Below are 221,777 nucleotides of genomic sequence, written 5' to 3'. Positions count from 1 at the left end.
AGGATTGCGCTTTCGCCTACCGCGAAAGCCGGTTCAAGCGTGAGCCGGGTCGTTGGCTGATCCTGCGGGTTCGCTTTGCGTTGAACCGCGCGGCGAAACTGCATCTCGACTATGGTCCGGTGCGCCAGCGCCTGGTGGAGGAGGGCGTGACCGCGCCGACGCCGGCTGACGTGTCACGGGTAATCTGTGCGATTCGCCGCGAAAAACTGCCTGATCCCGCAGTCCTGGGCAATGCGGGCAGTTTCTTCAAGAACCCCGTGGTCTCGGCTGATCAAGCGGACGAATTGCATCAGCGCTACAGCGACCTGGTGGCTTATCCGCAGGGCGACGGACAGATGAAGCTCGCGGCCGGCTGGTTGATCGACAAGGCTGGCTGGAAGGGTTTCCGTGATGGCGCTGCCGGCGTGCACGCCCAGCAGGCGCTGGTCCTGGTCAACTATGGCGGCGCTACCGGTTCACAGTTGCATGACCTGGCTCGGCGTATTCAGGGCGATATCCAGCAGCGCTTCGGCGTGGCGCTGGAGATGGAGCCGAATCTCTACTGAGCTTGCTCGGGGTGCGAAAAGGGATGCAGCTGCATCCCTTTTTTGTGCCTGTTGTCTGGGTGAGTGGGGCAGCTCACCTGTAGGGGCGAGCTTGCTCGCGAAGTGTCTCGCGCTGCGATGCCGCGCTGATCGTAGGAGCGGACCCTATCCGCGATTGGCTTCGCATCGCGCCGGATGCCATCGCGGACAGGGTCCGCTCCTACGAGGTGCCTCCGTGCTTGGGGCGGCGCTCATCCCAGCCCTCTCCCTCCGGGGATGGCTGGGTGAGGGGGTGCATCGGCACTGGCTTCCCGAGAAAGACAGTTGCTCCTACGCCGTCTGCAAGCTCGACTCGTCGGCAATAAAAAAGGGGATGCCACTGGCATCCCCTTTTTCAGATCAGAAAGCTATCAGCTGTGGTGTTTTTCCACCACGGTGCCTTCTTCTTCCTCGGTCTTCTCGGCCTTGTCGCCTTCAACCTGCTCGGCAGCCGGTTCGGCTTGCTCGATGGATTGGGCTTCGGCTTCATTCACCACGTCGGCCACAACGGCCTCGGCGGTGACGTCAGCGGCCGGCTCGACCACGACTTCGGCTTCGACGACAGCGGCGGTCTCCTCGACCACGGCTTCCACAACCGGAGCCTGCTCGGCCGAGGCGGCGGCGGCTTCGCGAGCCAGGCGCTCCTGACGACGACGCTCACGCGGGTCGTTGGAGGCGCGCCCGGTGGCGTTGGCCGGTACGACCGGGGCAGCTTCTTCGGCAGGAGCCGGAGCAGCGGCCGGAGCTTCGGCAACAACCGGGGCTTCTACCTTGGGCTCTTCGACCAGCTGGGCGACAGCTTCGATGACGGTTTCGGCGGCGGGGCTCGTCGCTTCTTCGGCAAAGGTCGGCTCGGTGGCGGCTGCTTCAACAGTTTCGTTGGCAGTCTCTACCGACTCGACAGCGTGCTCGCTGGGCTTGGCCAGGAACTCGATGGTCTGTTCCAGGGCGCTTTCGGTGCGTACAGCTTCGACGACGCCGGACTCGACCACGACGGCTTCAGCCTGGGCCTCGGCAGCGGGCTGAGCTTGCTCGGCGGCTTCGGCAACGGCTGCAGCGGTAGCGGCGGCAGCGACCATGGCGGCGGGCGAGGGAGTGTCGGAAGCCGGCTGCTCGCCAGCGTTTTCGCCAGCTACTTCGCCTTCGGCGCCATCGACACCAGCTTCACGCTGACGCTCACGGCGGTTGCTGCGGCGACGCTGACCACGGGAGCGACGACGCGGACGCTCGTCATCCGAGCCTTCGTCGTCCTGCTGGTCCAGCAGTTCCTCGTTCGGCAGCTCTTCGGCTTCCAGGGCCGCGGCGTCGCGGGCCTGACGGTCCTCGCGCGGCTGGCGCTCTTCGCGGGGCTGACGCTCGGCACGTTCGCCACGCGGTTGACGCTCCTCGCGGGGCTGGCGCTCTTCACGCGGCTGACGCTCGGCACGTTCCTCGCGCGGTTGACGCTCTTCACGCGGCTGGCGTTCGGCACGCTCTTCACGCGGTTGACGTTCTTCACGCGGCTGGCGTTCGGCGCGCTCTTCGCGCGGTTGGCGTTCCTCGCGGGGCTGACGCTCTTCACGCGGCTGGCGTTCGGCACGCTCTTCGCGCGGCTGACGCTCCTCGCGAGGTTGGCGTTCGGCGCGATCTTCACGCGGTTGACGCTCTTCGCGGGCCGGGCGCTCGGCACGTTCACCGCGTTCGCCACGCTCATCGCGACGACCACGTTCTTTGCGCTCGTCATCACGACGGCCACCATCGCGGCCATCGCGGCGACGGTTCTGCTGACGGCCATTGCGGCGCTCGCCCTGGCTTTCGCTGCGCTCGGTGGCCGGCTTGGCAGTGGCGGTGGCGGCAGGAGTCTGCTCCGGCTTGCTGCCGGCGAACAGGCTGACCAGGGACTTCACCAGACCCTGGAACAGGCTCGGCTCGGGCATCGGCTTGATGGCTTCGGCGGCCGGTGCTTCAGCGGCGGTCTGCTGCGGGGCGGGGGTCTGCGGGGAAACGGTCTTCACCGCGGCTTCCTGGCGAACCAGGGTGCGAGTGGCGCTGACCGGCTGGATTTCCTCGTGCTCTTCCGGGGCCATCTCGTAGCTGGCGTGGCCGGCGAGCAGCTCAGGGTTGTCGTCACGCAGGCGCTGAACTTCGAAGTGCGGAGTTTCCAGGTGGTCGTCCGGCAGAATGAAGATGCGCGCGCGGGTGCGCAGTTCGATCTTGGTGATGGCGTTGCGCTTTTCGTTGAGCAGGAAGGCGGCAACCTGGAACGGCACGCGTGCACGAACTTCGGCGGTGCGGTCCTTCAGGGCTTCTTCTTCGATCAGGCGCAGGATGGCCAGCGACAGGGACTCGACGTCACGGATGATGCCTTGGCCGTTGCAGCGCGGGCAAACGATGCCGCTGGTCTCGCCCAGGGACGGACGCAGGCGCTGACGGGACATTTCCAGCAGGCCGAAGCGCGAGATGCGACCGACCTGGACGCGGGCGCGGTCGGCTTCCAGGGCTTCGCGGACGCGTTCTTCCACGGCGCGCTGGTTCTTCGCCGGGGTCATGTCGATGAAGTCGATGACGATCAGGCCGCCGATGTCACGCAGACGCAGTTGGCGGGCGATTTCCTCGGCCGCTTCCAGGTTGGTCTGCAGGGCCGTTTCCTCGATGTCGCCGCCTTTGGTGGCGCGCGCCGAGTTGATGTCGATGGACACCAGGGCCTCGGTCGGGTCGATCACGATGGAACCGCCGGACGGCAGTTTCACTTCGCGCTGGAAGGCGGTTTCGATCTGGCTCTCGATCTGGAAGCGGTTGAACAGCGGAACGCTGTCCTGGTACAGCTTCACCTTGCTCGCGTACTGCGGCATGACCTGGCGGATGAAGTTCAGGGCTTCTTCCTGGGCGTCGAGGCTGTCGATCAGCACTTCGCCGATGTCCTGGCGCAGGTAGTCGCGGATGGCGCGGATGATGACGTTGCTTTCCTGGTAGATCAGGAACGGACCGCTGCGCTCGCCCGAGGCTTCCTTGATGGCGCCCCACAGTTGCAGCAGGTAGTCCAGGTCCCATTGCAGCTCTTCGGAGCTGCGGCCCAGGCCGGCGGTGCGAACGATCAGGCCCATGTCGCCGGGAACGGTCAGGCCGTTCAGGGCTTCACGCAGTTCGTTGCGTTCTTCACCCTCGATGCGGCGGGAGATGCCACCGGCGCGGGGGTTGTTCGGCATGAGTACGAGGTAGCGGCCGGCGAGGCTGATGAAGGTGGTCAGGGCGGCGCCCTTGTTGCCACGTTCTTCTTTCTCGACCTGGACGATGACTTCCTGGCCTTCGCTCAGGACGTCCTTGATGTTGATGCGACCTTCAGGATTCTTCTTGAAGTATTCGCGGGAGATTTCTTTGAGGGGGAGGAAGCCGTGGCGTTCGGCGCCGAAGTCGACGAATGCGGCCTCGAGGCTCGGCTCGATGCGGGTAATGCGGCCTTTGTAGATGTTGGCCTTCTTCTGTTCACGCGCGCCGGACTCGATGTCCAGGTCGAACAGGCGTTGGCCGTCTACCAGCGCTACACGCAACTCTTCGGGTTGAGTTGCGTTGATCAGCATTCTTTTCATGTAGTACCAATGGTTTCCGGGGCCACCGGAAACGGCGATCGGCACACACGACTCTCATGGTCGGTGCTAAGGCACGTACTCAGGAATGGCGGACCATTCCAGTGTCCAGCGGCAGCAAGAAAAATCTGCTGTGCCGCGACTACGTTTCCTGCTTGTTGAGTAAGAACAAGCACTCATCAGGAGGAGGAATCGACTGTCAGATGCGGACGATATAGTGCGTCTACGTTCAAGGCATGAAAGCAACGCAATCCGACAGTTGTGCATCTCCGCCCTGCACATTTCCTTAAGAGCCGGGTGCCACTCGCTGAATCCGGGAGCGGGGTTGGCTTTTATCACGGCGACCTTGGCTGCCGTGGTCATGTCTCAAGGCCTGGGTTTCGAGGCGCTGTCGGCGCGAGAATCGCTCGGGCCGTTGCAACGCTTCCGGGGACTGCCTGGTGTCCTTTCAATGTGTTTGCAGGCGGTTGGGGATGGCGATTACGCGATCATCCGCAGGCCTGGCCACTTTTGGCGGCCTCCCGAATATAGCAGCAATGATTAAGTGCTTCAATTGAATGAAAAATTGTTATTATGTCCGGATGACGAATCCCGCCCCTCCGACTTCCGGCGTCCAGCTGCTTGAAGTCGCGCCGGAGTATGCCGGCCAACGAATCGACAATTTCCTCCGCACCCAGCTCAAGGGCGTGCCCAAGACCTTGATCTACCGCATCCTTCGCAAGGGTGAGGTACGGGTCAACAAAGGTCGCATCAAGCCCGAGTACAAGCTGCAGGCCGGCGACGTGGTGCGTGTGCCGCCGCTGCGCCTGGCTGAGCGCGACGAGCCGGCGCCGCTGGCACAGGGACTGCTGGAGCGCCTGGAGGCCTCCATCGTCTTCGAAGACAAGGCGCTGATCGTGGTGAACAAGCCCACCGGCATCGCTGTCCACGGCGGCAGTGGCTTGAATTACGGGGTTATCGAGGCCTTCCGCCAACTGCGTCCGGAGTGCAAGGACCTGGAGCTGGTGCATCGCCTGGACCGTGATACGTCAGGCCTGCTGATGATCGCCAAGAAGCGCAGCATGCTGCGCCACCTGCACGATGCGCTGCGCGGCGAGCGAATTGTGGACAAGCGTTACCACGCCCTGGTGCGTGGCAACTGGCCGGCGGCGAAGAAGCAGATCGCCGTGCCACTGCTCAAGAACAACCTGCGCTCCGGCGAGCGTGTGGTGGAAGTGAATCCCGAGGGCAAGGAAGCGCTGACCGAATTCAAGGTGCTGCGCCGTTTCGGTGATTTCGCCACGCTGGTTGAGGCGCGCCCGATTACCGGTCGTACCCATCAAATTCGCGTGCATGCCAAGCATGCCGGTCACTCCATTGCGGGTGATCCCAAGTACGGCGATGAGGATTTCTCCCGCGAGATTCGCGAGCTGGGCGGCAAGCGCTTGTTCCTGCACTCCGCCTACCTGCGTGTGCCATTGCCTGACGGTGCGGTGCTGGAGCTGGAAGCGCCAGTGGACGAGGTCTGGCAGCGTACGGTGGAGCGTCTGAATGCGTGAGTATTCCCTGCTGATCTTCGATTGGGATGGCACGCTGGTGGACTCCGTGGGGCGTATCGTCGAGGCGATGCGCGTGGCGGCTATCAATTCCGGTCTTCCCGAGCGAAGTGATGCAGCGATCAAGGGCATTATCGGCCTCGGTCTGCCTGAGGCCATTCAGACTCTCTACCCCGAGGTTGAGGATGGCGAGCCGTTGGATCGCTTTCGTCGTGACTACGGCGAGCATTACCTGAGTCTGGAGGTGCAGCCGTCGCCGTTGTTCCCCGGTGTCGCTGAGGCAATGGCCGAGTTCCGCGATGCGGGTTATCAATTGGCTGTTGCTACCGGCAAGAACCGCCGCGGCCTGGACCGCGTGCTGGCGGGGCAGGGCTGGACCGATTTCTTCGATATCACCCGCGCTGCTGACGAGTCGGCAAGCAAGCCGGATCCGCGCATGCTGCACGAGATTCTCGCGCATTGCCGGGTCGGCGCCCGTGATGCGTTGATGGTGGGCGATTCGCCCTTCGACCTGGAAATGGCGCGCCGCGCCGGGATGGATTCGGTGGCGGTGAGTTATGGCGCGCAGTCGCTGGAGATCCTTCGGGAGTATGCTCCGGCGCTGGAAGTGGATCATTTCAACGAGCTGAGCGCCTGGCTGGCCGGGCGTTCGGTAAAACCGGTGCGTAAGGTGGGCAACTGATGTCGGATGAATGGAAGGCGGACGATAGCAAGGCTGCGCAAGCTGTGGCAGGTGATGACAAGAGCTGGAAGCTGCTCGAAAAGGCGGTCCTGGCTGGTGTGCAGGAGCAGCGCCGTTCGCGTCGCTGGGGCATTTTCTTCAAGTTGCTGACCTTCCTTTATCTGTTCGTTGCCCTTGCGCTGTTCAGTCCGTTCAGTGGCTTGTCCAAGTCTGCTTCTCGCGGCGCCAGCCATACGGCACTGATCGAAGTGAAAGGCATGATCGCCGACAGCGAAGCGGCCAGTGCCGACAATATCGTCGGTGCGCTGCGTTCGGCATTCGAGGATGCCGGCACCAAGGGGATCGTCCTGCGCATCAATAGTCCGGGCGGCAGTCCGGTGCAGTCTGGTTATATCTACGATGAAATCAAGCGCCTGCGCGGCGAGCATCCGGATATCAAGGTCTACGCGGTCATCAGTGACCTGGGGGCTTCTGGCGCCTATTACATCGCCAGCGCCGCCGATGAGATCTATGCGGACAAGGCAAGCCTGGTCGGCTCAATCGGTGTGACGGCGGCTACTTTCGGCTTTGTCGGTACCATGGAGAAGTTGGGTGTGGATCGCCGCATCTATACCTCGGGCGAGCACAAGGCATTCCTCGATCCGTTCCAGCCGCCGAAGGCTGACGAGACGGCCTTCTGGCAGCAGGTGCTGGATACCACTCACAAGCAATTCATCGATGTGGTGAAGAAAGGTCGTGGCGATCGTCTGAAAGACAAGGAACATCCGGAGCTGTTCTCCGGCCTGATCTGGTCCGGCGAGCAGGCGCTGCAGTTGGGCTTGATCGACGGTCTGGGTAGCACCAGCTACGTGGCGCGCGAGATCATCAAGGAGAAGGAGGTGGTGGACTACACCGTCCAGGAAACCGCCTTCGATCGCTTCACCAAAAAGTTGGGCGCCAGTGTCGCCGAGCACATGGCGATGTGGATGGGTTTCCAGGGGCCGGCTCTGCGCTGAATGCTCTTCCTTATATAAGGAAAGAAAAGGCCTGGCAGTAGCCAGGCCTTTTTGTTTCAGGTTTTCGAGTCAGGCTTTCTTTTTTAGGGGACGGGCACCTGCTCGGCGAGCAGCATGTCCACCAGGCGGATCAACGGCAGGCCGACCAGGCTGGTGGCATCTTCACCTTCGGTCGCGCGGAACAGGCTGACGCCCAGGCCCTCGGCCTTGAAGCTGCCGGCGCAGTCGAAGGGTTGTTCGGCCTCCAGGTAGCGGCGAATGCGTGCTTCGTCGAGTTCGCGGAAGTGCACGGTGAAGGGGACGCAATCGACCCGGGCTTCACCGCTCTGGCTGTTCAGCAGGCAAAGTCCGGTCAGGAAGCTGACGCTCTTGCCGCTGGCGGCTTTCAATTGCTCCGTGGCGCGTTCGATGTTGTGCGGCTTGCCGAGGATTTGATCGCCATTCACCGCAGCCTGGTCCGAGCCGATAATCAGATGGTCGGGGTAGCGTTCGCTCAGGGCGCGCGCTTTGCTCTCGGCCAGTCGGCGTACCAAGTGAGCGGCGCTTTCGTCGGGGTGCGGAGTTTCATCAATGTCGGGGCTGGCGCATTCGAAGGGCAGGCGCAGGCGCTGCAGCAGTTCGCGACGGTAGGGTGAGCTGGAAGCGAGGATCAGGGGTAGCATGGAATATTCCTGTGGAGCGTCATGGCGATTCTAGCGAAAAGGGCTGTCCATACAGCGGTTTATGGCTAATTTCCTTTGACAGCTTCAGGTGCATCCCTATAATGGCGCGCTTATGTTGAATGGACCGATACCACCTCACGTTGATCCGCGCAAACTGGTAGAGCGCGCCGCCACCCTCGAGGGTGTGCTGCCGATCGCCAAGATGGCACGTCTCAGCGAGCAACTGACCAGCAGTGACGGCGATGTCCACGCGAAGTTTTCTTTCTTCCGTGACGAGCAGAAACTGGCGGTCATGCACGTCGAACTCGACGCCGAGGTGAGCATGGTATGCCAGCGCTGTCTCGAGCCGGCTAACTTCCATGTGGGTGGTGCGTACGATTACGTCATCATTCCGGAAGGCAAGTCGATCGATGATCTGCCCAATGGCTACGATGCGCTGGAAGTGGGGGATGACCCCATCGACCTGACCTCGCTGGCCGAGGACGAGTTGCTGCTCGCCTTGCCCATCGTGCCGGTCCATGACCCTGAGGATTGCCAGCAGCCGGTGGGATACGCTACAGCGCCCGAGCCGAGCGAGAACGTCGAAGAGCGGCCAAACCCGTTCAGCGTACTGGCGCAGTTGAAGCGTGACCCAAACGTTTAGGAGTTAATCAATCATGGCTGTTCAGCAGAACAAAAAATCCCGTTCCGCTCGTGACATGCGTCGTTCGCACGATGCCCTGGACGCGAGCGCTCTGTCCGTGGAAAAGAGCACCGGTGAAGTTCACCTGCGCCACCACGTCTCCCCGGACGGTTTCTATCGCGGCCGCAAGGTCGTAGACAAAGGCTCTGACGAGTAATCTTTGTCCGCACCAATCATCGCGATTGATGCAATGGGTGGGGACTACGGTCCCCACTGCATTGTTCCGGCCTGCATTTCCTTTCTGGCCGAGTATTCCTCCCTCCAGCTGGTCCTTGTCGGCCAAGCTCATCTGATCGAAGAACACCTGCGCGGACTGTCCCCGGTCGAGCGTCAGCGTCTTCATGTCCACCCTGCCAGTGAAGTCATCACGATGGACGAGCGTCCGTCCCAGGCGTTGCGTGGCAAGCCCGATTCTTCCATGCGTGTTGCCCTCGAGCTGGTTCGTGATGGCAAGGCCCATGCCTGCGTCAGTGCCGGCAATACCGGTGCCCTGATGGCGCTGTCCCGTTATCTGCTCAAGACGTTGCCCGGCATCGATCGCCCTGCGATGGTCACTGCCGTTCCGACGCAGACCGGCCATTGCCATCTGCTGGACCTGGGCGCCAACGTCGACTGCAGTGCCGAGCACCTCTACCAGTTCGCCGTGATGGGCGCCGTGGCGGCCGAAGCGTTGGGCAAGAGCAATCCCAGGGTCGCGCTGCTGAACGTCGGTACCGAAGACATCAAGGGCAACCAGCAGGTGAAGCTGGCGGCCAGTCTCCTGCAGCAGGCGCGCGGCGTGAACTACATCGGCTACATAGAAGGCGATGGTCTTTATCGTGGTCTGGCCGATGTGGTGGTCTGCGACGGATTCGTCGGCAACATCCTGCTCAAGTCCAGTGAGGGATTGGCGGCGATGGTCGCGGCGCGTCTGGAAGAGTTGTTCAATTCCAGCCTGCCGGCCAGGGCGGTTGGCCTGATGGCGATGCCGTTCCTCCGGCGCCTGCGCGGCGACCTCACGCCATCCCAGCACAATGGCGCGAGTTTCCTGGGTTTGCAGGGCATCGTGGTGAAGAGTCACGGCAGTGCGAAAGAGGAGGGCATCCAGAGCGCCTTGCGCCGCGCGCTGCTGGAAGTTCGCGAGAATCTGCCCCAGCGACTGCATGGTCGCCTGGAACATCTGCTCTAATGTGTGACCGCGGTCGTCAGACCGTCATCCAACTGTCAGTTCAATGCGCCAGGCTCTCGCCGGCGTTATCCATTTGACGACACAGACAAAAGGGACCTGTTGCAATGTCCGCATCCCTCGCCTTCGTATTCCCCGGTCAAGGTTCGCAGTCGCTCGGCATGCTCGCCGAGCTGGGTGCTCAACACGCCATCGTGCGCGATACCTTCGCCGAAGCTTCCGCCGCCCTGGGTTATGACCTTTGGGCCCTGGTACAGGAAGGCCCGGAAGAGCGCCTGAACCAGACCGACAAGACCCAGCCCGCCATCCTCACTGCCTCCATCGCTCTGTGGCGCCTGTGGCAGGCCGAAGGTGGTGTGCAGCCGGCCTACGTCGCCGGCCACAGCCTGGGCGAGTATTCCGCGCTGGTCGCCGCCGGCAGCCTGGCATTCGCTGATGCAGTGAAGCTGGTAGAGCGCCGCGGTCAACTGATGCAGGAAGCCGTCCCGGCTGGTACCGGTGGCATGGCCGCCATCCTCGGCCTGGAAGACGCCGACGTGCTGGCAGCCTGCGCCGAAGCGGCCCAGGGTGAAGTGGTCAGCGCCGTGAACTTCAACGCGCCGGGCCAGGTGGTGATCGCCGGCGCGGCCAAGGCTGTCGAGCGTGCCATCGAGGGCTGCAAGGCTCGTGGCGCCAAACGCGCCGTAGCGCTGCCGGTCAGTGTGCCGTCGCACTGCGAGCTGATGCGCCCGGCTGCTGAGCGTTTCGCCGAGGCTGTCGAGGCTGTTCAGTGGCAGATGCCGCAGATCGCCCTGGTGCAGAACGTCACCGCCCAGGTTCCGGCTGACCTGGCCGCGCTCAAGCGCGACCTGTTGGCGCAGCTGTACAGCCCGGTCCGTTGGGTCGAGAGCGTCCAGCTGCTGGCCGAGAAGGGCATCACCGATCTGGTCGAGTGCGGTCCGGGCAAGGTGCTGGCAGGTTTGAACAAGCGTTGCGCCAAGGGCGTGACCACCCACAATCTGGACTCCGCGGACGCCTTCGGTGCGGCCCGCGCGGCTCTGGCTTGAACAGGAGATAAGGCATGAGTCTGCAAGGTAAGGTTGCCCTGGTTACCGGCGCGAGCCGTGGTATTGGCCAGGCCATCGCACTGGAACTGGGTCGCATGGGTGCCACCGTGGTTGGCACCGCCACCAGCGAGTCCGGCGCACAGAAGATTTCCGAGTACCTGAAGGAAAATGGCATCCAGGGTTCGGGCATGGTGCTGGACGTCTCCAACGACGAGTCGGTGACCGCCGTCGTCGAAGCGATTCAGAAAGAGTCCGGTGCCCCGGCCATCGTCGTCAATAACGCCGGCATCACGCGCGATAACCTGCTGATGCGCATGAAAGACGACGAGTGGTTCGACGTGGTCAATACCAACCTCAACAGCCTCTACCGTCTGTCGAAAGCCGTGCTGCGCGGCATGACCAAGGCGCGCTGGGGTCGCATCATCAATATCGGCTCCGTGGTCGGTGCCATGGGCAATGCCGGGCAGACCAACTACGCTGCCGCGAAGGCCGGTCTGGAAGGCTTTACCCGCGCGCTGGCGCGCGAAGTCGGTTCCCGTGCTATCACTGTCAACGCGGTCGCTCCGGGCTTCATCGATACCGACATGACCCGTGAACTGCCGGAAGCCCAGCGTGAAGCGCTGCTCGGCCAGATTCCGCTGGGTCGACTGGGACAAGCCGAAGAGATCGCCAAAGTGGTAGCATTCCTCGCTTCCGAGGGCGCAGCTTATGTAACGGGTGCCACGGTACCGGTGAATGGCGGAATGTACATGAGTTGATGTGACGTGTTCCTTCGTGGCGATGTCCTATGCGCTGTCTAAATTCTCCAAGCGTTGTGACGCTGGAATAGACAAAGCATCTGGATTGCCGGGAAGGGGCGTCAGCGTTCAGCTTGAAATGCAGAAAACCCTTTCTATACACTTACCCGCAGCCCAGCTGTACGGATTGTCCATAGGAGTGAAAACAAGGTATGAGCACCATCGAAGAACGCGTTAAGAAGATCGTTGCTGAGCAACTCGGCGTTAAGGAAGAAGAGGTTACCAACAGCGCTTCCTTCGTCGAAGACCTGGGCGCCGACTCCCTTGACACCGTTGAGCTGGTGATGGCTCTGGAAGAGGAATTCGAGACCGAAATCCCCGACGAGCAAGCCGAAAAGATCACCACCGTTCAGGAAGCCATCGACTACATCGTTGCCCACCAGGCATAAGACGTAGTCGTCGGTTCCCCGACGAAAGAAGCCGCACGGCCTGCAAAGGCGTGCGGCTTTTCTTTAACGCCGGCATCAGCCGGCGTTATTGCCGTGAAACGTATGAGAGGAAGTCACAGTGTCGCGTAGACGCGTCGTCATCACCGGCATGGGTATGTTGTCGCCCCTGGGTGTGGATGTGCCGAGCAGTTGGGAAGGCATTCTCGCCGGGCGCAGCGGTATCGCCCCGATCGAACACATGGACCTGTCCGCCTTTTCCACCCGCTTCGGCGGCTCGGTGAAGGGGTTCGATGTCGAGCAATACATGTCCGCCAAGGAAGCTCGCAAACTCGACCTGTTCATCCAGTACGGCCTTGCCGCCAGCTATCAGGCGGTGCGCGACTCCGGTCTGGAAGTCACCGACGCCAACCGTGAACGCATCGGCGTTGCCATCGGTTCGGGCATCGGCGGTCTGACCAACATCGAAAACACCTGTCGCTCGCTGTTCGAGCAGGGCCCGCGGCGCATCTCGCCGTTCTTCGTGCCCGGTTCGGTCATCAACATGGTTTCCGGATTCCTGTCGATCAACCTTGGTCTGCAGGGGCCCAACTACGCAATCACCACGGCTTGCACCACCGGTACCCACAACATCGGCATGGCCGCACGCAACATCGCTTATGGCGACGCTGACGTAATGGTCGCCGGCGGCGCCGAGATGGCGGCCTGCGGTCTTGGTCTGGGCGGTTTTGGCGCAGCCCGCGCGCTGTCCACCCGCAACGACGAGCCGACCAAGGCCAGCCGTCCGTGGGACAAGGATCGTGACGGCTTCGTGCTGTCCGATGGTGCCGGTTCCCTGGTCCTGGAAGAACTCGAGCACGCCAAGGCTCGTGGCGCGCGCATCTACGCTGAAGTCGTCGGCTTCGGCATGAGCGGCGATGCCTTCCACATGACCGCTCCGCCGGAAGACGGTGCCGGTGCCGCGCGCTGCATGAAGGCCGCGCTACGTGACGCCGGGCTGAACGCCGAGCAGGTCGACTACATCAACGCTCACGGCACCTCCACGCCGGCTGGCGACGTGGCGGAAATCGCCGCGGTGAAGTCGATCTTCGGCGACCACGCCCACAAGCTGTCGATGAGCTCCACCAAGTCCATGACCGGCCACCTGCTGGGCGCTGCCGGTGCGGTCGAGGCGATCTTCTGCGTCCTCGCGCTGCGTGATCAGGTCGCTCCGCCGACCATCAACCTGGACAACCCCGACGAAGGTTGCGACCTCGACCTGGTCGCCCATCAGGCCAAGGAACGTCCGATCGACGTCGCCCTGTCCAACTCCTTCGGCTTCGGTGGCACCAACGGTTCCCTGGTGTTCCGCCGGTTCCACGGCTGATGTTGAGCTGGATCGACGGCCAGAACGCCGAGGCCCTGTCCGCGCGTGATCGCGGGCTGGCTTACGGCGACGGGCTGTTCGAGACCATCCGCGTGTCCGCAGGCCGTCCGCGCCTGCTGGCACGCCATCAGGCGAGGCTGGAGGAGGGCGTTCGCCGCCTGTCCCTGCCGGTCTCCCTCGATCTCTTCGAAGATGAACTCCTGCGTTTTTCCGCCTTGCTCGGCGATGGCGTCGCCAAGCTGATCCTGACCCGTGGCGATGGCGCGCGTGGCTATGCGCCACAGGCCGATGCCCAGGTGCGGCGTCTGCTGCTGGCCTCGGCTGCGCCGGCCTACCCGGCGAAGAACCGGGAAGAGGGTGTGACGCTTTTCCCTTGCGCGACCCGCCTGGCCGAGCAACCGCTGCTGGCCGGTCTCAAGCACCTCAATCGCCTGGAGCAGGTCCTGGCTCGCGCCGAATGGAGCGACCCGGCCTTCGCCGAAGGATTGATGCGCGATGTTTCCGGGCGGATCGTCGAGGGAGTGTTCAGCAACCTGTTCCTGGTGAGGCGTGGTGAGCTGATCACCGCCGAGCTCAGTCGCTGCGGCGTCGCTGGCGTGATGCGCGCGGAAATCATCGAGCGCGCGCGCGACCTGGGTTTGCCGGTCATCGTCCGTGATATCGAGCACAGCGAACTGGCGCAGGCCGACGAGGTCTTTCTCTGCAACAGTCTCTACGGTATCTGGCCGGTGCGCGGCGTTGCCGAGTGTGCTTGGCCGGTCGGGCCACTGACCCGTAAACTGCAGGGCCAACTCCGCGAACTTCTGGATTTCTGATACGTGATGCGCAAATTGCTGGTGCTGCTGGAAGGCGGCCTGCTACTGGCCGGGCTCCTGCTCGGTCTGGCGGCCTGGGAGCAGCACCGTGCGCTGCAGCAGCCGCTCCAGCTGACCGAAGAGCGCCTGCTGGACGCTCCCAGCGGTGCCACCCCCGGCCGCCTGCTGACCCGCCTGGAGGACGAAGACGTCCTGCACGGCGGCTTCTGGCTGCGCCTGTACTGGCGCTTCAACCTGGCTGGCGAAGCGCTGCACAGCGGCGAGTACCGCCTGACGCCCGGCATGACGGCTGCCCAGTTGCTCGACCTGTGGCGCGAGGGCGATGTCGTGCAGTACGGCTTGACCCTGGTCGAAGGTTGGAATTTCCACCAGGTGCGTGAGCTGCTCGCCCGCCAGCCCAAGCTGGACCAGACCCTCAATGGCGTGAGTGATGCCGAGGTCATGGCGAAGCTCGGTAAGCCCGGCGTGTTCCCGGAAGGCCGCTTCTTCCCCGACACCTACCGCTTCGTCCGTGGCACCAAGGACATCGATATCCTCAAGCACGCCTATCAGCGCATGGACAGCATCCTTGCCGAAGAGTGGGACAAGCGCAGCGACGACCTGCCCTACAAGGATTCCTACCAGGCGTTGATCATGGCTTCGCTGGTGGAGAAGGAAACCGGCGTGCCGCAGGAACGCGGCCAGATCGCGGGTGTCTTCGTGCGCCGCCTGCAGAAGAACATGCTGCTGCAGACCGATCCGACCGTCATCTACGGCATGGGCGAGCGCTACGCGGGCAAGATCACCCGTGCCGACCTGCGCACGCCCACTCCCTACAACACCTATGTGGTCGCCGGCCTGCCGCCGACGCCCATTGCGCTGCCTGGTCGCGAAGCGATCCACGCGGCGCTCAATCCCGCGCCGGGGCAAAGCCTGTACTTCGTCGCCCGCGGCGATGGTAGCCACACTTTCTCCGACAACCTCGACGACCACAACAAGGCCGTCCAGGAGTTCCAGATCAAGCGCCGCGCCGACTACCGCTCCAGTCCGACGCCCATCCCGTCGCCGGCGTCGACGCCCGCACCGGACGCGCCTGCCGATACGCCGGCAGCGCAGTAGCCCGACAATACAAGGAGAGAGCCGAGTGACCGGCCTGTTCATCACCCTGGAAGGCCCCGAAGGCGCGGGCAAGAGCACCAATCGCGAGTACCTGGCCGAGCGCCTGCGCGAGCGCGGCATCGAAGTCCAGTTGACCCGTGAGCCCGGTGGTACGCCGCTGGCCGAGCGCATCCGTGAACTGCTCCTGGCTCCCAGCGATGAGAAAATGGCGGCGGATACCGAGCTGTTGCTGGTCTTCGCTGCCCGTGCCCAACACATCGCCCAGGTGATTCGTCCTGCCCTTGAGCGTGGCGCCGTGGTCCTCTGTGATCGCTTCACCGATGCGACCTACGCCTACCAGGGCGGTGGCCGTGGCTTGCCGGTAGAGCGCATTGCTCAGCTGGAAAGCTTCGTCCAGGGCGGTCTGCGCCCGAACCTGACCCTGGTGTTCGACCTGCCGGTGGAAATTGGCCTGTCCCGCGCGGCCGCCCGTGGCCGGCTGGATCGCTTCGAGCAGGAAGGCCGTGCCTTCTTCGAGGCGGTGCGTAATACCTATCTCGACCGCGCCCGCGCCGAGCCTGCGCGGTATCACATCCTCGATGCCGCGCAGTCGCTGGCCGAGGTGCAGGGTGATCTGGACCGACTATTGCCGACCCTGCTGGAGCGCCTGAATGGCTGATATCTATCCCTGGCAGCAGGGCCTCTGGCGACAACTCAGTAGTCGTCCGCGGCACGCTCATGCCTATCTGCTGCACGGTCCGGCCGGTATCGGCAAGCGCGTCCTGGCGGACAACCTGGTGCACTTCCTGCTGTGCCAGCGGCCCGAGGGCGGCAAGGCGTGCGGACAGTGCAAGGCGTGCATGCTGCTGGCCGCCGGCACGCATCCGGACTACTTCCTGCTGGAGCCTGAAGAGCCGGAGAAGCCGATCCGTGTCGACCAGGTGCGCGAGCTGGTGGGCTTCGTGGTGCAGACCGCTCAGTTGGGCGGACGCAAGGTGGTGCTGCTGGAGCCCGCCGAGGCGATGAACCTCAATGCCGCCAACGCATTGCTCAAGAGCCTGGAGGAGCCCTCCGGCGATACCGTGCTGTTGCTGATCAGTCATCAACCCAGCCGCCTGTTGCCGACCATCAAGAGTCGCTGCGTGCAGCAGGCCTGCCCGCAACCGACTGCGCAGGAAAGTCGCGCGTGGCTGGCCGGTGCGCTGCCGGATCAATCGGCGGAAGCGCTGGACGAACTGCTGGTTCTGGCTGGCGGCTCGCCGCTCACCGCGCTGCGCCTGCAGGGGCAGGGCGTGCGCGAACAGCGAGCGCTGGTGGTGGACGGGGTGAAGAAGCTGCTCAAGCAGCAGGTTGCCCCAAGTCAGCTGGCGGAAGGTTGGAACGCGATACCCTTGCCGATACTGTTCGACTGGTTCTGCGATTGGGCGTTACTGACCCTGCGCTACCAGTTGGCACGCGACGAGGAGGGGCTTGGCCTCACCGATATGCGCAAGGTGGTGCAGTACCTTGCGGAGAAATCGTCGCAGCCCAAGGTGCTGGCGTTTCAGGACTGGTTGCTCGCGCAGCGGCAGAAAGTCCTCAACAAAGCCAACCTCAACCGTGCCTTGCTTCTCGAAGCCTTGCTCGTACAGTGGGCAAGTCTCCCCGGGCCGGGCTAGAATCCGCGCATTGGAAGAATCTGCCAGGACAGCTGAATGAGCTTGCCACCAAATCTGGGTCCGCGTAACGGAATCCTGTCCCTGACCATCAAGGACAAATCCGTGCTGTATGCCGCCTACATGCCGTTCATCCGCAACGGTGGGCTGTTCATTCCGACCAACAAGACCTACAAGCTGGGCGACGAGGTCTTCATGCTGCTCAACCTGATGGACGAGCCGGAGAAGATCCCGGTCGCCGGCAAGGTGGTCTGGATCACCCCGAAGGGCGCCCAGGGCAACCGCGCCGCTGGTATCGGCGTGCAGTTCAACGATGGCGACAACACCGCGCGCAACAAGATCGAGACCTACCTTGCCGGCGCGCTGAAGTCGGACCGCCCGACCCATACCATGTAGCTCACACCATGTAAGATTGGCAGCCTGTACAGGCTGCAAACACGAAGCGCCCTGAGGGGCGCTTCGTCATTTTCCGGAGAAAGTTTTCATGCTGGTCGATTCCCACTGCCACCTCGATCGTCTCGATCTCGCTGCCCACGACGGGTCGCTGGATGCTGCGCTGGACGCTGCCCGCGCGCGCGGCGTCAGCCAGTTCCTGTGCATCGGCGTCAGCGCGGACAACGCCAAGGCGGTGAAGGACCTGGCCGACCGCTACGCCGACGTGCACTGCTCGGTCGGCGTTCACCCGCTGGACCTGGAACCGGGCGCCGCACCGGCGCTGGACTGGCTGCTGGGCGAACTGAATCATCCGCGCGTGGTGGCCATCGGCGAGACCGGCCTGGACTATCACTACGAGCCCGAAGCCGCCGAACTGCAGCAGGACGCCTTCCGCCTGCACCTGGAGGCCGCCAAGGTCACCGGCAAGCCGGTCATCGTGCATACCCGCGAGGCGCGCGCCGATACCCTGGCGCTGCTGCGCGAGGCGGCGCTGCCGCAAGCCGGCGTGCTGCACTGCTTCACCGAGGACTGGGAGATGGCCAAGGCGGCGCTGGATATCGGCTTCTACATCTCGCTGTCGGGCATCGTCACCTTCCGCAATGCCGAGCAACTGCGCGACGTGGCGCGCCAGGTGCCGGCGGACCGCCTGCTGGTGGAGACCGATTCGCCCTATCTCGCCCCTGTTCCCTATCGCGGCAAGCCAAACCTGCCCGAATACGTGCGTGAAGTGGCCGAGTACCTGGCCGTGCTGCGTGGTGTGAGTTTCGAGACTCTGGCGGAGCAGACCACCGCCAACTTCCGCCGGCTGTTCCCGCTAGCGAGCTGATTGCGTCGGCGCTGATACTTTTATTACGCGCAAAAAAAACCCGGGTTCTGGGGGATGAATCCGGGTCAAGACCATTAGGAGTGTAACAATAAGGTACGCGATCCTCGGTACCTTCACCGGCGGGGCACTTGGGGGGAGATGCCGCGCACCGGTATCTTCAAGTATTGGTCAAGATGCCGCGCTTGCCACAGGGTGACGTCGGTTTTTTAAACGGATTTGGAATACATCACACCGGGCTGAGCAGCTTTCTCGGCCCGGCCTGCTTCATTCCCGTGCCAGACCGGCAATCAGCCTCAGCGTTTCCTCGATCACCGCCTCGCTGGTGTAGAAGTGCGGCGAGAGGCGGATGCCGGCGCCACGCTGGATGCACACCACCTGCTCGGCGCGCAGGCGCTCCAGCAGACGGGCATTGTCCCAGCCGGCCAGGCAGAACGTCAGGATGCCGGCGCGGCGCGCTGGGTCCAGCGGGCTGTGCAATGAGGCTCCACTGATGCGGCCAAGTCCGTCATGCAGTTGCTGGATGCGCGCCTGGACCAGTTCGCCCACCGTTGCCATGCCGACATCTTCCAGCAGGCTCAAACTGGCTTCCAGTGCCACGGCTCCAAGCATGTTCGGGCTGCCGCACTCGAATCGCCGCGCGCTGCGCGCCGGTTGCCAGTCGGCCAGGTCGTAGTTGCCGGCGTTTTCCAGCATGTGCCAGCCGTACTCCTGCAGGGCCAGTTGCTCGCGCTCGGCGGCGCGGCAATAGAACATGCCCAGGCCTTCCGGGCCGAGCATCCACTTGTGGCCGTCGGCCATGGCGAAGGCGCTGTCGTAGGCCTGGACGTCGAAGGGCAGGGCGCCCAATTGCTGGATGGCATCGATGCAGTACAGCACGCCGCGCTGGCGGCAGCCTGCGCCGAGGCGCTCCAGATCCATGCGCAGGCCGCTGGCGTACTGCACGGCGCTGATCGACAGCAGGCGCGTGCGGGGTGTGCAGGCAGCCAGCAGGTCGCCTTCCGGGTCATCGCCGTCCAGGCTCACCCGGACGACTTCCACGCCGCGTGGTTTCAGCGCTTCCCAAACGATTCGGTTGGAAGGGAACTCCTGGTCGCTGATTACCACCTGGTCGCCGGCGCGCCAGTCCAGGCCGAAGGCGACGAAGGACAGCGCCTCGGACGTGTTCTTCACCAGGGCGATGTCTCCGGTGGTCTGGGCATTCACCAGGCGCATCAGGCGCTCGCGCAGGCGCTTCTCGATCGTCAGCCACTGCGGGTAGTCACGGGCACCCTGCAGGATGTTCTCCCGGGCGAAGGCCGCCACGGCATCCGCGGCGCGTTTGGGCCAGGGCGCCACGGCCGCGTGGTTGAGGTAGCGCAGGCCGGGATGGTGGGGAAACTCGGAAGAAAAGCTAATCATGTCGGATGATCCGTGCAATTTGGCGCTGAATAGGCATAATACGCGGCTTCGAATTTTGACTATTTTTGACCGAACAGTCTTTTTATGCAGAAAGAGCCGCGCAAGGTTCGCGAATTCCGTCGTCGCGAACAGGAAATCCTCGACACCGCCCTCAAGCTGTTCCTTGAACAGGGCGAAGACAGCGTCACGGTCGAAATGATCGCCGATGCCGTGGGTATCGGCAAAGGCACCATCTACAAGCACTTCAAGTCCAAGGCGGAGATCTACCTGCGCCTGATGCTGGACTACGAGCGCGATCTGGCCGACCTGTTCCACTCCGAAGACGTCGCCCGCGACAAGGAGCGCCTGTCGCGCGCCTACTTCGAGTTCCGCATGCGCGACCCGCAGCGCTACCGCCTGTTCGACCGCCTGGAAGAGAAGGTGGTGAAGACCAGCCAGGTCCCGGAGATGGTCGAGGAGCTGCACAAGATCCGCGAGTCCAACTTCGAGCGCCTGAGCCAGCTGATCAAGGAACGCATCGCGGCGGGCAAGCTGGAAGACGTGCCAGCCTACTTCCACTACTGCGCGGCCTGGGCGCTGGTGCATGGCGCAGTGGCGCTGTACCACTCGCCGTTCTGGCGCGAAGTGCTGGAGGATCAGGAAGGCTTCTTCCAGTTCCTGATGGACATCGGCGTGCGCATGGGCAACAAGCGCAAGCGCGACGGCGATACGCCTGCCGCCTGAGTCGATATTCGCGCAGTCCATCGTCGCTCGCGCGACAGGGCTTGTGGTGCCGGTGGGGATATACTTGTGTGAGTGATCTCCATCGGAGCCGAGCATGATCGTCGACCGCCAGGGCAGGCGCTTCCGCAATCTTCGCGTCAGCCTGACCGCCGCCTGCAACTACGCCTGCACCTACTGCGTGCCGGACGGCAAGCGTCTGGTCGCGGCGCAGGACGAACTCTCCGCCGAGTCGTTGGTGCGTGGGGTCGCCTACCTGATCGAGGCCGCCGGCATCGAACGCCTGCGCGTCACTGGCGGCGAGCCGCTGGTCAGTCCCAAGCTCGATGCCTTCCTGCATGGCGTCAGTCGTCTCGGGCTGCAGGACATCGCCATCACCACCAACGGCCAGTTGCTGTCGAAGAAGCTGCCGCTGCTGCTGGACTGCGGCATCCGCCGTCTCAATGTTTCCCTCGACACCCTGGATGCCGACGCCTTCCGGCGCATTGCCCGTGGCGGCGATTTGGCTACGGTGCTCAAGGGGCTCGACGAGGCCCGTGCGGCGGGCCTGAAGATCAAGCTCAACATGGTCCCGCTGCGTGGGCAGAACCTCGACCAGGTAGTGCCGCTGCTGGACTACTGCCTGGAGCACGGCTTCGAGCTGCGTTTCATCGAGCTGATGCGCATGGGCCACCTGGCCCACGACCCGAACGGCTTCCACCAGCAGTTCGTCAGCTTGCAGGAGCTGCTGGAGCTGATCGGCGAACGCCATCCCTATATCCAGGCCGATGCGCCGGTGGATGCCACGGCCATTCGCTATGAAGTGCCGGGGCAGGGTTTCTTTGGCGTGATCGCCAACGAGAGCGTGCCGTTCTGCCGGACCTGCTCGCGCCTGCGCCTGTCCTCCACCGGCTGGCTGCACGGTTGCCTGTCGTCGAGCAATCGCCATTATGTCGGCGATCTGCTGGACAAGCCGCGCCATCAGGCGCTCCCGGCCCTGCAGCGGCTGCTGGTGCGTGCCCTGGCGGACAAGCAGGAAGTCGCGTTCTCCGGCGGCGTCACCATCATGAAGATCATCGGCGGCTGAGACCGCCCCCCAGACCTGATTAGCCCATGCCCAACGAATTCCCCATTTCCTATATCGAGCCGGTGTTCCGGCCGCCGAGCGAAGCACACTCGCTCATTCTTCCCGTCACCAACGGCTGTTCCTGGAACCAGTGCGGCTTCTGTGAGATGTACACGCAGCCGCAGAAGAAATTCCGCGCCCGCGACGAGGCGGAGGTGCTAGAGGAGATTCGCCGCTGTGGCGAGCGCCTGATCGTTCAGCGGGTGTTCCTCGCCGACGGCGATGCGCTGGTGTTGCCGACGCGACGCCTGCTCAACATTCTGCGTGCAATCCGCGAGCACATGCCCGAGGTGGACCGCGTCTCCAGCTACTGCCTGCCGCGTAACCTGCGCAAGAAGTCGGTGGATGAACTGAAGGAACTGGCCGATGCCGGCCTGCGCATGGCCTATGTGGGCGCCGAGTCCGGCGACGACGAAGTGCTCGCACGGGTGAATTAGGGCGAGACCTATGCCTCGACGCTGGATGCCCTGAACAAGCTTGGCGAGGCGGGGATCAAGCGCTCGGTGATGGTTCTCAACGGCCTGGGCGGCAGCACCCTGAGCGCCCAGCACGCCGACAACTCGGCGCGCCTGATGAACGAGGCGCAGCCGGAATTCCTTTCCACCCTGGTGGTGAGCTTCCCGACCGGCGAGGAGCGCTACCGCGCAGGCTTCCCGGACTTCGAGCCGCTGTCCCAGGCTGAACTGTTCGTTGAGGTCGAGCGCCTGCTGAGCGGCCTGGAGCTCCGCGATACGGTGTTCCGCAGCGATCATGCGTCCAATTACCTCGTCCTCAAGGGCACATTGGGCGCGGACAAGGCGAAATTGCTGGCTCAGGTTCGCCAGGCCATCGAGCAGCCGCAGCGCGCGCACCTGCGCCAGGAATGGCAGCGCGGCCTGTGATGGCGCGGAAGCTGCATTGCCTGCCGGAATGCCGGTTTTTCGTCGCCGGCTACGGAGACTTTGCATGCGCTACCTGATGTTGATCCTTGCCTTCGCTGCCCTGGGCGGCTGCATGAAGCCCAGCGATATGGCCGATGGCGCCGACTACTACCTGCGCGATTCGGGCTTCCTCGACCACAGCCAGACCCGCCGGACGACCAACTGGCGCCTGCAGCAGGATTCCTTCATCTATATCGCCCAGGGGCCATTCGTGCCGCCGGGCCATCCGTATGCGCGCCCCAACGTGGTGGCCGAGGAGACCTTCAAGGGTTTTGTCGAATACTTCCCGCTGGTGCGCCGTGCCAAGAGTCCGCTCGGCCTGGAAGGCGCGATGCAGGAAGCGCGCGCGGCGGGCGCCAATTATCTGCTGTATACGCGCTTCGCCCGTGGAGAGGACAATGTCGGCACCTACGAAGAGTACGAAGATACGGATAACGCCGTGGGCCGAGACCGCAGCGTGATCCAGGTGATGCTGATCGAGACGGACAACCGTTATCTGGTGGACAGTGCCACCATCCGTAGTCGCGGCGGTTTTCTGACATTCTATGATGCCAAGCCCGACGACCTGCTCGGGCCACCGCTGGAAGACTACGCCCGCAGCTTGCTGGGGGTGAAGACACGAGAGGAGTTCCAATGACCGATCCCGCAAAGGCCGGCGACCTGCTGGCGCAGATTCCCGCCAGCAAGGGGCTGCCGCCGGTGCACCTGTGGAATCCGGATTGCTGCGGCGACATCGACATGCGCATCGCGCGCGACGGTACCTGGTACTACCTGGGTACGCCGATCGGGCGCAAGCCGATGGTGCGGCTGTTTTCCACCATCATCCGCCGCGATGGCGATGACTATTTCCTGGTCACGCCGGTGGAGAAATGCGGTATCACCGTGGATGACGCGCCGTTCGTGGCGGTGACGCTGGCGGTGGAAGGCGAGGGGGAGCAGCAGGTGCTGCGCTTCACCACCAATGTCGACGACGAGGTGGTGGCCGATGCCGAGCATCCCATCCGCGTCGAGCTGGACCCGCAGACCCAGGAGCCGTCGCCCTATGTGCTGGTGCGGGTGAACCTGGAGGCGCTGATTCACCGCAATGTGTTCTACCAACTGGTAGAGCTGGCGGTTTCGCGGGAGATCGACGGGGTAGAGTGGCTGGGTGTCTGGAGTTCGGGGGAGTTCTTCCCTATCGCTCCGCAGCCGTGACCTGATGGTCAGGACGCGTCCGGTAGTTCGGATCGATCTTCGCTACACGCGCGTCGCACAAAAGAAAAAGGCTCCCGAGGGAGCCTTTTTCATTACCGCCAACGCAGTTACATGTTGGGGTAGTTCGGACCGCCGGTACCTTCCGGGGCTACCCAGGTGATGTTCTGGGCCGGGTCCTTGATGTCGCAGGTCTTGCAGTGTACGCAGTTCTGGGCGTTGATCTGGAAGCGCTTGCTGCCGTCGTCGTTGCTCACCACTTCGTACACGCCGGCCGGGCAGTAACGCTGCGCAGGCTCGTCGTAGAGCGGCAGGTTCTTGCCAACCGGGATGCTCGGGTCGGCCAGCTTCAGGTGGATCGGCTGGTCTTCCTCGTGGTTGGTGTTGGACAGGAACACCGAGGACAGCTTGTCGAAGCTGAGTTTGCCGTCCGGCTTCGGATAATCGATCTTCGGCGCTTCGCTGGCCTTCTTCAGGGTCGCGTAGTCCGGGGTCGTATCGTGAAGGGTGAACGGAATCTTGCCGCCGAAGATGTTCTGGTCGATGAAGTTGAACGCACCGCCACCGATGGCGCCGAACTTGTGCATCGCCGGCCCGAAGTTACGGCTGCGGAACAGCTCGTCGTACAGCCAACTGCCCTTGAAGGCATCGACGTAGTTGTTCAGCAGGTCGCCGCCTTCGCGGCCGGCGAACAGGGCTTCGGCCACGGAGTCTGCGGCGAGCATGCCGGACTTCATGGCGGTGTGGCTGCCCTTGATCTTGGCGAAGTTCAGGGTGCCCAGGTCGCAACCGATCAGCGCGCCGCCCGGGAAGACCATCTTCGGCAGCGAGTTCAGGCCGCCCTTGCAGATGGCGCGAGCGCCATAAGCCACGCGCTTGCCGCCTTCCAGGTACTGCTTGACCACCGGGTGGTGCTTGTAGCGCTGGAACTCGTCGAACGGCGACAGGTGCGGGTTGGTGTAGGACAGGTCGATGATCAGGCCCACTACTACCTGGTTGTTCTCCAGGTGGTAGAGGAAGGAACCGCCCGGGTTGTCATCGTTCAGCGGCCAGCCGGCGGTGTGTACCACCAGGCCTTGCTCGTGCTTGGCCGGGTCGATGTCCCAGATTTCCTTGATGCCGATGCCGTAGTGCTGGGCGTCGGCTTCGCTGTCGAGCTTGTACTTCTTGATCAGTTGTTTGCCGATGTGGCCACGGCAGCCTTCGGCGAACAGGGTGTACTTGGCGCGCAGTTCCATGCCCGGGGTGTAGTAACCCTCTTTCGGATTGCCTTCGCGGTCGACGCCCAGGTCACCGGTGACAATGCCGCGCACCACGCCATTCTCGTCGATCAGCGCTTCCTGGGCGGCGAAGCCCGGGTAGATCTCGACGCCCAGGCCTTCGGCCTGCTGGGCCAGCCAGCGGCACAGGTTGCCCAGGGAGATGATGTAGTTGCCTTCGTTGTGCATGGTCTTGGGAACGAAGAAGTTCGGCACCTTGGCCGCACTTTCCGCGTTCTTCAGTACATAGATGTCGTCGCGCTTGACCGGGGTGTTCAGCGGCGCCTCGAGCTCCTTCCAGTTGGGGAACAGCTCGTTCAGTGCGCGGGGCTCGAACACGGCGCCGGAGAGAATGTGGGCGCCCACTTCGGAACCCTTCTCGACCACACAGACGCTGATTTCCTGACCGGCGTCGGCGGCCTTCTGTTTCAGTCGGCATGCGGCGGACAGACCGGCAGGGCCGGCGCCGACGATGACGACGTCGAATTCCATAAATTCGCGTTCCACTATCGATCTCTCCTGAATCAAGGCTCTGGGCATTTTGTAGGTATTGGGTTGGGCGTGCCCCCACCCAGTAAGAGCGGGGCGCATTATAGCTAGACCTGTTGCTATATCTAAACCCTTTATCTACCACAATACAAACGTTTGTTTGAATCGCGCGTAACCCTGATAGAATCGGGGTCCGCGGCTTATAAAGGGGTATTTTCGTGTATTGACCCGCCCGGTCGATGCGGTCAAGATACCTGCGGTTTTGCGGTCGCGTTGCGCTGGATGTAGTCGCAGATGGCGTGCACTACCGGCCAGGCCTGTCTGGCGACATTCCTATTCACCGGAGAAAAACGAGGAATCCATGAAGGTTCTTGTAGCTGTCAAACGAGTGGTTGACTATAACGTCAAGGTCCGCGTCAAGGCGGACAACTCCGGCGTCGATCTCGCCAACGTCAAAATGTCCATGAACCCCTTCTGCGAAATCGCCGTGGAAGAGGCCGTCCGCCTGAAAGAGAAAGGCGTCGTCACCGAGATCGTTGCGGTCTCCGTCGGCCCGACCGCTGCCCAGGAGCAACTGCGTACCGCACTGGCTCTGGGTGCTGATCGCGCCATCCTCGTTGAAACCAACGAAGAGCTGAGCTCCCTGGCCATCGCCAAGTCGCTGAAAGCCCTGGTCGACAAAGAGCAGCCGCAGCTGGTCATCCTCGGCAAGCAGGCCATCGACAGCGACAACAACCAGACCGGCCAGATGCTGGCCGCGCTGACTGGCTACGCCCAAGGCACCTTCGCCTCCAAGGTCGAAGTCGCTGGCGACAAGGTCAACGTCACCCGTGAAATCGACGGCGGCCTGCAGACCGTTGCCCTGAACCTGCCGGCGATCGTCACCACCGACCTGCGCCTGAACGAGCCGCGCTACGCGTCGCTGCCGAACATCATGAAAGCGAAGAAAAAGCCGCTGGACGTGGTGACCCCGGACGCCCTGGGCGTTTCCACCGCTTCCACCGTGAAGACCGTGAAAGTCGAAGCTCCGGCTGCCCGTAGCGCTGGCATCAAGGTCAAGTCCGTTGCCGAACTGGTCGAGAAACTGAAGAACGAGGCGAAAGTAATCTGATGGCTATCCTGGTAATCGCTGAGCACAACAACGGCGCACTGGGCGCTGCCACTCTGAACACTGTCGCTGCGGCGCAGAAGATTGGTGGCGACATCGCCGTGCTGGTCGCTGGCCAGAACGTCGGTGGCGTGGCTGAAGCCGCTGCCAAGATCGCTGGTGTTGCCAAGGTGCTGGTCGCCGACAACGCCGCCTACGCTCACCAGCTGCCGGAGAACGTTGCTCCGCTGATCGCTGAGCTGGGCAAGGGTTATAGCCACGTGCTGGCTCCGGCCACCACCAACGGCAAGAACTTCCTGCCGCGCGTTGCCGCCCTGCTGGACGTCGACCAGATCTCCGAGATCATCGAAGTCGTCAGCGCCGACACCTTCAAGCGCCCGATCTACGCCGGTAACGCCATCGCTACCGTGCAGTCCTCGGCTGCCGTGAAAGTGATCACCGTTCGTGGCACCGGTTTCGACGCCGTTGCTGCCGAAGGTGGCTCCGCCGCTGTTGAAGCCGTTTCCGGCCCGGCCGATGCCGGCAAGTCCGCCTTCGTTGGCGAAGAACTGGCCAAGTCCGACCGTCCGGAACTGACCGCTGCCAAGATCGTCGTATCCGGCGGCCGCGGCATGGGCAATGGCGACAACTTCAAGATCCTCTACTCCCTGGCTGACAAGCTGGGCGCTGCCGTCGGTGCTTCCCGCGCCGCCGTTGACGCCGGCTTCGTGCCGAACGACATGCAGGTCGGCCAGACCGGCAAGATCGTTGCTCCGCAGCTGTACGTGGCCGTCGGCATCTCCGGCGCCATCCAGCACCTGGCGGGCATGAAGGACTCGAAAGTGATCGTCGCGATCAACAAGGACGAAGAGGCACCGATCTTCCAGGTCGCCGACTACGGCCTGGTCGCCGATCTGTTCGAAGCCGTACCGGAGCTGGAAAAGGCCGTCTAAGCCCGATCCTCTCGTTGAAGGAACCCGCTCTCGTAGCGGGTTCTTTCATTTCAGGCCCTTGATTTTCCTCCGGAAAGAACTGTTACGCCGCGCCGATGACCCATTGGTCACGAAACTTTGCCGATTCGTCCCCGGACGAAGGTGTCTCATCTACAATGCGCGACGTCTCCTGTTCCTGAACGTGTTTCAACGACACCTGCTACCGAGGTTTTCATGATCATCAAACCGCGCGTGCGTGGCTTCATCTGCGTCACTACCCACCCGACCGGCTGCGAAGCCAACGTCAAGGAACAGATCGAGTACGTCGAGGCGCATGGCCCCATCGCCAACGGTCCGAAGAAGGTCCTGGTAATCGGTTCGTCCACCGGCTACGGCCTGGCCGCGCGCATCAGCGCCGCCTTTGGCGCTGGCGCCGACACCCTGGGCGTGTTCTTCGAGCGCCCGGGCAGCGAGACCAAGGCGGGCACTGCCGGCTGGTACAACTCCGCTGCCTTCGAGAAGTTCGCCAAGGCCAAAGGGCTGTATGCGCGCAGCATCAACGGCGACGCCTTCTCCGATGAAGTGAAGAACGTCACCATCGAGACCATCAAGCAGGACCTGGGCAAGGTCGACCTGGTCGTCTACAGCCTGGCCGCGCCGCGCCGTACCCATCCGAAGACCGGCGAGGTCTTCAACTCCGTGCTCAAGCCGGTCGGCAAGACCGTCAACTTCCGTGGTCTGGACACCGACAAGGAAGTGATCAAGGAAAGCGTGATGGAGCCGGCCACCGACGCCGAAATCGCCAATACCGTGGCGGTGATGGGCGGCGAAGACTGGCAGATGTGGATCGATGCCCTGCAGGAAGCCGGCGTACTGGCCGACGGCGCCAAGACCACCGCCTTCACCTACCTGGGCGAAGAGATCACCCACGACCTGTACTGGAACGGCTCTATCGGCGCCGCCAAGAAGGACCTGGACCAGAAGGTCCTGGGCATTCGCGAGAAACTGGCGGTCACCGGTGGCGACGCCCGTGTTTCCGTACTGAAAGCCGTGGTTACCCAGGCCAGTTCGGCTATCCCGATGATGCCGCTGTACCTGTCGCTGCTGTTCAAGGTGATGAAGGAGAAGGGCACCCACGAAGGCTGCATCGAGCAGGTCGACGGCCTGTTCCGCGAAAGCCTGTACGGCTCCGAGCCGCACCTGGACGCCGATGGCCGCCTGCGTGCCGACTACAAGGAACTGCAGCCGGACGTGCAGGACACCGTGAAGGACCTGTGGGACAAGGTGACCAACGAGAACCTGTACCAGCTGACCGACTTCACCGGCTACAAGACCGAGTTCCTGCGTCTGTTCGGCTTCGAGATCGCCGGCGTCGACTACGAGCAGGACGTCAATCCGGACGTGCAGATTCCCAATCTGATCCAGCTCTGAGTCCTGGCTCTTTGCACCAACAGAAACGGCGCCCCAAGGCGCCGTTTCTGCATCCGCGATACCGACTCAGTTGGCCGCGGCAACCGGCGCGTGATTCTGCTGGAGGAAGTCCAGGTAGAGGCGCGCGGTTTCCTCTGGGCGCTCGATCATCGGCACATGGCCGCAATCGCGCAGGATGGCCACGCTGGGCTTCTTCAGCAGCGGTTTCATCACCTCGATGCTGGAGACATCCAGTACGCGATCACGGTCGCCCCAGAGCAGCAGGGTAGGCGCGGTGATCTTCGGCAACTCCGGCTCCAGCGGGATGTAGCGCTCGCGCAATTGCTGGAAGACCATGCCGTTGAAGGCACTGCGCTCCAGGGAGCGTTCGGCCAGGTAAACGCGCAGTCGCGAAGGTAGCGGCGGTTGCTGAACGAAGACGAAATCGAGCAGGGCGGGGAAGTCTTCCACCTTGCGCAGCACCAGTGGGTTGTCCTCGCCCTTGGTCAGGCGCTCGAACAGTTCGCTCTGGTGCGGGGCGGTGACCCCGGCATTGTCGAACAGGCCGACCGACAGCACTTCCTGCGGATGACGTGCGGCGAGCAATGCCGCGATATGTCCACCCATGGAATTGCCGACGACATGGAAGCGTCCAATACCCAGTTCGCGCATGAAGTTGGCCAGGCGCTCGGCCTGGGTGCCGACGTCGTAGCTGATGTTCGCGGGTTTGCTGCTGTCGCCGAAGCCGGGCAGGTCGACGGCGATGACGTGGTAATCCTTGGTGAGGAAGCGGGCGAAGCGCGGCCAGTTGCTCTTGTCGGCGCCGAAGCCGTGGATCAGCAGGATGGTCTGCGCCTTGTCGGGGCCGCCCTCGTAATAGGTGATATCCAGGTCGTCCACCTGGAGGCTGTGGGTCGAAAGCCTGGCGCGTGCGCTTTCGACGTACTGCGCGGTGGCCAGCAGCGTGGACGGGAAGGCGTACAGGATGCCAGCGGCGACGGCTATCAGCAGGAGAAGGGCCAGAAGGGCTTTCTTCATGAGAAGTCCTTATTACAAAATCAGGGCGGGGTGCTTTACGCTAGCATTTTGCGGCTCTAAGCATGGCCGTTCTTTCTTCTGGCAAGCGAGACTACCGATGCGTGAATGTTCTAGGATGCTGCGTGCGGCTCTTCTGCTGGTGACTTTCTCGATTCCCCTGGCCGGCATCGCGGCTGGCAAGTGCGAACGACTGGTGGCGACCGGCAATCCGGAGTATCCCCCCTACCTGTGGCGCGACCCGGCGCAACCGGAGCGGCTGATCGGCGCCAACGCCGACCTGCTGGAGCAGATCGGCAAGGCGATCGGCGTGAACATCCGGGTCATCTACACCGGCTCCTGGGCGCGTGCGCAGGAAGAAGCGCGTCTGGGGCGCATCGATCTCATCGCCGGCGCTTTCCTCACGCCGCCGCGCCTGGAAACCATGGACTACATCCATCCCGCCTTCCTGATCACCGACAACGTGATCTGGATGCGCAAGGACGCGACCGTGGCCTATGCCGGGCGGGACGACCTGAAAGGTCTGAAAGGCGGAACCCTGGTGAACAACAGCTTCGGCCCGGACTTCGACACCTTCGCCAAGGAGCAGTTGACGCTGGAAGAGGTGCCCAGCCTGACCCAGGCCTTTCAGAAACTGCTGCTCAAGCGCTCGGATTATGTGATCTACGAGCACTATCCCGGCCTGGCCGTCGCCGATACCCTCGGCATGGCCGACGATCTCCAGCCCCTGGAACCGCCGGTCTCCAGTGAAGGTCTGTACCTGACCGTCGCGCACAACTCGGTCTGCAACGACCCGTGGCTGCGCGGACAACTGGCGAAAAAGATGACAGAATTGACCGCCGCCGGGGTCCCTCAGCGTCTGCTGCAGGACAACCTGGCCCGCTGGAAGGCGCAGCAACTGCGGCCCGCCGGCACTCCCACCCAGTAGGACAACAGATTTCGTGATCAAGCGACGGATGATGGTCGCCGGCCTGGCTTTGTTTGCATTGGCCGGCTGTGCGACGAACGACCCGGCACCCAATGAGCAGATGCGCCTCACCGAACAGGCGCTGGAACAGGCCAAGGCCGTGGGTGCGACCGATGACGTGGCCGAGCTTAAGCTCGCCGACGACAAGTACCAGGCGGCCAAGGGCGCCCTGGCGGTCGGCTCGAACAAGAAGGCCCGGCAACTGGCCGAACAGGCCGAGCTCGATGCGCGCCTGGCCGAGGCCAAGGTTCTGACGCGCAAGAGCGCGGAGCAACTGGCAGAGCAGGGCAAAAGCATCAACCGTCTGCGTAAACAGTTGGGAGAAGTGCAATGACTCCCGTGCAACTGTTGCGCCTGACTGCCCTGGCGAGTGCGGTCCTGCTCGCTGGTTGCGCCAATAGCCAGCTCAGTGAAAAGTCCCTGGAGCAGGCGCGCACCCAGTTCCAGGCGGTGAGGGAAGACTCCTCCGTGCTGCGCAGCGCGCCCAAGGATGTGATTCGCGCCGGCGAGTCCCTGGCCCGCGCCGAGCGCTTGTCCAACTACTGGGGCAGCAGCGACGACGTGCTGCAGTATTCCTACCTCAGCCAGCGCTACAGCGAGATCGCCCGCGAGCACAGCAACCTGGCGCTGAACCAGGAGCGCCTGGCCAAGCAGCAGCTGGAGCGTGAGCGTCTGCAATTGGCGATGCGCGAGGCGCGCCTGCTCAACGTGCAGGAGCAGAGCAAGTGGCTGGAGCAGCAGATGGTCAGCCTGGCCACCAACGAAACTGAGCGCGGCCTGGTGCTGACCCTCGGCGACGTGCTGTTCGACAGCGGCGAGGCCGACCTCAAGCCGGCCGCCAACCGCACCGTGCTCAAGGTGGTTCAGTTCCTCCAGCTCAACCCGCGCCGGGTGATCCGCATCGAGGGTTACACCGACGCCGAGGGTGATCGCGAGCAGAACCTGCAGTTGTCCAAGGACCGCGCGCAGGCGGTGGCCGATGCGCTGAGCGACCTGGGCGTGGACGACAAGCGCATCCAGGTGCAGGGCTACGGCGAGGCTTATCCGATCTCGGACAACGCTTCGTCGCTGGGGCGTGCGCAGAATCGTCGAGTGGAAATCGTGTTCTCCGACGAGAAGGGCCAACTCGGCGCCGCACGCTGATCCCGCGAAACATTCCGACAAATGAAAAGCCCCTGAACCGACCGTTCCGGGGCTTTTCTTTATGGCATCTCGAAATCCTTCGAGTGGCACCTTGGCGAAAATGGCGAGGTGCGACTAATCCCCATTAGGGGCGCAGTAAACGAGAGAAATCGATGCCTTCTGAAAAGAAACTTCCGAATGTGATAGTGGCTGACCCGCAACCGATGATCGGCTGGGGTCTACAGCATTACCTACCTGAGCACCGACTGGCGCAGGTCAAGGCCTTCGTCAGCGATACGGACAGCTTGCTGGAGGCGCTCAACGCCAATCCGGACGTCGACCTGGCCATTATCGAGCTGGCGCTGCCCGGTTCCCGCGGGCGCGATGGCGTGCACCTGATCGAGTGGGTGCGCCGGCATCATCCCGATGTGCGCATCCTGGTCTATTCGATCATGGGGGCGCCGTTGCTGGCAGCGGCGGCGGTGAAGTGCGGTGCAGTGGGGTATATCTGCAAGCGTCACTCGCTGAATCTGCTGGACGAGGCGTTCGCGCGGCTGGCCAAGGGGGAGACCTACATCGACCCCATGCTCCGTCAGCCGCGACATACCGGCCGCCCGTTGAGCCCGACGGAAATCGACATCATCCGTCGGCTGGCCCACGGTGCCACGGTGGGCGAGATCGCCGAGCGAACCAATCGCAGCGTCTCCACCATCAGCACCCACAAGCGCAATGCCATGCTCAAGCTCGGCCTCAACACCGATGCGCAATTGGTGGCTGTAGGTCTGCTGGATTGGCTGGGGGAGATCTGAATGGGCGCTCCCGGCGAACTGTATTGGGGAGAATACTGACGACTGTTCTGGAACAGTTTGTACTTTTTGGCTACTGTTTCGGTTCAATGACCGAGGGATGGCCGTCATGTCCAATCTGCTTCTGTACCAGCGCATCGCCCAGCAACTGGCGGAGGACATCCGTCGTGGTGTCTACCAGCCAGGTGAGCGCGTACCGTCCGTGCGCAAGTTGAGCACCCAGCTCAACGTCAGCCACGCCACGGTGCTGCAGGCCTACGCCACCCTCGAAGATCAGGGCCTGATCCGCGCCCGCCCGCAGTCCGGCTTCTATGTGCATCGGACGCCGGCGCTGACGGCGTCGACGCCGGATATCGCCCGTGTCGAGCGCCCCGGTCTGGTCACCCGCAGCAGCATCATCAACCAGGTACTCGCCGAGGCGCGCCGCGAGGGCGTGTTCCCGCTGGGCGCCGCCGTGCCGCACGTGGATTACCTCCCGGTCCGCGCATTGCACCAGCAGTTGGCCAAGGTCACGCGCTTCTCCAGCCCGCGCGCCTTCAGCTATATGTTCAGCCCCGGCTACGAGCCGTTGCGTCGCCAGGTGGCGATCCGCATGCGCGATGCCGGTGTGGTGGTCGATCCGACCCAGGTGACCATCACCCACGGCTGTGTGGACGCCATCCACATGGCGCTGAGGGTGATGACCCGTCCGGGCGACCTGATCGCCACCGAGTCGCCGAGCTACTACGGCCTGCTGCAATTGGCCGACATCCTCGGCCTGAAGGTCATCGAAATCCCCAGCGACCCGCTCACCGGCATCAGCCTGGAAGCCTTGCAGCTTGCCGCCAACCAGTGGCCGATCAAGGCGCTGGTGCTGACCGCGCGCTTGAGCAACCCGCTGGGCGGCACCATCCCGGAGGACCGCCAGAAGGCACTGCTCAAGCTCACCGCCGAGCACAATATCGGGGTGATCGAAGACGACATCTACGGCGAGCTGATGTTCGACCAGGGACAGACCAAGGCGCTCAAGGCGCACGACCGTGATGGCCGCGTGGTGTACTGCTCGAGCTTCTCCAAGACCATTTCGCCCGGCGTGCGCATCGGCTGGATCATCACCGAGCGCTACCAAGAGGAAATCCGCCGCCTGCAGACCTTCACCACGCATTCGGCGTGCACCGTCACCCAGATGGGCGTGGCGGCGTACCTGGAGAACGGCGGCTACGACCGGCACCTGCGCTACATCCGCCAGGAGTACCGCAAGAACATGACGGCCTACCAGCTGGCGGTGCAGCAGTACTTCCCGGAAGGCACGCAGATGACCCGGCCCAAGGGCGGCTTCATCCTCTGGGTCAGCCTGCCGGCCAAGGTGAATACCAAGGAGCTGCACGTGCGCGCGCTGGAGCAGGGCATCAGCATCGCGCCGGGGCTGATCTTCAGTAACACCGAGCAGTTCAACAACTGCCTGCGCCTGACCTGCGGCATACCGTGGGACCGTGAGGCGGAGCGGGCGATCATGACCCTCGGCATGCTGGCTTGCCAGCTGTGCCAGGAAGAGCTGATCGCAGCGTGATTGTGCTGCCTTCGTAGGAGCGGACCTTGTCCGCGATGGCCGGATTGTCCGGCGCCATTCGCGGATAAGATCCGCTCCTACAACATTTGTCCTCCGTTCTTTGCGTCTGTTCTAACCCGTTTCCCCGTGCCGCCTCGTCTGAGGAGTTGAATCCCTCCGCGAGGCCGCCGCCATGTCGCTCCCTGTTCATTTCCTTCGCCCTGCCGCCCAGGGTTTTGCTATCGGATTGCTGATCGCCGTCGCCGGCTGCGGAATTTCCCCCGAGGGCGAGCCAAAGCAGAAGGCGGCCGCCCAGGACGCATCCGCCCAGCTCGAGCCGTTGACCAAGCCCGCCAGCCCAGCGCCGGCGCAGCTGCACGAAGAAAGCGCCAAGCTGCAGCGCTCCGCCGGCTACCTCGCCCAGGCTCCCATCGCCAGCATCGCACCCGCGCCTATGGCCGACATGCAGCAGCCCGGCTATGTGGACGTGCCCCGCGAGCAGTACCAGAACCTGCCGGACAACCCGGTCCACGCCGTCGCCCAGGAGCCGGTTTCCACCTTCAGCATCGACGTCGACACCGGCAGCTACGCCAACGTCCGGCGCATCCTCAACGAAGGCCGCTTGCCGCCCAAGGGCGCGGTACGGCTGGAGGAGATGGTCAACTACTTCCCCTACGACTATGCACTGCCCAACAGCGAAGGCGCCTCGCCCTTCGGCATCACCACTGAGCTGGCGCCTACGCCGTGGAATCCGAATACCCGCCTGCTGCGGGTCGGCATCAAGGCCTCGGATCGCAGCGTTGCGGAGCTGCCGCCGGCCAACCTGGTGTTCCTGGTGGACGTCTCCGGCTCCATGGATCGCCGCGAGGGCCTACCACTGGTGAAAAGCACCCTCAAGCTCCTGGTGGACCAGTTGCGTGAGCAGGACAAGGTGTCCCTGGTGGTCTATGCCGGCGAGTCCCGCGTGGTGCTGGAGCCGACATCCGGACGCGACAAGGCGACCATCCGCAGCGCCATCGAGCAGCTTCAGGCCGGCGGTTCCACGGCTGGCGCCTCGGGCATCGAACTGGCTTACCGGATGGCGCAGAAGGGCTATCTGCCCAAGGGCATCAACCGCATCCTGCTGGCCACCGATGGCGATTTCAATGTCGGCATCAGCGACTTCGAGACGCTCAAGCAGATGGCCGCCGAGAAGCGCCGCAGCGGTGTTTCGCTGACCACCCTGGGCTACGGCGTGGACAACTACAACGAGCAGCTCATGGAACAGCTGGCCGACGCGGGCGACGGCAGCTATGCCTACATCGACAACCTGCGCGAGGCGCGCAAGGTACTGGTGGACCAGCTCAGCTCGACCCTCGCGGTGGTCGCCAAGGACGTGAAGATCCAGCTGGAATTCAACCCGGCGCAGGTCAGCGAGTACCGCCTGCTGGGTTACGAGAACCGTGCGCTCAAGCGCGAGGACTTCAGCAACGACAAGGTGGATGCCGGCGAGATCGGCGCCGGGCATACCGTCACCGCGCTCTACGAGATTGTCCCGGCCGGCGGCAAGGGCTGGCTGGAGCCGCTGCGCTACCAGGGCGACGCGGTGAAGTCCGACGCCAAGGGGGACGAACTGGCCCTGCTGCGTGTGCGCTACAAAGGCGCCGAAGGTGGCACCAGCCAGTTGATCGAGCGGCCCATTCGCGTTGCCGAGCAGCGTGCGAGCATCGCCCAGGCCAGTGACGACCTGCGCTTCGCCGCCGCTGTGGCTGCCTTCGCCCAGCAACTGGAAGGCGGGCGCTACACGGGGGCCTTCGACATCGGCGATACTGTAAATCTGGCTCGCGCCGCGCGGGGCGAGGATCGCTTCGGCCTGCGCGCAGAGTTCGTCCAGCTCGCCGAGCTGGCGCAGAGCCTGCAGACCCCGGTACCCGAACAGGCACGGATAGAGTGATTTGAACAAACCCCTCACGGACGATAGTGACGTCGCGCTCCTGCGACGTTACCGACAAGGTGACGCCGAGGCCTTCGCCGAGCTTTACGCTCGCCATCGCCTCGGCCTGTTCCGCTTCCTCTGCGGCCTGTGCGGCGACAACGCCCAGGCCGAAGAGGTGTTCCAGGAAACCTGGCTGAGCCTGATCCGCAGCGACAGCCAACCGCTGGGCGCCGCCAGCTTCAAGACCTGGCTGTACCAGATCGGTCGCAATCGGCTGATCGACCACTGGCGCAAGCTGGGTCGGCACCAGGGGCGCCAGGAGAGCTTCGACGAGCAGCTGCACGGTGAGGCGCTGGCGGGCGAGAGCGTCGATCCGGCGCACGAGCTGGCCCTGAGTCGCGACCGGCAGCGCCTGCAAGGTGCGCTGGAGTCGCTGCCGGAGGAGCAGCGAGAGGTGTTCCTGCTGCGCGCCCATGGTGACCTGGAGCTGAACGAAATTGCCGAGCTGACGCGAACCCCGGCCGAAACGGTGAAGAGCCGGCTGCGCTACGCAATGCAGAAACTGCGCCGGTTGCTGTCGGACCCGGCGGCGACCGAGGAGGTAAGCCCATGAACCGCGATCCGCACGAGCAGGAACTGCTCGAGCACTTCCGCCGGCACAGCGACGAGCAGCCGTCGGCGCAGCTGGACGCGCGCATTCTGGCCGCCGCTCGCGCCGCCGTGCAGCCGAAGAAGCCCAGCCTGGGCGAACGCCTGCATCACTGGCTGCTGGGTGCTGGCAGCCGCCAGCGCTGGGGCGTTGCCGTGGCGGGCCTTGCGACCCTGGGCGTGGGGCTCAGCTTGACCTTGCGGACCTTTGACGAGGCGCCTCGGCAGTTCGATGCCCCGGTAGCCCCGGCCATGATGCGTGCGCCGGCGCCCGCGCCGGCCATGGCGCCGCCTGCAGCACCGGCTGCTGCGCCCTATGCGGCGGAGCCGAGCATGGCCGCGCCGCAGATGGACAGTATTGCCGCCACGGCTTCGAAGGAAGAACTGGCCAAGCCGGCGCCGATGAGCAAGAAAGTCACGGCGGAAGAGGCGAAGGCCAAGACCCGCGAGTTGGCTGACGCCCAGGCGCAGCCTGGCGTGCGAGCCCAGGGGAAGCTGCAAGCGTTCGCGGATGAGATCGACGAGCCGCGTACCAGCCTGCTGCACCTGCGTGACCTGCAAGGCAAGGGGCAGAGCGAGGAGGCTGGACGTGTGCGCGAGAGCCTCCGCCAGCGCTTCCCGGAGCTGGATATCGACAAGGCGCTGAAGGAATTGCCTGGCAATCCTTGATCAATGACAGGCCGGGTTCAGCCCGCGTCTGTCAGACTGATTGCAGTAACGGTTTGTCATGGCAAGACGCTTGCTCTGCAACGCAACTCGCGCCAGCATTGCGCGGTTTTTCTGACGGTCCGCTCCATGAAGAAGTCCCGAATCCTCGTTGTCGCCAGTCTGTCCCTGCTGCTCGCTGCCTGTGGCGACGAGCACAAGGACAAGGCTGTGGCTCCGGCCCCGGCTGTTGCCCCGGCCGTGACCGCGCCTGCCAGCTCGCCTGCGCCGGAACCGGCCGCCGAGCAGCCGCGCGAGGAAGAGGCCAAGCCTGCCGCCGCCAAGGCCGTGGCGGCGCCCAAGTCCGCCGCGGTGGAGGCCGCCATCAAGCCTGAGGCCAAGGCGCCCTCGAAGACGCCGGCGCAGGTGAAGAAGCCGATTGATCCGGTGGTCAAGCAGCCGCTGCCGACGGTGAAGCTGGACCTTCGTCTGCCCAGGGACCTGGTCGATCAGTTGGAGCCGGACGATCCGATCACCGTCATCGAGGAGAAGCCGATCCTGCCGCCGATGTTCGGCGAAAAAGCCGGACAGAGCCCCTTCGAGGTCGGTGGCCGGCTGATCCAGCGCGAGCCCAACGAGCGCGAGCCCAACGACGACAGTTGGCACTCGGACATCCGTGGAGCCGAGTTGCAGTTCAAGTTCCGCAACTGATCGCTCGATTTCCCTCCAGGAACGACTGTTTTCTTGTGCGATGCCGTGCCTGCGTTTTCCCCTCTCCCTCAAGCAAGAGGGGACCATCCGGGGCTTCAGCCGGCACGGCTATCTCTCCCCCTTCGGGCGCGCAGCCAGGACGGGGGAGCGGGGACGACTTCGCGAAGAAGTTCGTTATGGCAGCCTTCAGAAACGATGCACGCCGCCGCGAATCGCCTCGAACATCGCTGCGTCCAGCGTCCGATAATCCGCCTCTCCAGGCAGTCGCACGAACAGTGCTTCGGTGACGGCTGAGGGGTCGTAGGCGTTGCGCTTGAGGTCGGTCTTCTTGTACTTGAAGGTCCCGGTGGTCTCCACCTGGGCCAGCAGGCGCAGGAACAGCGGCACCGCGTAGGCCGGCAGTTCGCGGTCCAGGTGGGCCGCCAGTTCCGTGGCATCCAGGCTGGCGCCATCGGCCAGGCGCAGCGCGGCCATGCCGCAGCGGCCATTGGTGCCGGGAATCTCCACGCCATAGACCACCGCGTCCTCCACGCCGGGGAAGGCACCCAAGGCGTTTTCCACCTCGGTGGTGGAAACGTTCTCACCCTTCCAGCGGAAGGTGTCGCCCAGACGGTCGACAAACTGGGTGTGCTTGAAGCCGATGTCGCGCATCAGGTCGCCGGTGTTGAACCAGGCGTCGCCTTCCTTGAAGACGTTGCGATAGGTCACCGCCTCGCTCTTGGCCGGATCGGTGTAGCCATCGAACGGCCACTTGTCGCTGATCTCGCTGATCAGCAGGCCCGCTTCGCCCTTGTCGACTTTTTCCATGAAGCCCCTGGCATCGCGCACCGGCTGGTCGTTCTCCAGGTCATAACGGACGATTGCGTAGGTTGCCGGCGAGAAGCCCACCGTATTGTCGAAGTTGAATACGTTGGTGAAACCGATATTGCCTTCGCTGGAGGCATAGAACTCGGTGATCCGTTCGATGCCGAAGCGTTCCTTGAACTCGTTCCAGATCGAGGGGCGCAGGCCGTTGCCGATCATGCAGGTCAGGCTGTTGCCGCGTTCCTCGGCGCATTCGGGCTGGTTGAGCAGGTAGCGGCAGAGCTCGCCGATGTAGCCGAAGCAGGTGGCCTGGTACGCCTGCACGTCCTTCCAGAAGGAGCTGGCGGAGAACTTGCGGCGCAAGGCGATGGCCGCGCCGCCGGCCAGTACGGCGCTCCAGCACACGGTCACGGCGTTGTTGTGGTAGCAGGGCAGCGTCAGGTAGAGCACATCGCTGTTGGTCAGGCCCAGGCCGGAGTGGCCGAAACCGCCGTAGGCCTTGATCCACTTGCCATGGCTCATGATCGAGGCCTTCGGCAGCCCGGTGGTGCCGGAGGTGTAGATGTAGAAGCAGGCGTCCTTCAGGCGCACCTGGGCGGTTTCCGGCAGGTTCGTGGAGTCCTGCTCCTGGGCCATGCGCATCAGGTTCTGCCAGCCGGCGGGCGGTTGCGCCGGTTCGTCGCCGTCGGCGATCCAGTAGCAGCGTCCACCGCTGTTCTCCAGTGCCGGGCGCACATCCTCGAAGGCGTCGCGCAGCTCTTCACCGACCACGAAGTGGCTGGGCTTGACCAGGTTGAGGCTATGGCTGAGGACCTGCCCGCGCTGGGTGGTGTTGACCAGCGCGCCGATGGCGCCGAGCTTGGCCAGGGCGGCGAGCACCACGAGCATTTCGGCGCGATTCTCCAGCATCACCGCCACCACGCTGGCGTGATGCACGCCTTCTGCCTGGAGGGCGCGCGCGAGGCGATTGGCCCAGCCGTTGAAGAGGGCGTAGGACAGACGCCGGCGCTCGTCGATCAGTGCCGGGCTGTCCGGGTAGAGGCGCGCGGCGCGCTCCAGGGCCCAGCCCAGGGAAAGGTTCTTCTCGCGGTTGCGGATGCCCGTGTAGTACAGCCCGCGCAGCATGCGCGGCACGCGACCGAGGGTGGCAGGCAGGTGGGCGAGGAATCGGGTCGGGGTGATGATGTCGGCGTGGGTCATTGAAGCGTGCCCTTGTTGTCATTGTTGTCTGTGGCGTGCAGACGCTTCCGAGCGACTCTAGGCCGCTCCCCGGCGCGCGACTATGGCCCATGCGCGTCAGGCGCAGGGCAGATCGGCAAACGTGCCGGCGAGGCGTTCATCGCAGTCTAGGAGGGGATGGCGAATGGGCGAGGGCGGGATTGTGTCGATTGGTAAACGCCGCGAACGATGCCAGCAGAGAGCGCCGTAGGGCGAATAACCGCTTGCGGTTATCCGCCGTCAGTCCGTGGGGAGTGAACTGCGGATAACGCGTTCCGCGCTATGCGCCCTACGAAGAGGCCCGCGAGTAGGCTCAGTCGAGGAACAGGTCGGGCACCAGGCTCCCGCCGTTCGGGTCGAAGCGGTACTGCTCGAAGTCGGCCTCACCTTGTTCGCGCAGGATGTCCTCGTCGATCAGCAGGCGCCCGCTGATGCTGCGCTCGCTGCTGGAGAGGATGGCGTAGGCGGCATCGGCCATGATCGCCGGGGTACGTGCGCGCTTGAAGGCGTCACGGCTGCCCAGTTCGAACTCGATGGCGGCGGTGGCGATCATGGTTTTCGGCCACAGCGCGTTGACGCTGATGCCGTACTTTTTGAACTCCTCGTGCATGCCGAGGGTAAGCATGCTCATGCCGTACTTGGTCACGGTGTAGGGGCCGTGCTGGGCGAACCACTTGCCAGCCAGGTTGATCGGTGGCGACAGGCTGAGGATGTGGCCCTTGCTTTCCTTCAGATAGGGCAGCGCGGCCTGGCTGCAAACCATCACCGCGCGGGTGTTGATCTGGTACATCAGGTCGAAGCGCTTGGGCTCCAGGCGCTCGACACCCACCAGCTTGATGGCGCCGGCGTTGTTCACCACGGCGTCGATGCCGCCGAAGTGCTCGGCGGCGCGGGCCATGGCTTCGCGCACGGCGTTCTCGTCGCGCACGTCCAGTTGCAGGGCCAGCGCCTTGCCGCCAGCGGCTTCGACTTCCTCGGCGACACTGAAGATGGTGCCTTCGAGTTTCGGATGGGGCTCGGCGCTCTTGGCGGCGATGACGATGTTGGCACCATCACGGGCGGCGCGCAGGGCGATTTCGCGGCCGATGCCGCGGCTGGCGCCGGTGATGAAGAGGGTTTTGCCTTTCAGGGACATGGGGTGCTCCGTGTTCTTGTTGTCTTTGTCGGACGGCATCGCGGATGAATCCGCTCCTACGAAAAGTGCTTTCTGATGATGGGTGCGCTGGGCCCTCCCTCACCCCAGCCCTCTCCCAAGGGGAGAGGGAGCCGATTGTGCCGACTGAATCCATGGTTTCAGCCTGCGCCGAACAGTCCCCTCTCCCTCCGGGAGAGGGTTAGGGTGAGGGGAAAGAATCCGTCAGACTGACTCCAGCGCCTCCACCTCCACCAACAACTGCCGCGATTTCACCTGCTCACCCTTGCTCACCTGCACGCGGCGGATCACGCCGTCGACGCCGGCCTTGAGCGGGTGCTCCATCTTCATTGCTTCCAGTACCAGCAGCAGTTGCCCCTTGCTGACCCGCGTCCCTTCGCTCACCAGTACGTCGACGATGGCGCCATCCATCGGCGCCTTCACCGTGCCGGAGCCTGCGCCGCCAGCCGCGCTGACGGGCTCGTGGGTGATGTCGAGCAATTCCAGGTTGCCGTCCGCGCCATACAGCCAGAGGCGCGCCCCGTCGCGGTGGAAGGGCAGGCGGCGACGAACGCCGTCGGCCTCCAGGATCGCGTCGCCGTTCTCCTCGCCGAGCAGGCGCAGATTGATTTCGGATTCACCGATGCGGGCCAGCAGCGCCGGCTGGGTGCCGTGTTCGCGGACTTCCAGCTCGACGACGAATTTCTCCTCGCCATGCTTGAGCGCAAAACGCCACGGCGCGCTACCTGCGCTGCGCCAGCCGGAGAGGCCGGGCTGGTGCGCGCGATCGCTGGCCGAGGCCTGGTAAAGCAGGGCGGCGGCGCAGGCCAGTTCCAGCGGCTGCGGCTGGCGCGGGGCCAGGCTCGGGTCGTCGGCGAACTGTTCGCCGATGAACGCCGTGGTGGCGTTGCCGGCGGCGAATTCCGGGTGCTTGAGCAGGTTGGCGAGGAAGCGCTGGTTGCCGGTCACGCCCAGCAGCACGCAGTCCTCCACGGCGCGCACCAGCTTGCGCCGGGCTTCGTCACGGGTAGCGCCGTAGGCAATGACCTTGGCCAGCATCGGGTCGTAGAAGGGCGTCACCGGCTGGCCTTCGCGCAGGCCGTGGTCGATGCGGATGCCGTCCAGCTGCGGCGGCGTCCAGCGCAGCACCTGGCCGGTCTGCGGGAGGAAACCGTTGCCGGCGTCCTCGGCGTACAGGCGTACCTCGATGGCATGGCCCTTGAGCTGGATCTGCTCCTGGGTGAGCGGCAGCGGATGGCCTTCGGCGACGCGAATCTGCCAGGCCACCAGGTCCTGGCCGGTGACCAGTTCGGTGACCGGGTGCTCCACCTGCAGGCGGGTGTTCATTTCCAGGAAGTAGAAGGCGCCGCTGGCATCCAGCAGGAACTCCACGGTGCCGGCGCCCAGGTAGTTCACCGACGCGGCGGCCTTCACCGCGGCGCTGCCCATGGCGGCGCGCAGTTCCTCGGTCAGCACCGGGCAGGGTGCTTCCTCGATGACTTTCTGGTGGCGGCGCTGCACCGAGCAGTCGCGCTCACCGAGATAGACGATGTGGCCGTGGCTGTCGCCGAACACCTGGATTTCCACGTGGCGCGGCTGCACCACGGCTTTCTCCAGGATCAGCTCGCCGCTGCCGAAGGCGTTCTGCGCTTCCGAACGCGCCGTGCGCAGTTGCTCGGCGAGGTCTTCGCTGCGTGTCACCAGGCGCATGCCGCGCCCGCCGCCGCCGGCGCTGGCCTTGATCATCAGCGGGTAGCCGATGCGCTCGGCCTCGCGGCGGAGCGTGGCGTCGTCCTGATCGGCGCCTTCGTAGCCGGGGATGCAGGGCACGCCGGCTTCGAGCATGGCGATCTTCGACAGGCGCTTGCTGCCCATCAGGTGGATAGCTTCCACGCCCGGACCGATGAAGACGATGCCGGCTGCCTCGCAGGCGCGGGCGAAGTCGGCATTCTCCGAGAGGAAGCCGTAGCCGGGGTGGACCGCGCCGGCGCCGGTGCGTTTCGCGGCGTCGAGGATCGCCTCGGGTTTCAGGTAGGACTGGCCGACCGGCGCCGGGCCGATGCACACGGCCTCGTCGGCCAGCTGTACGTGGCGGGCGTTGGCGTCGGCCTCGCTGTACACGGCCACGGTGCGGTAGCCCAGGTCGTGGGCGGTGCGGATCACCCGGCAGGCGATCTCGCCGCGGTTGGCAATCAGGATCTTGTCGAAGCTGGGCATGCTGGCTGTTTCCCTCTCCCCAGCCCTCTCCCTGAAGGGAGAGGGGGTTGTTCGGTGCGCGCGTTGGGTCACTGCGCCCAGTTCGGTTTGCGTTTCTGTACGAAGGCCATGGTGCCTTCGGCGCCTTCCGCGCCGGTCACCGCCTCGGCAAACTGGCGGGCGGCGCTGTCCAGCAGCGGGCCGAGGGCTTCGGTCTCGGTGGCCAGCAGCAGAGCCTTGGTGGCGGCATTGGCGCCCGGAGCGCAGCGACGGACCTGGTCGAGGGTTTCCGTCAGTTGCACGCCGAGGTTTTCGGCGTTGTCGGCGCAGAGATGCACGAGCCCGAGGCGCAGCGCCTCACGGCCATCGAAGCGCGCGGCAGTCAGGGCGAGGCGGCGGGCCTGGGTCAGGCCGATGCGTTTCACCACGAAGGGCGCGATCTGCGCCGGCAGGATGCCGAGGCTGGTTTCCGGCAGGCCGAATTGCGCGTCGGCCGCCGCGATGGCGATGTCCGAGACGCAGGCCAGGCCGAAGCCACCGCCGAGCACCGCACCTTCCAGCGCAGCGACCAGCACCTGCGGCTGTGCCTGGGTTTCTTCCAGCAGGCCGCCGAAGGCGCGGTTCAGCGCGGCATAGGCATCGGGACCGGCGGCGCGGGCACCGGCCATGTCCTTGATGTCGCCGCCAGCGCAGAAGTGCCCGCCGGCGCCGCGCAGGACGATGGCGCGCACGGCGCGGTCGTCACGCACGGCCGCGAGCACCGCGCGCAGTTCGCTGACCATCGCCAGGCTCATGGCGTTGCGGCTGTCCGGGCGGTTCAGGGTGACGTGCAGTACGCCGCCGTCACGCTCCAGCAGCAGGGTTTCGCAGTTCGGCAATTGGCTCATGCCGCAAGTCCTCGTCGAATCGGTGTCGGTTGACTTTGTGTAGGAGCGAGCTTGCTCGCGAACCAACCCCGGCAGCGGAGCTGTTCGCGAGCAAGGACTAGGCGTCCCGCTCGGTCCTGCAAAAGCGGAGTCAGCCCTTCTTCTTGCCCGGCAGGGTGCCCATCAGCTTGCAGATGATGCCCAGCATGATTTCGTCCGCGCCGCCGCCGATGGAGACCAGGCGGGTGTCACGGTAAGCGCGGGCGATTGGGTTTTCCCACATGAAGCCCTGGCCGCCCCAGTACTGCAGGCAGGCGTCGGTGACCTCGCGGGACAGCCGGCCGACCTTGAGCTTGGCCATGGAGGCCAGGCGGGTGACGTCCTTGCCGCGGATGTACTGTTCGGTGGCCTGGTAGGTGAGGGCGCGCAGGCACTCGATCTCGGTCATCAGTTCGGCCATGCGGAAGTGGATGACCTGGTTGTCAATCAGCGCCTGGCCGAAGGTCTTGCGCTCCTTGCAGTAGTCGATGGTGGCGTTGACGCAGTACTCCATGCCCTTGATTCCGCTGGCGGCGCCGAACAGGCGCTCTTCCTGGAATTGCAGCATCTGCATCATGAAGCCCGAACCCTCGGCGCCGATGCGGTAGCGCTGCGGGACGCGCACGTCGTCGAAGAACACCTGGGCGGTCTCCGAGCTGCGCATGCCGAGCTTGTCCAGGTGCGGGCTGATGCTGATGCCCTTGGACTTCATCGGCACCATGATCAGCGACTTGTTGACGTGGGGCTTGTCGTCGGAGGTGTTGGCCAGCAGGCAGATGAAGTCGGCGGACGGCGAGTTGGTGATCCACATCTTGCTGCCGTTGATGACGTAGTCGTCGCCATCCTTGCGCGCAGTGGTCTTCAGTCCGGCGACGTCGGAGCCGGCGCCCACTTCCGAGACGCCGATGCAGCCGACCATCTCGCCGGCGATGGCCGGGCGGAGGAATTCCTCGCGCAGCTCATCGGAGCCGAAGCGCGCCAGGGCCGGTGTGCACATGTCGGTCTGCACGCCCAGGGCCATCGGCACGCCGCCGCAATGGATGGTGCCGAACTCCTCGGCGGCGACCACCGAGTAGCTGTAGTCCAGGCCCATGCCGCCGAATTTCTCCGGCTTGGAGATGCCCAGCAGGCCCAGGTCGCCGGCCTTCTTGAAGACCTCGTGGATCGGGAAGCGACCGGCCTTTTCCCACTCGTCGACGTAGGGGTTGATCTCGCGCTCGACGAAGTTGCGGACGGTGCGGCGGAGTTCTTCGTGTTCCTGGGTGAAGATCATTGTTGTTGTTCTCCGTAAGCCTGAGTTGTTTAGCCTATCGCCCTCTCCCCAGCCCTCTCCCTGAAGGGAGAGGGAGCTGCTCGGAGCGAGCTGGAAGTTCGCTTTACGCCGGGTCGCTTTGGCCCCCTCTCCCGCTTGCGGGAGAGGGCGGGGGAGAGGGGCTTTTGCCCGCCCCCATCAGAACCTTGCTACCCCAAAACTATTACCCTTCAGCGGCCGCACGGCCGCCTCCGCACAGATATCCAGCAGATAACCCAGCAACGCGCGGGTGTCGCGCGGGTCGATCAGCCCGTCGTCCCACAGGCTCGCCGTGCCGTAGAGCGCGGTGGACTGGGCGTCGAGTTTCTGCGCGGTCATCTGTTCGAGCATGTCGAGCATCTTCGGGTCGGCTTCCTTGCCCTCCTTGGCGTGCTTTTCCTCGGTGACGATGCGTAGCACCTTGCCGGCCTGGGCACCGCCCATCACGGCGGTGCGGCTGTTGGGCCAGGCGAAGATGAAGCGCGGGTCCAGCCCGCGGCCGCACATGGCGTAGTTGCCGGCGCCGTAGGAGCCGCCGACGACCAGGGTGAGCTTGGGCACCGTGGCGTTGGCCACCGCCTGGATCATCTTCGAGCCGTGCTTGATCACGCCCAGGCGCTCGGACTCGGTGCCGACCATGAAGCCGGTGGTGTTGTGCAGGAACAGGATCGGCGTGTTGCTCTGTTCGCACAGCTGGATGAACTGCGCCGCCTTGGCCGCGCCCTGCGGGGTGATCGGGCCGTTGTTGCCGATCAGGCCGCAGGCGTGGCCTTCGATGTGCAGGTGGCCGCAGACGGTCTGGCTGTCGAATTCATTCTTGAAGTCGAGGAAGCGCGAGCCGTCGGCGATGCGCGCAATGATCTCGCGCACGTCGTAGGGCTTCTTCGCGTCCGCCGGAACCACGCCGAGCAGTTCCTGCGCCGGGTAGAGCGGCTCGTCCCACTCCAGCTTGCGGCGTGCGGGCAGCTGCGCATTCCACGGCAGTGCGGCAAGGATTTCCCGTGCCAGGCGCACGCCGTCGGCGTCGTTCTCCGCCAGGTACTCGGCGGTGCCGGCGACCTGGGCGTGCAGTTCGGCGCCACCCAATTCTTCATCAGTGGCGACCTCGCCGGTGGCGGCTTTCAGCAGCGGCGGGCCGGCGAGGAACATTTTGGCCTTGCCGCGCACCACCACCACATAATCCGACAGCCCCGGCTGGTAGGCGCCGCCAGCGGTGGACGAGCCGTGCACCACGGTGACCTGGGGAATGCCCGCCGCCGACATGCGTGCCTGATTGGCGAAGCCGCGCGCGCCCTCGACGAAGATGTCCGCCGCGTAGTTCAGGTTGGCGCCGCCGCTCTCGGTCAGCGCCACCACCGGCAGCTTGTTCTCGAAGGCGATCTGCTGCAGGCGCAGGGTCTTCTTCAGGCCGGTGGGGGAGATGGTGCCGCCCTTGATCGCGCTGTTGCTGGCGGTCACCAGGCAGCGCACCCCGGCGATATAGCCGATGCCGGAGATGATGCCGCCGCCGGCCTGGGTGCCGTCCTTGTCGTCATGCAGCTTGTAGCCGGCCAGCGAGGAGATCTCGAGGAACGGCGCACCGGCGTCCAGCAGCAGGTTCAGGCGCTCGCGGGGCAGCAACTGGCCGCGCTTGTCGAACTTGGGTTTGGCCTCGGCGGCCTTGTCGAGCACCTTCTGCTCGACCTCGCGGAAGCTCGCCACGGCGGCCAGCATGGCCTCGCGGTTGCGGGCGAAGTCTTCACCCTGGGCGTCGATTTCCGACTGGATCACCGGCATGGCTTACTCCTGATCCTTCAGCACATCGGGAAGATAGGCGCGGTGGAAACCGTTGTAGGAACGGCTTTGCCCCGGCTTCGCCTTGGATAGCGGGAAGGCGCGGCTGCCCTGGCTGGCGGCGCCATCGATGCGGATGGTGTTGCCGCTGATGAAGGCCGCTCCGGGGGAGAGCAGGAAGACGATGGCCGAGGCCACTTCCGATTCGGTGCCGATGCGCTTGAGCGGCACGTGCTCGCGCAGGGTCGGGATCACCGCCTTGAACGCGCCTTCGTAGGTGTCCATGCCGCTGGAGGCGACCCAGCCCGGCGCCACGGCGTTGACCCGCACGCCGGCGTGGCCCCACTCGATGGCGGCGGTCTTGGTGAAGTTCTCCATGCCGGCGCGGGCAGCGCCGGAGTGGCCCATGCCGGGCATGCCGCCCCACATGTCGGCGAGCATGTTGACGATGCTGCCGCCGGTCTTGCTCAGGCTCTGGTTGAACACTTCGCGGGCCATCAGGAAGCCGCCGACGAGGTTGGTGCGCACCACGGCCTCGAAGCCCTTCAGGTTGATCGAGGCCAGCGGCGCGGGGTACTGGCCGCCAGCGTTGTTGACCAGGTGATGGATCGGCCCGCGCTCGGCGATGACCTGGGCGACCAGCGCCTTGACCGCTTCCTCGTCGCGGATGTCGCAGCTGTGCCAGCTGGCGCTGCCGCCGTCCTCGATGATTTCGCCGGCGGTCTTCTCCAGCTTCTCGGCCTTGCGCCCGACCAGCACTACGTGGGCGCCGAGGGCTGCCAGCTCGTGGGCGGTGCAGCGACCGATACCGCTGCCGCCGCCGGTGACGATGATGGTCTGGCCGGTGAACAGGCCGGGTTTGAAGATCGAGTCGTAGCTCATTGTTGTTTTCGTCCTGCTCAATCGTTCTTTGTGCGTTTTGAGGAAATTCCTGTGCCAGCGATTTCCCCTCACCCCAGCCCTCTCCCCTAGGAGAGGGGGCCGTCCGTGCCGGCTAACGCCACGGATTCATCCTGCACCAGACAGTCCCCTCTCCCTCTGGGAGAGGGTTAGGGTGAGGGGCTCATTGTTGGGGCGCTTAGTTCATCAGCGATGTGCTGCGGCACCGCCACCGGGAATTCCAGTAACTGCTGAGCAAAGGCCTTGCCCTGCGGGTCGATGCGCAGGCTCGCCACACCGCCGCCGCCCAGGGCGTTCTCCAGCAGGAAGTTCAGGCTGTGGCTGCCCGGCAGGTGCCAGCGGCTGACGCGGCCGACCTGCGGGTCGAGTACGTGCTGCATCCATTCGGCCACCGCGCCTTCGCTCAGTGCCTCGGCGATCCACGGCAGGTACTCCGGCTTGCGTGCCATGACGCCGATATTGCTGTGGTTGCCCTTGTCGCCGGAGCGCGCCACGGCCAGCTTCACCAGCGGCACGCTGGCCTGTGCCGGGCCGATGGCGGCCGGTACGGGAATGTCATCGGCGAGCGCGGCCGGATCGAAGGTGTCGAGTGCGGGCAGGGCAGCGTGCTGGCGCTGGCCATCGATCTCCACGGCCAGCTCGCAGCTGTCCTTGTCGATCAGGAAGGAGAACAGGCGAATCACCGGGTACACGGTTGGGCGGCCGCCGACGATGCCGGTCAGGCCCGGCGCCATGCCGGTGGCGGCCTGGGCGATCTCGCGGGAGAACAGCACCAGGGCTTCCTTGCGGCTATGGCGCACGGCGAGCTTCACCACGATTTCGCGGCTGTCCTCGCGGCGGCCGTGCGGACCGTAGGTGGCCTCGCTGCCGAGCAGTTCGACGCTGACCTCGCGGTACGGCCCCCAGCCGCGTTCCATGAGGATTTCCTCGGTCTTGGCGATGATGGCCTGGCTGACCCGCTCGGCCTTCTTCACCGCGTCGATGCCGGCGATCAGGCAGCTGGCGGTGCAGCGGAAGCCGTCCGGGTAAGTGGCGCTGACCTTGTACTGCCCGGTCGGCGGCAGGCCGCGCGCACCGCTGACGGACACGCGGTTGTCGCCAACCTGCGCCAGCTGGACCTGGGTGAAATCGCAGATGACGTCGGGCAGCAGGTAGGCGCGCGGGTCGCCGATCTCGTAGAGCATCTGCTCGCCCACCGACAGCGGGGTGACCAGCCCGCCGGTGCCCTGCGGCTTGGTCACCACGAAGTCGCCGCTGGCCTCTACTTCGACGAGGGGGAAACCGATGTGCTCGTAGTCCGGCACGCTTTCCCAGTCGGTGAAGTTGCCGCCGGTGCACTGCGCGCCGCATTCGATGATGTGCCCGGCCAGCGCGGCCTGGGCCAGCTTGTCGTAGTCGTTCCAGGCCCAGCCGAACTCGTGGACCAGCGCGGCGCTGACCACCGCGCTGTCCACCACGCGACCGGTGATGACGATATCGGCACCGGCCGCCAGCGCCTGGACGATCCCGGGGGCGCCGAGGTAGGCGTTGACCGATACGCACATCGGCGGCATCGGCGCCTCGCTGAACATCTCGCGGATGCCGGACTTGGCCAGTTCGCCCAGGCGCGGTTGCAGGTTGTCGCCGTGCACCACGGCGATCTTCAGCGCCACACCGGCCTTCTCGCAGGCGGCGGCCAGGGCGCTGGCGCAGGCGGTGGGATTCACCCCGCCGGCGTTGCTGATCACGCGGACCTTTTTCGTGGCGATATCGCCCAGCAGGGGTGTCATCACTTCGATGAAATCGGTGGCGTAGCCTGCCTCGGGGTTCTTCAGGCGCGCGCCGGCCATGATCGACATGGTGATTTCGGCCAGGTAGTCGAATACCAGGTAATCCATTTCCGCGCCGCGCACCAGCTGGGCGGCGGCGGTGGAAGTGTCGCCCCAGAAGGCGGAGGCGCAGCCGATACGTACGGTTCTGGTCATTGTTATGCCCGTTACGTGGGTGATGGGCTGACATTACCAAGCAAGCGCTTGGTTGAAAAGAGTCGTTTTAACGACAACCCCAACCATTGGATGGCCAAGCGCTTGCTTGGTAGGTCTTCGCGGGCTTACATTTCGTCAGACAACACAAGCACTTGCGGGGCGTTTCGATGAATCGCCCTGAACAGAGTGGCCAGATGGGATCAATGGGGAGAGAAAGCGTGGATGACCGCAAAGCCCGCGAAGTCATGCTGGAGCTGGTCGGGACCGGGCAGATCACCGACCCGGAGAGCGCCCGCGGCAAGCTGCTGCATACCGCCGCGCACCTGTTCCGCAGCAAGGGCTACGAACGCACCACGGTGCGCGACCTGGCCGGCGCGGTGGGCATCCAGTCCGGCAGCATCTTCCATCACTTCAAGAGCAAGGATGAGATCCTCCGCTCGGTGATGGAGGAAACCATCCTCTACAACACCGCCCTGATGCGCGCCGCGCTAGCCGATGCAACGACCCTGCGCGAACGGCTGCTGGCGCTGATCCGCTGCGAGCTGCAGTCGATCACTGGCGGTACCGGCGAGGCGATGGCGGTGCTGGTCTATGAATGGCGCTCGCTGTCGGAAGAGGGCCAGGCCTACATCCTCAGCCTGCGCGACATCTACGAGCAGATGTGGCTGGAAGTGCTGGAAGAGGCCCGTGTGGCCGGTTTCAGCCAGGGCGATCCGTTCATTCTGCGGCGATTCCTCACCGGGGCGTTGTCCTGGTCCATCACCTGGTTCCGTCCCGAGGGCAGCCTGACGCTGGACGAACTCGCCGAGCAGGCGTTGCTGCTGGTGATGCGCGAGTAAGTTTGCAGCGGGCGTGATGCCGATCGCGGACGGAGTCCGCTCCTACGCGCGCCGGAGGTATCTGCGTTGCGGCGCCGTGTCGAGCTTTGGGCAGGAGCGGACCCCGTCCGCGATCGCACACCGGCGGTGCGAGCCGATCAGATGATCCGCAACGGATAACTGAACAGCAGCAGGTGCAGGCAATTCACCGCCGCATGCAGCAGCACCGCGACGGACAACCGGCCGCTGAAGTGGAATGCCAGGCCGTACCCCAGGCCTGCAATGCCCGCTACCACCGCGAACAGCGGATTGATCGGCCAATGCACCAGGCCGAACAGCAGGCTCGCGACCGCGACGCCGAAGAATGCGCCCAGGCGTCGCACCAGCTCGCTTTGCAGCAGCCCACGGAAGAAGGCTTCCTCGGTGAGCGAGATCACGCAGATATTCACCGCCATCCACAGCCAGAAGCCTGGCGGCCACTTGGGATTCCACACCACCAGACCTCCCGCGACTGCCACCAGCGGCACGGCGAACAGCGTGGTGACGATCACGATGGCGGCGAAGTCCGGCGAGCGCTTCTCCATTGGCACCGGCTCGCTGCGCAGCCACCAGGCGAGCAGCGTCGCGCCGACCAGGGCTTTGTCCCAGGACAGGTGCAGGGCATAGACGGGAGCGTCGGGGCTGAGCTGGCGCACCGGCCAGAGCGTCCACGAACTGGTGCCCGGCAACAGATGCGCGGCCAGGGCGATGCTGAGCACGAGGCACACCAGCCACCACAGCAGGCGAGGCATGCGGGTCTCGCCGTAAAGGGTCCAGGCGACGTAAGCGGCGCCGATCAGCAACCCCACTGGCTGGACGAATCCGAGCGCAAAACCGCAGAGCAACAACACGACTGGCAGCAGCGGCAGGAGTTTCCTGAGCATTCATTCCTCCATCGAAGGAGGCGAGTCTAGGCAATTTCGACTGCTGCTGACCATCACTGACGCCTTTTTTTGGCTGGGGCGTCAGCCAGTTAGAAATGCTTCAACGCTTTTCTTCAGATTCCTTCGCGTCCATTTCGGCATTGCGCTCGTGGATGCGCTTGAGCTGCTCTTCGGTGAGCGGAAGTTTTTTCGCCGTATCGCGCAGCATCATCAGCGCGCCGACGATGGAGCCCATGGCTAGGGCGATGATCAACCAGGCATACCAGGGCATGGCGCCGTCTCCGACAGTGGCAGTGGAATATCACGATACGCTGTGATTCAGACCTTGTCAGGCGCGCGCCGGTTCAGACTGATCGCTTCAGCCAGGTCGCTATCGTCCTTGAGCTTGACGCCGCTGACCCGCAGGCGCAGCGACTGTTGCAAGAGGTGGGCGAGCTTGTGCGCCGCCAGTGCGTAGGGCAGGCCCTGCGGGCGGACGTTGGAGATGCAGTTGCGCTCGCTGTCCATCCGGCCCACGCGCGGCTGCCAGGTGAGGTAGAGGCCCAGGCTGTCCGGCGAACTGAGGCCGGGGCGTTCGCCGATCAGCACCAGCGCGAGCTTCGCCCCCAGCGTCTCGCCGATGCCGTCGCCGATGGCCACGCGGCCCTGCTCGGCGAGCACCACGGGCGTGTTCTGCCAGTCGGTGGCGAAGCGCTCGCGCAGAGCCATCAGCAGCGGCAGTGCGTGCTGCTGGACGGCGAACGAGGAGAGGCCGTCGGCGATCACGATCACCAGTTCGGCCGCGGCACTCTTGCCCTTGAGCTGCCAAAGGCTGTCCGGGTGCAGCGCGCGGCCAAGGTCCGGACGTAGCAGGTAGGTTTGGCGATCCGCTGCCTCGCTGCGGGCGCGCAGGACGTGGAAACCCTCTTGGGCCAGCGACTGCTGCAGTGTCTCGAAGTCCAGCGGATGGTGCACCGCATCGCGGGCTTGGGCGTGGGCCAGGCCGAACTTCAGCACCTCGCGGGTCGGCAGGCTGGAGCCGACGCGGCCCAGTGCGATGCGCGCGCACGTGTGGGCGCGCAATTCTTCCCAGGGGTCGTTCTGGATCAGGTCCATGCTTGCAGTTCCTCAGAAGGCCCGTAGCAGATCGTGGCCACGGCTGATCTGGCGCAACTGGCCCGAGGCTTCCGTGATCGCCATCTTCGTCAGCCACGCGTCGAATTCCGGGGCACGCTTCAGGCCCAGGGTGCTGCGCAGGTAGAGGGCGTTGTGGAAGGACGTGCTCTGGTAGTTGAGCATGATGTCGTCGGCGCCTGGGATGCCCATGATGAAGGTGATGCCCGCCGCGCCCAGCAGGGTCAGCAGGTTGTCCATGTCGTCCTGGTCGGCCTCGGCGTGGTTGGTGTAGCAGACGTCGCAGCCCATCGGTACGCCCAGCAGCTTGGCGCAGAAGTGATCCTCGAGGCCCGCGCGGATGATCTGCTTGCCGTCGAACAGGTACTCCGGGCCGATGAAGCCGACCACGGTGTTGGTCAGCAGCGGGCGGAATTCGCGGGCCACGGCATAGGCGCGGGCCTCGCAGGTCTGCTGGTCGACGCCGTGGTGGCCGCCGGCGGACAGCGCGCTGCCCTGGCCAGTCTCGAAGTACATGACGTTGTCGCCCAGCGTGCCGCGCTTGAGCGACAGCGCCGCCTCGTGGGCCTCGCGCAGCAGGGCGAGGTCGATGCCGAAGCTCTCGTTGGTTTTCTGTGTGCCGGCGATGGACTGGAATACCAGGTCGATCGGCGCACCGGCCTCGATGGCCTGGATCTGCGAGGTGACGTGGGTGAGCACGCAGCTCTGCATGGGAATCTCGAAGCGCTGGCGCAGCTCGTCCATCATCCGCCACAGCTGCATCAGGGTGGCTTGCGAATCGCTCGCCGGATTGATGCCTACCACGGCATCGCCGGCGCCGTAGAGCAGGCCGTCGAGCATGCTGGCGGCGATGCCGCGCACGTCGTCCGTGGGATGGTTGGGTTGCAGGCGCACCGAGAGGTGGCCGGGCAGGCCGATGGTGTTGCGGAAGCGGGTGACCACGCGGCACTTCTTCGCCGCCAGGATCAGGTCCTGGTTGCGCATCAGCTTGCTCACCGCGGCGGCCATCTCTGGCGTAATGCCGCGGGCCGTGGCAGTCAGCGTGGCGCTGTCGGTGCTGTCCAGCAGCAACCAGTCACGGAAGTCGCCGACCGTGAGGTGGCTGATCGGCGCGAAGGCGGCGGCATCGTGGCTGTCGATGATCAGCCGGGTGACTTCGTCCGCTTCGTAGGGAATCAACGCCTCGTCGAGGAAGCGCTTGAGTGGCACGTCGGCCAGGGCGATCTTCGCCGCCATGCGTTCTTCGTAGCTGTCCGCGGCGAGGCCCGCCAGCGAGTCGCCGGAGCGCGCCGGGCTGGCCTTGGCGAGCAGCGTCTTCAGGTCGGGAAAGCGGTAGGTCAGGTTGCCGACGGTGGTCTGGTAGATCATGCGAGCGTCCCGGTTATCCCGCGCCCCGCCGCGAAGGCAGGGCGCGGATGGCGATCAGGCTCCCGTCAGCATAGCGTCCGCCGGGGCGCTGGCGCGATGGGCGGCGGTGAGTTGGAAGTAGATGAAACCCGCTGCCATGAAGCCGAGGAAGATGCCGGCAATCTGCAGGTTGAACCAGACCATCGCCGCCAGGCACAGCACGGCCAGCGCCAGGGCGATACCCGGCACCACGGGGAAGCCCGGTGCGCGGAAGCTGCGTTCCAGATCGGGCTCGCTGCGCCGCAGCTTGAACAGGCTGAGCATGCTCATGATGTACATGACGATGGCGCCGAACACGCTCATGGTGATCATCGCGGCGGTCAGGCTCATGCCCTGGAGCGCGATCAGACCGTCGCTGTAGATTGCCGCGATGCCGATCAGGCCGCCGGCGATGATCGCCCGGTGCGGAGTCTGGAAGCGCGACAGCCTGGCCAGCCCGCGCGGCAGGTAGCCGGCGCGTGCCAGCGCGAAGAACTGCCGCGAGTAACCGAGGATGATGCCGTGGAAGCTGGCGACCAGGCCGAACAGGCCGATCCACACCAGCATGTGCAGCCAGCCGGAGTTCTCGCCGACCACCATCTTCATCGCCTGCGGCAGCGGATCGTTGATGCCTGACAGGGCCTTCCAGTCGCCCGCGCCACCGGCGAACAGCATTACGCCGAGGGCCAGCACCACCAGGGTCAGGATGCCGCTGACGTAGGCCTTGGGAATGGTGCGTTTCGGGTCCTTGGCTTCCTCGGCGGCCATGGCCGCGCCCTCGATGGCGAGGAAGAACCAGATGGCAAAGGGAATCGCTGCGAAGATGCCACTGATCGCCGCACCGCCGAAGCTGTCGGAGCCGGCCCAGCCGTTGAGCACGAAGTTGCTGAAGCTGAAGCCCGGCGCCACCACGCCCATGAACACCAGCAGCTCGCCCACTGCGAGGATGGTGACGATCAGCTCGAAGGTCGCGGCGATGCTGACGCCGAGGATGTTCAGGGTCATGAAGATCAGGTACGCGCCGACGGCTGCGTGCTTGGGATCGAGCGAGGGGAACTGCACGTTGAGGTACGCGCCGATGGCCATGGCGATGGCTGGCGGGGCGAAGACGAACTCGATCAGCGTGGCGAGGCCCGCCACCAGCCCGCCTTTTTCGCCAAAGGCGCGGCGGCTGTAGGCGAATGGGCCGCCGGCGTGGGGAATCGCCGTGGTCAGCTCAGTGAAGCTGAAGATGAAGCAGGTGTACATGGTTGCCACCAGCAGGGTGGTGACGAGGAAGCCGAGGGTGCCGGCCACGCCCCAGCCATAGCTCCAGCCGAAATACTCACCGGAAATCACCAGGCCCACGGCGATGCCCCACAGGTGCAGGGTGCCGAGGGTGGGTTTGAGTTGCGTGCTCATGCGACGTCTCCTGAAGAGAAAGTCAGAAAGAGAGAATCCGAATGGGATGAACGACACGACCTGCTGCGTCGTGCAGTGGCCGTGCCATGCCCGGAGATCAGGTCGCAAAGCGCGGTTCCGCGTCGTTTCGTGAACATTCGCGGCATGTTGCGTGCATCGATTGGGTGCGTGGCGATTCGTTCGGGTGCGTGGGGCTGCGCTTGTTGCATGGCGATGACCGTGGCGTGACGCTTCGCGGAGCCGCGACGGCTGTCACAGGATGGCAATCTGCCGCTGGTCTACTGGCGCCCATTCCAGCGACCGGAGATTCGCCGATGACCACCCGCGCCCTGCACGAGCTGTTGCGCCAGGTAGCGCCCTTGGCCCCGGAGTTGAGCATCAGCGATGTCGCCGATCGCTTCCTCGATGCCGAACACCGCGCCTTCCTCTCGCTGCCGGTGGTGGATGTCGACGGGATGCCCATGGGGCTGGTCAGCCGCAACGGTCTTCAGGACATCTTCATGCAGCGCTTCGGCCGTGACCTCTGGGGCCGCCGCCCGGCCAGCGATGTGATGAATGCGCAGCCACTGAAGGTGCGCGCCGACCTGAGCCTCGAAGAAGCTTCGCAACAGGTTACCGCCCAGCTGAGTTACCCGATCACCGAGGATTTCGTCCTGGTGGACGAGCAGGGGCGCTACCTCGGCCTGGGCACGGTGCTCGATCTGCTCAAAGCCATGGAACAGCGCGTCGCCCAGCGCAACCGCGTGCTCAACAAGACGCTGCAGGACCTGCGCGAATCCCAGGCGCAACTGGTGCAGTCGGAGAAGATGGCCTCCCTCGGGCAGATGGTCGCCGGCGTCGCCCACGAGCTGAACACCCCGCTGGGCTATGTGAAGAACAACGTCGCGCTGCTGCGCGAGCTGCTGGTTCCACTGCTCGGCCTCACCGAGGCGCAGACGCTGTTCAACGAGTGCCTGGACGACCCGGCCTGCGCTCCCGAGCAACTGGCCCGCGCCCGCGCCGCCTTCGAACAGGCTCGCGATGACGCGGCGCTGGAGCAATTGGTGGGCGATCTCGACCAGTTGTTCGGCGACACCGATTTCGGCCTGGCGCAGATCGGCGAACTGGTCGGTGGCCTGAAGGACTTCGCCCGCCTGGACCGCGCCCGCAGCGAGGAGGTCGATCTCAACGACTGCGTACGCAGCGCGCTGCTGATCGCCCGCAACAGCATCAAGGAAAAAGCCGAGGTCGCCACCCAACTGGGCGCGCTGCCCAAGGTCGCCTGCGCCGCCAGCCAGATCAACCAGGTGCTGCTCAACCTGCTGACCAACGCCGCCCAGGCCATGGAAAAGTTCGGCCTGATCCAGGTGAAGTCCTGGGCGGACGAATCCCACGTGCACCTCTCGGTGCAGGACAACGGCAAGGGCATGAACGAGGAGGTGCGCGCGCGCATCTTCGACCCCTTCTTCACCACCAAGCCGGTGGGGCAGGGCACGGGCCTGGGCCTGTCGATCAGCTACAAGATCGTCCAGGACCACGGCGGCCGCATCCGCGTGGCGTCCGAACCCGGGCGTGGCACGCGATTCCTCATCAGCCTGCCGCTTGCGCAGGCCAGCGAACTGAAACGGAGCGCCTGAACATGAGCCAGCAGCCTGTCCGCATCCTCTTCGTCGACGACGAGGAACGCATCCTGCGCAGCCTCGCGATGCAGTTCCGCCGTCACTACGACGTGCTGGTGGAAACCGACCCGCACAAGGCCCTGCAGCGCCTGCGCGAGGAGCGCATCGATATCCTCGTCAGCGACCAGCGCATGCCGCAGATGACCGGTGCCGAGTTGCTTGCCCAGGCGCAGGAAATCGCCCCGGACACCCTGCGCATCCTGCTCACCGGTTACTCGGACCTCGACGCCGCGGTGGACGCGCTCAATAGCGGCGGCATCTTCCGCTACCTCACCAAGCCCTGGGACCCGCAGGAAATGGCCTTCACCCTGCGCCAGGCGGCCGAGATCGCCCAGCGCCAGGCTCCGGCCGAGCCCATCGATACCAAGGCCATCAGCCGCGTCGTCGCGCCGCTCAACGTCCTGCTGCTGGACGAGGATGCCGAGACCCTGGCCTGCGTCGGCGAGTTCTGCAGCGCCGGTACCCACCAATTGCATCGCGCGCGTAACCTCGCCGAGGCCATCGTGCGGCTGAACAGCGAACCCATCGATATCCTGGTCAGTGACCTGAAGCTCGCCGGCGAAGACACCGCGCCGCTACTCAAGTCCCTGGCCCAGGCTCATCCACGCCTACTCAGCATCGTCGTCACGCCGTTCCGCGACACCCAGGACTTGCTGGCGCTGATCAACCAGGCGCAGATCTTCCGCTACCTGCCCAAGCCGATCCGCCGCGGCCTGTTCGAGAAGGGCCTGAAGGCCGCCGCCGAGCAGGCGCTGCTCTGGCGCGCCCAGCCGGAGCAGAAAGTCGCGCGCATCGCCGAGGTGCCGCGCGAGGAGCGCGAACGGGAAAAAGTGGGCAGCCTGCTGGGCATGCTCGGCCGCCTGCGCGAGCGGCTGAGTGCCTGATCGCCGTCGGCGACGGAGCATTCCTGCCGGGCGGGCTACGGAAGTCGGCGCGTTTCTGCGACAATGCGCGCCGATTTTTTCGATACCCGCGAGAGAGCCCATGTCCGCCTGCCAGACCCCGATCATCGTCGCCCTGGATTTCCCCACCCGCGAAGCCGCGCTGGCGCTGGCTGACCAGCTCGATCCGAAGCTGTGCCGGGTGAAGGTGGGCAAGGAACTGTTCACCAGTTGCGCCGCCGGTATCGTCGAGACCCTGAACAGCCGCGGCTTCGAAGTCTTCCTCGACCTGAAGTTCCACGACATCCCCAACACCACCGCGATGGCCGTGCGCGCCGCCGCCGAGATGGGCGTGTGGATGGTCAACGTGCACTGCTCCGGCGGCCTGCGCATGATGAGTGCCTGCCGCGAGACCCTGGACGCCTTCAATGGTCCGTCGCCGCTGCTGATCGGCGTGACCGTGCTGACCAGCATGGAGCGCGAGGACCTGGCTGGCATCGGCCTGGACGTCGAGCCGCAGGAGCAGGTGCTGCGCCTGGCGGCCTTGGCACAGAAGGCCGGCATGGACGGCCTGGTGTGCTCCGCCCAGGAAGCGCCGGCACTGAAAGCCGCGCACCCGGCACTGCAACTGGTCACCCCCGGCATCCGCCCGGCCGGCAGCGCCCAGGACGACCAGCGCCGCATCCTCACCCCGCGCCAGGCGCTGGACAACGGCTCCGACTACCTGGTGATCGGTCGCCCGATCAGCCAGGCCGCTGACCCGGCCAAGGCCCTGGCCGAGATCGCTGCCAGCCTGGCCTGAGTGCTTTCCCTGCACTGATAAGCCGCCGGAAACGATAAAGCCCGCATCGCTGCGGGCTTTTTTGTGTCGAATGACGTGGGCGATTTCTGCTGGTTCGTGCCTCGGGTGTTTCCCTCTCCCTAGTCCTGGCTACGCGCCCTGCTCCAAAGGGAGAGGAGACCGTGCGGTCGCTGTGTCAGCCGGCACGGATAGCTCCCTCTCCCTTCAGGGAGAGGGCGGGGGAGAGGGGGAGCGACCGCGGAGATGTCCATAGGGGAAATCAGCCGTTCGCCTGGGCCATCGCCGTCCGGCCAACCCAGCGCTCGCGCAGCACGTCGTACGCCCAGTTGAACACCAGCGCGTAGGGCAGGAAGAACAGCACCAGGCCGATGTCGAGGATGAAGGCTTCCAGCAGGCTCACCGACAGCCACCAGGCGGCCAGCGGCACCAGCAGGACGATCAGGCCCAGTTCGAACAGCGAGGCGTGCAGCACGCGCACCGACAGGGTGCGGCTGAAGCCCATGCGGTTCTGGGCGCGGTCGAAGGCGGCGTTGAACAGCATGTTCCACACGGTGGCGATGGCCGAGAACATCAGGGTCATGGCGCCCATGTGGCCCAGGGGTTTGTCCATCAGCCAGGCCAGGGTCGGCGCACAAATGGCGACCGCCAGCAGTTCGAAAAGTCCGGCGTGGAACATCCGTTCTTTCAGGGTTTTGTTCGGGCTCATGGGGTTTCTCCAGATAGTACGGTGGTAGGCCGACTCCGTCGGTCCGGCGCCATTATCATCGGTCGACCGGCTGGATATAAGTTGGATACCATCGGGATAACCGATGGAAGAGGCGCCGCTCCATGCAATATTCCCCCGAATCCCTGCAGGCCTTCGCCGAGGCGGCCTGCCTGGGCTCGTTCAGCGCCGCTGCGCGCAAGCTGGGCAAGAGCCAGTCCACCGTCAGCGAGGCCATCGCGCGCCTGGAGATCGATCTCGGCCTGATCCTGTTCGATCGCAGTGCCCGCCAGCCGCAGCTCACCGAAGCTGGCCACGCGCTGCTCGGACGGGTGGAAGAGGTGCTGATGGCCAACGACCGTCTCGGCCAACTCGCGCATCAGTTGGTTGGCGGGCTGGAGTCGCGGGTGACGCTGGCGATGTCCGACACCTACCAGTCCGCCGAATTCGAAGCGCGCCTGGCCGAGATCGACCAGCGCTACCCGGACCTGGAATTCGAGTGGCTGATCGCCGAAGACAGCGATGTGCTCGACCTGGTCATCCAGGGGCGCGCCAGCCTGGGACTGTTGGCGGCGCAGAAGGACTATCCGCCGGACATCGGCTCGGCCACCTTGAGCGAACAGGCCGAGTTCGGCCTGTTCGTCAGCCGCGATCATCCGCTGGCCGCGCGCGAGCGGGTGGAGCGCGAGGACCTGCTGGCCTACCGCGCGCTGCGCCTCAACACCTATCTGGACGACGCCGCACCGATGCTGGGCGGGCGCTGCTGGAGCGCACCGAACTACCTGTTGTTGCTGGACATGGCGGTCCTGGGTTTCGGTTGGATCGAATTGCCCAGCTGGATGGTGGGCCGCTTCGCCGCGGGGCGCATGCACGAGCTGAACGTCGCCGGCTGGCCGAGGCGGGTGGCGGTAGACGTGATCTGGTCGCGGCAACGCACTTTGGGGCCGGCGTCGAGCTGGTTGATGGAGCGCTTGCTGGGGCGTTGAGGCGCTCTGGGTCACAGATTCCGGACTAAATGTGTCGAAGCCTTTGATGCGTGGCGCGAGACCAGTAGGATCGGAGTTTTCCTAGTTTGAGAGGTCAGGATGCGAGCCAAGCTGGAGAATTGTCTGAAAGCGGTCGACGAGATCCTGCTCGGCAAGGAGGTCCAGGTGAAGCTCGCGCTGACCTGCCTGCTGGCGCGCGGTCACCTGCTCATCGAGGATCTGCCCGGCATGGGCAAGACGACCCTGAGCCACGCCCTGGCCCGCGTGCTTGGCCTGGGCTTCCAGCGCATCCAGTTCACCTCCGACCTGCTGCCCGGCGACGTGCTGGGCACCTCGGTGTTCGACAAGGACACCGGGCAATTCGTCTTCCATGCCGGGCCGATCTTTTCCGAGCTGGTGCTGGCCGACGAGATCAATCGCGCCACGCCCAAGAGCCAGAGCGCGCTGCTCGAAGCGATGGAGGAAGGCCAGGTGACTATCGAGGGCGCGACCCGGCCGCTGCCCGAACCCTTCTTCGTCATCGCCACGCAGAACCCGGTGACCCAGGGCGGCACCTTCGCCTTGCCCGAATCGCAACTCGACCGCTTCCTCATGCGCCTGTCCCTGGGCTATCCGGGGCGCGCGGCGGAGAAGGCCCTGCTGCTGGGCGAAGCGCGCCGCGACCTGCTGCCGCGCCTGGAGCCGATGCTCGATCCGGACGAATTGTTGGCGCTGCAAGGCGAGGTGCTGGAGATTCGCGCCAGCGACGCCCTGGTGGACTACGTCCTGCGCCTGGTGGAAGCCACCCGCACCCAACCGGCGTTCGCCCTCGGCCTGTCTCCGCGCGGCAGCCTGGCGCTCCTGGCGGCGGCGCGGGCCTGGGCCTTGCTGGCGGGACGCGACTATGTGATCCCCGAGGATGTGCAGGCCGTGCTGCCCTCGGTGGCTGGCCACCGCCTGCGCGACCAGGCTGATCCCGCCGGCCACGGTGGCGGCGCGCTGGTGCAGTGGTTGTTGCGCGAAGTCCCGGCTCTCTGAGGGCGCGCCATGCTGGTCAAGGTCAAGCCGTTGTGGCAGAGCTGGATAGCCCGACGCATTCCGGCGGCGGCGTCGATGCAGCTCAACCAGCGACGCATCTTCATCATTCCGACCCGCCAGGGGGTGGCGTTCGGCGCCGCGCTGCTGCTGATGCTGCTGACGGCCATCAATTACCAGAACAGTCTTGCCTACGGCCTGACCTTCACCCTGTTATCGCTGTTCATCGTCGCCATCCTGCACACCTATCGCAACCTGGGTGGATTGCGGCTTACCGCCCTGGGCGCGGCGCCGGTGTTCGTCGGTGAACAGGTCGCGTTCCGTGTGCGCCTGGAGGGCGAGGGGCGCGCCCGGCAGGCAATCGGGATCGGCTGGACCGCCGAGCAACTGAGCTTCGCCGATGTGCGTGCCGACGGTGCCGAAGAATTGCTCCTCAGCCTGCCCGCCGAGCAGCGCGGCTGGTTGCGCCCCGGACGCCTGCGGGTGGAGAGCCGCTTTCCGCTGGGATTGCTGGTGGCCTGGAGCTGGCTCGACCTGGCGCAGTCGGCGCTGGTCTATCCCCATCCGCTGCCGGGCGACCTGCCGCTGGAAAGCGGAGTGTCCGACCCCGAGGAAGAGGGCATACGCCCCAGCGGCCGGGGCGTGGACGACTTCCAGGGACTTCGCCCCTATCAGCCGGGTGACTCGCGCCGGCGCCTGCACTGGAAGGCGTACTCCCGTGGCCAGGGTCTGCTGGTGAAGGATTTTGCCGCGTTGGCCGGGCGTAATGTCTGGCTCGAATTCAACAGCCTCGGCGGCGACACCGAGGGGCGCCTGTCGCGCCTGTGCTTCTGGGTGCTGCAGTTGTCGCTGCGACAGCAACCCTTCGGCCTGCGTCTGCCCGGTGCGCAATTGCCGGTGGCGGTTGGCGATGCCCATCGCGATGCCTGCCTGCGCGCGCTGGCGCTGCACGGGACGCGCCAGTGAGCCGCGCGGTAGCCATCGCCGCCCAGCCGATCCCGCGGGTCGCGCTGACCTGGCTGCTGGTCGCCCAGGCGGTGGTGATCCTGCCGCACCTGGATCATCTGCCAATCTGGATCGTCGCCCTCTGGCTCGGTTGCGCGCTGTGGCGCATCCAGGTGTTCCGCATGCGCGCGAACTTCCCCAGCGGCGTCGCCAAGCTGGGCCTGGTGGCGCTGGCCGGCCTGGGCGTGTGGCTGTCGCGCGGTTCGGTGATCGGCCTGGACGCCGGCGTGGTGCTGCTGATCGCCGCCTTCGTCATCAAGCTGGTGGAGCTGCGCACGCGGCGGGATGCCTGGGTGCTGATCCTGCTCGGTTTCTTCGCGGTCACCACCAGCTACCTGTTCCAGGATGACATCCTCGCCGCCGCCTTCAGCCTGCTGCCGGTCCTGGCGCTGCTGGCCTCCGCGATCGGCTTGCAGCAAAGCGGCTTCGCCACGCGGCCGGTGGCGACCTTGCGCCTGGCCGGCAGCCTGCTGTTGCAGGCGTTGCCGCTGATGCTGCTGCTGTTCATGCTGTTCCCGCGCATCGGCCCGTTGTGGTCGTTGCCGTTGCCGGGCGACCAGGCCATCACGGGCCTGAGCGACTCCATGGCGCCGGGCGACATGGTCTCGCTCAGCCAGTCGCCGGCCCTGGCGTTCCGTGTGCGTTTCGATGGCGTCGCGCCGGCACATGCACAGCTTTATTGGCGGGCGATGACCCTCGAGCGCTTCAACGGCATGCGCTGGACCGCCGCGTTCCAGCGCGGCGACACGCCGCCGCAATGGCGGCAGCAGGGCGAGCCGCTGAACTATCAGGTGGTAATGGAGCCCAGCGGGCGGCCCTGGCTGTTCGCGCTCGACGTGGCGCAGAGCGACGCTGGCGGCGCGCGATTGATGAGCGACTTCCATCTGGAACGCCGGATACCGGTGCGGCAAGCGCTCATGTACCGCGCCACGTCCTGGCCGGGAGCATTGCTGGAGCCCACCGATGGCACGCGCGCCCAGCGGCTCAACCTCGGCCTGCCCGCGAAGGGCAATCCCCAGGCACGCGCCTGGGCGCAGGAGCTGCGCGAGCGCTACCCGCAGCCGCGCGAACTGGTGCAGGCGATGCTCCGGCATTTCCGCGAGCAGCCCTTCACCTACACACTCCGGCCGCCGGATACCGGGGCGGAGCGCATCGATGGCTTCCTGTTCAATACCCGCTCGGGCTTCTGCGAGCACTACGCTGGCGCCATGACCTTCGTCCTGCGCGCGGCCGGTATTCCGGCGCGCGTGGTGACCGGCTACCAGGGCGGCGAGAACAGCGCGTCCGGCAACTACCTGACAGTCCGCCAGTTCGATGCCCACGCCTGGGTCGAATACTGGCAGCCGGACCTGGGCTGGACGCGGGTCGACCCCACTGGCGCGGTGTCTCCGGAGCGCATCGAGCAGGGCCTGGAAGCGGCCATGAGCAGCGAGGGCAGTTTCCTCGAACAAGATCCGTTCTCGCCGCTGCGTTACCGCAACATCTCCCTGATCAACGAGTTGCGCGTGGCCTGGGACAACCTCAACTACAACTGGCAGACCTGGGTGCTGGGGTACCAGGCCGAACAGCAGGGCGACATGCTCAAGAGCTGGTTCGGCGGACTCGGCCGGCAATGGATCGGCGTCATCCTGGTCGGCGGGGGCGCGCTGTTCCTGGGCGTGCTGGCGCTGCTGCTGTTCAAGCCGTGGCAGCGCGTCCGCGATGCGCAGCTCCGCAGCTTCCAGCGCTTCGAGAATCTACTGGCGCCGCTGGGTGTGCGGCGCGAGGCTGGAGAGGGGCCACGGGCGTTCGCCCGCCGCGCCAGCACGCTGCTGCCGGCCCATGCGCAGGCCATCCGTGCCTACAGTGCCGCCTTCGAGGCCCAGCGCTTCGGCGGCGCGCCCCCCGATCCGTCGGCATTGCGCGCGCACCTTGCGAAGCTGCGCCGGGAACTGCCCTGGCGCTTGACCTGGCGCAACGGAACTCCACCGTGACGCCATCGCCCTTGTCGACGCGATGGCGAGGGCTAACCTGAAAGCTCAACTACCTTGTGGAGCCTGCCGTGACCTCCTTCTGCGACTACCTGGTAAGCCATCTCATCGAGCAGGAGGTCGCGCTGTTCTCCGCGTCCTCCCGTCTGAAGGCCGAGTCCGATCCAGAGGCGCTGCATGACCTGCGCATTGCCGTGCGCCGTCTGCGCAGCCTGCTGCACCCGGTGCGTGGCATGCCTGGCATCGACGAACTGGAGCAGGCGCTGGGTGACATGGGGCGGCTCAGTGGCCCGCTGCGGGACCTGGAGGTATTGCTGCCCGTGCTGGAGGCCGAAGGCTACGAGCGCGCGGCCGCGTTGCGCCGTCCGGCCCTGGTGTCGGGCTACGCCACGCTGCTGGCCAGCCCGCAGTGGGAGCGCCTGATGATGCGCCTGGATGGCTGGCCGCAGCTGTGGCGCACCTCCGAGCGTCACGGTGTGCTCAAAGGTTTGCACCGCAAGGTGGAGAAACGCCTGGCGAAGGAATGGCAGAAGTTGCGCGAGGCCTTGAAAGACCCGGAGCACGACCGCCATCGCCTGCGCCTGCTGATCAAGCGGGTGCGCTACTCGCTGGAAGCCTATCCGGAAGAATCCGCCGTTCCCCAGCGCCTGTTGGCGCCCCTGAAGGACGCGCAATCGGCCCTCGGCGACTGGCATGATTACGAGCAGTGGCTGATCCGCAGTGAGCGCGAACTGGACCTGATGCCCCTGCAGCCTCACTGGAACGCCCTCCACGACCTTGCCGAGCGCCTCGCTGACGAGAGCCTCGACGCCCTGCAGAAGGCGTTGCATAGAGCGCATTGATGGCGCGGCATTTCCTGGCGGGGACAAGGCTTTGGATGGTTTGCCGGCCTGGCCTGGCAGCCTAAGATCGCAGCCAGTCCACCAAGGAAGTCCGAAATGACCTTCAGCGAAATGCTCCTGGCGGCGCGCGCCGCGCCGCGCTCCATCGTGATCCCGCAGACCTGGGCCCAGGGCCGTGCCAGCTTCGGTGGCCTGGTGGCGGCATTGGCCTACGAGGCCATGGCGGCGGTGGCCGAGGCTGGGCGTCCGGTGCGTTCCCTGGCGATCACCTTTGTCGGTCCCATCGAAGTGGAAGTGCCGGTGAGCTTCGAGGCCGAAGTCCTGCGTGAGGGCAAATCGGTCAGCCAGGGGTTCTGTCGAGCCGTGCAGAACGGGCAGGTGGTGCTTCTGGCGCAAGGCAGCTTTGGTGTTGCGCGCGAGTCCACCGTGCAGATGGACGGCCTGCCGCCGCCGGCCTTCAAGGCCGTCGAGGACTGCCAGGAGCTGCCTTACATCCGCAAGCTGATGCCGGCCTTTACCCAGAATATCGCCATGCGCTGGGCGGTCGGGCATATGCCGTTCTCGGCCAGCCGCGAGCGCGAGATGGGCGGCTGGATGCGCTTCCGCGGCGATGATGTGGGCGACGAACCGATGGAAATCAGCCACCTGCTGGCGCTGATCGATGCCTGGCCGCCGGCCAACCTGCCGCACCTGAAGTCGCCGGCGCCGTCCAGTTCGCTGACCTGGACCGTGGAGTTCGTCCAGCCGTTGCCGACGATCCCGGCCAATGGCTGGTGTCAGTACCTGGCCACCATCGAGCATGCCCGCGACGGCTACGGCCACATCGCCGCGCAGACCTGGAGCGCCGACGGCGAGCTGCTGGCGATCGGCCGGCAGACGGTAACCATCTTCGGCTAGAACCGCGCGCTAGAGACCGGGAGCGGTCTCCGTGCGGTTGCGGCCGCCGGCCTTGGCGCGGTAGAGGGCGCGGTCGGCGCGGGCCAGCAGGTCCTCCAGGCGGATTTCGCTGGCGTGCCGTTCGGCCACGCCGATGCTCAGGGTCAGGCCCACGCGGCTGCCATCGTCACAGGTGAACGACAGCGCCTGCACGCTATTGCGCACCCGCTCGGCCACTTGTAGCGCCTGCTGCAGGTCGGTTTCCGGAAGGATCGCGGCGAACTCCTCGCCGCCCAGGCGGCCGAGCAGGTCGATCTCGCGCAATCCGTGCGTCAGCTCCCGGGCCACCGCCTGCAGCACGGCATCGCCGAAGGCGTGGCCGTGGGTATCGTTGATCGGCTTGAAGAAGTCGATGTCCAGCATCAACGCCGCGCACTGGCGGTTATAGCGCTCGGCGCTCTTGAGCAGGGCGACGCCGCGTTTGACGAAGGCGTGGCGGTTCTGCAGGCCGGTCAGCGGATCGGTGGTGGCCAGCAGGCGCAGCTCCTGCTCCATGGCCTTGCGCTGGTTGATGTCGAAACTCCACACCAGCGAGGCGGGCCGGCCATCGATTTCCAGGCGCCGCGCCCAGACGATCGCCCAGTACGGCGGATCGCCGGCCAGGCGGGTTTCCCAGCTGTCCAGGTGACCGTCGTCGGCCAGCGCCTGGTGGAAGCGCGCTTCCTCGTCCGGGTCGGCGAACAGGCGGTGGAGGGTGAAGGGCTCGTGCGGGCGGATACCCGTGCGCTGCAGGAGACGCGGGCTGACGTAGTGGGCGCGGGAGTCCGCGTCGCCAAGCAGCGCCACGTCGCTGGGGCTGGTGTCGAGGATGTAGCGCAGCAGCGCCTTGCGTTCGCTCAGCTCGAACGTGCGCTGCTCGACGCGCTGCTCCAGGGACTGGTTGAGATCGTTCAGGCGCTGGGTCAGCAGCAGCTTGCGCCGCGAGTTGGCGATCACCCGCAGGGTCAGCAGTACGCTGCATAGCCCCAGCCCGCCGAGTACCCAGGCGAGCAGGCCGAAGGCGCGTTGCAGGTCCTGGCGTTCGGTGTCCAGGTAGTTGGTCAGGGCGATGTTGGTGCCAACGATCAGGTCGTGGCTCGGCTTGAGCAACGGTGGCAGCTCGCGCAGCATTTCCGCCGCGATGCGCTTGGCTTCCGGCGGATTTCCCCAGGGCGCGCGGGCCAGCCAGTCATCACTCAGGCGCTGGATGCGCTCCAGGGTGGCCTGGATTTCCGGGCGCGGTTCGGCCAGGTTGGCGTAGATCGGCGTGGTGCGCAGCGGTGGCAGCAGGCTGGCGAGCACCTCCACGCGGGTGGCCAGCGCATCACTGTCCTCGGGGTTGGCGACGATATCGCGGGCGGTGTCCAGCGAGCGTTCGAGTTCGGCGCGCAACTGGTAGGCCTGCCATAGCTCGCTGTGGGCATCGGGATGGGCCAGTTGGCGGACGTGCTGGTGGACCATCAGCAGCGCCGCCCCGGCACCCACGGTCAGGGCGACGATCAGGCCGCAGAGCACGAAGAAGGTCAGGCGGTGGCGCCGCCGCGAGCGAGGAGGTGGCATGGCGATCATTCCAGGGTGATACGACTCACCTGCCAGACGGTGCGATTGAAGTAGAGCTGCGTGCGCAACTCCGGGTAGTCGACCATGGGGTAGATGACGAACAACGGGCCGCGCTCGGCGATGCCAAGGGACTGCCCGTCGCGGCGATAGGCGAGGATTGGTTCGTAGGCGTCGAGATCGCTCAGGGGAATCAGCGCCGAGTAGTCGTTCAGCGCCTCGATGCGCAGGCGCTTGGCGCCGTCGCGGTCGATGCCTTCGAGCAGCGTGCTCAGGCGTACGCCCAGCCACTCGTGGATGTGGCGCTCGTCCGGCATGGGCGAGCGCAGGGTGCTGTGTGGCAGCGCCGCCAGTTCGTCGAGGGTGTAGCGCCGTTCCAGCGCGGCATCGCCGGGCAGCGTGATGGTCAGCACGGTGCGTCCGGCATCAGGGGCCTGCGAAGACATGGCATTCGTGCCAATAAAAAGGCAGGCCGAAATGCCAATAAAATGACGAAAAGCCGACATCTCTACAGCTCGCGACGAAATCTCGACGATTATATCGGCGAACCCCTCCCGGACTTGAATGGCCGAAATGCCGCGCCGGGTCTTATTGCCCGCGATTACGCCAGGCGCGCCACCAGGCACCGCTTAAAACGAAGCGCGGGAAGGTGACGAACTGCTCGGCCAGCAGCCGGCCAATGGCGTCCTGGCGGTCGGTGAAGGGTTCGGGAGCCTGCTCTTCGAGCTTGTGGCCGCGTCCCTGGATGGCCAGCGACGCGACCATGCCGATGACGCCCAGCAGGATCGCCGCGAGGCTCACGCTGAACAGGCCACTGAGCAGCGTCAGTGCGCCGAGGATGAACAGCGGCACGGCGATGATGTGCAGTGCCAGGTTCGTGGGATTGCGGTGGTTGGCGGCGTAGCCATGCCACTGCCAGGTGAAGAGGTTGGGGTGGCGTTTGCCCATGGGGAAGCTCCCGAAGCTGAAGCCCACCAACGGCAGTGGGCATGATATCAGCAGTCTAGGCACCCCGGACGAGGCTGCGCCAATGGGCGCAGGCTATGCCCTCGATAGAGCTTACAGACGCAGTTGGCGAATGGCGCGGCTGAGCTCGCCGGCCAGATCGGCGAGCTGGTGGCTGGTGCCGGCCGAGTCGACGGTCTGTTGCACGGTGTGCTCGGTGACGTCGCGGATGCCCACCACCGAGCGGGTCATTTCCTCGGCCACCTGGCTCTGCTGCTCGGCGGCCACGGCGATCTGCGTGTTGCTCTCGCGCATCAGCGCCACCGCCGAGGCGATGGCGGCCAGCGCTTCACCGGCCTCGCGGGCTTCCTCGACACAGCCGTCGGCCTTGATCGAACTCTCCTGCATGAATTCCACGGCGTCGCGGGTGCCGGACTGCAGCGCGTTGATCATCTGGGTGATCTCGTCGGTGGAGTCCTGTACGCGTTTGGCGAGGTTACGCACTTCGTCGGCGACCACGGCGAAGCCGCGGCCCATCTCGCCAGCGCGGGCGGCCTCGATGGCGGCGTTGAGGGCGAGCAGGTTGGTCTGTTCGGCGATGCCGTGGATGACGCTGACCACGCTGCTGATCTTCTGGCTGTCCTGGGCCAGCTGCTGAATCATCTCGGCGGTCTGCTGCACGCCCTGCGACAACCCGGCGATGGACTGGCCGACGCGACCGACGACCTGCTGGCCGTTGCCCGCCAGGCGATCGGCTTCCTGCGACTGGTCGCGGGTGTCCGCGGCATGCTGGGCGATGTGGTGGACAGTGGTGGACATCTCGTTGATGGCGGTGGCGGCCTGGTCCGTCTCGCTCTGCTGGCCGAGCATGCCCTGGCGCACCTGGCCCATGCTGCTGGCAAGGGTGCGTGCGCCTTCGTCGAGGCGTCCGGCGGCCTGGGCGACAGTACCGACCACGCGCTGGTAGCCGGCCTGCATGGCATTGAAGGCGGTGGCCATCTGGCCGACTTCGTCACGGCTGTCCAGCGGCACGCGGGCGGACAGGTCGCCGCTCTTCTCGACGTGCAGCATCACGTCGCGCAGGGTCAGCAGGTGGGTGAGGATGAAGCGGATCAGCAATTGCGACGCGCCCAGCAGGACCAGCATCAGCACCAGTACGGCGCCGGCATAGGGCACGGCGCGGTCCTCGAAGACGTTCCAGAAGTCGGCGCCGGGGGCGAGCACGGCGACGCGCTGGCCATTGCCGATGTCCTGGACGTACGCGCCCGCCAGGGAGCCGGCACGGGTCTGCGCACCTTCCAGGTCGACCCAGCCATTGGCGCGGGACAGGACAGAGCCGTCGATCCCGACGATCTGCGGTGAGCTGCCGGCGGTAAAACTGACGAGGCTGGAGCTGGACGGCAATGGCGTGCCCGCAGGCCAGCTCTTGAGCAACTGCGCCTGGGCCTCGGCACCCTGGCGTGCCTGCAGATTGCGTGCACCAAGCTCCTGGTGCATGGCGAACAGCACCAGCAGCAGGGTCGTCACGAAGGCGACCGCGTTAACGGCCCAGAATTTGTACTTGAGGGAGATATCGCGGATCCAGGCGGCCATATGAGTCTTCTTGTCGGTCGAATAGTGTCAAGGCGCCACTATTGTCGTGAAAAGGATGAAGGCTGGCCATTGATGCCGATCAAGCCACCTTCTGCCCCCGACTTATCGGCTGCCGGGCCGCGATCTTGAGAGCTGCTTCAAATTTCCGGAAGGGCGAAGAACTGGCGGGCGCACCGGGTGGTGTGGGCGGCGACTGCCTCGGCGCTCTCGCCACGGTGCAGGGCGACGCAGCTCAGTACCTCGGGCAGGTAGGCCGGCTCGTTGCGGCCACTTTTCGGCTTGGGCCGCAGGCTGCGGGGGAGCAGGTACGGTGCGTCGCTTTCCAGCATCAGTCGGCCTGCGGGAATCTCCCGGACCAGTTCCTGCAGGTGAGTGCCACGGCGTTCATCGCAGATCCAGCCGGTGATGCCGATATGCAGGTCGAGGTCCAGGTAGGAATAAAGGGTGCGGCGCTCGCCGGTAAAACAGTGCACGACGGCGGCGGGCAACTGGTCGCGGAAGTCCTTGAGAATGGCCAGCAGGCGCTCGGCTGCGTCGCGTTCGTGAATGAATACCGGACGCTGCAGTTCGACCGCCAGTGCCAGTTGTTCCTCGAAGGCCTTTTCCTGCAGCGGACGCGGCGAAAAGTCGCGGTTGAAGTCGAGTCCACATTCGCCCACCGCGCGTACCCGGTCCTCCGCGAGCAGGCCGCGCAGCACCTTCGCGCTGCCGCTGTCCCAGTGACTGGCCTCGTGCGGATGGACGCCGGCAGTGCAGTAGAGGCGCTGTTCTTCGTCCAGTTGCCGGCATAGTTCGAGGGCCTGTTCGCTGTCGTCCAGGCTGGTGCCGGTCAGCACCATCTGCGCGACGCCGGCTTCGATAGCGCGGGCGAGTAGGGCTTCACGTTCCGGAGCAAAGCTCGGGTGGGTGAGGTTGACGCCGATGTCGATCAGTTGCATGGTGCTTCCCTTGGTTCGGGCGAGCAGCATAGCAGAACCCTGTTTTTCCAAGAAAATCCTTCTAAAACAGATAGTTGAAGCCACTTCTGAAAGTGCTACCGGAATTTCGGGTTGGCATCAGGCCCTGGCTGTGAGACCCTCGCGCGCCCTCGGCGGCCGGGAACTTGCGGTCAACGCCGCGCTCTGAACGGGCCGGTGCCGTGTGCGAACCCCTGGAGAGCTGGATGACGCGACTGTTGCTGCTACTGCTGTGCCTCGTGGCCTTGACGCCACTGCCGGCGGCCGCGCGCCTGACAGCCCAGCCGGAAAACTGGGAGCAGGAAAGCAGCGACGCACGCGACCTTGCGTCCATCCGCTCCGGCGGTACCCTCCGGGTCCTGGTCAACCAGAGCCGCAACAGCTCCGGCGAGATCAAGGGCGAACCCATCGGAGTCGAATATCGCCGTCTCCGCGCCTTCGAGCAGTTCCTCAACGACACCGCGCCGGGGCGCAAGCCGCTCACCGTCAAATTCATTCCCAAGGCCAAGGATCAATTGCTCGGCGCGCTGCAGCGTGGCGAGGGCGATCTGGTCGCGCCGGGGGAAGTCCTGCTGGCCCGCGATGGGCAGAACGTCAGCGCCAGCCTGCCGTGGAAGGCCGACGTGCCGTTGGTGCTGGTGACCAAGCAGGGCAACCGCAAGTTCGTACGCCTCGAACAACTCGCCGGCCGCACCATCACGCTGCCGGCCGGCAGCGCCGCGGGCGAGGCAGTGCGCAAGGTCAACGAACGCCTGGCGCAGAAACGCCTCGCGCCGCTGGTGCTGGAGTGGACCGATTCCTCCCTGGCCGTGGAAGACGTGCTGGAGATGGTCCAGGCCGGCATCTTCAATTACACGGTGGTCGAGCAGCCCATCGCCGAACGCTGGGGCAAGGTGTTCCCCAAGCTGCGCATCGACCGTCACCTCGTGCTCGACAACAGCGAGCCGATGGCCTGGTATGTGCGCCGCGACGCGCCAATGCTGCGTGCCAGCGTCAACCGCTTCCTCAAGGATTACCGCGCCCCCGCGGACCAGGATGCCGCGTTCCAGCGCCTGTATCGGCGCGCCTATCAGGTGCGCAACCCGTTGCTGGTTCCCGACCGCAAACGCCTGGAAGCCGTGCGCCCGACCCTGCAGCGCTACGGCGAGCAGAGCAAGGTCGATTGGTTGGCCCTGGCCGCGGTGGGCTTCAAGGAATCCAATCTCAATGCCAGCGCGCGCGGCGCTGGCGGCGCTACTGGGCTAATGCAGATCACCCCGGCGGCGGCCCGCGCCGTCGGCGTGGATACCGTGCACCAGAAGGACAGCAATGTGCAGGCAGCCAGCCGCTACATGGCCATGTTGCGCAAGCGCTTCTTCTCCAGTCCGCGCATCAACGAACGGGACCGCATGGCCTTCGTTCTTGCTGCCTACAATGCCGGTCCCGAGCGGGTGCAAAGCCTGCGCGCGGAGGCCAAGCGCCAGGGTCTGAACCCCAACCAGTGGTTCTTCCAGGTCGAGCGCGTGGCGGCCGAGCAACTGGGCATGGGCGTGGTGAACTACGTCAGCAGCGTCAACAAGTACTATCTTGCATATCAGCGGGAACGTGATGGCCTCGAGCCACGGGAGAGCGTGGCGGCGATCAAGAAGTGATTGGTTTATTCGATAGTAATTAGCGCTATTTTGCGCTTTTGATATCGGAAAAACTGTCTATATTGGTCGTCAAGCAACCGCGGTTGCCACCCACTTCCTACGCAACCCCCACTCTCTTGTATGAGCATCAAACAAGGACGCACCATGAACTCGCTGATCAAATCCATCCTGTCCACCAACGCTGGCGCCGGCATCGCAATCCTGCGTATCACCACTGGCCTGACCTTCATGGCTCACGGCTCGCAGAAACTCTTCGGCGCCTTCGGTGGCCCGGGTCTGCAAGGCATGGCGGGCTGGCTGGAATCCCTCGGCGTGACTCCGGGCTACCTGATGGCCGCCCTGGCCGGCAGCGCGGAATTCTTCGGCGGCCTGGCTCTGGTGCTCGGCCTGCTGGTGCGCCTGGCGAGCATCCCGCTGATCATCGCCATGCTGGTCGCGGTGTTCAGCGTGCACCTGGCCAACGGCTTCTTCATCACGGCCAACGGTTTCGAATACGCCTTCACCCTGATCATGATCAGCGTTGCGCTGCTGATCAGTGGCGCCGGCCCGTTCTCCCTGGATCGCAAGCTGTCCAGCTGATCTGACCGAAACAAAAAAGGGCGGACACCGAAAGTGTCCGCCCTTTTTCTTTGCCCCTTCGATTCAGTGGAACAGGTACTGCACGCCACCGTTGATCAGGCCGCCACCCACCAGCAGGAAGACGAACAGCCCGGCGCCCAGCAGCAGCGGCTTCGGCCCTTCCTTGCGCAGGTCACCCAGGCGGGTGGCCAGGCCCAGTGCGGCCATGGCCATGCCGAGCATCACGTCGTCCAGTTGCTGCAGCGGCGCCAGCCAGCTTTCCGGTACCCAGCCCAGCGAGCGCAGGCCGGTCACCAACAGGAAGAACACGGCGAAGCCGGGAATGTGCAGTTTGCGGCGCTGGCCAGGTTCGGCGGCTTCGGCGCAGCCGACGCGGCCGAGGATCAGCAGGGCCGGAGCCAGCAGCAGGACGCGCAGCATCTTGCTGATCAGTGCGGCGTCGGCGGCAGCCGGGTCCATGGCGCGGCCGGCGGCGACCACCTGGGCCACTTCATGGATGGTCGAACCGGTGAACACGCCGAAGGCCTGTTCACTGCCGAACAGATTGGGCAGCGCTGCGTAGATCAACGGGTGCAGCAGCATCGCCAGGGTGCCGAACAGCACGACGGTGGCTACGGCGACGGCGGTGTGTTCGGCCCGCGCCTTGAGTACCGGGCTGCTTGCCATCACCGCCGCAGCGCCGCAGATGGCGCTGCCGGCGCCGATCAGCAAGGCACTTTCGCGCGGCAGTTTGAGCCAGCGCTCGCCGATCCACCAGGCGACGGTCAGGGTGCTGGCGACCATCAGCACATCGATGATCAGGGCAGCCGGGCCGAGGGCGGCGATGTCCTGGAAGGTCAGGCGCAGGCCGTAGAGCACCACGCCCAGGCGCAGCAGTTGCTGGCGAGAGAGGTCGACGCCGGGGCGGATACTGCCGAAGCGTGCCATGCCCAGGTTGCCTGCCAGCAGGCCGATGAGGATGGCCAGGGTCAGGCTGCCCAGCCCGAGATGCTGCAGCGCGGGAATCTCCATCAGCTGGCGGGAGCCGAAGGCGATGGCCAGGCAGAGCAGGGCGCCAGGGAGGAGGTAAGGCGTGCGGCGAAGGGCGTTCATGGGGGACTCCTTGTGTAAGGTGAAGCCATGGTGCCGCCGCGCCGCTTAGTGTAAAAACGGATTGTTCTTATTGGGATGACCGGTTTTATCGATATGGGCCCGCGTATCACCCTTCGCCAGTTGGCGACCTTCACCGCGATTGCCGAGCTGGGCAACGTCACCCAGGCCGCGGCACGCATCGCGCTGTCGCAGTCCGCCGCCAGCCAGGCGTTGCAGGAGCTGGAGCGTACCCTCGGCACGCGCCTGTTCGACCGCAGCGGCAAACGGCTGGCGCTGAACGACAACGGCCGCGCCTTCTATCCCAAGGCGAGCGCATTGCTGGCGCAGAGCGCCGAGCTGGAGAGTCTGTTCGAGGCGGCGCCGGTGCAACTGAGCCTGGGGGCCAGCCGCAGCATCGGCGGCTATCTGCTGCCGCAGGTGATGTCCGGTTTTCTGGGCGAACTTCCCGAGAGCCGCCTGGAGCTGCAGGTCGCCAACAGCGGCGGGGTGATCGAGGCGCTGGCCGAGTTCCGCCTGGACGTGGCGTTCATCGAGGCGCCGATCCAGCATCCGCAGATCCAGCTCACGCCCTGGATGGCTGACGAGCTGCTGCTGGTGGTGGCGCCGGATCATCCCCTGGCGCGGGCTGAGCGGATCACGCTGAAGGACCTTGCGGCGGCGCGCTGGGTGCTGCGGGAAGCCGGTTCAGGCACGCGAGTGACTTTCGAGCAGCAGGTGCTGCAGCGCCTGGGCAGCGTCAATGCGCCGCTGGAAGTGAGCAACGCGGAAGCGATCAAGCAGTTGGTTGGCAATGGTTTCGGGATCGGCTGCCTGTCGCAGCGGGTGGTCCAGGCGGAGCTGGGGCGCGGCGAGCTGGTGCGCCTGGATAATCCCCTGGGGCCGCTGCGGCGCACCTTCTTCCAGGCGCTGCATATCGACAAGTACCCCACCGCGGGTCTGCGCCGTTTTCTCGATTACGCCCAGGCCTGGGCGGTGCGCTCAGAGGCTCTCTAGCGGCCACTCGCCGATGGCGCGGTAGCGCACGCCGGTGGGGCTGTTCTCCGAGCTGTACAGCGTCACCGCCTGGGCCGGCAGCTGGAACGATGTCGTCGCCGGCGGCGCATGCCGGGCGTGGCGCGCGAGGGTGATGTGCGGATGAAACGGGCGATGCTCGACCTCGAAGCCGCCCGCTTTCAGTTCCTCGCGCAGAGCCTGTACCAGCTCGTGCAGGGTCGCCGGTACTTCGCTCGGGGCCAGGTGCAGGATGCCGTTGCTCCAGCGTGCGAGATGATCCAGCGTCAACTGGAAACCCTGGCGCGGCAGACGCTCGCCGATGGCGCGCAACTCCGCCTTGCGCCCGCGCGGCACCGAGCCGAGGAAAGCCAGCGTCATGTGCAGGTTGGCCTGGGCGACGGGCTGGCCGTCGAGGTCCAGGCTATCGCGCCAGGCACAGATCCGGGCCGCCAGTTCCGCCGGGCAGGGTAGGGCGAAGAATAGCCGCAGGGGGGGTGTGGTCATCGACTGACGTCTCCTTGACAGCTTTGCCGGGGCTTCTCTAGGATGCCGCACAGCGCCGATTTAAGTAGCAACTTGCGGGGCGCGGATGCAGCGATGGCTGACATCGAAATACCGCTAAAGCGCTGGTTCGGTGTGCCTCTCGCCGCGTCCAGCAGGACCCCTGAGGCGGAGACGTGACACCATGACCTGTCCCAACCCGCATGTACGCCTGGCCCCGATCACCACGGGCCTGGTACGCCGCAATCCGAAAATTCTCCTGGGCGGCAATCACCAGCCCACCCTCGTCCGTTACCTCGATGGCTGGCCCAAGCGCTGGAACGGTTCGCGCACCTTCCTGATCCAGTTTGCGGAAACCTTCGCCGACCTCTCGCGTTTTCCGTCCGACAGCTTCGACTTCGCGGTGGTCCAGGCGCCGGTGGCGGAGCAGCTGGAATCGGCTGTTCACGAACTCATCCGCGTGGCCCGGCAGGGGCTGATCACCCGCCGTCCGCAACCGCTCTGACTGTCCGTTTCCCTGTGATGGCGCCCTGTGGGCGCCCTTCGCGGACAAGGTCCGCTCCTACGAAAAGCGCGCCTGCCGTAATGAACCTTGTAGGAGCGGATCTTATCCGCGACCGAGGTTGAGCCCGCGCGATTCAGCGCGTGCACTGCGGTTGCTCAGGGATACTCGATTTCCACCACGAACCACAATTTCTCGCCGGACGGGCTGCGCACCATGACCTCGGCGTCCAGTTCCTTGCCCACCAGGGCGCGGGCCAGCGGCGAGTCGATGCTGATGTGGTTGTTGCGCAGGTCCAGTTCGTCCGGGCCGACGATGCGGTAGCGGGCCTGCTCACCGTCCTCGTCTTCCAGGGTGACCCAGGCGCCGAAGTAGACCTTGTTCGGATTGGCCGGGCGCTCGCTGACCACCTTGCAGTTCTCCAGGCGCTTGCGCAGGAAGCGCACGCGGCTGTCGATTTCCCGCAGCATCTTCTTGCCGTAGGTGTATTCGGCATTCTCGGATCGATCACCCTGCGCGGCAGCCTCGCTGACCGACTGGGTCACCTGCGGGCGGCGCACGTTCCACAGCTCGTGTAGTTCGGCGCGCAGGCGGGCTTCGCCTTCGGGGGTGATCAGGGGCGTTCCGGCGGGGCGGGGCGGGCGATAGCGGCTCATGGCGTCCAGTGCAACGAGAGTGATCGGCGCAGTCTACCCGATCAGCCCTCGCGCAGCAGGCGCAGCGGGCTGACGTTCAGCGCGCGCCGCGTTCCCAGTAGTCCCGCGCCACCGACCAGGATTGCGCCGAGCGCCGGCAGTACCAGCAACCAGGGGTGCGGGCTCCACGGCAGGTCGAAGACCAGCCGATAGAGCAGGTAGCTGATCAGCTCGCAGCCCAGCGCCGCCAGCAGGCCGCTGACGGCGCCAAGCAAAGCGAACTCGCTACGCCGCGTACGCATCAGCAACCGACGTTCTGCGCCGAGTGCGCGCAGCAGGGCTCCCTGGCGCAGGCGTTCGTCGAGGGTCGCCTGGAGGCCGGCGAACAGCACCACGAAGCCCGCGGCGAGGACAAATACCAGCACGTATTCCACGGCCAGTGTCACCTGGTCGAGGATGCTGCGCAGCTGTGCGAGCAATGCGTCTACGGGGAGCAGGGTGACGGTGGGGTAGGCGCGGGCCAGTTCGATCAGTTGGCGCTCCTGGCTGGCGGGCAGGTAGAAGCTGGTCAGGTAGGTCACCGGCAGGTCGGTGAGGGTGCCGGGCTCGAAGACCATGAAGAAGTTGGGCTGGAAGTTGTCCCACTTCACCGAGCGCAGGCTGCGGATCTGCGCTTCGCGGGTCTGGCCGGCGACGGTGAAACTCAGGTGGTCGCCGACTTTCAGGCCGAGGTTGCCGGCGAGCTTTTCCTCCACCGAGACGCCCGGCAGCTCGCTCTTTTCGCCAGCGGTCCACCAGTCGCCGGCGACGATCTGGTTACCCGAGGGCAGGCGCGCGGACCAGGTCAGGCCTAGGTCGCGCTGCAGGGCGCGCTCGCTGCGGATGTCCTCGTTCATCGCATGGACCGGCTTGCCGTTCACCGCCACCAGACGGCCGGGCACCATCGGGTAGAGGTCTTCGGCGTTGGGCGAGATCGCTTTGATCCGTTGCTCGAAGCCTTCTTTTTCAGCAGGCAGGATATTCAGCGCGAAATGGTTCGGCGCATTGGGCGGAAGCTGCGAATGCCAGGTGTCCAGCAGCTCGCCGCGCAGCAGGGCGATCAGCGCCATGGCCAGCAGGATGAGGCCGAAGGCAAGGCTCTGTCCGGCCGCAGCCAGGGGATAGCGCAGCAATTGGCCGAGGCCGAGTCGCCAGGGCAGGCTGGCCCCTTGCAGGGCGCGACGCAGTCCGCGCAACGCGAGCAGCAGGATAAAGCCGAGGATCACCGCGGCGATGGCACCGCCACCGAGCAGGGCGAGGGTGAGTTTCAGGTCGAGGCTCAGCCGCCACATGATCAGGCCCAGGGCAAGCAGCGCACAGCCGTAGGCGGCCCAGGTACGCATCGGCACCGGCAGCAGGTCGCTGCGCAGCACGCGCAACGGCGGCACGCGGCCAAGCGCTGCGAGCGGCGGCAGGGCGAAGCCGGCAAGGGCGACCAGCCCGGTAGCCATGCCGGCGAGTGCCGGAACGACACCGGCGTCGGGGATTTCCGGCGGTAGCAGGTTGCCAAGCAGATGCATCAACCCGAGCTGCGCCAGCCAGCCGAGAATTGCGCCACAGACACTGGCGACCACGCCCAGCACGAACAGCTGGCTGCCATACAGCAGCAAGGCTTCGCGGCGCGACAGGCCGAGGCAGCGCAGCAGGGCGCTGGCGTCGAAGCGGCGGGTGGCGAAGCGGTTGGCCGATAGCGCCACGGCCACGCCGGCGAGCAGCACGGCAGCCAGGCTGGCGAGGTTCAGGTAACGCTCGGCGCGGCCCAGGGCGTCGCCGATCTGCCGGTTGCCGTGGCGCGCATCCTGCAATTCCTGGTTGGCGGCGAGGGTGCCCTGGGTAGTCTGGCGATAGGTTTGCAGCGCTTCGTGCGGGCCGCCCCAAAGATCGCGGTAGCGAACCCGGCTGCCGGGCTGCACCACACCGGTGGCGTCCAGGTCCTGCAGGCTCATCATCACGCGCGGGGTAAGGCTGTAGAAGTCTCCGGCACGGTCCGGTTCGTAGGTCAGCACGCGGGCGATGCGCAGGGGCTTGCGGCCGATGTCGACGCTGTCGCCGATCTTCAGATCGAGACTCGCCAGCAGGCGTGATTCGACCCAGATTTCTCCGGGCGCGGGACGGCCGCCTTCGACTTCCGGTTGCAGGGGCGCGGGGGCGCTTTTCAGTTCGCCGCGCAAGGGATAGCTGTCGCCGACGGCCTTCACGCTGCTCAGCTGGATGCCGTTGTCGGTCGCCACCACGCTGGAGAACTCGACGCTCTGCGCGTGCTGAAGGCCGAGCTTGAGGCCGCTGTCGATCTGTTCCTGGCGCGCTGGCTGGGTGCCGGTGAGCACCAGATCGGCCCCGAGGAATTCCGATGCACGCACCAGCATCGCGCCGTTTAGGCGCGCGCTGAAATAGCCGATGGCGGAGCTGGCCGCCACTGCCACCAGCAGGGCGAAGAACAGCACGCGCAGTTCGCCGCTGCGCCCTTCGCGCCACAGCTGGCGCAGGGACAGGCGAAACAGGTTGGGCAGCGACAGTGGCTTCATCGGCTCTCGTCCGTCAGGGTTCGACGTGGTCGATCAGGTGGCCGCTTTCCAGCCGGATATGGCGTTGGCAGCGGTGCGCGAGGCGTTCGTCGTGGGTCACCAGGACGAGGGTGGTGCCGCGCTCGCGGTTCAGCTCGAAGAGCAGGTCGCTGATGCGCTCGCCGGTATGGGTATCGAGGTTGCCGGTGGGCTCGTCGGCGAACAGCACATCGGGCTCGGCGGCAAAGGCGCGGGCTATGGCGACGCGCTGCTGTTCGCCACCGGAGAGCTGGCGGGGGTAGTGGGTCAGGCGCTGGCCGAGGCCGACCCGTTCGAGCAGCTCGCGGGCGCGCTGCTCGGCGTCCTTCCGGCCATCGAGCTCCAGCGGCAGCATGACGTTCTCCAGCGCATTGAGGCTGTCGAGCAACTGGAAGGACTGGAAGACGAAGCCGACGTGGGCGGCTCGTACCCGCGCGCGCTGGTCTTCATCGAGGCTGCCCAGGGTGTGGCCGAGCAGGACGATCTCGCCGCCGCTGGGCAGGTCCAGCCCCGCGAGCAGGCCGAGGAGGGTGGACTTGCCCGAGCCGGAGCTGCCAACGATGGCGAGGCTGTCGCCGCGGGCGAGGTCGAGGGAGAGGTCGTGGAGGATGGTCAGCTTGCCTTCCGCGCTGGAGACAACCTTGCTAAGGTTCCGCGCGGTAAGAATGCGTTCGCTCATGGAGATTCCGATGCGTGCATGGCTAATGGGCGGCTGCCTGGCGTTGCTTCTGATCACGCAGCAGGCCGCGGCGCAGACGCTGTTGGTCGTCGGCGATAGTATCAGCGCCGGTTTGGGGCTGGATACCAGCCTGGGCTGGGTCAGCCTGCTGGACAAGCGCCTCAAGGAGCAGGGTTTCGACTACAACGTGGTCAATGCGTCGATCTCCGGCGACACCACGGCGGGTGGCCTCGCGCGCCTGCCGGCGCTGCTTTCGGAGCAGAAGCCGAAGTTGGTGGTGATCGAGCTGGGCGGTAACGACGGCTTGCGCGGAATGGCACCGGCGCAATTGCAACAGAATCTTGCCTCCATGGTGGATCAGTCGCGCCAGGCGGGCGCCAAGGTCATCCTGCTGGGCATGCGCCTGCCGCCCAACTACGGGCAGCGTTATACCGATGCCTTCGCGAAGGTTTTCGACAGCGTGGCGAGCGAACAGAAGATTCCCCTGGTACCGTTTTTCCTGGAAGGAGTAGGGGGCGTGCAGGACATGATGCAGGCCGACGGCATCCATCCGGCGGTGGCGGCGCAGCCTAAACTGCTCGACAACGTGTGGCCGACGCTCAAGCCGCTGCTTTGATAAACCACGGAATCGAGGCTTCCCCGCGACCGGCCTTTCGGCTATGTTTGCGCACCCTTCTGGAACCCCCTATGCCGCGCCCCGCCTGGACTCTCTTCGCCTATCAGTTGATCGAACCCGATGAGCAACTGGATCTGTTCGCCTGCCGCGAGGTCCGCGTGCATCTCGTTGCGCGCCAATTGGAGCTGGGTACCCCGGCCGATCGCACGCTGTGCGGTAGCCTTCTGCCGGCGCAGCCGCTCTGGCGCGGGGCTGAGCGGCCGCTGTTGCGCGATCGGCGTATCTGCAGTGCCTGCTTGAAACAACTGGAAGAGGAAAAGCACGGCGCGCGGGGCTCCTGGCTCGTCTGATATCTCCCAGTGACGCGGTCGGCAATGTTAAACTGTTCGCCCTTTGCCCATTGCCCTCGTCAAGGATCCTCGGATGTTGTCGCGCGTCATTGCCGCCTGCTCGCTGTCCCTCGCCGCGCTGCTCTCGGCCGGCCCCGTCTCCGCCATTGAATTGCCGCTGCCGCCGCCGGGTGACGATATCGTCGGCCAGGTACAGGTGATCAAGGCCAAGTACGAAGACACCTTCGCCGACCTCGGCGAGAAATACGGCCTCGGCTACTCCGAGATGATCGCCGCCAACCCGGGTGTCGACGCCTGGTTGCCGGGCGTGGGTACCGAGATCATCATTCCGACCCGCTTCGTGCTGCCGGCAGGCCCGCGCGATGGCGTGGTGATCAACCTCGCCGAATACCGCCTCTACTACTTCCCCAAGGGCAAGAACGTGGTCTACACGTACGCTCTGGGCATCGGCCGTGAAGGCTGGGGCTCGCCGGTCGGCAGCACCAGCGTGATCGCCAAGACCAAGGACCCGGCCTGGTATCCGCCAGCGTCGATCCGCGCCGAGCACGCCGCCGATGGCGACCCGCTCCCGTCCGTGGTGCCGCCGGGTCCGGATAACCCGCTGGGTCCGTACAAGATGAGCCTGGGCTTCCATGGCTACCTGATCCATGGTTCGAACAAGAAGTTCGGCATCGGCACCCGTACCAGCCATGGTTGCTTCCGCATGTACAACTGGGACGTCACCCAGCTGTTCTCGATGATTCCAGTGGGCACTCCGGTGCGCATCATCAACGAGCCGTACAAGTTCGGTCGCAGCGAGGGCAAGATCTACCTGGAAGCCCATGCGCCGATCGACGACAACGGTGATCCGTCGGTAGTCGACAAGCACACCGCGGTGATCAACGCGCTGCTCAAGCGTGAAGATATCGCCAGCCAGATGCAGATGGACTGGAACGTGGTGCGTGAAGTGGTCGCCGCCGAAGATGGCCTGCCGGTTGCCATCGCACAGCCGCAGCAAGTTCAGGGCGCGCCGGTTGCCGCTACTGTCGACCAGGACGCCATGCCGCTGCAGTAACTCGCGGCGCGCTGCCAAAGAGCCCGCCGACCTTCAGGGTCGAGCGGGCTTTTTGTTGCCCGCGACTTTCTTGCGGGCATAAAAAAACCGACCCCTAAGGGTCGGTTTTTCGAACAGATCCGAAGATCTATTACTTGCGGCTGGCTTTGTCCAGCATACGCAGGGCGCGCTCGTTAGCCTCGTCAGCGGTCTGCTGGGCTTTCTGAGCGGCGGCCAGAGCTTCGTCAGCCTTGCGATAAGCTTCATCGGCACGGGCTTGAGCGCGAGCAGCGGCGTCTTCAGTAGCGGTCAGACGTGCTTCGGTTTCTTTCGAGTGGCTGCTGCAACCGGTGGCCAGAACAGCAGCCAGAGCCAGAGCAGAGAATTTCAGAACGTTGTTCATCGTGTTCCCCTTAAGGTGGACATTTCCATTAAAAGCAATCTCCCATGACTGGGAAATTAGCCGGACTACATAGTACCCATTACTTGTAGTAAGTAAACTGACCAAGCGCAAGTACGGCACTTTTTTTTCATGTTAGGGGGACTCTTCGCAGTTGTCCGAGGCCGATTTGGGCAAAAACTGTCCAATCTGGCAAAGGCGTGTTTCCAACGGGTGTCAGGCCGGCCTGTGGCTGCTTTCCGATCTTCGGAACCAAGCTGTCAGATGACTGTCGACAATGGTCGAACAACTGTTTAATCGCCGTTGTGCATTTGTCCAACTGACAACTTGCAAGTAGGCGCTAACAGGTGAAGAAAGTGTGAAGGACGAAAACGAAAAAGCCCGGCTAATTGCTTAGCCGGGCTTTTTCATGATCTGGCGGTGAGGGAGGGATTCGAACCCTCGATACGATTTCTCGTATACACACTTTCCAGGCGTGCTCCTTCAACCGCTCGGACACCTCACCAGATTTCTCGACAGCGCTGTGTCTGTCGAGGCGCGCACTTTACTCAAAGGTTTCCTGGTTGGCAAATGTTTTTTGAAAGTTTTTCCCAACGGATTCATCGGCTTAAGGAGCAAAGGCGGATCGCGGGTACACTGGCGCCCTCTGATACGTGGGAAAGCGCATGGCGAGCTGGGACATCTTCTGCAGCGTGGTCGACAATTATGGCGATATCGGCGTCACTTGGCGCCTGGCGCGCCAACTGGCGGCCGAGCATCGGCAGGAAGTGCGACTCTGGGTGGATGATCTGGCCGCGTTCGTTCGCCTCTGCCCGTCGGCGGACCCGCACGCCCAGTTGCAGCGGTGGGCTGGAGTGGAGGTTCGACTCTGGACCGCGGATTGGTCCGGGCCCGCGGAAGCCGACATCGTGATCGAAGCCTTCGCCTGCACATTGCCGGCCGCCTATATAGAGGCAATGGCCCGGCGCGAAAGCGCGCCGCTTTGGCTCAATCTGGAATACCTCAGCGCCGAGCCATGGGTCGAGTCCTGTCACGGCCTGCCCTCGATGCAGGCTGGCGGATTGCAGAAATACTTCTACTTTCCTGGCTTCACGCCAGCGACCGGTGGGCTGTTGTGCGAAGCCGAGCTGATCCGCCAGCGCGACGCGTTCCAGGGCGATCCCGCGGCGAGTGCGCGGTTCCTGGAAGGCCTCGGTGTACGCCTGCTGGGCAACGAGCGGCGAATTTCCCTGTTCGCCTACGAGAATGCCGCGCTTTCCGGCTGGCTGGATGCGCTGGCGGCCGGTGCAACGCCAACGCTGCTGCTGGTTCCAGAGGGGCGGGTGCTGGCGGATGTCGAGGCCTGGGCCGGGAGGAAGCTGGAGACGGGGGATGAATACCGGCGAGAGGCGCTGCGCATCCAGGTATTGCCGTTCGTGCGCCAGGAAGACTATGACCTGTTGCTGTGGAGCTGCGATCTCAATGCGATACGCGGCGAAGACTCCTTCGTTCGCGCCCAGTGGGCAGGACGGCCCTTCGTTTGGCATATCTACCAGCAGGAAGCGGATGCGCACCTGGAGAAGCTGGAAGCGTTCCTGGCACTGTTCGGTGAGGGTATGGACGATGCACTGCGTGTACCGCTACGCGACTTCTGGCTGGCCTGGAATGGCAGCGGGGATGCAGGGGAAGGGTGGCGCAGGCTGGAAGGACAACTGCCGCAGTGGTCGCAGTGGATTGGCAATTGGCAGCGGCGTTTGACCGAACAAACCGATCTTGCTTCGGGGCTGGTGCGTTTTTATACAAATTGGCTATGATATGGCCCCTGTTTTTTGTCTCCAATCCAATCGGATAATCGTATGAAAACCGCACAAGAGTTCCGCGCCGGTCAGGTTGCCAACATCAACGGCGCCCCCTGGGTGATCCAGAAGGCCGAGTTCAACAAATCCGGCCGTAACTCCGCGGTCGTCAAAATGAAGCTGAAGAACCTGCTGACCGGTGCTGGCACCGAGACCGTGTTCAAGGCCGACGACAAGCTGGAACCGATCATCCTCGATCGCAAGGAAGTGACCTACTCCTACTTCGCGGACCCGCTGTATGTCTTCATGGACACCGAGTTCAACCAGTACGAGATCGAGAAAGGCGACCTGGAAGGCGTGCTGACCTTCATCGAAGACGGCATGACCGACGTCTGCGAAGCGGTCTTCTACAACGAGAAAGTGATCTCCGTCGAACTGCCGACCACCATCGTTCGCGAAATCGTCTACACCGAGCCGGCTGTCCGTGGTGACACCTCCGGTAAAGTGATGAAGACCGCTCGCCTGAAGAACGGTGCTGAAGTCCAGGTTTCCGCCTTCTGCGAAATCGGCGACTCGATCGAAATCGATACCCGCACTGGCGAGTACAAGTCCCGCGTCAAGGCCTGAGCCTGATTCGCGACACAGAAAAAGCCCGGCATTCGCCGGGCTTTTTCGTTTCTGCCGTTTAACCGTTTCAGACGCTGACGTTCAGGCGCACGTCGATGTTGCCGCGGGTGGCGTTGGAGTACGGGCAGACCTGGTGGGCCTTGGCGACCAGCTCTTCGGCCTCGGCCTGGTCCAGGCCCGGCAGGTTGATGTTCAGTTCCACTTCCAGGCCGAAGCCGCCGGGGATCTGGCCGATGCCGACCTTGCCGGTGATCGAGGCGTCCGCGGGGATCTGCTTCTTGCTCTGGCTGGCGACGAACTTGATGGCGCCGATGAAACAGGCCGAATAGCCGGCAGCGAACAGTTGCTCCGGGTTGGTGGCTTCGCCGCCCTGGCCGCCCAGTTCACGCGGGGTAGTCAGTTTCACGTCGAGGATGCCGTCCGAGGAAACGGCACGGCCGTCACGGCCTCCAGTGGCGGTAGCGGTGGCGGTGTAGAGGGCTTTGATGGCTTGCATGGCGGTGTCTCCGATTGTCTGGGTGGTTAATATCTTGTGCACTAAGCAGTGCGTGAGGTGAAAGTTAGTTCTATTTAATTTAGTGCGCAAGATAATTATTGGAAGATTTCTGACTAAACGCGCTGCCAAATCGGCATAAGCCCCGGATTATGGGGCTTGCAGGTGTTTACGCAGCTCCACGAGCTCCTGCTGGAGTGCCAGGAGGCCTTCCAACGTTAGACCGCTGGTGGCGAGGATGCAGGCTGGAATGCGCTCCGCTTGTCGGCGCAGCTCGCGGCCCTTGTCCGTCAGGCGCAATTGCACGACACGCTCGTCCGCCTGGCTGCGGGTGCGGGTGATCAGGCCTTCGGCTTCCAGGCGCTTGAGCAGGGGAGTGAGAGAGCCCGGATCGGTCAGCATGCGCGAGCTGATCTCGCCCACGGTGATGCCGTCTTCCTCCCAGAGCACCATCATGGCGATGTACTGGGGGTAGGTGAGGCCCAGTTCCTGCAGTAGCGGCTTGTAGACCTTGGTCATCTGCAGGGAGGTGGAGTAGAGGGCGAAGCACAGCTGGTTGTCGAGCTTGAGCGCTTCGCAGGTCAGATCTGGCTGGTTCATCGCGTCCTCCAGAGAGTAGAGCCCAGAAATCAGGGGCCAGGATGAGCGCCTGGGTAAATAGATGATCGCACAGTAATTTAGCGCGATGGTTAATTCTTGAACAGTTGTTCCGCCAGCGCGGCATCCCACGGTGGTGGAAAACCGAAGCGCTCCAGCAGAAAGGCCAGCAGACGTTCGCTGCGGGGATGGGTGCCACGCTCCAGGCGCAAGGCGTGAATGGTGCCTGGTTCCGGCTCCGGTAAGCCGCCTTCGCAGAACAACGGCAGCAGTTGCCCGGCCAGCAGATACTCGCTGCACAGCCAGGTCGGCAGGTGCGCCAGGCCCAGCCCCTGCAATGCGCCTTCGACGAGGGTTTCCGCATTGTTGGCAGTCATGCGCAACCGCCGTGGGCGAAGGTGCTGAAGTTTCCCGTCGATGAGGAAGCGCCACGCCAGCGGCGGCGCCAGACCTTCCCAGTCGAGGCCGATGTGGTCGGGCAATTCCAGCGGCGTGGACGGTACGCCGTGGCTGCTCAGGTAGGCGGGGCTGGCGCAGACGATCCGCCGCATGGGGGCCAGGCGTGTCGCCACCAGCCGGCTGTCGGGCAACGTGCCGATGCGCAGGACCAGATCTACCTGCCCGAGGTTTTCCCCACGCGTGTCGGTGAAGCTGTCGATCAAGCGCAACTGAACGTCCAGGCCGGGATTGTCGGTGAGGAAATCGGACAGCGCCGGGGCGAGGTGGCGGCGACCGAAGGGAACTGGTGCATCGATGCGGATCAACCCTTCCGGCGCGGTACTCAGGGAGACCGCTTCGGCGCGGGCCTGGCGCAACTCGCTGACGATGCGCCGGGCGCGTTCGGCGAAGGCCAGTCCGGCTGGGGTGGCGCGCACGATATGGGTACTGCGCACCAGCAGCGTCGATGCAAGTCCCTGTTCCAGCGCATCCATGCGCCGGGCCACGGCGGAGGGCGTGAGCTGGCGCAGCCGCGCGGCTGCCGAGAAGCTGCCGTTGTCGAGCACGTCCAGGTAAAGATCCAGTTGATCTTCAAGGGTTGAGGGATTCACGTTGGGACTTGCCTGCGTCTTTGCGAAAGTGGCAAAGCCATTGTGCTGTGCTTTGCGTTTCCCATCCAGCCGGGGTTTTCTAGGATGGCCCTCTGTGTGGGGAGGCGTGCATGTGGGATCTGGTTGTGGATTTTCTTCTGGGTATCGCGCTCGGCAGTCTTGGCGGACTCTTCGGTATCGGCGGTGGCCTGCTGGCGATTCCGGCGCTGGGTGTGCTGTTCGGGCTCGACCAGCAGTTGGCGCAGGGCACCGCGCTGGTGATGGTCGTGCCGAACGTGTTGCTGGCGCTATGGCGCTATCACCAGCGCAACCGAATCGATGCCGCCCAGGCCGCGGTACTGGCGGTAACCGGCCTGGTATGCGCCTTCTTCGCTTCCAGCCTTGCGGTCAACCTCGATGCCGAGCGTATGCGCACGGCGTTCGTCATCTTCCTCGTGGTACTGGCGCTGTATCTCTTGGCGCGCCTTTTCCAGCGTGCGCCACACGGCGGGAGTACCCCGCGCTTCGGCTTGCCCTGGATGGGCGTGCTGGGCCTTGGCGCCGGCTCGCTGGGCGGGCTGTTTGGCGTGGGTGGCGGGGTGCTGGCGACGCCGGTACTGACCTCTGTTTTCGGCCTTACCCAGGTGATCGCGCAGGGTTTGGCGCTGGCCCTGGCGGCGCCAAGCACGGGTGTGGCGTTGGCGACCTACGCCGTGCATGGACATGTGGACTGGCGCATGGGCGCCGCGCTGGCCGTGGGCGGCCTGGTGAGCATTTCCTGGGGCGTGCGTCTGGCCCATGCGCTACCCGAGCGACAGCTGCGCATGGCGTTCAGTGGCTTCCTGGTGCTCTGCGCGGTGCTGCTGGCGGTGCGTTGAGTCGCCTCAGGTTTTGAAGCCTTCGACGATGTACTCCGCCAGCTTGTCGGTCACCGGCGTGATCTTCTGGCCGCGTAACAGCACGATGCTCGCATTGGGCAGGACCGGCAGGCCTTCATCCTCGCCGATGATGCGCAGGTTGCCGGTGAGCAGGCTGCGCAGTTGGGCGGTTACCGCCAGCCCAGCGCTGGCCACCGCGAAGAGTGCCGACAGGCTCGGGCTGCTATAGGCGATGCGGTAGTCGACATTCATCGCTTCGAGCGCATTGCAGGCCCAGGCACGACAGAAGCACGAGGTGTTGAACATCGCCAGCGGCAGCGGGCGCTGGTCTTGCGGGCAGAAGCTTTCGGCGGCCATCCAGACGAAGGATTCCTGGCGAAGCAACTGACCGATCTCGGTACCCGGCTCGCGGGTGACGATGGACAGGTCCAGGTCGTTGCGCATCAGCAGTTGCGCGGACGAATCGCAGTGCACTTCCACTTGCACCAGTGGGTAGGCCTCGGCGAAGCGCGACAGGATGCTGGGCAGAAATCGCATCACGTAGTCGTCCGGCGTGCCGATCTTCACCGAGCCGACCATGTGCGGCTGGCGGAAGGTGTTGAACACTTCGCCTTGCAAACGCAGGATGCGCCGCGCGTAGCCGAGCAGGATCTGTCCTTCCGGCGTCAGGCGTACCTGGCGGCCGTCGCGCTCGAACAGGCTGCGCTCCAGCACATCCTCTTCCAGGCGTTTCATCTGCATGCTCACCGCCGACTGGGTGCGGTTGACCATCTCGGCGGCGCGGGTGAAGCCGCCATGGTCGGCGATGGCGACGAAGGTGCGCAGCAGTTCGCTGTCGATGCTGGGGAAGCTGCTCATTCATCAATCTCCGAGATGGGTCGCATAAGAATGATTCGTTGGATTGATCTTAGCGCGAGCGAGAAACTGCATCCAACCCCACTGGGAGGGAAGCAAGATGAAAGGTCAAATCGGTTTCGTCGCAACGTCCTACCGTTTCCACAAAGCCCCGGTCGCGCCGCTGTGGAAACGCATCCTGAAACGTGCCCTGCGTTGGCACGAACTGGCCCGCCAGCGCCGTGAACTGGCGTCCATGAGCGATGAGGCGCTCAAGGACATCGGCTTGAGTCGCGCCGATATCCAGCAGGAAGTCGAGCGCCCGTTCTGGATGGACTATATCCGCCGTTGAGCCCGCCGGGCGGCACGCCCCTCGCCGTGCCGCCCGTGCTTCCACCGTTCACTCACCGAACCACAAGCCATGACAAGGATGCCCGTGCCCCATCGTTATCACCTCGCTCAGGTCAACATCGCCAGGGCCCGCGCCCCGCTGGATCATCCCCTGATGAAGGGCTTCGTCGACCAGCTCGATCACATCAATGCCCTTGCCGAGCGCAGCCCCGGATTCGTCTGGCGCCTGCAGACGGAGGAGGGCGATGCCACGTCTATTCGCGTCTTCGACGATCCGCTGATCATCGTCAACCTGTCCGTCTGGGAATCGGTGGAAGCGCTCAAGGACTACGTCTATGGCGGCGAGCACTTGCAGGTGCTGCGCAGCAAGCGCGACTGGATGGAGCGCCTGCCCGCACCCAGCCTGGCGCTCTGGTGGCTGCCCGAGGGCGAGCTGCCCGATGTGCAGATGGCCCGCGAGCGTCTGGATTGTCTGCGGCAAGAAGGCCCCTCGCCGAAGGTCTTCACCTTCGCCCGGCCATTCCCGGTGCCCGGATCGGTCGCCGAGCCGGCCTGATGCAGCCAGCCACGGCAATAGGCGTTAGGCTCTAGGGCTTGCCCAGTCCTGGAGTCCACGATGCCGACTGTCGAATCCTTGTCCCTCAAGCAAGCCCGCCGCCTCGCCCTGGCCGCCCAGGGCTTCACCCTGCGCCGCCCGAACGGCGACGTGCAACGCCGCCATGTACGCGGGTTGCTGGAGCGACTGGGGGTGCTGCAGATCGACTCGGTGAATGCGCTGGTCCGCTCGCACTACCTGCCGCTGTTCTCGCGCCTGGGCAACTATTCGCCGACCTTGCTGGAGGAGGCCGCCTGGAGCGCCGGGCGGCATCGCCGTCTGTTCGAATACTGGGGGCATGAAGCATCGCTATTGCCGTTGGAGTTGTACCCGCTGATGCGTTGGCGCATGCGCCGGGCTGCCGAGGGGCGTGGCATCTACCAGCAGCTCGCGCGTTTCGGCCGCGAGCGACAGGATGTGATCCAGCGCGTGCTGGGCGCCGTGCGTGAACAGGGTGCCCTGGGGGCCGGCAGCCTGAATACGTGCGAAGAACGGGCCGGTCCCTGGTGGGATTGGAGCGACGAGAAGCATGCGCTGGAGTGGTTGTTCGCTGCTGGCGAGGTAACGGTTGCGGGCCGGCGTGGTTTCGAGCGCCTGTACGACCTGCCGGAGCGCGTGCTGCCTTCGGCCGTGATCGATCAGTCGGAGCTGGATGAGGCTGAGGCGCAGCGTCGATTGATCCTGCATTCCGCGCAGGCCCTGGGTGTGGCCACCGAGAAGGACCTGCGTGACTACTTCCGCCTGGACCCGGCCGACAGCAAGGTCCGGCTGGCGGAGCTGGTCGAGGAGGGCGCGTTATTGAGCGTGCAGGTGCAGGGCTGGCAGGCGCCGGCCTACTGCCTGGGTGACTCGGTCATTCCGCGAAAGGTGCGCGCCAGTGCCTTGCTGTCGCCCTTCGATTCGCTGGTGTGGGAGCGCGCGCGAACCGAGCGACTTTTCGATTTCCGCTATCGGCTAGAGATCTATACGCCGCAACACAAGCGCATCTATGGCTACTACGTGCTGCCATTCCTGTTCGATGAGCGTCTGGCGGCGCGAGTCGATCTGCGTGCCGAGCGCGCGGCCGGGCAATTGGTCGTGCACGCGGTCCACGAAGAGGCGAAGGGCCCTGGCGAGGAGGGCTGGGTGGCGCTCGCACAGCAGTTGCGCGAGATGGCGGGCTGGCTCGGCTTGGAGCGGGTGGCGGTGAATTGCCGGCGACCGTCCGGCGTGCGTCTGCAGGTGTTGCTGGCCGGGGGCTGAAACAAAGCGAGCCTCGCAAGGAGGCTCGCTTGCTGTCTCACTGGTTGCTGGCGATGCGCTGGCGGATGTGGTCCGCACGGTCTTTCGAGCCCGGGTGATCGCTGAACATGCTGCTTTTTCCGCCATCCAGCTTGGTCAGCTTGTCGAAAGCACTGGCCAGGCCATCCAGCTTGATCCCGCGTTGCTTGAGCAGGTCGAACGAGAAGTCGTCGGCTTGGGATTCCTGCGACTGGGAGAACTGGGCGTTGACCAGCGCCTCACCGATTTCGCCCAGTTGGGATTGCGACAGGGCGGCGACGGCGCCGTTGGATGCAGCGGACGCGGCAGTGTGGGCGGCAGCCGTGGCGTAGGCGATCTGGGTGGCCTTCTTGATATGGCCGAGGGCGACGTGGCCCATCTCGTGGCCCAGCACGCCTTCCACCTCGTTGTCGGTCATCATGTCCATCAGCCCGCTGTAGACGCGTACGCAACCATTGGCCATGGCGAAGGCGTTGATGTCCGAGGTGATGTACACCTTGTAGTTCAGCGGCGTGCCATCGACCTGGCTGCCAAGGGCGCGGGCGATGTTGTTCAGGCGCTTGGTGTAGGCGCTGGATGCCGGCGCGATCTTCGACTCCGAGTCGACCTTGGCGCAGGCTTCATCCGCTACCTGCTTGACCTCGGCATCGCTGAGCGTCGCGGCTTTCACGGCCATCATGCCGGACTGGACGAGGCCGTCGGTGGACATGTTCTGGCAGCCGGCGAGGAGAAGGGTTGCGCTGGCCAGCGCGGTGAGAATGGAGAACTGGGCCTTCATGGGGAACTTCCTTGATGAGATTGACCATTGCCTGTGCGCCATGGCACGGGAGACGCCCACTGTCGGTGGGTGGGCGCGAGAGGGTCAATGCAAGGAAGGTGGTTGCGGAAAGGTCCTGGCGTATTTGCTGAATTTCCCGCGCAGTACGCGGGAAGTATCTCAGCGACGTACCTGTTTCAGCGTTTCCGCGATCAGGAAAGCCAGCTCCAGCGACTGGTCTGCGTTCAGGCGCGGGTCGCAATGGGTGTGGTAGCGGTCGCTCAGGCCCGCCTCGGTGATCGGCCGCGCACCGCCGATGCACTCGGTGACGTTCTGCCCGGTCATCTCGATGTGGATGCCGCCGGCGTAGCTGCCCTCCGCCTGGTGCACCTCGAAGAACTGCCGGACCTCGGCGAGGATGCGTGCGAAGTCGCGGGTCTTGTAGCCGCTGGAAGCCTTGATGGTGTTGCCGTGCATGGGGTCGGAGCTCCACAGCACCTGCTTGCCTTCGCGCTGCACGGTCTGGATCAGTCGCGGCAGACCGTCACCGACCTTGTCGGCGCCCATGCGCACGATGAGGTTGAGGCGGCCGGGATCGTTGTCCGGGTTGAGGATGTCGATCAGGCGGATCAGCTCCTCGCTGTCCATGCTCGGGCCGACCTTCACGCCGATGGGGTTGCCGACGCCGCGGAGCATTTCCACATGCGCGCCATCGAGTTGGCGGGTGCGGTCGCCGATCCACAGCATGTGCGCGGAGCAGTCGTACCAGCCGCCGGTGAGGCTGTCGCGGCGGATGAAGGCTTCCTCGTAGTTCAGCAGCAGTGCTTCGTGGGCCGTGAAGAAGCTGGTTTCGCGCAATTGCGGGGCGGTATCCAGGCCGCAGGCGCGCATGAAGGCGAGGGTTTCGTCGATGCGGTCGGCGAGCTGCTGGTAGCGTTCGGACAGCGCCGAGTTGGCGATGAAGTCCAGGTTCCACTGGTGCACCTGGTGCAGGTCGGCGAAGCCACCGTTGGCGAAGGCGCGCAGCAGGTTCAGTGAGGCGGTGGACTGGTGGTAGGCCTGCAGCAGGCGCTCCGGGTCCGGCACGCGGCTCTTTTCGTCGAAGCCGATGCCGTTGACGATGTCGCCGCGGTAGGCGGGGAGGGTCACACCGTCGATGGTCTCATCGCCGGAAGAGCGCGGCTTGGCGAATTGTCCGGCCATGCGCCCGACTTTTACCACCGGGCAGCCGGCGGCGAAGGTCATCACCACGGCCATCTGCAGCAGCACCTTGAAGGTGTCGCGGATCTTCGCCGCGGAGAACTCGGCGAAGCTCTCGGCGCAGTCGCCGCCCTGCAGCAGGAAGGCGCGGCCAGAGGTGACCTCGGCGAACTGCCGGCGCAGTTCGCGGGCCTCGCCAGCGAACACCAGTGGCGGGAAGCTGGCGAGTGTGCGCTCGACTTCGCTCACGCGGTTGGCGTCGGGGTAGGCGGGCTGTTGCTGGATCGGCTTGCTTCTCCAGCTATCGGGACTCCAGGGCAGGCTCATCGTGGGCTCTTCGCGGCGGTGGCGGTAATCGGCCCATGGTATCAGCTCGGCATTTGGCCCGCGCGAGGTCGCCGCGTCGGTTCGAACTGGAAAGAAGGGACATCCTTGTCCTGGGGAACACTGGTGGGCGATCAGCCGCCCGCGCAGCGCGCGGATGCGCACTGATGCAGGGATACCGACGAAAGATAGTGACGGTTGGCGGACTCGCTAAGGGCGCTACGCTGGCGCATGCTCGACTGTGCCTCTTGGGCTGTTATTCTTGCGGCTTTGCCGACCGGGCGGTCGTGGTTGGCCGTCTTGATTCAAAGGATTATTGCGTGTGCCAGCCCCTGTATTTCAATGGCAATCCGTGCCGTTCGCCACGCCTGGCGGAGCGCTTTGTCATGCTTGCCCTTCACCGGAGTGAGCCATGAACGAGGAGTTGCTCAGCGAGGAACTGCTGATCGTCGAAGAGCGCGATGATTTCGGGGTGATCCGCGTTGTCGAAAGCGGCGCCTTCCGTTATCTGGAATTCGGCGACGAAGTGGAGCAGAGCTGCGTGTTGATGGAGGACCCGAGCTGGCTGGAGTACGACTACTCGCGCGCCATGCTGCTGGGCGCGCTGTGCCATCCGCGCCCGCGCCGTGCGCTGTTCCTCGGCTTCGGCGCCGGCAGCCTGACCCAGGCCTGCCTGAAGTACCTGCCGCTGGACGAAGTGGAAGCCATCGAGCTGCGCCCATCCATTCCGCGCCTGGCCCGCGAGCATCTTGGCCTGGTGGAGGACGAGCGGCTGAATCTGCGCATCGGCGATGCCGTGCGAGAACTGGCGGATTGCGAGCCGGCGGACCTGATCTTCCTCGATCTCTATACCGATACCGGGCCTGCGCCGGCGCACATCGGCTGGGATTTTCTCGGTGCCTGCCGCGAGCGGCTGCGACCGGGCGGCTGGCTGGTGATCAACCAGTGGAGTACCGACGATGGCCGGCCGCTGGGCGCCGCGCTGCTACGCGGACGCTTCAACCGCCACTACTGGGAATGCCCGGTGCCCGAAGGCAACGTGATCGTCTTCGTGCCGGCCGAGCTGGACCAGGAGCTGAACCTGCGTGGCCTGAAGAAGCGCGTCGGCAATATCGAGCCACAGCTCGGCTATTCGCTGCGCACCTACATCGAATCGCTGCGCCCGGCGCAGTGAGTCGCCGTCAGGGAATCTGGTAGCTGAAGGCGAAGTTCAGGCGCGGGCTGCGCTCGTTGTTGTCCAGGGCGCGATCGCCGAAGGGCTTGGCCACCTCCATCGACACCAGGTAGTGCTTGCGGTTGGAGAGGCGCACGCCCAGCGCCGCCGAGCCGAGCTTTCCTTCGCTCAGGCCGTTCTGGTTGTAGCGGGTGCGCGCGGTGTCGACGACGAAGTAGGGCTGGATCTGGTTGAGCACCACGCTTTGCCGCAGGAATGAATAGTTCACCTCGTAGGAAGCGCCCCAGCCCTTGTCGCCGGTGGCCTGGTCGTCCGGGTAACCACGGCCGAAGTTGCCGCCGCCGTAGGTGACCTGCTCGGAGTCGGGCAGCACGTCGTCGGTCCACTGGAAGGCGGCGGAGACGACGCCCTGCCAGTTCGAACCGAACTGGTCCTGCTGCGCGCCGTAGCCGAGCAGGCGGGTGAAGTTCTTCTTGATCGGTTCCGGCGCTTCCGCGCCCATGCCATTCAACCCCTGGTACACCGCTACGCTACCGGCGCGCACGCGTTTCTCGGCGAACTGCTGGACGATGGTTTCCACCCCGACGACCCGCAACTTGCTGGTCTGCTCGATGCGGTAGGGGATGTTCGGATAGACCAGGTCGTAGCGGCTGGTGTCGTTCACCGTGTAGCCGCGCAGGTTGAGATCCCAGGTCAGGTCGCGGCGCAGCACCAGCGGAATCCCCAGGCCAGCGCTGACCCGTTCGTTCTGCCGTTTGCGCTCGAACTCCAGGCCGTTGGCCAGGCGCAGGTTTTCGCCGGGGCGCGAGTTGTACTTGCTGTAGCCGGCCAGCAGTTGCAGGCCGTTGTCGCCCAGCAGTTGGCTGTAGTTCCAGGCGCGGTAGTACTCGTGATCGTCACCCGGCGGGTAGAGGTAGCTGAACTGGAGTTGCTCGCCCCAGCCGAGCATCGACGTCACCTCGGCGTTGAACAGCCCGCGTTGCTCGCCGCGCCGGGAGTCGAGGTTCATGCCGGTGTCGAAACGCTTCTGCTTGCCGGCCAGTTCCAGAAGGGCGCCGCCATCGCTGGTGGTTGGCGGGTTGAGTGCCATGGCCATCTGCATGCCGGGCACGCGGCTCATCAGCACGCTGAAGCGCTCGAAGCTCTCGCGGGTCAGAGGCTTTTCTGCTTTGAGCTTCTCGATCCAGCGGTCCACCCGTGCCTGATGCACTCCCAGGTCGCCGGCGGCGCGGACCTGGCTGATGTGGCCTTCCACCAGCACGATGCGCGCGACGCCGCTGCGAAAGTCCTGGTTGGGTACGTAGGCGAAGGAGATGAAGTAGCCGTCATCCTGGTAGCGCTGGGTGATGGCCTTGGCCGCGGCCACCAGCTCGCTGACCTGGATGGTGCGTTGGGTCAGCGGCTGCAGCAGCGGTTTCCAGGTCTCGACGGGGTAGTGCTTGCCGCCGGCCAGCTCGATGCGCTTGATGCGGATGCGTTGCTGGAGGACCTGTCCGGGCTGGGCCGCGGAAGGTTCCGGGGTGGTGACCTTGGGAGCGGTGGGGCGAATGTCGCCGCCGGGAAGGTTGGGGCGGGGGAGGGTCTGTTCGATATCGGAGCCGGGTAGCTGGATCGGGCGCTCGGCCCAGGCGAAAGGTGCAGCCAACAACAGGGGAAGGACAGCGAGTTTGCGCATCTGGCTCCTCCATGAGACCGATCTTCTTATTAAAAAGACCAGGAGCCGTGGGCGGCTCCTGGCTACTACAGTATGGGCGTAATTCGGATTATTGCTTGGGCGTACCGATCGCCAATCCACCGCCCAGTCCACCGGTCAGACCACCCAGCGCGCCACCCACGGCGCCCAGCGTATTGCCCAGCAGGCCTCCCTGGCCGCCACTTCCGCCGGTAGTGCCGGCACCGGCTCCGACTGCCACACCCGAACCCTGGCTGTTGCTGCCCACCCCGATACCAGCGCCGGCCACCAGGCCGCCGCCACCGGTGAGACTGCTGGTCACGCCGCCCAGGGTTCCGGCCACTCCGTTGACCAGGCCGCCAACCGGATTGCTTCCGCCGGTTGCGCCGCCCAGAGATCCGGTGATGCCGCCGACTGCGCCGGTCACACCGCTGACCAGTCCGCCGACCGGATTACTGCCCCCGGCTGCGCCGCCCAGGGACCCGGTGATGCCGCCGACCGCGCCGGTCAAACCGCCGACCAGTCCGCCCACCGGATTGCTGCCGCCAGCCGCGCCACCCAGCGAGCCGGTGACACCGCCGAGCAGACCGCCGCCCGGATTGCTGCCATTGACCAGGCCGCCGGCCGCGCTGACCGCTTGACCCGCATTGCTGACGATTCCGCCGACCGGGGCCAGCGCCGGATTCTGGCTGGCTACCTGGTTGCCTGTCTGGGTCACAACGCCGCCGACGGTGGTCAACAGGTTGTTCACCGGCGTTCCCAGTCCGGTGGCGGCGCCGAGGCCGCGGGTAGTTCCTTCGACTTTGCCGACCAGCCCGGCGCTGGCGCCACTGAGCTGGGTGGTCAGCTGGCTCAGCGGGCCGCTGGTGACTGCGCCGCTGAGGGAGTCGCCGAGCATGGTGATCTTGCCGCCGACACCGTCCACCAGGCCGCCGACCTGACCGGTCAGGCCGTTGAGCGGGGTGTTGGCCAGCACCGGGGCATCGCCGATGGCGGCCACGGTGTCGCCCAGGCTGCTGACTGCGCCGCCGGTGTGGCTGACCAGGCCGGTGACGCCGGCGACAGTGGTGCCTACCGCGTTGGGATTGTTGCCCAACTGGCCGAGGCCGTTGGTGACGCCTTTGCCGACGCTGTCGACGCCAGCGCCGACTTCCTGGATGAGATTGCCGGCATTGTCCGTTACGCCGCCGCCAAGTACCGGCAGATCGACCGTTTTCACCACGGCACCGACGGTGTTGACCGTGCTGCCGACGCTGGAGACGGTCTGGCCGGTCTCGGTGAGGATGTTGCCGGTGGTGCTTGCCGGCGGAGTGGTGGTGCCGCCGCCGTTATTGCCACCGCCGGTGCCATCGCCGCCGCCGGTACCCCCGGTGCCGCCTGTACCATCGGTACCGCCAGTGCCACCGGTACCGCCAGTTCCGCCGGAGCCGGAGCCATCGCCGCCGGTACCGCCGCTGCCACCGCTACCGGCGCCGCCATCGGCGGGTTGCTCGGAGCTGCTGCCGGAAGAGTGGTGACTGCTACCGCCTTTGCTGCTGCAACCTTGCAGTGACAGTGCAACGACGAGAAGGGAAAGTGCGAAAACACGAATCGGGCCTGACATACGAATTCCTCCATGACGAACGTCAACCAGCTGGCTGCCCGGTCGGTATCCCGGCGAGTCGCTGCGTTGCTCTGGTGTCAGTTCTAGAGGTTTGTTTTCAGACGCGAAATTGGAACTTGTATATAGTCGTTTTGTGCTTTTCAAGCACATGATTTGAAAGGAAAAACTAAAGGATTATGGCGATTCGCCAGGCGTTTTTAATACCTAGGATATAGCGCTTTTCGCACGATGGTTCCGATTTGCCGTTGCAGGTGCTGTTCATCGGCCCTGGAATCGACCTTCGCGGCGCTCCAGCATGGCGTCCAAACCTTCCTTCGCGTCCTCGGTGGAAAGCAGTTCGCTGGCCATCGCCGGGAGCAACCGCGCGGCGGCTTCTTCGCCTTCGTCGAGGCTGCGGCGCGCCGAAGCGAGCGTGGCACGAATGCCCAGCGGCGCCTGGGCGGCCACCCGCTGCGCGAGCCACAGTGCGCGTGGCATCAGCTCCTCCGGCGCGGTGACTTCCTGCACCAGGCCGATGCGATAGGCCTCGTGGGCATCGAAAGGATCACCGGTGAGCAGCCAGCGCATGGCGTTGCCCCAGCCGGCGACCTGGTGCATGCGCAGTGTCGCGCCGCCGAAGGGGAAGATGCCGCGCTGCACCTCGAGCTGGGCGAAGCGCGCGTTGCTGGCGCAGAGGTTGATGTCGGCGGCCAGCATCAGCTCGATGCCGAGTGTGAAGCAGTAGCCCTGGGCGGCCACCAGCAGTGGCTTGGTCAGGCGCCGTCCGCCGAAGGTGCCCCAGGGATCGGCGGAGCCTTCGGGCATGGTCCAGCCGGTGCGGAAGGTTTCGCCGATGTTGGCCAGATCCAGCCCCGCCGTGAAGTGGTCGCCATGGGCGAACACCAGGGCGCAACGCAGATCGTCGTCGCGCTCGTATTCGCCGAAGGCCAGGACCAGCTGGGTGAGCATTTCCAGGTCGAAGGCGTTGCGCTTGGCGACCCGGTTAAGGCCCAGCAGCAGGACGTGGTCATGGCGTTCGAGGGTGATGCGCGGTTCGCTGCTGGCGGTCATCGGCGGGCTCCGGTGAGTGGGCTTGCTCGGTATAGCCGGCGTCACCGGGCTTGTCCATCGGGGACCGTTCGCCGGTCATGTTCCGAAAAGAAACACATCGGTCAGGATTTTCCGGTATGATACGCGCCGGCCAAACGATGGCCTCGTTTTGGATCCCGCATTTTTCGGAGCTTCCACGCTCAGCATGTGCGTCCGCTGTGCGGACTTCCTTGACGTATTCTTCCAATCTTCATTTCGCAAATCCCCGCTTCCAGCTGCCTGGGTGACTTTATCGTCGTACAGGGCATGCGCAGCTCGGCTATTGGGTCTTTGCGGATGTACTTAGAGGCAAAACCCATGACCCAGGAAACCGCCGGCTTCGCCGCGCTCGGTCTTCACCCCAATGTTCTCGCTGCCATTGCCGCTGTCGGCTATGAAGAGCCGTCGCCGATCCAGGCCCAGTCGATCCCGGTGATCCTCGAAGGCCACGACATGATCGGCCAGGCCCAGACTGGTACCGGCAAGACCGCCGCGTTCGCGCTGCCGTTGCTTTCGCAGATCGAACCAAGCCGCCGCGTACCGCAGGTGCTGGTGCTGGTTCCGACCCGCGAGCTGGCCCTGCAGGTCGCCACCGCTTTCGAAACCTACTCCAAGCAGATGCCGGGCGTCGGCGTCATCGCCGTCTACGGCGGCGCGCCCATGGGCCCGCAGCTCAAAGCACTGCGTCAGGGCGCTCAGGTCGTGGTCGCCACGCCGGGCCGCCTGTGCGACCACCTGCGTCGCGACGAGAATCTGCTGTCCACCGTCAAGAGCCTGGTGCTCGACGAAGCGGACGAAATGCTCAAGCTCGGCTTCATGGATGACCTCGAAGTGATCTTCGAAGCCATGCCGTCCAGCCGCCAGAGCGTGCTGTTCTCCGCGACCCTGCCGGCCTCGATCCGCAGCATCGCCGAACGCCACCTGAAAGAACCCAAGCACGTCCGCATCGCCGCCAAGACCCAGACCGTCGCCCGCATCGAGCAGGTGCACCTGATGGTCCACGCCGACCAGAAGTCGGCCTCGATCCTGCGTCTGCTGGAAGTCGAGCAATTCGACGCGCTGATCGGCTTCGTCCGCACCAAGCAGGCCACCCTGGACATCGCCGAGTTGCTCGAGCGCCAGGGCTACCGTGCTGCCGCGCTGAACGGCGACATGCCGCAGGCCCAGCGTGAGCGCGTGATCGAATCGCTCAAGGACGGCTCGCTGGACATCGTCATCGCCACCGACGTTGCCGCCCGCGGCCTCGACGTGGCGCGCATCACCCACGTATTGAACGTGGACATGCCCTACGATCCGGAATCCTACGTGCACCGTATCGGCCGTACCGGTCGTGCCGGCCGCGAAGGCCGTGCCCTGCTGCTGGTGACTCCGCGTGAGCGCCGCATGCTGCAGGTGATCGAGCGTGTGACCGGGCAGAAAGTCGGCGAAGTTCGCCTGCCGGACGCCGAGACCGTTCTCGAAGCACGCCTGAACCGCCTGGCTACCGGCCTGCAACCGCTGCTGGCCAACGCCGTAGCCAGCCGTGGCGCGGTGCGTGACGAGCTGTGCCGCCGCCTGGGTACCGACATGGAGACCCTGGCCGCCGTGCTGCTGGCCAAGCTCACCGAAGGCAAGGCGCTGGACCTGGAATCGGTTCGTCGCGAACAGCCTCTGACTCCGGCTGCTCCGCGCGAGCGCAGTGGTGACCGTTACGAGCGCAGCGAACGTGGCGACCGCCCCGAGCGCGGTGATCGTCCGGAGCGTACTGGCGAGCGTCGTCCGATGGCGCCGCCGTCGGAAGGCAAGGCCCGTTGCCGTACCGCCCTGGGCGCCCGCGATGGCGTACAGGCGAAGAACCTGCTGGGCGCCATCCTCAACGAGGGTGGCCTGTCCCGCGAGGCCATCGGCCGCATCCAGATCCGTGAGACCTTCAGCCTGATCGAGCTGCCGGAAGAGAACCTCGAGCGTCTGCTGACCAAGCTCAAGGACACTCGTGTAGCCGGTAAGGCCCTGCGTCTGCGCCGCTACCGCGAAGACTGATCGCGCGGTTTGCGAACGTGAAAAAGCCCCGCCTTGGCGGGGCTTTTTCGTTTCCGGTATTTGTCCGGTTCAGATCTGTAGGAGCAGTCAGCCGAAGCGATAGATATCCATTCCCAGCGCGCCCAGGGTGAAGCCGGCGTGCTCCACCGTCATCGGCGCACCACCGGCACCGCGGGCGAAGTACAGCGGCAACAGGTGCTCGTCGCGCGGGTGGTTGCGCACCGCCCAGGGGGCCTGCTGGCGGTAGTCCAGCAGTGCGGCCTCGTCGTCTTCGTGCAGGCGTTCGACTATCCAGTCGCGGAAGGCCTTGGCCCAGGGCTCGATGACTTCAGGTCCCGCGCGCCAGTTCAGCTCGCCCAGGTTGTGGGTAATGCTGCCTGAGCCGATCAGCAGGACACCTTCTTCGCGCAGGGCGCTCAGCGCGCGGCCAATGCGGTCCTGCATGGGGGCGCCGAGGCGGCTGGGGAGGGACAGTTGAACGACCGGAATATCGGCGGCCGGGTACATCAGGCTGAGCGGTACCCAGGTGCCGTGGTCGAGCGGGCGGTCGGCGTCCAGCGCGGCGGGGAGACCGTCCTCGGCCAGCAGGTCGCGCACACGCCGGGCCAGCTCGGGCGAGCCGGGAGCGGGGTATCGCACCGCGTACAGCTCGGGCGGGAAGCCATGGAAGTCATGCCAGGTGTCGGGTTGGGTCGCGGCGCTGACGCGCAGGTCAGGGGTTTCCCAATGGGCGGAGACGACCAGGATGGCCTTGGGTCGCGGGAGTTCGCGGGCCAGACGTTCCAGTGGGGCTGCGCTGGCGCCGGGCTCCAGGGCCAGCATGGGGGAGCCGTGGGAAATGAAGAGGGCAGGAAGCATGGTGAACCTCGCTACGTGATGGCTCCATGTTCCCGCGCAAACAGATCGAAAACCAGTATAGGTTTTTGAAGTTAATGATCGAAAAAGAGGGCTATTAGCTGCGGATGTCGTTGGGTGTCCGCCCAGCCCCGGATTTGCGAACTCAGTTGCAGACTCATGCAGCGATTCGTCCTGAAGGGCTTTGGCCGGCTGGCGAACCATTGATGCGTTAGAGTTTGAGGAAATTTCCCATGTAAGACGGTGAATTTGCTTACAGGAGAATTCCATTGCGCGCTGATTCTCGCGATCGGCGAACGTCTCGTTCCAGACAGCGGCAGTGCCGGCTGTGCAGCGAATTCGAGGTGGGCGGCTGCCGCTGAGGCTCCTCAAGGCACGAGAAAGAAGCCCGTGAAAGACAAGGCAATGGGTGATGCTGGAAACTTCCCCGCGCATGGCGCAGCGTTTGAAAGGGTGATGCATGCAACATGATTTCTGGCATGCGCGCTGGGCGCGCAACGAAATTGGCTTCCATCAACAATCGGTGAATCCCGGCCTGATCCGGCATTGGCCGACGCTCGGATTGCCCGAGGATTCCCAGGTGCTGGTGCCGCTCTGTGGCAAGAGTCTGGACATGCTATGGCTGGCGCAGTGGGGATACCGCGTGCTGGGCGTCGAGCTTGCGGAGCGGGCGGCCCAGGACTTCTTCGCCGAGTTGGAGGTGGAGCCGGAGGTGACGCAGGAGGGGGCGCTGCGCCGTTTCCGCTTTGATCGGCTGGAGATTCTCCAGGGCGATATCTTCGATGTCACGGAGGAGCAGCTGGCGGACTGCAGCGGGCTCTACGATCGCGCCGCGTTGATCGCCTTGCCGGAAACGATGCGTGCCGACTACGTGGCCCATTTGCAGCGCAGCCTGCCGGCGCAAGTGCGCGGGCTTCTGGTGACGCTGGAGTATCCGCAGGCGGAGATGGACGGCCCGCCCTTTGCGGTGCTTGCCGATGAGGTGCACCGGCACTTCGGCGCTGACTGGCAGGTGGTCGAAGCCGAGCGCCTCGACGTGCTGGCGGAGAACCCCAAGTTCCTCAAGCGCGGCGTCAGCCACCTGGATGAGGTCGTGTTCACGTTGAGTCGCGGCTGAGTCGCGGGCATGAAAAAGGGCGACCCTGGGGTCGCCCTTTTTCGTTGCGTCGTCGTCTCAGCGGGCAGCGGCGCGCAGGGCTTCGATGCGGTCTTCCAGCGGCGGGTGGCTCATGAACAGGCCGGCGAGGCCATGCTTGAGGTTGCCGTTGATGCCGAAGGCCTGCAGCGAGTCGGGCATCTGCACCGGCACGCCCTGTTCGGCGCGCAGACGTTGCAGGGCGGCGATCATCGCGCCGCTGCCGGCCAGGTGGGCGCCGGCCTCGTCGGCGCGGTATTCGCGTTTGCGCGAGAACCACATGACGATGATGCTGGCGAGCACGCCCAATACCAGCTCGGCGAAGATGGTCGCGACGAAGTAACCAATGCCCGGGCCGTCTTCGTTCTTCAGGATCGCCTTGTCGACGAAGTTGCCGAAGATGCGCGCGAAGAACATCACGAAGGTGTTCACCACGCCCTGGATCAGCGCCAGGGTGACCATGTCGCCATTGGCCACGTGGCCGATCTCGTGGGCCAGCACGGCTTTCACTTCTTCGGGGGAGAAGCGCTCCAGCAGGCCCTGGCTGACCGCGACCAGCGCGTCGTTCTTGTTCCAACCCGTGGCGAAGGCGTTGGCCTCGTAGGCGGGGAAGATACCCACTTCCGGCATCTTGATGCCGGCCTCGCGGGACAGCTCTTCCACGGTCTGCAGCAGCCACTGTTCGTGGCGGGTGCGCGGCTGGCTGATGATCTCGGTGCCGGTGCTCATCTTCGCCATCCACTTGGAGATGAACAGCGAAACCAGGGAGCCGGCGAAGCCGAAGACGGCGCAGAAAATCAGAAGGCTACCGTAATTCTGGCCGGTGAATCGGTCCACGCCGAGCAGTTTCAGGGTGATGCTGGCGATCACCAGAACTGCCAGGTTGGTGGCCAGGAACAACAGGATGCGCATCATGGCGTAAAGCTTCTCCTCACGGTGACAGGGCGAAAACCGCCTGAAAATGCGGCTTTCCGGATCGCCGAACGCAACGCGCTCGGGATCGCTGAATAGTATGCGGGGTATATACGGATGGCCCCCAGGCGATTCAACTCGGGGACTATTTCAAACTGTGTCGCCTGCCTTGCCGCCTAGCGCCCGAGATCGCTCTCGAAGAGTAGACGCGTCAGACGGGCGATGCGTTCACCGTGGCGGCTCGCCAGCGCCTCGCGCAGTTGGTTGGCCAGCGTGGCCTGCTCGCGGCGCACGCTGGGGGGCAGTTCGTCGCCGTCGCGCACCGCGTGGGGGACGATTCGGGTCATGCGCAGGAAGGCCTTTTCGCTGAGCACCGCCTGGTCCAATGCTTCGTAACGAATGGTTGCTTCGAAGCGCAGGTAGCCTTCGTCGGCCAACCACAGCAGTGCGCCCAGGCAACTCTGGTGGCGTTGGCTGGGAAGGCCGAACTCGTCGGGCTCTTCCCGGCCGATCAGGTCCTCGACGTAGAGGGCGATCTTGCGCGGGAAGGCCTGGTACAGCGTCAGCAGCCCGGAGGCTGCGTCCTTGTAGAAGTCGTCGATCTGCAGGTCCATTTATACGCTGGGATTCACTGGCGATGATTTATTGGCGATAGGTTTTCAGGAAGTTGCCGATGCGCCCGATGGCCTGCTCCAGGTCATCGAGACGGGGCAGGGTAACCACCCGGAAGTGATCCGGCCAGGGCCAGTTGAAGGCAGTGCCCTGAACGATGAGCAACTTCTCGGAAAGCAGCAGATCGAGGACGAATTTCTCGTCGTTGTGGATCGGGCAGACCTTCGGGTCGATGCGTGGGAAGGCGTAGAGCGCGCCCATGGGCTTCACGCAGCTGACGCCGGGAATGTCGTTGAGCAGTTCCCAGGCGCGGTTGCGCTGCTCCAGCAGTCGGCCGCCCGGCAGCACCAGGTCGTTGATGCTCTGGTAGCCGCCCAGCGCGGTCTGGATCGCATGCTGGCTGGGCACGTTGGCGCACAGGCGCATGTTGGCCAGGATATCCAGGCCCTCGATGTAGCTCTGTGCCTTGTGCTTGGGCCCGGAGATGGCGATCCAGCCGGAGCGGAAGCCGGCCACGCGGTAGGACTTGGACAGGCCGTTGAAGGTCAGGCAGAGCACGTCCGGCGCCAGGGAGGCGGTGGAGATATGCTGGGCCTCGTCGTAGAGGATCTTGTCGTAGATCTCGTCGGAGAAGATCACCAGGTTGTGCTGGCGCGCCAGTTCGACGATGTCCAGCAGCACTTCCTTCGAGTAGACCGCGCCGGTGGGGTTGTTCGGGTTGATCAGCACCAGGGCCTTGGTATTGCTGGTGATTTTCGCCTTCATGTCGGCGACGTCGGGGAACCAGCCGGCCTGCTCGTCGCACAGGTAGTGCACCGGCTTGCCGCCGGAGAGGGCGACCGAGGCGGTCCACAGCGGATAGTCCGGCGCCGGAATCAGTACCTCGTCACCGTTGTTGAGCAGCGCCTGCAGGGCCATCACGATCAGCTCGGACACGCCGTTGCCCAGGTAGATGTCCTCGATGCCGACGCCTTCCACCTGCTTCTGCTGGTAGTACTGCATCACCGCCTTGCGCGCGCTGAACAGGCCCTTGGAGTCGCTGTAGCCCTGGGCAGTGGGCAGGTTGCGGATGACGTCCTGGAGGATTTCATCCGGCGCCTCGAAACCGAACGGCGCCGGGTTGCCGATGTTCAGCTTGAGGATGCGGTGGCCTTCCTCTTCCAGGCGCTTGGCGTGCTTGAGCACGGGCCCGCGGATGTCGTAGCAGACGTTGGCGAGCTTGTTCGATTTGGTGACCTGCATGATCTGGGATTCCGAAATAGTCCGCGGCCGGCGACTTGGCAGGCTGTAACGCGGGTGACAGACTGGCGTCAAATGATGGGTTCGGAAGTGCTTTTCCCTGGCATCGACCCTAAAAATCGACAGGAAAACAGTGGATTTCTCGAAAAAGTAGAGTTTTTAAGGCTTTTCTATCGCGAGAATGTCTCTGTGCGGCAGATTCTGAACCTGACGTTAACCACGCGCATCATACGTGCGGCCCGATTCCCGGAAAAGGAGGCATCGGGCATTTTTTCCATTAATGGAGGCAGATCGATGGAAAAGCTGGAAAAGCCCCTGGACTCCTGGCGTGACGAACTCACCGACGAGCAGTTCCATGTTTGCCGGCTGGGCGGCACCGAGCGTGCCTTCACCGGCGAGTACCACGACACCAAGACACCCGGCATCTACCACTGCGTGTGCTGTGGCACCGCGCTGTTCGACTCCGACGCCAAGTACGACTCCGGCAGTGGCTGGCCGAGCTATTTCCAGCCGGTCAACGGCGAGGTGGTCAAGGAACTGGAAGACTTCAGCCACGGCATGCATCGCATCGAAGTGCGCTGCGGCAAGTGCGATGCGCACCTGGGCCATGTCTTCCCCGACGGCCCGCGCCCGACCGGGCTGCGTTACTGCATCAATTCGGCGTCGTTGAAGCTGGTGCCGAAAGCGTGACTTCAAGGCCCGCCACCGAGCGGGCCTTTTCTTTCGCGGCTTTACCTGTAGGAGCGGACCTTGTCCGCGATACGCCCACACGGCTGGGGCCCGATGAGGCGCGCTCGGTATTGGCGCTCACCTGCTGCACGGGATTTCTGCGCTGAGGATTTCGCGGACAAGGTCCGCTCCTACGCAAACCATGATGCCTCGCCATTTCGCTGAGTGATTCGTGAGCAATTGAATTGCACACAATTAAATAGGTCACTATTCTTCAGATTCCCACTTTCCCCCGGAGCCATGTCCCATGAGCGATGCACTGCTGAACATTCCCGTGACCACCATCAAGGGCGAACAGAAAACCCTCGCCGATTTCGGCGGCAAGGCGTTGCTGGTGGTGAACACCGCCAGCCAGTGCGGCTTCACTCCGCAGTACAAGGGGCTGGAGGCGCTGTGGCGGCAGTACAAGGACAAGGGCCTGGTGGTGCTCGGCTTCCCCTGCAACCAGTTCGGCAAGCAGGAGCCGGGCAACGAAGGGGAGATCACCCAGTTCTGTGAGCTGAACTTCGGCGTGAGCTTCCCGCTGTTCAAGAAGATCGATGTCAACGGCGCCGAGGCCCACCCGCTCTATGTGCAGTTGAAGAAGCGTGCGCCGGGCCTGCTGGGCAGCCAGGGCATCAAGTGGAACTTCACCAAGTTCCTGATCGGCCAGGACGGCAAGCTGGTCAAGCGGTTCGCCCCGACCACCAAGCCCGAGCAACTGTCCGCCGAGATCGAAGCGCTGCTGTGATGAAGGATGTGCTCTCGCTGCCGGCGGAGCTGCAGCTGGACAACCAGCTGTGCTTCCGCTTGTACGCCGTCTCCCGTGCGGTGATCCGCGGCTACCGGCCGATGCTCGACGCCCTCGGCCTGACCTACCCGCAGTACCTGGCCATGCTGGTGCTCTGGGAGTGGCACGCCGAACCGCCGGAACAGCCCTCGGTGAAGGCCCTGGGCGAGCGGCTGATGCTCGATTCCGGCACCCTCACGCCGCTGCTCAAGCGCTTGGAGCAACTGGGTCTGGTGGTACGTCGGCGGGCTCGTCACGACGAGCGCGAAGTGCACCTGGGTCTGACGGTGGAGGGTGCGGCATTGCGCGAGAAGGTCCTGCCGCTGCGCGAGGAATTGCTCTGCCGCAGTGGCATTGACCTGAGCGTCACCGAGGGTATGCGCGAACAGCTCGACAGCCTGCTGCTGCAACTGACGAAACTGGACGCCTGACTCAGCTGCGCTGCCGAGGGCCGGCCCAGCGTTCGAGGATGGCCGCCAGCTCATCGCGGTGGAAGGGTTTGGCCAGGTAGTCGTCCATGCCGGCGGCGCGGCAGCGCTCGCGTTCCTCCGGCAGGGCATTCGCGGTCAGGGCGACTACAGGCAGGCCCGGCCAGCGGCCGCTTTCGCGGATTTCCCGGGTAGCCTGGTATCCGTCCATCACCGGCATGTTGCAGTCCATCAGCACCAGATCGAACTTGGCGCCATCGAGCAGTTTCAGTGCTTCCTCGCCGTTGGTGGCGATGCTCACGTGGCAGCCCAGTTTCTGCAGCAGGCCCCGTGCGACCAGTTGATTGACCGGATTGTCCTCCACCAGCAGCACGCGGGCGGAGAACTGCTCCGGCGCGCTGCCGGGCGCCTTGGCGGTTGGCGTTGGCTGGTGCTCGAAGGCCTGCTTCAGCGCCTGGTACAACACCGTGCGGGACAGCGGGCGCGCCAGTTGGCGCAGCGGCGCGAGGCGCTGCGCCAGGTCGGGCTCGAGGAAGTTGCCATAGGCCGTCACCAGCAGGACCGGCTTGGTGACGTTCTGCCGCAGGCCGACCAAACAATCCGGACAATCCGAGAGCAACGCGTCCAGCTCCATGCCGGCGAGGCTGGCGTCGATGTCCAGGCGTTGATGCTCCACGCCCCATTCCGGCAGCCAGTTCTGCAACAGTGCAGCGAGCCCGCTGCTGGCCGCGCACTGCACGATCAGCCGGCCAGTGAGCGTTGCCAGCGGCTGCGCCGGCTCCAGCGCCGCCAGCGGCAGGGTGACGGTGAACTCGCTGCCCAGGCCCGGTTCGGAGGTGACGCTCAGTTCGCCGCGCATGGCCTCGCACAGCTTGCGCGTCAGTGCCAGGCCCAGCCCGGTGCCGCCGTACTGGCGGGCGATGCCGGCGTCGGCCTGGGTAAAGGGCTGGAAGATCTTCTGCAGCGCGTCGGGCGCCACGCCGATGCCGGTGTCGCGCACGCTGATGCGCACGCCATGGTCCAGCGGGTCGACGCGCACGTCCACGCGTCCCAGGCGGGTGAACTTGAGGGCGTTGGACAGCAGATTGCTGACCACCTGGCGCACCCGTGTCGGGTCACCGGAAAACTGCGCCGGCAGCTGCGGGCTGATCAGGCAGGTCAGTTCCACCGCGGGGCCGGCGTTCTGCGACAGCAGGCTGGCGGTATCTTCCACCAGGATGCCGAGGTCGAAGGGAATCTGCTCCAGTTCCAGTTGGCCGGCTTCGAACTTGGACAGGTCGAGCACGTCGTTGAGCAGGTCCACCAGCACCTTGCCCGAATCGTGGGCGATGGACAGCTGCTGGCGCTGCTCGGCGGTGAGCGGGCCGTCCAGCGCCAGGCCGAGCATGCCCAGCAGGCCGTTGAGCGGGGTGCGGATCTCGTGGCTCATGTTGGCCAGGAAGCTGCCGCGCGCCTGCGCCATGGCCAGGGCGTTCTGCCGCGCGTGCTCGAGTTCCTGGTTGGACAGGGTCAGGCGCGCGTTGGCCGCCTTGAGCTCGGCGGTGCGGGCGGCGACGATGCTTTCCAGTTCTTCCAGGTACTGGGTGAGGCGATCCTCGGCTTCGCGGCGCTGTTCCATTTCCACCGAAATGCGGTTGAGCTGACGGTTGGTCACCTCCACCAGCACGCCGATCTCGTCGCGCTCATGGCCGCGCGGGCAGGGCAGGCGCAGGCGCGAGGGCGAGCGTGGGTCGTGGCGAGAGAGGGCGTCGATCAGGCTCACCAGCGGCTTGGTCAGTAGCGCATAGAAGAGCACCAGCAGGATCAGCGACAGCATAAGGCTGCGCACGAACCCTGAAATGAAGGTCATCCCGGCACGGCGCAGGAAGTCGTTGCCGAAGACGAAGGTGTCGATCTCCAGGCGCAGCACGCCGAGCGACTCGGCCGGCGCGTGCTCGACGAACAGGGGCTCCTCGTAGGTGCGCTGCTGACCGAAGAGGAAGTCGCTGAGGCCGCGCAGGTGGCTTTCCGCTGGCGGCCGGTCGGCGGTGGCCAGTGGCACGTTGGCGTTGTCGATGATCTCGGCGCGGATGACGGCGGGCGAGCGCAGTAGTCCTACGACCAGTTCCTGGGCCAGTTCGGCGTCGATGTTGTAGGCGATGCGCGCGGCGGGGTTGTGGCTGACGTCCAGCAGGGCGCGCACTTCGCGGTTGATGGAGGCGTCCTGGCTGGCATAATCGACGCCTACCTGGATGAGGCTCAGCAAGGTGCCCAGGATAAACGCCACCAGCACCGTCAGGCTGGCCTGCTTGAACGAGAGGCGATGTGTGAGCGCAATATCCATAGTTGCGGAGCGTCGCCTCGCAGAAGCTTTCCTGCGGCGTAGCATAGCCCATCAGAACCGTCTGTCGGCAGAGTCAGCTGCCGAGATATTCCAGGCGCTTTCCCTTTGAGAGCAAGGAGACTTGCGTGGATTCCCGTCTGAACGATTTTCTTGCCCGTGCCGAAGCCATGATGACGCGTCTCGAGCCTTTGCTGCCTGTCGTGCGAGAGTCCATCGACTGGCAGCGCAGCCTGGCCGCACGCTGGCACCGCGAGGGGCGCAGCGGTTATCTGCAACCGCTGCAAGTGAGCCTCGATCTGCGCCTGGATGACCTGCTCGGGGTTGAAAAACAGCGCGAGCAACTGGCGCGCAATACCCGTCAGTTCGTCGCCGGCAAGCCAGCCAACCATGCGCTGCTCTGGGGTGCCCGTGGCACCGGCAAATCCTCGCTGGTGCGAGCCCTGCTCGCCGAACTGGCCGGGGAAGGTCTACGCCTGATCGAGATCGAGCGCGATCATCTGGCCGACCTGCCGCGCGTGGTCGAACTGCTGCAGGGCCAGCCGCAGCGCTTCGTGCTGTTCTGTGACGATCTGTCGTTCGACGCCGGCGAGGGCGATTTCCGCGTCCTCAAGAGCGTGCTCGACGGCTCGCTGGAACAGGCGCCGGACAATGTGCTGCTCTACGCCACCTCGAATCGCCGCCATCTGGTTTCGGAAAAGCAGAGCGACAACGAGAACTGGAAGATGGTCGATGGCGAGCTGCACCCCAGTGAAGCCGTCGAAGACAAGATCGCCCTGTCCGACCGTTTCGGCCTGTGGCTGTCCTTCTATCCCTTTACCCAGGAGCACTTCCTCAGCGTGGTGCGCCACTGGGTCGAAGTGCTCGCGCAGAAGTCCGGGCTCGCCGCCTGGACCTGGGACGAGGCGCTGGAGAAGGAAGCCATCCGCTGGGCGCTCGGACGCGGCAACCGTAATGGCCGCTGTGCCTATCAATTCGCCCGCTTCTGGGTGGGCAGACAACTGCTGGAAGGAGAGACTCCATGATCGATCTGCAACAGGCTGGCGCTGGCCTGGGTGGCTATGCGCTGCTGGCCGCCCAGGCGGAATCGCTGTTCGCCGACGAGCGCGACTTCATTGCCAACGCCTCGCAGTTTTCCGCGTTCCTGTTCAACGAGCTGCCGGACCTGAACTGGGCCGGCTTCTACCTGAACCGTAACGAGGAGCTGGTGCTCGGCCCGTTCCAGGGCAAGGTCGCCTGTGTGCGCATTCCCTTCAGCAAGGGCGTGTGCGGCGCGGCGGCGCGTACCCGTGAGACGCAGCGCGTCGAGGACGTACATGCCTTCCCCGGCCACATCGCCTGCGACAGCGCTTCCAACAGCGAACTGGTCGTGCCGCTGGTGAAGGACGGTCGGCTGATCGGCGTGCTGGACCTGGACAGCCCGAAGGTTGGCCGCTTCAACGAAGAAGACCAGGCCGGCATCGAGCGTCTGGCGGCAATCTTCCTGCGCCTCTCCGACTGCTGATCCGCACCCATGAAAAAGCCCCGCCTAGGCGGGGCTTTTTCGTTTATCGAGCCGATCAGCGTTTGGCCATGATCTTGGCGATGATCTGCAGCTCTCCCTGGACGATTTCCGCGAGGGCAGGGCGAGCCAGGGTGCGCTCGAAGTGCGCGGTCAGCTTCGGCCAGCGCTGGGCATCCAGTTCTTCCTCGCCGTGACGCAGGTTCACCAGTTGGCAGGCGATGGCGATGTCCGCCAGGCTGAAGCTGTCATCGACGAACCACTGCTGGTCGCCCAGGCATTTCTCCAGGTAGTCGAAATGCTCCGGGAGCTTCTCCTGCATGGCGCCCTTGACCGCCACCTCATCGCAGACCTTGCCCATCAGCGGCTTGAGCAGGCGGTTGCGGAACACGGTAAAGGTGGTCAGCGGGGCCAGCTCGTAGTCGGCGTACTTCTCCAGCCAGCTGATCCGCGCGCGGGCCTCGGCGCCCTTGCCGCACAGCGGGGCACGTTGCGGGTCGCGGTCTTCCAGGTAGTGGCAGATGACGCTGGAGTCGGCGAGGGTGAAGTCGCCGTCGCGGATCGCCGGCACGCGGCGCAGCGGGTTGAGTTCGCGGTACCAGTCCGGTTGGTTGAACGGGTTGACGTTCTCGAGCTGGTAGTCGAAGCCTTTCTCGGCAGCGAACAGGCGGACTTTGCGAACGAAGGGGGATAGCGGGGCGCCGAAGACGACGAGGCTCATTGCAAGGCTCCTGGGGCAAAGGTGGCCGGGTGGTGGTTTCGACGGATCAGTCGTCGTAAAGGTTCTTTTTCTTCCAGATATCGTCTTCGTCCAGCGCCTTGAGGCCGTCGCCCAGCTCGCTCTGCTCATCGGCGGTCGGTTGGGAGGTTTCCAGGACCATGGCGTTGGCGCGGGCCAACTGGTTTTCCAGTTGTTTGAGCTGTACCTGGTAGCGGCCGATTTCCGGCTGCTTCTGCAGGTACTGCACACCACGTTCGAAGGCCAGGCGCGCCTGGCGTGGCTGGCCCTGCTGCAGCGCCTGCTGGCCGAGGTTGCCGAAGAACTCGATATGGAGGAGGGCGAGCAGGTGACGGATCTCCTTCACCCACTTCTGCGCCTCGACGCGCGGCAGCATGTTGTCCTGGGCACAGCGGGTGAGCTGGGCGTGCAACGCTTCGAAGAGGAAGCGCACGTCCTTGGCCTTGGCTTCGGTAAGGATCGGCTGCGGCGCGTTCTTGACTGGAATCGCCTCGCCTTTGGCAACGAGGCCACGCAGCTCTTCTATACGCGGCTTCAGTGCGGCGTTCTGTTTGTCTACGGAAAGCAGGCGCTCGCTGAGGGCGAGCTCGAAGCCGCTGAGCAGAAGCTTCAGTGCCGGCGACATGAACTGGCCGGGCATCGATTCGGAAATATCGGAGCAACGCCGGCAACGGTCGGACAGATCGGCCTTCAGACGCGCCTGCTCCAGCTTGCGGTTTTCCACCAGATGATTGATGTAGCCGATGGCGACCAGCAGGGCGATACCGACGAGAACCAGGACCGTAATGACGAGTGGCGACACCGTGGCGTGCTCCGGATGTTTTTCCGCGAGTGTAATGTCTTAGTGATACTGCTGATAGCAGCAGCTCAGTTTTTACTCAGAAGTCTTTGATTTAAAAATATTTTCTTCTGAGGGTTGACGACCCTCCAAAGCCTCCCTAGAATGCGCGCCACTTCGACGCGAAACGCTGAAACAGCCGGAACGACGAAGTCGGAAAGATGTTAAGTTCCGGGCCGCGTCCCCTTCGTCTAGTGGCCTAGGACACCGCCCTTTCACGGCGGTAACAGGGGTTCGAGTCCCCTAGGGGACGCCATTGCGGGAATAGCTCAGTTGGTAGAGCACGACCTTGCCAAGGTCGGGGTCGCGAGTTCGAGTCTCGTTTCCCGCTCCAAATTCTCGATCATCGCTTCGGCGGTGACCGAAAGATGAAATGGCGTTACCCTTCGGCGAAAGCTGAAGGTTGCAACAAGTTAATGCGGGAATAGCTCAGTTGGTAGAGCACGACCTTGCCAAGGTCGGGGTCGCGAGTTCGAGTCTCGTTTCCCGCTCCAAATCGAAACGCCGTCCGTTAGGACGGCGTTTTCGTTTGTGCCGAAAAAACATTGCCCATGAAAAAGCCCGCTGCGAGCGGGCTTTTGCGTTTGTGCGGCTCAGCCGAAATGGCGTTGGCAGAAGGCCTCGATGGCAGCGATAACCTCTGCCTTGTCAGGCGCTTGGCGGTTGATGAAGGGGAAGTGCAGTTCCTCTTTGCGCACCCAGTCGTAGCCGAGCGGGCCGTCGCAGTCCTCCACCCGTGCGTAGGAAACCCGGAAGCTGTCGTTGCCGGCGCTTTCATCGAAGGTCCAGCCGAACTCCACGGAGCCGGAGAGCGTGAAGCAGCTCTTGGTTTTCGACAGCTGCAGGCTGTTGTGCGGGAGCATTCCCTCGTAGGTACCGTACAGGCGGTTGGCGAGCTCGCTGGAGAGGACATGCTGCAGGATCTCGCCGGTGAAGGCCTTTGCCTCGATGGAACCCTTGCCGTACCAGGTCGACGCGTCGAGCTGCTTCTTCACCTTCGCCCAGGAGGCCTGCTGTGCCACACCGGGTTCCGCCTTGGGGCGGGGTGCACGAGCAAGCGCTGCATGGGTCGGCAGCGCCTCGACCTGGGTTTGCCACGGGGTGCCGACGAAAAGCCTCGCGTCGTCGCGGGTGAGGCAGTGTCGGTCTGCGTGGGCGGCGGCCAGTTCGGCCGCGATGTCGAAGTTTTCCTTGGAAGCAGCGATGCGCAGCGCCGTTCGGCGGCGTTTGTTGATGGCAGTCGGGTCCACGCCCAGTGCGAGTAGGCGACGGGTGATGGCGAGCGTATCGCCGGTGCGTTGCCAGGCGCAGGAAATCCCGGCGGTGCTGCTGTCGAGCAGGTCCACGTCGCCGGCGGCGTACATCAGCGCCGTCGAGCCGTCACGGTTGGTGATGGCCGGGTTGGCTCCCAACTCCACGAGGTCGTCGAGCAGGCGCACGTCGCCCAGGTAGGCGGCCATGATCAGTGGGTTGTACAGGCCGCGGGGCTCGAAGGCGTCGAGGTCGGCGCCGGCGCGCTTCAGGCTGGCGAGCAGCGCCTGGAGATGCTCGTGGCTTCCAGGGTTCGGACCGAAGACTTCTCCGCGCATGTCGCCCAGGCCGATGGCCACGCAGGCGGGAGGGATCTTGCTCAGGTTCGGGTCGGCCCCGGCGCCGAGCAGCGCGTCGATGAGTTCGCCGACGGGAGCCTTGTCCTCGGCGCGCCAGAAGGCCTTGGCGAAGTAGCTGAGCGGGGTGAGACCGTTGCGCTCGCGCTTGTTGACCTGGCCGCTGGCGACCAGTTGCTCGATCTGGGCGCTGTTGATGCGCATGTTCATGCTTCGCTTCCTTGGGGTAATCCTGCCCTGGGTACCATTGCGCCGCGCCCGGTGGCCGGGCGCGGCGCGATTGTCTGTTCGCTGGAGGCGATCGCGTCAAGCGGCGACCGGCTGCTCCTCGCGGGGCACGAACAGGCGGCGGGTGGCCAGCAGGTGGATGATGAAGCCGATCAGCGCGGCCCCCAGCAGGCCCACGCCCAGGCGGGTGAACATGCCGCCGGTGTCGGAGAGGTCCTGGAGGCGGTCCAGGCGGTCGAAGTGCGCCGGGTCGGCGTTGGAGTAGGCGATCTGCAGCACGGTACCTTCGGGGTACTTGTCGGCGTTGCTGCCGGCCACGTCGAAGCGGCCGATGTAGTGCTGGCCCTTCACTTCGAACTGGTAGGTGAAGTGGTACATCTCCTTGGTGCGCCCGCGACGGCCGCGCTCCTCGGTGACTTCGTCCAGCGCCAGCGGCGCGCTGACCACGGAATGGTCGGCGAGGATGCGTTTTGCGCGCAGGTGGTCGCCGATGGCGGTAAGGCACATCACCACGACGAAGCCGATGGAGAAAAGGGTGCAGATGATGCTGGAGACGCGGCGGACCTTGTCGTGGGCCCCTTGCGAGATCTTGAAGCTGAGCATGACGTTCCCTGCCTTTGTTTGAATAAGTAACAAAAGGCTACGGGCGGGGCGCCCCGGGTGTCCTTGTCAGTTTGTCAACCGCGGGGGCGCGGCGCTGGACAGAACGTCCGTGGCGCCGCACCGGCGGGAAGCATCAGTGCTTGGCGTCGTCGTCGGGCAGCGCCAGCAGCGATTTTTCGCGATTCCAGTCGAACGCTTCGCCGCGCTCCTGCGCTTCGAAACGACGCTCGTCGAGTTGCTGGTACATCTGCAGTTCCTCGTCGGGCATGAAGTGCAGGCAGTCGCCGCCGAAGAACCAGAGCAGGTCGCGCGGAATCAGGTGGGCGATCTGCGGGTAGCGGTGGAAGACCTGGCTGATCAGGTCCTGGCCCAGGTACTGCGCGCCTTCCGGGTCGCGCGGCAGTTCCACCATCAGCTCGTCGAAGCGTTCCAGGAACAGGCCGTGGTTGTCCTCGGGGACCTGCTCGGCTTCGCCCAGGGCACCGAGGATGGTGCGCAGGTGGTTGAGGAGGGCGAGGTGGTGATCGAGATAGGCGCTGGCCATGGGGGGTCCTCTGGAGCTGTATTCAAACGGCCGGGGATTATATCGGGTTTCGCTGGCGCTGCCGCCGGGACGATCAGCGGATTGGCTGCATCTGGATCTGCCGGCGCTGGTTGTCGATCTGCTGGCGCTGTTGGTCGAGCATGCGTTGCTGCTGTTGCAACTGCTGTTGCTGCAGGTCGCTCTTCTGCCGTTGGATCATCTGGTCGCTCTGCCGGCGCTGCTGGTCGACGAGGCGCTGGCTGTCCTGCTGGCGCTGCAGGTTTTCCTGCTGCAGTTGCAGGCGCTGGTCCTCGTAGTTCAGGCGCTGGCGGTCCAGCTCGTTCTGCCGCAATTGCGACTGACGGCGCAGACTGTCCTGCTGTTGCTGGATGGGGTCGATGACCGGACTGGGCGTCGATGTTGGCCGCGGGCGGCTGGGGTAGAGCCAGGGGTCGGCCTGGGCAGGGCCGACGAGGAGGATCGCCAGCAGCGGAAAGAGGAGTCGGCGCATGGGAGGTTTCTCCATGACGGGTGTGCCCCCAGTGTGCACCCGATTGCCGTTTCCGGCATTGCTGTGCGTCGGACAAGGAAAGGGCGCCCGAAGGCGCCCTCATGGGTGAAGCCTGCGGATCACTCTGTCGTGGTGGTCGGTTTGCTGGCCGGTTTCTCCTTGTCCGATTTCTCGCTGGGCGATGTCTTGCCGGCCAGTTCTTCCTTGGAGAAATCGTCCACGTCGATCACCGCGCGGCGCGCATGTTCGGCGGCGTGCAGGGTTTCCGCTTCCTCCGCCTCCAGCACGCCGGCCTCGCGGGCGGCGTCGATGGGCGATTGACCTGGCTTGGGATGCACGCCGTGCTCCTTGAGCGCCTTGTGCAGCTTCTTCTGCAACGGCGCGGCGGCGGCAAGTTGGTCGTAGGCGATGGTGAGCTTGGCGACCGGGTCGTCCTCCCCGCTGGGCAGGTAGGCGCCGGCGAGGATCGCCTGCAGCGCCGGGTCGCTCAGCGGGCGGCCGAGGATATCGGCGATCTCGGCGTCCAGCGCGTCACTTGGACCACGGTGGCGACGGCCCAGCGGGAGCACGAGCACGCGCAGCAGGCAGGCGAAGGCACGGTTGGGGAAGTTGTCGATCAGGTCGGCCAGCGCGGCCTCGGCTTTCTCCAGGTTTTCCTCCATCGCCCAGTGCAGCAGCGGGTGGAGGTAATCCGGGTTGTCCAGATCGTGGTAGCGCTTGAGCGCGGCGGAGCCCAGGTACAGGTGGCTCAGCGCATCGCCCAGACGCGCCGACAGGCGCTCGCGGCGCTTCAGCTCGCCGCCGAGCATCATCATGCTGAAGTCGGCAAGCAGGGCGAAGGACGCGGCGAGGCGGTTCAGCGCGCGGTAATACGGGCGGCTGACGCGGTCGCCCGGCACTTGGTCGAAGCTGCCGAAGCCCAGGCCCAGCAGCAGGCTGCTGGCGGCGTTGCTGACGGCGAAGCCGATGTGGTCGAGCAGCAGCTCGTCGAACTCGCGCTCGGCCTGGTCCTGGTCCTCGCGGCGGGCCAGTTCCATTTCCTTCAGGACGTACGGATGGCAGCGGATGGCGCCCTGGCCGAAGATCATCAGGTTGCGCGAGAGGATGTTGGCGCCCTCGACGGTGATGAAGATCGGCGCGGCCTGCCAGGAGCGGCCCAGGTAGTTGTTCGGGCCCAGGATGATGCCCTTGCCGCCGTGGATGTCCATGGCGTGGGCGATGCACTCGCGGCCGCGTTCGGTGAGGTGATATTTGAGGATGGCCGAGAGCACCGAGGGTTTCTCGCCCAGGTCCACGGCGTTGGCGGTGAGGATGCGCGCGCTGTCCATCATCCAGGCATTGCCGCCGATGCGGGCGAGCGCTTCCTGGATACCTTCGAAGGCCGACAGCGGCACGTTGAACTGTTCACGCACCTGCGCATAGCGACCGCTGACGTAGCTGCCGGCCTTGGCGGCGCTGGTGCCCACCGCCGGTAGGGAGATCGAGCGGCCCACGGACAGGCAGTTCATCAGCATCATCCAGCCTTTGCCGATCATTTCCTGGCCGCCGATGATGTAGTCCAGCGGCACGAACACGTCCTTGCCGGAGTTGGGGCCGTTCATGAAGGCGGCGCCCAGCGGCACGTGGCGGCGGCCGATCTGCACGCCGTCGGTATCGGTGGGGATCAGCGCCAGGGTGATGCCGAGGTCTTCTTCCTCGCCCAGCAGGTGGTCCGGGTCATGGCACTTGAAGGCCAGGCCGAGGAGGGTGGCGACCGGGCCGAGGGTGATGTAGCGCTTTTCCCAGGTCAGGCGCAGGCCGAGGACTTCCTGGCCTTCCCACTGGCCCTTGCAGACTACGCCGACGTCGGTCATGCCGCCGGCGTCGGAGCCGGCCTGCGGGCTGGTGAGGGCGAAGCAGGGGATTTCATCGCCGGTGGCCAGGCGCGGCAGGTAGCGCTGGCGTTGGGCGTCGGTGCCGTAGTGCAGCAGCAGTTCTGCCGGGCCGAGGGAGTTGGGCACCATCACGGTGGAGGCGAGGTCGCCGCTGCGGGTGGCCAGTTTCATCACCACCTGGGAGTGGGCGAAGGCGGAGAAGCCCTTGCCGCCGTATTCCTTGGGAATGATCAGGCCGAAGAAGCCCTGGCTCTTGATGTAGGCCCAGGCTTCCGGCGGCAGGTCCATGTCCTTGCCGACCTGGTAATCGTTGATCATCGCGCAGAGCTGCTCGGTGGGGCCGTCGACGAAGGCTTGTTCCTCCTCGGTCAGTTGCGCGCGGGGATAGCCCAGCAGCGTATGCCAGTCCGGGCGGCCGCTGAACAGCTGGCCATCCCACCAGACGGTGCCGGCCTCGATGGCCTCGCGTTCGGTCTCGGACATCGGCGGCAGGGTCTTCTTGAACCAGGCGAACAGCCGCGAGGTGAACAGGCTACGGCGCAGGTCGGCGGCGAGGATGGTCACCGCGACCACGGCCCAGATCAGCCAGAACAGCACCATCCAGCCGTGGGCGTGGCTGAACAGGCTCATCAGTACGAGGTACACGGCAACGATGCCGAGGGCCTTGAGCGGCGCGGCGCGGCGGTGCGCGAGCCAGGCAACGCCGAGAATCAGGACGAGTAACCAGAGCAACAGCATGCGGATTCCTCCATGACAGCCCGCCAGGGCGACAGCAAGTCGCGACGGGCTTGATGACGAACAGTGCGCAAGCACCTGACGGGCTTCCGTCAGAATGCACCGGAAGCTTAGCTGGCCGAACGGGACCGATGGCCGCATGGCCGGACAGCTTGGCCGGATCGCCTTGTCGGGTAGCCGATCCGGCTGGTTAGACTGGTGGCGCCACCAAGGACGATCAGCCCGGAGACAGCGCCATGCAGCAGTACCTCAAGCCCAGCCGCTTCGTTGATAGTGACCACCCCGGGGTAATCGAGTTCGCTCTAAATCACCGGGGCAACGGCGGCACGCCGCTGGAGCAGGCCGTGGCGCTCTATTACGCCGTGCGCGACGGGATTCGCTACAACCCCTACGTGTTCAGCCGTGACCCGCAAACCCTCAAGGGCAGCCACGCCCTGGAGAGCGGGCAGTCCTACTGCGTGCCCAAGGCTACGTTGCTGGCCGCCTGCGCCCGGCACTGCGGGATTCCCGCGCGGATCGGCCTGGCCGACGTGAAGAACCACCTGGCCACGACGCGCCTGCTGGAATTGCTGCGCAGCGAAGTGTTCGCCATGCATGGCTACACCGAGCTGTTCCTCGAAGGTCGCTGGGTGAAAGCCACGCCGGCCTTCGACATCGGCCTGTGCGAGGCTTTCGGCGTGCTGCCGCTGGAGTTCGACGGGCGCACCGACAGTGTCTTCCATCCGTTCAACCGCGACGGCGAGCGGCACATGGAATACCTGCGCGACCACGGGCAATTCCCCGACGTGCCCGAGGAGTTCTTCTTCGGCTATCTCAAACAGTGCTACCCGCACCTGTTCAATGGCGAGGACACGCCGCTGGAGGGCGACATGCGCAGCGAAGCGGCCAAGCAGGAACACAATCGCCAGCATGAAAAAAATCGATAATCACCATCAGCACGTGCGACTTTTTTCCTGGCGTCGTTGCCGGTAGGGTGCCGTCATCCGAAGTCACGCCTTCAGACCGTGCCTTCATCCGATGACGACAGCAAGAGAGGCGCAGCATGCTCAAGATCTGGGGCCGGAAGAATTCCTCCAATGTGCGCAAGGCGCTCTGGTGTGCGGAGGAGGCGGGCCTTGCCTATGAGCGGATCGATGCCGGCGGCGCATTCGGCGTGGTCAACGAGGCGTCTTACCGCGCGCTGAACCCCAACGGTGTGGTGCCGACCCTGGATGACGACGGCTTCATCCTCTGGGAGTCCAACACCATCGTCCGCTACCTCGCGGCGCGCTATGCGCCGGAGCTGTATCCCCAAGACCCGCAGGCACGCGCCAGCGCCGAGAAATGGATGGACTGGACCACCTCGTCCCTGGCCGCACCGTTCCGCACTGTGTTCTGGGGTACCCTGCGCACCCCGCCGGAGCAGCGTGATGTTGCTGCCATACAGGCCGCCATCGATACCTGCGCGGGCTTGCTGGCAATCCCCGAGGCGACGCTGGCGAAGCAGCCATACCTCACCGGCGAACAATTCGGTATCGGCGACATTCCGCTGGGCTGCTTCATCTATGCTTGGTTCGAAATGCCCATCGAGCGCCCGGCGCAGCCGCATCTCGCGGCCTGGTACGAGCGCCTGAAGGCGCGTCCGGCCTACCGTGACGCAGTGATGACCGACCTGACCTGAGGCTCGCCTGCGCGCCGAGAAGGTTGCAATCGGTGCGGCGGACCAGTATCAAGCAGGCCTTCTTGCACAGACCTGCGACCTTCCAAAGACTTGCAACGGGAATCCCCATGAGTTCCGCGCTGTCCATCCGTCAATTGACGAAGACTTACGGCAACGGCTTCCAGGCCCTCAAGGGCATCGATCTGGACGTCGCCGAAGGCGATTTCTTCGCCCTGCTGGGCCCCAACGGCGCCGGCAAATCCACCACCATCGGCATCCTTTCCACCCTGGTGAACAAGACCAGCGGCACGGTCAACGTGTTCGGCCACGACCTGGACAAGGACCCGTACGGCCTCAAGCGCTGCCTGGGCGTGGTGCCCCAGGAATTCAACTTCAATCAGTTCGAGAAGGTGTTCGACATCGTCGTCACCCAGGCCGGCTACTACGGCATCCCGATGAGCATCGCCAAGGGCCGCGCCGAGAAGTACCTGACCCAGCTGGGCCTGTGGGACAAGCGCAATTCCGCTTCCCGCGAACTCTCCGGCGGCATGAAGCGCCGCCTGATGATCGCCCGCGCGCTGGTGCACGAGCCGCGCCTGCTGATCCTCGACGAACCCACCGCCGGCGTGGACATCGAACTGCGCCGCTCGATGTGGAACTTCCTCACCGAACTCAACGGCGAAGGCATCAGCATCATCCTCACCACGCACTACCTGGAAGAGGCCGAGCAGCTCTGCCGCAACATCGCGATCATCGACCACGGCACCATCGTGGAGAACACCAGCATGCGCAAGCTGCTGAGCAAGCTGCACGTCGAGACTTTCTACCTCGACCTGCAAGGCACGCTCAGCGAGACGCCCAAGCTCGACGGCTATCCGGTGCGGCTGGTGGATGACCACACCCTGGAAGTGCAGGTGGACAAATCCCTGGGGATCAACGGTCTGTTCGTCCAACTCAATGCCCAGGGCGTGCAGATCCTGAGTCTGCGCAACAAGAGCAACCGGCTGGAGGAGCTGTTCGTGTCGCTGGTGGAGAAGAATCTGTCGAAGGTGGCGGTATGAGTCACGAACTGCGCGCCAACTGGGTCGCACTCAACACCATCGTCTACCGCGAAGTCCGCCGCTTCCTGCGCATCTGGCCGCAAACCCTGTTGCCGCCGGCGATCACCATGGTTCTGTACTTCGTCATCTTCGGCAATTTGATCGGCCGGCAGATCGGCGACATGGGCGGCTTCACCTACATGCAGTACATCGTGCCCGGCCTGATCATGATGTCGGTGATCACCAACTCCTACGGCAACGTGGTGTCGAGCTTCTTCGGCAGCAAGTTCCAGCGCAACATCGAGGAACTGCTGGTGTCGCCGGTGTCGCCGCACACCATCCTCCTCGGTTTCGTCTGCGGCGGCGTGCTGCGCGGCCTGGCAGTGGGCGTGATCGTCACCATCCTGTCGCTGTTCTTTACCGACCTGCAGATCCATCACATCGGCATTACCGTGCTGGTGGTGGTGCTGACGGCGGCGATCTTCTCCATGGGTGGCTTCGTCAACGCGGTGTTCGCCCGCAACTTCGATGACATCTCGATCATCCCGACCTTCGTGCTGACTCCGCTGACCTACCTGGGCGGGGTGTTCTACTCGATCACGCTGCTGCCGCCGTTCTGGCAGACCGTGTCGCTGGCCAACCCGATCCTGCACATGGTCAACGCCTTCCGCTACGGCATCCTCGGCGTGTCGGACATACGTATCGGTACGGCGGTGATCTTCATGCTGGTGGCGACCGTGCTGCTCTACGTATTCTGCGTGCGTCTGCTAGTGAGTGGGCGTGGGATGCGGCAGTGACGCCTTAATGTTGAGTGGAAAAGGCCCCGGTTGGGGCCTTTTTTCTTTTGCGGTATCTCAGGTGAGCCCGCTGCGGTGGCTGGCCCTCACCCCAGCCCTCTCCCAAGGGGGGAGGGGGTAGTACGTGCCGGCGGGCACTCTGGTAGCACCCTGCGCCGATCAGTCCCCTCTCCCTCTGGGAGAGGGTTAGGGTGAGGGGCTCTTAGCCCGGAAATTCGATGACGAAACGGGTCCACCCACCCGCCGACTCGCAGCGAATCTCCCCACCATGGGCACGAACGATGCTGCGGCAGATCGCCAACCCCAACCCGGCATGCTCACCCTGGCCCTCGCGGCGGGCCGGGTCGGCGCGGTAGAAGCGGTCGAACAGGCGCGGCAGGCGCTCGGCAGGGATTGCCCGGCCAGGGTTTTCCACGCTCAGGCGGCCGGGCTCCAGCAGCACGCGGACGGCGCCGCCTTGCGGAGTGAAGCGCAGGGCATTGTCCAGCAGGTTGGCCAGCACGCGCCGCAGCAGGGCGCGGTCGCCCTGCACCGACAGCTCGCCGTCGCGCTCCAGGCGAATCGACTTTTCCTCGGCCAGCGGCCCGTAGAACTCCAGCAGCTCGTCCACCTCGCCGGCCAGCGCCAGGGGCTGGCTGCTGGGCGTGAGCAGGCCGTGGTCGGCCTTGGCCAGGAACAGCATGTCGTTGACCATCGCCGTGAGCCGTTCCAGCTCTTCCAGGTTGCCGTGCAGCGCCTCGCGGTAGTCCTCCAGGCTGCGCGGGCGCGAGAGCACTACCTGGGTCTGGGTCAGCAACCCGGTTAGCGGTGTGCGCAGCTCGTGGGCGATGTCGGCGGAGAAGGCCGACAGCCGCTGAAACGCCTCCTCCAGGCGCGCCAGCATGGCGTTCAATTCGCCGGCCAGGCCGCGCAGTTCCTGGGGCATCTGGCCGGCGTCGAGACGAGTCGTCAATGAATGTGCGGAAACCTGCGCCGCTACCTCGCTCATCCGCCGCAACGGACGCAGGCTGGCGCGGGCCGCCCAGGCGCCGAGCAACGCGGTGGCCAGGGCGGAGAAGCCCATGGTCATCCAGATCAGCCGCTGCATGCGCTGCAGGAAGTGCTGGTGGTGGGTGATGTCGAGGATCAGCGTGAGCTGCGGGCCCTGGGCCTGGTTTGCGTCCAGCGGCGCCTGCAGTTCGCGGTAGGCAGGGGCTTCGTCACGGGCCATGTTCATCGCCGGCAACTGCCAGAACCAGCGTTGCCCGTCAGGGCCTTGCAGGCGCAGGCCGAGGTCGGGATGGCGCTCCAGCTCGCGGCGCAATTCGGCGGTGTGGGGAGCAAGTTCGTCGGCGCTGCCGACGTCCTTCAACACATCGCGGAAGATCGCCAGCTTGCCGCTCAGCAACTGCTGATCCAGCTCGATGAAATGCGCTTCACTGGCGCGGCTGAAAACGATGCCTGCCAGCAGTGACACGGCGGCGGTGCAGGCGGCGAACAGCAGGCTCAGACGCAGGCCGAGGGAGAGGCGAGCGCTCATGCTTCGCGCTCCTCCAGCACGTAGCCCATGCCGCGCACGGTGTGGATCAGGCGCTGCGGGAAGTCGTCGTCGACCTTGGCGCGTAGGCGGCGGATGGCGACTTCGATGACGTTGGTGTCGCTGTCGAAATTCATGTCCCACACCTGGGAGGCGATCAGCGATTTGGGCAACACCTCGCCGCTGCGGCGCAGCAGCAGTTCCAGCAGGGCGAATTCCTTGGCGGTCAGGTCGATGCGCTTGCCGGCGCGCTGCACGCGGCGGCGCAGCAGGTCGAGTTCCAGGTCGGCCAGTTGCAGGGTGGTTTCCTGGATCTGCTGGCCGCCACGGCGCAGCAGGGTGCGGACGCGGGCGAGCAGTTCGACGAAGGCGAAGGGTTTCACCAGGTAGTCGTCGGCACCCAGTTCCAGGCCGCGCACGCGGTCTTCCACGGCATCCCGGGCGGTGAGGAACAGAACGGGCACGGCGCTGCCGGTCTGGCGCACGGCCTGGAGAATCTGCCAGCCGTCGCGGCCGGGCAGCATCACGTCGAGGATCAGCAGGTCATGCTCACCGGTCAGGGCCAATTGCAGGCCTTCGTCGCCGTCGGCGGTCAGGTCGACGGCGAAGCCGGCCTCGCTCAGGCCCTGCTGCAGGTACTGGCCGATGCGGGGTTCGTCTTCGACGATGAGAAGTTTCATCCGGGTATCCATTCGGGCGCTCAGGGCGCGGCTGTCATCAGGGTAATGGGGCGGTCAGCGAACTGACAGCGTCGGTGTTGCACACTGGCGACGTGTTCATTTTTCAGCGCCATCGAGGAGCCTGCCATGCACCTGATCATCTCCACGCTGTTTGCCGTGCTGTTCTTCCCCGCCACACCGGCTCTGGCTGACGGAGGCGGGGACAGCACCTTCCAGCGCATGCAGGAACAGGCCGCCACGGCGCGTCAGGCCTGCTGAATCCGATTCATCGTGCTGCCCCTTGCCCGCCCTATGGCGGGCTTTTTTTCGCCCTCTTTATACCCCGCGCCGGGCGGCTGAGCGCCAAGCTGACAGAGTTGTAATCTTCCCGACAGGTAACCCTCAGCCGCCGGCAGCGACCATGGCCAACATTCCAGAAAGGAGATTCGCCATGTCCCTGCGTCATCTGCTCCAAGCTTCCGCCCTCGGCCTCGCCGCCGCCTTCAGCCTGCCGGCCCTGGCCGATGCCGGGCACGGCTACGACTTCGGCAAGCCGGCCAAGGCCGCCCAGGCCACTCGCACCGTGGAGATCAAGCTGGGCGAGATGTTCTTCGAGCCGGAAAGCATCGACGTGAAACCAGGCGAGACCGTGCGCTTCGTCATCCACAACACGGGGAGCCTGCTGCACGAGTTCAATCTGGGCAGCGCCGCGATGCACGCCGGCCACCAGAAGGAAATGCAGCAGATGATGGATGCCGGGATGCTCACGCCCACCGGCATGCACGACATGAGCAAGATGGACCCTGGCTCCATGGACCATAGCAAGATGGGCCATGGCGATATGCCGATGATGAAGCACGACGATCCCAACAGCGTGTTGGTGGAGCCGGGCAAGACCGCCGAGCTGACCTGGACCTTCAGCAAGGCCACCAGCCTGGAGTTCGCCTGCAATATTCCGGGGCACTACCAGGCCGGCATGGTCGGCAAACTGACCGTCAAGCCTTGATCAGGAGCGCCAAGATGATTCGCGCAAGGGATTGGGCTTTGGGGGCGCTGCTGCTGGCACCGTTGGCGGTGCAGGCGGGCGTGTATGACCTGACGATTGGCGAGGGCGAGCTGAGGCTGTCCGATGGCGCGCGCAAGGCGCTGGTCGTGAACGGCAAGACGCCCGCACCGGAGCTGCGCTTCAAGGAGGGCGAGGACGTCGAGCTGCGCGTCACCAACACCCTCGACCGCGACACCTCGCTGCACTGGCACGGGCTGATCCTGCCCTATACCCAGGATGGCGTGCCGGGCATCAGCTTCCCCGGCATCAAGCCCGGCGAAACCTTCACCTACCGCTTCACGGTGAAGCAGTCCGGCACCTACTGGTACCACGCCCACAGCGACTTCCAGGAGATCGAGGGCCTCTACGGCCCGCTGGTGATCGAGCCGAAGGCGCGCGAGCCGTACCGCTATGACCGCGAGTACACCCTGCTGCTGGCGGACTGGCACGACACGAAGCCGGAAACCGTGTTCGCCAACCTGAAGAAGCAGAGCGACTACTACAACGGCAACCAGCGCACTCTGGGCGACTTCATCGCCGACTCCCGCGCCAATGGCTTCATGGCGACCCTGCGCGACCGCCTGGACTGGGGCGGCATGCGCATGACGCCAACGGATATCGCCGACATCGCCGGCTTCCGCTTTCTGGTCAACGGCCAGGACACCACGCAGAACTGGACCGGCCTATTCAAGCCGGGCGAACGCGTGCGCCTGCGCATCATCAACGGCTCGGGTATGAGCTACTTCGACCTGCGCATCCCCGGCCTGAAGATGACCGTGGTGCAGGCCGACGGCAACGACGTGCAGCCGTTGACGGTGGATGAACTGCGCATCGCCGTGGCCGAGACCTACGACGTGATCGTCCAGCCGCAGGAAGATCGCGCCTATACCTTCTTCGCCGAAGCCATGGACCGCAGCGGTTATGCCCGTGCCACGCTGACGCCGCGCGAGGGCCTAGTGGCCGAGGTGCCGGCGCTGCGCGAACGGCCGCTGCTGACCATGGCCGACATGGGCATGAGCCACGAGGGCATGGACCACAGCGGCATGGCGATGGCTGAGTCGAAAGACGCGGACATGGCCGGGATGGATCACTCCAGCATGGCGGGGATGGACCATTCGCAGATGGCTGGGATGGACCATTCAGCCATGGGCGCCGCCGCGCCGAAATCCGATTACGCGCCGGGGAGCGGCCTGACGCCGCAGCCGGCCGAGCCGGGCAACCGCCTGCTGGTCTACGCGGACCTGAAAGCCATGCGCCCCTACGCCGACTACCGCGCACCGGACCGCACCATCGAGTTCCGCCTCACCGGCAATATGGAGCGTTACTTCTGGTCCATCGACGGCAAGAAATACTCGGAGGCCGAGCCGATCCGCCTGACCTATGGCGAGCGCGTGCGCATCCGCTTCGTCAACGACACCATGATGACCCACCCTATGCATCTGCACGGCATGTGGATGCAGCTGGACAAGGGCAACGGCCGCTTCAACCCGCTTAAGCATGTGGTCAGCGTGGCACCGGGCAGCATCCTGGACGTCGACGTGCCTGCCGATGCCCTGGGTGAATGGGCCTTCCACTGCCACCTCATCTACCACATGGCCGCCGGCATGATGCGCAAGGTCATCGTCGAACCGGCCCCCGCCAGCGCCAGCCTCTGAGGAATCGCCATGAAACGCATAGCAAGGGTGGCCTGCGCGGCGACCCTGGGCCTGGCCTTGCCCGCTGAAAGCGCCGAGATGGACGACATGCCCATGGGCTCGCTGCTGATCCAGCGCCTGGAAAGCCGCTTCCACGGCAACGACCAGGCGCTGGGCTGGGAAGCCCAGGGGTGGTACGGCACCGATTACCAGAAGCTGCGCCTGAAACTGGAAGGCGAGCGCGACGCTGGCGGCCCGACCACCGACAACGAAGTGCAGCTGCTTTACCAGCGCATGGTGGCGGACTTCTGGGACTGGCAGGTGGGTGTGCGCCACGACGAACAACCGGGTCCGTCGCGCAGCTACGCGGTGCTGGGTATCCAGGGCCTGGCGCCGCAGTGGTTCGAGGTGGATGCCAACCTGTTCCTCAGCGAGCGCGGCGACCCGTCGTTGCGCTTGGAGACCGAGTACGAACTGCTGCTGACCCAGCGGCTGATTCTTGAGCCCGCGCTGGAGTACAACCTGGCCTTGGCCGATGACCGTGATACCGGCGTTGGCGCGGGCGGCAGCGAGCTTGAGGTGGGCTTGCGCCTGCGCTACGAGCTGCGCAGGGAGTTCGCGCCGTACTTCGGTTACGTCTGGAGCAAGACCTACGGCCGCAGCGGCGACATTGCTCGGGCGGAAGGAGAGGGCGACGAAGAGGGTTACTGGGTGGCGGGCGTGCGGATGTGGTTCTGAGCCGGCGCCATGCTCTCGCCTTGGTTGTGCGGGGCGCATTCTGGGGGACAACGAACGGTGTTCCGCCGGGAAGGCCGTGCCTATGCTTTTCCCTCACCCCAGCCCTCTCCCAGAGGGAGAGGGGAGCGGTCTGTGCCGGCTGATGCTGAGGTTTCATCCTGCACCGAACGGTCCCCTCTCCCCCTGGGAGAGGGTTAGGTTGAGGGCCGACCCAGGCGCAGAGGCATCTCGTGGGAGCGGACTCCGTCCGCGATCGCCTTGGTTGTGCGGGGCGCATTCTGGGGAACAGCGAACGGTGTTCCGCCGGGAAGTCCGTGCCAGTGCATCCCCTCACCCCAGCCCTCTCCCATAGGGAGAGGGAGCCGTCCGTGCCGGCTGACGCCGAGGTTTCATCCTGCACCGAATGATCCCCTCTCCCCAGCCCTCTCCCGTTGGGAGGGGGAGCCGTCTGTGCCGGCTGATGCTGAGGTTTCATCCTGCACCGAACGGTCCCCTCTCCCTCTGGGAGAGGGTTAGGGTGAGGGCCGACCCAAGCGCAGAGGCATCTAGCGGGAGCGGACTCTGTCCGCGATATGTCCGCATCGCGCCGGAAGCCATCGCGGACGGAGTCCGCTCCTACGGGAAGACTTGCGGCGCCCGGCTCGTCCGCCGGCTGCTGAAAGGACCGGCGGATTTGTATACACTCGCCGCCTCGCGCCACCACCCGCATCGCCGATCCAGCAGGACCTCCCCATGCAGCATCCCGCCGAACACTCGCCCCTGGGCAAATCCAGCGAATACGTCTCCACCTACGCGCCGGAGCTGCTCTTCCCGATCTCCCGCACCACCAAGTGGGCGGAACTGGGCCTGACCGCGGACACCCTGCCGTACCAGGGCGTGGACCTGTGGAACTGCTACGAGCTGTCCTGGCTCACCGCGTCGGGCAAGCCGGTGGTGGCCATCGGCGAGTTCGCCATTCCGGCGCAGTCGCCGAACATCATCGAGTCGAAGTCCTTCAAGCTCTACCTCAACTCGCTGAACCAGACCGCCTTCGACAGTGCCGAAGCCGTACGCGCGGTGATGGAGCGTGACCTGTCCGCCGCCGCTGGCGCGCCGGTCGGCGTGCGCGTGCGCAGCCTGGACGAGGTGGCGAGCGAAGGTGTCGCGATCATCGAGGGCATTTGCGTCGACGATCTGGACGTTGCAGTGGAGAGCTACGACCACCCGCGCCCTGAACTGCTGCGCTGCGACGATACCCAGCGTGTCGACGAGGTGCTCTACAGCCACCTGCTCAAATCCAACTGCCCGGTCACCGGCCAGCCGGACTGGGGCACCCTGGTGGTCGAGTACAGCGGTCCGGCGCTGGATGCCGCGAGCCTGCTGGCTTATGTCGTTTCGTTCCGTCAGCACCAGGACTTCCACGAGCAGTGCGTCGAGCGCATCTTCCTCGACCTGCAGCGCCTGCTACAGCCGACGCGCCTGACTGTCTACGCGCGCTACGTGCGCCGTGGCGGGCTGGACATCAATCCGTACCGCAGCAGCGAGGCGGTGCAGCCGGACAATCGGCGCCTGGTGCGCCAGTAAAACTCAGCGCGCCAGTAAAACGCGGATACGAAAAACCCGGCCTTGGCCGGGTTTTTTGATATCTGGAGGGGGTGAACGCGGTTCAGATACCCATGTTCGCCAGGCTCTGCACGATGGAGCGGAGCGTGCCGGCCAGTGTCGGATGGCTCGCCTCGAAGCGCTCCACGGCCAGGTTGACGTTGTCCATCAGGGTTTCGTCGGCCAGCGCCTCTTCGTTGGCCAGTTGCAGCTCGATATCCTTGATCAGGGCCTGCAGCGAGGCGCGCTCTTCCTCGTTCAGCGGCGGCTGGCGCTCCAGTTGCTCGCGCAGGGCCTGGAGTTCTTCCTGGAGGCGTTGTGTCGGCATGGTGGTGTCCTTCTGCGGTACGTACCCAAAGATGGACCTCACCGCGCAGGGAAAAGGTCCATCGCCATGCATTGAGCTTAACTCGCCGCGCGCACCCTTGCCTGATGCCGGTCAACGCGCAGCAGCCGTTCGAGCAGCGGGAAAAAGTGCTCCAGCTCCGGTGTGCGCATGGCCGGGTCCTTGCCCAGGTCGTCCAGGCGACGCAGGGTCAGCGCGTCCTGGGAGAAGGGCGCTGTGAGGAAGGCACTGGCGCCGCGTTCGTCGTACGGCCCGCCCTGCAGTGCCAGGCTCTGCCGCGAGGCCCAGGACAGGCCGGCGTGGTAGGCCGGGTCGATCGCGCAGAGGTAGCGCTTGGCAGCCACATGCAGGCGGATCGGCTGCCAGACGGATTCAGGCAGCAACTCGCGCAGCAGGCTGGCGCCGAACTCCTCGTGGCGCAGGTCCTGCTCCTCGATCAGTTCCGGGTCCTCGTAGAGGTGGCCAATGTCATGGAGCAGGGCGGCGATGACCAGGCTGTCGGAGCAGCCGGCGCGCTCGGCCAGGGTGGCGCACTGCAGCGCGTGCTCGGCCTGGCTGACGGCCTCGCCGTAGGGCTCGGCGCCGTGGCTGGCGAAGCGCTCGGCCAGCTCGTCGAGGAAGCGATGGCGCTCGTGCTTCATGGTTTTTCTCCTTTGAGGCGGCGGCCGGCGATGTCCTGCAGGCAGGAATCCAGCTCACCCAGATGATCGATGACCGAATGCACGCCGAGACGGTACAGGCCGAGTGTGGCCTGGGCGCGCAGGCGGTCGCGGTCGAGGTTGCCCAGGGCGTCCCAGTCTCCCGGTGCGTGTCCGCACAGGGGGCCGCTGGCGGCCAGGCCGATGGTCCACAGGCCTGCATTCAGGCCCGCCTGGAGCAAGCGCGGCTGGCCACTGACCAGTACGCAGCCGTCCAGATGCGGGCTGTCGAGTTGCATGAGCGCCTGCCAGCAGGAGTCCGGGGCGGGCCACTGGCGCCCGGCGATGTGCAGGCCGGCGGCGAGGTGCTCGTCGAAGGCGGCGGCCAGATGCAGCGTGGTGGCGCTGGGCAGCTCATCCAGCCAGGCGCAGGGTACGCCGCTCTGGTGCAGGCTCTGGAGGGCGCCGAGTGCGCCGGGCGTGGCTTCGGCGTGGGCCTGGGCGGCATCGTCCAGGGCGGACTGGAAGCGGCTGCGCTCCTGGGCGTCGGCGCAGCGGCCAAGGGCCAGTTCCAGGGCGTCCTGCGGGGGCAGGGCGAGGGCGTCGTTCAGGCGCTCCGGCGGACAGTCGGGGCAGGTGCGTTGCAGGGCTACCGGCAGCGTCCTTGCGCCGAAGTCCACCAGATCGCCCGACAGTCCGAACAGCAGGGTGGTGAAGCGCGGAAGGTCGGCGGTCGCAGGCATGGTGGGCTTTCTGATAATTGGTCTAGGCCAGACTAGCGGGCCAATGTGACGGTCCGATGAAGTCCCGCGCCATGCCGTTATAATCGCCGCGCCTTTTCTGGAGACTGCCGCATGCCGGTCGACCCCATGCCTCATTACCTGCGCATCCGCGATCAGCTGGCGCGGGACATTGCCAACGCTTCCCTGAGCCAGCGCCTACCCGCCGAGCGTGAATTGGCGGAGCGTTTCGGCTGCACCCGCGTGACCCTGCGCGAGGCGTTGCAACAGCTTGAAACAGAAGGGGTGCTGTACCGCGAAAATCGCCGCGGCTGGTTCGTCTCGCCGCCGCGCATCCGTTACAACCCGACGCGCACCACCGGCTTCATGGATTACGTCCAGGCCCAGGGCCGCGTGCCACGCACCGAAGTGCTGGCCGCCGAATGCCGTGTCGCCGGGCCGCTGCTGGCGCGGCGCATGGGGCTGGATGAAGACGCCGAGGTTTTCCGCATCCTGCGTCGTCGCTGGGTGGACGAGCGGCCGGTGATGCTGGAGGAAATCACCCTGGACGCGAGCTGGTGCCCGGGATTGCTGGACCATGCGCTGGACACTTCGCTCACCCGTGTCCTGCGCGAACGGCTGGGATTGAGCCTGTCGCGCTCGGAGCTCGCCATGCACTCCACGGCGCTGGAGGAGGTCCAGGCGACCCCGCTCCAGCTCACGCCGGGCTCGCCGGGGCTTTACGTCGAACGGTCCAGCTACATCGGCGATGGACGGCTGGTGGAGTGGGATCAGGAGTTCTGGCGCTCCGATGCGCTGGAAATCGTCATCGACGCACGTTATCCGGACTGAAGTGGCACTATGCTTTCAATTGAACAGGGACGAAAACCTCGAGCGAACGACCAGTTTCGTAATCAGTCGAGCGTGTTCCTGGTCACCAAATCCGTCGCGGGCCTATATAATCCGCCCGCGTAGCGGTCCGCTCAGGCTGGCCCTAAAGTCATTCACTGGAGAACTCCCGATGCGCCCACTAGGCGTCCAATGGACGAAACGCTGCTTCAGCCTGCTCGCCGCCGCCGGCCTTGCCACGATCCCGTTCCTGGCCCAGGCCGCCAGCGAAGACGACCCCTGGGAAAGCATCAACCGTCCGATCTTCACCTTCAACGACACCCTGGACACCTACGCACTGAAACCCTTGGCCCAGGGTTACCAGTACGTCACCCCGAATGTCGTGCAAGACGGTGTGCACAACTTTTTCGGCAACATCGGTGACGTGAAGAACCTGGTCAACGACCTGCTGCAGCTGAAATTCGAGAACGCCGGTGTCGATACCAGCCGCCTGCTGTTCAACACCACCTTCGGCCTGGCGGGATTCATCGACGTCGCCACCCACATGGGCCTGCGCCGCAACGACGAAGACTTCGGCCAGACCCTCGGCCACTACGGCGTCGGCAGCGGTCCCTACGTGATGCTGCCGCTGCTCGGCCCGAGTACCCTGCGCGATGCGCCGTCGCTGATTCCGGACTCCTACACCGGGCCATATCCGTACATCGATGACGTCGCCGTGCGCAACTCGCTGCGTGGCGTGGACGTGGTCGACACTCGCGCCGACCTGCTCAAGTCCGAGAAGCTGATCAGCGGCGACAAGTACACCTTCATCCGCAATGCCTACTTGCAGAACCGCGAGTTCAAGGTCAAGGACGGCGACGTCGAAGACGACTTCTGATCCGCCTCCGCACAGTCCTGCCTCTCTCCGCCAGCCCGCGCCGATCCTGGTCGCGGGCGGCGCCCGCTTGAACCGCCGGGCGGATGGGAGTAGTGTCTGCGCCTTGTCGCGACCCACCCGCGCTGCTGTTCCCTAGAATGCGCGCCAAACCACAACCCCGGCGCCGTTTGCCTGGATGACCCATGCACAAAGCCAGTGCCTCGCTGCTGATTATCGATGACGACGATGTCGTCCGCGAAAGCCTCGCCGCCTACCTGGAAGACAGCGGATTCAAGGTCACGCAGGCCACCAACGGCCTGGAAGGCCTGAAAGTCTTCCAGCACGAACTTCCCGATCTGGTGATCTGCGATCTGCGCATGCCGCAGATGGACGGCCTCGAGCTGATCCGTCGCGTCAGCGAGATGGCGGTGGAAACCCCCGTGATCGTGCTTTCCGGCGCCGGTGTCATGAGCGATGCGGTCGAGGCCCTGCGCCTGGGCGCCGCCGACTACCTGATCAAGCCGCTGGAAGACCTCGCAGTCCTCGAACATTCGGTCCGCCGTGCGCTGGATCGTGCTTACCTGCGCTCGGAAAACCGCCGTTACCGCGAGAAGCTGGAAACCGCGAACCGTGAGCTGCAGGCCAGCCTCAACCTGCTCCAGGAAGACCAGAACGCCGGTCGCCACGTGCAGATGAACATGCTCCCGGAGACGCCCTGGGAGTCCGATGGCCTGGCGTTTTCCCACCAGATCATTCCGTCGCTCTATCTCTCCGGGGATTTCGTCGACTATTTCCGCGTCGACGCCCGGCGGATCGGCTTCTATCTGGCCGATGTGTCCGGCCACGGCGCCTCGTCCGCTTTCGTGACGGTGCTGCTGAAGTTCATGACCACGCGACTGCTGTATGAATCGCGGCGCAACAATACGCTGCCGGAATTCAGGCCGTCGGACGTGCTCGGGCATATCAACCGCGGCCTGATCAACTGCAAGCTGGGCAAGCACGTGACCATGCTTGGCGGTGTGATCGACCTGGACACCGATCGCCTGACCTACAGCATCGGTGGCCACCTGCCGCTGCCGGTACTCTATGTCGACGGCGAAGCCCGCTACCTGGAAGGCCGTGGCCTGCCAGTGGGGCTGTTCGACGAAGCGACTTACGAAGATCATGTCCTCGATCTACCCAAGTCCTTCAGCCTTTCCCTGTTCTCGGACGGCATTCTCGATGTCCTGCCGGGGGCTACGCTGAAGGAAAAGGAGACGGCGCTACCGCAGCAGGTCGTCGCCGCCAACGGAACCCTGGATGGTTTGCGCCAAGTCTTCGGACTGGCCAAGTTGTCCGAGATGCCGGATGATATTGCCTTGCTGGTGTTGAGCAGGAACCTTGCATGAGTACCGGTAAAATCCAGTTCGCCGAGCAGGATGGCTCATTCGTCCTGAAGTTCGTGGGCGAAGTCCGTCTGACCCTGTGTTCGGCGCTGGATGCCACCATTGAAAAAATCTTCGCCGCGTTGAATTTCTCGGCGATCATCATCGATCTCACGGAAACCCAGAGCATCGACAGCACTACGCTTGGCTTGCTGGCCAAGCTGTCGATTCTCTCCCGGCAGAAGGTCGGGCTGTTGCCTACGCTGGTCACCACCAACGAGGACATCACCCGCCTGCTGCAATCGATGGGCTTCGATCAGGTGTTCAACATCGTCGATCGCCCCATTCCGTGCCCGGAATGCCTCACCGACCTGCCACCTCAGGACCAGTCCGAGGAGGTGGTGCGCGGCAAGGTGCTCGAAGCCCACCGAATCCTGATGGGTCTCAACGAGTCCAACCGCGAGGCGTTCCACGATCTGGTGAGTGCTCTCGAGCGCCACTGATTCGATGAGCTGAAATGCAAACCGGCGCCCTGGGGCGCCGGTTTGCATTTGCTCGTCCGCAGTTTCCTGCGCGGCATCAGCGGCCGGCGAGCAGCGCTTCCAGCTTCTCCTGGTCACGGGCGAACAGGCGGATGCCTTCGGCCAGCTTCTCGGTGCCCATGGCGTCCTCGTTCATCTGCCAGCGGAAGGTGCTTTCATCCAGCACCTGGCGCGCTTCGCCGCCGCCAGGCTGCAATGCGCGTGGCAGTTCGCCCTGGGCGTCGGCCAGTTGCTGCAGCAGGTCGGGACTGATGGTCAGGCGGTCGCAGCCAGCCAGTTGCTCGATCTGGCCGAGGTTGCGGAAGCTGGCGCCCATCACCACGGTCTCGTAGCCGTTGGCCTTGTAGTAGCGGTAGATGCGCGAGACGGACTGCACGCCCGGATCTTCCGCGCCGATGTAGTCTCGGTTGTTGGCCTTCTTGTACCAGTCGTAGATGCGCCCGACGAAGGGTGAGATCAGGAATACGCCGGCATCGGCGCAGGCGGCGGCCTGGGCGAAGGAGAACAGCAGGGTCAGGTTGGTCTGGATGCCTTCGCGCTCCAGTTGCTCGGCGGCGCGGATGCCTTCCCAGGTGGAGGCGATCTTGATCAGCACGCGGTCGCGGCCGATGCCGTGCTGGTCGTACAGGTCGATCAGTCGGTGGGCGCGTTGCAGGGTCGCTTCGGTATCGAAGGACAGGCGCGCATCCACTTCGGTGGAGATACGGCCAGGAATCACGCCGAGAATGTCCTTGCCCACGGAGACGGCGAAACGGTCGCAGGCGAGCCCTGCGTCGCCCTGGGCGCCTTCGGTGGCGCGAGCCAGGTGTTCGGCGTAGCGGGGCAGGGCGGCGGCCTTCAGCAGCAACGACGGATTAGTGGTGGCATCCACCGGCTTCAGGCGGGCAATGGCGTCGAAATCGCCGGTATCGGCGACAACCGTGGTGTATTGCTTGAGTTGTTCCAGCTTGGAGGTCATGGCGCGTCTTCCGTAGAGAGTGCATCGACCTTACCCGAGGCCGATGCGCCGCTCAACGGGACTCAGTGACCGGCGAGAAGTTCGCCCGCCTGATCGAGCAAGGCCAGGGGATCAGCGGTCTTGTGCACATCCACCGAGAGCAACTGGCGGAAGCGGCGGGCGCCCGGGAATCCCTGGGCCAAACCGAGGATATGGCGGGTTACGTGGTGCATCGCGCCACCCTCGGCGATGTGCCGCTCGATATAGGGGCGCAGGCGGACCAGAGCCTCCGCGCGACTGATCGGCGGGTTGTCGGAGCCGTACAGCGCAGCGTCCACCTGGGCCAGCAGATAAGGGTTGTGATATGCCTCGCGGCCGAGCATCACGCCGTCGAATACCTGCAGGTGCTCGCGGCATTCTTCCAGGGTCTTGATGCCGCCATTGAGGATGATCTCCAGGTCCGCGAAATCACGCTTGAGCTGCGCCGCGATGTCGTAGCGCAGCGGTGGGATTTCACGGTTCTCCTTGGGCGAAAGCCCTTCGAGGATGGCGATGCGCGCGTGCACGGTGAAGCTGCGGCAGCCGGCGTCGCGCACCTGGCCGACGAAGTCGCACAGTTCTTCATAGCTGTCGCGGCCGTTGATGCCGATGCGGTGCTTGACCGTGACCGGGATCGATACGGCGTCGCGCATGGCTTTCACGCAGTCCGCCACCAGCGCTGGATAGCCCATCAGGCAGGCGCCGATCATGTTGTTCTGCACACGGTCGCTAGGGCAGCCGACGTTCAGGTTCACCTCGTCGTAGCCGGCGTCCTCGGCCAGCTTTGCCGCCGCCGCCAGGTCGGCCGGATCGCTGCCACCCAGTTGCAGCGCCAGGGGATGCTCGCATTCGTCGTGACGCAGGAAGCGCGCGGCGTCGCCGTGCAGCAGGGCGCCAGTGGTCACCATCTCCGTATAGAGCAGGGCGTGGCTGGAGAGTTGGCGAAGGAAAAATCTGCAGTGGCGATCAGTCCAATCCATCATCGGCGCCACGGAAAAACGGCGGGAAGGCTCGGGGCGCAAGGCTTGGTCGGTCATGGTGTCGTCAACGTGAGAAAGCGGATGGCCGCCCGGAAGTCGGAGCATCGGGCAGTTGGCTGATAAGGAAGGGGCGACAGTTTACCCGTAGCGGGAAGGCGCTGCACGCCGCCTGGCGCCCGTCAGGCGTTCGGTCGGCTCAATTGTTTCGGGGTATTGCTGGTCGAGTGTATAGTGCCGCGTCTCTCTGATTGAGCGTTGCAGGCGTTATGCAGATCGAACGAATTGCCCGGGTTCTGAAGGTTGCCGGGCTGGCGCTGGCGGGAATTACGCTGGCCTGCCTGCTGGTCGGGCGCTTCTGGTGGCCCACCGACTCGGGCAATTGGGAAAAGACGTTGCGTATCATGGTCTGCCTCGCGCTGCTGGTGGGATCAGTGGCACTGATCCGCGAGCGCGCGCGCTGGTTTTCGTTGACCTTCGTGCTGTTCTGCGTGTTCTGGCTGGGCCTGGTGGTGAATGCCGTGGCGGCGGATTCCTCCAGCTCGGTGCGCCAACTGCTGATGATCATGGTGTTCAGCCTGATGACCATCGGCCTTGGCGGTTCGGACGGTCGTACCTGGCGCATCGTCCTGGGGATCGGTGCCTTGTCGGGTGCCGGCTTCGCCGCGTTCTCGCTGCTGCACAAGGCATGGCTAGGGGAGTTCTCCTTCGCCTACCGGACGCTGAACATCCATGATTCCGGAGTGCCTGGCGTCGCCGATTTCGGAATCACCATCGAAGCGGGCATGCACTATGCCTTCAGCTTCATCGTCGCACTCTGGCTGGCCCTGCGCAGTCGCCGCTGGCCGAGCCTGACGCTATGGTCGGCGTGCGCCGCGCTGCAAGGCGCCTATATCTACTTCACCTTCTCCCGCGCGGCCTGGATGGCAGCGCTCATCGGTGCCGTCGTGCTGGTGCTGGTGGGCGCCGAGGGGCGCGTACGCAAGGCCTTCCTGAGCCTGATGGCGCTGGGCGGACTGGTCGCCTTGATGGTTGGCTACAAGCGTTTGGCCTATGAATTCGGCACACGCGGCCTGACCCATCGCGACGAGGTCTGGCGCACCGTGATCGAACGGGTGGGCGAGCACTGGTGGTTCGGCCATGGCGCCCATACCGAGCTGGGCGATGTCGCCCTCAGCACCGGCGAAGTGGTGCACAACCCGCACAGCCTCTACCTGGAAGTGCTGTATCAGTTCGGCGCCGTCGGCCTGGCATCGCTGCTGCTCATGCTTGCCGTCTGCCTGTGGTCCCTGTGGCGCAGCCGCTCCAGCCTGGCACCCTTGTGGTTCTCGGTGCTCGCGGCGGCCTCGGTGGTGTTCATGGTGGAAATGCACTTCTTCGTGGCGGCGCCGAATGTGGTCTGGATGTGGCTGTGGGTGCCCATGGCCGGGGCGCTGGCGGCGGTTGCCGGCGAGTACCACGCGCCGCGCCGGGCGCACAGCGCGCCCGGCCTGGGGGCCCAGCCCGCCTGAGCCCGGGACGGCGCCCCCTTGGCCAATGGCAGCCTGCTAATCTTAGCGGCTCATGCCATGGGGATGTCCGTTCATGAAGGTGCGAGTGCTGCTGCTCTGTGTCGCGCTGGCGGGGTGTTCGTCGCCCGGCAAGCTGAAGGAGGAGGCGCCAGCAGTGCGTCTGCAATCCACCCAATCGCCCTCGGTCTACATGGCCTGCCTGCTGCCGCGCTGGCAGTCCTACCGGCCGTCCGCGGCGGTCAGGGAAATTCGCCTGGGGTACCGCCTGATCATGCCGGCCGCCGCCGGTGATTCGGCGCAGGCGCTGGTGGAGGTGACCGCGACGGACAAGGGTAGCGACGTGACCCTCTACCGCCGCGATTCTCCCGTGCCCGATGATGCGATCACGGCTGCCGTGCGGAGCTGCCTCTAGCGACCCAGGCACCGCCTCGTCTACCACTAAGGAACGATAGCCGCCGGCACCCGCAGGCGGCCTAATGGCTCTGACAAGAATAATCAGGCTTCCCGGCGGCGTGCCTGCGCCGCATCGCGGTCGAAGCCCAGTAGAAGAGAGCTGCCACCATGGATATCGCGCGCCCGCGTATCGTCCTCATCCTTACCCTGCAGACTTGCGGCCTGGTGCTGCTGTTCATCGCCCAGGCGCTGGGCGGCTGGCCGTTGTCGCTGTGCCTGCTACTGGCCGCGGCGCTGCTCTGGGGGCCGTGGTTCATCCGTGAAAAGGCGGCTCCTGCGGGAGCGCTGGCAGTGCTGCCGGACGTCGCCGAGCTGACCCGCGAGCTGTCCCAGGGCACCAGTCGCAACGCGCTGTCCGCCGCCGGGGTGTCGTACTCGGTACAGCAGCTGGTGGAGAAGCTGGAATCCCAGGTAGTGGCCGCCGAGCAGATCGTCGGCAGCGCCGAGGTGATGATCCATACCGAGCGCGCGACGTCCAACCTGGCGCGCCAGGCGAAGGAAGCGGCGACGCTCGCCCGTGCAGGCAGCGATGCCGGTCGCGGCGAGTTGCAGGCGGCCATCGCTTGCATGCATGAGCTCAGCCTGCGCGCCAGTGCCAGCCGCGCGCTGATCGAGACATTGAATGCGCGCAGCGAGGACATCCAGCGGGTAACCCAGGTGATCCAGTCCATCGCCAGCCAGACCAACCTGCTGGCGCTCAATGCCGCCATCGAGGCGGCACGGGCAGGGGAGCATGGCCGCGGTTTTGCCGTGGTTGCCGAGGAAGTCCGCGGGCTGGCCGGGCGTACCGCCGAGGCCACCGATGAGGTCGGGCAGATGATCGAGGACATCCAGCGCCAGACCGGCGAGGTGGTGGAGCAGATCCGCCAGCTCACCGATGACCTGGGGCAGGGCGTCAACCAGGTCGAAAGTACCGGCCGACAACTGCAGGACATCGCCGGCCTGGCCGCCACTGTCGAAACCCAGATCACCGAGATCGCCGAAGGCGCGGAGATCAACCGCAACCAGTTGGACAGCCTGTTCGCCGCCGTGGAGCAGGTGCGCGGCGACCTGCGCGCCAGCGACGAGCAGACGCATCGTCTGGCGGACGCGGCGGTCCAGCTGGAAACCCAGGCTGAGATGATCAGCGAGCGTCTGGCCGAGGTGGCGCTGGACGACTATCACCAGCGCGTCTATGACCTTGCCCGCGCCGGTGCGCAGGCCATCGGTGCGCGATTCGAGACGGACGTCGACAGCGGCCGGATCGGCTTCGACGACCTGTTCGACCGTGATTACCAGCCACTGCCGGGCACCCGTCCGCAGAAGTACCGTACCCGTTTCGATCGCTACACCGATGAAGTGCTGCCGCGCATCCAGGAAGACCTGCTGCAACGCCATGAAGGGCTGGTGTTCGCCATTGCCTGTACCGCGGAAGGCTACGTGCCGACGCACAACCAGGCGTTCAGCCATCCGCCGAGTGGCGACCCGCAGGTGGATATGCTCAAGAGTCGCAGCAAGCGCCTGTTCAACGACCGTACCGGCGTGCGTTGCGGCAGCCACAACCAGCGGATGCTGTTGCAGACCTACTGCCGCGATACCGGCGAGCTGATGCACGATCTCTCGGTACCCATCTACGTCGGTGGCCGGCAATGGGGCGGACTGCGCCTGGGCTACCGTCCCGAAACCTGATCCCGGTTCCGGATTGCAGGCGAAAAAAAGCCGCGAAGGAGTTGGACGCGGCTTGGGTGCGGGCGTCCGGGAGGCGCCCGCGAAAGGGTTTCAGTGATGCCCGCAGAGGGCGTCGCGGCCTTGCTCGCCGAGGATGTTGAAGAGAATGTTCAGCACCACGGCCCAGATCGCGGTCATCGCGATGCCGCTGTGGGTGATCGGCTCCATCCACTGCGGCAGCGCAGCGAAGAAGTCCGGACGCACCACCGGCACCATTCCCATGCCGATGCTCACTGCCACCAGCAACTGGTTGCGGCGATCGACGATGTCCGCCTCATGGAGGATGCGGATGCCGCTGGCGGCGACCATGCCGAACATGGCGATGCCGGCGCCGCCCAGAACGGCTGGCGGAATCGAAGCGACCAGGAAGGCGGCCTTGGGCAGTAGCGACAGGGCGATCAGGAACAGCGCGGCGGCGGCGGTGACGTAGCGGCTGCGCACGCCGGTCATCTGCACCAGGCCGATGTTCTGGGCGAACGAAGAGTGGGTGAAGGTGTTCATGAAGCCGGCGATGAAGGACGCGCCGGCATCGCACAGCAGGCCGCGGCGCAGGCGGTTGGGGCAGATTTCGGTCTCGGTGATCTTGCCCAGGGCGAGGAACATGCCGGTGGACTCGACGAAGATGATCACCACCACCAGGCACATCGAAAGCACCGGAGCCAGGTGGAATTCCGGGGCACCGAAATGCAGCGGCGTGACGATGTCGAACCATGGGCGCTGCTCGATGCCGTCCAGGCTGACCATGCCCATGCTGGCGCCGATGATGTAGCCCAGCAGCATGCCGATCAGCACCGAGACGTTGACCCAGAAACCCTTCAGGAAGCGGTTGATCAGCAGGATCACTGCCAGCACGAAGGAGGACAGGGCGAGGTATTCGATGGCGCCGAAGTTGGCCGCCGCCTTGCCGCCGCCGGCCCAGTTGATCGCCACCGGGAACAGGCACATGCCAATGGAGGTGATCACGGTGCCGGTCACCAGCGGCGGGAAGAAGCGCACGATGCGGCTCATGAAGGGCGCGATGAGCATGCCGAAGAAGCCGGCGGCGATGGTCGCGCCGAAGATGCCGGTCATGCCGACGCCGGGCATCCCGGCCATGGCGACCATGCTGCCGACGGCAGCGAAGCTGGCGCCCATCATCACTGGCATGCGGATGCCCACCGGCCCGATGCCGAGCGATTGCACCAGCGTGGCGATGCCGGCGACCAGCAGGTCGGCGTTGATCAGGAAGGCGATTTCTTCACGGGAGAGACCGGCGGCCTGGCCGACGATCAGCGGGACGGCGACGGCGCCGCCATACATCAGGAGAACGTGCTGGAAGCCGACCAGCAGCAGCTGCAGCAAGGGCAAACGCTGGTCGACGGGCGAGCCGGTATGGGAGCGCTCAGTTACCACGGACATGCAACACCTCGGTTTTTATTGTTGTCAGTCGCTGGTTGCCGGACGGGCACGACAACCGGGAAGTACTGGCCGATCTCACCCCCGGGGCCGAGCGGGTGAAGCGGTGCGGGACTTTATATCTTCGATGTGTATCGGGTTCAATCGTTTTTTGTATACAACTCGCCGGTCACGTTTTGTCTCCCTGGTGCTGCAGGCCTCTAGGCCGTGTGTTTCCTGGCTTCGGTAATTCTGTAGCCATTGGTCGAGTGGACTACATTTTTGTTTCAGGGGCACGGTGCAGGCGGATGGCAATCGCGGACAGAGTCCGCTCCTGCGCGAAGGTTTGGTATCTGCGTAGGAGCGGACCCTGTCCGCGATCGGTTGAGGCGCCTGCCGCAGCAACCTGGGGGTTTTGCGTGGGCATAAAAAAACCGCACCCGAAGGTGCGGTTTTTCTGGCCGTGCCGCAGGCTCAATTAACCTGGGCACCCTTGGAGATCCAGTCTCCAACGAGCTTGCGCTCTTCCGGGGTCATCTGGGTGATGTTGCCCAGCGGCATGACCTGCGAAGCCACGGCCTGCGCCTGGATGCGCGGGGCGAGCTGCTGGATCTGCTGCGGGGTGTCGAACATCACGCCGGCCGGCGCGGTGCTGAACAGGTTGCTGGTCGGCTTGGCCGAGTGGCACACGGCGCAGCGTTCCTGGATAACGTGATGGACCTTGTCGAAGCCTTCGGTCGAACCGGCGGCGGACGCCTGGGCCGGAGCGGCCTGAGCCTGCTGGGCTGCGGCGGCCTTGGCGGCGTCCTCGTCCTTGGCGCGCTCGGCCGGGGTCTTGCCGCCGACGGCGGTTTCCGGCAGCGGCTGGTACTCGATCTTCTGAGCTTGCGCGGTACTGGAGGAAGCATCGCTGGTCGGCCAGCTCGGGCCGGTCACGAAGGCCAGGGCGATCATGCCGACGGCGCCGGCGGGCAGCGCCCAGGCCATGCCGTTGCCGTTGTGGCGGGTGTTGAAGTAGTGACGCACGATCACCGCCAGCGCCGCGATGCAGGTCAGGATCAGCCAGTTGTAGTGGCTGCCGTAGGTGCTCGGGAAGTGGTTGCTGATCATGATGAACAGCACCGGCAGGGTGAAGTAGTTGTTGTGGCGCGAACGCAGCAGGCCTTTGGCCGGCAGCACCGGATCGGGCTCGCGGCCTTCTTCGATGGCCTTAACCAGTGCGCGCTGGGCCGGCATGATCACGCGGAACACGTTGCCCACCATGATGGTGCCGATGATGGCGCCCACGTGCAGGTAGGCACCGCGACCGCTGAACACCTGGCTCAGCAGGTAGGCGGCGAGGACCAGCAGGCCGAACAGGATGGCGCCGAGCAGCGCGGGTTTCTTGCCCAGCGGCGAGTCGCACAGGGTGCTGTAGATGAACCAGCCGGCGATCAGCGAGCCGATGCCGATGGCCACGGCGGCGGCCGGAGCCAGGTCGCTGCCCGGTGCGATCAGGTACAGGGTCGGGTTCAGGTAGAACACGATGGTCAGCAGACAGACGCCCGACATCCAGGTGGAGTAGGCCTCCCATTTGAACCAGTGCAGGTTGTCCGGCATTTTCGGCGGAGCGAGCTTGTACTTCTCCAGGTGGTAGATACCGCCACCATGGATCGCCCAGAGATCACCGGAGAGCCCTTCGCGCGGATTGGCGCGGTTGAGGTTGTTCTCCAGCCAGACGAAGTAGAACGAAGCGCCGATCCAGGCAATGCCCACAATCATGTGGACCCAGCGGACCAGCAGGTTCAGCCATTCGATGAGATGTGCTTCCACAGTTTTTTACCTCTTGCCCGGGTGCCGCCGTCGCGGCAGGCGGGCCTCTCTTATTAGTTCGCTTGGGGGTCGAGGAGGAGCTGTTCGTCCTCGGTGAAGAAATGCTCGTCGCAGTTGTTGCCAGAACCGCTGCGATCGACCACCAGGAAGTCATCCCGCTTTTCGATCGTCAGCACCGGGTGGTGCCAGACGCCGCGGTGGTAATTGACGCCCTGCTTGCCGTTGGACAGGAAAGCGCGGACGAGGCCCGATACAGGTACATCGCCAAGGGGCGCGACCACGATCAGAAATGGGTTGCCGAGCAGCGGAATGAACGCCTGGCTGCCCTGCGGATGACGCTCCAGCATGCGGATGCGCAAGGGCATCTCCAGTGATTCGGCGCTGAAGATGCTGATGATCGCCTTGTCATCGGGCTGCGCCGTTTCGACGGTGGCGAGCTTGTGATAACGGCGGGTGGAGCCGTTGTTGATCATGAAGAAGTCACTGCCTTCGGTTTCGATGACATCACCGAACTGGGCGAAGGCTTCCTTGGTCAACGGCTCGATCTTCAGGGTACGCATGGCTGGTCTTCTTATATCGTTGTTCGCATTGACCCCTTCATGGGGAAGGGGAGTGAAGGTCCGCTGGCTCAGAGTTGCTGCAGGCGGAACATCGCGATCTTGTTGATCTCCGCCAGGGCGGTCTGGAACTCCTGCTCCGGCGTGTTGTGGATGCGCTCTTCAAACGCGGCCAGGATCTGGTGGCGGTTGCTGCCCTTCACCGCCTTGATGAAGGGGAAGCCGAACTTGGCCTTGTAGGCGTCGTTGAGTTCGGTGAAGCGGGCGAACTCCTCGGCGGTGCAGTCCTGGATGCCGGCGCCGGCCTGTTCGGCGGTGCTGGAAGCGGTCAGCTCGCCGCGCACGGCGGCCTTGCCGGCGAGGTCCGGGTGCGCGTTGATCAGCGCCAGTTGCGCGTCATGGCTGGCGGACAGGAGGATGTCGGCCATGCGCTGCTGCAGCAGTTCGATGTCGTTCAGGCTGTCGTCGACGCCCAGGTCATAGGCCTTCTCGGCGACCCACGGGGAGTGCTCGTAGATGTCGGCGAAGGCGGCGACGAATGCCGCGCGGTCGAGGCTGGCCGGGGTCAGGGTCTGGAAGCGGCTCATGCCTGGTTCTCCTGCGCTTTGAACGGGTGGTTCTCGTGCCAGTGCTTGGCGATGTCGACGCGGCGTGCGATCCACACCTTCTCGTGACCTTTAACGTACTGGATGAAACGCTCCAGCGAGGCCATACGCGCCGGACGGCCCAGCAGGCGGCAGTGCATGCCGATGGATAGCATCTTCGGCGCGCCCTCGGCACCCTCGGCGTAGAGCACGTCGAAGGCGTCCTTGAGGTACTCGAAGAAATCGTCGCCCTTGTTGAAGCCCTGCACCTGGGTGAAGCGCATGTCGTTGGTGTCCAGGGTGTAGGGGATCACCAGGTGCGGTTTCTCGGCGGTGCTCGCCGGGTCCCAGTAGGGCAGGTCGTCGTCGTAGGTGTCTGAGTCGTAGAGGAAGTTGCCGTCCTCGCGGACGATGCGGCGGGTGTTCGGGCCCAGGCGGCCGGTGTACCAGCCTTGCGGGCGCTGGCCGGTCAGCTCGGTGAGGATGCGCACGGCCTCGAACATGTGTTCGCGTTCCTGCGCCTCGTCCATGTACTGGTAGTCGATCCAGCGGTAACCGTGGCTGCAGATCTCGTGGCCGTCGGCGACCATCTGGCGGATCGCCTCGGGGTGGCGCTGGGCGGCCATGGCGACGGCGAACACGGTCAGCGGCAGGTCATGCTTCTTGAACAGCTTGAGCAGGCGCCATACGCCGGCACGGCTGCCGTACTCGTAGAGCGACTCCATGCACATGTTGCGCTCGCCCTTGAGCGGCTGGGCGGCGACCATTTCGGAAAGGAAGGCTTCGGATTCGGCGTCGCCGTGGAGGATATTGCGCTCGCCACCTTCCTCGTAGTTGAGGACGAAGGACAGGGCGATGCGCGCATCGTTCGGCCAGTGCGGGTGGGGAATGTTGTTGCCGTAACCGATCAGGTCGCGTGGGTAGTCAGCGCTCACTGCAGTGTTCCTTCTTGTGGTTGGCGGTCGGCGCTGAGTCGGTGAACCGGGCGCTGCCGTTGATGTGTGCATTGTATACAAAATGTTTGCCGGTCTGTAAATACAATCCGTGCAACGCCCGTTTCAATCCGATGGGCGCGCCGGGATGGTCCCAGCATCCCCGCCATGCCGCATGGTGGTGCACTTCCAGCCTGTATTCAGTGGCATGCGGCACGATGGTGCAGAGGATCGGTCGGGCTGCCTTTTAAAGGTGTTGATCACTTTTTTGTATACAATTGTCGGGGCGGATGGTTATATTCGGTCTCGCACAAACACACCTGCCGGCTGTCATTGCGACGCCCGCCGATTTCGAATCAACACCGCTAGAGGAGGAAGGTGTCCGCTGGCTTCGCCGCACGACACCGATAAGCCCATGGGACGCTTGACCACTCACGTACTGGATTCCGCCCACGGCTGCCCCGGCCATGGCATCAAGATCGAGCTGTACCGCGTCGAAGGCCAGCAGCTGGAGCTGATCGCCACCCGCGTGACCAATGACGATGGCCGCTGCGACGAGCCGCTGCTGCAGGGCGATGACTTCCGCGCCGGCGTCTACCAGCTGCTGTTCAATGCCGGCGACTACTACCGCGCCCGTGGTGTCGAACTGCCCCAGCCGGCCTTCCTCGACCAGGTCGTGCTGCGCTTCGGCATCGCCTCGGAAAGCGATCACTATCACGTGCCGCTGCTGATTTCTCCCTACAGTTATTCGACCTACCGCGGCAGCTAGTCCCCGCCCGTAGGTTTCCCCCGGACTCTTCGTGGAGTCTTCCTCAGCCCGCCCACACTGCGGGCTTTTTTTATTTGCAATTTCTTCGAGCGGCACGTTGCGCCGCGCTGGGCTAGAACTATTGGAACAATCCGCCCAGAGATAGCGCATGAGCAGAATCCTGATCGTCGACGAGCAACCCGTTACCCGGCACGCGTTGCGCCTGATGATGGAGGCGGATCGGCACGAAGTGGTCGGCGAGGCCGATAACGGCCCCGACGCGCTACAGCAGGCGCGGGTGTGCAAGCCGGACCTGATGATCCTCGAACTGTCGATTCCCCGGCTCGGCGGGCTGGAGGTGCTGCAGCGGCTGGTGGCCCAGGAATCCCCGGTGAAAGTGCTGGTGCTGACCTCCCAGGACTCCGAGTATTTCGCCGGCCGGTGCCTGACGGCCGGGGCGTCCGGTTTCGTCAGCAAGCAGGAGAACCCGCAGGCCGTGCGCGAAGCGGTTCGCGCCATCTCCCAGGGACACAGCTACTTCCCCAGCCATGCGCTGGGCAGCGTCAGCGCAGCGGAAGAGGCCGGGCATGGAGAGCTGCTGAAGGGGCTTTCGGTGCGCGAGCTGACCGTCCTGCAACTGCTTGCGCGCGGACTGAGCAATATTGCGATTGCCGACCAGTTGGCCATCAGCGACAAGACGGTGAGCACCTACAAGGTGCGCCTGATGCAGAAGCTGCGCGCCAAATCGCTAGTGGAACTCATCGATATCGCGCGTCGCCACGGGCTGGTCGAAGGCGGCGCCAAGGAAGAGGAGGCGGTCGCCGCGCCTGCCTTCGACGAGGAACAGACCCGCGAGCTCGGCCTGTTGCGCAAGATGATCGACGCCTTGCCGCATCCCATGACGATTCGCGACCTGAGCAGCCGCATCCTGTTCTGCAACCAGGCCGCGCTCAAGATACTCGAGCTGTCCGAGGAAGACGTGATCGGCCGGTTCATCGTCGACCTCAACATGTTTGCCGATCCGGCGGAGGGGGAATTGCTGCGCCAGAACATGGTGGCGTCCATCGGCCAGGGTGACCCGTATTCGCAGGACATCGAGCTTGCGACGACGAAGGGGCGCAAAGTCTATCGCCACTGGGGGCGGCCGTATCGTGACGAGCAGGGACGGCTGATCGGTGCCATCTGCGGTTCGGTCGACATCACCGACCGCGATGACCTGCTGCGCAGCCTGCGCAGTTCCAATGCGCGTATCGAGACGGTGAACCGCGACAAGAGCCACTTTCTCGCCGGCATGGCATCCGAGCTGCAGGGGCCGCTGCAGAACATCGGTGCGATGATCGACCTGGCGCTGAACCAGCCCGATCCCGAGCGTCGCCGCGAGCCGCTGCAGGTGGCGCATTCGGTGGCCAGCAATCTGCTCAACATGCTCGACGACCTGCAACTGCTCAGCCGCGCCGAGTCCGGGCGCCTGGAGTTGCGCCTGGAGGCGCTGGATCTGCGGCAGTTGATCGAGCAGCAGGTCGCGGCGGTGCGCGAACGTGCCCACGTCAAGGGGCTGAAAGTGGAAACCGATTTCGACCTGGCGCTGAAGGCGGAGGTCTGGGCGGACTCCCTGCGCATGCGGCAACTGATCGGCAATCTGTTGAGCAATGCGGTGAAGTTCACCGACCACGGCAGTGTCCTGGTGCGCTTGCGGGCCCGAGGCCGGGGCGAGGGCATCGTGGATGTGCAGATCGATGTGGTCGACAGCGGAATCGGCATCCCCGACGAGGAGCAGGTGCGGCTGTTCGAACCGTTCGCCCGCAGTGTCGACGGCGCCCGGATTCTCGCCGGCGGCACCAGCCTCGGACTGGCCCTGTGCCGCAGCATGGTGGCGCTGATGGATGGCGAGATGAGCCTGCGCAGCAAGCAAGGTGTCGGGACCGAGGTGAGCGTCAAGCTGACCTTCACCGGCGCGGAATCCTGAGTGGCGCGGCTGAAGGTGCCTCGACTTCATACCCCGTCGTAAGCCGCCAACGAGAAGGCCCCGGCAATCGCCGGGGCCTTTCACATTGCGGATGCCGCTTCTGGCTTACAGGAAGATGAACTTGGCCACGAAGATCGCACACAGCGCGTACAGGCTGATGGTCACGTCCTTGTGGCGGCCGGTGAAGACCTTCATGGCCACGTAGGTGACGAAGCCCAGTGCGATGCCGTCGGCGACCGAGAAGGTCAGCGGCATCATGATCACGGTGACGATCGCCGGAATGGTCTCGGTGTGTTCGTTCCAGTCGATGTGGGCCATGCCGCCCATCATCAGCATGGCGACGTAGATCAGCGCGCCAGCGGTGGCGTAGGCGGGGATCATGCCGGCCAGCGGGGCGAAGAACATCGCCGCGACGAACAGCACGCCAACCACCACGGCGGTCAGGCCGGTGCGGCCACCGGCGGCCACGCCCGCGGCACTCTCCACGTAGCTGGTCACCGGCGGTACGCCGAGCACCGCGCCGAAGGCGCTGGAGGTGCTGTCAGCCTTCATCGCCTTGGACAGGTTCTCGATGCGACCGTCCTCGCGTACCAGGTGCGCACGTTGCGCGACGCCCATCAGGGTGCCGGCGGTGTCGAACATGTGCACGAAGAGGAAGGCCAGGATCACACTGATCATGGTGACGTTGAACGCGCCGGCGATATCCATCGCCAGGAAGGTCGGCGCCAGGCTCGGCGGCATGGAGAACACGCCGCCGAACTTGACGATGCCCAGGGCGATGCCGGCCACGGTGACGGTGAGGATGCTGATCAGGATGCCGCCGAACACGCGGCGGTATTCCAGCACCGCGATCATCAGGAAGCAGATGGCGGCCAGCAGCGGGCCGGGGCTGGTCAGGTCACCCAGGTGAACCAGGGTGGCGGGGCTGGCGACCACGATGCCGGCGGTCTTCAGGCCGATCAGCCCGAGGAATAGGCCGACACCCGCGCCCATGGCGAAGCGCAGGCTGACCGGAATGCTGTTGAGCAGCCATTCACGGATGCGCGAGAAGGTCAGGATCATGAACATGATGCCGGAGATGAACACCGCGCCCAGCGCGATCTCCCAGCTGTAGTTCATGGTCTTGACCACGGTGTAGGTGAAGAAAGCATTGAGGCCCATGCCCGGTGCCAGCCCCACCGGCCAGTTGGCGTACAGGCCCATCAGGAAGCAACCGAGCGCCGCGGCAAGGCAAGTCGCGACGAACGCGGCGCCGTGGTCGATGCCGGCGTCGGCCATGATGTTGGGGTTGACGAAGATGATGTACGCCATGGTGATGAAGGTCGTGAGACCCGCGGCGAGTTCGGTCTTCACGGTGGTGCCGTGCTGGCTGAGCTTGAACAGGCGTTCGAGCAGGCCGGAGGCGGGGGGGACTGGATGCAAAGGCTTGTTGTTCTTGTTTGGTGCTTTCCACAGCGGTACTCCTCAACGCTCTTGTTGTTGGTCCCTTGCCGTCGGCTGGTTCACCTGCGTCCCTTGCGCTAACGGAAAGAGTTGTGAGGGTGTGAATGTTGACCTTTGGGTCAGGAAGTCACGCCGCGATTATGCAGTTGTGTACAAAAAGTTCAAATAATGTTTAGTGCCTGGACGAAAGATTTTTACAAGAAAAGGCGCGGAATGGTCGCAGGGCGATATCGATGCGGCTCGCGCATGGCGCGGCATTGGTGACGATCGGGAGTCGTTCGTGACGGCTGCACGATAGTGGCCACTTTGTGTACACTGTCGTCCATGCCTGGCCCGCGGCCAGATTCTCTTCAGCCCCCCACGGATTTCGTGCCGGTTCGCACCGGCTGAGCAGGGTTCGACTCCGATGACCGACCAGTTGCAACAGATCAGGAAGCAGCCGCGCAATGGCAAGGCCCGCAGCGGCACTCAGGACGAGATCGTCTATGCGCACATCTTCGACGCCATCCTCGAGCAGCGCCTGGCGCCTGGCACCAAGCTGAGCGAAGAAGCCCTCGGCGAAATCTTCGGCGTCAGCCGCACCATCATCCGTCGCGCCCTGTCGCGCCTGGCCCACGAGCAGGTCGTCCTGCTGCGTCCGAACCGTGGCGCCGTGGTGGCCAGCCCGAGCATCGACGAAGCCCGGCAGATCCTATTCGCCCGCCGCACCGTCGAGCGTGCGATCACCGAACTGGCCGTGGACAACGCCAGCGGCGACGCCCTGGCCGAGCTGCGCGACATGGTCAAGCAGGAGCAATCCAGCTTCGCCCGTGGCGACCGTGGCGCCGGCATCCGTCTCTCCGGCGAATTCCACCTCAAGCTCGCCGAAATGGCGAAGAACGCGCCGCTGGTGGTGTTCCAGCGCAGCCTGGTGTCGCAGACCTCGCTGATCATCGCCCAGTACGAAAGCGGCGGCCGCTCGCACTGCTCGTTCGACGAGCACAACGAGATCCTCGACGCCATCGAGAAGGGCGACAAGGAAAAGGCCGTGACCCTGATGATGCACCACATGGCGCACATCGACGACAAGCTGAACCTGGACGTGGACGGCGCCTCCGGCGACCTGCACGCGGTGTTCTCGCACCTGCTGGCGGGCAAGAAGAAGCCGCGCCGCAGCAAGGCGGACGCCGACTCGGCGGCCTGATCGCCGAGCCAGAAAAAAGCCCCGCATCTGCGGGGCTTTTTCGTTTCTGCACGGGGCGCTCCTACAGGGATTGGGCGCTTTCCTCGGCCTGCTGCCAGCCACCGCCCAGAGACTTGTAAAGCAGCACCAGCGTGGTCGCCACGGCTTCGCGGCCGCGAACCTGCTGCTCCTCGGTGACCAGCAGCTCACGTTGTGCGCTGAGCACGTTGAGGAAGTCCACGGCGCCGGCCTTGTACTGCTCGCGGGCGTTGGCCAGGGCGGTGCGGCCATGTTCGGCAGCGCTGTCCAGGCTGGCCAGGCGGCGCTGGTCGGCGGCGTAGTCGGTGAGCGCATCGTCCACTTCGCGCCAGGCGTTGAGCACGGTGCGCCGGTAGGCGATGGCCGATTCCTGCTGCTGTGCTTCGCGCAGGGCAAGCATGCCCTTCAGCCGACCGCCCTCGAAGATCGGCAACGACAGGCTTGGGCCTATGCCAAAGGTGCGGCTGTTCCAGTCGCCGAAGTTGGACAACTGCAATGCCTGGAAGCCGAAGCTGCCATTGAGGCTGATGCGCGGGTAGAAGTCCGCCTTGGCCACGCCAATGCTGGCGGTGGCGGCGTGCAGCGCGGCTTCGGCGCGGCGGATATCCGGGCGGCGCTGGGCCAGCTCAGAGGGCAGGCCGACCGGCACGCCGCGCGGTGGCTGCGGCACCGGCTTGGCCTGGGCGAGTTCAGCTCGCAGAGCGCCGGGCGCTTCGCCGAGCAGGTAGCTTAGGGCGTTGATCAGTCGCGCCTGGCGCTTCTGGCTGTCGGGCAGGCGAGCTTCGATGCTGGCCACCTGGGTCAACGCTTCGGCCACGTCCAGTTCGGTGGCGACGCCGTCGGCGCGGCGCAGTCGGGTCAGCTCCAGGCTGCGCTGGGCGATGTCCAGGTTGCCGCGGATGATCGCTTCCAGGTCCTGCTCGGCGCGCAGTTGCAGGTAGTTGCGTGCGGTTTCGGCGAGGACCGAGACCAGCACGTCGCGGCGGCCTTCCTCGGTCGCCTGGACGTTGGCGTCGGCGGCCTCCAGCTCGCGGCGCACACGGCCCCAGAAGTCCAGCTCCCAGGACAGGTCGAAGCCGCCATCGAGCTGGTTGAAGTTGTCCTTGCCCGCCTTGCCGGACGGATCGCTCAGGCCGACTTCGCTGTTGCGCTTGCGCTGGTAGCCCAGGTCCGCGCCGACATTGGGCACGGCATCGCCGCCCAGTGCCTGGCGGATCGCCCGGCTCTGCTGCAGGCGCGCATCGGCTTCGCGCAGGTCGAGGTTGGCATCCGCCACGCGGCGTTGCAGATCGTTGAGCTGCGGGTCGCCCAGCAGCGTCCACCACTGCGCTTCCAGCGGTGCGTTGAGTGTGCGGCTCGGGGCTTCGCCGCGCTGGGCGCTCCAGTTCACCGAATCGGCGTCGTTGGGGCGCTGGAAGTCCGGACCGACGCTGCAGGCACCGAGCGCGAGCAGGGCGAGAAACAGCGGCGTACGAGCGGCATTCATTGCACGGCCACCTTCTGCTCATCCGGCGCGTGCTTGCCGGTGTCGATCCGCGCAATCACCGACATGCCCACGCGCAGCTTGTCGCGCAGCGGCTGGTCGGCGTCGAGGACGATCTTCACCGGGATGCGCTGGACGATCTTGGTGAAGTTGCCGGTGGCGTTGTCCGGGGCGATGGGCGCGAAGCTCAGGCCGGTGGCCGGGGCGATGCTGTCGACGTGGCCGCGCAGTTTCTCGCCGGGGAAGGTGTCGATGCTGATCTCGACCATCTGGCCGGGCTGCACGTCGGTGAGCTGGGTTTCCTGGAAGTTGCCGACCACGTAGGCATCCTGCAGCGGAACAACCGCCAGCAGCGCATTGCCCGGCGTGGTGTAGGCGCCGACGCGCACGGCGCGGCGGCCGACCATGCCGTCGAAGGGCGCACGGATCTCGGTGTACGACAGGTTGAGTTGCGCCTGCTGCAACTGCGCCTGCCCACGCTTCAGCGCGCCGAGAGCTTCGGCCTGCTGCGCCAGTAGCACGTCGAGCTGCTTGCGAGCGGCGAGGGCTGCGGCCTTGTTCTTGTCCAGCACGGCCTTCGCCGAGTCGACGTGCGAGCGCGCCTGCTGGGCGTTCTGCAAGGTGCCGGCGCCCTGAGTGGCGAGGTGCTGATAGCGGTTGAGTTCCTGCGAGGCGAAGGTCAGTGCGGCCTGGTCGGCCTGCACCTGGGCGGCGGTCTGGGCGATCACTGCCTGCTGGCGTTCGAGGTCAGCGGCGACGTGGTGATGACGTGCCTCGGCGGCCAGAATATCGGCTTCGGCGGCGGCCAGCGCGGCGCGGTAGTCGCGGGCGTCGATGCGCGCCAGGACCTGACCGGCCTTCACCGACTGGTTGTCTTCCACCAGCACTTCCTCGATGAACCCGGCGACTTTCGGCGCCACCAGGGTGAAGTCGGCATGGATGTAGGCGTCGTCGGTGCTCTGCTCACGGCTCGGGCCGAGCAGGCGCAGCAGCAGATAAACGACAAGGGCGAGCAGCAGCACGGCAACCAGGGCCAGACTGCCGCGACGGGAGCTGAGTTTCGACATGGGCAGACCTTTGAATCAGTGGTTGGGGATGACGGGACGCGGCGGGTAGACCCGTAGCGGCATCAGCGGAATCAGGACGAGCAGGGCGGCGGCCAGCCAGGACATCGCCAGCAGGGTGTCGGAGGCGGCGAGCACGCCGGCCTGACCGCGCACCTGTCCAGCCAGGCGGCCGACGTTCTCGGCGCCGCCCAGTTGCTCCAGGCGCAGGCCGAGGGCCTGCTGGGCGTTGCCCAGGTGGTCGACCAGGCGGTTGGAGTGATAGTGCTCGCGCCAGGTCATGAGGAACGAAACGATGGCGCTGCCCAGCACCGCGGAGAAGCCGCGCACGCTGTTGAACCAGGCCGAGGCGAACGGCCCTTCGATCGGCGCTACCACGCTGGTGGCGGACATCAGCAGCGGCACCACGGCCATTGGCTGGCCGATGATCTGCAGCGCCAGGAGCCAGTAGAAGTTCTCCCGCGTCCACTCACTGGTCAGTTGGCTCATGCCGAACGCCGACAGACCGCACAGGCTGATGCCGATGGCCAATACCCAGCGGCAATCCACGCGGGGGATGTTGCACAGCGCGGCGATCAGCGGTAGCGAGATCAGCTGAGGCAGCGCCACCAGCAGCGCCATGGGGGCGGATTGCAGCGGGCGGTAGCCGTGGGCCGAGGCGAGGTAGGACGCCGGCACGCCGGAGCAGGCGCCGAGCACGACCAGTACGCCGGCCAGGGTAATCAGCGAGTGGGTGAAGTTGCGCCGCTTGAGGATGTCCAGACGGAAAAAGGGCAGTGGATGCGTCCACTCGTTGATGAAGAACGCCACCAGCAGCCCGGCGCCGCCGACCACCAGCAGGGTGATCAGGTCCGACTCGAACCAGTCCAGGCGCTCGCCCTGCAACAGGCCCATCACCAGCATCAGGATGCCCGGCCAGCCGAGGGCAAGGCCGACATAGTCGAACTGGCGCAGGCGCTCCAGGCGCAGCGGGTCCTGCGGGATGCCCCAGGCGACGGCGGCCAGCGCCACGGCGCAGAGTGGAATGACCTGCCAGAACACCCACTGCCAGCCGACGAACTCGGTCCACAACGCGGCCAGGGGCATACCCAGGTTGGGCGCGAAGGTGGCGGTCAGCGCGTAGGCACCGAGGCCGTAAAGCTTGATGCCCGGCGGCAGGAAGCGCAGCGCCACGGTCATCAGCATCGGCGGCATGCAGCCGCCGGCGAAGCCTTGCAGCAGGCGCAGCAGGTAGAGCGTCTCGACGTTCGGCGCAAAGGGGCAGAGCAGTGCCAGCAGGGCAAAGGCGGCAATGGCGCCTAGGGTAAAGCGGCGCAGCGATACGGTAACGGAGAACCAGGGCGCAAAGGCCATGGCCGCCACTTGCGCCGCCGAATACAGGGCGATCAGCCAGGTACCTTCGTCGTGGCCGATGGACAGCGCGCCGCGCACGTCGATCATCGCCAGGTCGGTGACCTTCTCGTTGAGCCCGGCGCTGAGAGAGGCGATCAGCACCCCAATCATGCCGACCACGATGCGCAGGCCGAACGGCTGGGCAGCGGCTGGCGCGGCGGGCTTGGCTGGTTGCGGACTGGTGGCGGAAATCGGGGCGAGCGCGGTCATGGCCGGCCTCCACGGGGGTGGCCGATGCCGCCGCCGGTAGGCGGTACTGTGCAAGGCATAGGAATCAACTCGGGTATTTGCGACCGAGTCTAGGGAAGGTCGATAGCTGTGGAAATTGAAATGATTGCAGCTAATCAGTGCGTCTTGCGCACTGATTGCGCGATCAGCTCAGCAGGCCGGAGCTCTCGCGCAATTCGATGCACACACGCTTCACCGTCTGCCGCAGCCAGCTGTGTGCCGGGTCGTTGTCGAAGCGTGGATGCCAGGCTTGGAGGATCACCACGGATTTCAGCGGCAGCGGAATGTCGAACTGGCGCAGGGCGAAGCCCAGGCGGTCCAGGCGCCACAGCGAATGCTCGGCGATGGGCAGTACCAGGTCGGACTCCAGCAGGGCAAAGATCGAGGAGTGGAAGGTCGGCGCGGTGAGGCGGATTTCGCGGCGCAGGCCCAGGTTCGCCAGCTCCTCGTCGATCGGCCCGATGGTTCGGCCGCGGCGGGAGACGCTGATCTGCGGAAAGGATGCGAAGCGTTCCGGAGTGATCTCGTCGTCGAAGATCGGATGGTCGCGCCGCGCCAGGCCGACGAAGTTGGTGGTGAACAGCGTCTGCGTGCGGATTTCCGGCTCCAGCGTCGAGGTGGCGCCGATGTAGAGGTCGATGCGGTTCTGCCGCAGGGCTTCGTCGTCGAAGTCGGCTTCGGGAGCGATGCGCAGGCTGCAGCGCGGCGCTTCTTCCTTCATCACTGCCAGCATGCGCGAAGCGAAGCCGCCCACCAGCACGTTGTTGGAGCGCAGCACGAAACAGCGTTCGAGCTGGTCCATGCGCAGGTTTTCCTTGGCGTTGAACAGGCGCATGGCGTGTTCCACCAGGTCACTGACTTCCTCGCGCAATTGCAGGGCGCGGGGTGTCGGCACCAGGTTGCGCCCGGCACGAACCATGATCGGGTCGCCCACCGCTTCGCGGATGCGCGACAGGGTGCGGCTCATTGCCGGCGCGCTGAGGTGCATGCGCCGCGCGGCGCCAACCACGCTGCCTTCTTCCAGCAGGATATTGAGGGCGACCAGCAGGTTGAGATCGGGCAGGGCCATGACGACTCCGAAAAGGTTGGCGCGATGCCATCCATGTTCCATTGCGATGGGCCGGATGGGCAAGCGTGCGTTTGACGCAATGGTCCATTACGTTTTGCGTGCCTTTACGGTCTGCCTCCTGGCCCGAAGAATGGCGGCGGATTTCGTTTTACGAAGGAGAAAGGCATGTTCAAACGGATTCTGCTGGCCATCGACGGCGCGGCGCAGTCGCCTCGGATCATCGCCAGCGCTGCAGAGTTGGCGCGCTGCAACGATGCGGCGGTGCATGTGGTATGCGCCGTGGACCGCGCCTTCGCCATGCCACGCCAGGATGCGCTGGAGTACCCGCCGGCGGAGCAGGAGCAGCACGAAGCCCAGGCGCTGGTGGATGACGCTGTGGCGCAGTTGCAGCCGTGCGTGGCGACGGGGGCAGTGGTGGCGGGCGATCCGGCCCGCGCGATCCTGCGCGAGGCGGAGCGGCTGGAGTGCGACCTGATCGTGATCGGTCACCGGCACCTGGGGCGTATCGAGCGCTTGCTCGACCCATCGGTGGGGCAGCGGGTGATCGAGCGGGCGCCGTGCCCGGTGCTGGTCGAGGTGCGGGAGTAACAAGAATGCTGCTTTTGTAGGAGCGGATCTTATCCGCGAAGTCCCTGCCCCAGCGTTGAGATTTCGCGGACAAGGTCCGCTCCTACGGGAAAGCTGCGGCGCGCAGAGCGCTGGGTCGCCGGAAAGAAAAGCGGCCCCGGCGCCGGGTTGGTCCTGAGCGAGGCCCCGGCGCCGAAGCCGTAAGGGGTCAACCGCGGCGATGCACGTTGCGGCCGTGCGCGAAGGTTTCCTTCACGGTACGGTCGTCGCCGAGGATGACCAGTGCGAAGAGTTTTTCTTCCAGGGTCTTGGCCTGCTGCAGGCGGTAGTCCAGCAGCGGGGTGGCCTTGTAGTCGAGGACCACGAAGTCGGCCTCGTTGCCCTGGGCGAAGCTGCCCACCTTGTCTTCCAGTTCCAGCGCGCGGGCGCCGCCGAGGGTGGCCAGGTACAGCGACTTGAACGGGTCGAGCTTGATGCCCTGCAGCTGCATGACCTTGTAGGCCTCGTTCAGCGATTGCAGCTGGGAGAAGCTGGTGCCGGCGCCGACGTCGGTGCCCAGGCCAACTTTCACCTTGTATTTCTCCAGCTTCGCCAGGTCGAACAGGCCGCTGCCGAGGAACAGGTTGGACGTCGGGCAGAAGGCCACGGCCGAGCCGGTTTCCGACAGCCGCTGGCATTCGCCGTCGCACAGGTGCACGCCATGGGCGAATACCGAGCGCGGGCCGAGCAGGCCGTGGTGGTCGTAGACGTCCAGGTAGCCCTTGCGCTCCGGGAACAGATCCTTGACCCACTCGATTTCCTTGAGGTTTTCCGACAGGTGCGTGTGCAGGTACACGCCCGGGAATTCCTTGAGCAGGCGGCCGGCGGCGTCGAGCTGTTCCGGGGTGCTGGTTGGGGCGAAGCGCGGGGTCACTGCGTAGAGCAGGCGGCCCTTGCCGTGCCAGCGCTCAATCAGCGCCTTGCTGTCGGTGTAGCTGCTTTCGGCGGTGTCGGTCAGGTAGTCCGGCGCGTTGCGGTCCATCATCACCTTGCCGGCGATCAGGCGCAGATTGAGCTTCTCGGCGGCGCCGAACAGCGCGTCCACCGACTGCGGGTGCACGGTACCGAACACCAGCGCGGTGGTGGTGCCGGCGCGCAGTAGTTCCTTGAGGAAAATGCCGGCGACATCAGCGGCGTGGGCCGGGTCGGCGAACTGCTTCTCGGTGGGGAAGGTGTAGGTGTTCAGCCAGTCCAGCAGCTGCTCGCCGTAGGAGGCGATCATGCCGGTCTGCGGGTAGTGGATGTGGGTGTCGATGAAGCCGGGGGTGATCAGCGCGTCGCGGTACTCGGCCACTTCCACGCCGCCCAGTTGCGGCAGCAGCTCGGCGGCGTGGCCGAGGCGGGCGACCTTGCCGTCTTCCACCAGCAGGATGCCGTCCTCGAAATACTGGTAGGACTGCTCCACGCCGACTTCGGCCGGGTCGGCGACGCTGTGCAGGATGCTGGCGCGGTAGGCTTTGGCTTGAGTGCTCATCGATCTCTCTTCAGTCGTGTTTCGGGGCCGGGGCGCTCGCAGGCGCCGGGGCGGGATGGGCAGGCGCCCATGCTACGGAATTTCAGGCGCCGCTTTCTGCGGTGCGCGCGCGGCGGCTGTTGGGTAACAGTTTGGCCACGGTGTTCTCGCCCTTGCCGGTCTCCTGACCGAAGGTGGCGTTGTAGGTGGCGATGACTTCGCCGGCAATGGACACGGCGATCTCCACCGGCAGCTTGCCCTTCACTTCGCTGATGCCCATGGGACAGCGCATGCGCTGCACGGTGTCGGCGGCGAAACCTCGGTCGCGCAAGCGGTGTTCGAACTTGGCGCGCTTGGTGTCCGAGCCGATCAGGCCGAAGTAGGTGAAGTCGTTGCGCTCGAGGATCTTCGCGGTCAGCTCCAGGTCCAGGGCGTGGTTGTGGGTCATGACGATGAAATAGCTGCCGGCGGGCATCTCGTCGATTTCGTCGATCACATCCTCGTTGATCGCGCGGGTCACGCCCTCGGGGATGTGCTCGGGGAACTCGGTTTCTCGAGAGTCTATCCAGCGAACCTTGCACGGCAGGCTGGCAAGCAGCGGTACCAGGGCGCGGCCGACATGGCCGGCGCCGAACACGGCGATGTGCGCCTGGGGCTGGCCCATGGGTTCGAACAGCAGCACGGTGGCACCGCCGCAGCACTGGCCGAGGCTGGCGCCGAGGCTGAAGCGTTCCAGCTTCGGCTCGCGCTCGCGGGCCAGCAGCATTTCGCGGGCGATGGCCATGGCCTTGAATTCGAGGTGGCCGCCGCCGATGGTGTCGTAGATCTTGTCGGCGCTGACGACCATCTTCGAGCCGGCGTTGCGCGGGGTCGAGCCGCGTTCTTCGATGATGGTCACCAGCACGCTGGCTTCGGCGCGCTGTTGCAGGTCGGCGAGGGCACTGATCCAGTTCATCGTCAAATCCTCGGAAGGATGCTGCGTGTAGGAGCGGATCTCATCCGCGAATCGCGCCGGATCATTCGGCTATCGCGGACAAGGTCCGCTCCTACAGGTTCTTTGAAGGGTGGGGCGCCGCTGGCAGGGCGGAGGACGGAAGTGGGGACGTCTCTCCCTGCCAGCGGTGCCCCATGGTCACATCACGCCGGCTCGACCTGAGCCGGTGCTTTCTCGGCCTGGGCCAGCTTCAGCTTGCGCATCTGCTCCACGCCCCAGAGCACGCGCTCGGGAGTGGCCGGGGCGTCGATCTGCGGCTGGGCGCGGTAGTCCGCCAGGCTCGCCACGGCGTCCTTGATCGCGCAGAACACCGAGATGCCCAGCATGAACGGCGGCTCGCCGACGGCCTTGGAGTGGAACACCGTCTGTTCCGGGTTCTTGCGGTTTTCCACCAGCTTCACCCGCAGGTCGATGGGCATGTCGGCGATGGCCGGGATCTTGTAGCTCGCCGGGCCATTGGTCATCAGCTTGCCCTTGGCGTTCCAGACCAGCTCCTCCATGGTCAGCCAGCCCATGCCCTGGACGAAGCCGCCTTCCACCTGGCCGATGTCGATGGCCGGGTTCAGCGAAGCGCCGACGTCGTGGAGGATGTCGCTGCGCAGCATCTTGTACTCGCCAGTGAGGGTGTCGACGATCACTTCCGAGCAGGACACTCCATAGGCGAAGTAGTAGAACGGCCGGCCGCGCGCCTGGCTGCGGTCGTAGTAGATCTTCGGCGTGCGGTAGAAACCGGTGGAGGAGAGCGATACCTGGCCGAAGTAGGCCTGCTGCACCAGTTCCTCGAACGGCAGGATCAGGTCACGCACGCGCACCTGGTTATTGCGGAACTCGACGTCATCCTCGGTGACCTTCCAGTGCTTGGCGGCGAACTCCACCAGGCGCTGCTTGAGGATTTCGGCGGCGTTCTGCGCGGCCTTGCCGTTCAGGTCGGCGCCGGAGGACGCGGCGGTCGGCGAGGTGTTGGGCACCTTGTCGGTGTTGGTTGCGGTGATCTGCACGCGGTCGATGTCGACCTGGAAGACCTCGGCGACCACCTGGGCGACCTTGGTGTTCAGGCCCTGGCCCATCTCGGTGCCACCGTGGTTCAGGTGGATGCTGCCGTCGGTGTAGATGTGGATCAGCGCACCGGCCTGGTTGAGGAAGGTGGCGGTAAAGCTGATGCCGAATTTCACCGGGGTCAGCGACAGGCCTTTCTTCAGCACCGGGCTGCTGGCGTTGAACGCACGGATCTCGGCGCGGCGCTTGGCGTACTCGGCGCTGGCTTCCAGTTCCTCGGTCATTTCCTCCAGCAGGTTGTGTTCGACCTGCTGGTAGTAGTGGGTGACGTTGCGCTCGTCCTTGCCGTAGTAGTTGCGCTTGCGCACTTCCAGCGGGTCCTTGCCCAGATGGCGCGCGACGGCGTCCATGATCTCCTCGATGGCGACCATGCCCTGCGGGCCGCCGAAGCCGCGGTAGGCGGTGTTCGACGCGGTGTTGGTCTTGCAGCGGTGACCGTTCACCGTGGCGTTGCCAAGGAAGTAGGCGTTGTCCGAGTGGAACATCGCGCGGTCGACGATGGAGCCGGAGAGGTCCGGCGAGTAGCCGCAGTTGCCGGCCAGCTCGATGTTGATGCCGTGCAGCAGGCCGTCATCCTCGAAGCCCACGTCGTACTCGACGTAGAAGGGGTGGCGCTTGCCGGTCATCTGCATGTCTTCGACGCGCGGCAGACGCATCTTCGTCGGTCGGCCGGTCAGGCGCGCGATCACCGCGCACAGGCAGGCAGGCGCAGCGGCCTGGGTTTCCTTGCCGCCGAAGCCGCCGCCCATGCGGCGCATGTCGATGACCACCTTGTTGAAGGAGATACCCAGCACTTCGGCGACCAGCTTCTGCACTTCGGTGGGGTTTTGCGTGGAGGTGTAGACGATCACGCCGCCGTCTTCGGTGGGCATCACCGAGGAAATCTGCGTCTCCAGGTAGAAGTGCTCCTGGCCGCCGATGTGCAGGGTGCCCTGGATGCGGTTCGGCGCGGTGGCGAGCTTGGCCTCGGAGTCGCCGATCTTGTGCTGGTGGCTGTCGAGCACGAAGTGCTTCTTGCGCAGTGCTTCGACCACGTCGAGCACCGGCTCCAGGTCCTCGTACTCGATGATCGCGGCCATGGCGGCCTTGCGCGCGGTTTCCAGGCTGTCGGCGGCGACGGCGATGACCATCTGGCCGACGTACTCGACCTTGCCGTCCGCCAGCAGCGGGTCACCGGCGATCACCGGGCCGATGTCCAGCTGGCCGGGTACGTCATCCTTGGTGATGGCGATGGCGACGCCGGGGAACTGGTAGCAGGGGCTGACGTCCAGCCTGGTGATGCGCGCGTGGGCGCGATCGCTCATGCGGGCGTAGACGTGCAGCTGGTTGGGGAATTCCAGGCGGTCATCGATGTATTGCGCTTCGCCGCTGACGTGCTTGGGCGCGCTCTCGTGCTTGACGCTGCGGCCGACGCCGGTGGTCAGGTCGGCGCGGAACAGTGCAGTGAGTTCTTCCTGGCTCTTCTGGGGCTTATGCATAGTGGGTCACCCGGGTCACGGCCTGAGGGGCTTCCAGTTCCAGGAAGCACTTGCGCAGCAGGTTCTGCGCGGTGAGCAGGCGGTATTCCTTGCTCGCACGGAAGTCGGTGAGCGGCGCGAAGTCTTCGCTCAGGGCCTGTGCGGCGCGTTCGAAGGTGGCGCTGTTGAAGGTCTGGCCGAGCAGCGCGGCCTCGCAGGCCTTGGCGCGCTTCGGAATCGCCGCCATGCCGCCGAAACCGGTGCGCACGGCGGTGATCTTGCAGTTCTCGACGGTGACGCTGAAGGCGGCGCACACGGCGGAAATGTCGTCGTCCAGGCGCTTGGAGACCTTGTAGGCGCGGAACGCCTGGCTGGCCTGCGGACGGGGGATGATCACCTGCTCGATGAACTCGCCTTCCTGGCGCGCGGTGACCTTGTAGTCGATGAAGTATTCGTCGATCGGCAGTTCGCGGCGCTCGGCGCCCTTGCGCAGCACCAGGCGCGCGCCGAGTGCGATCAGCAGCGGCGGCGAGTCGCCGATGGGGGATGCGTTGCCGATGTTGCCGCCCAGGGTGCCCTGGTTGCGGATCTGCAGGGAGGCGAAGCGGTGCAGAAGCTCGCCGAAGTCCGGGTAGTCGCGGGAAAGCGCTTCATAGCAATCGGTCAGCGGAGTCGCCGCGCCGATCTCGATGCGGTCGTCGAAGACCTCGACGCGTTTCATTTCCTCAACGTGGCCGACATAGATCATCACCGGCAGTTCGCGGTGGAACTGGGTGACTTCCAGGGCCAGGTCGGTGCCGCCGGCCAGCAGGCGCGCCTGCGGGTTGGCGGTGTAGATATCGGCCAGGTCGGCGATGGTCAGCGGCAGCAGGCAGCGCTTGTCGCCGCTGTTGAGCTCGGCGGTTTCGTTGGGCGCGATGGCCTTGAGCTGGGCGATGATTTCCGGCTGGGCGACGTCGAACTGGTCGGGGCGCTTCTGGCAGCAGGACTGCTCGGCGGCATCGAGAATTGGACGGTAGCCGGTGCAGCGGCACAGGTTGCCGGCCAGCGCTTCATGGGCTTCGGCCTTGCGCTCCTCGGCGTTTTCGCCGGCGGTGTTCTTCTGCAGGGCGAACAGCGACATGACGAAGCCGGGGGTGCAGAAGCCGCACTGCGAGCCGTGGCAGTCGACCATGGCCTGCTGTACGCCGTGCAGTTCGCCGCGGTGTTTCAGGTCATCAACGCTGATCAGCTGCTTGCCGTGCAACGAGGAAACGAAGGTGAGACAGGAGTTGAGGGTGCGGTAGCGGATGCGCTCGGCACCTTCTTCACCGACCAGCTCGCCGACCACCACGGTGCAGGCGCCGCAGTCACCGGAGGCGCAACCCTCCTTGGTGCCGGTCTTGCCCAGGGTCTGGCGCAGGTAGTTGAGCACGGTGAGATTGGGATCGAGGCGGTCTTCGACGCGCAGCTCGCGATTGAGCAGGAACCTGATCAAGGCTTGCCTCCAGGCTGATTCTTGTTTTTGGTAGGGCACTGGATGGCGAATTTATGGAAAGCTGACTTTTGAGTCAATAAAATTTCTGTCCGAAAGGTCAGAAAGTTTTTCCGGCATGACAAGTGGTATGGAGAGAGAGGCTTCTCGTAGGAGCGAGCTTGCTCGCGAACCGCCGTTGCAGACACGTGCGCCGTGCCGGTCGGCCGGCTTTTAAGGGGCGAAGAGCTTCGCGAGCAAGCTCGCTCCTACAAGGTCAGCGGAAAGAAAAAAGGCGGCAAGCCGGGGTAGGGCTTGCCGCCAAGGCGTGGAACTCGTCGATCAGGCTCGCTGGGTGGCGCTCAGCTGGTATTCCTCACCGGCGTAATAGGCCCGCACGCGGCGGTCCATCACTGCGCGCCAGAGCGGCGGGAACAGCGCCAGGACGATCATCCCGGCATAGCCATTGGGCAGTTGCGGGCTTTCGTCGAAGTGCCGTAGCACCTGGTAGCGGCGCTTGGCGTTGGCGTGGTGGTCGGAATGGCGCTGCAGGTGGAAGAGGAACAGGTTGGTCAGCAGGAAGTTGCTGTTCCAGGAATGCTCATGGGTGGTCCGCTCGTAGCGCCCGGTTTCCAGGCGGCGCCGGTGCAGGCCGTAGTGTTCGACGTAGTTGACGATCTCCAGCAGGGTGAACGCCATCACCGACTGGCCGATGAAGTAGACCGCGCCGATCCAGCCGAAGGCGATGCTGAAGCCGACCAGGAACAGCGCGCTGATCACGTACCACCAGATCAGCTCGTTGCGCCAGTGCAGCGCCGGCAGGCCCTTGCGCTTCAACCGATCGCTCTCCAGCCTCCAGGCATTGAGGAAGTTGTGCTTGTAGGCGTGGGGCAGGAAGGCGTAGAGGCTCTGGCCGTAGCGCGACGACGAAGCGTCTTCCGGCGTTGAGACATGCACATGGTGGCCGCGCACATGCTCGACCTTGAAGCCCGCGTAGCACACCGCCGCCAGCAACAGGCCGCCGGCGTTCTGCTCCAGCTCCGGGTCCTTGTGGATCAGCTCGTGGGAGACGGTGATGCCGATGGCGCCCATCACCGTGCCGACCGAGAGAATCCAGCCCAGTTGGCCGACCCAGCTCCAGGCGTCATAAGTGGCCAGCACCCAGCCGCCGTAGACCAGCATGCCCAACAGTAGCGGCACCGTCAGCAGGCTGAGGAAGCGGTAGTAGCCCTCGCGCTCCATGGGCGGGACTTCCTCGATCTCATCCGGATTGGCCGGGTCGCGACCGACCACGAAGTCCAGCAGCGGGATTACCCCGAACACCACGGTGATCACCAGCCAGGGCCAGGCATTGGGATACTCGCTACCGTAGGACCACCAGTAGCTGACGGGAATCCCGAAGACGGGAACCAGCCAGATCCAGTAGCCGGCTTTCTTGAGACGCAACATCCAGGCAGAGGAAAGGAACAAAGCGAACATGGACGACTCCCGATACGTCTCTTGTGTAGGATTGTCGGACAATCCTGCGCCTGATCCGGCGGTGATACGCACCAACCTTTGTTCAGTCGTCCCCCTGGCGCAGGAGATGGCGCGGTAACACCCTGTGTTACACTTCGCCCCCGCATCACCCCCTCGAAAGCGCCCCGATTCTTAAGGACAACCATGACGTTCAAGGCCCCGGACAGCCTGGCTGAGCAGATCGCGCATCACCTTGCCGAACGCATCATTCGGGGCGAACTCAAGGAACGCGAGCGCATCCAGGAACAGAAGGTCACCCAGACTCTCAACGTCAGCCGTGGCTCGGTCCGCGAAGCGCTGCTGATCCTCGAGCGCCGCCATCTCGTCGTGATCCTGCCGCGCCGGGGCGCGCAGGTATCGGAACTGTCCGCCGCCCACGTCGAAAGCCTCTATTCGCTGGTCATCGAGCTGTACATCATGCTCGCCAGTAGCGTGGCCCGGACCTGGCGCGAGGAGGCCGATCTGGCGCCATTCATGGCAATCCAGCAACGCCTGCTGGACAACCTCGAACGCGGCGACATCAACGCCTTCGTCGAGTCCAGCTTCGACATCATGCGCGCCGCCTTCCCATTCGCCGCCAACCCCTACCTGCAGGAAACCGTGGAAAATCTCCTGCCGGCCATCAGTCGCACTTATCATCTGGCCCTGGAGCGCCGCAAAGGCGAGATGAGTCAGTTCATCGTCAGCTTCGAACACCTGCTGCGCGCGGTGGTGGGACGCGACGAAGCCGGTATTCGCGCGGTGTTGCTCGACTACGGCCGCCACAACAGCCAACTGGTCCTGGCCGCTCTGGCTGAACGATAAGCTCGATAACTAGAAGAGAAAGGGGGGAGGGCGCATGCGGCTCAAGTGCATCAAGCTGGCGGGCTTCAAGTCCTTCGTCGATCCGACGACGGTCAACTTCCCGAGCAACATGGCGGCGGTGGTCGGCCCCAACGGCTGCGGCAAGTCCAACATCATCGACGCCGTTCGCTGGGTGATGGGCGAGAGTTCGGCGAAGAACCTCCGCGGCGAGTCGATGACCGACGTCATCTTCAACGGCTCCAACACCCGCAAGCCGGTGACCCAGGCGTCCATCGAGCTGATCTTCGACAACTCCGACCAGACCCTGCTGGGCGAGTACGCCAGCTACGCCGAGATTTCCATTCGCCGTCGCGTCACCCGCGATGGCCAGAACACCTATTTCCTCAACGGAACCAAGTGCCGTCGTCGCGACATCACCGACATCTTCCTCGGCACCGGCCTGGGGCCGCGCAGCTACTCGATCATCGAACAGGGCATGATCTCCAAGCTGATCGAAGCCAAGCCGGAGGATCTGCGCAACTTCATCGAGGAAGCGGCCGGCATCTCCAAGTACAAGGAGCGCCGCCGCGAGACCGAAAACCGCATCCGCCGCACCCAGGAAAACCTGGCGCGCCTGAGCGACCTGCGCGAAGAACTCGAGCGCCAACTGGAACGCCTGCACCGGCAAGCCCAGTCGGCGGAGAAGTACCAGGAATTCAAGGCTGAGGAGCGTCAGCTCAAGGCCCAGCTGGGTGCCCTGCGCTGGCGCGACCTGAACGAGCAGGTCGGGCAGAAGGAGCGGGTGATCGGCGACCAGGAAGTAGCCTTCGAGGCCCTGGTGGCCGAACAGCGCAGCGCCGACGCGAGCATCGAGCGTCTGCGCGACGGCCACCACGAATTATCGGAAAGCTTCAACCAGGTTCAGGGTCGTTTCTACTCCGTGGGCGGCGATATCGCCCGCGTCGAACAGAGCATCCAGCACGGCCAGCAGCGCCTGCGCCAGTTGCAGGACGACCTGCGCGAGGCGGAGAAGACCCGCCAGGAAACCGAATCCCACCTGGGCCACGATCGCACCCTGCTCGCCACCCTGGGCGAAGAGCTTGAACGTCTGGCCCCGGAACAGGAAATCAGCGCCGCCGCCGCCGAAGAGGCCACCGTTGGCCTGGAAGAGGCCGAGCAGCGCATGCATGACTGGCAGCAGCGCTGGGACGCCTTCAACCAGCAGAGCGCCGAGCCGCGCCGCGAAGCCGAAGTGCAGCAGTCGCGCATCCAGCACCTGGAGCAGAGCCTGGAGCGCCAGGCCGAACGTCAGCGCCGCCTGAACGACGAACGCACGCAACTGGCGGCTGATCCGGAAGACGCGGCCATCCTCGAACTGGGCGAGCAGGTCGCCGCCATCGAGTTGCTGCTGGAAGAGTCGCAGATCGAAGAACAGGAACTGGCCGAGCGCCTGGAGCGCGTGCGTCAGTCCCTGCAGGAAAGCACCGCCGCGCAGCACCAGGCCCAGGGTGAACTGCAACGCCTGAATGGCCGGATCGCCTCGCTCGAAGCCTTGCAGCAGGCTGCGCTCGATCCGGGCGACGGCACCGCGCAATGGTTGCGTCAGCAGGGCCTGGAACAACGCCCGCGGCTCGCCGAAGGCCTGCGCGTGCAGTCGGGCTGGGAGCTGGCGGTGGAAACCGTGCTGGGCGCCGACCTGCATGGCGTGCTGCTGGATGATGTGAAAGGGCTGCCATTCGATGCGCTGGAGAAGGGCGAGCTGCGTCTGCTCGACCTGGCCGCTGGCGCCGTTTCGCGCCCCGGCAGTTTGTTGGACAAGGTCGAAACCAACGTCGATTTGAGCTACTGGCTGGGTCGTGTTCGCCCGGTGGAAAGTCTCGATCAGGCGCTGGCCCAGCGTGCTTCGCTGGGCGACGGCGAAAGCCTGGTCAGCCGCGATGGCTACTGGGTCGGCCGCAACTTCCTGCGCGTGCGTCGTGGTGAGTCTGCCGATGGCGGTGTACTGGCGCGCGGCCAGGAGCTGGAGCGTCTGTACGCCGAGCGCGAAACGCTGGAGCAGCGTCTGGCGGAAGTCGAAGAGCAACTGGTGCGCCTGCGCGACGAGCAGCGCCAGGCCGAAGAAGGCCGCGATCAGATTCGCCGCCGCCTCCAGGACGAAGGTCGTCGCCAGGGCGAGCTGAAGGCGCAGTTATCCGCGCAGCAGGCCAAGGTCGAGCAGTTGACCCTGCGCCGTACTCGTCTCGACGAGGAATTGGCCGAACTGGCCGAACAGCACGCCGTCGAGCACGAGCAGCTCGGCGAAGCCCGCCTCAACCTGCAGGAAGCGCTGGACGCCATGGCGGTGGATACGGAGCGCCGCGAAGCCCTGCTCGCCGAGCGTGACGGCATGCGCGAGAAACTCGATCGCATCCGCCAGGAATCCCGACAGCACAAGGATCACGCCCATCAATTGGCGGTGCGCGTCGGTTCGCTACGGGCCCAGCACGAATCCACCCGCCAGGCGCTGGAGCGCCTGGACAGTCAGGCTGTACGCCTGGTCGAGCGCTGCGAGCAGCTCAACCTCAATCTGGAGGAGGGCGCGGCGCCGCTGGAAGAGCTGCGCATGCGCCTGGAAGAGCTGCTTGACCGGCGCATGGCCGTCGAGGACGAGCTCAAGCACGCGCGCCTCGCGCTGGAAGACGCCGACCGCCAATTGCGCGATGCCGAAAAGCGCCGCACCCAGGCCGAGCAGCAGTCGCAATTGCTGCGTGGCCAGCTGGAGCAGCAGCGCATGGAGTGGCAGGCAGTCAGCGTCCGGCGCAAGTCCTTGCAGGAGCAGCTCCACGAGGACGGCTACGACCTGCATGGCGTGCTTGCCACGCTGCCCCACGATGCGGCCGAGAAGGTCTGGGAAACCCGCCTGGAAGAACTGGCCGCGCGTATCGGCCGCCTGGGGCCGATCAACCTCGCGGCCATCGAGGAGTACCAGCAGCAATCCGAGCGCAAACGCTATCTGGACGACCAGAACGACGACCTGGTGGAAGCGCTGGAAACCCTGGAAAACGTGATCCGCAAGATCGACAAGGAAACCCGCAACCGCTTCAAGGAAACCTTCGACCAGATCAATGCTGGCCTTCAGGCATTGTTCCCCAAGGTTTTCGGCGGCGGTCATGCCTATCTGGAACTTACTGGCGAGGATCTACTCGATACCGGGGTGGCGATCATGGCGCGTCCGCCGGGCAAGAAGAACAGCACCATCCATCTTCTGTCCGGTGGCGAGAAGGCCCTGACCGCTCTGGCGCTGGTGTTTGCAATCTTCCAGCTGAACCCGGCACCGTTCTGCATGCTCGACGAAGTCGACGCACCGCTGGACGATGCCAACGTCGGTCGTTATGCGCGGCTGGTGAAGGAAATGTCGGAGAAAGTGCAATTCATCTATATCACCCACAACAAGATCGCCATGGAGATGGCCGATCAATTGATGGGCGTGACCATGCATGAACCGGGGTGTTCGCGTCTGGTTGCGGTGGATGTGGAAGAGGCAGTCGCGCTGGCGGAAGCCTGATGGCAGGGGGAACTTTACGGCGTGCTTGCCAAGTGCCACCTTTTGACGCTAAGACATTGATTTGATTGGGGTAGACTGTGTGGGCCGGATAAGCCCGGACGGCGCTATGAAAAGTTGCAATAAGCGCGGCAAAGCGTCGCTGTAAGCAGTGTAAAGTTATGTGAGAGCGTGTTAGCTTAACGCCCACTTTTGTATCGCGTGGAAAACATCAGTCAGAACATGAAGTTGGCTCCACGTTTTCAAGGGATAGGATGTCCTTTTCTTCATCATCATTTTTTGTTCAGGGGCTACGGGATTAGATGGATATCGGTCTGCGCGAATGGCTGATCGTCATTGGGCTTATCGTGATCGCCGGCATTCTGTTCGACGGTTGGCGTCGTATGCGGGGCGGCAAGGGCAAGTTGCGTTTCAAGCTGGATCGCCAGTTTGCCAACCAGCCCGATGACGGAGATGAAGGCAATCCCGAGTTGCTCGGGCCTTCCCGGGTGGTCGAGCACAAGGAGCCTGCGCTGGATGAGGAAGACCTGCCCAAAGTCAGCGCCAAGGAGTCGCGCGGCAAGCGCCGCGGAGAGCCGCGCCAGGGTGACCTGAACCTGGACGACCCGGCGCCGAACCTGCTCGGCCCGCTGGACGAGGAAGACTTCCCGAATCCGCTGGACGAAGCGCCGCAGGAAAAACCGAAGAAGGACCGCAAGAAGGACAAGGAGCGCACCGCCGCTCCTGCCGCAGCCGCTGCGCCGTCCGCTCCCCTGGCTCCGGTCGAGGAAGTGCTGATCATCAACGTCATCAGCCGCGACGAGAACGGTTTCAAGGGCCCGGCCCTGCTGCAGAACATCCTGGAAAGCGGCCTGCGCTACGGCGAGATGGACATCTTCCATCGCCACGAGAGCATGGCTGGCAACGGTGAAGTGCTGTTCTCCATGGCCAACGCGGTCAAGCCGGGCACCTTCGATCTGGACAACATCGACCAGTTCAGCACCCGTGCGGTGAGCTTCTTCCTCGGCCTGCCGGGCCCGCGCCATCCCAAGCAGGCGTTCGACGTGATGATCGCCGCCGCCCGCAAGCTGGCCCAGGAGCTCAATGGCGAGCTGAAGGACGAGCAGCGCAGCGTGATGACTGCGCAGACCATCGAGCACTACCGTCAGCGCATCATCGATTTCGAACGACGCGCCCTGACCCAGAAGCGCTAAGCTTTCAGCACGCTGCACAGAAGCCCCAAGCGACCCTTGGGGCTTCGCATTTCTACCTCAAGCAGAAAAAGCCGCCGAGATTCCCGCATGACCGATTCCCAGACCGCTGCCGAACGCATCGCCCAGCTGCGCAGCGAACTCGACGACCATAACTACCGCTATTACGTGCTCGACGAGCCTAGCGTGCCGGACGCCGAGTACGACCGCCTGTTCCGTGAGCTGAAGGCGCTGGAAGCCGAGCATCCCGAGCTGGTCACCCCGGAGTCGCCGACCCAGCGCGTCGGTGGCGCGGCGGCATCGGCGTTCGGCGAGGTGCGCCATGAAGTGCCGATGCTCAGCCTGGGCAACGCCTTCGAGGAGCAGGACCTCAACGACTTCGATCGCCGTGTGCGCGAGGGGCTGGCCGATCAGTTGCCGTCCTCCGATCTGTTTGGCGGCGGCGCCGAGGTGGAATACAGCTGCGAGCCCAAGCTCGATGGCCTGGCGGTCAGCCTGCTCTATGAGAACGGTGTGCTGACCCGTGGCGCCACCCGCGGCGACGGCACCACCGGCGAAGACATCAGCGTCAACGTGCGCACCATCCGCAACGTGCCGCTGCGCCTGAAGGGCGAGGGCTGGCCGGCGATCCTGGAAGTGCGTGGCGAAGTCTTCATGTCCAAGGCCGGCTTCGAAGCGCTCAACGAGCGGCAGATGGAAGCCGGCGGCAAGACCTTCGCCAACCCGCGTAACGCAGCGGCCGGCAGCCTGCGCCAGCTGGATTCGAAGATCACTGCCAGCCGCCCGCTGGAGTTCTGCTGCTATGGCTTCGGCCGCGTCGAAGGCGGCACGCTGCCGGGCACCCAGGTGAAGATCCTTGAGGCCCTGAAGGGCTGGGGCATCCCGATCAGTCGCGAGCTGAAGCTGGCCAAGGGTGTCGAGGGTTGCCGCGCCTATTACGAAGACATCGGGGCACGTCGCGACAGCCTCGCCTACGAAATCGACGGCGTGGTGTTCAAGGTCAACCGCATCGACTTCCAGCGCGAGCTGGGCTTCCGTGCCCGCGAGCCGCGCTGGGCCATCGCGCACAAGTTCCCGGCACGGGAGGAGCTCACCGAACTGCTGGACGTGGAATTCCAGGTCGGCCGCACTGGTGCCGTGACGCCGGTGGCACGCCTGAAACCGGTCCAGGTGGCCGGCGTGACAGTGTCCAACGCCACCCTGCACAACATGGACGAAGTCGCCCGCCTGGGCCTGATGATCGGCGACACCGTGATCATCCGCCGCGCCGGCGACGTAATCCCGCAGGTCATGCAGGTGGTCACCGAGCGCCGCCCGGCAGACGCGCGCCCGGTAGAAATCCCCACCCAGTGCCCGGTATGCGGCTCGCAGGTCGAGCGCACCCAACTGGTCAAGCGCAGCAAGGGCAAGGAGTCGGTCAGCGAGGGGGCCATCTACCGTTGCGTCGGCCGGCTGTTCTGCCAGGCGCAGCTCAAGCAGGCGATCATCCATTTCGTCTCGCGCCGCGCCATGGACATCGACGGCCTTGGCGACAAGATCGTCGAGCAACTGGTGGACAAGGGCTTGGTGAAATCGCCGGCCGATCTCTACACGCTTACCTATGAGCAAGTTATCGAGCTGGAAGGCTTCGCCGAGGTCTCCACGCGCAACCTGCTCGCGGCCATCGCCGACAGCCGCAAGCCGGCGCTGGCGCGCTTCGTCTTCGCCCTGGGCATCCCGGACGTGGGCGAGGAGACCGCCAAGCTGCTCGCGCGCTCCCTGGGTTCGCTGGCGCGCATCCAGAAAGCATTGCCCGAAGTGCTGACCTACCTGCCGGACGTCGGTGGCGAAGTGGCCTACGAGATCCACAACTTCTTCGATGACGAGCACAACCGCAGCGTGATCCAGCAATTGCTGGAGCGTGGTATCGAGCTGCAGGACGAGGGCGAGGTGTCCGCCGAGTTCGCCGCTGTCGCCACCCTGGCCGGATTCATCGACAAGCTGAACATTCCCTTCATTGCCGCCACCGGCGCCGAGAAGCTCGCCGACAAGACCGGCGGCCTCGACGCGCTGATCACCCTCAGCCAGGACTGGCTGGACCTCAGCACCCTCAAGGGGGTGAACGAGAAGGCCAAGCAGTCCGTGCGCGAATACTTCTCCGACGCCGCCCGCGTCGAGCGCGCCAAGGCAGTCGAGGAGCAGCTGGCGGAATTCGGCATGCACTGGCGCAGCGAGCGCAAAGTGGTCGAAGGCTTGCCGCTGGCTGGCCAGACCTGGGTGCTCACCGGCACGCTGGAGGCCATGAGCCGCGACGTCGCCAAGGAAAAACTCGAGAGCCTGGGCGCCAAGGTCGCCGGCTCCGTGTCGGCGAAGACGCAATGCGTCGTAGCAGGACCGGGAGCTGGTTCAAAGTTGGCCAAGGCTCAGGAACTTGGCGTCGCCGTGATGGACGAAGAGCAGCTGATCAAGCTGCTGGCCGACCACGGCATCGGCGCCTGACACGCATTCATATCGATCAACGCATCAAGGAGTCATTCCATGCCCATGACCAAGGACCAACTGGTTCGCGATATCGCCGATTCCCTCGACCTGACCCAAGCCGCCGTGCGCGGTGTGTTCGACCAGTTGGCGCAGATCGCCCAGGACGCCCTGGAAAACGACGGCGAGCTGACCCTGCCGGGTATCGGCAAGCTCAAGGTCAGCGAGCGCGCCGCGCGCACTGGCCGCAATCCGCAGACTGGCAAGACCATCGAGATCGCCGCGAAGAAAGCGGTGCGCCTGGTGCCGGCCAAGGCTCTCGTCGATAGCCTGAACTGATCGACTGGCCCGTTCCGCCTTGGCGTTGCAATGCAGGGTGGGGCGGGCCGTTCGCTTGTGGAGAGCGAGATGGACAAGGCAAGAAAGCAGCGCCTGCTCGGCGTGGCGGCACTGGTGCTGCTGTTCGGGGCATACGTGGCCTGGACCGAGCGACCTCAGATCGTCCTGCATTACGAAACCCAGGGCGGGCCTGCGGTGAGCTACAGCTTCAAAGAAAACGGCGAGGAAACCCTCGCGGGCGAGATCAAGCCGGGCGAGGCGCGCGCGTTCCCGCTGCGCCTGTGGCGCTCGGGCGAATACCGGGTGGCCTTCCAGTTCCACCAGGGGGCGGAGCGCTATTCCACCTTCAGCACACGACCGGGCTATAGCAAGATGGACCTGTTCATCGGGCCGAGTCTGGAGGTTTCCACCCAGCCCCGGCCCGAAGGTCTCATCCAGTCCCAGTAGGTTTGGTCAGATGTACTCGGCAACCAGCACGACATTGCGGTTGCCTGCGGCCGAACCATTTTTCTGGATGGCGCGGATGACACTGTCGGTGTTGCCGGTGGCCTTCAAGTCACGCCCCAGCGCACGCCCGCGCACATCGGTCAGACGGTAGTTGACGCTGGGCATGGCGCTGCGGGGCTCGCTCAATTGCATGTACAGCGACTGGCTGCATTCGCTCAGGCGCACGCGCGCACTGTGGGCGGTGACATCGCTCAAACCTACCTCGCAGGTAGGCTCCACGACTTCGCCAGAGAAGCGGATGATCCCGCCTTGGGCCATCAACTGGCCTGAGAAGAGCAGTGCAACGAGAGTGGTGGATCGCAGGGCAATGGACATACTGGCATTCCTCGCTCGGTGGTTGTCCGCCTGTAGACGGCGGTTCCCCCTAAACGTCGGCCTGCAGAGAATTTTCTTAATTGGCTGTAGGTGAATTCCCGTATAAATAAAGACAATTCGTGATTGCGGTCAGGAATTGGGTGAAGGACGCGCCTAAGTGCTTGAAGTGCTTGTAAGTTGCGAACAAGCCGCTACAATGGCGCGGCTCGCCGATCTGGTGAGCTCTCGCGATGGTGGCCCTGTCGGTCCCCCCGCAACGATTACTCGCTTACCTGGTCAGGTCCGGAAGGAAGCAGCCAAGGCGGGGACATTGTGTGCCGGGGTGTGGCTGGCGGGGCCGCCTCCATTTCGGGGCCCGGAAAATGGCCCTCTCGCATCCTGTCGATGCGCTGCCCGTCTCAGCGGTAGTGATCCAGGATCTGCTCGATCTTCCCCGAAGCCTTCATCTTTGCCAGCGCTGCCAATACGTCATCGGTGCGCACGTCCGGGCTGTTCAACACCATGCACGAGAGCGGCGTTTCCTCGATGACGCTGGCGGTTTGCAGGCGTTCCGCCTCAGGCAGTTCGCGGTTGAACCAGTTCAGCGCGAACTCACTGCTGATCGCATATTGATAGCGGCCGATGCGCAGTTTCTTCAGCACCAGTTCCTGATTGCGCGCGTCGTCGCGGGCCAGCCAGTGGCTGTCGAGCAGTGGCTGGAGGCGTGGATAGTGATAGCCCAGCACGGTGCCGACGGACTGGCTGGACAGGGATTCCAGCGTATCCGCCGGGGCGTCCCGGGTCACCAGCAGGTCGCGCTGCACCATCAGTGGCGCGGTCCAGCGGTAGTCGTTGAATTCGTGCTCGACCCAGGTGCGCGAGACGTAGCAGCGCACGTCCACCGAGTGATTGAGCAGCGCCTGTTCGATGCGCGCCCGCGGCACGATATGAAAGTCCGGTGTCCGGCCCAGTTGCCGCGCCGTTTCACTGAACAGCTCGAACATGATGCCGCCGGTCAGTTCGCCATTCTCGATCTGTGCCAGGGGCATCGCCCAGCTGTCGACCACCGAGAAGCGCAGGGGACGGTCGTCGGCCTGGGCGAGAGCGGTGGTCAGAAGCAGGGCGGTGGCAAGGAAGCGCATCAAGGCTCCGTTGATGGCAGAACGACGACACAATGCCGTGTAGCCCGGCCCTTGCCAAGATGCGGAAGCAACCGGTGCGGACATCGGGTGCAATTTACGGTCCGCTTCGCTAGGATTAGCGCACTTCTGCTCACCTGTCGCGATGGATTTCAATGAGTTATCAGGTTCTTGCCCGCAAATGGCGTCCGCGCTCGTTCCGCGAAATGGTCGGCCAGACCCATGTGCTCAAGGCCCTGATCAACGCGCTGGACAATCAGCGCCTGCACCACGCCTATCTGTTCACCGGTACCCGCGGCGTGGGCAAGACCACCATCGCGCGCATCCTCGCCAAGTGCCTGAACTGCGAGACCGGCGTCAGCTCCACGCCCTGCGGCCAGTGTTCGGTGTGCCGCGAGATCGATGAGGGCCGTTTCGTCGATCTCATCGAAGTCGACGCCGCCAGCCGCACCAAGGTCGAGGACACCCGTGAGCTGCTCGACAACGTGCAGTATTCGCCGACCCGGGGCCGCTACAAGGTCTACCTGATCGACGAAGTGCACATGCTCTCCAGCCACAGCTTCAACGCCCTGTTGAAGACCCTGGAGGAGCCGCCGCCCCATGTGAAATTCCTGCTCGCCACCACCGACCCGCAGAAGCTGCCGGTCACCATTCTCTCGCGCTGCCTGCAGTTCTCCCTGAAGAACATGCCGCCGGAGCGGGTGGTGGAGCACCTGACCCACGTCCTGGGCGCCGAGAACGTGCCGTTCGAGGACGATGCGCTGTGGTTGCTTGGCCGTGCCGCCGATGGTTCCATGCGCGATGCCATGAGCCTCACTGACCAGGCCATCGCCTTCGGCGAAGGCAAGGTGCTGGCCGCGGACGTGCGCGCCATGCTCGGCACACTCGATCACGGCCAGGTCTACGGCGTGCTTCATGCGCTGCTGGAAGGTGACGCCCGCGCGCTGCTGGAAGCCGTTCGCCACCTGGCCGAGCAAGGCCCGGACTGGGGCGGCGTGCTGGCCGAGATACTCAACGTGCTGCACCGTGTGGCCATCGCCCAGGCATTGCCGGAGGCCGTGGACAACGGCCAGGGCGACCGCGACCGCGTGTTGGCGCTGGCCCAGGCGCTGCCTGCCGAGGATGTGCAGTTCTACTATCAGATGGGCCTGATCGGTCGCCGCGATCTGCCGCTGGCGCCCGATCCCCGCAGTGGCTTCGAGATGGTGTTGCTGCGCATGCTGGCGTTCCGTCCGGCCGATGCCGACGGGGCGCCAAGGTCACCACTAAAGGACCTGGGGATCAGCAAGGCCACGGCTGATTCCAACCAGAACCCAGTGGCCGGCGCTGCTGTTGCGGCGCCGGTTGCATCCATTGCTCCGCCTGCCGTGGCGCTCGCGCCGGTAGTACCGGTCGTCGAGGCGACGACGGTTGCCGTGCCCCGGCCTCAGGTGGCTCCTGCTCCAGCCGTACAAGTCGAGGCCATTGCCGCTGCTGCGCCGGCGGTCAAGCCTGCGCCTGAGCCGGCCCCGGCCGCTCCTGTGCCTGAAGTATCGGTAGTGGCTGAGCCTGTCACTCCGGTCGCGGAGCCTGAACAGCCCACCTCCGAGGTGGCCGTCGACCTGCCATGGGACGAGCCCGCCGCTCCGGTCGCCGCTGCGCCTGCACCGGTCGAGCCCGCGGCACCAGCACCTGTTGCCGCCCCCGCGCTGGCGGCGGCAGTACCTGCTCCGGTGAAGGAAGAGCCCGTGCCTGCCGCGACCGCCGCCCCCGTCGAGGACGATGACCGCGACGACGAGCCGCCGCCCGCCGAGGACTACTACGAAGTCGACATGGAGTCCTACGGCTACCTGGAGAACGAAGCGGCGCAGGAAGCCGTCGAGCCTGAACCCGAGCCCGCCGCCATGCCTGCGACCGGCCTGGCCGCCGAATGGCTGGACCTTTTCCCGCGCTTGGGACTGGCCGGCATGACCGCCAGCATCGGCGCCAACTGCACGCTGATTTCGGTCGACGGCGACAACTGGCACCTGCACCTGGACCCGGGGCAGAGCGCGCTGTTCAACCCCAACCAGCAGCGTCGTCTGAACGATGCGCTGAACCAGTTCCACGGCCGCACCCTGACGCTGCAAGTGACCCTGCAGAAGCCCGAGCAGGAAACCCCGGCGCAGGCCGCCGCGCGCAAACGCGCCGAGCGTCAGCGCCAGGCCGAGGCGTCCATCGCCGCCGATCCCTATGTGCTACAGATGAAGCAACAGTTCGCCGCGGTGGTCCGCGACGGTACTATCGAACCCCTGGAGGCCAAGGCTTGAGCCTTGGTCGACGACTGAACGAATCGAGGAACTCGACATGATGAAAGGTGGCATGGCCGGCCTGATGAAGCAGGCCCAGCAGATGCAGGAAAAGATGCAGAAGATGCAGGAAGAGCTGGCCAACGCCGAAGTGACCGGTCAATCCGGCGCCGGCCTGGTGAGCGTGGTGATGACCGGTCGCCACGACGTCAAGCGCGTCTCCCTGGATGACAGCCTGATGCAGGAAGACAAGGAAATCCTCGAAGACCTGATCGCCGCCGCGGTGAACGACGCTGTGCGCAAGATCGAGCAGAACAACCAGGAGAAGATGTCCGGCATGACCGCCGGCATGCAATTGCCGCCCGGCTTCAAGATGCCCTTCTGAGTTTGATCGTGCCGCCCATGCCCGGCGCATGGCGGCGTTGCCGTCGGGTTCGGAATCCTCATGTGCTGCAGCACACTCCGGTTCCTCACCCGACGGCGCCTTGCCCTGCTTGGGCCTGAGCGGCCCGTGGGCTGACTTCTTCGTTTCCTGTTTTCCAAAAGAGAATGCACTTGCCTTCCGGCTTGTCAGGTATGTGAGCGCGAACCGTGCGTTCCTTCGTTCTAATACTCCCGAAACCCGAGACCGTCCCATGAGCTTCACGCCGCTGATTCGCCAACTGATCGACGCCCTGCGCACGCTGCCCGGAGTAGGGCAGAAGAGTGCCCAGCGCATGGCGCTGCAGCTCTTGGAGCGTGATCGCACGGGTGGCCTGCGCCTGGCCCAGGCGTTGACCCAGGCGATGGAAGGCGTCGGCCACTGCAAGCAGTGCCGCACTCTTTCGGAAGACGAGTTCTGCCCGCAGTGCACCGACCCGCGCCGCGATGACAGCCTGTTGTGCGTGGTGGAAGGTCCGCTGGACGTGTTTGCGGTAGAGCAGACGGGCTATCGCGGCCGCTACTTCGTGCTCAAGGGGCACTTGTCACCGCTGGATGGCCTGGGCCCGGAGGCCATCGGCATTCCGGAGCTGGAAGCACGGATCAAGGCCGGTAGCTTCAGCGAGATCATCCTCGCCACCAACCCCACGGTGGAAGGCGAGGCGACCGCCCACTACATCGCCCAGTTGCTGGGCGGCGGTGATCTGGTGCTGTCGCGCATCGCCCACGGCGTACCGCTGGGTGGCGAACTGGAACTGGTGGACGGCGGCACGCTGGCCCACGCCCTGGCAGGACGCCGACCGATCAGCAGCTGATAGGTTCAACCAGACCGATTCGAACAAGGCCGGAGAAATTCCGGCCTTGTTGTCTCTGCGGTCAGCAGGCGCAGCTGATACCAGCGCCGTCCGCGCGTAGCGCTTCGCCCGCCGCAGTGACCAGCGCGAGACCTTCGTCCAGCCAGCCGGTCACCCCACCGATCATCTCCTTCACCGGCAGGCTCAGCGCGGCGAGCTTGGCGGCGGCGCGATGCACGCCGTTGCAGTGCGGTCCGGCGCAGTAGACGACGAACAGGGTGCCTGCCGGAAACTGCGCCATGCGCCGCGCGTCGATCTCCCGTGTCGGCAGGTTCAGTGCGCCGGGCACGTGACCACGGGCGAAGACGGCGGCGTTTCGCACATCGAGCAGGACGAAATCCTGTTCGCCGTTCTGCAGGGCGTCATTCACGTCCGAACAATCGGTCTCGAAGGCCAGGCGGTGGCTGAAGTGAGCGAGGGCGTCGACGGGCAGGGCGGCGGGAAACTGGCTGACGAGGCTGGGCATGGCAAGGCTCCTGGGGAAGATGGCGCCACTGTAAACAGCCGCCAAAGCCCGCTACAGTGGCGGTCTGGACAGTGATCGGAAGTTTTCCGCCAAATGCAGCGTGATCCCCTGGCAGTGGCCGTTCTTGCCTACGACGGCCTGTGCACCTTCGAGTTCGGCATTGCCGTGGAGATCTTCGGCCTGCCGCGCCCGGAATTCGACTTTCCCTGGTACCGCCACCGCATCGTCGCCGTCGATACGGGGCCGATGCGCGCCATGGGCGGCTTCCAGGTGCTGGCTGATGGTGGCGTGGAGGCGCTGGACGGCGCCGGCACCATCATCGTGCCAGGCTGGCGGGACCGCGCCGAGGCACCCTCCGCCGAACTGGTGGTGGCGCTGCGCAAGGCCCATGACGAAGGTGCACGGCTGCTGTCGATCTGCTCCGGCGTCTTCGTCCTGGCCGCCACGGGATTGCTCGATGGGCAGCGCGCGACCACGCACTGGCGCTATGCCGAGGAACTGGCCGCGCGTTTCCCCGCCATTGAAGTGGATGCCCAGGTGCTCTACGTCGATGCCGGGCAGTTGGTCACCTCCGCCGGCAGCGCAGCGGGCATCGATGCCTGCCTGCACCTGGTGGCGCGGGATTTCGGCGTGCAGGTCGCCAACAACGTGGCCCGTCGCCTGGTCATGTCGCCGCAACGGGGTGGAGGACAGGCGCAGTTCATCCCCGCGCCCGTGGCCCAGGCGCCCCGGCATGACCTCGCCGGGCTCCTGGATTGGGCTCGCCAGCGCCTGGATCGATCCATCTCAGTGGGCGAACTGGCCAGCCGCATGGCGATGAGTGAGCGCACCTTCCTGCGCCGGTTCAGCGAAGCCACCGGCATGACGCCCAAGGCCTGGCTGCAGCACGAGCGTATGGCGCGCGCCCGTGAATTGCTGGAAAGCAGCACCGACAGTATCGAGCGAATCGCCGAGCAATGCGGCTTCGGTACGGTGGAAAGCTTCCGCAATGCCTTCCGTGGTGCGGCAGGTGTGGCGCCTTCCCTGTACCGCGAGCGCTTCGGGGCGGCGCATCTGTCCTAGCCGATGGCGGGTGTCTCGCCTTGTAAACCAAGCAAGCGCTCGGTAAGTTTTCAGGCAAATCGTCTGGAGCCTTGCCATGTCCGTGTTCACCGAATACTTCGATGACAGCCACCGCCTGGTCCGAGATAGCGTGCGACGCTTCGTCGAACGGGAAATCCTGCCCCACGTCGCCGACTGGGAAGAGGCCGAGGAGTTTCCCCGCGAGCTGTACCGCAAGGCGGGCGAGGCCGGCATCCTCGGCATCGGCTACCCGGAGGCCCTGGGTGGTAGCCATGAGGGCGACCTGTTCGCCAAGGTGGCGGCCAGCGAGGAGCTGATGCGCTGCGGCTCCGGTGGCCTCGTGGCGGGACTGGGTTCGCTGGATATCGGCCTGCCGCCGCTGATCAAGTGGGGACGCCCGGAGTTGCGCGAACGCATAGCGCCGCAGGTGTTGGCCGGCGAGAAGATCATGGCGCTGGCGGTCACCGAGCCGTCTGGCGGCTCCGACGTCGCCAGCCTGAAGACCCGCGCCGTACGCGATGGCGACCATTACCGCGTGAGCGGCAGCAAGACCTTCATCACCAGCGGCGTGCGTGCCGACTACTACACGGTGGCCGTGCGCACCGGTGGTGATGGTTTCGGCGGCGTCAGCCTGCTGCTGGTGGAGAAGGGGACTCCGGGATTCACCGTGAGCCGCAAGCTGAAGAAGATGGGCTGGTGGGCGTCCGACACTGCCGAGCTGTTCTTCGATGACTGCAAGGTGCCGCTGGAGAACCTGATCGGTGCCGAGAACATGGGCTTCGCCTGCATCATGGCGAACTTCCAGAGCGAGCGCCTGGCCCTGGCGATCATGGCCAACATGACCGCGCAGCTGGCGCTGGACGAAGCCCTGGCCTGGTGTCGCGAACGCGAGGCCTTCGGCAAGCCGATCGGCAAGTTCCAGGTGCTCAAGCATCGGCTCGCGGAGATGGCCACGCAGGTCGAAGTTTCCCGCGAGTTCACCTATCGGCAAGCCGCGAAGATGGCCGTCGGCAAGAGCGTGATCAAGGAAATCTCGATGGCCAAGAACTTCGCCACCGACGTCGCCGACCGGGTGACCTACGACGCGGTGCAGGTGCTGGGGGGCATGGGCTACATGCGCGAGAGCCTGGTGGAGAGGCTGTATCGCGACAACCGCATCCTCTCCATCGGCGGCGGCACGCGGGAGATCATGAATGAGATCATCGCCAAGCAGATGGGGCTCTGAATCTGGAACTTCCCTGCGCATTTCCCCTACAACGTGAGGCGGGCGCTGGCCGACTGGCTGCGCCGCCACGCCGCCGGTGGGCAGCCGTATTCACGACGGAAGGCGCGGCTGAAGGCCGTGTCCGTCTGGTAGCCGACATCCTCGGCGATGCGCGCCAGCGGGGCGTTGCTGCCGCGCAGCAGGTTGGCGGCCAGCAGCATGCGCCACTGGGTGAGGTACTGCATGGGCGGGCAGCCGACCAGGCACTGGAAGCGCTCGGCGAGCACCGAGCGCGACGTGCCGGCGCAGCGGGCCAGTTCCTCCAGGCTCCAGGCATGGGCGGGCGACTTGTGCAAGGCGCCGAGGGCGCTGCCGACGATGCGGTCGTGCAGCCCGGCCAGCCAGCCGCTGCGGCCTTCGCCCTGTTCCTCCATGTACAGGCGCAGCACTTCGATGAACAACACTTCCGCCAGCTTGGCGAGCACCCCGGCACCGCCCGGACGGGGTGAGCGTGCCTCGGCCAGCGCGTAGCGCACTGAGGATTCCAGCCAGGCGCCAGCGGCAGAACCCCGTACATTGACCTTCACCAGCGCCGGCAATCCCGCCAGCAGCAGCCGCGCCAGGCGTGCGTCGCACGCCAGGTAGCCGCAAACCAGGCGTGTTGTCGCACCTCCACCTCCGTAGGCCAACTGGCGCGGCCGGCGTGCCAGTACCGTATCCAGTCGCGCGCCGGTGGCGGGCGGTACGCCGGGCTGCGAAGTCATCCGGTGAGCGTGGCCCTGGGGAAAGATCACCGCGTCACCGGCCACCAGTCTGACTGGCTCGGTCTTGCCCATTTCGACGAAGCACTCGCCCTCGGTGATCAGGTGGAAGATCACCACCTGTTCCGCGCCCGGTTCCAGCAGGTTGACTACCGAATCGGCGCGTGGCGACTGATAGCACCAGGGTGCGGTGAAGCGCGCATTGATGAAGATGGCGCCGACCAATCGCACCACGCGCAGGGTTTCGGAGAGGGCATCCATCAGGCCGGACCGGTATCGACGTCCAGCTGGACCGGTACGGCATCGCGAAACGCCGCGACCATGGGCGACAGGCGGATGGCTTCGGCAACCAGTTCGCGCAGCTGTTCCGCCGGTACCTCCGTGGCAGCGATGCGTACGCGCAGGTGAGCTTGCGCGGGGCCTGGGGAGACGGTTTTGCCGTCTTCGCGGCTGAGTCCGAGCAGGCCGTGCACGTCGGTAACGGAGCCGACCTCGGCTTCCAGCTTCTGCAACGCGATGCCAGTCTCGTTGGCCAGCATGGCGATGCGAGTCACCGCGCAGGAGGCCATGGCGGCGCGCAGCAGCCAGCCGGGGCTGACGCGCTCGCCGTCGCCGCCCAGTTCACGCGGCAGGTCGGTGAGGATGGCGTTGCCTTCCGGATTCCGCGTACTGGTCTTGCCCGCGCCTTCCCACTGGGCGATGGCGGGCGTTTCCTGCACCAGCGCAACGCTGGGCCGCTGTCGCACCAGTTGTTCCAGGCGCTGCTGGGCGGCGAGGATGGTTTCCGAGCTCATGGCCGATCCCTCCGGGCGGGCATTTCTCGAATTCTGCGCGCGAAAGCGAGGCGGCACGCGATGGCCGGACGATCGGGCAGGGAAGGCCGACGCTGGAGCAGGACGCCAATGGGCACCGGGAGCAGCATGACGGTGCGGGATGTCGCGGTACCCGCACCTTCCCCCCTATGGAGAGTGTCATGCCGAAGTTCGTAATAGAGCGCGATATCCCCGGCGTCGGAGCCCTGTCCGAGCGCGATTTCAAGGCCATCGCGCAGAAGTCCTGCCAGGTTCTGAGCCAATTGAGTCCCCAGGTGCAGTGGCTGCATAGCCACGTGGTCGGTGACCGAATCTATTGCCTGTACATCGCCCCCGACGCAGCCGCCGTGCACGAGCATGCCCGTCTGGGCGGCTTCCCGGCCAACCGGGTGTCGCAGGTCGTCACCACCCTCGATCCGACCACTGCCGAATAAGGCGCGCCGCGCCTGGAGAACAACACGATGAATGCCCCTGTCGACTTCAATGCCCTGAAACAACGCCAGATGGCCACCTGGGCCAGCGGCGACTACGCCGTGATCGGCACCACCCTGCAGATCGTTGGCGAGCGGCTGGCCGAGGCCTGCGACCTGCTTTGCGACGAACGCGTGCTGGACGTCGCCGCCGGCAACGGCAATGCCACGCTGGCCGCCGCGCGGCGCGGTTGCCGGGTGATGTCCACCGATTACGTGCCACGCCTGCTGGAGCTGGGCGCCGAGCGTGCCCGTGCCGAACACCTGGCCGTGGCGTTCCGCGAGGCCGATGCCGAAGCGCTGCCCTTCGAGGCGGGGAGTTTCGATGCCGTCGTCTCGACCTTTGGCGTGATGTTCACCCCGGACCAGCCCAGGGCGGCGAGCGAGCTGGCGCGCGTCTGCCGCTCCGGCGGACGCATCGGCCTGGCCAACTGGACGCCGGAAGGCTTCATCGGCCAGGTGTTCAAGGTGCTGTCGGGTTACATCCCTCCTGCGCCGGGCGTGCGCCCGCCATCGGGCTGGGGATGTGAGGAATACCTGCACGAGCTGTTCGGCGATTCGATCAGTGAGCTGCGCGCGACCCGCCAGACCTTCAACTTCCGTTATCGCTCGGCGGCGCATTTCATCGAGGTGTTCCGCAACTGGTACGGCCCGGTACACAAGGCCTTCGCCAACCTGCCGGAGGCCGACGCCGCGAGGCTGGAGCGCGACCTCACGCAACTGCTGGAGCGCAGCAACCGCGCGGGTTCGGCGTCGCTGGTGATTCCCAGTGAATACCTGGAAGTGGTGGCTATTCGTCGCTGATTCAGGAAAGACCAGCAAAAAAACGGCGCCCATCCGGGGGTAAAGGGGATGGGCGCCGGCCCGACAGGGAAAAAGGGACTCTTGGTAAGGCAGCGTTACTTGGCTTCGACGCCCTCGGCGCCGGACTTGCGCTTGGGCTTGGGCGCGAAGCGCTTGGCCAGTTTCATGCTGCCGGTGACCACCTTCTGGTACCAGACCGGCAGCAGGCGCAGCATCACGTCGATGGCGTGGGCGTCCGGGCCGATCAGGATGCGCCGCGAATCACGCTCCACGCCGCGAATGATCACCTGCGCGGCCTTCTGCGGGGTGGTGCGCAGCAACTGGTCGTTGAACTGGGTGCGGGCCTGCTCGGCGTTCTGTCCGGTGACCTTGACCATGCTGTCGTTCATCCGCGCGGTCTTGGCGATGTTGGTCTTGATCCCGCCGGGGTGCACGCAGCTGGCCGAGACGCCTGCGCGCTCCATGTCCAGCTCCTGGCGCAGCGATTCGGTGAAGCCGCGCACGGCGAACTTGGTGGCGTTGTAGGCACTCATGCCCGGCTGGGAGAACAGCCCGAACACGCTGGAAACGTTGACCACATGGCCGTCGCCCGATGCCTTGAGATGGGGCAGGAAGGCCTTGGTGCCGTAGACCACACCCCAGAAGTTGATGTTGGTGATCCACTCGTATTCTTCGTAGTCGCTGGCTTCCACGGTGCCGGCGTGGGCGACGCCAGCGTTGTTGAACACCAGGTTGACCTTGCCGTGCTCGCGGGCGGTCTTGTCGGCCCAGGCGTGGACCTGCTCGCGGTCGGCGACGTTCACGGTGTCGATGGACACGCGCACGCCGGTGGAGGAGAGCAGTTGGCGGGTTTCTTCGAGGCCCGCGGCATTCACATCCGCCAGGGCCAGGTGGCAGCCGCGGGAGGCCAGTTCGATAGCGAGGGCGCGACCGATGCCCGAGCCTGCGCCGGTGATGGCGGCAACTTTATTCTCGAAGTTCTTCATGCCGGCACCTCTTCTGCGTGGCGTTGGGGTTGGACGACAGGGCTGGACAGCGGCCTGGACTTCAAATGATAGGCGCTGGGATCGAATTGGCTGGTCAGCGCGCGGAAGCGCCAGGTGAAGCCCGGCCACAGGGTGCAGTTACGCCCGCTCACCGGGTGCAGGTACCAGCTCTTGCAGCCGCCAGTGTTCCAGACGCTATGGTTGAGGCCGCGCTGCAGCTTCTCGTTCCAGCGCTCCTGTACCTCTTGCTTGACTTCGACGCTTTGCAGCTCGCGGCGGTCCATCAGTTTGATGGCACCCAGCACGTAGGCAATCTGCGATTCGATCATGTAGACCATGGAGTTGTGGCCCAGGCCGGTGTTCGGGCCCATCAGGAAGAACAGGTTGGGGAAGCCGCGGGTCACGGTGCCCTTATAGGCTTCCGGGCCGTTCTGCCAGGTGTCGAGCAGGTCCACGCCATCCTTGCCGAACACCACGCCGCGCGGGATCGGGTCGTTGGCGGTAAAGCCGGTGCCGAAGATGATGGCGTCCACCTGCCGCTCGCGGCCGTCGGCGGTGATGATGCTGCTCGCCTTGATCTCGCGGATGCCGTCGACAATCACCGAGGAGTTGGAGGCCGCCAGCGCCGGGTAGTAGTTGTGCGACATGAGCACGCGCTTGCAGCCGATGGTGTAGTCCGGGGTCAGCTTGCGGCGCAGGTCCGGGTCCTTGACCTGCTGGCGGATGAAGCGCTCGGCAAGCCTGCCCACCAACTTCATCGCCCAGGGCGCGAAGGTGAAGCCCAGCACACGGCCTTCGAGCATGCTGTAGAGCGCGCCGCGCCAGAGTTTCTGCACGGCCGGGAAGTGGCGGAAGCGCGCGCGTTCCTTTTCGCTGATGGCGCGATCCGGCTTAGGCAGGATCCACGGCGCGGTGCGCTGGTAGAGGTCGAGCTTGGCTACCAGCGGCTGGATTTCCGGGACGAACTGGATGGCCGAGGCGCCAGTGCCGATCACCGCGACGCGCTTGCCCTTGAGGTCGTAGTCGTGGTCCCACTGCTGCGAGTGGAAGGCCTTGCCCTGGAAGTTCTCCAGGCCCTTGAGCGCCGGGATCGACGGGATCGACAGCGCCCCCATGCCCGACACCACCGCCTTGGCGGTGTAGTGGTTGCCGGCGGCGTCGAACAGGTGCCAGAGCTGCTGCTCGTCGTTCCACTCGAAGCGCGCCATCTCGGTGTTCAGCAGCGTCTTGTCTTCCAGACGGTACTTCTTCCAGCAGTTCTCCAGGTAGGCGCGGATCTCCGGCTGGCGGGCGAACATGCGCGTCCAGTCCGGGTTCGGTTCGAAGGAGAAGGAGTAGACGTGGGATTGCACGTCGCAGGCGCAGCCCGGGTAGTTGTTGACCCGCCAGGTACCGCCGACGCCGGCGTCCTTTTCGAACAGCAGGAAATCGTTCTCGCCTTCCTGCTTCAGGCGGATCGCCATGCCCAGCCCGGAAAACCCGGTGCCGATGATGGCGACTTTGCAGTGTCGGGGGGCAGTCTTTGGTTGGGTACCCATTGCCAAGCTCCTGTTATGATTGTTGCTGGCGTATACAACTGTCTACGTGATAGGAATGTAGACATCTGTATACCAGCGCAACAACCAACCTTCGGTGGGGTCGGGCACGAAACTCATGGAAATCGGACAGGAAGAACGACCTGCGGAGGCCGCCGGCAAGCGCGCGCTGATCGATGCGGCGCTGCGCCTGGCGGCCAGCCGACGCAGCCTGAGCAGCCTGGGGCTGCGGGAGCTGGCGCGGGAAGCGGGACTGAACCCGAACACCTTCTACCGGCACTTCGGCGACGTGGATGACCTGGGCCTGGCGATCATCCGCGACATCGCCACCCAGTTGCGCCAACCGCTGCGCGACCTGCGCCGCGAGGCCGCCGAGCGCGCGCAGCCCGGAGCAGGTGCCGGAAATGTCCCCTTTGGCCTCGATCTGGAACGCGGCCAGCGGGTAACGCGCGAGACGGTGCGGCTGTTCTTCGATTTCGTCGAGCGCAACCCGCAGGCCTTCATCATCGGCGTGCGCGAACTGCACGGGCCGTCCCCGGTGCTGCGCGAGGCGCTGGCGCGGGTGATGGACGAGTTCGGCGAGGACATGGCCGAGGACATCCGCCAGTTCCACCTGCTGCCGGACGTCGATGCGGGCGAACTGGACCAACTGTCGCGACTGATCAGCCGGCAGTTGTTCCAGCAGTCGCTGGACTATCTGGAGCGCCCGCCGGCGTTGCGTGAGGAGGTCTGCGTCCTGGCGGAACGACAAATCCTGTTGCTCTTTACGGGCGTGGCGGTGCTGCAGACCTTCGGCATGCTGGCTAGGCTGTGAGTCTTTGCTGATTGCGGGAGATTGCCATGCTACCCTTGCCCCTGTTCGGCGGCTGCGCCTGCGGCGCGGTGCGCTATCGGGTGGACGCCGAGCCGGAGGAAACCGGTTATTGCCACTGCCGTATCTGCCAGAAGTCCAGCGCCGCGCCGGCTGTGGCCTGGGCCATGTTTCCGCTGACGGGTTTTGCCTACCTTTCCGGTGAACTGGGCCTGTGGCGTTCGAGCGAGGAGGGGGAGCGGCGCTTCTGCGTGAAGTGCGGTACGCCCCTGGAATTTCGTTTGCGCGATGGCGAGACCGTGAGCTTGAGTTCGGTGACCCTGGACCAACCGGAACTGATCGAGCCGCAGTGCCATGTGTGGTGCTCGTCGCAGCTGTCGTGGTTCGACACCGTCGATGATCTACCGCGTCGGCCAGAAGGCTGACCCCTGCGCACGGGACCTCAGGTTCTGTAGGAGCGGAGCTTCTCCGCGACAACCATCAGCGGTGGAGGACTTCGCGGAGAAGCTCCGCTCCTACGAAAAGCGCCGCCGGGGAATCGTGGGGCAATGAAGAACGCCAGGCTATGCCTGGCGTTTTCGTTGGAGCGTAAAGGTCAGCCGGCGAAATCCAGCGTCTCTTTCCAGCGGTTTTCCAGCGCCTTGGTGTCGTGGTCGAAGGGGTGGAAGCCGGAGCGGAAGTAGTCCAGCCAGGGGCGGATTCTGTAGGAGCGGAGCTTCTCCGCGACACCAGTCAGCGGTGGAGGACTTCGCGGAGAAGCTCCGCTCCTACGAAAAAGCGCCGCCGGGGGAGTCGTGGGGCAATGGAGAGCGCCAGGCTATGCCTGGCGTTTTCTTTCGTGCCGGAACGGTGTCAGCCGGCGAAATCCAGCGTCTCTTTCCAGCGGGTTTCCAGCGCCTTGGTGTCGTGGTCGAAGGGGTGGAAGCCGGGGCGGAAGTAATCCAGCCAGGGACGGATCAGGTTGACGAAGTAGCCGCGGCGCGGGTGCAGCAGCACGCCCAGGCCGTGCTTCCAGCTGCGCCAGTTGAACAGCTGGCCGTCGCGGCGCAGCAGGTTGATCTGGAAGCCGGCGATGACGCTGAGGAAGATCACGGTGGTCAGCAGCATCACCGCGGTGCGGGTGAAGTAGCCGCCGTAGACCTGCTGGTAGACATCGTAGGCCACCGCCTTGTGCTCGTTCTCCTCGACGGCATGCCACATCCACAGCTTGTACATCTTGTCCGACTTCATCTGGCTGCTCAGGTCTTCACGCTTGAGCAGTTGCTCGGCCATGGTCGCGGTGAAGTGTTCCAGGGCACAGGTGATCGCTAGTTGGTGCTTCTTGGTGGTGACCTTGCTGATAGATTCGAGCAGCACCTTGATGCGCAGCTCCAGGGTCTCCAGGTCGATGCCGTGTTCGTCGGCGTACTCGTTGTAGGCCGCGTGCTCCTTGGAGTGCATGGCCTCCTGGCCGATGAAGGCGCTGACGTCCTTCTGCAGTTGCGGGTCCTGGATGCGCTCGCGCACCGCGCGCACGCTGTCGACGAAGAACTTCTCGCCGTAGGGGAACAGCGAGGACAGGTTGTTCATGAAGTGGGTCATGAAGGGCTGACCGTCCCACCAGTATTTCGGCGTTTCACTGAAGGTGAAATCCATGCGGCGGACCGGGAAGTTGGCGCGGATCGGCGTGGTACTGGCGTTCATGACTAACTCCTTGTTGTTGTGCGGGCGGGTAGCGCGTGGCAGGTGCGCTGACCCAGGCAAGCCCTGTCGTTAGTTCGCGATGTCACGTTCGAATGTGTCATCGGTTGATGTCATGTTCGGAGTCTTGTAGGACAATCGCCAGGTCATATGTGGCCGCGGCCGGGTCGGATCAGGCCAAACGGGCTACGACCAGCCATTGGATGGGGCGCCTGTACGAACGCCAGAAACGAAAACGGGCGCCGAAGCGCCCGTGTCGGGAACAGTACCGATCAGGCCTCGTCGAGGGCGAAGGCCGTCAGGCTATAGGTGGGGATCTGCGCATCGTTGAGCTTGGTCGAGCCGCCCAGCTCCGGCAGGTCGATAATCGCAGCGGCCTCGAACACGCTGGCGCCCATGCGGCGTACCAGTTGCGCGGCGGCCAGCAGGGTACCGCCAGTGGCGATCAGGTCATCGAAGATCAGCACGCTGTCGCCTTCGCACAGGCTATCAGCGTGGACTTCCAGCAGGGCTTCGCCGTACTCGGTCTCGTAGGCCTGGGCCAGCACGTCCGCCGGCAGCTTGCCGCGCTTGCGGAACAGCACCAGGGGCTTGTTCAGCTCGTAGGCGATGATCGACCCGATCAGGAAGCCGCGCGCATCCATGGCGCCGATGTGGGTGAAGTCGGCCTCGACGTAGCGCTGGATGAAGCTATCGGCGACGAAGCGCAGGGCTCGCGGCGACTGGAACAGCGGGGTGATGTCGCGGAACATGACGCCGGGCTTGGGAAAGTCGGGAACGGCACGGATCACGGACTTCAGGTCGAGTTGGTTGAGGATCATGCTGGATGTGCACCTGATGCGGTTTTTGCAGAGGCCAAAGTATAACGGGCCCGCCGATTGGCGAGCCCGTTTTCGATGACCGGAAAGTCAACCGCTCGGTCAGCTTTCCAGCTGGCCGCCTGCCAGTGCGCACAATTCGATGGAGTCGAGAATGTGCACTTCCTTGCCTTCGGCGGCGATCAGGCCGTTCTGCTGGAAGCGAGTGAAGACGCGGGAGACGGTTTCCACCGCCAGGCCCAGGTAGTTGCCGATCTCGTTGCGCGACATGGCCAGGCGGAACTGCTGGGCGGAGAAGCCACGGGCGCGGAAACGCGCCGAGAGGTTCACCAGGAAGGTGGCGATGCGCTCGTCGGCGGTTTTCTTGGACAGCAGCATCATCATCTGCTGGTCGTCGCGGATTTCGCGACTCATCACGCGCAGCAACTGGCGGCGCAGTTGCGGCAGTTGCTCGGACAGCTCGTCCAGGCGTTCGAAGGGGATCTCGCAGACCGACGTGGTTTCCAGCGCCTGGGCCGAAACCGGGTAGCTCTCGGTGTCCATGCCGGACAGGCCGACCAGCTCGCTGGGCAGGTGGAAGCCGGTGATCTGCTCTTCGCCGCCGTCGGTGATGCTGAAGGTCTTCAGCGCGCCGGAGCGTACAGCGAAGACGGAGCCGAAGGCATCGCCCTGGCGGAACAGGAACTCGCCTTTCTTCAGTGGGCGGCCGCGTTTGACGATCTCGTCGAGGGCGTCCATGTCGGTGCTGTTCAGCGACAGGGGCAGGCAGAGGGGAGCCAGGCTGCAATCCTTGCAGTGCGCTTGAGGCAATGCGCGCACTTTGATGGTTTCGGCCATGAGTGTTCCTTCAGTGGGATGGCACACAAAAACCAAGGGTACCGCAGACGGCGGATCGGGCGCCAGTTGCCGGCCCGTCTGAGTCGCAGGTTTCAGGCCTCCAGACGGACGCTGGAGGGGCATCCGGGGCGGCGCGGATTTGTCCGAAAAGTACCGTTTCAGGGCCCTTCCTGCTTATCCGGCCTTCAGACACATTCGGTTGCAATGGGTGCGACAGTTGGCCTCGTGCCATTAGTCGCCAGGCAGGGCGCGCGGGTCAGATGACCCGCGAGAAGCGTTGCAGATTCTGCATCGGCAGGTAGCGGTCGAACAGCATGCACAGCGAGCGCACGAGCAGTCGGCCGGAGGCGCTGACGTCGATGCCGCGCGGACCGAGGTTGATCAAGCCGTCATTGGCGAAGCGTTCCAGCTCCGGCCAGACCTCGGTGAAGTAACCGCGGAAATCGATGTTGTAGAGGTCTTCGATCTCCTCGAAATCCAGCTGGAAGTGACAGATCAGCTGCTGGATCACCGCACGGCGGATGATGTCGTCCTTGTTGCAGTGCAGCCCTCGCCGGGTGGCGAGCTGGCCTTGATCCAGGGTGCTCTGGTAGTCGGCGATATCGCTGCTGTTCTGGCTGTAGAGGTCGCCGATCTGGCTGATTGCCGAGACGCCCAGCCCCACCAGGTCGCAATGGCCGTGGGTGGTATAGCCCTGGAAGTTGCGTTGCAGCGTGCCGTCTTCCTGGGCCATGGACAGCTCGTCGTCCGGCAGGGCGAAGTGGTCCATGCCGATGTAGCGGTAGCCGGCCGCCGCGAGCTGCTCGGTGGTGCGCTGGAGCATCTCCAGCTTCTGCCCCGGGGTGGGAAGGTCGTCGGCATTGATCCGCCGCTGCGGCATGAAGCGTTCCGGCAGGTGCGCGTAGTTGAATACCGACAGGCGATTGGGTTGCAGGGCGATTACCTGCTCCACGGTGTGGGCGAAGCTGTCGGGGTTCTGCTTTGGCAGGCCGTAGATGAGGTCGATATTGATCGAGCGGTACTGCAACGTGCGCGCTGCGTCGATGATGGCGCGGGTTTCGTCGAGGCTCTGCAGGCGGTTGATCGCCTGCTGCACTTCCAGGTTGAAGTCCTGGACGCCAAGGCTCACGCGGTTGAAGCCCAGTTCGCGGAGCAGGCCCATGGTCGACCAGTCGGCCTCGCGCGGGTCGATCTCGATGCCGTAGTCGCCCGAATCATCGTCCAGCAGGTTGAAATGGGTACGCAGTTGCCCCATCAGTTCGCGCAGTTGGCCGGGGCTGAGGAAGGTCGGGGTACCACCGCCGAAATGCAGTTGCTCGACTGCCTGCTTGTGGCCCAGGTGGCGGCTGACGATTTCGATCTCGCGGATCAATCGGGCCAGGTAGGGGGCACTGCGGCCGCGGTCCTTGGTGATGACCTTGTTGCAGGCGCAGTAGTAGCAGATGTTCGCGCAGAACGGGATGTGCACATAGAGCGAGAGCGGCCGCTGGGCCTTCTGGCTATCGCGCAGCGCATGCAGCAGGTCGAAGGGTCCGACGCCATCGTGGAACTGCACGGCCGTGGGATAGGAGGTGTAGCGCGGGCCGGACAGATCGTAGCGGCGTATCAGATCTGCGTCCCAGCGGATATTGTCGAGCATGCCGATGTTCCCCGGTGGCGAGCTTTTCCTGCGCAGTCTAGGGAGAGTCCGATAGAGGCCTGTTGACCTGTATCAAGCGGCTTTATGGTGGGGATGAGTGGCGTCGGCGTGCATGTCGTGGCCCATGATCCATGCCTGGTGCGGACCGGGGAGGGTCCACAGGCCGAAGAGGATCACCAGGATGCCGCCGGCCATCCGCACGCTGCGCTTGCGCAGCAGGGCGGTGATGCGTTCGGCGGCGAGCCCGGTGGCCAGCAGCACCGGCCAGGTGCCGAGGCCGAAGGCGAGCATCAGCAGGGCGCTGTCGATGGCCGAGCCCTGGCTGGTGGCCCAGAGCAGCGTGCTGTAGACCAGGCCGCAGGGCAGCCAGCCCCAGAGCGCGCCCAGCAGCAATGCGCGCGGCACGGTGGCGACGGGCAGCAGACGGCTGGCGAAGGGCTGGATGTGCCGCCACAGGCCGCGGCCGAGGGCTTCGATGCGGGTCAGGCCGCTCCACCAGCCGGCCAGGTACAGGCCCATGGCGATCAGCAGCAGGCCGGCGATCACCCGTAACGCGGAGGCAAACGGCGTGCGCGCCACCGCCCAGCCGGCGAGGCCGAGCAGCAGCCCGGCGCAGGCATAGCTGAGGATGCGGCCAAGGTTGTAGGCGAGCAGCAGGCGCAGACGGCGACCGCGCTGTTCCGGCGGAATGGCCATGGTCAGCGCGCCCATCAGGCCGCCGCACATGCCCAGGCAATGGCCCCCGCCCAACAGCCCGAGGATCAGTGCGGACGCCAGCAGGGGCGCCAGTTCAGGCATCGCGCTTGTCCTTGTGCTCCTGGCCCTCGGCTTCGTCGATGCCGGCCTGGTGCTTGGGGTCTTCGTCGTCGAACAGAATGCTGTGGGCGGGCCCGTCCATGTCGTCGTACTGGCCGCTGTTCACTGCCCAGAAGAAGATCGCGATGCAGATGCCGACGATCACCACGGCAACCGGAATCATTATGTAGAGAGCGGGCATTTCAACTCCGTGGCAGCACCTGGGCCGCCTGCAGGGCGGCGGAGTGGGCAGTTGTCGCTGAGGCGGCGTCGGCGCCTTTTGGCAGCCGGGTCAGGCGCAGGGCATTGAGCACCACGGTCAGCGAGCTGATCGACATGCCCACCGCAGCCCACACGGGCGTGATCCAGCCGAGGGCGGCAAAGGGCAACATCAGCCCATTGTACAGCCCCGCCCAAGCCAGGTTCTCGATGATTACCCGACGGGTCCGGCGGGCCAGGGTGAAGGCCTGCACCACGCTGTCCAGGCGGTTGGACAGCAGCACCGCGTCGGCGCTGGTCTTGGCCAGGTCGGTGGCCGAGCCCATGGCGACGCTGATATCGGCGGCGGCCAGCACCGGCACGTCGTTCACACCGTCGCCCATCATCAGCACGCGGTGGCCTTCCTGGTGCAACTGGCGCAGGACTTCGAGCTTGTCGTCCGGGCGCAGGCCGCCCCGGCAGTCGTCGATGCCCAGTTCGGCGGCGACGCGGCCGACCATGGGTGAGCTGTCGCCGGAGAGCAGCAGGGTGCGCCAGCCGCGTGCGCGGCAGGCGTCGAGCAGGTCGGTGGCGTCTTCGCGGATGCGATCGTCCAGCACCAGCCATGCCAGCGCGCCGCTTTCATCGCCCAACAGCAGCCATTGGCCGGGCTCCTGCGGGTGTTCGGGCGCCGCAGTTGCGCTCAGGGCGCAGACGAAACCGGGTTCGCCGATGCGCAGGCGGCGCTCGCCCACGAGACCTTCCAGGCCCAGGCCCGGATGGCTCTCGACATTCTCGGCGGGTTGCGGCGCGCGGCCGAAGGCGCGGGCGATAGGGTGTTCGGAACGGTTCTCCAGCGCGGCGGCCAGTGCCAGGCAGGTGTCGCTGTCCAGCGCGGCCAGCGGCCGGACTGCGCGCAGCGTCAGACGGCCTTCGGTGAGGGTGCCGGTCTTGTCGAAGATCACCGTGTCGATGTGGTTCAGGCCTTCCAGCACATGGCCGCGAGTCACCAGCAGGCCGAGCTTGTGCAGGCTGCCGGTGGCGGCGGTGAGTGCGGTCGGGGTCGCCAGGGACAGCGCGCAGGGGCAGGTCGCCACCAGCATCGCCAGGACTACCCAGAAGGCGCGAGAGGCATCGTGCTGCCACCAGAACAGCCCCACTACGGCGGCCAGCACCAGCAGGGCGATGAGGAACCATTGCGCGGCCTTGTCGGCGAGTTCGGCCAGGCGCGGCTTGTCCGACTGGGCGCGTTCGAGCAGGCGGACGATGGCGGACAGCCGGCTGTCGCCGCCCAGTGCCTTGACCTGCACGGTCAGCGGGCCCTCGACGTTGAGGGTGCCGCCGGTGACGCTGTCGCCGCTCTGGCGCGGCTGCGGCAGGTATTCGCCGGTAAGCAGGGATTCGTCGACGCTGGATTGACCCTCGAGGATCAGGCCGTCGGCCGGGATCACCGCGCCGGGCTGCACCAGTACGCGGTCGCCCACGTTCAGTTCGCTGAGCAGCACGCGGCTGCTCTGGCCACTGTCGTCCAGGCGGAGGCAAGACGCGGGCAACAGGTTGACCAGCTGCGCGGTGGCCGCGGCGGTACGTTCGCGGGCGCGGCGCTCCAGGTAGCGGCCGGCGAGCAGGAACAGCGCGAACATGCCGACGGCGTCGAAGTACAGGTCGCCATGGCCGGTGACGGCGGTCCAGATGCCGGCCAGGTAAGCGCCGCCGATGGCCAGGGAGACCGAGACGTCCATGGTCAGGTGGCGGGTGCGCAGGTCGCGCACGGCGCCACGGAAGAACGGCTGGCAGGAATAGAAGACGATGGGTGTGGTGAGGAACATCGCCACCCAGCGCAGGATTTCGTGCAGCTCGGGGCTCAGGTCGATGTTGAATTCCGGCCAGGTGGCCATGGTCGCCATCATCGCCTGGAACCACAGCAGGCCGGCGACGCCCAGTTGGCGCAGGGACTTGCGGTTTTCCTGGTGCAACTGTTCGGCGGCGCGGTCCGGCTGGAAGGGGTGCGCGGCGTAACCAATACGGCGCAGCTCGGCGAGCAGTTCGCTCAGCGGCAGTTCGCTGTCGGACCAGCGCACGTGCAGGCGGTGGTTGGACAGGTTGAGGCCAGCCTCGGCGACGGCGGGCAGGCCCTTGAGATGTTTCTCGATCAACCAGCCGCAAGCGGCGCAGCTGATGCCTTCCATGATCAGGGTGGTCTCGGCGAGATCGCCCTGGTGCTGGACGAAGGGCTGCTGAACGTCAGGGCGGTCGAAGAGCTTCAGCTCGTCGGCAAGCTGTTCGGGCAAGGCGTCAGGGTTGGGGGCGGCTTCGGTGCGGTGGCGGTAATAGCCTTCCAGGCCGCCGGCAACGATGGCCTCGGCCACGGCCTGGCAACCCGGGCAGCAGAATTCGCGGGTTTCGCCCAGGACCGGCGCAAGGAAGCGGCTGCCGGGTGGAACCGGCAGCGCGCAGTGGTAACAGAGCAGCGCGGCGCTCATGGGCGCTCGGCTTCATCTCCGCTGAGGGGCTCGTCGCCGAGGTCGAAGGAGCCGCCCGGGGCGACTTTTTCTTCCTCGAACAGACGCCAGGTCTGGCCGTTTTCCTCACCGAGCAGCTCGACGAAGCGGCGACCCTTAACGGCGGCATCCAGGCTGGCGGTGTAGCGGCCGGGCTCGGCGGGGCTGGCGCGCAGTTCCAGGTGCTTGTCCTGGGATTCCAGGGTGGGGGAGAGCAGGTTCAGGGTGAGCGTGGCCGGACGGCTGTCGCCCGTGAGGCGCAGGTCCACTTCGCCGGTCAGCTCGTCGAAGCTGATCTTCGCCCGCAGCTTGAGCTGCTGGGCCAGGTGCTCGCGGTCAAGGGAGCGGTTGATGCCCTTGCCGGCTTCGTAATAGTTGTCGCTGACCAGGGAATCCTGGTTGTTCACGGCGATGTTGACCATCGTCAGGCTGAGGAAGATCGAGGTGGCCAGCATGGCGATGATGATCCACGGCCAGAGGTGCTTGTACCAGGGTTCCACGGGCGTTTTCATGGCCGATTGCATGGTCTCTTTTCTCTCGCTGGTAATGCCGCGCTAGCGCGGTCTGCCCGGTATAGTCGCGGGCGAATTCTACGTGCTTCGTTCGCCACTGGCACCCCATGCGCAACATGGGGTGCCAATTCGTTCAGCGTCCGTTCAACGAAGGCGCGGGCCGATGAAGCGGCTGGAGGATTCCTTGCTGATGGACGGGTCGTCCACCGACTGGATGGTGAAGCTGACCTCGTTGGTGGTGGAGGGCAGTTTTTCCGGGTCGATGGAGAGTTCTACCGGCATGGCGAGGATATCGCCGGCGGCGACCGTGACTTCCTTCTTGCCTTCCAGGATCAGGCCGTCCAGGCCTTTGGCGGCGAGGACATAGGTGTGGTCCTTCTGATCCTTGTTCATGATCTTCAGGCTGTACACGTTCTCGATCCGGCCTTCGGCGTTCTCGCGGTACAGCACGCGGTCCTTGCTGACGTCGAAGCCCACCAGCGGACGGATCACGACGGCGGTGATCAGCAGGCCGATCATGATGCACAGGGCGATGGCGTAGCCGATCAGGCGCGGGCGCACCAGATGGGTCTTCTGCCCGGACAGGTTGTGCTCGGTGGTGTAGCTGATCAGGCCGCGCGGGTAGTTCATCTTGTCCATGATGCTATCGCAGGCGTCGATGCAGGCGGCGCAGCCGATGCACTCGATCTGCAGGCCGTCGCGGATGTCGATGCCGGTCGGGCAGACCTGTACGCACATGGTGCAGTCGATGCAGTCACCCAGGCCTTGGGCCTTGTAGTCGACGGATTTCTTGCGCGGGCCGCGTTTCTCGCCACGACGCGGGTCGTAGGAGACGATCAGGGTGTCCTTGTCGAACATCACGCTCTGGAAGCGCGCATAGGGGCACATGTAGATGCACACCTGCTCGCGCAGCCAGCCGGCATTGCCGTAGGTGGCGAGGGTGAAGAAGCCGACCCAGAAATAGGCCCAGCCATCGGCCTCGCCGGTGACCAGTTCCATCAGCAGCTCGCGGATGGGGGCGAAGTAGCCGACGAAGGTCAGGCCGGTCACCAGGCCAATCAGCAACCAGAGGCTGTGCTTGGCGATCTTGCGCAGCAGCTTGTTGCCAGTGAAGCGGGCCTTATCGAGTTTCATGCGCTGGTTGCGGTCACCCTCGGTGACTTTCTCGCACCACATGAAGATCCAGGTCCAGACGCTTTGCGGGCAGGTATAGCCGCACCAGACGCGGCCGGCGAACACGGTGATGAAGAACAGGCCGAACGCGCTGATGATCAGCAGGCCGGAGAGAAGGATGAAATCCTGCGGCCAGAAGGTGGCGCCGAAGATGTAGAACTTGCGCTCGGGCAGGTCCCAGAGAACCGCCTGGCGACCATTCCAGGTCAGCCACACGGTGCCGAAGTAGAGGAGGAAGAGGAGGGCGCCCCCGGCCATGCGGAGGTTGCGGAAGAACCCGGTAAAGGCTCGGGTGTAGATCTTTTCCCGGGAGGCATAGAGGTCGACGCTTTCACCCTTGCCCTTGGTGGGCGGAGTGACGTCCTGGACCGGAATTTGTTTGCTCATCAGTGCATTCCACGGCAGCGGGAGGGCGCCCTGTCGATACATGCCGAGAGGGTCAGAAATATGCTTGCACGCCTAACAATGATACGGCGTGGTGGGTGTTGCAACGGTGCGACAGTTGGTCGCGTAACGAATTATGGACCCAGAAATAGAGCGGCGCCGGTGTAGAAACCGGCGCCGCTGGGTGTCGCTATGGGTGTAGGAGAGGGAGGCTTATTCGGCGCTCTTCTCACCTTCGCCATGGGACAGGCTGTACACGTAGGCAGCGAGCAGGTGAACCTGGTCTTTGCCCAGACGCTCCAGCTGAGCCGGCATCTGGCCCTGGCGGCCGTAGCGGATGGTCTGCTGCAGCTGGGCGAAGCTCGAGCCGTAGATGAACGCGGCCGGGTGGGTCAGGTTCGGTGCGCCCATGGCGGCAGTGCCTTTGCCCTCAGCGCCGTGGCAAGCCACGCAGTTGGTGGCGAAGATCTTCTGGCCGTTGGCGACCTGATCGTCAGTCACGCCCTCTGGCAGCTTGCGGCCGTCCAGCTTGGTGGTGACGAAGGCTGCTACATCGTGAACGCCGGCATCGCCGATGACTTCGCCCCAGGCCGGCATGGCCGCGTGGCGACCGCCTTCGATGGTGGCGATGATGTCTTTCGGATCGCCGCCCCAGCGCCAGTCGTTGTCGGTCAGGTTCGGGAAGCCGTGGGCACCCTTGGCGTCGGAGCCGTGGCAGACCGAGCAGTTGGAGGCGAACAGGCGGTTACCCATTTTCAGGGCCTGCTCGTCCTTGGCCACTTCCTCGATCGGCATGGCACCGAACTTGGCGTACAGCGGGCCGTACTTCTCATCGGCCTTGGCCATTTCCTTTTCCCACTGGTGTACACCGGTCCAGCCTTTTTCGCCGTTGGCGAATTCGGCCTTGTCCTGGTAGCCCGGCAGCAGGCCTTTCCAGTTGCCCAGGCCCGGATACAGGACCAGGTAGGCGAGGGCGAAGATGAAGGTGGCGACGAACAGCATGAACCACCACTTCGGCAGCGGGTTGTCGTACTCCTCGATGCCATCGAAGGCATGGCCGACGGTCTCGTCGGTGGCTTCGTTGCGCTGACCGCGACGGGTGGCGAACAGCAGCCACGCCAGGGCGAAGATGGTGCCCAGGGTAAGTACGGTGACGTACAGACTCCAGAAGGTTGTCATTCTTTGTTGCTCCTAGAAGCTTGCTCTTGCTCGACGTGCTTTTTGGCGACCGGGTCATCCGCGAAGGGCAGCAGGGCGTCTTCGTCGAAGCGCTCCTTGCGTTTGCCGCCGTAGGCCCAGAGCAGGACGCCGACGAAGGCGACCATCACTACTACAGTGCCGATACCGCGAATGGTCCCGATATCCATCACTGTCACCGTTTGCTCTTGATGATGGTGCCGAGGCCTTGCAGGTAGGCGACGACAGCGTCCATCTCGGTCTTGCCTTTGACGGCATCACGGGCACCGGCGATGTCTTCGTCGGTGTAAGGCACGCCCAGCGTACGCAGGGCTTCCATTTTCTTCGCCGTGTCCTTGCCGTCGAGCTTGTTCTCCACCAGCCAGGGGTAGGAGGGCATCTTCGATTCCGGCACTACGTTGCGCGGGTTGTACAGGTGCGCGCGGTGCCAGTCGTCGGAGTAGCGGCCGCCGACGCGGGCCAGGTCCGGACCGGTACGCTTGGAACCCCACAGGAACGGGTGGTCCCAGACGCTTTCGCCGGCGACGGAGTAATGGCCGTAGCGCTCGGTCTCGGCGCGGAACGGACGGACCATCTGCGAGTGGCAGCCCACGCAGCCTTCGCGGATGTAGATGTCACGACCTTCCAGCTCCAGCGCAGTGCGCGGCTTCATGCCTTCGACCGGCTTGTTGGTCACGTCCTGGAAGAACAGCGGAACGATCTGGGTCAGACCGCCGATGCTCACCGCAATGACCATGAAGAAGGCCAGAAGGCCGATGTTCTTCTCGACTACTTCGTGCTTCATCAGTGAGCTCCTACTGCGGGGATCTGGGCAGCGGCATCGGCGTCAGCCTGTTTGAAACCGCGCACAGTACGGAAGGTGTTGTAGGCCATAAGCAGCATGCCGGAGGCGAAGAACGCGCCGCCCAGCGCACGGACGATGAAGCCCGGGTGGCTGGCCTGCAGGGCTTCCACGAAGGAGTAGGTGAGGGTGCCGTCGGCGTTGACCGCGCGCCACATCAGGCCCTGGGTGATGCCGTTGACCCACATGGAGGCGATGTACAGCACGGTACCGATGGTAGCCAGCCAGAAGTGGGCGTTGATCAGGCCAACGCTGTGCATCTGCTCGCGACCGAAGACCTTCGGAATCAGGTGGTACAGGGAGCCGATGGAGATCATCGCAACCCAGCCCAGAGCGCCGGCGTGTACGTGGCCGATGGTCCAGTCGGTGTAGTGCGACAGGGAGTTGACGGTCTTGATTGCCATCATCGGGCCTTCGAAGGTGGACATGCCGTAGAAGGCGAGGGAGACCACCAGGAAGCGCAGGATCGGGTCGGTGCGCAGCTTATGCCAGGCGCCGGAGAGGGTCATCATGCCGTTGATCATGCCACCCCAGCTCGGAGCCAGCAGGATCAGGGACATCACCATGCCCAGGGACTGAGCCCAGTCCGGCAGCGCGGTGTAGTGCAGGTGGTGCGGGCCGGCCCAGATGTACAGGGTGATCAGCGCCCAGAAGTGCACGATGGACAGGCGGTAGGAGTAGATCGGACGCTCGGCCTGCTTGGGTACGAAGTAGTACATCATCCCCAGGAAGCCGGTGGTCAGGAAGAAGCCCACGGCGTTGTGGCCATACCACCACTGGATCATCGCGTCGGTCGCGCCGGCGTAGATCGAGTAGGACTTGAAGGCGGTTACCGGGATTTCCATGCTGTTGACGATGTGCAGCATGGCGGTCACCAGGATGAACGCGCCGTAGAACCAGTTGCCCACGTAGATGTGCTTGGTCTTGCGCTTCATCACGGTGCCGAAGAACACCAGTGCGTAGGTCACCCAGACGATGGCCAGCAGGATGTCGATCGGCCATTCCAGCTCGGCGTACTCCTTGGAGGAGGTGTAGCCCAGCGGCAGGGTGATGCCGGCCAGCACGATCACCGCTTGCCAACCCCAGAAGGTGAAGGCGGCGAGGCTGTCGGAGACCAGGCGGGTCTGACAGGTGCGCTGTACGACGTAGTAGGAGGTGGCAAACAGAGCACAGCCGCCGAAGGCGAAAATCACCAGGTTGGTGTGCAGCGGACGCAGGCGCCCGAAACTGGTCCACGGCAGGTCCAGGTTCAACTGGGGCCAAACCAACTGTGAGGCGATGTAAACACCGAGCCCCATTCCAAGTATCCCCCAGACCACCGTCATGATGGCGAACTGGCGGACGACCTTATAGTTATAAGCAGTCGGACTGATTGCTGTGCTCATTCTAAGGTTCCACGGTTTTTGGATTTTATGGTCAAAAAAACGGCGGCAAGTATGGAGAAAGCAGGTAGCCAATGCAACGCGCCGGGCCTTGGCCCGGTGCCGGTTTGACGCCTGCTTCAGAGCGCTTTCGGCCGCTGCTTGCCGCTCGTTTCGGGTCGCCAGTACCAACCTGGAGGTGGGTCAGGTTAGTCATATTGCAGGTTTGCGAATGGAAACCAGCTTAGACGCGAACGGGAAGGGTGTGAAGAAAGGAGATAGAGAGGGTGCGACACTTCGTCGCGATATTGCGGAGGGAAGAAACTCGTGCCCGTTTTTGACGGGCGCGAGTCGGAGGCGGGAAGTTTACTTCGCCTGGCCGGAGATGTTGTAGATGTAGGCGGCCAGAATGTGCACTTTGTCCTTGCCCAGATATTGCTCCTGCGCCGGCATCTGGCCCTGGCGGCCGTGGCGGATGGTCTGCTGCAGTTGCGCGTAGCTCGAACCGTAGATGAACGCGCCCGGATGGGTCAGGTCAGGTGCGCCCATCATCGGGTTGCCCTTGCCTTCCGGACCGTGGCAGGCGACGCAGGTGGTAGCGAACAGCTTGCTACCGTTGTCGACGTTGTCCGCGGTCACGCCTTCGGGCAGCTTGCGGCCGTCCAGGTTGGCGGTGACGAAGGCAGCCACGTCCTGCACGCCCTTGTCGCCCAGCACTTCGCCCCAGGCCGGCATGGCGGCATGGCGACCACCGAGGATGGTGGTCTGGATGTCCTGGGCAGTGCCGCCCCAGCGCCAGTCGCTGTCGGTCAGGTTCGGGAAGCCCTGGGCGCCCTTGGCGTCCGAGCCGTGGCAGATGGAGCAATAGGTGGCGAACAGGCGCTCGCCCATTTTGATGGCTTGCGGGTCTTTCGCGACTTCTTCCACCGGCATAGCGGCGTATTTGGCGAAGATCGGGCCATATTTTTCCTTGGCCAGCGCTTCTTCGCGCTCCCACTGCTTGTCCTGGGTCCAGCCGCCGTCATAGCCCGGCAGGATGCCTTTCCAGTTGCCCAGGCCCGGGTAGAGCACCAGGTAGCCGGCGGCGAACACGATGGTGCCGACGAACAGCAGGAACCACCATTTGGGCAGCGGGTTGTCGTATTCCTCGATGCCGTCGAAGGCGTGGCCCATGGTCTGGTCGGTGGTGTTCGAGGACTGCCCGCTGCGGGTGGCAAAGACCAGCCACAGCAGGGCGATCAGCGAGCCGACTGTTAAAACGGTGATGTACAGACTCCAGAAGGTAGTCATGCGTTGTTGCTCCTAGAAGCTTGCTCTTGCTCAGCGTGCCGCTTGGCTACCGGGTCATCCGCGAAGGGCAGCAGCGCGTCTTCGTCGAAGCGCTCCTTGCGTTTGCCGCCGTAAGCCCAGAGCAGTACGCCGACGAAGGCAACCATCACGATGACGGTGCCGAGGCCGCGAATGGTCCCGATATCCATGCTGTCACCGCTTGTTCTTGATGGAGGTGCCGAGGACCTGCAGGTACGCGACTACGGCGTCCATTTCGGTCTTCCCTTTGACGGCGTCGCTGGCGCCAGCGATGTCGTCGTCCGTGTAGGGCACGCCCATGACACGCATCACTTCCAGTTTTTTCGCCGTGTCCTTGCCGTCGAGCTTGTTCTCGACCAGCCAGGGGTAGGCGGGCATCTTCGACTCCGGGACCACGTTGCGCGGGTTGTAGAGGTGCGCGCGGTGCCAGTCGTCGGAGTAGCGGCCGCCGACGCGGGCCAGGTCCGGGCCGGTACGCTTGGAGCCCCACAGGAACGGGTGGTCCCAGACGCTTTCGCCGGCGACGGAGTAGTGGCCGTAGCGCTCGGTCTCGGCGCGGAACGGACGGATCATCTGCGAGTGGCAGCCCACGCAGCCTTCGCGGATATAGACGTCACGGCCTTCCAGTTGCAGGGCGGTGTAGGGCTTCATGCCTTCCACCGGGGTGTTGGTCACGTCCTGGAAGAACAGCGGGACGATCTGGGTCAGGCCGCCGATGCTCACGGCGACGGCCATGCACAGGGCCAGCAGGCCGACGTTTTTCTCGAGTACTTCGTGTTTCATGTCGGACTCCTCAGGCCATCTGCGCCGCGGCTTGCATTTCAGCCGGCTTGGCGGCTGCTACGGTGCGCCAGACGTTGTAGGCCATGACCAGCATGCCCAGCAGGAAGATGGCGCCACCGATCATCCGCACGATGAAGCCCGGGTGGCCGGCGGCCAGCGCTTCGACGAAGGAATAGGTGAGGGTGCCGTCGGAGTTGACTGCACGCCACATCAGGCCCTGGGTGATGCCGTTGACCCACATCGAGGCGATGTAGAGAACGGTGCCGATAGTGGCCAGCCAGAAGTGGGTGTTGATCAGGCCCACGCTGTGCATCTGCTCGCGGCCGAAGACCTTCGGAATCATGTGGTACAGCGAACCGATGGACACCATGGCAACCCAGCCCAGGGCGCCAGCGTGTACATGGCCGATGGTCCAGTCGGTGTAGTGGGAGAGGGCGTTGACGGTCTTGATGGCCATCATCGGGCCTTCGAAGGTGGACATGCCGTAGAAGGCGAGGGAGACCACCAGGAAGCGCAGGATCGGGTCGGTGCGCAGCTTATGCCAGGCGCCGGAGAGGGTCATCATGCCGTTGATCATGCCACCCCAGCTCGGCGCCAGCAGGATCAGGGACATCACCATGCCCAGGGACTGAGCCCAGTCCGGCAGCGCGGTGTAGTGCAGGTGGTGCGGACCGGCCCAGATGTAGACGGCGATCAGCGCCCAGAAGTGCACGATGGACAGGCGATAGGAGTAGACCGGACGCTCGGCCTGCTTGGGTACGAAGTAGTACATCATCCCCAGGAAGCCGGCGGTCAGGAAGAAGCCCACGGCGTTGTGGCCGTACCACCACTGGATCATGGCGTCAGTGGCGCCCGAGTACAGGGAGTAGGACTTGGTCAGGCTGACCGGGATTTCCAGGTTGTTGACCACGTGCAGGATCGCCACGGTCAGGATGAAGCCGCCGAAGAACCAGTTGCCCACGTAGATGTGCTTGGTCTTGCGCTTCATCAGCGTGCCGAAGAAGACGATGGCGTAGGAAACCCAGACGATGGTGATCAGGATGTCGATCGGCCATTCCAGCTCGGCGTACTCCTTGGAGGAGGTCATGCCCAGCGGCAGGGTGATGGCGGCCAACAGGATCACCAGCTGCCAACCCCAGAAGGTGAAGGAAGCGAGCGGACCTGCGAACAGGCGGGTCTGGCAGGTGCGCTGCACCGAGTAGTAGCTGGTGGCGAACAGTGCGCAGCCGCCGAAGGCGAAGATCACCGCATTGGTATGCAGCGGACGCAGGCGCCCGAAGCTCGTCCACGGTAAGCCGAGGTTAAGGTCCGGCCACACCAGTTGAGCGGCGATCAGGACACCGACGGCCATGCCGACGATCCCCCACACCACTGTCATAATGGCGAATTGGCGGACCACCTTATAGTTATAAGCGGTCTGATTGGTTGTGCTCATTTATGGGCTTCCATCCACGGTTATGGGCTATGCCCATCCCGGCAGGTTTTTTACGGCTTACGCCGCCCCTCCCCCTTGGGATAGGTACTAATTCGGAATTAGCGGAGTGAAGGATGGATAAAGGCCCTTCGAAGCATATTGATACGGATCAATTGCCACCTGAGACCTCTCGGCCGGTCTCGTGCGGCGCTTTGTCGCTGCTGCGGAACCGGCCCGCGGGCGAGCTGTCGGCGACGCTGATCCTGGCCCATGGCGCCGGCGCGCCGATGGATAGCCCGTTCATGGATGACATCGCCGCGCGCCTGGCCGCGTGCGGCATCGCCGTGCTGCGATTCGAGTTCCCCTACATGGCGATGCGGCGGGAGGATGGCCGGCGGCGGCCGCCGAATCCGCAGAAGCAGTTGCTGGAGTGCTGGCGGCAGGTCTACGCGCAGGTGCGCGCCGAGGTGCCCGGCAAGCTGGCCATCGGCGGCAAGTCCATGGGAGGGCGCATGGCGAGCCTGCTGGCGGACGAACTGGGCGTCGACGCCCTGGTCTGCCTCGGCTATCCGTTCTATGCCGCTGGCAAGCCGGAGAAACCCCGTGTCGCGCATCTCGCCGAACTCAAGACGCCGACCCTGATCATCCAGGGCGAACGCGATGCGCTGGGCGACCGCCCCACGGTCAAGGGCTACGCGCTGTCGCCGGCCATCCAGCTGCATTGGCTGGCGGCCGCCGACCATGATCTCAAGCCGCTCAAGTCCTCCGGGCTGACCCACGCGCAGCATCTGGACAGTGCCGCCGCGAGGATCGCGGCGTTTCTCGCTCCATAACCGCGCCTTAAGGCAAGCCTTCCTATCCTCGCCGCGCCGGTCCCCGAGACCGGCGCCCCGATTCCAGAGGACAGGCCGAAGGCTGCCATGACCCCCGATTACGCTGAACGCATTGCCACCCCAACCACCCGATTCACCTCCGGCGCCGCGCACAGCCTGTTGCTGACGGGCGCCACCGGCTTCCTCGGCGGCGCGGTCGCCGCCAACCTGATCGCCGAGGGACATACCTCGGCCTTGCTGTTCCTCGTACGTGCCGAGTCGCCCACCCAGGGGCTGGAGCGCCTGCGTGACAACCTGCGCCTGCACTGCGTGCCGGAGTGCGACCTGGACGTCCTGCTGGAAAGCCAGATCCTGTGTGGCGACCTGCTCGATACCGCCTGGATGCAAGGCGAGCGCGCACGCCTTATGCGCGTGGAGCAGGTGATCAACTGCGCAGCTGTCGCCTCGTTCTCGAAGAACCCGAGCATCTGGCCAGTGAACGTCGAAGGCACCTTCGCCTTCGCCCGCCTGCTCAGCCAGTCGCGCAACCTCAAGCGCTTCCTGCATGTCGGTACGGCCATGTGCTGCGGGCCGCAGCGCGAGTCGCCGGTGCGCGAGTCCTGGGATTTCCCGGACAGCGAAGAGCAACTGGTGGACTACACCGCCTCCAAGGCCGAGATCGAGCGGCGCATGCGCGAAGAGTTGCCGAACCTGCCGCTGGTGGTGGCACGCCCCTCCATCGTGGTCGGCCATCGTGAGCTGGGTTGCCGCGCCTCGGGCAGCATCTTCTGGGTATTCCGCATGGGCTTCGCCCTGGAGAGCTTTACCTGCGGACTGGACGAGCAGATCGATGTGATTCCGGTGGACTACTGCGCCGAGGCGCTGGTCGCCCTGGCACTCAAGCCCACCCTGAACCACGGCCTCTACCACATCTCCGCCGGCCATGGTTCGGCCTGCACCTTTGGCGAGATCGACCAGGCCTACGCCGATGCCCGCGGCGAAGCGCCGGTGGGCAAGCGTTACCGCAAGGTCAGCTCGGATGACCTGCGCGAACTGGCGGGCAGCTTCGAAAGCCGCATCGGCAAGGCCAACCCGCGGCTGGTGCTGCGCGCGCTGCGTCTGTATAGCGGCTTTGCCGACCTCAACTACCTGTTCGACAACCAGCGCCTGCTCGACGAAGGCATCGCCGCGCCGCCACGCTTCACCGATTACGTGGACGTCTGCGTGCACTCATCGCGGGATGTGAGCATCCCGGCTCAGATGCAGTGGGACTTCAAGTAATCGCACGGCGCTCCCTGTGGGAGCGGGCGATGCCTGCGATCGCGTGCATGGTGTGCCCCTAGAGGGCCGTAGGGCGAATAACCCGGGACGGGTTATCCGCCGTTTCAGGTCACGGCGGATAACGCTGGCGCGTTATGCGCCCTACGCGTTGCCTGGCCTCAGCGGTTGAACCGCTCCACCAGCGAATACTGGCGCTGCGCGGTCTGCGTCAGCTCTTCGCTGAGTAGCGCGGTGCGCTGGGCTTCGCCGGAGGTCTGGTCGGCCAGATTGGCGATGGTGCTGATGTTGCGATTGATCTCCTCGGCCACGGCGCTCTGCTCTTCCGCGGCGGCGGCGATCTGGGTGGTCATCTCGGTGATGTTGGCCACCGCGTCGCTGATGCCCACCAGGGCGTTGTCCGCCTGCAGTACCCGGTCCACGCCCTCGTCGGCCTGACGGCGGCCGGACTCCATGGCGCGCACGGCTTCGGTAGCGGTGTTCTGCAGGTTGGCGATCAACTGGTGAATCTGCCCGGTGGACTCGGCGGTGCGCTGGGCCAGCGAGCGGACTTCATCGGCCACCACGGCGAAGCCGCGGCCCATCTCGCCGGCGCGCGCCGCTTCGATGGCGGCGTTGAGCGCCAACAGGTTGGTCTGGTCGGCGATGCCCTTGATCACGTCGACCACGCCGCCGATCTGCTCGCTGTCGCGAGCCAGCTGACTGACCGCTTCGCCGGTCTCGCCAACGGAGCTGGACAGTCGCTGCATGGCCTCGCGCGTCTCGGCGGCGATTTGCCGGCCCTCGGTGGTCAGCTCGTTGGCCTGGCGGGTGGCGTCGGCGGTGCGCTGCACGTTGTCGGCCACTTCCTGGGTGGTGGCGGCCATCTGGTTGACGGCGGTGGCGACCTGCTCGGTCTCCTGGCGTTGGCGATCCAGGCCGGCGGAGCTGTGGTGCGCCAGGGAGTCGGCTTCACGGGCCTGGCCGGTGAGCGTTTCGGCGGTGTCCTGCAGGCGCGTCAGGCAGGTCTTCAACCGTGCTTCCTGGCTGAGAATCGACATTTCCAGGCGTGCCTGGGCGCCACGGCTGTCGGTGTACATCTGCGCGATCAGCGGGTCGGAGGTGGTTTGCTCGGCCAGGCGCAACAGGCGCTTGAGCCCGCGTTGCTGCCAGCTCAGGCCGGCAAGGCCGAGCGGGATGGAAAGCAGGGCGGCCAGCAGGAAGCCCCAATGGGAATTCAGCCAGGCGCCGATCAGGAAGGCGATCTGGCCGGTCAGGATGAACGGCAGCCAGTCCAGCAGCACCGGCAGCCAGCGATCACGGGCGGGGATGGCGGGCTTGCCGGCGTTGATCCGCGTGTACAGTGCTTCCGCACGACGAACCTGCTCGGCGCTGGGCTTCACCCGTACCGACTCGTAGCCGACGATTTCGTTGCGCTCGTAGATGGGCGTGACGTAGGCGCTGACCCAGTAGTGGTCGCCGTTCTTGCTGCGATTCTTGACGATGCCCATCCACGGGCGGCCCTTCTTCAGCGTCGTCCACATATGTGCGAACACGGCGGGTGGAACGTCCGGGTGGCGCACCAGGTTGTGCGGCGCACCGATCAGTTCGTCACGGGAGAAACCGCTGATCGCGGTGAAGGCGTCGTTGGCGTAGGTGATCACGCCTCGGGCGTCCGTGGTGGAGATCAGTCTCTGTTCGGCGGGGAAGGTGCGTTCACGCTGGGTGATCGGCTGGTTGTTGCGCATCAGGCTGGTATCTCGGGAATAGGCAAAATGGTACGGCTGTCCAGCGTATCGGCCGCTGGACCGATAATTTGATGGCCGTCACATAAAAAAGTCAGAAGAGTGGCGTCAGGTGGCTGACGATAGCCTATTGCCATTGGTCACGGAAATGAAACCAAAGAAGGAAAGCGGCGGCCCGTTGCAGGCCGCCGTCCCTTTTGCTGGATCAGTCAGATCAGGCTGCGCAACACGTAGTGCAGGATGCCGCCGGCCTTGAAGTATTCGACTTCATTCTGCGTATCGATACGGCAGAGCACCTCGAAGCTGTCCTGGCTGCCGTCCTCGCGTTTCACCGAGACCTTGAGGTTCATGTGTGGCTTCAGCTCGCCGGACAGGCCGCTGATGCTCAGCACCTCCTTGCCGGTCAGCTTCAGCGCCTTGCGGTCCTGGCCCTCCTTGAACTGCAGCGGCAGCACGCCCATGCCCACCAGGTTGGAGCGGTGGATGCGCTCGAAGCTTTCGGCGATCACCGCTTTCACACCCAGCAGGTTGGTACCCTTGGCCGCCCAGTCGCGGGAGGAGCCGGTGCCGTATTCCTTGCCGGCGATGATCACCAGCGGCGTGCCGTCCTGCTGGTAGCGCATGGCGGCGTCATAGATCGCCAGCTTGTCGCCGGTGGGGACGTAGAGGGTATTGCCGCCTTCCTCGCCACCGAGCATCTCGTTCTTGATGCGGATGTTGGCGAAGGTGCCGCGCATCATCACCTCATGGTTCCCACGGCGGGAGCCGTAGGAGTTGAAGTCGGCGTAGGCCACGCCGTGCTCGCTGAGGTAGCGGCCGGCGGGGCTGTCCTTCTTGATGTTGCCGGCGGGGGAGATGTGGTCGGTGGTCACCGAGTCGCCCAGCACTGCGAGGACGCGCGCACCCTGGATGTCCTCGACCTTCGGCGGCGCCTCGGCGATGTGCTCGAAGAACGGTGGATGCTGGATATAGGTGGAATCGTCCTGCCAGGTGTAGGTCTTGGCATCCGGCACCTGGATGGCGCGCCATTTCTCGTCGCCCTGGAAGACTTCGGCGTACTCCTTGTGGAACATCGCCGTGTCCACTTTCCGTACGGCGTCGGCAATTTCCTGCTGAGTCGGCCAAATGTCCTTCAGATAGACCGGCTGGCCGTCCTTGCCGGTGCCCAGCGGGTCCTTGGTCAGGTCGGTGCGCACGGTGCCGGCGAGGGCGTAGGCGACCACCAGCGGTGGTGAGGCAAGCCAGTTGGTTTTCACCAGCGGGTGCACGCGACCTTCGAAATTGCGGTTGCCGGAAAGCACCGAGGCGACGGTCAGGTCGGCCTGCTGCACCGCTTTCTCGATGGGCTCCAGCAACGGCCCCGAGTTGCCGATGCAGGTGGTGCAGCCGTAACCCACCAGATCGAAGCCCAGTTCGTCCAGGTAGCGGGTCAGGCCGGCGGCGTGGAAGTAGTCGGTGACCACCTTGGAACCAGGTGCGAGCGAGCTCTTCACCCAGGGCTTGCGCTGCAAACCTTTCTCCAGCGCCTTCTTCGCCAGCAGGCCGGCGGCCATCATCACGCTGGGGTTGGAGGTATTGGTGCAGGAGGTGATGGCGGCGATCACCACGGCGCCGTTCTTCAGCCGGTGGGTCTGGCCGTCGTGCTGGTAGTCCGCCTCGCCGGTGGCGGCCGACGCCCCGACAGCGGCGCCACCGCCGCCTTCATTGAGCAGGCGGCCCTCTTCGCTGGGCACGGGTTTGATCTGCAGGCCGAGGAAATCGTCGAAGGCCTGGCTGACATGGCCGAGGGCAACGCGGTCCTGCGGGCGCTTCGGTCCGGCCAGGCTGGCTTCGACCTCACCCATGTCCAGTTGCAGGGAATCGGTGAACACCGGCTCGTGGCCTTTTTCGCGCCACAGACCCTGGGCCTTGGAATAGGCCTCCACCAGTTTCACGGCGTCGTCCGGACGGCCAGACAGGCGCAGGTAGCCGAGAGTGATCTCGTCCACCGGGAAGAAGCCGCAGGTGGCGCCGTATTCCGGGGCCATGTTGGCAATCGTTGCGCGGTCGGCCAGGGGCAGGTCGGCCAGGCCGTCGCCATAGAACTCGACGAATTTCCCGACGACGCCTTTCTTGCGCAGCATCTGGGTGACGGTCAGCACCAGGTCGGTGGCGGTGATGCCTTCCTTCAGCTTGCCGGTGAGCTTGAAGCCGATCACCTCGGGAATCAGCATCGACACCGGCTGGCCGAGCATCGCCGCTTCCGCCTCGATGCCGCCCACGCCCCAGCCGAGCACGCCGAGGCCGTTGATCATGGTGGTATGGGAGTCGGTGCCGACCAGGGTGTCGGGGAAGGCGTAGGTGCGGCCGTCCTCATCCTTGGTCCACACCGTACGCCCCAGATACTCCAGGTTGACCTGGTGGCAGATGCCGGTGCCCGGCGGCACCACGCGGAAGTTGTCGAAGGCGTTCTGCCCCCAGCGCAGGAAGGCGTAGCGCTCGCCGTTGCGCTCCATCTCGATCTCGACGTTCTGCGCGAAGGCCGATTGGCTGGCGAACTTGTCGACCATCACCGAGTGGTCGATGACCAGGTCGACCGGGGACAGCGGGTTGATCTTCTGCGGATCGCCGCCGGCCTTGGCCATGGCATCGCGCATGGCGGCCAGGTCGACCACCGCCGGCACGCCGGTGAAGTCCTGCATCAGCACGCGGGCGGGGCGGTACTGGATCTCGCGCTCGGAGCTGCGGGTTTTCAGCCAGCCGGCCAGGGCTTTCAGGTCGTCGCCGGTGACGGTGTTGTCGTCTTCCCAGCGCAACAGGTTTTCCAACAGGACTTTCAGGGACATGGGCAGCTTGCCCAGGTCTCCGAGACTCTTCGCCGCTTCAGGCAGGCTGTAATAGTGATAGGTCTTGCCGGCGACCTCCAGGGTGCGCAGGCTGTTCAGGCTATCCACTGCGGGCATGACATTCTCCTCAGGCTTGGATTCTGCTCGTGATCGTCAGGCACGGTTGATGCTCAGGTGCGCTAGCGATACTTGGCGAAAAAGCGTGCAATCGAGCTGATCCATCGCAGATAAAGCACGATTGGCGACAAACTTCGCCATGCAGGGCAATCATCGGGCAGTCTTCCGGCGCGGTGCGCCGGAACACTCAAGCTAGACCTCCCGATGGGGTCTTGCCATCTGTTCTGGACCGCTCGCTCTACAAGCTGGTTCAGATCAGATGACTCCGACCATGGGATGATTCCTGCGAATCTGCATGAAACCTTCGCGGGCAGCCTCTATAGTGCGCGGCCGAGGAGACACCCCGATGAATACCCTGTTACTGCATTGCCGCCCGGGCTTCGAGAACGAGGTCTGCGCCGAGCTGTCCGAGCACGCCGCGCGCCTGGACGTCGCTGGTTATGCACGGGCCAAACCGGCGACCGCCTACGCCGAATTCATCTGCATGGAAGCCGACGGCGCCGAGCGCCTGATGCGCCAGCTGCGTTTCTCCGAGCTGATCTTCCCCCGCCAGTGGGCGCGCGGCGCGGGCTTTACCGCACTGCCGGAACAGGATCGCATCGGCGCGATCCTCGAGGCCCTGGCCGCTTTCCCGCAATGTGGCAGCCTCTGGCTGGAAGTCTTCGATACCAATGACGGCAAGGAGCTCTCGACCTTCTGCCGCAAGTTCGAAAAACCCCTGCGCGCCGCGCTGGTGAAGGCCGGCAAACTGGTGGAAGACCCCAGCCTGCCGCGCCTGCTGCTGACCTTCCGCTCTGGCCGCGAGGCTTTCATCGGCCTGGCCGAGGCGCGCAACTGCGCGATGTGGCCGATGGGTATCCCGCGCCTGAAGTTCCCTCGCGAGGCGCCGAGCCGCTCGACGCTCAAGCTGGAAGAGGCCTGGCACCACTTCATCCCCCGCACCGACTGGGACCGCCGCCTGGCCCCGGACATGCTTGCCGTGGACCTGGGCGCGTCCCCCGGCGGCTGGACCTGGCAACTGGTCAACCGCGAGATGCGCGTGGTCGCCGTGGACAACGGGCCGATGGCGGAAGACCTCATGTACTCCGGGCTGGTGGAGCACCAGCGCGTCGACGGCTATGCCTTCCGCCCGCGCCAGCGCATGGACTGGATGGTCTGCGACATCGTCGAGAAGCCCGCGCGCACCGGCGCCATGATGGAAACCTGGATCGGCGAGGGCCTGTGCCGCGAGGCCATCGTCAACCTCAAGCTGCCGATGAAACAGCGCTACGCCGAGGTGCGGCGCATCCTCGACCGCTTGCACGAGTCCTTCCGCGAGCGCGGGTTGAAAGTGCAGGTGGGCTGCAAGCAGCTGTACCACGACCGCGAGGAAGTGACCTGCCACCTGCGCCGCATCGAGAAGGGCGAGCGCTAGCGACTCGGAAAGGTTCCGCAGCGCCACCCGACCTTTGGTGGCTTGTCGCGCCGCCTGGCATTGCCCATGCTAGGCGCGCGAGATCCTCCGGAGACCTTCGTGAAGCGAAAGTTGCCCTCACTATTGGGCAGTTACAGCCGCATGCTGCTGCCGCGCCGTGGCCTTGGCCGCGATGAGCGCGTGCCCTACCTGGCGATGGACAGCCGCACCCTGCGATTCGACCTGCGCCACCTGCGCGCCTACCGCGAGCACTTCGGGCTGGACCCGGCGCTGGGCGTGCCGCTGCTCTATCCGCAGGTGATCAGCCTGCCGCTGCACCTGCGCCTGCTCAGCCGGTCGCGCATGCCGCTGTCGGTCGTGGGCCTGATCCACCTGCGCAGCCACATCCAGCGTTACCGCATGCTCGACGAGCACGAACCACTGCAGTTCGACTGCCGCATCCTCACCAGCCGGCGCAGCGAACTGGGGCTGGAAGTGGATGTGGTCACCGAAGCCTGGCACCACGACATGCTTTATTGGCAGTCGATCACCACCTACCTGCGCCGTGGCGATTTCCTCGATGATGGACGCGAGCCCGACCCGCTGCCGGAGCGCGCCCAGTGGCACACCCTGGAAGCGCCGGTCCACTCCGGCGTGCAATGGCGCGTGCCGAAGATCGTCGGCTGGCGTTACGCGGGGTTGAGCGGGGACTTCAACCCTCTGCACCTATCGCGGCTGATGGCCTCGCACTATGGCTTCGGCAAGCCCTTCGCCCACGGCATGTGGGGCCTGGCGCGCAGCCTGACTGGCCGCCGGCTGGCGGAGAACGTGCGCCTGGATGCGCACTTCAAGGCGCCGTTGCCGCTGGGCAGCCAGGTGAAGCAAAGCTATCGCAGGCTGGGCAAGAAGGAGCAGTGGGCGCTGTTGCCGGTGGGCGGCGATAGCCAGCCGATGCTGCTGGCGCAGCTGGACGAGGCGCCGGACGGGCCGTTGCGCTGACATCAGGTGTTGGCGCAGATTTTGTTCGCGAGCTTGCTCGCGAACTGCCGTTTCCGACGATCGTCGCTGTACCCTGAACGAGTGTCCTGTAGGCGCGACCGTGGGCAGGGTCCGCTACCGCCCCCGAGAGTTACGTGCTCGGGTCAGCCCTCACCCTAACCCTCTCCCAGGGGGAGAGGGGACCGATCGGTGGAGGGTGAGATCGTGATGTCAGCCGGGACGATGCGCCTTCTCCCAGGGGGAGAGGGGACCGTTCGGTGGAGGGTGAGATTGTGATGTCAGCCGGGCCGATGCGCCTCTTCCCTGAGGGAGATGGACCGTTCGGTGGAGGGTGAGATTGCGATGTCAGCCGGGCCGATGCGCCCCTTCCCTGAGGGAGATGGACCGTTTGGTGGAGGGTGAGATTGCGATGTCAGCCGGGCCGATGCGCCCCCTCCCTGAGGGAGAGAGGACCGTTCGGTGGAAAGTGAAACCGCGATGTCAGCCGGCACGATCTGCCCCCTCTCCCTGAGGGAGAGGGTTGGGGTGAGGGGGAGAGCCCAGACACGGATTCATCCGGGAAGAGGCAATAGCTCCTACTGGGAGCCGGCCACACGCGGCTGCAGCGGTACGACGCTCGGCAACTGCACCTCGCCCCGCAACTCCACCGGCGTAATCCGCCAGGAACTGTTGAACAGGTACTGGTCGCTAAAACCGCTCACCAGCAAGCCGATCTCATCCCCTGGCGCGAGGCTGGCGCTGACGGCGTTCAAGCGCGTGCTCCCCTGGTTTGCCAACGGTTTCACCTGTTCGTCCAGCCGCCGTGTGCGGCCATCGGCGCTGCGGATCGCCAACGCCGCGAAAACCTGTGCGTCCGGGCGTTCCGTCAGCGGTTGACTCAGGCGTACTTCAGCGCTGCCGAGCAAGGCGCTGGTTTCGCTCACTCGCTGCAAGGGAATGAATCGCGAAGGCTGCACCAGGCCGCTCACCGCCGGGCGGATTGCTGTGGCCGGCAACGCCACGGTCACGCCGGGCGGCGGTAGGTTGTCCAGCGCCACGCCCTGGTCGAGATCGAGGCTGATGCACAGATCCGGCACGCTGTCGGCGGCGCCGGGGCGCTTGCGCAGTTTTTCCTCGTACCACGCCACGATGCCGGTGTAGAGATTGATCGCCCGCGAGCCACAGTGGATCACCGGCTCGTTGTTGAACGGCGGCAGCCCGCTCCAGGCCTGGATGGGCGGCGGCAGGATGTGCCCGCCCTGCATGCCGAGCAGCCGAACGTCCGCCGGGCCCTGTTTCAGGCACTGGCGGATCTGCAGGCCCTGGTCCAGCGGGAACAGGGTGTCACGCAGGCCCTGGATCAGCAGGGCGTCGGCGTGGGGCAGGCGGCCCGCCGCGCAGTAGCTGGCGAGACTGTTGGCGTGCAGCTCGGCCTGCACTGGCGCCGCCATGCGCCCGCCGGTAGTGTGCAGGTAGTCGGACTGAACGAACTTGCCCAGGTCGTAGCCCGTGGCGAGCCCCAGGCTCACCAGCACGCCGCCCCAGCCAATCTTCAACTGGCCATCCGGCGCCAGGGCGTCGGCCAGGTCGTACCAGGTGGCGATGGGCACGATAGCGTCGATGCGCGGGTCTTCCGCCGAGGCCAATAGCTGCACGGCGCCACCGTAGCTTTCGCCGAGCATGCCGACGCGCGGGTCGTTCGGGCCGTCCATCGTCAGGCGTGGCAGGTGCGTGGCGGCCCAGTCGATCACCGCGCTGGCGTCCTGCACCTCGAACTGCGGGTTCATCATCTCGATGCGCCCGTCGCTGCCGCCCCAGCCACGCTGGTCGTAGCTGACCACCCAGAAGCCGGCCTTCCAGGCGCGCAATGCGGCGCGGCCGGACATCATGTTCTTGCCGTAGTAGCCATCCGGGCCGGTCACCCGCCAGCCGCCCCAGCCGTGGGTGTGGACGATCACCGGAGCGGTTTCGCCGGCCTTCAGCGCGGGCTGGAAGACCGTGGCGGAGAGCTTGGTGCCGTCGCGCGCGACGATGACCGCCTCAAACCAGGTGGCCGGCAGGTCCTTGCCCTGGCTGGCGCTGAAGTCCGGAACTTGGTCACGCGCGGCGCAGCCGGCGAGCAGTGCGAGGCACAGGCAGAGGAGGGCGCGCATGGTCATTCCATTGGGGGCGAATGCGCCAGCATGCCCGGCGTTGTCACGACTCACCCCCAACCAAGGTTCGGTGACCCGGACGGACGCGAGGTGACCGATCGGTGCGCTTTGCGCGACAATGCGCCATTGGATTTTCTGGAGTGACGTGATGTCCCAGCCTGTCGATGCGATTCTCGACGCCACCGGCCTGAACTGCCCCGAGCCGGTCATGATGCTGCACAACAAGGTGCGCGACCTGCCAGCCGGCGGGCTGCTCAAGGTGATTGCCACCGACCCTTCCACCCGCCGCGACATCCCCAAGTTCTGCGTCTTCCTCGGCTACGAGCTGGTGGAGCAGCAGGAAGAGGCGGGAACCTACCTGTACTGGATTCGCAAGAAGGCGGAGTGATCGTCCTGCCGATATCCGAATGCGCGTAGGAGCGGACCCTGTCCGCGATGTCCTTACGCCGCGCGGTTGTTGCAGGAGTGGACCTGAAGGCGATCGCGGACGGAGTCCGCTCCTACCCAAATGGGGCCTCCTCTGCGATGCAGGCCCTCACCCCAGCCCTCTCCCAGAGGGAGAGGGGGTAGTCCGTGCCGGCGGAGACAATTGTCCACGCCTGATGCCATACAGTCCCCTCTCCCCTGGGAGAGGGTCAGGGTGAGGGTAACAAGTCGCGCCGAGGCTTCCGATCAGCTCCCTACCGGCCGCGTCGCGATGCGCTGGGCAACCATCCGCCCAACCAGCGCGACGAAGGTCAGCGCGATCAGCACCACCGAAATGGCCGCCACGGCCGGGTCGATGTTGTCGCGCAGGCCGGACCAGATCTGCCGGGGCAGGGTATTCACCTCGGTACTGGTAACGAACAGCGTCACCGCGATCTCCTCCCAGCTCAGCGCAAAGCACAGCAGCGCCGTACTCGCCACGCCCAGCTTGAGGTTCGGCAGCACCACCATGAAGGTGGTCTGGCCCAGGCTCGCGCCGAGGTTGCGCGCCGCCAGCTCGATGCGCCGGTCCAGCTGGCTGAGCGCCACCAGCATGGTCACCACACCGTAGGGCACCACCATCACGATGTGCGCGATGGTCAGCCCGAACAGGGTGTCGTAGCCCAGGCCGGGGGCGAACTGGCTGACCTTGGTTTCCATGAAGTACAGGACCATCGCCGAGATCATCGGCGGGATCGCCATGGGCAGCAGCACCAGGCCGATCAGCAGGGTCGCCAGGCGCGAGCGCAGGTACCAGATGCCGAGGCTGAAGCTCACCGCCAGCGCGGTCGCAATGATGCAGGTGGCGGTGGCGACGATCAGGCTCTGGCTGATCGCCGAGAGCCATTCCGGGCTGTCCAGTAGCGCGTGGTAGTGCCGCAGCGACCAGTTGCCGTTGGGCATCGACAGGAAGCGCTTGCTGGTAAAGGACACCGGGATCACCGCCAGCAGCGGGAAGATCATGAAGATCATCGCCATGGTCGCCAGCAGGCGGCTGGGGGCTTTGGTTTCGTGTGCGTTCATTCTTGAATCCTCAGCCGACCAGCTTGTCGACGCGGGTCATGCGCAGCAGCGCCCAGATCATCCCGCTCACCAGCGCCAGCAGCACTACCGAGAGCGCCGCGCCCAGGCCCCAGTTGCTGGTCTGGAACATCTGCAGGTAGACGTACTCGGCCACCATCACCGTCTGCCCGCCGCCGAGGATCGCCGGGGTGATGAAGAAGCCCAGGCAGAACACGAAGACGATGATGAAGGCGCCGAGGATGCCGGGAATGGTCTGCGGCACGAAGATGCTCCAGAAGGTGCGCATCTGCCCGGCACCCAGGCCGCGCGCTGCGAGCAGCACGCGCGGGTCGAGGCGGCGCATGGTCGACACCAGCGGGAACAGCGCGAAGGGCACCATGAAGTGGACCATGCCGATCACCACGCCCAGTTCGTTGCGCGTGAGCTGCAAGGGTTCGTTGGTGATGCCCAGGTACTGCAGCCAGTCGTTGAGCAGACCGTTGCTGCGCAGGGCGATCAGCCAGCCGAAGGCACGCACCAGCACCGACAGCCAGAACGGGATGAACACGCAGATTTCCACCACGCGCTGCCAGAACGGCGGGCTGTAGACCCAGCAGTAGGCCATCAGGTAGGCGATCACCAGGGAGATCACGCTGACCGTGGTGCACAGGCGGAAGGTCCGCCAGAGCACGTCGTGGATCGCCGGGTCCGTCATGATCCGCTGGTACTGCTCGATCCCCGGCTCCGGCAGCGTCACGCTCCAGCCGAGCACGCCGAGGAAGGGCAGTACGTAGAACACGAACAGGACGAGCGGCAGCGGCAGCAGCAGGGCGCCCAGCTTCAGCCGCGAGGGGGCGTTATCGGCCATGACCTGCGCTCCGTGTCACTTGGAAATGTGGGTCAGGTACTGCTCCAGGGTCGCCGCGTAGTGGTCGGTGTACCACTCGTGGCTGAGCATGATCTGCTTGGGCAGGTTTGCCGGGTCGGTGCAGTTGAGGTGCTTGCGGTCCTCGGGAATCAGCGCGGCGGCGGCGGGGTTGGCCGGGCCGTTGCCGAACATCTTGAACAGCTCGACCTGGGATTGCGGGTCCTGGGCGTAGGCGATGAATTTCATCGCGGCCTCGGTGCCGGCCGGGTTGCCCTTGAGCACGCCCCAGTTGCTGCAGCCCAGCAGCGCGTTGTCGAAGGTCCACTTGATACGGTCTTCGCTGTCCTCGGTGATCACCTGGGCGCGGGTGTTCCAGATCGCGCCCATGGAGACCTCGCCCTCGATCAGCAACTGCTGGGTTTCCGCGCCCGAGCCCCAGAAGGCCAGTACGTGGGGCTTGAGCTCCTCGATCTTCTTCATGGCGCGCGGCACGTCCAGCGGGTAGAGCTTGTCCGGAGCCACGCCATCGGCCAGCAGCGCGGCCTCCAGCATGCCGTTCATCCACTTGTAGAGGGTGCGCTTGCCGGGGAAGGTCTTCACGTCCCAGAAGTCCGCCCAGGTCTTCGGTGCCTTGTCGCCGAAACGCTCGCTGTCATAGGCGATCACGTAGCTGAGCATGTAGTCGGCGATGCCGTATTCGTAGGCGAAGCCCGGCAGCACCTTGTCCTTGGACACGACGTTGTAGTCGATCGGCTGCACCAGGCCTTCCTTGCCGAGGTTCTGCAGGATCGAGCTTTCCGCGTCGACCACGTCCCAGCTCACCCGGCCGCTGGACAGCTGGGTGCGGATGGCGCCCTCGGTGGGGCCGCTGCCGTCGATCTTGGTCGGGATGCCGGTGGCCTTGGAGAAGCCCTCGGTCCAGGCCTTGCCGAACGCCTTGATCGCGTCGCCGCCCCAGTTCACCACCACCAGCGGCTTGTCGCCGGCGGCGAAGCTCACGCCGCTGCGCAGGGCCAGCGGCAGGGCGGCCATCAGGCCCATGCCCTTGAGGAAGGTACGGCGGTCGATCTGGCCGCGACGGGTCTTTTCGATAAGGACTTCGATGCAGTCTTGCTGGTGCGGATTGAACTCTTTCGGATTGAACATGGGGGCAGCTCCCGATCAGGTGGGATGGCGAAAAGGGGACTAACGCGTTCGGCGGCTCAGGCCAGCAGCAGGCTTTTCTCGATGGGCCAGCTCAGCCAGACCTTCGAGCCGTGCTCCAGGCGCGAGGCCTGGTGGTCGGCGTGTACGGCCAGGCTCATGGGCAACTTGCCTTCGGCGCCGGCACCCAGGCACAGCTCGGTGCTGGCGCCCTGGTAGGTCTTGGCGGTCAGCACGGCCTGCACCACGTTGTGGCCGTTCACCTGCGGCGGTGCGCTGTGCAGCTGCATGTGCTCGGGGCGTACCGCCAGCAGCGGAGCGTCGGCCTGCAGGGCGGGGGAGTAGCTGGCGCGCAGTTCGGCCTCGCCGAAGCGTCCGCAGGCCAGCTCGCCGGCGCGGCCCACCTGGCTGAGCGGGAAGAGGTTCATCTTGCCGAGGAATTCAGCGACGAAGCGGTTGTTCGGCTGGTTGTAGATGACTTCCGGCGCATCGACCTGGGCCAGTTGGCCACGGTTGAAGATGGCGATGCGGGTGGACAGGGCAAGCGCTTCGTTCTGGTCGTGGGTGACGAAGACGAAGGTGGTGCCGACCTGGCGGTGGATGCGCTGCAGTTCGGCCTGCAGTTGCTCGCGCAGGTTCTTGTCGAGGGCGGAGAGCGGTTCGTCGAGCAGCAGCATGTCCGGCTCGAAGACCAGGGCGCGGGCGATGGCCACACGTTGCTGCTGGCCGCCGGAAAGCTCGCCCGGACGCTTGCCCAGGTGCTCGCCGAGGCCGACCACGTCGAGCATGTGGCGTACGCGACGGTTGCGTTCCTCGGCCTTCACGCCACGGATCTTCAGCGGGAAGGCGACGTTGTCCTCGATGCTCATGTGCGGGAACAGGGCGTAGCCCTGGAACACCATGCCGAAGTTGCGTTTCTCGGCGGGGCGCTTGGTGATGTCGGCGCCGCCTTCCTCCAGACGACCGCGGGACGGGTCCTGGAAGCCGGCGAGGATCATCAGGAAGGTGGTCTTGCCGGAGCCCGACGGGCCGAGGAGAGTGAGGAACTCACCCTGCTGGACGTCGATGTTCACGCCATCCAGCGCGTTGAAACTTCCGTAGCTC

Annotated in this window: 206 protein-coding genes, 4 tRNA genes, 1 other RNA gene and 4 pseudogenes (2 of these 215 cut by a window edge); 109 read left to right on the top strand and 106 right to left on the bottom strand. The window is 65.0% G+C overall.

What is annotated here, in order from left to right; all coding sequences use genetic code 11:
* Nucleotides 1-545: the 3' portion of a UDP-N-acetylmuramate dehydrogenase gene (gene murB, locus JVX91_RS23825; protein WP_205336555.1), read on the top strand. The gene continues 475 nt to the left of window position 1, outside the view; the window shows 545 of its 1,020 coding nt (coding positions 476-1,020); the start codon falls outside the window, past its left edge; it ends in the stop codon at nucleotides 543-545.
* Between the two features lie 389 nt (nucleotides 546-934).
* Here murB and rne read toward each other — a convergent pair whose 3' ends face one another.
* Nucleotides 935-4,129, bottom strand: a complete 3,195-nt coding sequence (gene rne, locus JVX91_RS23820) for a ribonuclease E (protein ID WP_205336554.1) — start codon at nucleotides 4,127-4,129, stop codon at nucleotides 935-937.
* 578 nt (nucleotides 4,130-4,707) lie between these two features.
* On the opposite strand from rne, the gene rluC reads away from it, so the two are divergent.
* The 3 genes from rluC to sppA are packed head-to-tail and all read left to right on the top strand — an operon-like array spanning nucleotide 4,708 to nucleotide 7,338.
* Nucleotides 4,708-5,664 (top strand): 23S rRNA pseudouridine(955/2504/2580) synthase RluC, encoded by a 957-nt coding sequence (gene rluC / locus JVX91_RS23815; protein WP_205336553.1) that lies wholly within the window; start codon nucleotides 4,708-4,710, stop codon nucleotides 5,662-5,664.
* On the top strand, nucleotides 5,657-6,343 hold the full coding sequence (locus JVX91_RS23810) for an HAD-IA family hydrolase (RefSeq protein ID WP_205336552.1): 687 nt from the start codon (nucleotides 5,657-5,659) through the stop codon (nucleotides 6,341-6,343). Before rluC ends, JVX91_RS23810 begins: the two co-directional genes overlap by 8 nt.
* A complete protein-coding gene (gene sppA / locus JVX91_RS23805) occupies nucleotides 6,343-7,338 on the top strand; it encodes a signal peptide peptidase SppA (protein ID WP_205336551.1) in 996 nt (331 codons plus the stop codon). Before JVX91_RS23810 ends, sppA begins: the two co-directional genes overlap by 1 nt.
* 83 nt (nucleotides 7,339-7,421) lie before the next feature.
* Here sppA and JVX91_RS23800 read toward each other — a convergent pair whose 3' ends face one another.
* Entirely contained in the window at nucleotides 7,422-8,000 is a 579-nt protein-coding gene (locus JVX91_RS23800; protein WP_205336550.1) for a nucleoside triphosphate pyrophosphatase, read from the bottom strand.
* A gap of 112 nt (nucleotides 8,001-8,112) precedes the next feature.
* Here JVX91_RS23800 and JVX91_RS23795 point away from each other — a divergent pair, with 112 nt between their 5' ends.
* The 13 genes from JVX91_RS23795 (at nucleotide 8,113) to JVX91_RS23735 (ending at nucleotide 18,250) form a co-directional block, all read left to right on the top strand.
* On the top strand, nucleotides 8,113-8,643 hold the full coding sequence (locus JVX91_RS23795) for a YceD family protein (RefSeq protein WP_205336549.1): 531 nt from the start codon (nucleotides 8,113-8,115) through the stop codon (nucleotides 8,641-8,643).
* Nucleotides 8,644-8,656: 13 nt separating this feature from the next.
* A complete protein-coding gene (gene rpmF / locus JVX91_RS23790; protein ID WP_184586892.1) occupies nucleotides 8,657-8,839 on the top strand; it encodes a 50S ribosomal protein L32 in 183 nt (60 codons plus the stop codon).
* Nucleotides 8,840-8,872: 33 nt separating this feature from the next.
* Nucleotides 8,873-9,850: a phosphate acyltransferase PlsX gene (gene plsX, locus JVX91_RS23785; RefSeq protein ID WP_240201789.1), complete on the top strand. Its 978-nt coding sequence runs from the start codon at nucleotides 8,873-8,875 to the stop codon at nucleotides 9,848-9,850.
* A 104-nt stretch (nucleotides 9,851-9,954) separates the two neighbouring features.
* Nucleotides 9,955-10,893, top strand: a complete 939-nt coding sequence (gene fabD / locus JVX91_RS23780; protein ID WP_205336547.1) for an ACP S-malonyltransferase — start codon at nucleotides 9,955-9,957, stop codon at nucleotides 10,891-10,893.
* A 14-nt stretch (nucleotides 10,894-10,907) separates the two neighbouring features.
* The gene (fabG, locus tag JVX91_RS23775; protein ID WP_037014455.1) at nucleotides 10,908-11,651 is read left to right on the top strand and encodes a 3-oxoacyl-ACP reductase FabG; all 744 of its coding nucleotides are present in this window, start codon (nucleotides 10,908-10,910) and stop codon (nucleotides 11,649-11,651) included.
* A 191-nt stretch (nucleotides 11,652-11,842) separates the two neighbouring features.
* A complete protein-coding gene (gene acpP / locus JVX91_RS23770) occupies nucleotides 11,843-12,079 on the top strand; it encodes an acyl carrier protein (RefSeq protein ID WP_015477931.1) in 237 nt (78 codons plus the stop codon).
* 118 nt (nucleotides 12,080-12,197) lie between these two features.
* Nucleotides 12,198-13,442: a beta-ketoacyl-ACP synthase II gene (fabF, locus tag JVX91_RS23765; protein WP_205336546.1), complete on the top strand. Its 1,245-nt coding sequence runs from the start codon at nucleotides 12,198-12,200 to the stop codon at nucleotides 13,440-13,442.
* Nucleotides 13,442-14,257, top strand: a complete 816-nt coding sequence (gene pabC, locus JVX91_RS23760) for an aminodeoxychorismate lyase (RefSeq protein WP_205336545.1) — start codon at nucleotides 13,442-13,444, stop codon at nucleotides 14,255-14,257. Before fabF ends, pabC begins: the two co-directional genes overlap by 1 nt.
* Nucleotides 14,258-14,263: 6 nt before the next feature.
* The gene (gene mltG, locus JVX91_RS23755; protein ID WP_205336544.1) at nucleotides 14,264-15,355 is read left to right on the top strand and encodes an endolytic transglycosylase MltG; all 1,092 of its coding nucleotides are present in this window, start codon (nucleotides 14,264-14,266) and stop codon (nucleotides 15,353-15,355) included.
* Nucleotides 15,356-15,380: 25 nt separating this feature from the next.
* Entirely contained in the window at nucleotides 15,381-16,013 is a 633-nt protein-coding gene (gene tmk, locus JVX91_RS23750) for a dTMP kinase (protein WP_205336543.1), read from the top strand.
* On the top strand, nucleotides 16,006-16,992 hold the full coding sequence (locus JVX91_RS23745) for a DNA polymerase III subunit delta' (RefSeq protein ID WP_205336542.1): 987 nt from the start codon (nucleotides 16,006-16,008) through the stop codon (nucleotides 16,990-16,992). Before tmk ends, JVX91_RS23745 begins: the two co-directional genes overlap by 8 nt.
* A gap of 36 nt (nucleotides 16,993-17,028) precedes the next feature.
* Nucleotides 17,029-17,385, top strand: a complete 357-nt coding sequence (locus JVX91_RS23740; protein WP_009621447.1) for a PilZ domain-containing protein — start codon at nucleotides 17,029-17,031, stop codon at nucleotides 17,383-17,385.
* 88 nt (nucleotides 17,386-17,473) lie between these two features.
* Nucleotides 17,474-18,250 carry a TatD family hydrolase gene (locus tag JVX91_RS23735; protein ID WP_205336541.1) on the top strand — a complete coding sequence of 259 codons (777 nt, stop codon included), beginning with the start codon at nucleotides 17,474-17,476 and terminating at the stop codon, nucleotides 18,248-18,250.
* 264 nt (nucleotides 18,251-18,514) lie between these two features.
* On the opposite strand, the gene JVX91_RS23730 is transcribed toward JVX91_RS23735, so the two are convergent.
* Entirely contained in the window at nucleotides 18,515-19,648 is a 1,134-nt protein-coding gene (locus JVX91_RS23730; RefSeq protein WP_205336540.1) for an aminotransferase class V-fold PLP-dependent enzyme, read from the bottom strand.
* Nucleotides 19,649-19,732: 84 nt separating this feature from the next.
* Here JVX91_RS23730 and JVX91_RS23725 point away from each other — a divergent pair, with 84 nt between their 5' ends.
* The 5 genes and pseudogenes from JVX91_RS23725 to JVX91_RS23705 all read left to right on the top strand — a co-directional run bounded on the left by JVX91_RS23725 (nucleotide 19,733) and on the right by JVX91_RS23705 (nucleotide 23,587).
* Nucleotides 19,733-20,371 (top strand): TetR/AcrR family transcriptional regulator, encoded by a 639-nt coding sequence (locus JVX91_RS23725; RefSeq protein WP_045211585.1) that lies wholly within the window; start codon nucleotides 19,733-19,735, stop codon nucleotides 20,369-20,371.
* A 94-nt stretch (nucleotides 20,372-20,465) separates the two neighbouring features.
* Nucleotides 20,466-21,434 (top strand): radical SAM protein, encoded by a 969-nt coding sequence (locus JVX91_RS23720; protein WP_205336539.1) that lies wholly within the window; start codon nucleotides 20,466-20,468, stop codon nucleotides 21,432-21,434.
* A gap of 26 nt (nucleotides 21,435-21,460) precedes the next feature.
* Nucleotides 21,461-22,354, top strand: a pseudogene (locus JVX91_RS23715) (radical SAM protein).
* Between the two features lie 64 nt (nucleotides 22,355-22,418).
* Nucleotides 22,419-23,030 (top strand): DUF4823 domain-containing protein, encoded by a 612-nt coding sequence (locus JVX91_RS23710; protein WP_205336538.1) that lies wholly within the window; start codon nucleotides 22,419-22,421, stop codon nucleotides 23,028-23,030.
* Nucleotides 23,027-23,587: a DUF1285 domain-containing protein gene (locus JVX91_RS23705; RefSeq protein WP_205336537.1), complete on the top strand. Its 561-nt coding sequence runs from the start codon at nucleotides 23,027-23,029 to the stop codon at nucleotides 23,585-23,587. The genes JVX91_RS23710 and JVX91_RS23705 overlap by 4 nt, the downstream gene beginning before the upstream one ends.
* 107 nt (nucleotides 23,588-23,694) lie before the next feature.
* Here JVX91_RS23705 and JVX91_RS23700 read toward each other — a convergent pair whose 3' ends face one another.
* Entirely contained in the window at nucleotides 23,695-25,383 is a 1,689-nt protein-coding gene (locus JVX91_RS23700) for an electron transfer flavoprotein-ubiquinone oxidoreductase (RefSeq protein WP_205336536.1), read from the bottom strand.
* Between the two features lie 310 nt (nucleotides 25,384-25,693).
* Between JVX91_RS23700 and JVX91_RS23695 the strand changes: the two genes are divergently transcribed.
* The 3 genes from JVX91_RS23695 to fabV all read left to right on the top strand — a co-directional run bounded on the left by JVX91_RS23695 (nucleotide 25,694) and on the right by fabV (nucleotide 28,782).
* Nucleotides 25,694-26,443, top strand: a complete 750-nt coding sequence (locus tag JVX91_RS23695) for an electron transfer flavoprotein subunit beta/FixA family protein (protein WP_026078867.1) — start codon at nucleotides 25,694-25,696, stop codon at nucleotides 26,441-26,443.
* Entirely contained in the window at nucleotides 26,443-27,372 is a 930-nt protein-coding gene (locus tag JVX91_RS23690; protein ID WP_205336535.1) for an FAD-binding protein, read from the top strand. Before JVX91_RS23695 ends, JVX91_RS23690 begins: the two co-directional genes overlap by 1 nt.
* A 213-nt stretch (nucleotides 27,373-27,585) precedes the next feature.
* Nucleotides 27,586-28,782 carry an enoyl-ACP reductase FabV gene (gene fabV / locus JVX91_RS23685; RefSeq protein ID WP_205336534.1) on the top strand — a complete coding sequence of 399 codons (1,197 nt, stop codon included), beginning with the start codon at nucleotides 27,586-27,588 and terminating at the stop codon, nucleotides 28,780-28,782.
* 66 nt (nucleotides 28,783-28,848) lie between these two features.
* Here the strand turns inward: fabV and JVX91_RS23680 are convergent, their stop codons facing one another.
* The gene (locus tag JVX91_RS23680) at nucleotides 28,849-29,799 is read right to left on the bottom strand and encodes an alpha/beta hydrolase (protein ID WP_205336533.1); all 951 of its coding nucleotides are present in this window, start codon (nucleotides 29,797-29,799) and stop codon (nucleotides 28,849-28,851) included.
* Between the two features lie 115 nt (nucleotides 29,800-29,914).
* Here JVX91_RS23680 and JVX91_RS23675 point away from each other — a divergent pair, with 115 nt between their 5' ends.
* The 9 genes from JVX91_RS23675 to JVX91_RS23635 all read left to right on the top strand — a co-directional run bounded on the left by JVX91_RS23675 (nucleotide 29,915) and on the right by JVX91_RS23635 (nucleotide 38,138).
* Complete coding sequence (locus JVX91_RS23675) at nucleotides 29,915-30,724, top strand: transporter substrate-binding domain-containing protein (RefSeq protein ID WP_240201788.1); 810 nt, start codon at nucleotides 29,915-29,917, stop codon at nucleotides 30,722-30,724.
* Nucleotides 30,725-30,737: 13 nt separating this feature from the next.
* Nucleotides 30,738-31,097, top strand: a complete 360-nt coding sequence (locus JVX91_RS23670; RefSeq protein WP_205336531.1) for a DUF4398 domain-containing protein — start codon at nucleotides 30,738-30,740, stop codon at nucleotides 31,095-31,097.
* On the top strand, nucleotides 31,094-31,906 hold the full coding sequence (locus JVX91_RS23665; RefSeq protein ID WP_205336530.1) for an OmpA family protein: 813 nt from the start codon (nucleotides 31,094-31,096) through the stop codon (nucleotides 31,904-31,906). The genes JVX91_RS23670 and JVX91_RS23665 overlap by 4 nt, the downstream gene beginning before the upstream one ends.
* Before the next feature lie 152 nt (nucleotides 31,907-32,058).
* Nucleotides 32,059-32,694, top strand: a complete 636-nt coding sequence (locus JVX91_RS23660; protein ID WP_205336529.1) for a response regulator transcription factor — start codon at nucleotides 32,059-32,061, stop codon at nucleotides 32,692-32,694.
* Nucleotides 32,695-32,800: 106 nt separating this feature from the next.
* Nucleotides 32,801-34,240, top strand: a complete 1,440-nt coding sequence (locus tag JVX91_RS23655; RefSeq protein WP_045212506.1) for a PLP-dependent aminotransferase family protein — start codon at nucleotides 32,801-32,803, stop codon at nucleotides 34,238-34,240.
* A gap of 172 nt (nucleotides 34,241-34,412) precedes the next feature.
* Nucleotides 34,413-36,152 carry a VWA domain-containing protein gene (locus JVX91_RS23650; protein ID WP_205336528.1) on the top strand — a complete coding sequence of 580 codons (1,740 nt, stop codon included), beginning with the start codon at nucleotides 34,413-34,415 and terminating at the stop codon, nucleotides 36,150-36,152.
* A gap of 1 nt (nucleotide 36,153) precedes the next feature.
* Nucleotides 36,154-36,747, top strand: coding sequence for an RNA polymerase sigma factor (locus JVX91_RS23645; protein WP_205336527.1), 594 nt, complete (start codon nucleotides 36,154-36,156; stop codon nucleotides 36,745-36,747).
* Nucleotides 36,744-37,451 carry a hypothetical protein gene (locus JVX91_RS23640; protein WP_205336526.1) on the top strand — a complete coding sequence of 236 codons (708 nt, stop codon included), beginning with the start codon at nucleotides 36,744-36,746 and terminating at the stop codon, nucleotides 37,449-37,451. Before JVX91_RS23645 ends, JVX91_RS23640 begins: the two co-directional genes overlap by 4 nt.
* A 126-nt stretch (nucleotides 37,452-37,577) precedes the next feature.
* Nucleotides 37,578-38,138, top strand: coding sequence for a hypothetical protein (locus tag JVX91_RS23635; protein ID WP_205336525.1), 561 nt, complete (start codon nucleotides 37,578-37,580; stop codon nucleotides 38,136-38,138).
* 186 nt (nucleotides 38,139-38,324) lie between these two features.
* Here the strand turns inward: JVX91_RS23635 and JVX91_RS23630 are convergent, their stop codons facing one another.
* The 8 genes from JVX91_RS23630 to JVX91_RS23595 form a co-directional block, all read right to left on the bottom strand.
* Nucleotides 38,325-40,142, bottom strand: coding sequence for a long-chain-acyl-CoA synthetase (locus JVX91_RS23630; protein WP_205336524.1), 1,818 nt, complete (start codon nucleotides 40,140-40,142; stop codon nucleotides 38,325-38,327).
* A gap of 331 nt (nucleotides 40,143-40,473) precedes the next feature.
* Complete coding sequence (locus JVX91_RS23625) at nucleotides 40,474-41,295, bottom strand: NAD(P)-dependent oxidoreductase (protein ID WP_205336523.1); 822 nt, start codon at nucleotides 41,293-41,295, stop codon at nucleotides 40,474-40,476.
* Nucleotides 41,296-41,517: 222 nt separating this feature from the next.
* Nucleotides 41,518-43,509 (bottom strand): geranyl-CoA carboxylase subunit apha, encoded by a 1,992-nt coding sequence (gene atuF / locus JVX91_RS23620; protein ID WP_205336522.1) that lies wholly within the window; start codon nucleotides 43,507-43,509, stop codon nucleotides 41,518-41,520.
* A gap of 68 nt (nucleotides 43,510-43,577) precedes the next feature.
* Entirely contained in the window at nucleotides 43,578-44,375 is a 798-nt protein-coding gene (gene atuE / locus JVX91_RS23615; RefSeq protein ID WP_205336521.1) for an isohexenylglutaconyl-CoA hydratase, read from the bottom strand.
* 130 nt (nucleotides 44,376-44,505) lie between these two features.
* Complete coding sequence (gene atuD, locus JVX91_RS23610; RefSeq protein ID WP_038803742.1) at nucleotides 44,506-45,666, bottom strand: citronellyl-CoA dehydrogenase; 1,161 nt, start codon at nucleotides 45,664-45,666, stop codon at nucleotides 44,506-44,508.
* A gap of 177 nt (nucleotides 45,667-45,843) precedes the next feature.
* On the bottom strand, nucleotides 45,844-47,460 hold the full coding sequence (gene atuC, locus JVX91_RS23605) for a geranyl-CoA carboxylase subunit beta (protein WP_205336520.1): 1,617 nt from the start codon (nucleotides 47,458-47,460) through the stop codon (nucleotides 45,844-45,846).
* A gap of 3 nt (nucleotides 47,461-47,463) precedes the next feature.
* Nucleotides 47,464-48,339: an SDR family oxidoreductase gene (locus JVX91_RS23600; protein ID WP_205336519.1), complete on the bottom strand. Its 876-nt coding sequence runs from the start codon at nucleotides 48,337-48,339 to the stop codon at nucleotides 47,464-47,466.
* Nucleotides 48,340-48,506: 167 nt separating this feature from the next.
* Nucleotides 48,507-50,321, bottom strand: coding sequence for an acyclic terpene utilization AtuA family protein (locus tag JVX91_RS23595; RefSeq protein ID WP_205336518.1), 1,815 nt, complete (start codon nucleotides 50,319-50,321; stop codon nucleotides 48,507-48,509).
* A 218-nt stretch (nucleotides 50,322-50,539) separates the two neighbouring features.
* On the opposite strand from JVX91_RS23595, the gene JVX91_RS23590 reads away from it, so the two are divergent.
* Nucleotides 50,540-51,160, top strand: a complete 621-nt coding sequence (locus JVX91_RS23590; protein WP_205336517.1) for a TetR/AcrR family transcriptional regulator — start codon at nucleotides 50,540-50,542, stop codon at nucleotides 51,158-51,160.
* Between the two features lie 137 nt (nucleotides 51,161-51,297).
* Here JVX91_RS23590 and JVX91_RS23585 read toward each other — a convergent pair whose 3' ends face one another.
* The 5 genes from JVX91_RS23585 to eat form a co-directional block, all read right to left on the bottom strand.
* Complete coding sequence (locus JVX91_RS23585; RefSeq protein ID WP_205336516.1) at nucleotides 51,298-52,062, bottom strand: CPBP family intramembrane glutamic endopeptidase; 765 nt, start codon at nucleotides 52,060-52,062, stop codon at nucleotides 51,298-51,300.
* A 100-nt stretch (nucleotides 52,063-52,162) separates the two neighbouring features.
* Nucleotides 52,163-52,333, bottom strand: coding sequence for a DUF2897 family protein (locus JVX91_RS23580; RefSeq protein ID WP_205336515.1), 171 nt, complete (start codon nucleotides 52,331-52,333; stop codon nucleotides 52,163-52,165).
* 47 nt (nucleotides 52,334-52,380) lie between these two features.
* Nucleotides 52,381-53,157, bottom strand: coding sequence for an ethanolamine ammonia-lyase subunit EutC (gene eutC / locus JVX91_RS23575; RefSeq protein ID WP_205336514.1), 777 nt, complete (start codon nucleotides 53,155-53,157; stop codon nucleotides 52,381-52,383).
* Nucleotides 53,158-53,169: 12 nt separating this feature from the next.
* Entirely contained in the window at nucleotides 53,170-54,543 is a 1,374-nt protein-coding gene (locus tag JVX91_RS23570) for an ethanolamine ammonia-lyase subunit EutB (RefSeq protein WP_205336513.1), read from the bottom strand.
* Nucleotides 54,544-54,597: 54 nt separating this feature from the next.
* A complete protein-coding gene (eat, locus tag JVX91_RS23565; protein WP_205336512.1) occupies nucleotides 54,598-55,962 on the bottom strand; it encodes an ethanolamine permease in 1,365 nt (454 codons plus the stop codon).
* A 314-nt stretch (nucleotides 55,963-56,276) separates the two neighbouring features.
* Between eat and JVX91_RS23560 the strand changes: the two genes are divergently transcribed.
* From JVX91_RS23560 to pyrF, 3 genes are all read left to right on the top strand, one after another.
* The gene (locus tag JVX91_RS23560; protein WP_205336511.1) at nucleotides 56,277-57,578 is read left to right on the top strand and encodes an ATP-binding protein; all 1,302 of its coding nucleotides are present in this window, start codon (nucleotides 56,277-56,279) and stop codon (nucleotides 57,576-57,578) included.
* Between the two features lie 2 nt (nucleotides 57,579-57,580).
* A complete protein-coding gene (locus JVX91_RS23555; protein WP_205336510.1) occupies nucleotides 57,581-58,504 on the top strand; it encodes a response regulator in 924 nt (307 codons plus the stop codon).
* A 100-nt stretch (nucleotides 58,505-58,604) separates the two neighbouring features.
* Complete coding sequence (gene pyrF / locus JVX91_RS23550; protein ID WP_024764511.1) at nucleotides 58,605-59,303, top strand: orotidine-5'-phosphate decarboxylase; 699 nt, start codon at nucleotides 58,605-58,607, stop codon at nucleotides 59,301-59,303.
* Between the two features lie 259 nt (nucleotides 59,304-59,562).
* On the opposite strand, the gene JVX91_RS23545 is transcribed toward pyrF, so the two are convergent.
* On the bottom strand, nucleotides 59,563-60,009 hold the full coding sequence (locus tag JVX91_RS23545; protein ID WP_205336509.1) for a multidrug/biocide efflux PACE transporter: 447 nt from the start codon (nucleotides 60,007-60,009) through the stop codon (nucleotides 59,563-59,565).
* A 122-nt stretch (nucleotides 60,010-60,131) separates the two neighbouring features.
* Here JVX91_RS23545 and JVX91_RS23540 point away from each other — a divergent pair, with 122 nt between their 5' ends.
* From JVX91_RS23540 to JVX91_RS23515, 6 genes are all read left to right on the top strand, one after another.
* Nucleotides 60,132-60,992 (top strand): LysR family transcriptional regulator, encoded by an 861-nt coding sequence (locus tag JVX91_RS23540; RefSeq protein WP_205336508.1) that lies wholly within the window; start codon nucleotides 60,132-60,134, stop codon nucleotides 60,990-60,992.
* Between the two features lie 99 nt (nucleotides 60,993-61,091).
* Nucleotides 61,092-62,009, top strand: a complete 918-nt coding sequence (locus JVX91_RS23535; RefSeq protein WP_205336507.1) for an AAA family ATPase — start codon at nucleotides 61,092-61,094, stop codon at nucleotides 62,007-62,009.
* A gap of 9 nt (nucleotides 62,010-62,018) precedes the next feature.
* Nucleotides 62,019-62,972 (top strand): DUF58 domain-containing protein, encoded by a 954-nt coding sequence (locus JVX91_RS23530; protein WP_205336506.1) that lies wholly within the window; start codon nucleotides 62,019-62,021, stop codon nucleotides 62,970-62,972.
* A complete protein-coding gene (locus JVX91_RS23525) occupies nucleotides 62,969-64,984 on the top strand; it encodes a DUF3488 and transglutaminase-like domain-containing protein (RefSeq protein WP_240201656.1) in 2,016 nt (671 codons plus the stop codon). Before JVX91_RS23530 ends, JVX91_RS23525 begins: the two co-directional genes overlap by 4 nt.
* 68 nt (nucleotides 64,985-65,052) lie before the next feature.
* On the top strand, nucleotides 65,053-65,823 hold the full coding sequence (locus tag JVX91_RS23520) for a CHAD domain-containing protein (protein WP_205336505.1): 771 nt from the start codon (nucleotides 65,053-65,055) through the stop codon (nucleotides 65,821-65,823).
* A 96-nt stretch (nucleotides 65,824-65,919) separates the two neighbouring features.
* Entirely contained in the window at nucleotides 65,920-66,720 is an 801-nt protein-coding gene (locus JVX91_RS23515) for an acyl-CoA thioesterase domain-containing protein (RefSeq protein ID WP_205336504.1), read from the top strand.
* A 9-nt stretch (nucleotides 66,721-66,729) separates the two neighbouring features.
* Here JVX91_RS23515 and JVX91_RS23510 read toward each other — a convergent pair whose 3' ends face one another.
* From JVX91_RS23510 to JVX91_RS23490, 5 genes are all read right to left on the bottom strand, one after another.
* The gene (locus tag JVX91_RS23510; protein ID WP_205336503.1) at nucleotides 66,730-68,298 is read right to left on the bottom strand and encodes a GGDEF domain-containing protein; all 1,569 of its coding nucleotides are present in this window, start codon (nucleotides 68,296-68,298) and stop codon (nucleotides 66,730-66,732) included.
* A gap of 5 nt (nucleotides 68,299-68,303) precedes the next feature.
* The gene (locus tag JVX91_RS23505; protein WP_205336502.1) at nucleotides 68,304-68,741 is read right to left on the bottom strand and encodes a molybdopterin-dependent oxidoreductase; all 438 of its coding nucleotides are present in this window, start codon (nucleotides 68,739-68,741) and stop codon (nucleotides 68,304-68,306) included.
* Between the two features lie 142 nt (nucleotides 68,742-68,883).
* On the bottom strand, nucleotides 68,884-69,243 hold the full coding sequence (locus JVX91_RS23500; protein WP_205336501.1) for an Mpo1-like protein: 360 nt from the start codon (nucleotides 69,241-69,243) through the stop codon (nucleotides 68,884-68,886).
* A gap of 111 nt (nucleotides 69,244-69,354) precedes the next feature.
* Entirely contained in the window at nucleotides 69,355-70,833 is a 1,479-nt protein-coding gene (locus tag JVX91_RS23495; protein ID WP_205336500.1) for a methyl-accepting chemotaxis protein, read from the bottom strand.
* A gap of 137 nt (nucleotides 70,834-70,970) precedes the next feature.
* Nucleotides 70,971-71,771: a TatD family hydrolase gene (locus JVX91_RS23490; protein ID WP_205336499.1), complete on the bottom strand. Its 801-nt coding sequence runs from the start codon at nucleotides 71,769-71,771 to the stop codon at nucleotides 70,971-70,973.
* Between the two features lie 224 nt (nucleotides 71,772-71,995).
* Between JVX91_RS23490 and JVX91_RS23485 the strand changes: the two genes are divergently transcribed.
* On the top strand, nucleotides 71,996-73,420 hold the full coding sequence (locus JVX91_RS23485; protein WP_205336498.1) for a transglycosylase SLT domain-containing protein: 1,425 nt from the start codon (nucleotides 71,996-71,998) through the stop codon (nucleotides 73,418-73,420).
* A 144-nt stretch (nucleotides 73,421-73,564) separates the two neighbouring features.
* Nucleotides 73,565-73,999, top strand: coding sequence for a DoxX family protein (locus JVX91_RS23480; RefSeq protein ID WP_205336497.1), 435 nt, complete (start codon nucleotides 73,565-73,567; stop codon nucleotides 73,997-73,999).
* A gap of 63 nt (nucleotides 74,000-74,062) precedes the next feature.
* Here JVX91_RS23480 and JVX91_RS23475 read toward each other — a convergent pair whose 3' ends face one another.
* Nucleotides 74,063-75,091 carry a YeiH family protein gene (locus tag JVX91_RS23475; protein ID WP_205336496.1) on the bottom strand — a complete coding sequence of 343 codons (1,029 nt, stop codon included), beginning with the start codon at nucleotides 75,089-75,091 and terminating at the stop codon, nucleotides 74,063-74,065.
* Between the two features lie 75 nt (nucleotides 75,092-75,166).
* Here JVX91_RS23475 and JVX91_RS23470 point away from each other — a divergent pair, with 75 nt between their 5' ends.
* Entirely contained in the window at nucleotides 75,167-76,084 is a 918-nt protein-coding gene (locus JVX91_RS23470; RefSeq protein ID WP_240201655.1) for a LysR family transcriptional regulator, read from the top strand.
* Here JVX91_RS23470 and thpR read toward each other — a convergent pair.
* Nucleotides 76,070-76,588 (bottom strand): RNA 2',3'-cyclic phosphodiesterase, encoded by a 519-nt coding sequence (gene thpR, locus JVX91_RS23465; RefSeq protein ID WP_205336495.1) that lies wholly within the window; start codon nucleotides 76,586-76,588, stop codon nucleotides 76,070-76,072. The genes JVX91_RS23470 and thpR overlap by 15 nt on opposite strands.
* Before the next feature lie 181 nt (nucleotides 76,589-76,769).
* Here thpR and JVX91_RS23460 point away from each other — a divergent pair, with 181 nt between their 5' ends.
* The gene (locus JVX91_RS23460; protein ID WP_205336494.1) at nucleotides 76,770-77,090 is read left to right on the top strand and encodes a hypothetical protein; all 321 of its coding nucleotides are present in this window, start codon (nucleotides 76,770-76,772) and stop codon (nucleotides 77,088-77,090) included.
* Nucleotides 77,091-77,245: 155 nt separating this feature from the next.
* Here the strand turns inward: JVX91_RS23460 and greB are convergent, their stop codons facing one another.
* From greB to JVX91_RS23445, 3 genes are read right to left on the bottom strand one after another with little or no spacing between them, the layout of a single operon-like run.
* Nucleotides 77,246-77,743 carry a transcription elongation factor GreB gene (gene greB, locus JVX91_RS23455; RefSeq protein ID WP_205336493.1) on the bottom strand — a complete coding sequence of 166 codons (498 nt, stop codon included), beginning with the start codon at nucleotides 77,741-77,743 and terminating at the stop codon, nucleotides 77,246-77,248.
* A gap of 41 nt (nucleotides 77,744-77,784) precedes the next feature.
* Nucleotides 77,785-80,286 (bottom strand): ABC transporter permease, encoded by a 2,502-nt coding sequence (locus JVX91_RS23450; protein ID WP_205336492.1) that lies wholly within the window; start codon nucleotides 80,284-80,286, stop codon nucleotides 77,785-77,787.
* A gap of 13 nt (nucleotides 80,287-80,299) precedes the next feature.
* Nucleotides 80,300-80,983 carry an ABC transporter ATP-binding protein gene (locus tag JVX91_RS23445; RefSeq protein ID WP_205336491.1) on the bottom strand — a complete coding sequence of 228 codons (684 nt, stop codon included), beginning with the start codon at nucleotides 80,981-80,983 and terminating at the stop codon, nucleotides 80,300-80,302.
* Nucleotides 80,984-80,993: 10 nt separating this feature from the next.
* Here JVX91_RS23445 and JVX91_RS23440 point away from each other — a divergent pair, with 10 nt between their 5' ends.
* The 3 genes from JVX91_RS23440 to JVX91_RS23430 all read left to right on the top strand — a co-directional run bounded on the left by JVX91_RS23440 (nucleotide 80,994) and on the right by JVX91_RS23430 (nucleotide 83,003).
* The gene (locus JVX91_RS23440; RefSeq protein ID WP_205336490.1) at nucleotides 80,994-81,599 is read left to right on the top strand and encodes an arylesterase; all 606 of its coding nucleotides are present in this window, start codon (nucleotides 80,994-80,996) and stop codon (nucleotides 81,597-81,599) included.
* Between the two features lie 71 nt (nucleotides 81,600-81,670).
* Nucleotides 81,671-81,949 (top strand): hypothetical protein, encoded by a 279-nt coding sequence (locus JVX91_RS23435; protein ID WP_205336489.1) that lies wholly within the window; start codon nucleotides 81,671-81,673, stop codon nucleotides 81,947-81,949.
* Between the two features lie 73 nt (nucleotides 81,950-82,022).
* A complete protein-coding gene (locus tag JVX91_RS23430; RefSeq protein WP_205336488.1) occupies nucleotides 82,023-83,003 on the top strand; it encodes a L,D-transpeptidase family protein in 981 nt (326 codons plus the stop codon).
* 130 nt (nucleotides 83,004-83,133) lie between these two features.
* On the opposite strand, the gene oprI is transcribed toward JVX91_RS23430, so the two are convergent.
* Nucleotides 83,134-83,385, bottom strand: a complete 252-nt coding sequence (gene oprI / locus JVX91_RS23425; protein WP_017517003.1) for an outer membrane lipoprotei OprI — start codon at nucleotides 83,383-83,385, stop codon at nucleotides 83,134-83,136.
* Between the two features lie 412 nt (nucleotides 83,386-83,797).
* Nucleotides 83,798-83,887, bottom strand: a tRNA-Ser gene (locus tag JVX91_RS23420).
* A 160-nt stretch (nucleotides 83,888-84,047) separates the two neighbouring features.
* Here JVX91_RS23420 and earP point away from each other — a divergent pair.
* The gene (earP, locus tag JVX91_RS23415; RefSeq protein WP_205336487.1) at nucleotides 84,048-85,175 is read left to right on the top strand and encodes an elongation factor P maturation arginine rhamnosyltransferase EarP; all 1,128 of its coding nucleotides are present in this window, start codon (nucleotides 84,048-84,050) and stop codon (nucleotides 85,173-85,175) included.
* Nucleotides 85,176-85,217: 42 nt separating this feature from the next.
* A complete protein-coding gene (efp, locus tag JVX91_RS23410; RefSeq protein WP_045211459.1) occupies nucleotides 85,218-85,784 on the top strand; it encodes an elongation factor P in 567 nt (188 codons plus the stop codon).
* Nucleotides 85,785-85,851: 67 nt separating this feature from the next.
* Here the strand turns inward: efp and JVX91_RS23405 are convergent, their stop codons facing one another.
* The 3 genes from JVX91_RS23405 to JVX91_RS23395 all read right to left on the bottom strand — a co-directional run bounded on the left by JVX91_RS23405 (nucleotide 85,852) and on the right by JVX91_RS23395 (nucleotide 87,923).
* Nucleotides 85,852-86,280 (bottom strand): organic hydroperoxide resistance protein, encoded by a 429-nt coding sequence (locus JVX91_RS23405; protein WP_205336486.1) that lies wholly within the window; start codon nucleotides 86,278-86,280, stop codon nucleotides 85,852-85,854.
* Between the two features lie 147 nt (nucleotides 86,281-86,427).
* Nucleotides 86,428-86,877 carry a MarR family transcriptional regulator gene (locus tag JVX91_RS23400; RefSeq protein WP_205336485.1) on the bottom strand — a complete coding sequence of 150 codons (450 nt, stop codon included), beginning with the start codon at nucleotides 86,875-86,877 and terminating at the stop codon, nucleotides 86,428-86,430.
* 89 nt (nucleotides 86,878-86,966) lie between these two features.
* Nucleotides 86,967-87,923, bottom strand: coding sequence for a LysR family transcriptional regulator (locus tag JVX91_RS23395; RefSeq protein ID WP_205336484.1), 957 nt, complete (start codon nucleotides 87,921-87,923; stop codon nucleotides 86,967-86,969).
* A 110-nt stretch (nucleotides 87,924-88,033) separates the two neighbouring features.
* Here JVX91_RS23395 and JVX91_RS23390 point away from each other — a divergent pair, with 110 nt between their 5' ends.
* Complete coding sequence (locus JVX91_RS23390) at nucleotides 88,034-88,780, top strand: sulfite exporter TauE/SafE family protein (RefSeq protein ID WP_205336483.1); 747 nt, start codon at nucleotides 88,034-88,036, stop codon at nucleotides 88,778-88,780.
* Nucleotides 88,781-88,786: 6 nt separating this feature from the next.
* On the opposite strand, the gene JVX91_RS23385 is transcribed toward JVX91_RS23390, so the two are convergent.
* Complete coding sequence (locus JVX91_RS23385; RefSeq protein WP_205336482.1) at nucleotides 88,787-89,638, bottom strand: LysR family transcriptional regulator; 852 nt, start codon at nucleotides 89,636-89,638, stop codon at nucleotides 88,787-88,789.
* Nucleotides 89,639-89,735: 97 nt separating this feature from the next.
* On the opposite strand from JVX91_RS23385, the gene JVX91_RS23380 reads away from it, so the two are divergent.
* The 3 genes from JVX91_RS23380 to JVX91_RS23370 all read left to right on the top strand — a co-directional run bounded on the left by JVX91_RS23380 (nucleotide 89,736) and on the right by JVX91_RS23370 (nucleotide 91,802).
* Nucleotides 89,736-89,966, top strand: coding sequence for a DUF1127 domain-containing protein (locus tag JVX91_RS23380; protein WP_205336481.1), 231 nt, complete (start codon nucleotides 89,736-89,738; stop codon nucleotides 89,964-89,966).
* A 78-nt stretch (nucleotides 89,967-90,044) separates the two neighbouring features.
* On the top strand, nucleotides 90,045-90,521 hold the full coding sequence (locus JVX91_RS23375; protein ID WP_345890298.1) for a DUF3291 domain-containing protein: 477 nt from the start codon (nucleotides 90,045-90,047) through the stop codon (nucleotides 90,519-90,521).
* Nucleotides 90,522-90,581: 60 nt separating this feature from the next.
* Complete coding sequence (locus tag JVX91_RS23370; protein WP_205336479.1) at nucleotides 90,582-91,802, top strand: winged helix-turn-helix domain-containing protein; 1,221 nt, start codon at nucleotides 90,582-90,584, stop codon at nucleotides 91,800-91,802.
* Nucleotides 91,803-91,839: 37 nt separating this feature from the next.
* On the opposite strand, the gene JVX91_RS23365 is transcribed toward JVX91_RS23370, so the two are convergent.
* Nucleotides 91,840-92,598 carry a M48 family metallopeptidase gene (locus JVX91_RS23365; RefSeq protein WP_205336478.1) on the bottom strand — a complete coding sequence of 253 codons (759 nt, stop codon included), beginning with the start codon at nucleotides 92,596-92,598 and terminating at the stop codon, nucleotides 91,840-91,842.
* Between the two features lie 159 nt (nucleotides 92,599-92,757).
* Nucleotides 92,758-94,104 carry a 3-deoxy-7-phosphoheptulonate synthase class II gene (locus JVX91_RS23360; protein WP_205336477.1) on the bottom strand — a complete coding sequence of 449 codons (1,347 nt, stop codon included), beginning with the start codon at nucleotides 94,102-94,104 and terminating at the stop codon, nucleotides 92,758-92,760.
* Between the two features lie 409 nt (nucleotides 94,105-94,513).
* Here JVX91_RS23360 and JVX91_RS23355 point away from each other — a divergent pair, with 409 nt between their 5' ends.
* Nucleotides 94,514-95,275: a spermidine synthase gene (locus tag JVX91_RS23355; protein WP_205336476.1), complete on the top strand. Its 762-nt coding sequence runs from the start codon at nucleotides 94,514-94,516 to the stop codon at nucleotides 95,273-95,275.
* A gap of 7 nt (nucleotides 95,276-95,282) precedes the next feature.
* On the opposite strand, the gene JVX91_RS23350 is transcribed toward JVX91_RS23355, so the two are convergent.
* From JVX91_RS23350 to JVX91_RS23340, 3 genes are all read right to left on the bottom strand, one after another.
* The gene (locus JVX91_RS23350) at nucleotides 95,283-96,950 is read right to left on the bottom strand and encodes a ShlB/FhaC/HecB family hemolysin secretion/activation protein (protein WP_205336475.1); all 1,668 of its coding nucleotides are present in this window, start codon (nucleotides 96,948-96,950) and stop codon (nucleotides 95,283-95,285) included.
* Nucleotides 96,951-97,038: 88 nt separating this feature from the next.
* The gene (locus tag JVX91_RS29150; RefSeq protein ID WP_205336474.1) at nucleotides 97,039-98,550 is read right to left on the bottom strand and encodes a collagen-like triple helix repeat-containing protein; all 1,512 of its coding nucleotides are present in this window, start codon (nucleotides 98,548-98,550) and stop codon (nucleotides 97,039-97,041) included.
* Between the two features lie 258 nt (nucleotides 98,551-98,808).
* Nucleotides 98,809-99,600, bottom strand: a complete 792-nt coding sequence (locus tag JVX91_RS23340) for a crotonase/enoyl-CoA hydratase family protein (protein ID WP_205336473.1) — start codon at nucleotides 99,598-99,600, stop codon at nucleotides 98,809-98,811.
* Nucleotides 99,601-99,901: 301 nt separating this feature from the next.
* Here JVX91_RS23340 and JVX91_RS23335 point away from each other — a divergent pair.
* Nucleotides 99,902-101,637 (top strand): annotated as a pseudogene (locus JVX91_RS23335) (DEAD/DEAH box helicase).
* A gap of 87 nt (nucleotides 101,638-101,724) precedes the next feature.
* On the opposite strand, the gene JVX91_RS23330 reads toward JVX91_RS23335, so the two are convergent.
* Entirely contained in the window at nucleotides 101,725-102,495 is a 771-nt protein-coding gene (locus tag JVX91_RS23330; RefSeq protein WP_205336471.1) for a class III extradiol ring-cleavage dioxygenase, read from the bottom strand.
* 457 nt (nucleotides 102,496-102,952) lie between these two features.
* On the opposite strand from JVX91_RS23330, the gene JVX91_RS23325 reads away from it, so the two are divergent.
* Nucleotides 102,953-103,609, top strand: coding sequence for a thiopurine S-methyltransferase (locus tag JVX91_RS23325; RefSeq protein WP_205336470.1), 657 nt, complete (start codon nucleotides 102,953-102,955; stop codon nucleotides 103,607-103,609).
* Between the two features lie 57 nt (nucleotides 103,610-103,666).
* Here the strand turns inward: JVX91_RS23325 and htpX are convergent, their stop codons facing one another.
* The 3 genes from htpX to JVX91_RS23310 all read right to left on the bottom strand — a co-directional run bounded on the left by htpX (nucleotide 103,667) and on the right by JVX91_RS23310 (nucleotide 106,393).
* Nucleotides 103,667-104,542 carry a protease HtpX gene (htpX, locus tag JVX91_RS23320; RefSeq protein WP_205336469.1) on the bottom strand — a complete coding sequence of 292 codons (876 nt, stop codon included), beginning with the start codon at nucleotides 104,540-104,542 and terminating at the stop codon, nucleotides 103,667-103,669.
* A gap of 173 nt (nucleotides 104,543-104,715) precedes the next feature.
* A complete protein-coding gene (locus JVX91_RS23315; RefSeq protein WP_205336468.1) occupies nucleotides 104,716-105,153 on the bottom strand; it encodes a hypothetical protein in 438 nt (145 codons plus the stop codon).
* 28 nt (nucleotides 105,154-105,181) lie between these two features.
* Nucleotides 105,182-106,393, bottom strand: coding sequence for a pyridoxal phosphate-dependent aminotransferase (locus JVX91_RS23310; RefSeq protein WP_205336467.1), 1,212 nt, complete (start codon nucleotides 106,391-106,393; stop codon nucleotides 105,182-105,184).
* Between the two features lie 291 nt (nucleotides 106,394-106,684).
* On the opposite strand from JVX91_RS23310, the gene msrB reads away from it, so the two are divergent.
* The 3 genes from msrB to JVX91_RS23295 all read left to right on the top strand — a co-directional run bounded on the left by msrB (nucleotide 106,685) and on the right by JVX91_RS23295 (nucleotide 108,319).
* A complete protein-coding gene (gene msrB / locus JVX91_RS23305; RefSeq protein WP_045211413.1) occupies nucleotides 106,685-107,080 on the top strand; it encodes a peptide-methionine (R)-S-oxide reductase MsrB in 396 nt (131 codons plus the stop codon).
* A gap of 286 nt (nucleotides 107,081-107,366) precedes the next feature.
* Nucleotides 107,367-107,849 (top strand): glutathione peroxidase, encoded by a 483-nt coding sequence (locus JVX91_RS23300; RefSeq protein WP_205336466.1) that lies wholly within the window; start codon nucleotides 107,367-107,369, stop codon nucleotides 107,847-107,849.
* Nucleotides 107,849-108,319 carry a MarR family transcriptional regulator gene (locus JVX91_RS23295; protein WP_205336465.1) on the top strand — a complete coding sequence of 157 codons (471 nt, stop codon included), beginning with the start codon at nucleotides 107,849-107,851 and terminating at the stop codon, nucleotides 108,317-108,319. Before JVX91_RS23300 ends, JVX91_RS23295 begins: the two co-directional genes overlap by 1 nt.
* A 1-nt stretch (nucleotide 108,320) precedes the next feature.
* Here JVX91_RS23295 and JVX91_RS23290 read toward each other — a convergent pair whose 3' ends face one another.
* Nucleotides 108,321-110,639: an ATP-binding protein gene (locus tag JVX91_RS23290; RefSeq protein ID WP_205336464.1), complete on the bottom strand. Its 2,319-nt coding sequence runs from the start codon at nucleotides 110,637-110,639 to the stop codon at nucleotides 108,321-108,323.
* Nucleotides 110,640-110,764: 125 nt separating this feature from the next.
* Between JVX91_RS23290 and JVX91_RS23285 the strand changes: the two genes are divergently transcribed.
* Together JVX91_RS23285 and JVX91_RS23280 are read left to right on the top strand one after the other, a co-directional pair.
* Entirely contained in the window at nucleotides 110,765-111,661 is an 897-nt protein-coding gene (locus JVX91_RS23285) for an ATP-binding protein (RefSeq protein WP_205336463.1), read from the top strand.
* Entirely contained in the window at nucleotides 111,658-112,140 is a 483-nt protein-coding gene (locus tag JVX91_RS23280) for a GAF domain-containing protein (protein WP_205336462.1), read from the top strand. The genes JVX91_RS23285 and JVX91_RS23280 overlap by 4 nt, the downstream gene beginning before the upstream one ends.
* Nucleotides 112,141-112,195: 55 nt before the next feature.
* Here the strand turns inward: JVX91_RS23280 and JVX91_RS23275 are convergent, their stop codons facing one another.
* Both JVX91_RS23275 and JVX91_RS23270 read right to left on the bottom strand, forming a co-directional pair.
* Entirely contained in the window at nucleotides 112,196-112,858 is a 663-nt protein-coding gene (locus JVX91_RS23275; protein ID WP_205336461.1) for a glutathione S-transferase family protein, read from the bottom strand.
* Between the two features lie 46 nt (nucleotides 112,859-112,904).
* Entirely contained in the window at nucleotides 112,905-113,678 is a 774-nt protein-coding gene (locus JVX91_RS23270; protein WP_205336460.1) for a hypothetical protein, read from the bottom strand.
* A gap of 216 nt (nucleotides 113,679-113,894) precedes the next feature.
* Between JVX91_RS23270 and JVX91_RS23265 the strand changes: the two genes are divergently transcribed.
* From JVX91_RS23265 to JVX91_RS23255, 3 genes are all read left to right on the top strand, one after another.
* A tRNA-Glu gene (locus JVX91_RS23265) sits at nucleotides 113,895-113,970 on the top strand.
* A gap of 2 nt (nucleotides 113,971-113,972) precedes the next feature.
* A tRNA-Gly gene (locus tag JVX91_RS23260) sits at nucleotides 113,973-114,048 on the top strand.
* Between the two features lie 84 nt (nucleotides 114,049-114,132).
* Nucleotides 114,133-114,208: transfer RNA gene (locus tag JVX91_RS23255), tRNA-Gly, on the top strand.
* Nucleotides 114,209-114,307: 99 nt separating this feature from the next.
* On the opposite strand, the gene JVX91_RS23250 is transcribed toward JVX91_RS23255, so the two are convergent.
* From JVX91_RS23250 to JVX91_RS23230, 5 genes are all read right to left on the bottom strand, one after another.
* Nucleotides 114,308-115,531, bottom strand: coding sequence for an ankyrin repeat domain-containing protein (locus JVX91_RS23250; RefSeq protein WP_205336459.1), 1,224 nt, complete (start codon nucleotides 115,529-115,531; stop codon nucleotides 114,308-114,310).
* A gap of 96 nt (nucleotides 115,532-115,627) precedes the next feature.
* Nucleotides 115,628-116,152, bottom strand: a complete 525-nt coding sequence (locus tag JVX91_RS23245) for a DUF3592 domain-containing protein (protein WP_205336458.1) — start codon at nucleotides 116,150-116,152, stop codon at nucleotides 115,628-115,630.
* Between the two features lie 133 nt (nucleotides 116,153-116,285).
* Nucleotides 116,286-116,696, bottom strand: a complete 411-nt coding sequence (locus JVX91_RS23240; RefSeq protein WP_205336457.1) for a PA2817 family protein — start codon at nucleotides 116,694-116,696, stop codon at nucleotides 116,286-116,288.
* Nucleotides 116,697-116,769: 73 nt separating this feature from the next.
* A complete protein-coding gene (locus JVX91_RS23235) occupies nucleotides 116,770-117,186 on the bottom strand; it encodes a PA2816 family glutamine-rich protein (protein ID WP_205336456.1) in 417 nt (138 codons plus the stop codon).
* A 119-nt stretch (nucleotides 117,187-117,305) separates the two neighbouring features.
* Nucleotides 117,306-119,798, bottom strand: a complete 2,493-nt coding sequence (locus tag JVX91_RS23230) for an acyl-CoA dehydrogenase (protein WP_240201654.1) — start codon at nucleotides 119,796-119,798, stop codon at nucleotides 117,306-117,308.
* A 233-nt stretch (nucleotides 119,799-120,031) separates the two neighbouring features.
* Here JVX91_RS23230 and JVX91_RS23225 point away from each other — a divergent pair, with 233 nt between their 5' ends.
* The 4 genes from JVX91_RS23225 to JVX91_RS23210 all read left to right on the top strand — a co-directional run bounded on the left by JVX91_RS23225 (nucleotide 120,032) and on the right by JVX91_RS23210 (nucleotide 123,271).
* Nucleotides 120,032-120,721 (top strand): transglutaminase family protein, encoded by a 690-nt coding sequence (locus JVX91_RS23225; RefSeq protein WP_205336455.1) that lies wholly within the window; start codon nucleotides 120,032-120,034, stop codon nucleotides 120,719-120,721.
* A 116-nt stretch (nucleotides 120,722-120,837) separates the two neighbouring features.
* Nucleotides 120,838-121,455 carry a glutathione S-transferase gene (locus JVX91_RS23220; RefSeq protein WP_205336454.1) on the top strand — a complete coding sequence of 206 codons (618 nt, stop codon included), beginning with the start codon at nucleotides 120,838-120,840 and terminating at the stop codon, nucleotides 121,453-121,455.
* 107 nt (nucleotides 121,456-121,562) lie between these two features.
* Nucleotides 121,563-122,495, top strand: a complete 933-nt coding sequence (locus JVX91_RS23215; protein WP_205336453.1) for an ABC transporter ATP-binding protein — start codon at nucleotides 121,563-121,565, stop codon at nucleotides 122,493-122,495.
* On the top strand, nucleotides 122,492-123,271 hold the full coding sequence (locus JVX91_RS23210) for an ABC transporter permease (protein ID WP_205336452.1): 780 nt from the start codon (nucleotides 122,492-122,494) through the stop codon (nucleotides 123,269-123,271). Before JVX91_RS23215 ends, JVX91_RS23210 begins: the two co-directional genes overlap by 4 nt.
* Nucleotides 123,272-123,473: 202 nt before the next feature.
* On the opposite strand, the gene JVX91_RS23205 is transcribed toward JVX91_RS23210, so the two are convergent.
* Complete coding sequence (locus JVX91_RS23205; RefSeq protein WP_205336451.1) at nucleotides 123,474-124,790, bottom strand: heavy metal sensor histidine kinase; 1,317 nt, start codon at nucleotides 124,788-124,790, stop codon at nucleotides 123,474-123,476.
* A complete protein-coding gene (locus tag JVX91_RS23200) occupies nucleotides 124,787-125,467 on the bottom strand; it encodes a heavy metal response regulator transcription factor (RefSeq protein WP_205336450.1) in 681 nt (226 codons plus the stop codon). Before JVX91_RS23200 ends, JVX91_RS23205 begins: the two co-directional genes overlap by 4 nt.
* 126 nt (nucleotides 125,468-125,593) lie before the next feature.
* Between JVX91_RS23200 and JVX91_RS29145 the strand changes: the two genes are divergently transcribed.
* From JVX91_RS29145 to queF, 5 genes are all read left to right on the top strand, one after another.
* Nucleotides 125,594-125,725, top strand: a complete 132-nt coding sequence (locus JVX91_RS29145; RefSeq protein ID WP_275892376.1) for a co-regulatory protein PtrA N-terminal domain-containing protein — start codon at nucleotides 125,594-125,596, stop codon at nucleotides 125,723-125,725.
* Nucleotides 125,726-125,897: 172 nt separating this feature from the next.
* A complete protein-coding gene (locus JVX91_RS23195) occupies nucleotides 125,898-126,452 on the top strand; it encodes a cupredoxin family protein (protein WP_205336449.1) in 555 nt (184 codons plus the stop codon).
* A gap of 14 nt (nucleotides 126,453-126,466) precedes the next feature.
* A complete protein-coding gene (locus JVX91_RS23190; protein ID WP_205336448.1) occupies nucleotides 126,467-128,146 on the top strand; it encodes a copper resistance system multicopper oxidase in 1,680 nt (559 codons plus the stop codon).
* 9 nt (nucleotides 128,147-128,155) lie between these two features.
* Entirely contained in the window at nucleotides 128,156-128,863 is a 708-nt protein-coding gene (locus JVX91_RS23185; protein WP_205336447.1) for a copper resistance protein B, read from the top strand.
* Nucleotides 128,864-129,595: 732 nt separating this feature from the next.
* Nucleotides 129,596-130,426, top strand: coding sequence for an NADPH-dependent 7-cyano-7-deazaguanine reductase QueF (gene queF, locus JVX91_RS23180; RefSeq protein WP_205336446.1), 831 nt, complete (start codon nucleotides 129,596-129,598; stop codon nucleotides 130,424-130,426).
* 82 nt (nucleotides 130,427-130,508) lie between these two features.
* Here queF and JVX91_RS23175 read toward each other — a convergent pair whose 3' ends face one another.
* The 3 genes from JVX91_RS23175 to JVX91_RS23165 all read right to left on the bottom strand — a co-directional run bounded on the left by JVX91_RS23175 (nucleotide 130,509) and on the right by JVX91_RS23165 (nucleotide 132,171).
* Nucleotides 130,509-130,772: a DUF4404 family protein gene (locus JVX91_RS23175; protein ID WP_205336445.1), complete on the bottom strand. Its 264-nt coding sequence runs from the start codon at nucleotides 130,770-130,772 to the stop codon at nucleotides 130,509-130,511.
* 77 nt (nucleotides 130,773-130,849) lie between these two features.
* Nucleotides 130,850-131,431, bottom strand: a complete 582-nt coding sequence (locus JVX91_RS23170; RefSeq protein ID WP_205336444.1) for a phosphonate degradation HD-domain oxygenase — start codon at nucleotides 131,429-131,431, stop codon at nucleotides 130,850-130,852.
* Nucleotides 131,428-132,171, bottom strand: a complete 744-nt coding sequence (locus JVX91_RS23165) for an HAD family phosphatase (RefSeq protein WP_205336443.1) — start codon at nucleotides 132,169-132,171, stop codon at nucleotides 131,428-131,430. The genes JVX91_RS23170 and JVX91_RS23165 overlap by 4 nt, the downstream gene beginning before the upstream one ends.
* Before the next feature lie 111 nt (nucleotides 132,172-132,282).
* Between JVX91_RS23165 and JVX91_RS23160 the strand changes: the two genes are divergently transcribed.
* The 4 genes from JVX91_RS23160 to rssC all read left to right on the top strand — a co-directional run bounded on the left by JVX91_RS23160 (nucleotide 132,283) and on the right by rssC (nucleotide 135,719).
* Complete coding sequence (locus JVX91_RS23160; protein WP_205336442.1) at nucleotides 132,283-132,999, top strand: UTRA domain-containing protein; 717 nt, start codon at nucleotides 132,283-132,285, stop codon at nucleotides 132,997-132,999.
* Nucleotides 133,000-133,168: 169 nt separating this feature from the next.
* The gene (locus JVX91_RS23155) at nucleotides 133,169-133,873 is read left to right on the top strand and encodes a VacJ family lipoprotein (protein ID WP_205336441.1); all 705 of its coding nucleotides are present in this window, start codon (nucleotides 133,169-133,171) and stop codon (nucleotides 133,871-133,873) included.
* A gap of 182 nt (nucleotides 133,874-134,055) precedes the next feature.
* A complete protein-coding gene (gene rssB / locus JVX91_RS23150) occupies nucleotides 134,056-135,240 on the top strand; it encodes a two-component system response regulator RssB (RefSeq protein WP_205336440.1) in 1,185 nt (394 codons plus the stop codon).
* Nucleotides 135,237-135,719, top strand: coding sequence for an anti-sigma factor antagonist RssC (rssC, locus tag JVX91_RS23145; RefSeq protein WP_205336439.1), 483 nt, complete (start codon nucleotides 135,237-135,239; stop codon nucleotides 135,717-135,719). Before rssB ends, rssC begins: the two co-directional genes overlap by 4 nt.
* 76 nt (nucleotides 135,720-135,795) lie before the next feature.
* On the opposite strand, the gene tal is transcribed toward rssC, so the two are convergent.
* Together tal and dusA are read right to left on the bottom strand one after the other, a co-directional pair.
* A complete protein-coding gene (gene tal, locus JVX91_RS23140; RefSeq protein ID WP_205336438.1) occupies nucleotides 135,796-136,716 on the bottom strand; it encodes a transaldolase in 921 nt (306 codons plus the stop codon).
* A 62-nt stretch (nucleotides 136,717-136,778) separates the two neighbouring features.
* Nucleotides 136,779-137,771: a tRNA dihydrouridine(20/20a) synthase DusA gene (dusA, locus tag JVX91_RS23135; protein ID WP_205336437.1), complete on the bottom strand. Its 993-nt coding sequence runs from the start codon at nucleotides 137,769-137,771 to the stop codon at nucleotides 136,779-136,781.
* 209 nt (nucleotides 137,772-137,980) lie between these two features.
* Here dusA and JVX91_RS23130 point away from each other — a divergent pair, with 209 nt between their 5' ends.
* From JVX91_RS23130 to JVX91_RS23120, 3 genes are all read left to right on the top strand, one after another.
* Complete coding sequence (locus JVX91_RS23130) at nucleotides 137,981-139,222, top strand: O-antigen ligase family protein (RefSeq protein WP_205336436.1); 1,242 nt, start codon at nucleotides 137,981-137,983, stop codon at nucleotides 139,220-139,222.
* A 73-nt stretch (nucleotides 139,223-139,295) separates the two neighbouring features.
* Nucleotides 139,296-139,634, top strand: coding sequence for a hypothetical protein (locus tag JVX91_RS23125; protein ID WP_205336435.1), 339 nt, complete (start codon nucleotides 139,296-139,298; stop codon nucleotides 139,632-139,634).
* Between the two features lie 149 nt (nucleotides 139,635-139,783).
* Nucleotides 139,784-141,343, top strand: coding sequence for a methyl-accepting chemotaxis protein (locus JVX91_RS23120; RefSeq protein ID WP_205336434.1), 1,560 nt, complete (start codon nucleotides 139,784-139,786; stop codon nucleotides 141,341-141,343).
* Between the two features lie 90 nt (nucleotides 141,344-141,433).
* On the opposite strand, the gene JVX91_RS23115 is transcribed toward JVX91_RS23120, so the two are convergent.
* The 5 genes from JVX91_RS23115 to puuE form a co-directional block, all read right to left on the bottom strand.
* Nucleotides 141,434-142,780: a nucleobase:cation symporter-2 family protein gene (locus JVX91_RS23115; protein ID WP_054910386.1), complete on the bottom strand. Its 1,347-nt coding sequence runs from the start codon at nucleotides 142,778-142,780 to the stop codon at nucleotides 141,434-141,436.
* A 450-nt stretch (nucleotides 142,781-143,230) separates the two neighbouring features.
* Nucleotides 143,231-144,568, bottom strand: coding sequence for a urate hydroxylase PuuD (locus tag JVX91_RS23110; RefSeq protein ID WP_205336433.1), 1,338 nt, complete (start codon nucleotides 144,566-144,568; stop codon nucleotides 143,231-143,233).
* Nucleotides 144,569-144,621: 53 nt separating this feature from the next.
* Nucleotides 144,622-145,128, bottom strand: a complete 507-nt coding sequence (locus JVX91_RS23105) for an ureidoglycolate lyase (protein ID WP_205336432.1) — start codon at nucleotides 145,126-145,128, stop codon at nucleotides 144,622-144,624.
* Between the two features lie 68 nt (nucleotides 145,129-145,196).
* Nucleotides 145,197-145,712 carry a 2-oxo-4-hydroxy-4-carboxy-5-ureidoimidazoline decarboxylase gene (gene uraD, locus JVX91_RS23100; protein WP_054910388.1) on the bottom strand — a complete coding sequence of 172 codons (516 nt, stop codon included), beginning with the start codon at nucleotides 145,710-145,712 and terminating at the stop codon, nucleotides 145,197-145,199.
* Nucleotides 145,709-146,644, bottom strand: coding sequence for an allantoinase PuuE (puuE, locus tag JVX91_RS23095; RefSeq protein ID WP_205336431.1), 936 nt, complete (start codon nucleotides 146,642-146,644; stop codon nucleotides 145,709-145,711). The genes uraD and puuE overlap by 4 nt, the downstream gene beginning before the upstream one ends.
* Nucleotides 146,645-147,056: 412 nt before the next feature.
* On the opposite strand from puuE, the gene uraH reads away from it, so the two are divergent.
* Complete coding sequence (gene uraH / locus JVX91_RS23090; RefSeq protein WP_205336430.1) at nucleotides 147,057-147,410, top strand: hydroxyisourate hydrolase; 354 nt, start codon at nucleotides 147,057-147,059, stop codon at nucleotides 147,408-147,410.
* A gap of 148 nt (nucleotides 147,411-147,558) precedes the next feature.
* Nucleotides 147,559-149,355 carry an ATP-binding protein gene (locus JVX91_RS23085; protein ID WP_205336429.1) on the top strand — a complete coding sequence of 599 codons (1,797 nt, stop codon included), beginning with the start codon at nucleotides 147,559-147,561 and terminating at the stop codon, nucleotides 149,353-149,355.
* 105 nt (nucleotides 149,356-149,460) lie between these two features.
* Here JVX91_RS23085 and JVX91_RS23080 read toward each other — a convergent pair.
* A pseudogene (locus JVX91_RS23080) lies at nucleotides 149,461-150,808 on the bottom strand (NCS2 family permease).
* Nucleotides 150,809-151,204: 396 nt separating this feature from the next.
* Here JVX91_RS23080 and JVX91_RS23075 point away from each other — a divergent pair.
* Nucleotides 151,205-151,981 (top strand): GntR family transcriptional regulator, encoded by a 777-nt coding sequence (locus JVX91_RS23075; RefSeq protein ID WP_037017034.1) that lies wholly within the window; start codon nucleotides 151,205-151,207, stop codon nucleotides 151,979-151,981.
* A 61-nt stretch (nucleotides 151,982-152,042) separates the two neighbouring features.
* Here the strand turns inward: JVX91_RS23075 and JVX91_RS23070 are convergent, their stop codons facing one another.
* The 4 genes from JVX91_RS23070 to JVX91_RS23055 all read right to left on the bottom strand — a co-directional run bounded on the left by JVX91_RS23070 (nucleotide 152,043) and on the right by JVX91_RS23055 (nucleotide 157,235).
* Complete coding sequence (locus JVX91_RS23070; RefSeq protein WP_205336428.1) at nucleotides 152,043-153,485, bottom strand: efflux transporter outer membrane subunit; 1,443 nt, start codon at nucleotides 153,483-153,485, stop codon at nucleotides 152,043-152,045.
* Nucleotides 153,482-154,549, bottom strand: coding sequence for an HlyD family secretion protein (locus JVX91_RS23065; protein WP_205336427.1), 1,068 nt, complete (start codon nucleotides 154,547-154,549; stop codon nucleotides 153,482-153,484). Before JVX91_RS23065 ends, JVX91_RS23070 begins: the two co-directional genes overlap by 4 nt.
* Before the next feature lie 15 nt (nucleotides 154,550-154,564).
* Nucleotides 154,565-156,148: an MFS transporter gene (locus JVX91_RS23060; RefSeq protein ID WP_205336426.1), complete on the bottom strand. Its 1,584-nt coding sequence runs from the start codon at nucleotides 156,146-156,148 to the stop codon at nucleotides 154,565-154,567.
* Between the two features lie 163 nt (nucleotides 156,149-156,311).
* Complete coding sequence (locus tag JVX91_RS23055; RefSeq protein WP_205336425.1) at nucleotides 156,312-157,235, bottom strand: LysR family transcriptional regulator; 924 nt, start codon at nucleotides 157,233-157,235, stop codon at nucleotides 156,312-156,314.
* Between the two features lie 165 nt (nucleotides 157,236-157,400).
* Here JVX91_RS23055 and JVX91_RS23050 point away from each other — a divergent pair, with 165 nt between their 5' ends.
* Entirely contained in the window at nucleotides 157,401-157,823 is a 423-nt protein-coding gene (locus tag JVX91_RS23050) for a universal stress protein (protein WP_205336424.1), read from the top strand.
* A 187-nt stretch (nucleotides 157,824-158,010) separates the two neighbouring features.
* On the opposite strand, the gene guaD is transcribed toward JVX91_RS23050, so the two are convergent.
* From guaD to JVX91_RS23025, 5 genes are all read right to left on the bottom strand, one after another.
* Nucleotides 158,011-159,315, bottom strand: a complete 1,305-nt coding sequence (guaD, locus tag JVX91_RS23045) for a guanine deaminase (RefSeq protein ID WP_205336423.1) — start codon at nucleotides 159,313-159,315, stop codon at nucleotides 158,011-158,013.
* An 82-nt stretch (nucleotides 159,316-159,397) separates the two neighbouring features.
* Nucleotides 159,398-160,249 carry a xanthine dehydrogenase accessory protein XdhC gene (gene xdhC / locus JVX91_RS23040; RefSeq protein ID WP_205336422.1) on the bottom strand — a complete coding sequence of 284 codons (852 nt, stop codon included), beginning with the start codon at nucleotides 160,247-160,249 and terminating at the stop codon, nucleotides 159,398-159,400.
* Between the two features lie 182 nt (nucleotides 160,250-160,431).
* On the bottom strand, nucleotides 160,432-162,822 hold the full coding sequence (gene xdhB / locus JVX91_RS23035) for a xanthine dehydrogenase molybdopterin binding subunit (RefSeq protein WP_205336421.1): 2,391 nt from the start codon (nucleotides 162,820-162,822) through the stop codon (nucleotides 160,432-160,434).
* On the bottom strand, nucleotides 162,815-164,278 hold the full coding sequence (gene xdhA, locus JVX91_RS23030) for a xanthine dehydrogenase small subunit (RefSeq protein WP_205336420.1): 1,464 nt from the start codon (nucleotides 164,276-164,278) through the stop codon (nucleotides 162,815-162,817). Before xdhA ends, xdhB begins: the two co-directional genes overlap by 8 nt.
* Nucleotides 164,279-164,596: 318 nt before the next feature.
* Complete coding sequence (locus tag JVX91_RS23025; RefSeq protein WP_205336419.1) at nucleotides 164,597-165,733, bottom strand: alkane 1-monooxygenase; 1,137 nt, start codon at nucleotides 165,731-165,733, stop codon at nucleotides 164,597-164,599.
* Between the two features lie 183 nt (nucleotides 165,734-165,916).
* Between JVX91_RS23025 and JVX91_RS23020 the strand changes: the two genes are divergently transcribed.
* From JVX91_RS23020 to JVX91_RS22995, 6 genes are all read left to right on the top strand, one after another.
* Nucleotides 165,917-166,576 carry a GntR family transcriptional regulator gene (locus JVX91_RS23020; protein WP_205336418.1) on the top strand — a complete coding sequence of 220 codons (660 nt, stop codon included), beginning with the start codon at nucleotides 165,917-165,919 and terminating at the stop codon, nucleotides 166,574-166,576.
* 34 nt (nucleotides 166,577-166,610) lie between these two features.
* Nucleotides 166,611-170,099, top strand: coding sequence for a chromosome segregation protein SMC (smc, locus tag JVX91_RS23015; protein WP_205336417.1), 3,489 nt, complete (start codon nucleotides 166,611-166,613; stop codon nucleotides 170,097-170,099).
* Nucleotides 170,100-170,398: 299 nt separating this feature from the next.
* Nucleotides 170,399-171,289 carry a cell division protein ZipA gene (zipA, locus tag JVX91_RS23010; RefSeq protein WP_205336416.1) on the top strand — a complete coding sequence of 297 codons (891 nt, stop codon included), beginning with the start codon at nucleotides 170,399-170,401 and terminating at the stop codon, nucleotides 171,287-171,289.
* An 87-nt stretch (nucleotides 171,290-171,376) separates the two neighbouring features.
* Nucleotides 171,377-173,764 (top strand): NAD-dependent DNA ligase LigA, encoded by a 2,388-nt coding sequence (gene ligA, locus JVX91_RS23005; RefSeq protein WP_205336415.1) that lies wholly within the window; start codon nucleotides 171,377-171,379, stop codon nucleotides 173,762-173,764.
* Nucleotides 173,765-173,803: 39 nt separating this feature from the next.
* Nucleotides 173,804-174,082, top strand: a complete 279-nt coding sequence (locus JVX91_RS23000) for an HU family DNA-binding protein (RefSeq protein ID WP_205336414.1) — start codon at nucleotides 173,804-173,806, stop codon at nucleotides 174,080-174,082.
* 69 nt (nucleotides 174,083-174,151) lie between these two features.
* Nucleotides 174,152-174,529, top strand: a complete 378-nt coding sequence (locus tag JVX91_RS22995) for a hypothetical protein (protein ID WP_205336413.1) — start codon at nucleotides 174,152-174,154, stop codon at nucleotides 174,527-174,529.
* Between the two features lie 6 nt (nucleotides 174,530-174,535).
* Here the strand turns inward: JVX91_RS22995 and JVX91_RS22990 are convergent, their stop codons facing one another.
* Nucleotides 174,536-174,904, bottom strand: a complete 369-nt coding sequence (locus JVX91_RS22990; RefSeq protein ID WP_205336412.1) for a hypothetical protein — start codon at nucleotides 174,902-174,904, stop codon at nucleotides 174,536-174,538.
* Nucleotides 174,905-175,144: 240 nt separating this feature from the next.
* On the opposite strand from JVX91_RS22990, the gene ffs reads away from it, so the two are divergent.
* Nucleotides 175,145-175,241, top strand: an RNA gene (gene ffs / locus JVX91_RS22985) — signal recognition particle sRNA small type.
* A gap of 61 nt (nucleotides 175,242-175,302) precedes the next feature.
* Here the strand turns inward: ffs and JVX91_RS22980 are convergent.
* Nucleotides 175,303-176,025 carry a transporter substrate-binding domain-containing protein gene (locus JVX91_RS22980; RefSeq protein WP_205336411.1) on the bottom strand — a complete coding sequence of 241 codons (723 nt, stop codon included), beginning with the start codon at nucleotides 176,023-176,025 and terminating at the stop codon, nucleotides 175,303-175,305.
* A gap of 152 nt (nucleotides 176,026-176,177) precedes the next feature.
* On the opposite strand from JVX91_RS22980, the gene dnaX reads away from it, so the two are divergent.
* From dnaX to recR, 3 genes are all read left to right on the top strand, one after another.
* On the top strand, nucleotides 176,178-178,310 hold the full coding sequence (gene dnaX, locus JVX91_RS22975; protein WP_205336410.1) for a DNA polymerase III subunit gamma/tau: 2,133 nt from the start codon (nucleotides 176,178-176,180) through the stop codon (nucleotides 178,308-178,310).
* A gap of 37 nt (nucleotides 178,311-178,347) precedes the next feature.
* A complete protein-coding gene (locus tag JVX91_RS22970) occupies nucleotides 178,348-178,674 on the top strand; it encodes a YbaB/EbfC family nucleoid-associated protein (protein WP_017516839.1) in 327 nt (108 codons plus the stop codon).
* Between the two features lie 250 nt (nucleotides 178,675-178,924).
* Complete coding sequence (gene recR / locus JVX91_RS22965) at nucleotides 178,925-179,524, top strand: recombination mediator RecR (protein ID WP_205336409.1); 600 nt, start codon at nucleotides 178,925-178,927, stop codon at nucleotides 179,522-179,524.
* Between the two features lie 61 nt (nucleotides 179,525-179,585).
* Here recR and JVX91_RS22960 read toward each other — a convergent pair whose 3' ends face one another.
* A complete protein-coding gene (locus tag JVX91_RS22960; RefSeq protein ID WP_205336408.1) occupies nucleotides 179,586-180,029 on the bottom strand; it encodes a rhodanese-like domain-containing protein in 444 nt (147 codons plus the stop codon).
* Nucleotides 180,030-180,122: 93 nt separating this feature from the next.
* Here JVX91_RS22960 and ftrA point away from each other — a divergent pair, with 93 nt between their 5' ends.
* The gene (gene ftrA, locus JVX91_RS22955; protein WP_205336407.1) at nucleotides 180,123-181,091 is read left to right on the top strand and encodes a transcriptional regulator FtrA; all 969 of its coding nucleotides are present in this window, start codon (nucleotides 180,123-180,125) and stop codon (nucleotides 181,089-181,091) included.
* 76 nt (nucleotides 181,092-181,167) lie between these two features.
* Nucleotides 181,168-182,316 (top strand): acyl-CoA dehydrogenase family protein, encoded by a 1,149-nt coding sequence (locus JVX91_RS22950; protein WP_205336406.1) that lies wholly within the window; start codon nucleotides 181,168-181,170, stop codon nucleotides 182,314-182,316.
* 26 nt (nucleotides 182,317-182,342) lie between these two features.
* Here JVX91_RS22950 and JVX91_RS22945 read toward each other — a convergent pair whose 3' ends face one another.
* Both JVX91_RS22945 and JVX91_RS22940 read right to left on the bottom strand, forming a co-directional pair.
* Nucleotides 182,343-183,317 carry an AraC family transcriptional regulator gene (locus JVX91_RS22945; protein ID WP_205336405.1) on the bottom strand — a complete coding sequence of 325 codons (975 nt, stop codon included), beginning with the start codon at nucleotides 183,315-183,317 and terminating at the stop codon, nucleotides 182,343-182,345.
* On the bottom strand, nucleotides 183,317-183,850 hold the full coding sequence (locus JVX91_RS22940) for an OsmC family protein (protein ID WP_205336404.1): 534 nt from the start codon (nucleotides 183,848-183,850) through the stop codon (nucleotides 183,317-183,319). The genes JVX91_RS22945 and JVX91_RS22940 overlap by 1 nt, the downstream gene beginning before the upstream one ends.
* 179 nt (nucleotides 183,851-184,029) lie before the next feature.
* On the opposite strand from JVX91_RS22940, the gene JVX91_RS22935 reads away from it, so the two are divergent.
* Both JVX91_RS22935 and JVX91_RS22930 read left to right on the top strand, forming a co-directional pair.
* Nucleotides 184,030-184,302: a DUF4242 domain-containing protein gene (locus tag JVX91_RS22935; RefSeq protein ID WP_205336403.1), complete on the top strand. Its 273-nt coding sequence runs from the start codon at nucleotides 184,030-184,032 to the stop codon at nucleotides 184,300-184,302.
* Between the two features lie 27 nt (nucleotides 184,303-184,329).
* Nucleotides 184,330-185,142, top strand: coding sequence for a class I SAM-dependent methyltransferase (locus JVX91_RS22930; protein ID WP_205336402.1), 813 nt, complete (start codon nucleotides 184,330-184,332; stop codon nucleotides 185,140-185,142).
* Between the two features lie 95 nt (nucleotides 185,143-185,237).
* Here the strand turns inward: JVX91_RS22930 and JVX91_RS22925 are convergent, their stop codons facing one another.
* Complete coding sequence (locus tag JVX91_RS22925) at nucleotides 185,238-186,128, bottom strand: SDR family NAD(P)-dependent oxidoreductase (protein WP_205336401.1); 891 nt, start codon at nucleotides 186,126-186,128, stop codon at nucleotides 185,238-185,240.
* Nucleotides 186,125-187,666, bottom strand: a complete 1,542-nt coding sequence (locus tag JVX91_RS22920) for an NAD(P)/FAD-dependent oxidoreductase (protein ID WP_205336400.1) — start codon at nucleotides 187,664-187,666, stop codon at nucleotides 186,125-186,127. Before JVX91_RS22920 ends, JVX91_RS22925 begins: the two co-directional genes overlap by 4 nt.
* Nucleotides 187,667-187,781: 115 nt before the next feature.
* On the opposite strand from JVX91_RS22920, the gene JVX91_RS22915 reads away from it, so the two are divergent.
* Nucleotides 187,782-188,477: a TetR family transcriptional regulator gene (locus JVX91_RS22915; RefSeq protein ID WP_205336399.1), complete on the top strand. Its 696-nt coding sequence runs from the start codon at nucleotides 187,782-187,784 to the stop codon at nucleotides 188,475-188,477.
* Between the two features lie 26 nt (nucleotides 188,478-188,503).
* Entirely contained in the window at nucleotides 188,504-188,899 is a 396-nt protein-coding gene (locus tag JVX91_RS22910; protein ID WP_205336398.1) for a GFA family protein, read from the top strand.
* Between the two features lie 170 nt (nucleotides 188,900-189,069).
* Here JVX91_RS22910 and JVX91_RS29050 read toward each other — a convergent pair.
* The 18 genes and pseudogenes from JVX91_RS29050 to ccoN (JVX91_RS22825) all read right to left on the bottom strand — a co-directional run.
* Nucleotides 189,070-189,174: pseudogene (locus JVX91_RS29050) on the bottom strand (metal-dependent hydrolase); the annotation flags it as partial.
* A gap of 152 nt (nucleotides 189,175-189,326) precedes the next feature.
* Nucleotides 189,327-190,157 (bottom strand): metal-dependent hydrolase, encoded by an 831-nt coding sequence (locus JVX91_RS22905; protein ID WP_205336397.1) that lies wholly within the window; start codon nucleotides 190,155-190,157, stop codon nucleotides 189,327-189,329.
* Nucleotides 190,158-190,426: 269 nt separating this feature from the next.
* Nucleotides 190,427-190,975 (bottom strand): adenine phosphoribosyltransferase, encoded by a 549-nt coding sequence (locus JVX91_RS22900; protein WP_138521687.1) that lies wholly within the window; start codon nucleotides 190,973-190,975, stop codon nucleotides 190,427-190,429.
* A gap of 99 nt (nucleotides 190,976-191,074) precedes the next feature.
* Nucleotides 191,075-191,809, bottom strand: a complete 735-nt coding sequence (anr, locus tag JVX91_RS22895) for a transcriptional regulator Anr (protein ID WP_205336396.1) — start codon at nucleotides 191,807-191,809, stop codon at nucleotides 191,075-191,077.
* A 256-nt stretch (nucleotides 191,810-192,065) separates the two neighbouring features.
* Nucleotides 192,066-193,448, bottom strand: coding sequence for an oxygen-independent coproporphyrinogen III oxidase (hemN, locus tag JVX91_RS22890; RefSeq protein ID WP_205336395.1), 1,383 nt, complete (start codon nucleotides 193,446-193,448; stop codon nucleotides 192,066-192,068).
* A 72-nt stretch (nucleotides 193,449-193,520) separates the two neighbouring features.
* Nucleotides 193,521-194,246, bottom strand: a complete 726-nt coding sequence (locus JVX91_RS22885) for a sulfite exporter TauE/SafE family protein (protein WP_205336394.1) — start codon at nucleotides 194,244-194,246, stop codon at nucleotides 193,521-193,523.
* The gene (gene ccoS, locus JVX91_RS22880; protein ID WP_205336393.1) at nucleotides 194,239-194,445 is read right to left on the bottom strand and encodes a cbb3-type cytochrome oxidase assembly protein CcoS; all 207 of its coding nucleotides are present in this window, start codon (nucleotides 194,443-194,445) and stop codon (nucleotides 194,239-194,241) included. Before ccoS ends, JVX91_RS22885 begins: the two co-directional genes overlap by 8 nt.
* A 1-nt stretch (nucleotide 194,446) precedes the next feature.
* Entirely contained in the window at nucleotides 194,447-196,924 is a 2,478-nt protein-coding gene (locus tag JVX91_RS22875) for a heavy metal translocating P-type ATPase (RefSeq protein WP_205336392.1), read from the bottom strand.
* Nucleotides 196,921-197,466, bottom strand: a complete 546-nt coding sequence (locus JVX91_RS22870) for a FixH family protein (RefSeq protein WP_205336391.1) — start codon at nucleotides 197,464-197,466, stop codon at nucleotides 196,921-196,923. Before JVX91_RS22870 ends, JVX91_RS22875 begins: the two co-directional genes overlap by 4 nt.
* A 132-nt stretch (nucleotides 197,467-197,598) precedes the next feature.
* On the bottom strand, nucleotides 197,599-199,014 hold the full coding sequence (gene ccoG / locus JVX91_RS22865) for a cytochrome c oxidase accessory protein CcoG (RefSeq protein WP_205336390.1): 1,416 nt from the start codon (nucleotides 199,012-199,014) through the stop codon (nucleotides 197,599-197,601).
* 210 nt (nucleotides 199,015-199,224) lie between these two features.
* On the bottom strand, nucleotides 199,225-200,190 hold the full coding sequence (gene ccoP / locus JVX91_RS22860) for a cytochrome-c oxidase, cbb3-type subunit III (RefSeq protein ID WP_205336389.1): 966 nt from the start codon (nucleotides 200,188-200,190) through the stop codon (nucleotides 199,225-199,227).
* A complete protein-coding gene (locus JVX91_RS22855) occupies nucleotides 200,187-200,378 on the bottom strand; it encodes a CcoQ/FixQ family Cbb3-type cytochrome c oxidase assembly chaperone (protein WP_024763940.1) in 192 nt (63 codons plus the stop codon). Before JVX91_RS22855 ends, ccoP (JVX91_RS22860) begins: the two co-directional genes overlap by 4 nt.
* 5 nt (nucleotides 200,379-200,383) lie before the next feature.
* Nucleotides 200,384-200,992: a cytochrome-c oxidase, cbb3-type subunit II gene (gene ccoO / locus JVX91_RS22850; protein ID WP_017516817.1), complete on the bottom strand. Its 609-nt coding sequence runs from the start codon at nucleotides 200,990-200,992 to the stop codon at nucleotides 200,384-200,386.
* The gene (ccoN, locus tag JVX91_RS22845) at nucleotides 200,992-202,434 is read right to left on the bottom strand and encodes a cytochrome-c oxidase, cbb3-type subunit I (RefSeq protein ID WP_205336388.1); all 1,443 of its coding nucleotides are present in this window, start codon (nucleotides 202,432-202,434) and stop codon (nucleotides 200,992-200,994) included. Before ccoN (JVX91_RS22845) ends, ccoO (JVX91_RS22850) begins: the two co-directional genes overlap by 1 nt.
* A gap of 342 nt (nucleotides 202,435-202,776) precedes the next feature.
* A complete protein-coding gene (gene ccoP, locus JVX91_RS22840; protein ID WP_205336387.1) occupies nucleotides 202,777-203,700 on the bottom strand; it encodes a cytochrome-c oxidase, cbb3-type subunit III in 924 nt (307 codons plus the stop codon).
* Nucleotides 203,697-203,888 (bottom strand): cbb3-type cytochrome c oxidase subunit 3, encoded by a 192-nt coding sequence (locus JVX91_RS22835; protein WP_205336386.1) that lies wholly within the window; start codon nucleotides 203,886-203,888, stop codon nucleotides 203,697-203,699. The genes ccoP (JVX91_RS22840) and JVX91_RS22835 overlap by 4 nt, the downstream gene beginning before the upstream one ends.
* A gap of 4 nt (nucleotides 203,889-203,892) precedes the next feature.
* Nucleotides 203,893-204,501: a cytochrome-c oxidase, cbb3-type subunit II gene (ccoO, locus tag JVX91_RS22830; protein WP_015477751.1), complete on the bottom strand. Its 609-nt coding sequence runs from the start codon at nucleotides 204,499-204,501 to the stop codon at nucleotides 203,893-203,895.
* A 10-nt stretch (nucleotides 204,502-204,511) separates the two neighbouring features.
* Entirely contained in the window at nucleotides 204,512-205,936 is a 1,425-nt protein-coding gene (gene ccoN, locus JVX91_RS22825) for a cytochrome-c oxidase, cbb3-type subunit I (protein WP_045209130.1), read from the bottom strand.
* Nucleotides 205,937-206,127: 191 nt separating this feature from the next.
* Between ccoN (JVX91_RS22825) and JVX91_RS22820 the strand changes: the two genes are divergently transcribed.
* Both JVX91_RS22820 and cprA read left to right on the top strand, forming a co-directional pair.
* Nucleotides 206,128-206,748 (top strand): alpha/beta family hydrolase, encoded by a 621-nt coding sequence (locus JVX91_RS22820; protein WP_205336385.1) that lies wholly within the window; start codon nucleotides 206,128-206,130, stop codon nucleotides 206,746-206,748.
* A gap of 87 nt (nucleotides 206,749-206,835) precedes the next feature.
* Nucleotides 206,836-208,008: a cationic peptide resistance protein CprA gene (cprA, locus tag JVX91_RS22815; RefSeq protein WP_240201653.1), complete on the top strand. Its 1,173-nt coding sequence runs from the start codon at nucleotides 206,836-206,838 to the stop codon at nucleotides 208,006-208,008.
* Between the two features lie 158 nt (nucleotides 208,009-208,166).
* On the opposite strand, the gene JVX91_RS22810 is transcribed toward cprA, so the two are convergent.
* Nucleotides 208,167-209,732: a PAS domain-containing methyl-accepting chemotaxis protein gene (locus tag JVX91_RS22810; protein WP_205336384.1), complete on the bottom strand. Its 1,566-nt coding sequence runs from the start codon at nucleotides 209,730-209,732 to the stop codon at nucleotides 208,167-208,169.
* Nucleotides 209,733-209,938: 206 nt separating this feature from the next.
* A complete protein-coding gene (gene acnA, locus JVX91_RS22805) occupies nucleotides 209,939-212,671 on the bottom strand; it encodes an aconitate hydratase AcnA (protein WP_205336383.1) in 2,733 nt (910 codons plus the stop codon).
* Between the two features lie 346 nt (nucleotides 212,672-213,017).
* On the opposite strand from acnA, the gene rlmM reads away from it, so the two are divergent.
* Both rlmM and JVX91_RS22795 read left to right on the top strand, forming a co-directional pair.
* Complete coding sequence (gene rlmM / locus JVX91_RS22800) at nucleotides 213,018-214,085, top strand: 23S rRNA (cytidine(2498)-2'-O)-methyltransferase RlmM (RefSeq protein ID WP_205336382.1); 1,068 nt, start codon at nucleotides 213,018-213,020, stop codon at nucleotides 214,083-214,085.
* Between the two features lie 99 nt (nucleotides 214,086-214,184).
* Entirely contained in the window at nucleotides 214,185-215,063 is an 879-nt protein-coding gene (locus tag JVX91_RS22795) for a MaoC family dehydratase (RefSeq protein ID WP_205336381.1), read from the top strand.
* Nucleotides 215,064-215,638: 575 nt separating this feature from the next.
* Here the strand turns inward: JVX91_RS22795 and JVX91_RS22790 are convergent.
* Nucleotides 215,639-217,195 (bottom strand): CocE/NonD family hydrolase, encoded by a 1,557-nt coding sequence (locus tag JVX91_RS22790; RefSeq protein ID WP_205336380.1) that lies wholly within the window; start codon nucleotides 217,193-217,195, stop codon nucleotides 215,639-215,641.
* Nucleotides 217,196-217,343: 148 nt separating this feature from the next.
* On the opposite strand from JVX91_RS22790, the gene tusA reads away from it, so the two are divergent.
* On the top strand, nucleotides 217,344-217,583 hold the full coding sequence (gene tusA / locus JVX91_RS22785; protein WP_205336379.1) for a sulfurtransferase TusA: 240 nt from the start codon (nucleotides 217,344-217,346) through the stop codon (nucleotides 217,581-217,583).
* A 284-nt stretch (nucleotides 217,584-217,867) separates the two neighbouring features.
* On the opposite strand, the gene JVX91_RS22780 is transcribed toward tusA, so the two are convergent.
* The 4 genes in view from JVX91_RS22780 to JVX91_RS22765 are tightly spaced (at most 56 nt apart) and all read right to left on the bottom strand, a layout consistent with a single transcriptional unit that may run on beyond the window.
* The gene (locus JVX91_RS22780; protein ID WP_205336378.1) at nucleotides 217,868-218,683 is read right to left on the bottom strand and encodes an ABC transporter permease; all 816 of its coding nucleotides are present in this window, start codon (nucleotides 218,681-218,683) and stop codon (nucleotides 217,868-217,870) included.
* 10 nt (nucleotides 218,684-218,693) lie between these two features.
* Nucleotides 218,694-219,530: an ABC transporter permease gene (locus JVX91_RS22775; RefSeq protein ID WP_205336377.1), complete on the bottom strand. Its 837-nt coding sequence runs from the start codon at nucleotides 219,528-219,530 to the stop codon at nucleotides 218,694-218,696.
* A gap of 15 nt (nucleotides 219,531-219,545) precedes the next feature.
* Complete coding sequence (locus JVX91_RS22770; RefSeq protein WP_205336376.1) at nucleotides 219,546-220,676, bottom strand: ABC transporter substrate-binding protein; 1,131 nt, start codon at nucleotides 220,674-220,676, stop codon at nucleotides 219,546-219,548.
* A gap of 56 nt (nucleotides 220,677-220,732) precedes the next feature.
* A protein-coding gene (locus JVX91_RS22765) for an ABC transporter ATP-binding protein (protein ID WP_169939515.1) crosses the window boundary here: on the bottom strand, nucleotides 220,733-221,777 show its 3' portion. The gene runs 41 nt beyond the window's last position; the window shows 1,045 of its 1,086 coding nt (coding positions 42-1,086); its start codon lies beyond the right edge, outside the window; its stop codon occupies nucleotides 220,733-220,735.

Origin of the sequence: Pseudomonas sp. PDNC002 (assembly GCF_016919445.1) — a bacterium.
Lineage (GTDB): Bacteria > Pseudomonadota > Gammaproteobacteria > Pseudomonadales > Pseudomonadaceae > Pseudomonas.
This window is presented reverse-complemented; position numbering and strand designations above follow the sequence as displayed.

Coding starts and splice junctions, on each gene's coding strand:
- ccoP (WP_205336387.1), bottom strand. CDS start 203,700: ATGACTACCTTCTGGAGTCTGTACATCACCGTTTTAACAGTCGGCTCG.
- JVX91_RS23510 (WP_205336503.1), bottom strand. CDS start 68,298: ATGCCACCTCCTCGCTCGCGGCGGCGCCACCGCCTGACCTTCTTCGTG.
- JVX91_RS23290 (WP_205336464.1), bottom strand. CDS start 110,639: ATGGATATTGCGCTCACACATCGCCTCTCGTTCAAGCAGGCCAGCCTG.
- JVX91_RS29145 (WP_275892376.1), top strand. CDS start 125,594: ATGCACCTGATCATCTCCACGCTGTTTGCCGTGCTGTTCTTCCCCGCC.
- JVX91_RS23405 (WP_205336486.1), bottom strand. CDS start 86,280: ATGCAAGCCATCAAAGCCCTCTACACCGCCACCGCTACCGCCACTGGA.
- dnaX (WP_205336410.1), top strand. CDS start 176,178: ATGAGTTATCAGGTTCTTGCCCGCAAATGGCGTCCGCGCTCGTTCCGC.
- JVX91_RS22775 (WP_205336377.1), bottom strand. CDS start 219,530: ATGGCCGATAACGCCCCCTCGCGGCTGAAGCTGGGCGCCCTGCTGCTG.
- JVX91_RS23475 (WP_205336496.1), bottom strand. CDS start 75,091: ATGAACGCCCTTCGCCGCACGCCTTACCTCCTCCCTGGCGCCCTGCTC.
- JVX91_RS22790 (WP_205336380.1), bottom strand. CDS start 217,195: ATGCGCGCCCTCCTCTGCCTGTGCCTCGCACTGCTCGCCGGCTGCGCC.
- JVX91_RS22920 (WP_205336400.1), bottom strand. CDS start 187,666: ATGGGTACCCAACCAAAGACTGCCCCCCGACACTGCAAAGTCGCCATC.
- ccoP (WP_205336389.1), bottom strand. CDS start 200,190: ATGACAACCTTCTGGAGTCTGTACGTCACCGTACTTACCCTGGGCACC.
- JVX91_RS23460 (WP_205336494.1), top strand. CDS start 76,770: ATGACCTGTCCCAACCCGCATGTACGCCTGGCCCCGATCACCACGGGC.
- JVX91_RS23740 (WP_009621447.1), top strand. CDS start 17,029: ATGAGCTTGCCACCAAATCTGGGTCCGCGTAACGGAATCCTGTCCCTG.
- ligA (WP_205336415.1), top strand. CDS start 171,377: ATGACCGATTCCCAGACCGCTGCCGAACGCATCGCCCAGCTGCGCAGC.
- JVX91_RS23160 (WP_205336442.1), top strand. CDS start 132,283: ATGCCGGTCGACCCCATGCCTCATTACCTGCGCATCCGCGATCAGCTG.
- JVX91_RS22875 (WP_205336392.1), bottom strand. CDS start 196,924: ATGAGCGCCGCGCTGCTCTGTTACCACTGCGCGCTGCCGGTTCCACCC.
- JVX91_RS22915 (WP_205336399.1), top strand. CDS start 187,782: ATGGAAATCGGACAGGAAGAACGACCTGCGGAGGCCGCCGGCAAGCGC.
- mltG (WP_205336544.1), top strand. CDS start 14,264: ATGCGCAAATTGCTGGTGCTGCTGGAAGGCGGCCTGCTACTGGCCGGG.
- JVX91_RS23495 (WP_205336500.1), bottom strand. CDS start 70,833: ATGGCCGCCTGGATCCGCGATATCTCCCTCAAGTACAAATTCTGGGCC.
- JVX91_RS29150 (WP_205336474.1), bottom strand. CDS start 98,550: ATGTCAGGCCCGATTCGTGTTTTCGCACTTTCCCTTCTCGTCGTTGCA.
- JVX91_RS23065 (WP_205336427.1), bottom strand. CDS start 154,549: ATGTCGAAACTCAGCTCCCGTCGCGGCAGTCTGGCCCTGGTTGCCGTG.
- ccoO (WP_015477751.1), bottom strand. CDS start 204,501: ATGAAACACGAAGTACTCGAGAAAAACGTCGGCCTGCTGGCCCTGTGC.
- JVX91_RS23400 (WP_205336485.1), bottom strand. CDS start 86,877: ATGAACCAGCCAGATCTGACCTGCGAAGCGCTCAAGCTCGACAACCAG.
- JVX91_RS23250 (WP_205336459.1), bottom strand. CDS start 115,531: ATGAACATGCGCATCAACAGCGCCCAGATCGAGCAACTGGTCGCCAGC.
- JVX91_RS23170 (WP_205336444.1), bottom strand. CDS start 131,431: ATGAAGCACGAGCGCCATCGCTTCCTCGACGAGCTGGCCGAGCGCTTC.
- JVX91_RS23725 (WP_045211585.1), top strand. CDS start 19,733: ATGCAGAAAGAGCCGCGCAAGGTTCGCGAATTCCGTCGTCGCGAACAG.
- JVX91_RS23450 (WP_205336492.1), bottom strand. CDS start 80,286: ATGAAGCCACTGTCGCTGCCCAACCTGTTTCGCCTGTCCCTGCGCCAG.
- JVX91_RS23350 (WP_205336475.1), bottom strand. CDS start 96,950: ATGCGCAAACTCGCTGTCCTTCCCCTGTTGTTGGCTGCACCTTTCGCC.
- JVX91_RS23555 (WP_205336510.1), top strand. CDS start 57,581: ATGAGCCAGCAGCCTGTCCGCATCCTCTTCGTCGACGACGAGGAACGC.
- JVX91_RS23105 (WP_205336432.1), bottom strand. CDS start 145,128: ATGCGTACCCTGAAGATCGAGCCGTTGACCAAGGAAGCCTTCGCCCAG.
- JVX91_RS22930 (WP_205336402.1), top strand. CDS start 184,330: ATGAATGCCCCTGTCGACTTCAATGCCCTGAAACAACGCCAGATGGCC.
- JVX91_RS23660 (WP_205336529.1), top strand. CDS start 32,059: ATGCCTTCTGAAAAGAAACTTCCGAATGTGATAGTGGCTGACCCGCAA.
- acnA (WP_205336383.1), bottom strand. CDS start 212,671: ATGCCCGCAGTGGATAGCCTGAACAGCCTGCGCACCCTGGAGGTCGCC.
- xdhC (WP_205336422.1), bottom strand. CDS start 160,249: ATGAACTGGATCAGTGCCCTCGCCGACCTGCAACAGCGCGCCGAAGCC.
- JVX91_RS23165 (WP_205336443.1), bottom strand. CDS start 132,171: ATGCCTGCGACCGCCGACCTTCCGCGCTTCACCACCCTGCTGTTCGGA.
- JVX91_RS22835 (WP_205336386.1), bottom strand. CDS start 203,888: ATGGATATCGGGACCATTCGCGGCCTCGGCACCGTCATCGTGATGGTT.
- rne (WP_205336554.1), bottom strand. CDS start 4,129: ATGAAAAGAATGCTGATCAACGCAACTCAACCCGAAGAGTTGCGTGTA.
- JVX91_RS23315 (WP_205336468.1), bottom strand. CDS start 105,153: ATGGACCTGCAGATCGACGACTTCTACAAGGACGCAGCCTCCGGGCTG.
- hemN (WP_205336395.1), bottom strand. CDS start 193,448: ATGCTCGACAATATCCGCTGGGACGCAGATCTGATACGCCGCTACGAT.
- JVX91_RS23390 (WP_205336483.1), top strand. CDS start 88,034: ATGTGGGATCTGGTTGTGGATTTTCTTCTGGGTATCGCGCTCGGCAGT.
- ftrA (WP_205336407.1), top strand. CDS start 180,123: ATGCAGCGTGATCCCCTGGCAGTGGCCGTTCTTGCCTACGACGGCCTG.
- JVX91_RS23580 (WP_205336515.1), bottom strand. CDS start 52,333: ATGCCCTGGTATGCCTGGTTGATCATCGCCCTAGCCATGGGCTCCATC.
- JVX91_RS23515 (WP_205336504.1), top strand. CDS start 65,920: ATGACCTTCAGCGAAATGCTCCTGGCGGCGCGCGCCGCGCCGCGCTCC.
- JVX91_RS23710 (WP_205336538.1), top strand. CDS start 22,419: ATGCGCTACCTGATGTTGATCCTTGCCTTCGCTGCCCTGGGCGGCTGC.
- JVX91_RS22810 (WP_205336384.1), bottom strand. CDS start 209,732: ATGCGCAACAACCAGCCGATCACCCAGCGTGAACGCACCTTCCCCGCC.
- JVX91_RS22900 (WP_138521687.1), bottom strand. CDS start 190,975: ATGATCCTCAACCAACTCGACCTGAAGTCCGTGATCCGTGCCGTTCCC.
- JVX91_RS23800 (WP_205336550.1), bottom strand. CDS start 8,000: ATGCTACCCCTGATCCTCGCTTCCAGCTCACCCTACCGTCGCGAACTG.
- JVX91_RS23635 (WP_205336525.1), top strand. CDS start 37,578: ATGAAGAAGTCCCGAATCCTCGTTGTCGCCAGTCTGTCCCTGCTGCTC.
- JVX91_RS22945 (WP_205336405.1), bottom strand. CDS start 183,317: ATGGATGCCCTCTCCGAAACCCTGCGCGTGGTGCGATTGGTCGGCGCC.
- JVX91_RS23245 (WP_205336458.1), bottom strand. CDS start 116,152: ATGCTCAGCTTCAAGATCTCGCAAGGGGCCCACGACAAGGTCCGCCGC.
- JVX91_RS23540 (WP_205336508.1), top strand. CDS start 60,132: ATGCAATATTCCCCCGAATCCCTGCAGGCCTTCGCCGAGGCGGCCTGC.
- fabD (WP_205336547.1), top strand. CDS start 9,955: ATGTCCGCATCCCTCGCCTTCGTATTCCCCGGTCAAGGTTCGCAGTCG.
- JVX91_RS22940 (WP_205336404.1), bottom strand. CDS start 183,850: ATGAGCTCGGAAACCATCCTCGCCGCCCAGCAGCGCCTGGAACAACTG.
- JVX91_RS22770 (WP_205336376.1), bottom strand. CDS start 220,676: ATGTTCAATCCGAAAGAGTTCAATCCGCACCAGCAAGACTGCATCGAA.
- JVX91_RS23700 (WP_205336536.1), bottom strand. CDS start 25,383: ATGCCCAGAGCCTTGATTCAGGAGAGATCGATAGTGGAACGCGAATTT.
- thpR (WP_205336495.1), bottom strand. CDS start 76,588: ATGACCACACCCCCCCTGCGGCTATTCTTCGCCCTACCCTGCCCGGCG.
- JVX91_RS23340 (WP_205336473.1), bottom strand. CDS start 99,600: ATGACCGCCAGCAGCGAACCGCGCATCACCCTCGAACGCCATGACCAC.
- JVX91_RS22935 (WP_205336403.1), top strand. CDS start 184,030: ATGCCGAAGTTCGTAATAGAGCGCGATATCCCCGGCGTCGGAGCCCTG.
- ccoS (WP_205336393.1), bottom strand. CDS start 194,445: ATGCCCGCTCTCTACATAATGATTCCGGTTGCCGTGGTGATCGTCGGC.
- JVX91_RS22780 (WP_205336378.1), bottom strand. CDS start 218,683: ATGAACGCACACGAAACCAAAGCCCCCAGCCGCCTGCTGGCGACCATG.
- fabG (WP_037014455.1), top strand. CDS start 10,908: ATGAGTCTGCAAGGTAAGGTTGCCCTGGTTACCGGCGCGAGCCGTGGT.
- JVX91_RS23795 (WP_205336549.1), top strand. CDS start 8,113: ATGTTGAATGGACCGATACCACCTCACGTTGATCCGCGCAAACTGGTA.
- JVX91_RS23630 (WP_205336524.1), bottom strand. CDS start 40,142: ATGACCCACGCCGACATCATCACCCCGACCCGATTCCTCGCCCACCTG.
- rssC (WP_205336439.1), top strand. CDS start 135,237: ATGAGTACCGGTAAAATCCAGTTCGCCGAGCAGGATGGCTCATTCGTC.
- JVX91_RS23310 (WP_205336467.1), bottom strand. CDS start 106,393: ATGCAGGTCACCAAATCGAACAAGCTCGCCAACGTCTGCTACGACATC.
- JVX91_RS23055 (WP_205336425.1), bottom strand. CDS start 157,235: ATGGCCCTGCCCGATCTCAACCTGCTGGTCGCCCTCAATATCCTGCTG.
- JVX91_RS23680 (WP_205336533.1), bottom strand. CDS start 29,799: ATGAAGAAAGCCCTTCTGGCCCTTCTCCTGCTGATAGCCGTCGCCGCT.
- JVX91_RS23810 (WP_205336552.1), top strand. CDS start 5,657: ATGCGTGAGTATTCCCTGCTGATCTTCGATTGGGATGGCACGCTGGTG.
- JVX91_RS23440 (WP_205336490.1), top strand. CDS start 80,994: ATGCGTGCATGGCTAATGGGCGGCTGCCTGGCGTTGCTTCTGATCACG.
- JVX91_RS22855 (WP_024763940.1), bottom strand. CDS start 200,378: ATGGATATCGGGACCATTCGCGGTATCGGCACTGTAGTAGTGATGGTC.
- JVX91_RS23330 (WP_205336471.1), bottom strand. CDS start 102,495: ATGCTTCCTGCCCTCTTCATTTCCCACGGCTCCCCCATGCTGGCCCTG.
- atuE (WP_205336521.1), bottom strand. CDS start 44,375: ATGAGCCAATTGCCGAACTGCGAAACCCTGCTGCTGGAGCGTGACGGC.
- JVX91_RS22885 (WP_205336394.1), bottom strand. CDS start 194,246: ATGCCTGAACTGGCGCCCCTGCTGGCGTCCGCACTGATCCTCGGGCTG.
- JVX91_RS23380 (WP_205336481.1), top strand. CDS start 89,736: ATGAAAGGTCAAATCGGTTTCGTCGCAACGTCCTACCGTTTCCACAAA.
- atuF (WP_205336522.1), bottom strand. CDS start 43,509: ATGCCCAGCTTCGACAAGATCCTGATTGCCAACCGCGGCGAGATCGCC.
- JVX91_RS23205 (WP_205336451.1), bottom strand. CDS start 124,790: ATGAGCGCTCGCCTCTCCCTCGGCCTGCGTCTGAGCCTGCTGTTCGCC.
- JVX91_RS23640 (WP_205336526.1), top strand. CDS start 36,744: ATGAACCGCGATCCGCACGAGCAGGAACTGCTCGAGCACTTCCGCCGG.
- uraD (WP_054910388.1), bottom strand. CDS start 145,712: ATGAGCCGCTTCCAGACCCTGACCCCGGCCAGCCTCGACCGCGCGGCA.
- JVX91_RS23215 (WP_205336453.1), top strand. CDS start 121,563: ATGAGTTCCGCGCTGTCCATCCGTCAATTGACGAAGACTTACGGCAAC.
- sppA (WP_205336551.1), top strand. CDS start 6,343: ATGTCGGATGAATGGAAGGCGGACGATAGCAAGGCTGCGCAAGCTGTG.
- JVX91_RS23675 (WP_240201788.1), top strand. CDS start 29,915: ATGCTGCGTGCGGCTCTTCTGCTGGTGACTTTCTCGATTCCCCTGGCC.
- JVX91_RS23075 (WP_037017034.1), top strand. CDS start 151,205: ATGACCGACCAGTTGCAACAGATCAGGAAGCAGCCGCGCAATGGCAAG.
- rlmM (WP_205336382.1), top strand. CDS start 213,018: ATGAATACCCTGTTACTGCATTGCCGCCCGGGCTTCGAGAACGAGGTC.
- eutC (WP_205336514.1), bottom strand. CDS start 53,157: ATGGACCTGATCCAGAACGACCCCTGGGAAGAATTGCGCGCCCACACG.
- JVX91_RS22970 (WP_017516839.1), top strand. CDS start 178,348: ATGATGAAAGGTGGCATGGCCGGCCTGATGAAGCAGGCCCAGCAGATG.
- msrB (WP_045211413.1), top strand. CDS start 106,685: ATGGAAAAGCTGGAAAAGCCCCTGGACTCCTGGCGTGACGAACTCACC.
- JVX91_RS23240 (WP_205336457.1), bottom strand. CDS start 116,696: ATGGCCAGCGCCTATCTCGATCACCACCTCGCCCTCCTCAACCACCTG.
- JVX91_RS23130 (WP_205336436.1), top strand. CDS start 137,981: ATGCAGATCGAACGAATTGCCCGGGTTCTGAAGGTTGCCGGGCTGGCG.
- JVX91_RS23325 (WP_205336470.1), top strand. CDS start 102,953: ATGCAACATGATTTCTGGCATGCGCGCTGGGCGCGCAACGAAATTGGC.
- tusA (WP_205336379.1), top strand. CDS start 217,344: ATGTCCCAGCCTGTCGATGCGATTCTCGACGCCACCGGCCTGAACTGC.
- plsX (WP_240201789.1), top strand. CDS start 8,873: ATGGGTGGGGACTACGGTCCCCACTGCATTGTTCCGGCCTGCATTTCC.
- JVX91_RS23220 (WP_205336454.1), top strand. CDS start 120,838: ATGCTCAAGATCTGGGGCCGGAAGAATTCCTCCAATGTGCGCAAGGCG.
- JVX91_RS23595 (WP_205336518.1), bottom strand. CDS start 50,321: ATGACCAGAACCGTACGTATCGGCTGCGCCTCCGCCTTCTGGGGCGAC.
- JVX91_RS23530 (WP_205336506.1), top strand. CDS start 62,019: ATGCTGGTCAAGGTCAAGCCGTTGTGGCAGAGCTGGATAGCCCGACGC.
- JVX91_RS23085 (WP_205336429.1), top strand. CDS start 147,559: ATGAGCAGAATCCTGATCGTCGACGAGCAACCCGTTACCCGGCACGCG.
- smc (WP_205336417.1), top strand. CDS start 166,611: ATGCGGCTCAAGTGCATCAAGCTGGCGGGCTTCAAGTCCTTCGTCGAT.
- JVX91_RS23000 (WP_205336414.1), top strand. CDS start 173,804: ATGCCCATGACCAAGGACCAACTGGTTCGCGATATCGCCGATTCCCTC.
- fabV (WP_205336534.1), top strand. CDS start 27,586: ATGATCATCAAACCGCGCGTGCGTGGCTTCATCTGCGTCACTACCCAC.
- JVX91_RS23485 (WP_205336498.1), top strand. CDS start 71,996: ATGACGCGACTGTTGCTGCTACTGCTGTGCCTCGTGGCCTTGACGCCA.
- JVX91_RS22980 (WP_205336411.1), bottom strand. CDS start 176,025: ATGCGCTTCCTTGCCACCGCCCTGCTTCTGACCACCGCTCTCGCCCAG.
- htpX (WP_205336469.1), bottom strand. CDS start 104,542: ATGATGCGCATCCTGTTGTTCCTGGCCACCAACCTGGCAGTTCTGGTG.
- acpP (WP_015477931.1), top strand. CDS start 11,843: ATGAGCACCATCGAAGAACGCGTTAAGAAGATCGTTGCTGAGCAACTC.
- ccoO (WP_017516817.1), bottom strand. CDS start 200,992: ATGAAGCACGAAGTAGTCGAGAAGAACATCGGCCTTCTGGCCTTCTTC.
- recR (WP_205336409.1), top strand. CDS start 178,925: ATGAGCTTCACGCCGCTGATTCGCCAACTGATCGACGCCCTGCGCACG.
- JVX91_RS22910 (WP_205336398.1), top strand. CDS start 188,504: ATGCTACCCTTGCCCCTGTTCGGCGGCTGCGCCTGCGGCGCGGTGCGC.
- JVX91_RS22960 (WP_205336408.1), bottom strand. CDS start 180,029: ATGCCCAGCCTCGTCAGCCAGTTTCCCGCCGCCCTGCCCGTCGACGCC.
- efp (WP_045211459.1), top strand. CDS start 85,218: ATGAAAACCGCACAAGAGTTCCGCGCCGGTCAGGTTGCCAACATCAAC.
- JVX91_RS23295 (WP_205336465.1), top strand. CDS start 107,849: ATGAAGGATGTGCTCTCGCTGCCGGCGGAGCTGCAGCTGGACAACCAG.
- JVX91_RS23490 (WP_205336499.1), bottom strand. CDS start 71,771: ATGCAACTGATCGACATCGGCGTCAACCTCACCCACCCGAGCTTTGCT.
- oprI (WP_017517003.1), bottom strand. CDS start 83,385: ATGAACAACGTTCTGAAATTCTCTGCTCTGGCTCTGGCTGCTGTTCTG.
- JVX91_RS23115 (WP_054910386.1), bottom strand. CDS start 142,780: ATGTCCGTGGTAACTGAGCGCTCCCATACCGGCTCGCCCGTCGACCAG.
- JVX91_RS23655 (WP_045212506.1), top strand. CDS start 32,801: ATGTCCAATCTGCTTCTGTACCAGCGCATCGCCCAGCAACTGGCGGAG.
- JVX91_RS23430 (WP_205336488.1), top strand. CDS start 82,023: ATGTTGTCGCGCGTCATTGCCGCCTGCTCGCTGTCCCTCGCCGCGCTG.
- JVX91_RS23705 (WP_205336537.1), top strand. CDS start 23,027: ATGACCGATCCCGCAAAGGCCGGCGACCTGCTGGCGCAGATTCCCGCC.
- JVX91_RS23535 (WP_205336507.1), top strand. CDS start 61,092: ATGCGAGCCAAGCTGGAGAATTGTCTGAAAGCGGTCGACGAGATCCTG.
- cprA (WP_240201653.1), top strand. CDS start 206,836: ATGACCCCCGATTACGCTGAACGCATTGCCACCCCAACCACCCGATTC.
- rpmF (WP_184586892.1), top strand. CDS start 8,657: ATGGCTGTTCAGCAGAACAAAAAATCCCGTTCCGCTCGTGACATGCGT.
- JVX91_RS22990 (WP_205336412.1), bottom strand. CDS start 174,904: ATGTCCATTGCCCTGCGATCCACCACTCTCGTTGCACTGCTCTTCTCA.
- JVX91_RS23385 (WP_205336482.1), bottom strand. CDS start 89,638: ATGAGCAGCTTCCCCAGCATCGACAGCGAACTGCTGCGCACCTTCGTC.
- JVX91_RS23360 (WP_205336477.1), bottom strand. CDS start 94,104: ATGAGCCTGCCCTGGAGTCCCGATAGCTGGAGAAGCAAGCCGATCCAG.
- JVX91_RS23745 (WP_205336542.1), top strand. CDS start 16,006: ATGGCTGATATCTATCCCTGGCAGCAGGGCCTCTGGCGACAACTCAGT.
- JVX91_RS23435 (WP_205336489.1), top strand. CDS start 81,671: ATGCCGCGCCCCGCCTGGACTCTCTTCGCCTATCAGTTGATCGAACCC.
- uraH (WP_205336430.1), top strand. CDS start 147,057: ATGGGACGCTTGACCACTCACGTACTGGATTCCGCCCACGGCTGCCCC.
- JVX91_RS23195 (WP_205336449.1), top strand. CDS start 125,898: ATGTCCCTGCGTCATCTGCTCCAAGCTTCCGCCCTCGGCCTCGCCGCC.
- JVX91_RS23600 (WP_205336519.1), bottom strand. CDS start 48,339: ATGAGCTACGACTCGATCTTCAAACCCGGCCTGTTCACCGGCCAGACC.
- JVX91_RS22925 (WP_205336401.1), bottom strand. CDS start 186,128: ATGAAGAACTTCGAGAATAAAGTTGCCGCCATCACCGGCGCAGGCTCG.
- JVX91_RS23730 (WP_205336540.1), bottom strand. CDS start 19,648: ATGATTAGCTTTTCTTCCGAGTTTCCCCACCATCCCGGCCTGCGCTAC.
- ccoN (WP_045209130.1), bottom strand. CDS start 205,936: ATGAGCACAACCAATCAGACCGCTTATAACTATAAGGTGGTCCGCCAA.
- JVX91_RS23280 (WP_205336462.1), top strand. CDS start 111,658: ATGATCGATCTGCAACAGGCTGGCGCTGGCCTGGGTGGCTATGCGCTG.
- JVX91_RS22950 (WP_205336406.1), top strand. CDS start 181,168: ATGTCCGTGTTCACCGAATACTTCGATGACAGCCACCGCCTGGTCCGA.
- JVX91_RS22905 (WP_205336397.1), bottom strand. CDS start 190,157: ATGAACGCCAGTACCACGCCGATCCGCGCCAACTTCCCGGTCCGCCGC.
- ccoN (WP_205336388.1), bottom strand. CDS start 202,434: ATGAGCACAGCAATCAGTCCGACTGCTTATAACTATAAGGTCGTCCGC.
- anr (WP_205336396.1), bottom strand. CDS start 191,809: ATGGCCGAAACCATCAAAGTGCGCGCATTGCCTCAAGCGCACTGCAAG.
- pyrF (WP_024764511.1), top strand. CDS start 58,605: ATGTCCGCCTGCCAGACCCCGATCATCGTCGCCCTGGATTTCCCCACC.
- rssB (WP_205336440.1), top strand. CDS start 134,056: ATGCACAAAGCCAGTGCCTCGCTGCTGATTATCGATGACGACGATGTC.
- JVX91_RS23690 (WP_205336535.1), top strand. CDS start 26,443: ATGGCTATCCTGGTAATCGCTGAGCACAACAACGGCGCACTGGGCGCT.
- atuD (WP_038803742.1), bottom strand. CDS start 45,666: ATGATCTTCACCCAGGAACACGAAGAACTCCGCCGCACCGTCCGCAAC.
- zipA (WP_205336416.1), top strand. CDS start 170,399: ATGGATATCGGTCTGCGCGAATGGCTGATCGTCATTGGGCTTATCGTG.
- JVX91_RS23570 (WP_205336513.1), bottom strand. CDS start 54,543: ATGATCTACCAGACCACCGTCGGCAACCTGACCTACCGCTTTCCCGAC.
- ccoG (WP_205336390.1), bottom strand. CDS start 199,014: ATGAGCAAACAAATTCCGGTCCAGGACGTCACTCCGCCCACCAAGGGC.
- JVX91_RS23355 (WP_205336476.1), top strand. CDS start 94,514: ATGAACGAGGAGTTGCTCAGCGAGGAACTGCTGATCGTCGAAGAGCGC.
- eat (WP_205336512.1), bottom strand. CDS start 55,962: ATGAGCACGCAACTCAAACCCACCCTCGGCACCCTGCACCTGTGGGGC.
- JVX91_RS22870 (WP_205336391.1), bottom strand. CDS start 197,466: ATGCAATCGGCCATGAAAACGCCCGTGGAACCCTGGTACAAGCACCTC.
- greB (WP_205336493.1), bottom strand. CDS start 77,743: ATGAGCCGCTATCGCCCGCCCCGCCCCGCCGGAACGCCCCTGATCACC.
- JVX91_RS23235 (WP_205336456.1), bottom strand. CDS start 117,186: ATGCGCCGACTCCTCTTTCCGCTGCTGGCGATCCTCCTCGTCGGCCCT.
- JVX91_RS23070 (WP_205336428.1), bottom strand. CDS start 153,485: ATGAATGCCGCTCGTACGCCGCTGTTTCTCGCCCTGCTCGCGCTCGGT.
- pabC (WP_205336545.1), top strand. CDS start 13,442: ATGTTGAGCTGGATCGACGGCCAGAACGCCGAGGCCCTGTCCGCGCGT.
- JVX91_RS23375 (WP_345890298.1), top strand. CDS start 90,045: ATGCCCGTGCCCCATCGTTATCACCTCGCTCAGGTCAACATCGCCAGG.
- JVX91_RS23050 (WP_205336424.1), top strand. CDS start 157,401: ATGTTCAAACGGATTCTGCTGGCCATCGACGGCGCGGCGCAGTCGCCT.
- JVX91_RS23225 (WP_205336455.1), top strand. CDS start 120,032: ATGCAGCAGTACCTCAAGCCCAGCCGCTTCGTTGATAGTGACCACCCC.
- JVX91_RS23155 (WP_205336441.1), top strand. CDS start 133,169: ATGCGCCCACTAGGCGTCCAATGGACGAAACGCTGCTTCAGCCTGCTC.
- JVX91_RS23025 (WP_205336419.1), bottom strand. CDS start 165,733: ATGTTCGCTTTGTTCCTTTCCTCTGCCTGGATGTTGCGTCTCAAGAAA.
- JVX91_RS23185 (WP_205336447.1), top strand. CDS start 128,156: ATGAAACGCATAGCAAGGGTGGCCTGCGCGGCGACCCTGGGCCTGGCC.
- JVX91_RS23210 (WP_205336452.1), top strand. CDS start 122,492: ATGAGTCACGAACTGCGCGCCAACTGGGTCGCACTCAACACCATCGTC.
- queF (WP_205336446.1), top strand. CDS start 129,596: ATGCAGCATCCCGCCGAACACTCGCCCCTGGGCAAATCCAGCGAATAC.
- JVX91_RS23300 (WP_205336466.1), top strand. CDS start 107,367: ATGAGCGATGCACTGCTGAACATTCCCGTGACCACCATCAAGGGCGAA.
- JVX91_RS23625 (WP_205336523.1), bottom strand. CDS start 41,295: ATGTCCCTGAAAGGCAAAACCCTCTTCATCACCGGCGCCAGCCGCGGC.
- xdhB (WP_205336421.1), bottom strand. CDS start 162,822: ATGCATAAGCCCCAGAAGAGCCAGGAAGAACTCACTGCACTGTTCCGC.
- JVX91_RS23020 (WP_205336418.1), top strand. CDS start 165,917: ATGACGTTCAAGGCCCCGGACAGCCTGGCTGAGCAGATCGCGCATCAC.
- JVX91_RS23560 (WP_205336511.1), top strand. CDS start 56,277: ATGACCACCCGCGCCCTGCACGAGCTGTTGCGCCAGGTAGCGCCCTTG.
- JVX91_RS23275 (WP_205336461.1), bottom strand. CDS start 112,858: ATGAGCCTCGTCGTCTTCGGCGCCCCGCTATCCCCCTTCGTTCGCAAA.
- dusA (WP_205336437.1), bottom strand. CDS start 137,771: ATGACCGACCAAGCCTTGCGCCCCGAGCCTTCCCGCCGTTTTTCCGTG.
- JVX91_RS23060 (WP_205336426.1), bottom strand. CDS start 156,148: ATGACCGCGCTCGCCCCGATTTCCGCCACCAGTCCGCAACCAGCCAAG.
- JVX91_RS23200 (WP_205336450.1), bottom strand. CDS start 125,467: ATGAAACTTCTCATCGTCGAAGACGAACCCCGCATCGGCCAGTACCTG.
- JVX91_RS23370 (WP_205336479.1), top strand. CDS start 90,582: ATGCCGACTGTCGAATCCTTGTCCCTCAAGCAAGCCCGCCGCCTCGCC.
- JVX91_RS23505 (WP_205336502.1), bottom strand. CDS start 68,741: ATGTCTTCGCAGGCCCCTGATGCCGGACGCACCGTGCTGACCATCACG.
- earP (WP_205336487.1), top strand. CDS start 84,048: ATGGCGAGCTGGGACATCTTCTGCAGCGTGGTCGACAATTATGGCGAT.
- JVX91_RS23190 (WP_205336448.1), top strand. CDS start 126,467: ATGATTCGCGCAAGGGATTGGGCTTTGGGGGCGCTGCTGCTGGCACCG.
- JVX91_RS23695 (WP_026078867.1), top strand. CDS start 25,694: ATGAAGGTTCTTGTAGCTGTCAAACGAGTGGTTGACTATAACGTCAAG.
- JVX91_RS23365 (WP_205336478.1), bottom strand. CDS start 92,598: ATGAAGGCCCAGTTCTCCATTCTCACCGCGCTGGCCAGCGCAACCCTT.
- JVX91_RS23735 (WP_205336541.1), top strand. CDS start 17,474: ATGCTGGTCGATTCCCACTGCCACCTCGATCGTCTCGATCTCGCTGCC.
- JVX91_RS22995 (WP_205336413.1), top strand. CDS start 174,152: ATGGACAAGGCAAGAAAGCAGCGCCTGCTCGGCGTGGCGGCACTGGTG.
- JVX91_RS23585 (WP_205336516.1), bottom strand. CDS start 52,062: ATGCTCAGGAAACTCCTGCCGCTGCTGCCAGTCGTGTTGTTGCTCTGC.
- JVX91_RS23120 (WP_205336434.1), top strand. CDS start 139,784: ATGGATATCGCGCGCCCGCGTATCGTCCTCATCCTTACCCTGCAGACT.
- rluC (WP_205336553.1), top strand. CDS start 4,708: ATGACGAATCCCGCCCCTCCGACTTCCGGCGTCCAGCTGCTTGAAGTC.
- JVX91_RS23665 (WP_205336530.1), top strand. CDS start 31,094: ATGACTCCCGTGCAACTGTTGCGCCTGACTGCCCTGGCGAGTGCGGTC.
- JVX91_RS23230 (WP_240201654.1), bottom strand. CDS start 119,798: ATGCTGTTGCTCTGGTTACTCGTCCTGATTCTCGGCGTTGCCTGGCTC.
- JVX91_RS23720 (WP_205336539.1), top strand. CDS start 20,466: ATGATCGTCGACCGCCAGGGCAGGCGCTTCCGCAATCTTCGCGTCAGC.
- JVX91_RS23175 (WP_205336445.1), bottom strand. CDS start 130,772: ATGCCGACACAACGCCTCCAGGAAGAACTCCAGGCCCTGCGCGAGCAA.
- JVX91_RS23480 (WP_205336497.1), top strand. CDS start 73,565: ATGAACTCGCTGATCAAATCCATCCTGTCCACCAACGCTGGCGCCGGC.
- JVX91_RS23650 (WP_205336528.1), top strand. CDS start 34,413: ATGTCGCTCCCTGTTCATTTCCTTCGCCCTGCCGCCCAGGGTTTTGCT.
- guaD (WP_205336423.1), bottom strand. CDS start 159,315: ATGAGCACTCAAGCCAAAGCCTACCGCGCCAGCATCCTGCACAGCGTC.
- JVX91_RS23545 (WP_205336509.1), bottom strand. CDS start 60,009: ATGAGCCCGAACAAAACCCTGAAAGAACGGATGTTCCACGCCGGACTT.
- JVX91_RS23125 (WP_205336435.1), top strand. CDS start 139,296: ATGAAGGTGCGAGTGCTGCTGCTCTGTGTCGCGCTGGCGGGGTGTTCG.
- JVX91_RS23470 (WP_240201655.1), top strand. CDS start 75,167: ATGACCGGTTTTATCGATATGGGCCCGCGTATCACCCTTCGCCAGTTG.
- JVX91_RS23445 (WP_205336491.1), bottom strand. CDS start 80,983: ATGAGCGAACGCATTCTTACCGCGCGGAACCTTAGCAAGGTTGTCTCC.
- atuC (WP_205336520.1), bottom strand. CDS start 47,460: ATGCCGGTGATCCAGTCGGAAATCGACGCCCAGGGTGAAGACTTCGCC.
- tal (WP_205336438.1), bottom strand. CDS start 136,716: ATGACCTCCAAGCTGGAACAACTCAAGCAATACACCACGGTTGTCGCC.
- JVX91_RS23500 (WP_205336501.1), bottom strand. CDS start 69,243: ATGGGCAAACGCCACCCCAACCTCTTCACCTGGCAGTGGCATGGCTAC.